General features: G+C 39.1%; 188 protein-coding genes, 6 tRNA genes, 2 pseudogenes and 1 other annotated feature (2 of these 197 cut by a window edge). Of the genes and pseudogenes, 115 read left to right on the top strand and 81 right to left on the bottom strand.

Translation table 11 applies throughout. The features are described from left to right. Both QUE09_RS15720 and QUE09_RS15715 read left to right on the top strand, forming a co-directional pair. Positions 1–1444: the 3' portion of a hypothetical protein gene (locus tag QUE09_RS15720; protein WP_286233822.1), read on the top strand. The gene continues 14 nt to the left of window position 1, outside the view; only the last 1444 of its 1458 coding nucleotides appear in the window; its start codon lies beyond the left edge, outside the window; the stop codon is at positions 1442–1444. Positions 1445–1506: 62 nt separating this feature from the next. Further along, on the top strand, positions 1507–2637 hold the full coding sequence (locus tag QUE09_RS15715) for a GGDEF domain-containing protein (protein WP_286233821.1): 1131 nt from the start codon (positions 1507–1509) through the stop codon (positions 2635–2637). On the opposite strand, the gene argE is transcribed toward QUE09_RS15715, so the two are convergent. Then, positions 2634–3782: an acetylornithine deacetylase gene (argE, locus tag QUE09_RS15710; RefSeq protein WP_286233820.1), complete on the bottom strand. Its 1149-nt coding sequence runs from the start codon at positions 3780–3782 to the stop codon at positions 2634–2636. The genes QUE09_RS15715 and argE overlap by 4 nt on opposite strands. A gap of 279 nt (positions 3783–4061) precedes the next feature. On the opposite strand from argE, the gene argC reads away from it, so the two are divergent. The 17 genes from argC to tuf (QUE09_RS15625) all read left to right on the top strand — a co-directional run bounded on the left by argC (position 4062) and on the right by tuf (QUE09_RS15625) (position 20113). Then, entirely contained in the window at positions 4062–5087 is a 1026-nt protein-coding gene (argC, locus tag QUE09_RS15705) for an N-acetyl-gamma-glutamyl-phosphate reductase (protein ID WP_286233819.1), read from the top strand. Beyond that, on the top strand, positions 5087–5866 hold the full coding sequence (gene argB / locus QUE09_RS15700; RefSeq protein ID WP_286233818.1) for an acetylglutamate kinase: 780 nt from the start codon (positions 5087–5089) through the stop codon (positions 5864–5866). The genes argC and argB overlap by 1 nt, the downstream gene beginning before the upstream one ends. Before the next feature lie 35 nt (positions 5867–5901). Beyond that, complete coding sequence (locus QUE09_RS15695; RefSeq protein ID WP_286235951.1) at positions 5902–6819, top strand: ornithine carbamoyltransferase; 918 nt, start codon at positions 5902–5904, stop codon at positions 6817–6819. A gap of 36 nt (positions 6820–6855) precedes the next feature. Further along, positions 6856–8085: an argininosuccinate synthase gene (locus QUE09_RS15690; RefSeq protein ID WP_286233817.1), complete on the top strand. Its 1230-nt coding sequence runs from the start codon at positions 6856–6858 to the stop codon at positions 8083–8085. 18 nt (positions 8086–8103) lie between these two features. Next, positions 8104–10041: an argininosuccinate lyase gene (argH, locus tag QUE09_RS15685; protein WP_286233816.1), complete on the top strand. Its 1938-nt coding sequence runs from the start codon at positions 8104–8106 to the stop codon at positions 10039–10041. A 40-nt stretch (positions 10042–10081) separates the two neighbouring features. Next, positions 10082–11392, top strand: coding sequence for an amino-acid N-acetyltransferase (gene argA, locus QUE09_RS15680; protein ID WP_286233815.1), 1311 nt, complete (start codon positions 10082–10084; stop codon positions 11390–11392). Positions 11393–11605: 213 nt separating this feature from the next. Further along, positions 11606–12784, top strand: coding sequence for an outer membrane beta-barrel protein (locus tag QUE09_RS15675; RefSeq protein WP_286233814.1), 1179 nt, complete (start codon positions 11606–11608; stop codon positions 12782–12784). 16 nt (positions 12785–12800) lie between these two features. Further along, positions 12801–13310 carry a polysaccharide biosynthesis/export family protein gene (locus tag QUE09_RS15670; protein ID WP_286233813.1) on the top strand — a complete coding sequence of 170 codons (510 nt, stop codon included), beginning with the start codon at positions 12801–12803 and terminating at the stop codon, positions 13308–13310. Further along, on the top strand, positions 13307–15466 hold the full coding sequence (locus QUE09_RS15665) for a GumC family protein (protein ID WP_286233812.1): 2160 nt from the start codon (positions 13307–13309) through the stop codon (positions 15464–15466). The genes QUE09_RS15670 and QUE09_RS15665 overlap by 4 nt, the downstream gene beginning before the upstream one ends. A gap of 86 nt (positions 15467–15552) precedes the next feature. Then, the gene (murB, locus tag QUE09_RS15660; protein ID WP_286233811.1) at positions 15553–16578 is read left to right on the top strand and encodes a UDP-N-acetylmuramate dehydrogenase; all 1026 of its coding nucleotides are present in this window, start codon (positions 15553–15555) and stop codon (positions 16576–16578) included. Between the two features lie 2 nt (positions 16579–16580). Beyond that, a complete protein-coding gene (gene birA / locus QUE09_RS15655) occupies positions 16581–17558 on the top strand; it encodes a bifunctional biotin--[acetyl-CoA-carboxylase] ligase/biotin operon repressor BirA (RefSeq protein WP_286233810.1) in 978 nt (325 codons plus the stop codon). Then, on the top strand, positions 17555–18274 hold the full coding sequence (locus QUE09_RS15650) for a type III pantothenate kinase (protein ID WP_286233809.1): 720 nt from the start codon (positions 17555–17557) through the stop codon (positions 18272–18274). The genes birA and QUE09_RS15650 overlap by 4 nt, the downstream gene beginning before the upstream one ends. A 127-nt stretch (positions 18275–18401) precedes the next feature. Continuing rightward, positions 18402–18477, top strand: a tRNA-Thr gene (locus QUE09_RS15645). Between the two features lie 30 nt (positions 18478–18507). Then, positions 18508–18592, top strand: a tRNA-Tyr gene (locus QUE09_RS15640). A 97-nt stretch (positions 18593–18689) separates the two neighbouring features. Next, positions 18690–18764: transfer RNA gene (locus tag QUE09_RS15635), tRNA-Gly, on the top strand. 18 nt (positions 18765–18782) lie between these two features. Next, positions 18783–18858, top strand: a tRNA-Thr gene (locus tag QUE09_RS15630). A gap of 70 nt (positions 18859–18928) precedes the next feature. Beyond that, positions 18929–20113 (top strand): elongation factor Tu, encoded by a 1185-nt coding sequence (gene tuf, locus QUE09_RS15625; RefSeq protein WP_286233792.1) that lies wholly within the window; start codon positions 18929–18931, stop codon positions 20111–20113. A 612-nt stretch (positions 20114–20725) separates the two neighbouring features. Here the strand turns inward: tuf (QUE09_RS15625) and QUE09_RS15620 are convergent. Both QUE09_RS15620 and QUE09_RS15615 read right to left on the bottom strand, forming a co-directional pair. After that, on the bottom strand, positions 20726–22354 hold the full coding sequence (locus QUE09_RS15620; RefSeq protein ID WP_286233808.1) for a phosphoethanolamine transferase: 1629 nt from the start codon (positions 22352–22354) through the stop codon (positions 20726–20728). Between the two features lie 162 nt (positions 22355–22516). Next, positions 22517–23146 carry a YiaD family glycine zipper/OmpA-like lipoprotein gene (locus QUE09_RS15615; RefSeq protein WP_286233807.1) on the bottom strand — a complete coding sequence of 210 codons (630 nt, stop codon included), beginning with the start codon at positions 23144–23146 and terminating at the stop codon, positions 22517–22519. Positions 23147–23648: 502 nt separating this feature from the next. Here QUE09_RS15615 and QUE09_RS15610 point away from each other — a divergent pair. From QUE09_RS15610 to tuf (QUE09_RS15550), 13 genes are all read left to right on the top strand, one after another. Beyond that, positions 23649–23725: transfer RNA gene (locus QUE09_RS15610), tRNA-Trp, on the top strand. 88 nt (positions 23726–23813) lie between these two features. Continuing rightward, complete coding sequence (secE, locus tag QUE09_RS15605) at positions 23814–24194, top strand: preprotein translocase subunit SecE (RefSeq protein ID WP_286233806.1); 381 nt, start codon at positions 23814–23816, stop codon at positions 24192–24194. 2 nt (positions 24195–24196) lie between these two features. Further along, entirely contained in the window at positions 24197–24775 is a 579-nt protein-coding gene (gene nusG, locus QUE09_RS15600) for a transcription termination/antitermination protein NusG (protein ID WP_286233804.1), read from the top strand. 370 nt (positions 24776–25145) lie between these two features. Beyond that, the gene (rplK, locus tag QUE09_RS15595; RefSeq protein WP_286233802.1) at positions 25146–25574 is read left to right on the top strand and encodes a 50S ribosomal protein L11; all 429 of its coding nucleotides are present in this window, start codon (positions 25146–25148) and stop codon (positions 25572–25574) included. A 2-nt stretch (positions 25575–25576) separates the two neighbouring features. After that, positions 25577–26272: a 50S ribosomal protein L1 gene (gene rplA, locus QUE09_RS15590; RefSeq protein ID WP_286233800.1), complete on the top strand. Its 696-nt coding sequence runs from the start codon at positions 25577–25579 to the stop codon at positions 26270–26272. A gap of 257 nt (positions 26273–26529) precedes the next feature. Next, complete coding sequence (rplJ, locus tag QUE09_RS15585; protein ID WP_286233799.1) at positions 26530–27024, top strand: 50S ribosomal protein L10; 495 nt, start codon at positions 26530–26532, stop codon at positions 27022–27024. An 84-nt stretch (positions 27025–27108) separates the two neighbouring features. Further along, the gene (gene rplL, locus QUE09_RS15580) at positions 27109–27480 is read left to right on the top strand and encodes a 50S ribosomal protein L7/L12 (protein ID WP_286233798.1); all 372 of its coding nucleotides are present in this window, start codon (positions 27109–27111) and stop codon (positions 27478–27480) included. A gap of 283 nt (positions 27481–27763) precedes the next feature. Continuing rightward, positions 27764–31792 (top strand): DNA-directed RNA polymerase subunit beta, encoded by a 4029-nt coding sequence (gene rpoB, locus QUE09_RS15575; RefSeq protein WP_286233797.1) that lies wholly within the window; start codon positions 27764–27766, stop codon positions 31790–31792. An 89-nt stretch (positions 31793–31881) separates the two neighbouring features. Continuing rightward, complete coding sequence (gene rpoC / locus QUE09_RS15570; RefSeq protein ID WP_286233796.1) at positions 31882–36102, top strand: DNA-directed RNA polymerase subunit beta'; 4221 nt, start codon at positions 31882–31884, stop codon at positions 36100–36102. 274 nt (positions 36103–36376) lie between these two features. Then, positions 36377–36751 (top strand): 30S ribosomal protein S12, encoded by a 375-nt coding sequence (rpsL, locus tag QUE09_RS15565; RefSeq protein WP_074499547.1) that lies wholly within the window; start codon positions 36377–36379, stop codon positions 36749–36751. Between the two features lie 84 nt (positions 36752–36835). After that, positions 36836–37309 carry a 30S ribosomal protein S7 gene (gene rpsG, locus QUE09_RS15560; RefSeq protein ID WP_286233794.1) on the top strand — a complete coding sequence of 158 codons (474 nt, stop codon included), beginning with the start codon at positions 36836–36838 and terminating at the stop codon, positions 37307–37309. 159 nt (positions 37310–37468) lie between these two features. Then, positions 37469–39580, top strand: a complete 2112-nt coding sequence (gene fusA / locus QUE09_RS15555) for an elongation factor G (RefSeq protein ID WP_286233793.1) — start codon at positions 37469–37471, stop codon at positions 39578–39580. Positions 39581–39795: 215 nt separating this feature from the next. Next, positions 39796–40980, top strand: a complete 1185-nt coding sequence (gene tuf / locus QUE09_RS15550; protein ID WP_286233792.1) for an elongation factor Tu — start codon at positions 39796–39798, stop codon at positions 40978–40980. Between the two features lie 526 nt (positions 40981–41506). Here tuf (QUE09_RS15550) and QUE09_RS15545 read toward each other — a convergent pair. Together QUE09_RS15545 and QUE09_RS15540 are read right to left on the bottom strand one after the other, a co-directional pair. Next, entirely contained in the window at positions 41507–42691 is a 1185-nt protein-coding gene (locus QUE09_RS15545; RefSeq protein ID WP_286233791.1) for an RNA polymerase sigma factor, read from the bottom strand. Beyond that, positions 42691–43041 carry a YciI family protein gene (locus QUE09_RS15540; protein ID WP_286233789.1) on the bottom strand — a complete coding sequence of 117 codons (351 nt, stop codon included), beginning with the start codon at positions 43039–43041 and terminating at the stop codon, positions 42691–42693. The genes QUE09_RS15545 and QUE09_RS15540 overlap by 1 nt, the downstream gene beginning before the upstream one ends. A gap of 465 nt (positions 43042–43506) precedes the next feature. Between QUE09_RS15540 and QUE09_RS15535 the strand changes: the two genes are divergently transcribed. Then, positions 43507–44307 (top strand): THxN family PEP-CTERM protein, encoded by an 801-nt coding sequence (locus tag QUE09_RS15535; RefSeq protein ID WP_286233786.1) that lies wholly within the window; start codon positions 43507–43509, stop codon positions 44305–44307. A 76-nt stretch (positions 44308–44383) separates the two neighbouring features. Here the strand turns inward: QUE09_RS15535 and QUE09_RS15530 are convergent, their stop codons facing one another. Further along, the gene (locus QUE09_RS15530; protein WP_286233785.1) at positions 44384–45895 is read right to left on the bottom strand and encodes a leucyl aminopeptidase; all 1512 of its coding nucleotides are present in this window, start codon (positions 45893–45895) and stop codon (positions 44384–44386) included. Positions 45896–46121: 226 nt separating this feature from the next. Further along, entirely contained in the window at positions 46122–48944 is a 2823-nt protein-coding gene (gene uvrA, locus QUE09_RS15525; RefSeq protein WP_286233784.1) for an excinuclease ABC subunit UvrA, read from the bottom strand. Positions 48945–49086: 142 nt separating this feature from the next. Between uvrA and QUE09_RS15520 the strand changes: the two genes are divergently transcribed. Then, on the top strand, positions 49087–50451 hold the full coding sequence (locus QUE09_RS15520; protein WP_286233783.1) for an MFS transporter: 1365 nt from the start codon (positions 49087–49089) through the stop codon (positions 50449–50451). A gap of 21 nt (positions 50452–50472) precedes the next feature. On the opposite strand, the gene QUE09_RS15515 is transcribed toward QUE09_RS15520, so the two are convergent. Next, positions 50473–50946: a GreA/GreB family elongation factor gene (locus QUE09_RS15515; RefSeq protein WP_286233782.1), complete on the bottom strand. Its 474-nt coding sequence runs from the start codon at positions 50944–50946 to the stop codon at positions 50473–50475. Between the two features lie 150 nt (positions 50947–51096). Between QUE09_RS15515 and QUE09_RS15510 the strand changes: the two genes are divergently transcribed. The 4 genes from QUE09_RS15510 (at position 51097) to QUE09_RS15495 (ending at position 56178) form a co-directional block, all read left to right on the top strand. Continuing rightward, the gene (locus tag QUE09_RS15510; protein WP_286233781.1) at positions 51097–51609 is read left to right on the top strand and encodes a porin family protein; all 513 of its coding nucleotides are present in this window, start codon (positions 51097–51099) and stop codon (positions 51607–51609) included. A gap of 148 nt (positions 51610–51757) precedes the next feature. After that, positions 51758–53788 (top strand): NADPH-dependent 2,4-dienoyl-CoA reductase, encoded by a 2031-nt coding sequence (locus QUE09_RS15505; protein WP_286233780.1) that lies wholly within the window; start codon positions 51758–51760, stop codon positions 53786–53788. 88 nt (positions 53789–53876) lie between these two features. After that, positions 53877–55190: a CDP-diacylglycerol--serine O-phosphatidyltransferase gene (gene pssA / locus QUE09_RS15500; protein WP_286233779.1), complete on the top strand. Its 1314-nt coding sequence runs from the start codon at positions 53877–53879 to the stop codon at positions 55188–55190. 112 nt (positions 55191–55302) lie between these two features. Continuing rightward, entirely contained in the window at positions 55303–56178 is an 876-nt protein-coding gene (locus QUE09_RS15495; RefSeq protein WP_286233778.1) for an SMP-30/gluconolactonase/LRE family protein, read from the top strand. A 45-nt stretch (positions 56179–56223) separates the two neighbouring features. On the opposite strand, the gene QUE09_RS15490 is transcribed toward QUE09_RS15495, so the two are convergent. From QUE09_RS15490 to QUE09_RS15480, 3 genes are all read right to left on the bottom strand, one after another. Further along, the gene (locus QUE09_RS15490) at positions 56224–57825 is read right to left on the bottom strand and encodes a methyl-accepting chemotaxis protein (RefSeq protein ID WP_286233776.1); all 1602 of its coding nucleotides are present in this window, start codon (positions 57823–57825) and stop codon (positions 56224–56226) included. A gap of 165 nt (positions 57826–57990) precedes the next feature. Next, the gene (ssb, locus tag QUE09_RS15485; RefSeq protein WP_286233774.1) at positions 57991–58638 is read right to left on the bottom strand and encodes a single-stranded DNA-binding protein; all 648 of its coding nucleotides are present in this window, start codon (positions 58636–58638) and stop codon (positions 57991–57993) included. A 148-nt stretch (positions 58639–58786) separates the two neighbouring features. After that, positions 58787–59191 carry an acyl-CoA thioesterase gene (locus QUE09_RS15480; RefSeq protein WP_286233773.1) on the bottom strand — a complete coding sequence of 135 codons (405 nt, stop codon included), beginning with the start codon at positions 59189–59191 and terminating at the stop codon, positions 58787–58789. Positions 59192–59407: 216 nt separating this feature from the next. On the opposite strand from QUE09_RS15480, the gene QUE09_RS15475 reads away from it, so the two are divergent. Then, the gene (locus tag QUE09_RS15475) at positions 59408–60961 is read left to right on the top strand and encodes an amidohydrolase family protein (RefSeq protein WP_434017220.1); all 1554 of its coding nucleotides are present in this window, start codon (positions 59408–59410) and stop codon (positions 60959–60961) included. 142 nt (positions 60962–61103) lie between these two features. Here QUE09_RS15475 and QUE09_RS15470 read toward each other — a convergent pair whose 3' ends face one another. Together QUE09_RS15470 and QUE09_RS15465 are read right to left on the bottom strand one after the other, a co-directional pair. After that, positions 61104–61295, bottom strand: a complete 192-nt coding sequence (locus QUE09_RS15470) for a hypothetical protein (protein WP_074499487.1) — start codon at positions 61293–61295, stop codon at positions 61104–61106. Between the two features lie 606 nt (positions 61296–61901). Further along, positions 61902–63269 (bottom strand): peptidoglycan DD-metalloendopeptidase family protein, encoded by a 1368-nt coding sequence (locus tag QUE09_RS15465; protein WP_286233772.1) that lies wholly within the window; start codon positions 63267–63269, stop codon positions 61902–61904. 160 nt (positions 63270–63429) lie between these two features. Here QUE09_RS15465 and tyrS point away from each other — a divergent pair, with 160 nt between their 5' ends. From tyrS to QUE09_RS15435, 6 genes are all read left to right on the top strand, one after another. Continuing rightward, positions 63430–64629, top strand: a complete 1200-nt coding sequence (gene tyrS, locus QUE09_RS15460) for a tyrosine--tRNA ligase (protein ID WP_286233771.1) — start codon at positions 63430–63432, stop codon at positions 64627–64629. Positions 64630–64811: 182 nt separating this feature from the next. Continuing rightward, a complete protein-coding gene (locus QUE09_RS15455) occupies positions 64812–65063 on the top strand; it encodes a hypothetical protein (protein WP_286233769.1) in 252 nt (83 codons plus the stop codon). 63 nt (positions 65064–65126) lie between these two features. Then, positions 65127–65666: a DUF4136 domain-containing protein gene (locus tag QUE09_RS15450; RefSeq protein WP_286233767.1), complete on the top strand. Its 540-nt coding sequence runs from the start codon at positions 65127–65129 to the stop codon at positions 65664–65666. An 11-nt stretch (positions 65667–65677) separates the two neighbouring features. Further along, positions 65678–66103 carry a hypothetical protein gene (locus QUE09_RS15445; protein WP_286233765.1) on the top strand — a complete coding sequence of 142 codons (426 nt, stop codon included), beginning with the start codon at positions 65678–65680 and terminating at the stop codon, positions 66101–66103. Positions 66104–66212: 109 nt separating this feature from the next. Then, positions 66213–66536 carry a ribonuclease E inhibitor RraB gene (locus QUE09_RS15440; protein WP_286233763.1) on the top strand — a complete coding sequence of 108 codons (324 nt, stop codon included), beginning with the start codon at positions 66213–66215 and terminating at the stop codon, positions 66534–66536. Positions 66537–66667: 131 nt separating this feature from the next. Then, complete coding sequence (locus QUE09_RS15435; protein ID WP_286233762.1) at positions 66668–67258, top strand: outer membrane beta-barrel protein; 591 nt, start codon at positions 66668–66670, stop codon at positions 67256–67258. Here QUE09_RS15435 and QUE09_RS15430 read toward each other — a convergent pair. From QUE09_RS15430 to QUE09_RS15405, 6 genes are all read right to left on the bottom strand, one after another. After that, positions 67255–67887, bottom strand: coding sequence for a trimeric intracellular cation channel family protein (locus tag QUE09_RS15430; RefSeq protein WP_286233761.1), 633 nt, complete (start codon positions 67885–67887; stop codon positions 67255–67257). The two genes, QUE09_RS15435 and QUE09_RS15430, sit on opposite strands and share 4 nt — an antisense overlap. An 11-nt stretch (positions 67888–67898) precedes the next feature. Beyond that, positions 67899–68303: a rhodanese-like domain-containing protein gene (locus QUE09_RS15425; RefSeq protein ID WP_286233760.1), complete on the bottom strand. Its 405-nt coding sequence runs from the start codon at positions 68301–68303 to the stop codon at positions 67899–67901. A gap of 9 nt (positions 68304–68312) precedes the next feature. Further along, positions 68313–69278, bottom strand: a complete 966-nt coding sequence (locus QUE09_RS15420) for a cobalamin biosynthesis protein CobD/CbiB (protein ID WP_286233759.1) — start codon at positions 69276–69278, stop codon at positions 68313–68315. Positions 69279–69286: 8 nt separating this feature from the next. After that, entirely contained in the window at positions 69287–69997 is a 711-nt protein-coding gene (gene mtnN / locus QUE09_RS15415) for a 5'-methylthioadenosine/S-adenosylhomocysteine nucleosidase (protein ID WP_286233757.1), read from the bottom strand. 117 nt (positions 69998–70114) lie between these two features. Continuing rightward, complete coding sequence (locus tag QUE09_RS15410) at positions 70115–70774, bottom strand: DUF2726 domain-containing protein (RefSeq protein ID WP_286233756.1); 660 nt, start codon at positions 70772–70774, stop codon at positions 70115–70117. Positions 70775–70889: 115 nt separating this feature from the next. Then, the gene (locus QUE09_RS15405) at positions 70890–74372 is read right to left on the bottom strand and encodes an ATP-binding protein (protein WP_286233755.1); all 3483 of its coding nucleotides are present in this window, start codon (positions 74370–74372) and stop codon (positions 70890–70892) included. 149 nt (positions 74373–74521) lie between these two features. Here QUE09_RS15405 and QUE09_RS15400 point away from each other — a divergent pair, with 149 nt between their 5' ends. Beyond that, positions 74522–76621 carry a two-component system response regulator gene (locus QUE09_RS15400; RefSeq protein WP_286233754.1) on the top strand — a complete coding sequence of 700 codons (2100 nt, stop codon included), beginning with the start codon at positions 74522–74524 and terminating at the stop codon, positions 76619–76621. Between the two features lie 56 nt (positions 76622–76677). Here QUE09_RS15400 and QUE09_RS15395 read toward each other — a convergent pair whose 3' ends face one another. Both QUE09_RS15395 and QUE09_RS15390 read right to left on the bottom strand, forming a co-directional pair. Beyond that, on the bottom strand, positions 76678–77310 hold the full coding sequence (locus tag QUE09_RS15395) for a dUTP diphosphatase (RefSeq protein ID WP_286233753.1): 633 nt from the start codon (positions 77308–77310) through the stop codon (positions 76678–76680). 74 nt (positions 77311–77384) lie between these two features. Continuing rightward, positions 77385–78401 (bottom strand): GlxA family transcriptional regulator, encoded by a 1017-nt coding sequence (locus tag QUE09_RS15390; protein ID WP_286233752.1) that lies wholly within the window; start codon positions 78399–78401, stop codon positions 77385–77387. 106 nt (positions 78402–78507) lie between these two features. Here QUE09_RS15390 and QUE09_RS15385 point away from each other — a divergent pair, with 106 nt between their 5' ends. After that, complete coding sequence (locus tag QUE09_RS15385) at positions 78508–80409, top strand: beta-ketoacyl synthase (RefSeq protein ID WP_286233751.1); 1902 nt, start codon at positions 78508–78510, stop codon at positions 80407–80409. Between the two features lie 256 nt (positions 80410–80665). On the opposite strand, the gene QUE09_RS15380 is transcribed toward QUE09_RS15385, so the two are convergent. Further along, positions 80666–81652 (bottom strand): hypothetical protein, encoded by a 987-nt coding sequence (locus QUE09_RS15380; protein WP_286233750.1) that lies wholly within the window; start codon positions 81650–81652, stop codon positions 80666–80668. A gap of 154 nt (positions 81653–81806) precedes the next feature. On the opposite strand from QUE09_RS15380, the gene QUE09_RS15375 reads away from it, so the two are divergent. Together QUE09_RS15375 and QUE09_RS15370 are read left to right on the top strand one after the other, a co-directional pair. Beyond that, positions 81807–83588, top strand: a complete 1782-nt coding sequence (locus tag QUE09_RS15375; protein WP_286233748.1) for an acyl-CoA dehydrogenase C-terminal domain-containing protein — start codon at positions 81807–81809, stop codon at positions 83586–83588. A gap of 96 nt (positions 83589–83684) precedes the next feature. After that, on the top strand, positions 83685–84257 hold the full coding sequence (locus QUE09_RS15370) for a glutathione S-transferase family protein (protein WP_286233745.1): 573 nt from the start codon (positions 83685–83687) through the stop codon (positions 84255–84257). A 32-nt stretch (positions 84258–84289) separates the two neighbouring features. Here the strand turns inward: QUE09_RS15370 and QUE09_RS15365 are convergent, their stop codons facing one another. After that, on the bottom strand, positions 84290–85054 hold the full coding sequence (locus tag QUE09_RS15365) for a MipA/OmpV family protein (protein WP_286233744.1): 765 nt from the start codon (positions 85052–85054) through the stop codon (positions 84290–84292). Positions 85055–85297: 243 nt separating this feature from the next. Between QUE09_RS15365 and QUE09_RS15360 the strand changes: the two genes are divergently transcribed. From QUE09_RS15360 to QUE09_RS15350, 3 genes are read left to right on the top strand one after another with little or no spacing between them, the layout of a single operon-like run. Next, positions 85298–86011 (top strand): 1-acylglycerol-3-phosphate O-acyltransferase, encoded by a 714-nt coding sequence (locus QUE09_RS15360; RefSeq protein WP_286233743.1) that lies wholly within the window; start codon positions 85298–85300, stop codon positions 86009–86011. Beyond that, positions 86008–86358 (top strand): ribonuclease E inhibitor RraB, encoded by a 351-nt coding sequence (gene rraB / locus QUE09_RS15355; RefSeq protein WP_286233740.1) that lies wholly within the window; start codon positions 86008–86010, stop codon positions 86356–86358. Before QUE09_RS15360 ends, rraB begins: the two co-directional genes overlap by 4 nt. Before the next feature lie 23 nt (positions 86359–86381). Next, positions 86382–86540, top strand: coding sequence for a hypothetical protein (locus QUE09_RS15350; protein ID WP_286233738.1), 159 nt, complete (start codon positions 86382–86384; stop codon positions 86538–86540). Between the two features lie 42 nt (positions 86541–86582). Here the strand turns inward: QUE09_RS15350 and QUE09_RS15345 are convergent, their stop codons facing one another. Continuing rightward, the gene (locus QUE09_RS15345) at positions 86583–87599 is read right to left on the bottom strand and encodes a LacI family DNA-binding transcriptional regulator (protein ID WP_286233736.1); all 1017 of its coding nucleotides are present in this window, start codon (positions 87597–87599) and stop codon (positions 86583–86585) included. 702 nt (positions 87600–88301) lie between these two features. Here QUE09_RS15345 and QUE09_RS15340 point away from each other — a divergent pair. The 3 genes from QUE09_RS15340 to QUE09_RS15330 all read left to right on the top strand — a co-directional run bounded on the left by QUE09_RS15340 (position 88302) and on the right by QUE09_RS15330 (position 94725). Next, complete coding sequence (locus QUE09_RS15340; RefSeq protein WP_286233734.1) at positions 88302–91463, top strand: TonB-dependent receptor domain-containing protein; 3162 nt, start codon at positions 88302–88304, stop codon at positions 91461–91463. 200 nt (positions 91464–91663) lie between these two features. Further along, positions 91664–93190, top strand: coding sequence for a tryptophan halogenase family protein (locus QUE09_RS15335; RefSeq protein ID WP_286233731.1), 1527 nt, complete (start codon positions 91664–91666; stop codon positions 93188–93190). 20 nt (positions 93191–93210) lie between these two features. Next, positions 93211–94725 (top strand): tryptophan halogenase family protein, encoded by a 1515-nt coding sequence (locus QUE09_RS15330; protein ID WP_286233730.1) that lies wholly within the window; start codon positions 93211–93213, stop codon positions 94723–94725. A gap of 104 nt (positions 94726–94829) precedes the next feature. Here QUE09_RS15330 and QUE09_RS15325 read toward each other — a convergent pair whose 3' ends face one another. Beyond that, the gene (locus QUE09_RS15325) at positions 94830–96338 is read right to left on the bottom strand and encodes a tryptophan halogenase family protein (RefSeq protein ID WP_286233729.1); all 1509 of its coding nucleotides are present in this window, start codon (positions 96336–96338) and stop codon (positions 94830–94832) included. Between the two features lie 202 nt (positions 96339–96540). Here QUE09_RS15325 and QUE09_RS15320 point away from each other — a divergent pair, with 202 nt between their 5' ends. From QUE09_RS15320 to QUE09_RS15295, 6 genes are all read left to right on the top strand, one after another. Continuing rightward, a complete protein-coding gene (locus QUE09_RS15320) occupies positions 96541–99222 on the top strand; it encodes a beta-N-acetylhexosaminidase (protein ID WP_286235949.1) in 2682 nt (893 codons plus the stop codon). A gap of 307 nt (positions 99223–99529) precedes the next feature. Next, positions 99530–100423: an N-acetylglucosamine kinase gene (nagK, locus tag QUE09_RS15315; RefSeq protein ID WP_286233728.1), complete on the top strand. Its 894-nt coding sequence runs from the start codon at positions 99530–99532 to the stop codon at positions 100421–100423. Positions 100424–100457: 34 nt separating this feature from the next. After that, entirely contained in the window at positions 100458–101456 is a 999-nt protein-coding gene (nagB-II, locus tag QUE09_RS15310) for a glucosamine-6-phosphate deaminase NagB-II (protein ID WP_286233727.1), read from the top strand. After that, the gene (nagA, locus tag QUE09_RS15305) at positions 101456–102589 is read left to right on the top strand and encodes an N-acetylglucosamine-6-phosphate deacetylase (protein ID WP_286233726.1); all 1134 of its coding nucleotides are present in this window, start codon (positions 101456–101458) and stop codon (positions 102587–102589) included. The genes nagB-II and nagA overlap by 1 nt, the downstream gene beginning before the upstream one ends. 44 nt (positions 102590–102633) lie before the next feature. After that, positions 102634–103929: an N-acetylglucosamine MFS transporter NagP gene (nagP, locus tag QUE09_RS15300; protein WP_434017219.1), complete on the top strand. Its 1296-nt coding sequence runs from the start codon at positions 102634–102636 to the stop codon at positions 103927–103929. 285 nt (positions 103930–104214) lie between these two features. Further along, entirely contained in the window at positions 104215–104433 is a 219-nt protein-coding gene (locus tag QUE09_RS15295; RefSeq protein WP_286233723.1) for a TIGR02922 family protein, read from the top strand. Between the two features lie 56 nt (positions 104434–104489). Here QUE09_RS15295 and ccmE read toward each other — a convergent pair whose 3' ends face one another. Genes ccmE through ccmA form a run of 5 tightly spaced genes read right to left on the bottom strand, consistent with a single transcriptional unit; the run spans position 104490 to position 107272 of the window. Next, complete coding sequence (ccmE, locus tag QUE09_RS15290) at positions 104490–104960, bottom strand: cytochrome c maturation protein CcmE (RefSeq protein WP_286233722.1); 471 nt, start codon at positions 104958–104960, stop codon at positions 104490–104492. A 4-nt stretch (positions 104961–104964) separates the two neighbouring features. After that, complete coding sequence (gene ccmD, locus QUE09_RS15285; protein WP_286233721.1) at positions 104965–105177, bottom strand: heme exporter protein CcmD; 213 nt, start codon at positions 105175–105177, stop codon at positions 104965–104967. A 2-nt stretch (positions 105178–105179) separates the two neighbouring features. Continuing rightward, positions 105180–105923, bottom strand: coding sequence for a heme ABC transporter permease (locus QUE09_RS15280; protein ID WP_286233720.1), 744 nt, complete (start codon positions 105921–105923; stop codon positions 105180–105182). After that, positions 105924–106622 carry a heme exporter protein CcmB gene (ccmB, locus tag QUE09_RS15275; protein WP_286233719.1) on the bottom strand — a complete coding sequence of 233 codons (699 nt, stop codon included), beginning with the start codon at positions 106620–106622 and terminating at the stop codon, positions 105924–105926. A gap of 8 nt (positions 106623–106630) precedes the next feature. Beyond that, entirely contained in the window at positions 106631–107272 is a 642-nt protein-coding gene (gene ccmA, locus QUE09_RS15270) for a cytochrome c biogenesis heme-transporting ATPase CcmA (protein ID WP_286233718.1), read from the bottom strand. A gap of 284 nt (positions 107273–107556) precedes the next feature. Between ccmA and QUE09_RS15265 the strand changes: the two genes are divergently transcribed. The 5 genes from QUE09_RS15265 to hemH are packed head-to-tail and all read left to right on the top strand — an operon-like array spanning position 107557 to position 112866. After that, complete coding sequence (locus QUE09_RS15265; protein ID WP_286233717.1) at positions 107557–109545, top strand: heme lyase CcmF/NrfE family subunit; 1989 nt, start codon at positions 107557–107559, stop codon at positions 109543–109545. Beyond that, positions 109545–110093, top strand: coding sequence for a DsbE family thiol:disulfide interchange protein (locus QUE09_RS15260; RefSeq protein ID WP_286233716.1), 549 nt, complete (start codon positions 109545–109547; stop codon positions 110091–110093). Before QUE09_RS15265 ends, QUE09_RS15260 begins: the two co-directional genes overlap by 1 nt. Continuing rightward, the gene (locus QUE09_RS15255; RefSeq protein ID WP_286233715.1) at positions 110090–110560 is read left to right on the top strand and encodes a cytochrome c-type biogenesis protein; all 471 of its coding nucleotides are present in this window, start codon (positions 110090–110092) and stop codon (positions 110558–110560) included. Before QUE09_RS15260 ends, QUE09_RS15255 begins: the two co-directional genes overlap by 4 nt. Before the next feature lie 4 nt (positions 110561–110564). Beyond that, positions 110565–111806 (top strand): c-type cytochrome biogenesis protein CcmI, encoded by a 1242-nt coding sequence (gene ccmI / locus QUE09_RS15250; protein WP_286233714.1) that lies wholly within the window; start codon positions 110565–110567, stop codon positions 111804–111806. Between the two features lie 37 nt (positions 111807–111843). After that, positions 111844–112866 carry a ferrochelatase gene (gene hemH / locus QUE09_RS15245; protein ID WP_286233713.1) on the top strand — a complete coding sequence of 341 codons (1023 nt, stop codon included), beginning with the start codon at positions 111844–111846 and terminating at the stop codon, positions 112864–112866. Positions 112867–112950: 84 nt separating this feature from the next. Here the strand turns inward: hemH and QUE09_RS15240 are convergent, their stop codons facing one another. From QUE09_RS15240 to pepA, 5 genes are all read right to left on the bottom strand, one after another. Next, positions 112951–113604 (bottom strand): hypothetical protein, encoded by a 654-nt coding sequence (locus tag QUE09_RS15240; protein ID WP_286233712.1) that lies wholly within the window; start codon positions 113602–113604, stop codon positions 112951–112953. Between the two features lie 335 nt (positions 113605–113939). Then, positions 113940–114149, bottom strand: a complete 210-nt coding sequence (locus QUE09_RS15235; RefSeq protein WP_286233711.1) for a cold-shock protein — start codon at positions 114147–114149, stop codon at positions 113940–113942. A gap of 333 nt (positions 114150–114482) precedes the next feature. Continuing rightward, positions 114483–117338: a valine--tRNA ligase gene (locus QUE09_RS15230; protein WP_286233709.1), complete on the bottom strand. Its 2856-nt coding sequence runs from the start codon at positions 117336–117338 to the stop codon at positions 114483–114485. Positions 117339–117367: 29 nt separating this feature from the next. Next, positions 117368–117823 (bottom strand): DNA polymerase III subunit chi, encoded by a 456-nt coding sequence (locus QUE09_RS15225; protein WP_286233706.1) that lies wholly within the window; start codon positions 117821–117823, stop codon positions 117368–117370. Between the two features lie 6 nt (positions 117824–117829). Next, entirely contained in the window at positions 117830–119338 is a 1509-nt protein-coding gene (gene pepA / locus QUE09_RS15220; RefSeq protein WP_286233705.1) for a leucyl aminopeptidase, read from the bottom strand. Positions 119339–119578: 240 nt separating this feature from the next. Here pepA and lptF point away from each other — a divergent pair, with 240 nt between their 5' ends. Together lptF and lptG are read left to right on the top strand one after the other, a co-directional pair. Further along, positions 119579–120715: an LPS export ABC transporter permease LptF gene (gene lptF / locus QUE09_RS15215; RefSeq protein ID WP_286233704.1), complete on the top strand. Its 1137-nt coding sequence runs from the start codon at positions 119579–119581 to the stop codon at positions 120713–120715. Then, positions 120712–121779, top strand: coding sequence for an LPS export ABC transporter permease LptG (lptG, locus tag QUE09_RS15210; RefSeq protein ID WP_286233703.1), 1068 nt, complete (start codon positions 120712–120714; stop codon positions 121777–121779). Before lptF ends, lptG begins: the two co-directional genes overlap by 4 nt. Before the next feature lie 27 nt (positions 121780–121806). Here lptG and QUE09_RS15205 read toward each other — a convergent pair whose 3' ends face one another. The 3 genes from QUE09_RS15205 to QUE09_RS15195 form a co-directional block, all read right to left on the bottom strand. Continuing rightward, positions 121807–122307: an RDD family protein gene (locus QUE09_RS15205; protein WP_286233702.1), complete on the bottom strand. Its 501-nt coding sequence runs from the start codon at positions 122305–122307 to the stop codon at positions 121807–121809. 148 nt (positions 122308–122455) lie between these two features. Continuing rightward, the gene (locus tag QUE09_RS15200) at positions 122456–125521 is read right to left on the bottom strand and encodes an efflux RND transporter permease subunit (protein ID WP_286233701.1); all 3066 of its coding nucleotides are present in this window, start codon (positions 125519–125521) and stop codon (positions 122456–122458) included. A 10-nt stretch (positions 125522–125531) separates the two neighbouring features. Then, positions 125532–126635, bottom strand: a complete 1104-nt coding sequence (locus tag QUE09_RS15195; RefSeq protein ID WP_286233699.1) for an efflux RND transporter periplasmic adaptor subunit — start codon at positions 126633–126635, stop codon at positions 125532–125534. Positions 126636–126780: 145 nt separating this feature from the next. Between QUE09_RS15195 and QUE09_RS15190 the strand changes: the two genes are divergently transcribed. Together QUE09_RS15190 and QUE09_RS15185 are read left to right on the top strand one after the other, a co-directional pair. Next, positions 126781–127401 carry a TetR/AcrR family transcriptional regulator gene (locus QUE09_RS15190; RefSeq protein WP_286233697.1) on the top strand — a complete coding sequence of 207 codons (621 nt, stop codon included), beginning with the start codon at positions 126781–126783 and terminating at the stop codon, positions 127399–127401. 350 nt (positions 127402–127751) lie between these two features. Continuing rightward, positions 127752–127838: transfer RNA gene (locus QUE09_RS15185), tRNA-Leu, on the top strand. A gap of 39 nt (positions 127839–127877) precedes the next feature. Here QUE09_RS15185 and QUE09_RS15180 read toward each other — a convergent pair. The 3 genes from QUE09_RS15180 to QUE09_RS15170 all read right to left on the bottom strand — a co-directional run bounded on the left by QUE09_RS15180 (position 127878) and on the right by QUE09_RS15170 (position 133235). Further along, positions 127878–130565 (bottom strand): ATP-dependent DNA helicase, encoded by a 2688-nt coding sequence (locus QUE09_RS15180; protein ID WP_286233696.1) that lies wholly within the window; start codon positions 130563–130565, stop codon positions 127878–127880. 154 nt (positions 130566–130719) lie between these two features. Next, positions 130720–131148: a DUF6641 family protein gene (locus QUE09_RS15175; protein WP_286233695.1), complete on the bottom strand. Its 429-nt coding sequence runs from the start codon at positions 131146–131148 to the stop codon at positions 130720–130722. 65 nt (positions 131149–131213) lie between these two features. Beyond that, positions 131214–133235, bottom strand: coding sequence for an AAA family ATPase (locus QUE09_RS15170; RefSeq protein ID WP_286233694.1), 2022 nt, complete (start codon positions 133233–133235; stop codon positions 131214–131216). A 147-nt stretch (positions 133236–133382) separates the two neighbouring features. Here QUE09_RS15170 and QUE09_RS15165 point away from each other — a divergent pair, with 147 nt between their 5' ends. Next, positions 133383–133874 (top strand): hypothetical protein, encoded by a 492-nt coding sequence (locus tag QUE09_RS15165; protein WP_286233692.1) that lies wholly within the window; start codon positions 133383–133385, stop codon positions 133872–133874. A gap of 194 nt (positions 133875–134068) precedes the next feature. Here the strand turns inward: QUE09_RS15165 and QUE09_RS15160 are convergent, their stop codons facing one another. Next, the gene (locus QUE09_RS15160) at positions 134069–134701 is read right to left on the bottom strand and encodes a hypothetical protein (RefSeq protein WP_286233691.1); all 633 of its coding nucleotides are present in this window, start codon (positions 134699–134701) and stop codon (positions 134069–134071) included. Positions 134702–135039: 338 nt separating this feature from the next. Here QUE09_RS15160 and QUE09_RS15155 point away from each other — a divergent pair, with 338 nt between their 5' ends. Together QUE09_RS15155 and QUE09_RS15150 are read left to right on the top strand one after the other, a co-directional pair. Next, on the top strand, positions 135040–135831 hold the full coding sequence (locus tag QUE09_RS15155; RefSeq protein ID WP_286233690.1) for a hypothetical protein: 792 nt from the start codon (positions 135040–135042) through the stop codon (positions 135829–135831). 46 nt (positions 135832–135877) lie between these two features. Then, positions 135878–136894, top strand: a complete 1017-nt coding sequence (locus tag QUE09_RS15150) for a hypothetical protein (RefSeq protein ID WP_286233689.1) — start codon at positions 135878–135880, stop codon at positions 136892–136894. Between the two features lie 26 nt (positions 136895–136920). On the opposite strand, the gene QUE09_RS15145 is transcribed toward QUE09_RS15150, so the two are convergent. Then, positions 136921–137466, bottom strand: a complete 546-nt coding sequence (locus QUE09_RS15145) for a recombinase family protein (RefSeq protein ID WP_286233688.1) — start codon at positions 137464–137466, stop codon at positions 136921–136923. A gap of 335 nt (positions 137467–137801) precedes the next feature. Here QUE09_RS15145 and QUE09_RS15140 point away from each other — a divergent pair. Then, a pseudogene (locus QUE09_RS15140) lies at positions 137802–138100 on the top strand (integrase core domain-containing protein); the annotation flags it as partial. 273 nt (positions 138101–138373) lie between these two features. On the opposite strand, the gene QUE09_RS15135 reads toward QUE09_RS15140, so the two are convergent. Continuing rightward, a complete protein-coding gene (locus tag QUE09_RS15135) occupies positions 138374–140341 on the bottom strand; it encodes an ankyrin repeat domain-containing protein (protein ID WP_286233687.1) in 1968 nt (655 codons plus the stop codon). 73 nt (positions 140342–140414) lie between these two features. Further along, positions 140415–140933 carry a hypothetical protein gene (locus tag QUE09_RS15130; protein WP_286233686.1) on the bottom strand — a complete coding sequence of 173 codons (519 nt, stop codon included), beginning with the start codon at positions 140931–140933 and terminating at the stop codon, positions 140415–140417. A 198-nt stretch (positions 140934–141131) separates the two neighbouring features. Here QUE09_RS15130 and QUE09_RS15125 point away from each other — a divergent pair. Further along, positions 141132–142335, top strand: a pseudogene (locus QUE09_RS15125) (IS3 family transposase). Continuing rightward, positions 141397–141513 (top strand) — a sequence feature (AL1L pseudoknot). It overlaps the preceding pseudogene by 117 nt. Before the next feature lie 531 nt (positions 142336–142866). On the opposite strand, the gene QUE09_RS15120 reads toward QUE09_RS15125, so the two are convergent. Beyond that, the gene (locus tag QUE09_RS15120; protein WP_286233685.1) at positions 142867–144138 is read right to left on the bottom strand and encodes a tyrosine-type recombinase/integrase; all 1272 of its coding nucleotides are present in this window, start codon (positions 144136–144138) and stop codon (positions 142867–142869) included. A gap of 455 nt (positions 144139–144593) precedes the next feature. Between QUE09_RS15120 and QUE09_RS15115 the strand changes: the two genes are divergently transcribed. After that, positions 144594–145529, top strand: a complete 936-nt coding sequence (locus tag QUE09_RS15115) for a hypothetical protein (RefSeq protein WP_286233684.1) — start codon at positions 144594–144596, stop codon at positions 145527–145529. Positions 145530–145874: 345 nt separating this feature from the next. Here the strand turns inward: QUE09_RS15115 and QUE09_RS15110 are convergent, their stop codons facing one another. Beyond that, the gene (locus QUE09_RS15110; protein ID WP_286233683.1) at positions 145875–146357 is read right to left on the bottom strand and encodes a DUF2721 domain-containing protein; all 483 of its coding nucleotides are present in this window, start codon (positions 146355–146357) and stop codon (positions 145875–145877) included. A gap of 430 nt (positions 146358–146787) precedes the next feature. Between QUE09_RS15110 and QUE09_RS15105 the strand changes: the two genes are divergently transcribed. From QUE09_RS15105 to QUE09_RS15085, 5 genes are all read left to right on the top strand, one after another. Next, positions 146788–147222 (top strand): hemerythrin domain-containing protein, encoded by a 435-nt coding sequence (locus QUE09_RS15105; RefSeq protein WP_286233682.1) that lies wholly within the window; start codon positions 146788–146790, stop codon positions 147220–147222. A gap of 64 nt (positions 147223–147286) precedes the next feature. Next, positions 147287–148222, top strand: coding sequence for a phospholipase A (locus tag QUE09_RS15100; protein ID WP_286233680.1), 936 nt, complete (start codon positions 147287–147289; stop codon positions 148220–148222). Between the two features lie 18 nt (positions 148223–148240). Next, entirely contained in the window at positions 148241–149866 is a 1626-nt protein-coding gene (locus QUE09_RS15095) for a diacylglycerol kinase family protein (protein ID WP_286233679.1), read from the top strand. 92 nt (positions 149867–149958) lie between these two features. Then, on the top strand, positions 149959–150876 hold the full coding sequence (locus QUE09_RS15090; RefSeq protein WP_286233677.1) for a mechanosensitive ion channel family protein: 918 nt from the start codon (positions 149959–149961) through the stop codon (positions 150874–150876). A 145-nt stretch (positions 150877–151021) separates the two neighbouring features. Continuing rightward, positions 151022–152830, top strand: coding sequence for a M61 family metallopeptidase (locus QUE09_RS15085; protein WP_286233676.1), 1809 nt, complete (start codon positions 151022–151024; stop codon positions 152828–152830). A gap of 91 nt (positions 152831–152921) precedes the next feature. Here QUE09_RS15085 and QUE09_RS15080 read toward each other — a convergent pair whose 3' ends face one another. Next, the gene (locus tag QUE09_RS15080; protein WP_286233675.1) at positions 152922–153530 is read right to left on the bottom strand and encodes a glutathione S-transferase family protein; all 609 of its coding nucleotides are present in this window, start codon (positions 153528–153530) and stop codon (positions 152922–152924) included. A gap of 123 nt (positions 153531–153653) precedes the next feature. Between QUE09_RS15080 and QUE09_RS15075 the strand changes: the two genes are divergently transcribed. Then, positions 153654–154388 carry a helix-turn-helix transcriptional regulator gene (locus QUE09_RS15075; protein ID WP_286233674.1) on the top strand — a complete coding sequence of 245 codons (735 nt, stop codon included), beginning with the start codon at positions 153654–153656 and terminating at the stop codon, positions 154386–154388. Positions 154389–154416: 28 nt separating this feature from the next. Here QUE09_RS15075 and QUE09_RS15070 read toward each other — a convergent pair whose 3' ends face one another. The 4 genes from QUE09_RS15070 to QUE09_RS15055 are packed head-to-tail and all read right to left on the bottom strand — an operon-like array spanning position 154417 to position 158805. After that, positions 154417–155436 carry an ABC transporter ATP-binding protein gene (locus tag QUE09_RS15070; protein WP_286233673.1) on the bottom strand — a complete coding sequence of 340 codons (1020 nt, stop codon included), beginning with the start codon at positions 155434–155436 and terminating at the stop codon, positions 154417–154419. Then, positions 155433–156956 (bottom strand): ABC transporter permease, encoded by a 1524-nt coding sequence (locus QUE09_RS15065; RefSeq protein WP_286233672.1) that lies wholly within the window; start codon positions 156954–156956, stop codon positions 155433–155435. The genes QUE09_RS15070 and QUE09_RS15065 overlap by 4 nt, the downstream gene beginning before the upstream one ends. Then, positions 156953–157990: an extracellular solute-binding protein gene (locus tag QUE09_RS15060; protein ID WP_286233671.1), complete on the bottom strand. Its 1038-nt coding sequence runs from the start codon at positions 157988–157990 to the stop codon at positions 156953–156955. Before QUE09_RS15060 ends, QUE09_RS15065 begins: the two co-directional genes overlap by 4 nt. Positions 157991–157992: 2 nt before the next feature. Then, positions 157993–158805 carry a hypothetical protein gene (locus QUE09_RS15055; RefSeq protein WP_286233670.1) on the bottom strand — a complete coding sequence of 271 codons (813 nt, stop codon included), beginning with the start codon at positions 158803–158805 and terminating at the stop codon, positions 157993–157995. 300 nt (positions 158806–159105) lie between these two features. Between QUE09_RS15055 and QUE09_RS15050 the strand changes: the two genes are divergently transcribed. The 3 genes from QUE09_RS15050 to QUE09_RS15040 are packed head-to-tail and all read left to right on the top strand — an operon-like array spanning position 159106 to position 159990. After that, positions 159106–159552 (top strand): PA2169 family four-helix-bundle protein, encoded by a 447-nt coding sequence (locus QUE09_RS15050; protein WP_286233669.1) that lies wholly within the window; start codon positions 159106–159108, stop codon positions 159550–159552. A gap of 21 nt (positions 159553–159573) precedes the next feature. Then, the gene (locus tag QUE09_RS15045; RefSeq protein WP_286233668.1) at positions 159574–159744 is read left to right on the top strand and encodes a DUF1328 domain-containing protein; all 171 of its coding nucleotides are present in this window, start codon (positions 159574–159576) and stop codon (positions 159742–159744) included. 54 nt (positions 159745–159798) lie between these two features. Continuing rightward, complete coding sequence (locus tag QUE09_RS15040) at positions 159799–159990, top strand: hypothetical protein (protein ID WP_286233667.1); 192 nt, start codon at positions 159799–159801, stop codon at positions 159988–159990. Between the two features lie 187 nt (positions 159991–160177). Here the strand turns inward: QUE09_RS15040 and QUE09_RS15035 are convergent, their stop codons facing one another. The 5 genes from QUE09_RS15035 to QUE09_RS15015 are packed head-to-tail and all read right to left on the bottom strand — an operon-like array spanning position 160178 to position 165893. Next, on the bottom strand, positions 160178–161452 hold the full coding sequence (locus QUE09_RS15035; RefSeq protein ID WP_286233666.1) for an NADPH cytochrome P450 oxidoreductase family protein: 1275 nt from the start codon (positions 161450–161452) through the stop codon (positions 160178–160180). Positions 161453–161455: 3 nt separating this feature from the next. After that, a complete protein-coding gene (locus QUE09_RS15030) occupies positions 161456–162289 on the bottom strand; it encodes a DUF4198 domain-containing protein (RefSeq protein ID WP_286233665.1) in 834 nt (277 codons plus the stop codon). Between the two features lie 25 nt (positions 162290–162314). After that, on the bottom strand, positions 162315–162836 hold the full coding sequence (locus QUE09_RS15025; RefSeq protein WP_286233664.1) for a DUF2271 domain-containing protein: 522 nt from the start codon (positions 162834–162836) through the stop codon (positions 162315–162317). 27 nt (positions 162837–162863) lie between these two features. After that, positions 162864–163469 (bottom strand): PepSY-associated TM helix domain-containing protein, encoded by a 606-nt coding sequence (locus tag QUE09_RS15020; protein WP_286233663.1) that lies wholly within the window; start codon positions 163467–163469, stop codon positions 162864–162866. A gap of 48 nt (positions 163470–163517) precedes the next feature. After that, positions 163518–165893: a TonB-dependent receptor domain-containing protein gene (locus QUE09_RS15015; RefSeq protein ID WP_286233662.1), complete on the bottom strand. Its 2376-nt coding sequence runs from the start codon at positions 165891–165893 to the stop codon at positions 163518–163520. Positions 165894–166181: 288 nt separating this feature from the next. On the opposite strand from QUE09_RS15015, the gene QUE09_RS15010 reads away from it, so the two are divergent. Continuing rightward, the gene (locus tag QUE09_RS15010; protein ID WP_286233661.1) at positions 166182–167258 is read left to right on the top strand and encodes a tetratricopeptide repeat protein; all 1077 of its coding nucleotides are present in this window, start codon (positions 166182–166184) and stop codon (positions 167256–167258) included. Between the two features lie 120 nt (positions 167259–167378). Beyond that, positions 167379–168398 carry a LacI family DNA-binding transcriptional regulator gene (locus QUE09_RS15005; RefSeq protein WP_286233660.1) on the top strand — a complete coding sequence of 340 codons (1020 nt, stop codon included), beginning with the start codon at positions 167379–167381 and terminating at the stop codon, positions 168396–168398. Positions 168399–168408: 10 nt separating this feature from the next. On the opposite strand, the gene QUE09_RS15000 is transcribed toward QUE09_RS15005, so the two are convergent. The 4 genes from QUE09_RS15000 to pulA form a co-directional block, all read right to left on the bottom strand. Continuing rightward, on the bottom strand, positions 168409–169929 hold the full coding sequence (locus QUE09_RS15000; protein WP_434017218.1) for an MFS transporter: 1521 nt from the start codon (positions 169927–169929) through the stop codon (positions 168409–168411). A gap of 26 nt (positions 169930–169955) precedes the next feature. After that, positions 169956–172007: a glycoside hydrolase family 97 protein gene (locus tag QUE09_RS14995; protein WP_434017217.1), complete on the bottom strand. Its 2052-nt coding sequence runs from the start codon at positions 172005–172007 to the stop codon at positions 169956–169958. 88 nt (positions 172008–172095) lie between these two features. Continuing rightward, positions 172096–173970, bottom strand: a complete 1875-nt coding sequence (locus QUE09_RS14990; protein ID WP_286233659.1) for a glycoside hydrolase family 13 protein — start codon at positions 173968–173970, stop codon at positions 172096–172098. 10 nt (positions 173971–173980) lie between these two features. Next, the gene (gene pulA / locus QUE09_RS14985) at positions 173981–176734 is read right to left on the bottom strand and encodes a pullulanase-type alpha-1,6-glucosidase (RefSeq protein ID WP_286233658.1); all 2754 of its coding nucleotides are present in this window, start codon (positions 176732–176734) and stop codon (positions 173981–173983) included. 437 nt (positions 176735–177171) lie between these two features. Here pulA and QUE09_RS14980 point away from each other — a divergent pair, with 437 nt between their 5' ends. Further along, the gene (locus tag QUE09_RS14980) at positions 177172–179949 is read left to right on the top strand and encodes a TonB-dependent receptor (RefSeq protein WP_286233657.1); all 2778 of its coding nucleotides are present in this window, start codon (positions 177172–177174) and stop codon (positions 179947–179949) included. Positions 179950–180073: 124 nt separating this feature from the next. Continuing rightward, positions 180074–181567, top strand: a complete 1494-nt coding sequence (locus QUE09_RS14975) for a tryptophan halogenase family protein (RefSeq protein ID WP_286233656.1) — start codon at positions 180074–180076, stop codon at positions 181565–181567. Positions 181568–181791: 224 nt separating this feature from the next. Here the strand turns inward: QUE09_RS14975 and QUE09_RS14970 are convergent, their stop codons facing one another. After that, positions 181792–183552: an alpha-amylase family glycosyl hydrolase gene (locus tag QUE09_RS14970; RefSeq protein WP_286233655.1), complete on the bottom strand. Its 1761-nt coding sequence runs from the start codon at positions 183550–183552 to the stop codon at positions 181792–181794. A gap of 265 nt (positions 183553–183817) precedes the next feature. Here QUE09_RS14970 and QUE09_RS14965 point away from each other — a divergent pair, with 265 nt between their 5' ends. The 9 genes from QUE09_RS14965 to QUE09_RS14925 all read left to right on the top strand — a co-directional run bounded on the left by QUE09_RS14965 (position 183818) and on the right by QUE09_RS14925 (position 194916). Next, complete coding sequence (locus QUE09_RS14965; protein WP_286233654.1) at positions 183818–185449, top strand: alpha-glucosidase family protein; 1632 nt, start codon at positions 183818–183820, stop codon at positions 185447–185449. 372 nt (positions 185450–185821) lie between these two features. Further along, positions 185822–186775, top strand: a complete 954-nt coding sequence (locus QUE09_RS14960; protein WP_286233653.1) for a hypothetical protein — start codon at positions 185822–185824, stop codon at positions 186773–186775. 142 nt (positions 186776–186917) lie between these two features. Next, on the top strand, positions 186918–187667 hold the full coding sequence (gene modA / locus QUE09_RS14955) for a molybdate ABC transporter substrate-binding protein (RefSeq protein ID WP_286233652.1): 750 nt from the start codon (positions 186918–186920) through the stop codon (positions 187665–187667). Further along, on the top strand, positions 187664–188371 hold the full coding sequence (modB, locus tag QUE09_RS14950; RefSeq protein WP_286233650.1) for a molybdate ABC transporter permease subunit: 708 nt from the start codon (positions 187664–187666) through the stop codon (positions 188369–188371). The genes modA and modB overlap by 4 nt, the downstream gene beginning before the upstream one ends. A gap of 3 nt (positions 188372–188374) precedes the next feature. After that, complete coding sequence (gene modC, locus QUE09_RS14945) at positions 188375–189469, top strand: molybdenum ABC transporter ATP-binding protein (protein WP_286233649.1); 1095 nt, start codon at positions 188375–188377, stop codon at positions 189467–189469. Positions 189470–189653: 184 nt separating this feature from the next. Then, positions 189654–191339, top strand: a complete 1686-nt coding sequence (locus QUE09_RS14940; RefSeq protein ID WP_286233648.1) for a M28 family metallopeptidase — start codon at positions 189654–189656, stop codon at positions 191337–191339. 111 nt (positions 191340–191450) lie between these two features. After that, the gene (locus QUE09_RS14935) at positions 191451–192293 is read left to right on the top strand and encodes an HDOD domain-containing protein (RefSeq protein WP_286233647.1); all 843 of its coding nucleotides are present in this window, start codon (positions 191451–191453) and stop codon (positions 192291–192293) included. 227 nt (positions 192294–192520) lie between these two features. Then, complete coding sequence (locus QUE09_RS14930) at positions 192521–193945, top strand: sodium-dependent transporter (protein WP_286233646.1); 1425 nt, start codon at positions 192521–192523, stop codon at positions 193943–193945. A gap of 68 nt (positions 193946–194013) precedes the next feature. Beyond that, on the top strand, positions 194014–194916 hold the full coding sequence (locus QUE09_RS14925; RefSeq protein ID WP_286233645.1) for a class I SAM-dependent methyltransferase: 903 nt from the start codon (positions 194014–194016) through the stop codon (positions 194914–194916). 5 nt (positions 194917–194921) lie between these two features. Here QUE09_RS14925 and QUE09_RS14920 read toward each other — a convergent pair whose 3' ends face one another. Next, on the bottom strand, positions 194922–195539 hold the full coding sequence (locus QUE09_RS14920) for a LysE family translocator (protein WP_286233644.1): 618 nt from the start codon (positions 195537–195539) through the stop codon (positions 194922–194924). Positions 195540–195551: 12 nt separating this feature from the next. Next, a complete protein-coding gene (locus tag QUE09_RS14915; RefSeq protein WP_286233643.1) occupies positions 195552–196388 on the bottom strand; it encodes a DNA ligase in 837 nt (278 codons plus the stop codon). A gap of 158 nt (positions 196389–196546) precedes the next feature. Between QUE09_RS14915 and QUE09_RS14910 the strand changes: the two genes are divergently transcribed. Together QUE09_RS14910 and QUE09_RS14905 are read left to right on the top strand one after the other, a co-directional pair. Continuing rightward, on the top strand, positions 196547–197023 hold the full coding sequence (locus QUE09_RS14910) for a hypothetical protein (protein ID WP_286233642.1): 477 nt from the start codon (positions 196547–196549) through the stop codon (positions 197021–197023). A 161-nt stretch (positions 197024–197184) separates the two neighbouring features. Continuing rightward, a complete protein-coding gene (locus tag QUE09_RS14905) occupies positions 197185–197418 on the top strand; it encodes a PGPGW domain-containing protein (protein WP_286233641.1) in 234 nt (77 codons plus the stop codon). Positions 197419–197446: 28 nt separating this feature from the next. On the opposite strand, the gene QUE09_RS14900 is transcribed toward QUE09_RS14905, so the two are convergent. Both QUE09_RS14900 and QUE09_RS14895 read right to left on the bottom strand, forming a co-directional pair. Next, positions 197447–198154, bottom strand: coding sequence for a DUF3581 family protein (locus QUE09_RS14900; protein ID WP_286233640.1), 708 nt, complete (start codon positions 198152–198154; stop codon positions 197447–197449). Between the two features lie 121 nt (positions 198155–198275). Further along, a complete protein-coding gene (locus tag QUE09_RS14895) occupies positions 198276–198560 on the bottom strand; it encodes a GIY-YIG nuclease family protein (protein ID WP_286233639.1) in 285 nt (94 codons plus the stop codon). Positions 198561–198666: 106 nt separating this feature from the next. Here QUE09_RS14895 and QUE09_RS14890 point away from each other — a divergent pair, with 106 nt between their 5' ends. The 5 genes from QUE09_RS14890 (at position 198667) to QUE09_RS14870 (ending at position 203414) form a co-directional block, all read left to right on the top strand. After that, on the top strand, positions 198667–199467 hold the full coding sequence (locus tag QUE09_RS14890) for a DUF2797 domain-containing protein (RefSeq protein ID WP_434017566.1): 801 nt from the start codon (positions 198667–198669) through the stop codon (positions 199465–199467). Between the two features lie 127 nt (positions 199468–199594). Continuing rightward, positions 199595–200440, top strand: coding sequence for an HDOD domain-containing protein (locus tag QUE09_RS14885; RefSeq protein WP_286233637.1), 846 nt, complete (start codon positions 199595–199597; stop codon positions 200438–200440). A gap of 305 nt (positions 200441–200745) precedes the next feature. Continuing rightward, positions 200746–201084, top strand: a complete 339-nt coding sequence (gene glnK, locus QUE09_RS14880; protein WP_286233636.1) for a P-II family nitrogen regulator — start codon at positions 200746–200748, stop codon at positions 201082–201084. Positions 201085–201097: 13 nt separating this feature from the next. After that, positions 201098–202363: an ammonium transporter gene (locus QUE09_RS14875; protein WP_286233635.1), complete on the top strand. Its 1266-nt coding sequence runs from the start codon at positions 201098–201100 to the stop codon at positions 202361–202363. A 127-nt stretch (positions 202364–202490) separates the two neighbouring features. Next, positions 202491–203414, top strand: coding sequence for a Dyp-type peroxidase (locus tag QUE09_RS14870; RefSeq protein ID WP_286233634.1), 924 nt, complete (start codon positions 202491–202493; stop codon positions 203412–203414). A gap of 23 nt (positions 203415–203437) precedes the next feature. On the opposite strand, the gene QUE09_RS14865 is transcribed toward QUE09_RS14870, so the two are convergent. Together QUE09_RS14865 and argR are read right to left on the bottom strand one after the other, a co-directional pair. After that, complete coding sequence (locus tag QUE09_RS14865; RefSeq protein ID WP_286233633.1) at positions 203438–206023, bottom strand: hybrid sensor histidine kinase/response regulator; 2586 nt, start codon at positions 206021–206023, stop codon at positions 203438–203440. Positions 206024–206220: 197 nt separating this feature from the next. Beyond that, positions 206221–206706, bottom strand: coding sequence for a transcriptional regulator ArgR (gene argR / locus QUE09_RS14860; RefSeq protein ID WP_286233632.1), 486 nt, complete (start codon positions 206704–206706; stop codon positions 206221–206223). 445 nt (positions 206707–207151) lie between these two features. Between argR and mdh the strand changes: the two genes are divergently transcribed. After that, positions 207152–208087, top strand: a complete 936-nt coding sequence (gene mdh, locus QUE09_RS14855) for a malate dehydrogenase (RefSeq protein WP_286233631.1) — start codon at positions 207152–207154, stop codon at positions 208085–208087. A gap of 45 nt (positions 208088–208132) precedes the next feature. Here the strand turns inward: mdh and QUE09_RS14850 are convergent, their stop codons facing one another. Then, positions 208133–208936: a UDP-2,3-diacylglucosamine diphosphatase gene (locus QUE09_RS14850; protein WP_286233630.1), complete on the bottom strand. Its 804-nt coding sequence runs from the start codon at positions 208934–208936 to the stop codon at positions 208133–208135. A gap of 173 nt (positions 208937–209109) precedes the next feature. On the opposite strand from QUE09_RS14850, the gene QUE09_RS14845 reads away from it, so the two are divergent. After that, positions 209110–209832 (top strand): substrate-binding periplasmic protein, encoded by a 723-nt coding sequence (locus tag QUE09_RS14845; RefSeq protein ID WP_286233629.1) that lies wholly within the window; start codon positions 209110–209112, stop codon positions 209830–209832. On the opposite strand, the gene ispB is transcribed toward QUE09_RS14845, so the two are convergent. Continuing rightward, positions 209829–210800: an octaprenyl diphosphate synthase gene (ispB, locus tag QUE09_RS14840; protein WP_286233628.1), complete on the bottom strand. Its 972-nt coding sequence runs from the start codon at positions 210798–210800 to the stop codon at positions 209829–209831. The genes QUE09_RS14845 and ispB overlap by 4 nt on opposite strands. Before the next feature lie 233 nt (positions 210801–211033). On the opposite strand from ispB, the gene rplU reads away from it, so the two are divergent. The 3 genes from rplU to cgtA all read left to right on the top strand — a co-directional run bounded on the left by rplU (position 211034) and on the right by cgtA (position 212907). After that, complete coding sequence (gene rplU / locus QUE09_RS14835) at positions 211034–211345, top strand: 50S ribosomal protein L21 (protein WP_074498722.1); 312 nt, start codon at positions 211034–211036, stop codon at positions 211343–211345. Between the two features lie 17 nt (positions 211346–211362). Next, positions 211363–211620, top strand: a complete 258-nt coding sequence (gene rpmA, locus QUE09_RS14830) for a 50S ribosomal protein L27 (RefSeq protein WP_286233627.1) — start codon at positions 211363–211365, stop codon at positions 211618–211620. Positions 211621–211746: 126 nt separating this feature from the next. Continuing rightward, entirely contained in the window at positions 211747–212907 is a 1161-nt protein-coding gene (gene cgtA / locus QUE09_RS14825) for an Obg family GTPase CgtA (protein ID WP_286233626.1), read from the top strand. Between the two features lie 72 nt (positions 212908–212979). Here the strand turns inward: cgtA and QUE09_RS14820 are convergent, their stop codons facing one another. Continuing rightward, positions 212980–214077 (bottom strand): PepSY-associated TM helix domain-containing protein, encoded by a 1098-nt coding sequence (locus QUE09_RS14820; protein WP_286233624.1) that lies wholly within the window; start codon positions 214075–214077, stop codon positions 212980–212982. A gap of 62 nt (positions 214078–214139) precedes the next feature. Next, the gene (locus QUE09_RS14815; protein WP_286233622.1) at positions 214140–216278 is read right to left on the bottom strand and encodes a TonB-dependent receptor; all 2139 of its coding nucleotides are present in this window, start codon (positions 216276–216278) and stop codon (positions 214140–214142) included. Between the two features lie 192 nt (positions 216279–216470). Here QUE09_RS14815 and folA point away from each other — a divergent pair, with 192 nt between their 5' ends. Further along, on the top strand, positions 216471–216956 hold the full coding sequence (gene folA / locus QUE09_RS14810) for a type 3 dihydrofolate reductase (protein ID WP_286233621.1): 486 nt from the start codon (positions 216471–216473) through the stop codon (positions 216954–216956). A gap of 37 nt (positions 216957–216993) precedes the next feature. After that, positions 216994–217884 carry a radical SAM protein gene (locus QUE09_RS14805; RefSeq protein WP_286233620.1) on the top strand — a complete coding sequence of 297 codons (891 nt, stop codon included), beginning with the start codon at positions 216994–216996 and terminating at the stop codon, positions 217882–217884. Positions 217885–217950: 66 nt separating this feature from the next. On the opposite strand, the gene QUE09_RS14800 is transcribed toward QUE09_RS14805, so the two are convergent. The 7 genes from QUE09_RS14800 to lptD form a co-directional block, all read right to left on the bottom strand. Next, positions 217951–219969, bottom strand: a complete 2019-nt coding sequence (locus QUE09_RS14800) for a HAMP domain-containing methyl-accepting chemotaxis protein (protein WP_286233619.1) — start codon at positions 219967–219969, stop codon at positions 217951–217953. A 194-nt stretch (positions 219970–220163) separates the two neighbouring features. Next, positions 220164–220973 (bottom strand): symmetrical bis(5'-nucleosyl)-tetraphosphatase, encoded by an 810-nt coding sequence (locus tag QUE09_RS14795; RefSeq protein ID WP_286233618.1) that lies wholly within the window; start codon positions 220971–220973, stop codon positions 220164–220166. Between the two features lie 4 nt (positions 220974–220977). Beyond that, positions 220978–221358: a Co2+/Mg2+ efflux protein ApaG gene (gene apaG, locus QUE09_RS14790; protein WP_286233617.1), complete on the bottom strand. Its 381-nt coding sequence runs from the start codon at positions 221356–221358 to the stop codon at positions 220978–220980. Continuing rightward, a complete protein-coding gene (rsmA, locus tag QUE09_RS14785) occupies positions 221348–222163 on the bottom strand; it encodes a 16S rRNA (adenine(1518)-N(6)/adenine(1519)-N(6))-dimethyltransferase RsmA (RefSeq protein ID WP_286233616.1) in 816 nt (271 codons plus the stop codon). Before rsmA ends, apaG begins: the two co-directional genes overlap by 11 nt. A 15-nt stretch (positions 222164–222178) precedes the next feature. Continuing rightward, positions 222179–223171, bottom strand: coding sequence for a 4-hydroxythreonine-4-phosphate dehydrogenase PdxA (pdxA, locus tag QUE09_RS14780; RefSeq protein WP_286233615.1), 993 nt, complete (start codon positions 223169–223171; stop codon positions 222179–222181). A gap of 8 nt (positions 223172–223179) precedes the next feature. Then, complete coding sequence (gene surA / locus QUE09_RS14775; RefSeq protein ID WP_286233614.1) at positions 223180–224460, bottom strand: peptidylprolyl isomerase SurA; 1281 nt, start codon at positions 224458–224460, stop codon at positions 223180–223182. Between the two features lie 18 nt (positions 224461–224478). Next, positions 224479–226755: an LPS assembly protein LptD gene (lptD, locus tag QUE09_RS14770; protein ID WP_286233612.1), complete on the bottom strand. Its 2277-nt coding sequence runs from the start codon at positions 226753–226755 to the stop codon at positions 224479–224481. Between the two features lie 145 nt (positions 226756–226900). On the opposite strand from lptD, the gene QUE09_RS14765 reads away from it, so the two are divergent. From QUE09_RS14765 to djlA, 3 genes are read left to right on the top strand one after another with little or no spacing between them, the layout of a single operon-like run. Continuing rightward, positions 226901–227899, top strand: coding sequence for an aminoglycoside phosphotransferase family protein (locus QUE09_RS14765; RefSeq protein WP_286233611.1), 999 nt, complete (start codon positions 226901–226903; stop codon positions 227897–227899). Next, positions 227896–228576 carry an N-acetylmuramate alpha-1-phosphate uridylyltransferase MurU gene (murU, locus tag QUE09_RS14760; protein WP_286233610.1) on the top strand — a complete coding sequence of 227 codons (681 nt, stop codon included), beginning with the start codon at positions 227896–227898 and terminating at the stop codon, positions 228574–228576. Before QUE09_RS14765 ends, murU begins: the two co-directional genes overlap by 4 nt. 6 nt (positions 228577–228582) lie before the next feature. Then, on the top strand, positions 228583–229374 hold the full coding sequence (gene djlA / locus QUE09_RS14755; RefSeq protein WP_286233609.1) for a co-chaperone DjlA: 792 nt from the start codon (positions 228583–228585) through the stop codon (positions 229372–229374). 21 nt (positions 229375–229395) lie between these two features. Here djlA and QUE09_RS14750 read toward each other — a convergent pair whose 3' ends face one another. Both QUE09_RS14750 and rluA read right to left on the bottom strand, forming a co-directional pair. Beyond that, on the bottom strand, positions 229396–230337 hold the full coding sequence (locus tag QUE09_RS14750; RefSeq protein ID WP_286233608.1) for a DUF3530 family protein: 942 nt from the start codon (positions 230335–230337) through the stop codon (positions 229396–229398). A 71-nt stretch (positions 230338–230408) separates the two neighbouring features. Then, positions 230409–230686, bottom strand: the end of a protein-coding gene (rluA, locus tag QUE09_RS14745; protein WP_286233607.1) for a bifunctional tRNA pseudouridine(32) synthase/23S rRNA pseudouridine(746) synthase RluA. The gene runs 388 nt beyond the window's last position; 278 of the gene's 666 nt are visible here — the last part of the coding sequence; its start codon lies beyond the right edge, outside the window — the gene reads right to left on this strand; the stop codon is at positions 230409–230411.

Raw genomic sequence — 230686 nt, 5'->3', positions numbered from 1 at the left:
TGATACTAATTTTACCACGCAAGTAAAGGCTATCCTGAACAAGTTGTATGGTCGCAGCGTATTAAAAGATTCGCTGTTAGAACAGGCGATTGAGTTTTATGAGCAACAAACGGTTCAACAACATAAACTCGATAAGCTAAGTCAACGTATTAAAGAGTTGTCTCACCAAAAAGATGATGCTGATGCAAAACGGCAAATAGAGAAGCTAGAACGAAATTATCGCGATCTCAAGCAAGAATCTAAGTTAGAAAGCAGTGATAGATACAATTACCTATACACGGTTTGCAAAGATATTTTGGAATTAACCGAAGGTAATAACTTTGCCGAAACTATCCGAAAATCAGCACAGGTGTTGGGCACCATTCAATTGTTGTGCCCTACTGAAGGCAAGCGTGTTCCCGAAGCCAACGAGCGTAATAAACCTTTTTATAAGGCTGTATTAACCTTGAGGTTGTTAGATCAGCTGTATATCGATCAAGTGATTGCGGTTAAAGATGGTCACGTTAAGTCTGTCATTGGTGATATCACTGGTGAAGATTATAAACTCATGCAAGAGAAAACCCCTGAGATTTACGCCGAGTTTGTTGAGAAAGTACAAATACCGGTCATGATGGCGTCACTATTACAAGATATTGGTCACTTCCACCCTGATGCTCAGCGTATTGTTAGAGGAGAAGATGGTACTCAAGATCCTCACCGTACATTGCCTGTAGAAGAGCGAAAGCAGTTGTTGCAAATTAACTACAGAGAAACTATACGGTTTTTAATAGAGGGTATTGGAGCGCCCATGTATGTCGGTAATTCTAAAGCCGATCGTGAAAAATTTAATATCGCAGAACATAAAAAGCTCGTTTTTATTAAACATTTGCTAAAAAATGCGATTGCACCAAAACAAGGGATTGGTAATTTGCTTAAGGTGCCGCAAATTTACGCCTCTATTATTTTATCTACTAAACCAAGTTACAATTACAAATTACTTCCCAAAGTCTATCAAGCTTTAAACAAAAACGCCGAAAAAGGTGCTTGCAGCCAAGTTGTGGTAGATACATTAAGAACAATTACTGGGGATTTTCCGCAAGGTTTTGGTGTTACGTTTATTCCTCAAGATTCTGATGGAAGGCATGGTGAACATTATGAATACGCTATAGTTAATCAGCTATATCCCAATAATCCTGAACATCCCAAATGTCGAACCGCCACTAGGGGGCTAACCTTTATTGGTAGGGGGCAGGATATTGAAATTGTTGATGATATTAGCTTGTATAATACTCAAACTGCGAAAAAATTCGCAGCGTTAAGCAAGGATAGACTTAATGAAATTTTGGAAAAGCTTGCCTCTAACTATCAAGAGCGCAAAAAGCTCGACTTATTACCGCGTTGCTGGAATGCTGGCGAGTACTTTGGCATGAAGAATCATCAAAAGTTATGGGTAAAAAGCTCATAATTAGACAGTGTGTTGTTGTTAATCTATGCTAAAATAGCATGGTGAATGACAAGGATAGTTGTATGGATACACATGTTGAGACCGCATTAGCGGTAATTTTGATTTCGATTGTAATGTTTGTTGCTTCGTTGCTTTTTCAAGATAAAGCTGGAGACAAACCCGCGCGTATAGCATTTAGGCTATTTTACTTTTCAGGTATTTTCTTTTTCATTGTTATTGCTGATTTCATCGGCAATCCCACACCGTTAAATGATCTATTAACCGATATTAGTTTTGCAATCTCGAATGCCAGTTTAACCATTGGTATTTTGTGGCGATGCAAAAGTCAGATTCGAGAGTGGATAATTTATGCGTTAACGTTAGCTTACTTGTGCATTGATATTTCAATTGAGAGCTATAGTGTGCAATCAGCCTATAGTTTTAATGTTATATGCTCTTTAATTTGTGCATACACCTTATTGAATCGACAAAATGGTGCTAATACTGGAGATAAGGGGATGGCGGCCATATTGCTCATTCACTCTGTGCTATTGATCGTTAATTTGATCAGTGTGACTGGTATGGTAGAAGCTGGCTTATATAGTAAATTTATGAAAGTCGTTTTTGTTTTTGCCCCCGCCTATATGTCAGGCGTTACGATATTCTTATTTGCCAGCTACATGCTCGACGCAAGAAAAGAATTGGAAATACAGGCAACGACGGATCCATTAACTGGGCTATATAATCGCAGATTTTTCTTCGAGCAAGCCAAGCTTGCACTATCATCAAGTGAACGCCATAGTGAGCCTTTATGTTTGCTTATGTGTGACATTGACCATTTTAAAGATATTAACGATGGCTTTGGACATAGAGCCGGCGATAGCGCGATAAAGGCATTTTCAAAGGTGCTGGCTTCAACATTAAGAAAAGTAGATGTTCTTGCGCGATATGGCGGTGAAGAGTTTGTTGTCTTGTTACCACAAACGAGTATTACTAAAGCAAAGTTTGTTGCAGAACGTATGCGAAAAGAAACTGAAAATATTGTCTTAAATACAGAAAAAGGCAGTATTAAATTAACGGCTAGTTTTGGTGTATGTGAAGTACATGAGTACAACGATATTGAAACCTCTATCAATCACGCGGACAAGGCAATGTACGAAGCAAAATCGGCGGGTCGAAATAAGGTAAAAACGTATTCGCCCGCGCTCGCTTAATAACAGTAATGGTTTATCATTTTTTCAAGCATATGTTGTGTTTTAGTAATTTCTGAAAAGGCTAAAAATTCGTTAGGCTGGTGCGCTTGAGCAATAGAGCCTGGCCCCATAACAATGGTTTGGCACCCAAGTTGTTGAATAAAAGGTGCTTCAGTAGCGTAGTTTACCGCACAGCATTGATGCCCAGAAACATGCTCTGACAAGGTTGCCAGTTCGCTTTCCTTTGCTTGTTCAAAACTCGGTGAGCTAGGATGTAACTCATCAAAAGTGATACGACCGGGATATTTTTCTGCTAGCGGTGCTAAGCATTCAGCGAGTAGTTGAATAAGCTCAGAATCTGCCATACCAGGTAGCGCTCGCATGTCTAAGTCGAGCGCACACTGTCCGCAAATCCTGTTCGCGTTATCCCCGCCACTTATTGCACCTAAGTTTAATGTTGGTGAAGGTACATCGAACGATTCGTTTTGAAAGTTTAGTGATAAGGTTTGTTTAAGTTGTAGCAGAGCAGTAATAACCTCAGACATTATTTCAATTGCATTGACACCAAACTCTGGTGTGCTGGAATGGCCTGATTTTCCTTGTACCTTTATACGATGCGACATATGCCCTTTGTGCATAATAACCGGAACAAGGTTTGTGGGCTCACCAATAATAGCTGCATCAGGTTTTACAAATTGATTCTCAGAGAAATATCGCGCGCCGGCCATTGTCGTTTCTTCGTCTGCTGTCGCTAATATATATAAAGGCTTTTTTAAGTCTTGTTTTTTGATGTGTTCACATGCTTGCAATATAAACGCAAAAAAGCCTTTCATATCACATGTACCCAGTCCGTAAAATTTGTCCTCTTTGCTGAGGACTTTCAAAGGATCGGACTGCCAACGGTTTTCGTCAAAAGGCACAGTATCACTGTGTCCTGCGAGTAGTAATCCTCCCTCGCCGGAACCAAGCTTGGCTAACAAATTAAATTTGTTACGCGTTCCAGGGACTGGCTGAATATTAATGTCAAAGCCAAGAGTTTCAAACCAGGTTGCCAGTATATTTATAATGTCGCTGTTACCTTGATCCCAACTTTCTTGTGTTGAACTAATCGACGGACTTGCAATAAGTTGCTGTAAAGACTGAACAAAATTTGGAATTTGGCGCATAGTTTATCTACCTGTAATTATTTTTGGGTATATATGCTAATTTGTTGCATAACTACCCATTATAAATTAGAATGCATTTCTAGTGTAATGAACCGAATGAGTTCTGGCTATCGTTTAATGAAACTTATTTTAAGATTTAGCTAAACGGTATGAATCTCTTTCATTCTCATCTAAAGTGGTTGAATTAAAAATCGGTTGTTAAAAATCAATCATTGGCTTTTGAATTATTTTATATTAGCTAGTGTTTAGTGAATAGAATTGCAATTATATTGAGGTGTTATGAACGTAGCAGTAGTGGGTGCGAGTGGATATGTTGGTGCAGAACTTGTTGCGCTGTTAATTCGCCACGACAAAATTAATATTGATCACCTGTTAGTTTCCGAAAACAGCGAATCAGCTGGTGCTGAGTTTTCTACATTACATCCTCGTTACAAAGGTGTTTGTGACAAAACGTTGGTTGCATTCTCGTCTCAGTGGGTTTTAGAAAATGCATCTAGCCTTGATGCTGTATTTTTTGCAACGCCGCATGAGTTCAGTGCTGAATGGGCGCAGCAATTTCTTAACAAAGGTGTCAAGGTTATTGACTTATCTGGTGGTTTTCGTTTGAAAACGGCAGCAGATTACCCGCACTATTATGGTTTTGAACACCATGATTTATCAGCGTTATCTCAAGCTGTTTATGGCCTCGCAGAGTGGAATGAGACGCTTATTTCAGACAGCAATATAATCGCTGTTCCTGGATGTTATCCTACGGCTAGCTTACTGGCACTAAAGCCTATTATAGAAAACGATTTACAGCTCACTAATAGCTTAATTGTTGTTAATGGTATCAGTGGCGTGAGTGGGGCTGGTAGAAAAGCCAGTTTAGCGACTAGTTTTAATGAAGTAAGTTTGACCCCTTATAATATCTTACAGCATAGACATCAACCTGAGATTAGCCAGGAAGCGAAAGCTCAGGTAATTTTTAATCCTCATTTAGCACCATATAAAAGAGGGCTACTGACAACAGTAACATTGTCTTTAAAAGCTGGTACTAGTGCGAAGCAAGTTCAAGAAGCCTACGAACAGGCTTATAAAGATTCTGCAATTGTCAGGTTGGTTGATAGTTGGCCTAAAATTGACCATGTCGCTTACTCTCCTTTTGCCGATATCCATTGGCAGGTAGATGAAGATAAACACGTATTAGTTGTAAGTTGTGCGATTGACAATTTATTGAAAGGTGCTGCCTCACAGTCGGTGCAATGTGCCAATATTATATTAGGTTTACCAAACCACTACAGTCTAGTGCCTGGAGTGACTGCGTAATGCGTAAAGTAACTAAACCTTTGGTGATAAAAATTGGCGGTGCCATTCTCGAAAATGACAGTGCACTTTCCGCATTGCTGACTGTTATAGATTCTTTAAAGAGTCAATCGGTAGTACTTGTTCATGGTGGTGGCTGTGTTGTTGATCAAATGTTAGCTAAATCCGGTTTTACAACGGAAAAAAAGCATGGCTTACGTGTTACACCAAAAGAACAAATTCCCTTAATTGCAGGAGCTCTTGCGGGCACTGTTAATAAAACAATCGTGGGGCAGGCGAACAGCATAGGTTTGTCTGCTGTTGGATTGTCATTGCATGATGGCAATATGGTTGAATGTCAGTTAAGTGATAAAGGTTTGGGGCAAGTCGGGGTGCCTAATGCCGTGAGCAGTACCTTACTTGATAGTTTACTCAAATTACATTTCGTACCCATTATTTCATCTATCGGTACGTTAAAAAGTGGTGAATTAGTTAATGTTAATGCGGATGATGCGGCGGTTGTTATATGCCAGTTATTAAACGCTGATTTATTGCTGTTAACTGATGTGAATGGCGTTAAGGATGCCTCTGGTCAATATATTGAATCCCTCGATAAACAAAGCGTAACGCAACTTATTGAGCAAGGGGTTATCGCAGGAGGAATGACAGCCAAAGTTAACGCTGCATTATATGCGGCAAAACAATTACGACGAAGTATCGCGGTTGCCAGTTGGAAACAGCCAGAACAAATAGCAAAGCTATTAGCTGGCGAACATATCGGCACCCGCATTGAAGCGAATTAACGACTTTTTGATACTTTAGGAATTTTATCATGGCTATAAACCATTATTTGGCTGATGACCAATTAACAAAATCACAAATTGAATCTCTAATCAGCTTAGCGATCGAGATAAAGAATGCACCTCATAACTTTAATCAGGTTATGGCAGGAAAATCAGTAGCGATGATTTTTGAAAAACCATCACTGCGTACTCATGTTAGTTTTGACATGGGCATCAATAAATTAGGCGGTCATGCGCTATATCTAGGGCAACAAAACGGAAAACTAGGTGAGCGAGAACGCGTTAGTGACTACGCTAAGAACTTGTCTTGTTATGCAGACTTAATTGTTGCTCGGGTATTTGAACACCAGTCAATAAAGGAGCTTGCTGAGCATGGCTCGGTACCCGTTATAAATGCCTTGTGTGATGTTTATCATCCTTGTCAATCCTTAGCGGATTTTGTCACCTTAGCTGAACACTTTGATGATTTATCAACGGTAAAGCTTGCATACGTTGGCGACGGCAACAATGTGTCTAATTCATTGATGTTAATGGCGGCGATACTAGGTGTTGATTTTACACTGGTATGCCCAGAAGGTTATGGACCTTCACAAACAATGCTAAATAAGGCGGAGCAACTTGCAGAGCAAAGTGGCTCCACGTTTATTTTTACAACGGATATGAACAAGCTCGGTAAGCAGAGCGTTATTTATACCGATACTTGGGTTTCAATGGGGAATGAAGGTGACGAAGATAAAAATGCATTACTAGAGAAGTTTCATCCTTATCAAGTAAACCATGCATTAATGGACAAAGCGCAAGCAAGTTTAGTAATGCATTGTCAGCCAGCTCATTTGGAAGAAGAAATCACAACCGCATTATTTGATGACGAGAATAAGTCGGTAATCTTTCAGCAAGCTGAAAATAGAATGTGGGCACAATGTGCGGTATTAACATCGCTTTTAATTGACTAATAGTAAACTTACGTAACAGATTTAATAGGTAGAACAATGGCTTTAGCAACTAAAAAACAAATTAAGAAAGTAGTATTAGCATACTCAGGCGGCTTAGACACATCGGCAATTATCCCTTGGTTAAAGGAAAACTATGATGGCTGTGAAGTGGTCGCTTTTTGCGCAGATGTTGGTCAAGGTGAAGAAGAGTTAGAAGGTATTCAAGAGAAGGCTATTGCTTCAGGGGCCTCTGAGTGTCATGTGGTAGATTTAAAAGAAGAATTTGTAAAAGATTATATTTTTCCTATTTTAAAAACGGGGTCGGTGTACGAAGGACAATACTTACTCGGCACGTCAATGGCACGTCCTGTCATTGCGAAAGCGCATGTAGAAGTGGCGTTAAAAGTTGGCGCCGATGCTGTCTGTCATGGTTGTACAGGTAAGGGCAATGATCAGGTACGTTTTGAATCTTGTTTTGCAGCTTTAGCACCCGAATTAACGGTAATTGCGCCATGGCGTGAGTGGGATATGGTATCGCGTGAAGACTTACTAGATTACCTTGCCGAACGTAATATTCCATGTGCAGCTTCATTAACTAAGATTTATAGTCGTGACGCTAATGCATGGCATATTTCACATGAAGGTGGGGAACTAGAAGATCCTTGGTGTGAACCGTCAAAAGAAGTGTGGACCATGACAGTTGATCCTATGGATGCACCTGATACACCAGAAACCGTAACGCTTAGTTTTAAGCAAGGTGAATTGGTCGCAGTTGACGACAAAGCATTATCTGCATATGAAGCGCTTATGTACCTTAATGATAAAGCGGCAGCACATGGTGTGGGTAGAATTGATATCGTTGAAAACCGTTTAGTGGGCATGAAATCTAGAGGTTGTTATGAAACACCAGGTGGCACTGTGTTGATGGCTGCCTATAAAGGCTTAGAAACTCTCATTTTAGATAAAGAATCATTAAAATTTAGAGAGTCTGTAGGTTTAGAGTTTTCTCACGTTATTTATGATGGCCGTTGGTTTACGCCATTAGCTAAAGCTCAGTTAGCTGCCGCTGCATCATTTGCTGAGCAAATAACAGGTGATGTTGTTGTTAAAATGTATAAAGGCAACGCTACGGTTACACAACGTCGTTCACCAAACAGCTTATATTCCGAAGCTTTTGCAACATTCGGTGCTGATGATGTATATGACCAAAAACACGCAGAAGGCTTTATTCGTTTGTTTAGTTTATCTAGTAGAATAACTGCACTTTCACAAAAAGACGCTAAGTAATCAAAAGGAAATATTATCATGGCATTATGGGGCGGACGGTTTAAAGAGAAAGCTAGCGTGCAGTTTAAAAAATTCAATGATTCATTGCCGGTAGATTATCGCATGGCAGTGCAAGACATTGTAGGTTCTATGGCCTGGGCAGAGGCGATCCATGAAGTTGGTGTATTAAATGACGACGAATTAGTACGTTTAACTGCGGCCTTAAATGAACTAAAACAATCTGTTGAAGAAAATCCCAAGCAGATATTAGCCTCTGATGCCGAAGATATTCATAGTTGGGTTGAAATTCAACTCATTGAAAAAACGGGTGACTTAGGGAAAAAGCTTCATACGGGCAGAAGTCGGAATGATCAGGTGGCGACTGATTTGAAGCTTTGGTGTAAAGAAACGGGTGGTGAACTTCTTATCGCTTTAGTTAATTTACAACAAGCTATGATGAACTTAGCTGAGCGTGAAAAAGGTACTGTGTTGCCTGGTTATACCCACCTGCAAAGGGCTCAACCAGTAACGTTTGGTCACTGGTGTTTAGCTTATGTCGAAATGTTTAACCGTGATATCGGTAGATTAAAAGATGCTATATACCGTTTAGATGTTTCTCCGCTTGGCTCTGGGGCATTGGCAGGCACGGCTTATCCTATAGATCGTAATGCATTGGCACATCGCTTAGGGTTTAGAAAGGCGACTATGAACAGCTTAGATGCAGTATCAGATCGTGATCATGTTATTGAGCTACTGTCTGCGGCGAGCATTTCTATGATGCATTTGTCGCGTTTTGCAGAAGATCTGATCTTCTACAATTCGGGGGAAGCTGGTTTTGTAGAAATGAGTGACCTCGTTAGCTCAGGCTCCTCTTTAATGCCACAAAAGAAAAACCCTGATGCATGTGAATTAATTCGTGGTAAAGCGGGTAGGGTTTTCGGTTCATTAACTGGCATGCTTACCACCATGAAAGCGTTAGCATTAGCTTATAATAAGGATATGCAAGAAGATAAAGAAGGTCTTTTTGATGCTATGGAAACGTGGTTAGAGTGTATGGAGATGGCAGTGCTAGTTGCAGATGGTTTAAAAGTTAATCGAAGCAGAACCTTGGCAGCAGCCCAACAAGGTTATGCTAATGCGACTGAACTTGCTGATTACCTTGTTGGTAAAGATATCCCGTTCCGTGAAGCGCATCATATTGTAGGCGAAGTCGTACTTGCTGCAATTGATAAAGGTGTTCCATTGGAAGATCTCACATTGACACAACTGCAAACATTTAGTGAAAAAATTGAACATGACGTTTATCAACATTTATCGATAGAGTCGACCTTAGATAAGCGTGAAGCGCTTGGTGGAACGTCACGTGCACAAGTAGAAAAAGCATTAGCAACTACGCAGTCAGGTAACGAAGAAATTTTGAATGAACAAGTCGTTGGTGCCCCTGGTAAGCAACAAATTAAAGTGGCACTGAAACAAGTTCAGCAACGATTAAATGCTCAGCGTGCTGCTGCTATGTCAGTGCGTAGAGCTCGAATGCCAGATGTAGATGCGATATTTGAATTGGTGAATTTCTGGGCTGAAAAAGGCGAAATTTTACCGCGCTCAAGAGACAATATTATTCATGATATTCAAAACTTTGTAGTAGCCGAGCTTGATGGTAAGGTTGTTGGTTGCGCGTCTTTATATATTTATCAAACTGGCCTAGCCGAAATACGTTCTGTCGTCGTTGATAAAAGTGCACATAACAATGGTCAAGGGCAAGCATTGGTTCAATATTTACTAGAATTTGCGCATCAAATTGAGCTTGAAAAAGTCATTGTATTGACGTACATCCCTAACTACTTTAATCAATTAGGGTTTTCACTTATCGATAAATCGTCGTTAGCTGACAACATTATTGAGGATAGTCAGCCAGGGCCAGATAAAGATCCAGCCGATGAAGTGGCAATGGAGTATAACGTTGACCCTAGTAAATAATCTAAGACATGTTTCTTGGTTGATGAAGTGATAGACACAAATGGAAAATAACGAATTAAGTTACGTTAAGTGGTTTAGAAACGCTGCACCTTATATTAACGCGCACCGTGGTAAAACTGTGGTGCTTATGTTTGGTGGTGAAGCCGTAACGCACCCAAATTTTGCGAATATTATTCATGATATCGCGTTAATGCGAAGTCTTGGTATGCGTTTGGTTGTTGTACACGGTGCTAGACCACAGATAGAAGACCGCATGGCACGAAGAAGTATTGAGCGTATTATTGAAAATAACGTCAGGGTTACAGATGCTGAAACGTTAGTTGCGGTAAAAGACGCTACGGGCTCAATGCGCCTTCATATTGAAGCGTTACTTACAATGGGGCTGGCAAACTCTCCAATGCATGGTTCACAAATTCGTGTTAGTACGGGGAATTTTGTCATCGCTAAACCTATGGGAGTGCGTGACGGTGTTGATTATAAATATACAGGTAAAGTAAGACGCATCGACGCAGAAGGTATTCAACAGCAGCTGGAATATGGCTCAATTGTTTTATTATCGCCTATAGGGTACTCACCAACAGGTGAGGTTTTTAATTTAGCCTTAGAAGATGTTGCCACGCAAACAGCAATCGCTTTAGAAGCTGATAAACTTATCACCTTCACCGAAGATGAAGGTTTAACTGATTCTGAAGGTAAACTCATACGCAGTTGTAGTGTTCGCACCGTCAAAACGTTATTAGACGAAAATGATTGCCATGTTCGTCAATTACTACTTCGTGCGATAATTTCTTGTGGTGAAAATGGTGTTGAACGCTGTCACTGTGTCAGTTATCAAAGTGATACCGCTTTACTGCAAGAACTCTTTACGCGTGATGGCGCTGGTACACTAATCGCTAAAGATCACAAAGAACAAATATGTACTGCAAGCATTGATGATGTTGGTGGGATCATTGAGCTTATTGCGCCGCTTGAACAAGAAGGTATCTTAGTCAAGCGTTCCCGTGAATTACTAGAGGTTGAAATTCATCGCTTTACGGTGATAAAAAAAGAAGACGTCATTATTGCATGTGCAGCGTTGTACCCATATAAAGAGGCAAGTGCTGGTGAAATCGCTTGTGTTGCAATACATCCTGACTACCGCAATGGTAATCGTGGTGAACGTTTAATGAGTGAATTAGAGTTAAGAGCTAAAGCAAAAGGTTTAACGTCACTTTTTGTTCTTACGACTGTAAGTGGTCATTGGTTTATGGAGCAGGGTTTTATAGAACAACCGCTAGATAAACTCCCGGAAGGTAAAAAGCAAATGTATAACTTTCAACGAAAGTCGCAAGTACTCATCAAGTCAATTTAAAAATACCGCCATAAGGCGGTATTTTTTTGAGTGGTAATTAATGTGAACAGTGTAAAGGTGCATATTTTTAATGCATTTTTTGCTTTATTTTTGTTAAAAAGGTAATGTAACAAAAATGTTACTTTTAAGTGCTTTGGTAATATGGATGTTTTTGGCAAGCAATACTAAAAATAATGGCCTTTTAGTTTAAAAACAATAATAAGATTATCGCATATGAACCGTAAGCAACATCTCCTTTTTATTGGTAGTTTAGCGCTATGTTCGTTTACTACTTTAGCAACTTCTTCTAAAAATTTACCTGTTGGCAACACGTTTAATTTAGCAATAAATGGTGAAGTAGGTAGGATTGATAACTTCTTATTTGACGACGTCAATGAACACAGTACAAATTATTGGGCTTTGTCACCGGAATTGTTTCTGCAAGTTGTAAACAATAGGCATTTACTCTCTTTAGACGTTAAAACAACCCTCACAAAGTATGATGAGTTTGAACAGGACGACCATACGAATGTGTCTATTTCCCCTCAATATATGATGCGTTTCGCAGATAATAAAACGATTTTTATTCGCGCTAATCACCAACAACAATATGAATTAAGAGGAACAGGGTTATCTTTAGCTAACGCTGAAATGCTTAACAAAGGTGATAAAAGGCAACTGTCCGATATTTCGATGGGGCTCCAATATGGTGGTGCCTCAGTTGCCCTTTTAGAAGTCGCATTTGGGATAAGTAACAATAAGTACCAAACGCGGCGAGAAGTCACTAAACAGCTTGATAATAGCAACATTTATGGCAAGGCTTCTTTCGATTACCAACTTGACGGTGGCACCATGTTAAGTGCCGCCTTGGAATTTGAACAACTTGAATATGAATACCAAGCTATTTATGACAAGCAAAAATATACTGCGCTTATTGGTGGAAAGTGGCCTAAGTCAGCGGTTAATCAGCTTTCTATGCTTTTGGGTTATCAAAATATTACGTTCAAACAATCTACCTTTGAAAATGATGATGCCTTCAAGTGGCGAGTATCTTGGTACTGGTCACCTGTAGAGTCGTTAACATTTAATCTAACCTCAGAGCGAGACTTCGCTGAAGCGAATCGATTAAATAACAGCTACCGATTAGTCGATAAGCATATGATGACTTTGACAAATGAATGGTCAGAGTATATTTCCTTGTCAGCTAGTATTGGCTTTAACCAAGAGCAGGTAACATTTGAGGCTCAAAAGCAAAAAGAAGATTATCTAAATTCAGCCATTAAGCTTGATTATCACTTGTCAAAAGAGTTGCGTTTATTTTTGAAATATCAAATGAAGGATCTACGTTCGACAAAGTCCACATTTGAGTATCAGCGAAATAGTATTTCTATTGGTATTAATGTTACCATTTAACTATTGGATAAAAAGTATGCGATTTTTAGTTGTTTTACTGTTAATTTATACGAGTTTTGCGAACGCTTCGGACTATCAACTAGGCTCTGGTGATAGTATTGCAATTACGGTTTACAATGAACCTGACTTAACAACTAAAGTAAGAATAAACAAGTCTGGCAAGATAACCTTCCCGTTCTTAAACGAATTACATGTGCATGGTTTAACGACTAAGCAATTAGCATTAAAAATTAAAAAAGGATTACTAGGCGACTATCTGATCAACCCTCAAGTGAGCGTGTCAATTGTTGAATATCGGCCCTTTTTTATTCATGGTCAGGTTAAGATGCCTGGAGGCTATCCTTTTCAAGATGATCTAACCTTGGATAAAGCTATTGCAATAGCCGGAGGCTTAGCGGCGAGAGCCTCTAAAACACAATGGAAAATAACCAGAGTTGTAAATGGAAAAACGGTTTTATTAAACGCCGATGTTGCGACCTTAATATTACCTGACGACATAATTGAAATAGAGCAAAGTTTCTTTTGATAAACAATGATGTAACACATATAAATACAGTGCAAGATGAAGTCGCACTGAAAGAGGTGTTTAGCCCATTATGGACTAGGCGCTGGAAAATTGTGTGTTTAACTTTAGTTGTTACTTGTATCGTTGCTTTTTATTCATCGCTACTCAAACCTTCATACCAAGCGAGTGCAATTTTACAAATTGGTAGCAACAAACCGAGTAATACGCTGTCGATAAATGATGCTTTTAATGAATCGAGCGCCAGTTTAGAACAAATTCAAACACAATATGAACTGCTGCGTTCTAGGAAATTTGCAGAGCGCGTCATAACAAGACTCAACCTGACAGAACATGAAGAATTTAACAGTGGTAAATTCAATGATAAGTTAGGTTTTCTTGCTGAATTAAGCCGAAAGAAAGAGGCGCCCTCAATCGAACAGGTGGTAGCAGAGTTTCACAAACGATTAAAGATTTCCCCTATCCCCGGTACAGAATTAGTCAAAATTACCTTTACGTCGTATTTTCCCGAATTATCTCGACAGGTTGCCAATCAAATAGGGCAAACATATTTGCATTATCAAGATGAAATTCACCGTGCTTCAAAGGAGTCAACATCTCAATGGCTCGTTGATCAACTTGAACAGCTTGGTAGAAAATTAGAGGCGTCTGAATTAGCATTACAAGCCTACCGAGAAGAGCAAGGTATTGTTGATATTCGAGGTGTTGCAGGACTCGTTTCGGCAGAACTCACTGAGTTAACTTCCGCTGCATTAAGAATGTCGAAAGAAGTTGATGATCTTAAAGTGACTTATGACTATGTGCAAAAACATAAGAACAGCATTGATCAGTTATTAGAATTACAAGAAATCACCAACAAGCCTGCGTTTAGCCAATTAAGAGTGAACGAGGAACGTGCGGAGCGAAAGCTTAATGAACTGTCACAAAGATATGGCCCTAAACACCCAAAAAGAATCGTCGCGCAAGCCGATCTTGATGCCATTCGCACAAATATGACTGAAACTGTTTCTGAACTTGTGATGAGTCTAGAAAAAGGTTACTTAAATGCGCTTGAGAAAGTTAAGGGCATGAACCAACGCTTAGAAGAAGCAAAGCAGCAGTATTTAAGGTTAACGCGATTACAAAATAAATTCTCACAATTAGAGCGTGAAGTTGATACCAACAAAGAACTTTATAGCAACTATTTGGTACGCCTTAAAGAGGCCGATGCCATGGGAAATTATAAAGCGAATTTTTATGTTCGTTTTATTGATAAAGCCATTACGCCCAAACATAAAGCGGCACCCAACCGATCGTTAATGGTTATCATGAGCTTTATTTTAGCTTTTGCGGTAATTTCTATTGTTGTCATTATGCGTGAGTTGTTAATGGATACGTTAAATTCTCGTCGCAAACTCGAATCGTTTACCGATGCGGCTGTACTTGCCGTGCTACCTAAGTTTAAAACGAAGACAAAGAAATCGCAGGAGCCAGGTTATCATACTGATAATCGATTTCTTGAAGCAGTCAGAACCTTGCGAACAGCACTATTGTTCAATTCAGAACAAAAACCGCCGAAAGTTATTGCCATTACGTCATCTTTACCAAATGAAGGAAAAACAACGGTGGCATTACAACTCGCACGTTCTTTTAGTGAAATGGAAAAAGTATTGCTGATAGAAGCGGATATGCGTCACCCAACGGTTTATAAAAATTTAGATTTAGAGCCACACAGACCAGGGCTTTCAAACTTACTTGCTAAAACACATCAAATTAATGAATGTATTATCAGAGATAGTCATGTCAAGTTAGACATTCTAACGTCAGGTATTACACCGGCTAACCCTTTAGCATTTTTATCAATGAAACGCTTTAATATGTTGATTAAAGTTTTTGGTAATTTTTATGATCGAATCATTATTGAAACGCCACCTGTTAACGCTGTAAGTGATGCAGTGATTATATCGCGTAATGTTGACAGCGTACTGTATGTTGTTCATGGTGGAAAAACTAAACGAGACCAAATATCGTCAGGACTAAGACTATTAAAACAAGCAAACGCGCCTGTTCAAGGTGTGGTGATTAATCAAAGTGAAAACATTGACCCCGACAAATACCATAATAAATATTACAATGATATGGCTAATATCATTAAGTTGCCGTTGAGGAAACAAGGCTAATAGTAATTTTACCTTTAACAGGTTTAAACATTTCTTCATCTGTCATTTTTTATTACACTACCTCAAATCTTTAACTTTCACGCACTATGCAAAGCTTTCAACCTTTTACTTTATCTGAGCACAATACATTAGGTGTACCTGCTTCGTGCCCGCAGTATTTTGAACCTGCTAATCTCGAAGAATTTAAATTAGCATATGCTGCTTGTCAGGGAAATTTTTACCTGTTAGGTGAAGGGAGTAATACTCTCTTTGTAGACACAGATACCCCCGCGATAATTCGCCCTCGGTTTCTAGGAAAATCGACGCGAGATCTAGGTGATTACGTATTGTTAACGGTAAGTTGTGGTGAAAATTGGCATCAATTGGTCACCTATTGTGTCGCTAATGGCTATTACGGTATTGAAAACCTAGCACTAATTCCTGGCAGTGTAGGCGCAGCGCCAGTGCAAAATATTGGTGCTTATGGTGTAGAGCTTTCAGATGTTGTGCACGCTGTATCGTGGTTTGATTTTGCTCAGCAAAAAGTTATCGAACTCGAACATAGCGATTGTCAGTTTTCATACCGCGAAAGTATTTTTAAAAACACGTTGCAAAGTAAAGGAGTTATTACACAAGTTACCTTTAAATTGTCGAAAACCTTTACGGCTAAGCTTTCTTACAATGGCCTTAATTTTGAACAAGATAATGTCACTGCAGCTGATGTGATGCAACGAGTAATCGAAATTCGTGAGAGTAAGTTACCAGATCCCAGTAAATTGCCCAATGCAGGAAGTTTTTTTAAAAACCCAATTGTTGAGCAGGCGCAATATCAAGCTTTAATCGCCAAATATCCTCATATGCCAAGTTATAAAATGAATGACAATACATACAAACTTGCCGCAGGATGGTTAATTGAAAAGGCTGGCTTAAAAGGCTTTCGCCTTGATGGTGTTGGTGTTCATGAAAAACAAGCCTTGGTGCTTATTAATTATGATGGTATGGCCGGTAATAAAATTGTAGAACTAGCAACGATAGTGATGAATAAAGTCGACGATAGCTTTAATATTTTGCTAGAGCCGGAAGTAAGGTTCGTCAATCATTTAGGGCTGACATCAATGTCTGAGTGTCAATAGTTATGGCGAGTTTAATTAAAGAGCAAATATTAGTTGCACTCGCCGCAGGGCGGTTCGTATCAGGACAGGCGCTAGGTGATATGTTGGGTATAAGTCGAGCAGCAGTGTCTAAACATATTAGTGGTTTGAGTGACTTAGGTGTTGATGTTTTTCGTGTAAGTGGTAAAGGGTATCGACTTGCACAACCGATTGAATTACTAGATAAGTCGACTATTTTAACCAATGTAGCTAAGCCATTTTTGGGCACTAAAGTTGACGTTAATGTCATGATAGATTCAACGAATAGCTATTTGATGCGCAGGATCCCAAATCAACTGACACGTGGTCAGGTATGTGTGGCTGAGTATCAAAGTGCTGGTCGCGGAAGGCGTGGACGGGAATGGGTTTCACCGTTTGGTTCTCATGTATATATGTCAATGTACTGGTATTTGGAACAAGGAATGTCTGCTGCAATGGGATTGAGTATGGTGGCTGCTTTAGCTGTCAGTGATGCACTAAAAAATACATGTAACTTAGATGTTGCCCTAAAATGGCCTAATGACGTTTATCTTGATGGAGCAAAGCTTGCTGGTATTCTTATAGAGCTAGAAGGACAGGCTATGGAGCCTTGTCATTGCGTAATTGGCTTAGGAATTAACGTTAACATGCCGAGTAAAGTCAGCGAAAAAATCGATCAAAAATGGACTGATCTGCAAACTCATTATGGTCGCCCTGTTGATAGAAACCATCTTGTTGGTGAACTTATTAACTGTTTACGTCAACGTATATCACAGCATGAACGTTCAGGATTAACAGAAATGGTTGATGACTGGAAAGCGCGCGATCATTTTGTAAACAAACCGGTTAAACTTATTACTGGCGCGAAAGAAACATATGGTATATGTCGTGGCATAAATAACCAAGGTGCATTACTACTCGAAGTGGATGGTAAAATTCAGCCAATATTTGGTGGTGAGGTTAGTTTGCGGGGTATAACGTGAAGTTATTGATTGATATTGGCAATACTCGCCTTAAATATGCGCTATACAGCAACAGTCAATTATCAACCATAAAGGTTATTGAGGTTGATAGATTGGAAAAGCAACTAGCCTTGTGTCCTCTTGATCGTATAGAAGAATGTATTATTTCTAGCGTTAAAGACGGAGAAGTATTACAACACGTGGTTACTTGCTGCACCCGACATGGCATTAAAACTCAAATTTTACAGAGCCCCTCAAAGTATGCTGGTCTCGTAAATAGTTATGCTAAACCGAATGCGCTAGGTATAGATAGGTGGTTAGCAATGTTAGGCGCTAAGCATTTTTATCCTAACCAAGCCGTTATTGTTGTTGATGCAGGTACAGCAACAACATTAGATTGTGTTGATCAATTTGGTCAACATCTGGGTGGCTGGATTATTCCTGGTATTGCGTTACAGGCTGCCTCATTGTTTGATAATGCGGATAGGGTAATCGGCGAGCAGCAAACGGTTACAGAAGTTAATTTAGGGCAAAGTACCTCTATGGCTGTTAGTCAAGGCACTGTTGTCGCAACAATAGGCCTGATTGAACAAGGTATAAAATTTATTGCAAGAAGTGGGTTGTCCGCCCAATTAATACTGACAGGGGGTAATGGGAATTATTTAAGTCAGTTTATTGAACATGAACATTGTGTAAAACCAACACTTATCTTCGATGGAATGAGCCAATACTGCTGACATAATTAGTTAATGACCGTTCGTTTTGGGTAAAAAAGCGTCAAACAACAAAAATACGCCATTTTTTTGTTTTTTCCTATTGCAAGGGACAAAACATTACTCTAGAATTCGCACCACTTAATGTAGTGCCGACTTAGCTCAGTTGGTAGAGCAACTGACTTGTAATCAGTAGGTCGCCAGTTCGACTCCGGCAGTCGGCACCATTAATTCTCTTTGAGAGAGATTAAAAATTTGGAGGGGTTCCCGAGTGGCCAAAGGGATCAGACTGTAAATCTGACGGCTCCGCCTTCGGTGGTTCGAATCCACCTCCCTCCACCATTTTTGCATAGCATTTGCTGTGCGGCGAGGAGCAAACCGTTACCTTTTGATAACGCGCTCTTTCACCAATTTTGCAGGGATATTCTGATTGAATACTGCGGGTGTCGTATAATGGCTATTACCTCAGCCTTCCAAGCTGATGATGCGGGTTCGATTCCCGCCACCCGCTCCAATCTTTGTAATTTCGTGTGCTGATATAGCTCAGTTGGTAGAGCGCACCCTTGGTAAGGGTGAGGTCGGCAGTTCAAATCTGCCTATCAGCACCACTACATTGAATTCTTCATTTATCTCATTTATTAACTATAGCTTTTATAAACTGCTTAGAGGTAATTAAAAGTGGCTAAAGAAAAATTTGAACGTTCGAAACCGCACGTTAACGTTGGTACTATCGGTCACGTTGACCACGGTAAAACAACTCTAACTGCTGCTATCTCAGCAGTATTAACAAAAACTCACGGTGGTGATTTACGCGATTTCGCACAAATCGATAACGCACCAGAAGAGCGTGAGCGTGGTATCACGATCAATACATCTCACATTGAGTATGACACAGCAACACGTCACTACGCACACGTAGATTGTCCAGGTCACGCCGATTATGTAAAAAACATGATCACAGGTGCAGCTCAAATGGACGGTGCTATCTTAGTAGTAGCAGCGACAGATGGCCCAATGCCACAAACACGTGAGCACATCCTTCTTTCTCGTCAGGTTGGTGTACCATACATCATCGTATTCATGAACAAATGTGACATGGTAGATGACGAAGAGTTATTAGAATTAGTAGAGATGGAAGTTCGTGAACTTCTTTCAGAATACGACTTCCCAGGTGATGACTTACCAATCATTCAAGGTTCAGCATTAGGTGCATTGAACGGCGAAGCGAAATGGGAAGAGAAGATTTTAGAACTTGCAGAGCAATTAGATACTTACATTCCAGAGCCAGAGCGTGCGATTGACGGTGATTTCATTCTTCCAATCGAAGATGTATTCTCAATCCAAGGTCGTGGTACGGTAGTAACAGGTCGTGTAGAGCGCGGTATCATCAAAGTAGGTGATGAAGTTGAAATCGTAGGTATCAAAGATACAACGACAACGACTTGTACGGGTGTAGAGATGTTCCGTAAGTTGCTTGACGAAGGTCGTGCAGGTGAGAACTGTGGTGTACTTTTACGTGGTACTAAGCGTGAAGAAGTACAACGTGGTCAAGTACTAGCGAAGCCAGGTTCAATCAACCCACATACTAAGTTCGAATCAGAAGTATATGTATTGACTAAAGATGAAGGTGGTCGTCATACACCATTCTTCAAAGGCTACCGTCCACAGTTTTACTTCCGTACAACTGACATCACAGGTGCAGTAGAATTACCTGAAGGTGTAGAAATGGTAATGCCAGGCGACAACTTGAAGTTTGTTGTAGAGCTAATCAACCCAATCGCGATGGACGAAGGTTTACGCTTCGCAATCCGTGAAGGTGGTCGTACAGTAGGTGCTGGTGTTGTATCTAAGATCATCGACTAATATCGATATCTAGTTCACACCGAACATCTAAAGAAAGGTCGCGTAAGCGGCCTTTTTTTTTAAGACCACCGAATGGCGTGAAGACCGAGCACGTGTAGAGGTTGGTTACAGTTGACCAATTTTAGTAAGCGAGGGCGAGGAGCTCTGCGACGAAGCTGAGAGTCGTACAGTAGGTGCTGGTGTTGTATCTAAGATCATCGACTAATATCGATATCTAGTTCACACCGAACATCAAAAGAAAGGTCGCGTAAGCGGCCTTTTTTTTAAGACCACCGAACGGCGTGAAGACTGAGCACGTGTAGAGATTGGTCACAGTTGCCCAATTTTAGTAAGCGAGGGCGAGGAGCTCTGCGACGAAGCTGAGAGTCGTACAGTAGGTGCAGGTGTTGTATCTAAGATCATCGACTAATATCGATATCTAGTTCACACCGAACATCTAAAGAAAGGTCGCGTATGCGGCCTTTTTTGTGTGCGAATCAAAAGTACGGGCAACTTAATGGAATTCCGTCAATACAACAAACTTCAAGAGACGCGTTTACAATTGACGTCAAAGTCTATTGTGTGAATAACTATAGGTTACTTTAAAGACTACGCTTATTTTATTTCTTATCTTTAGTCTAGGTTAGGTGATAACACATGTTCAGTGCAAATTGTCTTTTCTAACGTTTTAAGTGAATACTGCATATAACCAGCTAAACCAAATGTATCTGTTCCGTTTAAGTAAAAGGTATCGTCTTTTTGATTTGGGTTGTTAATGATAAAACCTAACGTTTCGGCGACTTGTTTGCTGATTTGATAATGGTTTGGCAAACAGCCTAATGCGTTATCCAGTGCTTGAATTTTATGTTTGTCGACATTAGCGCCATAAAAGAAAAAAGGAACCTTTGCAGCATCGATATCAACGGTGTTGTGACCAAAGCGCCCATTTAGATCCATTAACTCACCATGATCAGCGGTAAAGAAAACATAGGTGGGTCTTGTTTGAGTTTTAGCATAATCAATGATGTTTTTAATTATTTTTTGAGTAAAAATTACAGAGTTGTCATAACTATTAATCATATAGTCACGATATGACATCTCTTCGACTGGAAATACTTCATGGTGTTTAGGGTAATTATCTATATAAGGTGTATGTGCACTTCTCATGTGCAAAGTTACAAAAGTAGGTGCTTTTTCAAGATTAATGGTTTTTAATTCATCAACTAATCGATCATCATACTGACTTTCATAATCTGATAGGTGTTTATTTTCCTTCCAAGTATCGATATCAGTTGGAGAGAGTGCGTACGTTAAGCCTCCGGCGTTGTTTTGAGTGCTTATATAAAATGTCTGGTAACCAGCGCGCTTTGCTAGTCGAAAAAGAGACGTATCCATTTTACTCAAATGAGCGGCATTATCGGGTTCGTATACTGTGTTGAAGAATAACGATAACGACACCCTAGTAGAAACAGCGCTAGCGATGGAAGGTTTTACAATAAAGCTTGGATCATCGATTAATGTTCTTAAATCTGGTGTTGTCTCTCTATGGTAACCAAATAGCCCTAAATTTAAATAGCTAAGGCTTTCACCCATAATCAAAATAACATTGGGTTGTTCTGTGTTGTTAAGTGGCACTATCTCATAAGGTAAATAGGTTGCAATGTCACTTTCAATCCCACTCAATACCTTTGCCTGGCGTGCAAAAAAATATGAGAAACTATACAAGCCGTTTTTAACCGCAAGTTGTGCAATATTAGGTTGAAATTTTTGTGACGATTTAGCTGTTATCGATTGTATGAAAGGTGCTATGCAAATCAATAATAGTATTATGGGCACACCCTTAAGAGTATAAGTGTTTTTTCTTAGGCATTTATAACTAATAACAGTGATTACAAAACAAGTAACAGAAAAAAACGCAGGTAAAAGTAGAAAACCTACGACATCCCAAAAACCGGTTATTGCATCGGATGTTTCCGCTAACATTAATGTAATATCAAAGGCAGAGTAAAAACTACCGTAGTAATGAAAATACATAATTTGTGTAATCTGCCAAAAGAACAGTACTGATAAAATAATATATGTGAGCTTGTAAGCGGGGCTTATGGTTAGCGTAAGCGCTAATAACGTGGCGATAGTGATGCTTTTACCGTCAAACCCTGCGATATAATGTGAGTTGATTTGACCATACAGCATGTCTGGTACTAGTAAAAATAACGTAATAATGACAAATAAGCTAAAACTAGTGTAAAGCTTTGAACTCATGGTAAACCCGATGTATATACCGCTTAGAAAGGCTGAACTATACAAAAAAATACAAGTTTGTGAAACAGAACTGTACCGAATGTTTCACAAACCTTCAGTAATGTAATGCCTACGCAGCGCCTATTTAATTCAATAGTGCTGCTAGAAATAATGTAATGAAAGCTAAGCTTTATTTGGAATTATTTGAATTTCTACTCTTCTATTTAATGCACGATTTTGTGCTGAATTATTATTTACTAATGGCTTACCTTCACCGTACCCGGTAACTTTTAACCGATTATTAACTATGTTTCGTTGTATTAAATAGTCTTTTACACTTTGTGCGCGTTGCAATGAAAGCGTTTGATTATATTGATGGCTTCCTGTGCTATCCGTGTGTCCTTCAATACTTAATAAGGTTTTCTCATATTTACGTAGTACTTTTGCAACATCGTTTAATGTGGCGTGAAAGCCTGTAGAAATATACGATTGATTAGTCGCAAAGGTAATATTCGAAGGCATTACCAGTCTAATATTATCTCCCTCTCTTACTACATCAATACCTGAACCTGAGAGCTCTTCTCTAAACTCTGCTTCTTGTTTGTCCATGTAGTCACCAATAGCAGCACCCGCTAGCGCACCAATCGCTGCACCCCAAACTAAACGTTTGTCTTTATGATTACTGGTTGATTTACCTAGGACTGCTCCCGCGACAGCACCTATAGCTGCGCCTTTTTCTGCGTTTGTTGATGCACAACCTGACGTAATAAGCGAAAGGGAAATTAGAGGAAGAATAAGTTTTTTAAATCGCATAATGGCTAAACCTCAGATGTTACGATAGAAATGAATAAGCTAATGTGGAATGCTCATCATTATACCGTTAATTTTTCAGATGAAATACACAGTATTCACATACATGGCGAATTGAATGACAAAACAGTAGCATTTATTTTCTGCCCTTATCGATTTGCATTTGTATACAGCTTAGTTAGTCGTCGCTGAATGGAAACTGAATAGTAGTCAGCATATTAGAAAGTAAATGACAATCAATTCAAAGAATTGTTGAGTACGCTAAGATAGGGTTTAATATGATTTGAAGAAGTCAGTCCTTAAGATAATGTCGAACGATAATTTATATTATTAAACAGCAAAGTATCGACAACGCTTTCTAACTAAGTACGTTTTAAATGATTAACTGCTAAAAATTCCCTTGAGTATATGGATTGACTCAGTATAATACCCCTCTCTTTTCTTGAGTATCTCTTAATTTCCCTTAGCAAAATAAGACCTACCCAAGATAAGTGTATATTTTTGAAGGGGTATAGTTCCAATTGGTAGAACAGCGGTCTCCAAAACCGACGGTTGGGAGTTCGAATCTCTCTACCCCTGCCAAATTATTTATGTGAGTCTTGAAAAGACTCAGATCATTCTTATGTTATAAACATAAGATCATGGATCAGACAATTTTACAGGTAGAGTTATGAATGCAAGTACAGAAAACCAAGAAAGTGGTTCTCTAGATTCATTAAAGTGGATAGTCGTAATACTTATTTTGGCTGGTGCTGTTGTAGGTAACTACATTTATGGTGACCAGTCTGTATTAATACGTGCCGTTGCAGTTGTTGCAGCTGTCGTTGTTGCAGGTTTTATTGCCGCACAAACCGAAAAAGGCCGTAATGCTATTCTTTTTGCGAAAGAAGCACGTACAGAAACAAGAAAAGTAGTCTGGCCAACTCGTCAAGAAGCGGTTCAAACTACAGGTATCGTTTTAGTAGCAACTTTATTCATGTCTCTAGTATTATGGGGTTTAGACACTGTATTATTTGAGGTTGTCGGCTTTATTACTGGGTTGCAGGTATAATTATGTCTGAAGAAAATAATGTAACAGAAACGACGAACAAAAACAGTAATCCGAAATTACGTTGGTACGTCGTTCAAGCGTTTTCTGGCTATGAAGCACGCGTTCAAAAAACCTTGCTTGAGCACATCGAAATTCACGGCTTAGAAGAGAAATTTGGTCAAATTTTAGTGCCAACGGAAGAAGTTGTTGAAATGCGTGCCGGGCAAAAACGTAAATCGGCTCGTAAATTTTTCCCAGGTTATGTTCTGGTAGAAATGGCGATGGACGAAGAAGCATGGCATTTAGTAAAAAGTGTGCCTCGAGTGCTTGGTTTTATTGGTGGTACATCAGATCGCCCTATGCCTATTACGCAAAAAGAAGCCGATCGTATTTTACAGCGTATTGAAGAAACTGATGCGCCTAAGCCAAAAACATTGTTTGAGCCCGGTGAAGTTGTTCGTGTTATTGACGGTCCATTCGCTGACTTTAATGGTGTTGTTGAAGAACTTGATTATGAGAAGAACCGCATTAAAGTGTCGGTACTTATTTTTGGTCGTTCAACGCCGGTAGATTTAGAATTCTCTCAAGTAGAAAAAGGCTAAATTTGACGTTGTAAATAGCGTTTAAACTGTATTGTCTTCAATATTTTTTAATCGCGTATTAGCTATACGCTTATTGCAAAATATTTCGACGGCTTTGTTTAAACACCATTTATCTAGCCAAATGAATAGTAATTGAAAATGCTCGCTTTTGCGGGCATTTTTGCTTTTTATGGTTCAATTACTATTTAATGCTTGAAACCTGACCAGTGATTAATTTATAATCCGCTGCCGTTTTTATTTGTGCTGGCGGAAGTTAGTGTTAAAAACGCGTAATTTTAAATCCACGGGGAGCTAACACGTACCTCATAATAGGTAAGGTGTAGTGTTCGAAAGAACTAGCGATAATACCCATAATTTAAGGTAATTAAAGATGGCTAAAAAAGTCGAAGCTTTAATCAAGCTACAAGTAGCTGCAGGTGCAGCTAATCCGTCACCACCAGTTGGTCCAGCTCTTGGTCAACACGGTGTGAACATCATGGAATTCTGTAAAGCGTTCAACGCGAAAACAGATTCTTTAGAAAAAGGCGCTCCAGTTCCAGTAGTAATTACTGTATACAATGACCGTTCTTTCACATTCGAAACAAAAACTCCACCTGCTTCTTATTTACTTAAGAAAGCGGCTGGCATCAAGTCGGGCTCTGGCCGTCCTAACACTGAAAAAGTTGGTACAGTAACTCGTGCACAACTTGAAGAAATCGTTAAGACAAAAGAACCAGATTTAACAGCAGGTTCTTTGGACGCTGCAGTACGTACTATCGCGGGTTCTGCTCGTGCAATGGGTTTAGTGGTAGAGGGATAATCATGACTAAATTATCAAAGCGCGCTCGTCTTATCCGTGAAAAAGTAGACGTATTAAAAGATTATGAAATCAACGAAGCATTAGCTCTTTTAAAAGAACTAGCAACAGCTAAGTTTAAAGAAAGTGTTGATGTAGCTGTAAATCTTGGCATTGATGCTCGTAAATCAGACCAAAACGTTCGTGGTGCAACTGTATTACCACATGGTACAGGTCGTGACGTACGAGTTGCTGTATTTACACAGGGTGCAAACGCTGACAAAGCTAAAGAAGCTGGTGCAGACGTTGTAGGTATGGACGATTTAGCTGAACAAGTAAAAGCAGGTCAAATGGATTTCGACGTAGTTATCGCTACGCCAGATGCAATGCGTGTTGTTGGTCAGTTAGGTCAAATTTTAGGCCCGCGTGGTCTTATGCCTAATCCAAAAGTTGGTACAGTAACACCTGACGTTGTAACAGCGGTTAATAACGCTAAAGCAGGTCAAATTCGTTACCGTAACGACAAAAACGGCATCATCCATACGACTATCGGTAAGGTTGATTTCGATGACGCTAAGTTACAAGAAAACTTAGAAGCATTATTGGAAGCGCTTAAGAAAGCAAAACCAGCTAATGCAAAAGGTCAATTTATCAAGAAAATTTCAGTATCAACTACAATGGGCGCTGGTGTAACAGTTGACCAAGGTAGCTTAACGCTTTAATTTTTTGTAAGGCATGATTTATGCTTTACTTGGGGCGGATTATAAACTATAATTTCGCCCCTTAAATTTTGGTAGGTGCTGTGGAAACAGCCCCGTCAAAGACCGTAGGAGTGGCGATAGCCACTTAATATTTTCCTGCGTAGATGGTGATTACCCAGATATTTCCTTAGATTTTCTGGCTTCGCCGTAAAAAATCCCAAGTTTATCTTGGGGAGAAGTTAATACCGGATATCCGGTTGAACCAGGAGTTAAAGCCCATGGCTATCAATCTTGATGACAAAAAAGCAATTGTTGCTGAAGTTCAAGAAGCTGCCCAAGGCGCTCTTTCGGCTGTTATCGCAGATTCACGCGGTGTAACAGTTGACGCAATTACTGCTTTACGTGCTACTGCACGTGAAAACGGCGTATGGATGAAAGTTGTTCGTAACACTTTAGCCCGCCGTGCAGTTGAAGGTACTGATTTTGATTGTCTTTCAGACAATTTTGTAGGCCCTTCACTAATTGCATTTTCTAGCGAGCATCCAGGTGCTGCTGCACGTATTTTTAGTGATTTCGCAAAAGAAAACGATGCGTTTGAACTAAAAGCAGCTGCATATGAAGGCGAAGTTGTAGATGTACAGTTACTTGCTAAGTTACCTACATACGACGAAGCAATTGCACGCTTAATGAGCGCAATGAAAGAAGCATCGGCTGGCAAGCTTGTCCGTACGATTGCTGCAGTTCGCGATCAGAAAGAGCAAGAAGCGGCATAATTGTTGTAGTACAACATACGCTTTTTGAATTTATAGTTATTTCACAGCCATTTAAGAGGCTGTCATTAAAACAGGAAATTAAAGATGTCTATTTCTAAAGACGATATCCTAAATGCTATTGCTGAAATGTCAGTAATGGACGTAGTTGAATTAGTAGAAGCAATGGAAGAGAAATTCGGTGTTTCTGCTGCTGCTGCTGTTGCTGTAGCAGGTGCTGGCGATGCTGGTGGTGCTGCTGCTGAACAAACTGAGTTCGACGTAATCTTAACTAGTTTCGGCGACAAGAAAGTTGGCGTAATTAAAGCAGTACGTGGTGCTACAGGTTTAGGCCTTAAAGAAGCTAAAGAGCTTGTTGAAGGTGCTCCTAAAGCAATCAAAGAAGGCATTGATAAAGCAGAAGCTGAAGCTCTTAAAGAAGAACTTGAAGCTGCAGGCGCTTCTATTGAGCTTAAATAATCTGTTTATCTACAGATTAGCTGCCTGAAAAGGCAATGGCTGGTGATTTAAAAGTCACCGGCCTTTTTGCGCTAAAGAATATCGTTTTTTAAAAAGCTGATTAAATAGGTTTTTTTTTAAACGAAAACAGTGCATTATTTAATGCGAAAGCATTATAGCAATACCCTGTCTGATACCAATTGGATTAGATAAGTGGTCAAAAAACGAGTTTTGTTGATCAATTATTTAGTCCAATTGGTATTTTTAGGCAGATTCGGCCATAACCAGCAAGCTGAGGAACCCCATGGTTTACTCTTACTCTGAGAAGAAACGAATTCGAAAGGACTTTGGTAAAAGCGCGCAAGTAATGGATTATCCATTTTTGCTATCAATCCAACTCGAATCTTTCCGTAAGTTTATTGATGTTGATCCGGCAGGCGAAACCGGTTTAGAAGCAGCGTTTCGTTCTATTTTTCCAATTAAAGCCTACTCAGGTAGTTCTGAATTACAATATGTCAGCTATCGTTTGGGCGAACCATTATTTGATGTCAAAGAATGTCAAATTCGTGGTGTAACCTATTCTGCGCCGCTTCGCGTAAAATTACGTTTAGTCATTTATGACAAAGAAGCACCGGCAGGTACTGTCAAAGATATCAAAGAACAAGAAGTATATATGGGTGAAATCCCATTAATGACAGATAACGGTACATTTGTCATCAATGGTACTGAGCGTGTTATTGTTTCGCAATTACACCGTTCACCAGGTGTATTTTTCGATCATGATAAAGGTAAAACACACTCTTCAGGTAAAGTGCTATATAACGCACGTGTAATTCCTTACCGTGGTTCTTGGTTAGATTTCGAATTTGATCCTAAAGATAACCTATTTGTTCGTATTGACCGTCGTCGTAAACTACCTGCATCTATTATTCTTCGTGCGCTTGAATTCAGTACTGAAGAAATTTTAGATATTTTCTACGACACAACTGGATACGAAATCAAAGGCGACAAGTTGATTATGGAACTTGTGCCAGAAAGATTACGTGGTGAAACTGCAACATTTGACATTTTAATGCCAAATGGTGACGTACTTGTTGAACAAGGCCGTCGAATTACTGCGCGTCACATTCGTACACTTTCTAAAGAAAATGTATCTGAACTTGAAGTGCCTGCAGATTATATTGTTGGTAAAGTGCTTTCAAAAGCTTACGTTGATGAATCAACGGGCGAAGTTATCGCTGAAGCAAATGCTGAGTTAACGCTAGAATTATTAGCAGAACTTAGCCAAGCTGGCCACAAACAAATTTCAACACTTTATATGAACGAATTTGATGTTGGTTCATATATGTCTGACACTGTACGTATTGATACAACGAGCAACCGTTTAGAAGCGCTCGTTGAAATTTACCGTATGATGCGTCCAGGCGAGCCACCAACAAAAGATGCTGCTGAAGCATTATTTGCTAACCTTTTCTTCTCATTAGAGCGTTATGACTTATCAACGGTAGGTCGTATGAAGTTCAACCGTCGTGTTGGACTTGAAGATGAAGTGGGTGAAGGTACACTATCTAAAGAAGATATCATTAAAGTAATGAAAACTTTAATTGGTATTCGCGATGGTAAAGGTGAAGTGGATGATATTGACCACTTAGGTAACCGTCGTATTCGTTCAGTTGGTGAAATGGCTGAAAACCAATTCCGCGTTGGTCTAGTGCGTGTTGAACGTGCTGTACGTGAGCGTTTATCACTTGGTGATTTAGACGCTGTAATGCCACAAGACTTAATTAATGCTAAGCCTATTTCTGCAGCTGTTAAAGAGTTCTTTGGTTCATCGCAACTTTCACAGTTCATGGATCAAAACAACCCGCTTTCAGAAGTTACCCATAAACGTCGTATTTCAGCATTAGGCCCAGGTGGTTTAACGCGTGAACGTGCAGGCTTCGAAGTACGTGACGTACATCCTACACACTACGGTCGTGTATGTCCTATCGAAACGCCTGAAGGTCCAAACATTGGTTTGATCAACTCGCTTTCTTGTTACGCACGTACTAATGATTATGGTTTCTTAGAAACACCATATCGCCGTGTTGTTGACGGTTTAGTGACTGACGAAGTTGATTACCTATCAGCGATTGAAGAAGGTAACTTTGTTATCGCTCAATCAAATGCTGCACGTGATGAAGCAGGCAAGTTAACAGATGATCTTGTTAATTGTCGTCATAAAAACGAATTCACGCTAATGGCTGCTGAACATGTTCAATACATGGATGTATCACCGCAGCAAATCGTTTCAGTGGCAGCTTCTCTTATTCCATTCCTTGAACATGATGATGCTAACCGTGCCTTAATGGGCTCGAACATGCAACGTCAAGCAGTTCCAACATTGAAAGTGGATAAGCCACTAGTTGGTACAGGGATGGAAAAAATTGTAGCGGTTGACTCTGGTGTTACAGCAGTTGCCAAACGTGGCGGTGTTATTGACTACGTAGATGCTTCACGCATCGTTGTTAAAGTTAATGAAGATGAGATGGTTGCTGGTGAAGCAGGTATCGATATCTACAACTTGAACAAATATACACGTTCAAACCAAAATACTTGTATTAACCAACGTCCAACTGTTCGTAAAGGTGAACCTGTAATTCGTGGTGACGTATTAGCGGATGGTCCTTCTACTGACTTAGGTGAGTTAGCACTTGGTCAAAATATGCGTTTGGCGTTCATGCCTTGGAATGGTTACAACTTTGAGGATTCAATGTTGTTATCTGAGCGTGTTGTTCAGGAAGATCGCTTTACAACGATTCATATCCAAGAATTAAGCTGTATAGCTCGTGATACTAAATTAGGTGCAGAAGAAATTACTTCTGATATTCCAAATGTTGGTGAGTCAGCATTAAGCAAACTTGATGAGTCAGGTGTTGTTTATATTGGTGCTGAAGTTAAAGGCGGCGATATCTTAGTTGGTAAAGTAACACCAAAAGGTGAAACACAACTAACACCAGAAGAAAAACTGCTTCGTGCTATTTTCGGTGAAAAAGCGGCTGACGTTAAAGATAGCTCGTTACGTGTACCTAACTCTGTATCAGGTACTATTATCGATGTGCAAATCTTTACCCGTGATGGCGTTGAGAAAGATAAGCGTGCACTAGAAATTGAAGAAATGCAGCTTAAAGAAGTGAAAAAAGACTTAGGCGATGAGTTCTCTATTCTAGAGGATGGTATTTACGCACGAGCTAAGAAACTTCTACTTTCAGCAGGCCTTAACGAATCTGACCTTAACAGCATGTCTCGTGACAAGTGGTTAGTGCAAAATTTAGCTGATGAAACACAACAGTCTGAACTTGAGCAGATTGCTGAGCAATACGACAACATAAAAGCTGACTTTGATAAGAAATACGAAGTTAAGCGTCGTAAGATCACACAAGGTGATGACTTAGCACCAGGTGTACTTAAGATTGTTAAAGTTTACCTTGCTGTGAAACGTCGTATTCAGCCAGGTGATAAGATGGCCGGTCGTCATGGTAACAAAGGTGTAATTTCAAATGTTGTGCCTGTGGAAGACATGCCTTATGACGAAAATGGTGTACCTGTTGATATCGTGTTAAACCCATTGGGTGTACCTTCACGTATGAACATTGGTCAGATCTTAGAAACTCATTTAGGTATGGCTGCGCGCGGTATTGGTGAGAAAATTAACCGCATGCTTGAAGAGCAGCGCGAAATCGCGAAGTTAAGAAGCTTCTTGAAAGAAGTTTACGAGCTAGGTGATTCACGTCAAGAAGTTGATATTGATAACTTCTCTGATGATGAAATTATGCGTTTAGCCGATAATTTACGTGCAGGTCTGCCAATTGCTACTCCAGTATTCGATGGTGCGCAAGAAGGCGAAATTAAAGAATTGTTCCGCCTTGCTGATATGCCAGAAAGTGGCCAGTTTAACTTAACTGATGGTCGTACAGGTCGCCGTTTTGAGCGTCCAGTAACTGTTGGTTACATGTATATGTTAAAACTAAATCACTTAGTAGATGACAAAATGCATGCGCGTTCAACGGGTTCATATAGCTTAGTTACTCAGCAGCCGCTGGGTGGTAAAGCGCAATTCGGTGGTCAGCGTTTCGGTGAGATGGAGGTATGGGCATTAGAAGCATATGGTGCTGCTTATACCCTACAAGAAATGTTGACGGTTAAGTCTGATGACGTAAATGGTCGTACTAAAATGTACAAAAACCTTGTTGATGGCGATCACCGTATGGAGCCAGGTATTCCTGAGTCGTTCAATGTATTGCTTAAAGAGATTCGCTCATTAGGTATTAACATTGAGTTAGATGAAGAATAATAGGTCGACTATTTAGCTGAGCAAATCAGTAAGCGAAGAAGGTAGGTAACTACCTTCTTCTCAAGATTAACTCCGACAGGAGATAGAGTGTGAAAGATTTACTTAAGTTTCTTAAGCAACAAAATCAAACTGAAGAATTCGATGGAATTCGCATCGGGTTGGCTTCATCAGATATGATCCGCTCTTGGTCATATGGTGAAGTGAAAAAGCCAGAAACAATTAACTATCGTACGTTCAAGCCAGAACGTGATGGTTTATTCTGTGCGCGTATATTTGGTCCTGTTAAAGATTACGAATGTCTTTGTGGTAAATATAAGCGTTTAAAGCATCGTGGTGTTATCTGTGAAAAGTGTGGTGTAGAAGTTACGCTAACGAAAGTTCGTCGTGACCGTATGGGTCATATTGAACTTGCAAGCCCAGTTGCACATATTTGGTTTCTAAAATCGTTGCCATCACGTATTGGTCTTCTTTTAGACATGACTTTACGTGACATTGAACGTGTACTTTATTTTGAATCATATGTGGTTACTGAACCAGGTATGACAACGTTAGAAAAAAGCCAAATTCTAACAGAAGAAGAATATTTAGATGCGCTAGAAGAGCATGGTGATGAATTTGATGCACTGATGGGTGCAGAAGCTGTTCTTGCCTTGTTAAAGCAAATTGATCTTGAAGGTGAAGTTTCACAAATGCGTGAAGAGTTACCAGAGATTGGTAGCGAAACTAAGCGTAAAAAGATCACTAAACGTTTAAAATTAATGGAAGCGTTTGCGCAATCAGGTAATAAGCCAGAGTGGATGATCATGTCTGTGCTTCCAATTTTACCGCCTGATTTACGTCCATTAGTGCCGCTAGATGGCGGTCGTTTTGCAACGTCTGATTTGAACGATTTATACCGTCGCGTTATCAACCGTAATAACCGTTTAAAAAGACTATTAGATTTAGTTGCTCCTGACATTATCGTACGTAATGAAAAACGTATGTTACAAGAGTCTGTTGATGCGTTACTAGATAACGGTCGCCGTGGTCGTGCAATTACAGGTTCAAATAAACGCCCATTAAAATCACTTGCTGACATGATTAAAGGTAAGCAAGGTCGTTTCCGTCAAAACCTTCTAGGTAAGCGTGTTGACTACTCTGGTCGTTCTGTAATTACCGTTGGCCCTACATTGCGTTTACATCAATGTGGTCTTCCTAAGAAAATGGCACTTGAGTTATTCAAACCATTTATCTATGGCAAGCTTGAAGCTCGTGGTTTAGCAACAACGATTAAGGCAGCGAAAAAATTAGTAGAACGTGAAGGTGCTGAAGTTTGGGATGTATTGGACGAAGTAATTCGTGAACACCCAGTGTTACTTAACCGTGCACCAACACTTCATAGACTTGGTATCCAAGCTTTTGAACCAGTACTTATTGAAGGTAAAGCAATTCATTTACATCCATTAGTTTGTGCGGCGTATAATGCCGACTTCGATGGTGACCAAATGGCTGTTCACGTACCATTAACTATCGAAGCACAGCTAGAAGCTCGTTCGTTAATGATGTCTACGAACAACGTATTATCTCCTGCTAACGGTGATCCAATAATTGTACCTTCACAAGATGTTGTATTGGGTCTTTATTATCTAACGCGTTCACGTGTTAATGCGCTAGGTGAAGGTATGGTGTTTGCTGATACGAAAGAAGCTGAAAAAGCTTATCGTACAGGTGTTGCAGATCTGCATGCACGTGTAAAAATTCGTATTACTGAGCATAAGCGTAATGACGAAGGTGAGCTTATTGCTCATACAACGTTACGTGATACTACAGTGGGTCGTGCTATTTTGTGGCAGGTGTGTCCACGAGGTTTACCATATGAATTGATTGATCAACCATTAGGTAAAAAGCCAATTTCTCGTTTGATCAACCATGCATACCGTAACCTTGGTTTGAAAGATACTGTTATCTTTGCTGACCACATTATGTATACAGGTTTCCATTATGCAATGGTAGCCGGTGCATCTGTTGGTATCGATGATATGGTAATTCCTGATGAGAAATACACCATTATTGAGAGCGCAGAAGAAGAAGTTACAGAGATTCAAACACAGTTTGACCAAGGTCTTGTAACTGCTGGTGAGAAATACAACAAAGTAATCGATATATGGTCATCTGCTAATGAAAAAGTTTCAAAAGCGATGATGGATAATTTATCGAAAGAGCAAGTTAAAAACCGTGACGGTGAGATGGAAGAGCAAGATTCTTTCAACTCTATTTACATGATGGCTGACTCGGGTGCTCGTGGTAGTGCTGCACAGATACGCCAGTTAGCGGGTATGCGTGGTCTAATGGCTAAGCCAGATGGCTCTATCATTGAAACGCCAATTACTGCTAACTTCCGTGAAGGTTTGAACGTATTACAGTACTTCATTTCAACTCACGGTGCGCGTAAAGGTCTTGCGGATACTGCACTTAAAACCGCTAACTCAGGTTACCTAACTCGTCGATTAGTAGATGTTGCACAAGATTTAGTAGTGACAGAATATGACTGTGGCACTGAAGAAGGTTTAATCATGACACCACTTATTGAAGGTGGTGATGTTGTTGAACCATTACGCGAACGAGTGCTTGGTCGTGTTGTATGTGAAGACGTAATGATTCCTGGTACAGAAGAAGTTTTACTTCCTCGTAACACTCTAATTGACGAAAAATTATGCGATACGTTAGAAGAGCATTCTGTAGACCAAGTGAAAGTACGTTCAATTATTACTTGTTCAACTGATTTTGGTATTTGTGCTCAGTGTTATGGTCGTGACCTTGCACGCGGTCACCTTATTAACCAAGGTGAGGCCATTGGTGTGGTAGCAGCCCAATCAATTGGTGAGCCAGGTACACAGTTAACGATGCGTACCTTCCACATTGGTGGTGCAGCATCAAGAGCGTCAGCAGAAAACAGCGTTCAAGTGAAAAACACGGGTACACTGAAGCTACAAAATGCGAAATTTGTTACTAACTCTGAGAATAAAATTGTAATTACTTCTCGCTCAACAGAATTGACTGTTATTGACGAGTTAGGCCGTGAAAGAGAACGTTATAAAGTTCCTTACGGTACAGTACTAAGTAAAGCAGACGGTGAAGCGATTGAAGCTGGTGATACAGTAGCAAATTGGGACCCTCATACGCATCCGATTATTACCGAAGTAAAAGGTAATATTAAATTTGTTGACCTTGTTGAAGGGTTATCAATGACACGTCAAACGGATGAGTTAACAGGTTTATCAAGCATCGTTGTAACCGACGCAAGTCAACGTAGTTCTGCGGGTAAAGAAATGCGCCCAATGGTTAAACTTGTTGATGCGAAAGGTAATGATGTCATGATTGCTGGTACAGATATTCCGGCACAATACTTCTTACCAGGTAACGCAATTGTAAACCTTGAAGATGGTAGTGAAGTTAATATTGGTGATGCGCTAGCGCGTATTCCTCAAGAGTCATCAAAAACTCGCGATATTACCGGTGGTCTACCACGTGTTGCTGATTTATTTGAAGCACGTAAGCCTAAAGAACCAGCAATTCTTGCTGAGAAAACAGGTATTATTGGTTTCGGTAAGGAGACTAAAGGTAAACGTCGTTTATTGATTACTCAACCTGACGGTACCGTATACGAAGAGATGATCCCGAAATGGCGTCAACTTAACGTGTTCGAAGGTGAATCTGTACAAAAAGGTGAAGTTATTGCCGATGGTCCAGAGTCTCCACATGATATCTTACGTTTACGTGGTGTTGCTCCTGTTGCAAACTACATTGTTAACGAAGTACAAGACGTATACCGTTTACAAGGTGTTAAGATTAACGATAAGCACATTGAAGTTATTGTGCGTCAAATGATCCGTAAGTGTGAGATCTTAGATGCAGGTGATTCTGAGTTCCTTAAAGGTGAACAAGTTGAAGTAGCTCGTGTACGTATCGCAAACCGTGAGTTAGAAGCAGCAGGTAAAAAGCCAGCTGAATTCGATATCCAGATGATGGGTATTACGAAGGCATCTCTTGCAACAGAGTCGTTTATCTCAGCGGCATCTTTCCAAGAAACAACACGTGTACTAACTGAAGCTGCTGTAAGTGGTAAGAAAGATACACTACGTGGCTTGAAAGAAAACGTTATCGTAGGTCGACTAATTCCAGCAGGTACAGGTTATGCTTATCACCAAGAACGTGCACGTAGTCGTGCCGTTGAAGTGGAAGAAGAAGTAACAGTATCAGCAGATGAAGCAGCGCAAGCGCTTACAGATGCATTAAACGCTGACTTAGAAACAGGAAATAAAGACGATTAATCGTTAACTATTAACTGTTATTAAAAACCGTCTTTGGAAACAAAGGCGGTTTTTTGTTATTATTGCCTACAATATAAAGATCTTTTTTACAGATCTAAGATCCTTTTTGTTGTTTTTCTTGACACCTCGCTATAACGCCTTTAGAATTCTGCGACCTTTTAATCTGCGCTAGAAATAGCTTACGATTTTTAGGTTTGATTTTACACGTTTAAGAGAGTGTAAAAGCTGGTGAGAATCATGCTTTACACAATGTTTTAATTAATCAGGAGCTATAATGGCAACTATTAACCAATTGGTACGTAAACCACGTGTCAGACAAGTACAAAAAAGTAACGTTCCAGCGTTACAAGCTTGTCCACAACGTCGTGGCGTATGTACTCGCGTATATACTACTACGCCTAAAAAACCTAACTCAGCACTACGTAAAGTTGCTCGTGTTCGTTTAACTAACGGTTACGAAGTAACATCTTACATTGGTGGTGAAGGTCACAACTTACAAGAGCATAGCGTTATCTTAATCCGTGGTGGTCGTGTTAAAGACTTACCTGGTGTACGTTATCACACCGTTCGTGGCGCACTTGACTGTTCAGGTGTTAACGATCGTAGACAAGGCCGTTCTAAGTACGGTGCTAAGCGCCCTAAATCTTAACGGTTCTCCGTCAAGTAAGGCCAAACTAACTTTTAATTTTTAATTGTTTTGGGAATACCCTGAAGCTATATCGGAGAATTTAAAATGCCAAGAAGACGCGTCGTTGGGCAACGTAAAATATTGCCAGACCCGAAGTTCGCAAATGAACTATTAGCAAAATTCATCAACATTCTTATGGTTGATGGTAAAAAAGCTGTTGCAGAAAAAATCGTATATGATGCATTAGACCTTTTAGCGGAAAAAAACAACGAGAAAGAACATTTAGAGCTTTTTGAAGAAGCACTAGATAACATTCGTCCTCAAGTAGAGGTTAAATCTCGTCGTGTTGGTGGTTCAACTTACCAAGTTCCAGTTGAAGTTCGTCCAGTTCGTCGTAATGCACTAGCCATGCGTTGGTTAGTTGAAGCAGCTCGTAAACGTGGTGAAAAATCAATGGCTCAACGCCTTGCTAACGAGATGTTAGATGCATCTGAAAGCAAAGGTTCAGCGGTTAAGAAACGTGAAGACGTTCACCGTATGGCCGAAGCGAACAAAGCGTTCGCTCACTATCGCTGGTAATCACGATAGAAAAAACTGAACAGCGTAGTTACTTGTTTTCATAAAACAGTAACTACGCTTTTCTACACTAGGATATAACCAAATAATGTTAACGTTTTTTTACGTTATCAATGTTAAGGTTATTTGATTATATCTTTTAAAGATTAGAGGAATACTTTAGTGGCTCGTACAACACCTATTGAGCGTTACCGAAATATCGGTATTTGTGCTCATGTAGATGCAGGTAAAACGACAACAACAGAACGTGTACTTTTTTATACAGGCCTTTCTCATAAAATTGGCGAAGTACACGATGGCGCAGCTACCATGGATTGGATGGAGCAAGAGCAAGAACGTGGTATTACTATCACCTCGGCGGCGACGACGTGTTTTTGGAAGGGTATGGATGCTCAGTTCGAAGAGCATCGTATTAATATTATTGATACTCCTGGCCACGTAGATTTTACCATAGAAGTTGAACGTTCATTGCGCGTATTAGATGGCGCAGTTTTAGTACTTTGCGGCTCATCAGGTGTGCAGCCACAAACAGAAACTGTTTGGCGTCAAATGGAAAAATATGCCGTACCACGCATGGTATTCGTCAATAAGATGGATAGAGCGGGCGCAGATTTTCTTAATGTTGTTCAGCAAATGAAAGATCGTTTAGGTGCTAATGCAGTGCCGATTCAATTAGCGATTGGCGCTGAAGAAAACTTCTCAGGTGTCGTTGATTTGATTAAAATGAAAGCGATCAACTGGAATGAAGCTGATCAAGGCATGACCTTTAGTTTTGAAGACATCCCAGCTGATATGCAAGCGTTAGCTGAAGAATGGCGTGAAAACTTAGTTTCAGAAGCTGCAGAAGCAACTGATGAACTTATGGAGAAATACCTAGAAGAAGGTGATCTTACTGAGCAAGAAATTAAAGCAGGCTTACGTCAACGTACTTTAGCTAATGAGATTGTTTTAACAGCCTGTGGTAGTGCTTTTAAAAATAAAGGTGTTCAGGCGGTACTAGATTATGTTGTTGAATATTTACCTTCACCGACTGAAGTTCAAGCGATAACCGGGATTAATGACGATAAAGACGAATCAGTAGGTACGCGCGAGGCAGATGATAATGCGCCATTTTCGGCATTAGCCTTTAAAATCGCGACAGACCCTTTTGTCGGCACATTAACGTTTTTTAGGGTATATTCAGGCGTTGTTAAAACTGGCGATACTGTTTTTAATCCTGTTAAAGGGAAAAGGGAACGTTTTGGTCGCATCGTTCAAATGCACTCTAACGATCGAAAAGAAATTAAAGAAGTTCGTGCCGGTGATATTGCTGCTGCAATTGGTATGAAAGATGTAACGACTGGCGATACATTGTGTGATCCAAACAAGGTTATTACATTGGAGCGAATGGAGTTCCCAGAACCAGTAATTTCAGTTGCGGTAGAACCTAGAACAAAAGCTGATCAAGAAAAAATGGGGATTGCGCTATCGAAGCTTGCCGCTGAAGATCCGTCATTCCGAGTAGAAACAGACGAAGAAACAGGGCAAACAATAATTTCTGGTATGGGTGAGCTTCACCTAGATATTATTGTTGATCGCATGAAGCGAGAGTTTAGCGTTGATTGTAATGTTGGTAAGCCACAAGTGTCTTATCGTGAAACAATCCGCAAAGCGGTAGAAGTTGAAGGCAAGTTCGTTCGCCAATCTGGTGGCCGTGGCCAATATGGTCATGTTTGGCTTAAAATGGAGCCACAGGAAGAAGGTGCAGGCTTTGAGTTTGTTAACGAAATTGTTGGTGGCGTTGTACCGAAAGAATATATACCCGCTGTAGAAAAAGGCTGTAAAGAGCAAATGGATTCTGGTGTGCTTGCTGGATTCCCAATGCTCGATGTAAAAGTTACGCTATTTGATGGCTCATTTCATGATGTAGACTCTAATGAAATGGCCTTTAAAGTGGCAGGTTCGATTGGTTTTAGACAGGGGGCACTCGATGCTAACCCTGTTATGTTAGAGCCTATGATGAAAGTGGAAGTAACAACACCAGAAGAAAATATGGGTGATGTTGTCGGAGACTTAAACCGCAGACGTGGCATGATTGATGGCATGGAAGAAGGGCCTGCAGGTTTAAAAATTGTAAATGCTACCGTCCCATTGGCCGAGATGTTTGGTTATGCGACAGATTTACGTAGTGCTACGCAAGGGCGCGCTTCTTATTCAATGGAATTTAAGCAATATGCAGAAGCACCTAAAGCAGTAGCAACATCAATTATTGAAGGGCGCGGAGGCGTTGTTTAATTATTGACTAAAGCATTTGAACCGTTGAGTTTCAGCGGTTCATATAACGACAAGCTCCCAGTGAGTTTGTGTTAGGACAGAAAGTTTGCTCATTTTTTGACAAGACCGCCCGTCTTGCCTACAATCTAGCACCTTAACTTTGTGTCTTTTACTCTCGCTGAGAGAATAAAATATTAAATTTAAATTTAAGTACTTTCTTTTAAGGTAATTTTAAAATGGCTAAAGAAAAATTTGAACGTTCGAAACCGCACGTTAACGTTGGTACTATCGGTCACGTTGACCACGGTAAAACAACTCTAACTGCTGCTATCTCAGCAGTATTAACAAAAACTCACGGTGGTGATTTACGCGATTTCGCACAAATCGATAACGCACCAGAAGAGCGTGAGCGTGGTATCACGATCAATACATCTCACATTGAGTATGACACAGCAACACGTCACTACGCACACGTAGATTGTCCAGGTCACGCCGATTATGTAAAAAACATGATCACAGGTGCAGCTCAAATGGACGGTGCTATCTTAGTAGTAGCAGCGACAGATGGCCCAATGCCACAAACACGTGAGCACATCCTTCTTTCTCGTCAGGTTGGTGTACCATACATCATCGTATTCATGAACAAATGTGACATGGTAGATGACGAAGAGTTATTAGAATTAGTAGAGATGGAAGTTCGTGAACTTCTTTCAGAATACGACTTCCCAGGTGATGACTTACCAATCATTCAAGGTTCAGCATTAGGTGCATTGAACGGCGAAGCGAAATGGGAAGAGAAGATTTTAGAACTTGCAGAGCAATTAGATACTTACATTCCAGAGCCAGAGCGTGCGATTGACGGTGATTTCATTCTTCCAATCGAAGATGTATTCTCAATCCAAGGTCGTGGTACGGTAGTAACAGGTCGTGTAGAGCGCGGTATCATCAAAGTAGGTGATGAAGTTGAAATCGTAGGTATCAAAGATACAACGACAACGACTTGTACGGGTGTAGAGATGTTCCGTAAGTTGCTTGACGAAGGTCGTGCAGGTGAGAACTGTGGTGTACTTTTACGTGGTACTAAGCGTGAAGAAGTACAACGTGGTCAAGTACTAGCGAAGCCAGGTTCAATCAACCCACATACTAAGTTCGAATCAGAAGTATATGTATTGACTAAAGATGAAGGTGGTCGTCATACACCATTCTTCAAAGGCTACCGTCCACAGTTTTACTTCCGTACAACTGACATCACAGGTGCAGTAGAATTACCTGAAGGTGTAGAAATGGTAATGCCAGGCGACAACTTGAAGTTTGTTGTAGAGCTAATCAACCCAATCGCGATGGACGAAGGTTTACGCTTCGCAATCCGTGAAGGTGGTCGTACAGTAGGTGCTGGTGTTGTATCTAAGATCATCGACTAATATCGATATCTAGTTCACACCGAACATCTAAAGAAAGGTCGCGTAAGCGGCCTTTTTTTTTAAGACCACCGAATGGCGTGAAGACCGAGCACGTGTAGAGGTTGGTCACAGTTGACCAATTTTAGTAAGCGAGGGCGAGGAGCTCTGCGACGAAGCTGAGAGTTGTACAGTAGGTGCTGGTGTTGTATCTAAGATCATCGACTAATATCGATATCTAGTTCACACCGAACATCTAAAGAAAGGTCGCGTAAGCGGCCTTTTTTTTTAAGACCACCGAACGGCGTGAAGACCGAGCACGTGTAGAGATTGGTCACAGTTGCCCAATTTTAGTAAGCGAGGGCGAGGAGCTCTGCGACGAAGCTGAGAGTCGTACAGTAGGTGCAGGTGTTGTATCAAAAATCATTGACTAATGATTTTTAACACTTAGATCTTAAAAAGAGCAGCCGATGGCTGCTCTTTTTGTATGTATATCAATAAGGTAAAGGGGCGTAGGTACCATTTAAGCGTTAATTATAGCTGACACCTTTTATTTTAAACGTTTTAGTTGCTCTTGTAGGTACTCTTTTTCAGAGGCGTTTTTACTGAGCGAGTATGCACTTTTTAACGAACGAGTAGCTTCTTTTATACGATGGGTATGCTTATATAAATACCCGAAAGCAATATAGTAAGGTGCATAGCTCCTAAGGCTTTCTTGTATTGAGATGAGTTTTTCTTCCGCTATGTCCCACCTGCCTAATTCCATCAATGCGACTGATTGATTTAATAAAGCTACAGGTGAATATTCATAGGTTAATAATTTATCGTAAAGTAAAATGATTTGTGGCCAATCGGTCTCTTGGTAGCTTAATGCTTGACTGTGTAAACCGGCAATTGCGGCCTGTATATGGTAAGCCGTAGGTCGACCTAATTTTAAAGACTTTTGCAATAAGACATCTGCTTCAGCAATCTGCAATTTGTTCCACTTTGATCGATCTTGATGCGACAGTAAAATGATCTTGTTAGTTGCTCTTGCAGGAGAGCGTGCTTGAATAAATAGCATCAGTGATAATAGAGCAAGGCTAGCAGCGTTTCCTCGGAACGTTCTACAAACTAATCTCATCAAGTAGATAGCTTGCATGCATAGCGTATTAGAAACCAACACATGTCCAGAGTTACCAAAGTAGCCTTCATTAAAAACTAAATATAACCCTTTAATGACAGCATTTAATCTTGTGGGTAAATGTACTTGCGTTGGCAGTGTGAAATCGACTTTATTTGCACGTAGTTTACGTTTAGTACGCGTAATACGTTGTTCGAGTGTTTTATCACTGATCAATAAAGCTCTGGCGATGCTGGTATTGTCAAACCCCATAACCCATTTCAAAAAGAGAGTTAACTGATTCTCTTGTGAGATACAGGGGTGGCAGCAGGTGAACAATAAGCCTAGTGTAGCGTCATCATATTGATATGCAGCTTCAACTGGGCTGATTGTATCTGCATGCTCCACGTAATCCGGTTTATGTTTTTTTAATTCATCAAGAATGTAATTAGTTGCTACTTTAATAAGCCAAGCTTTAAAATTTACAATATTTTCTGTTGGCCATTTATCAATAGCTTTTATGCAAGCGACTTGCAGTGCATCTTCAACTTGTTGAACATTTTGAAAACGTTTGTTTAGGACTGCGAATGCAGTCCCGTATGCATTGCTTATGGCTGATTCAAACGATTGCACTATTCAAACTTCATGATGGGCCTTACTTCCACACAGCCGTCCTTAGCTGAAGGGATTTTAGCTGCAATGCTAATCGCTTCGTCTAATGTTGCTGCTTCAATAAGATAATAGCCGCCTAACTGCTCTTTAGTCTCAGCAAATGGCCCGTCAGTTGTTAAGGTTTCTCCATTACGAACTCTAACGGTTGTTGCCGTTTCTGACGGCATTAAGGCCTCACCACCAATATGGTTTCCTGTGGCTTCGATTTCGTCGGTAAACTTTCCGTATTCTTCAATTAATGCTGCTTCAGCTTGTTCATCTCGTTGAGCTGCGAGTGCTTCCGATTCAAATATTAAACATAGATATTGCATTATATTTCTCCGTAATGTTGTCTTTAACGATCGCGATAGTCGCTCTCCACTATAAGACGATTAACGAAACTATTTCCCGACAGGTTATAGCATATCTTTTTTATTTAAAAAGCATAACTGCTTGTCACGATTCTTTACATCGATATTTGCGAGTAATGGAGGGGCTGTTGAATTAATTCGCGTGAACATTAGTTATTTGCTAATCAAAATTAATGATCGTTACGCTTAGTTAGTTGTATTTATGCAATTATTACTGTTAAGACTTATAAAAGGTTTACTTTAGTTGCATCAGATTGTTTTTTACTTAATTGTCGGCTTTCTTTACACATTTCAATGTCAGGGTTTAAAAAACTTTTTCAATTCAACAACTCCCATTATCGGTATGTTTTATGCTGGTAAACCAGTGATAGTGAGTGATCGCAGTTCCTCATTTCATCTATTGATATACTTTCAAGGAGATTGACGATGAAAAGATGTAACCTACTAACCGCGATTCTATGCTTAATGGCATTTGTTGCTTTACCTTCAAAAGCGACTTTAGTCACAGAGTGGGGGTTTGATATTAATTCCGGCTTTACGTCCTATGATCCACTTGGCAGTGTCGATGGTTCTAATACCAATACGTTTTGGAATGCACCAAGTACACTTACATGGGGGACAAGTACAGGTTCTGGTAGAAGTTCTTTGGATGTAAATGGAGCGGGTGATGGTTTGTTTTCAGGTAGTTTATTTACCAATGGCGCAGCTGTAGATACTGTTACGCTAACACACACCAATAACACTATAACAGGTACAGGTTTATCGAGCGCTGTGCTAAGCGACCATATATTTCTTACGCCGTTAGATCCTGTTGGCCCTGGTTTTGCGCCACCGGCATTAATCTTTGATATTCTATTTATTGAAACACCAAATAGTGGCACTTGTGCTGCCACATCACCAACACCTTGTAATGACATTTTTGTTTTAGATGTTGCTGGTGCTGGATTTAACCCAATTAACAATACTCTAAATCAAAACTTTAACTATGGCGGAGAAGCGTACAATGCTCGCTTATTTATTGATGGTTTAGGTGTACTTGAAGATGATGCCTGTTTAGCAGCTTCAGCAGCGATTGGTTGTATTGGTTTTACAACGGTGGAAAATCAGGTTAATACCTTTGATGTCGCATTAGATATAACAACAAGACAGTTCAATGTGCCTGAGCCCGGTACATTTCTAATATTTGCTATTGGCTTAATGTCGTTAGTTGTCGCGAGGAAAAGGTAGTTTTTTGTTGAAAGTGTTAACGGTTAAAACAAGGCGTCTATTAAAAGACGCCTTGTTTTTGTCAGTTATCTTAAGTTTATTTGTTAAGAATCCACTCAGTTAATAAGCGAACGCCGTAACCTGTGCCGCCTTTTGGTACTTCACCTTTATTAGATGATGCTAAGGCGTTTCCTGCAATATCAATGTGCGCCCATTTTACATCACCAGTGAAGTGTTGTAAGAACGTAGCAGCAGTTGTTGCACCTGGACCACCAGTGCCTGTATTTCTTAAATCAGCTATATTACTTTTTAACATATCGCCATAGCCTAGCGGTAAACGCCATAAATTTTCATTGACTTGTTCACCGGCAAAAGTAAGTTGTTTCACGAGCTCATCGTCTTCAGAAAATACCGCTGCGTAGTTGTTACCTACAGCACGAACTTTTGAACCCGTTAAGGTGGCTAAATCAACTAATACGCGTGGATTATACTTTTCACGTGCATACCAAAGCGCATCTGAAAGCACTAAACGGCCTTCAGCATCGGTATTGGTGATCTCTACCGTTAGCCCCTCAGCAGTGCGTAAAACGTCACCAGGTGCTACTGAATTTTCAGAGACCATATTGGCAGCCATTGCCATAATCGCAACTACGTTAACTTTTTCTTCGTTTAGTGCTATTGCTTTTACTGCACCTAGTGCTGCCGCAGCACCAGCCATGTCTACTTTCATGTGCGCAATAGAGCTATGCGTTTTAATGTTGTAACCACCTGAATCAAAGGTAATACCTTTACCTGCAATAGCAATTGGCGCATCATCACTGTTTTTGTAGTGAGCAATTACTAAACGAGAGCCATCTTTACTACCGCGACCTACAGCTTCTAAGGCACCCATGCCCAGTTTTTTAATTTCTTTAGGATCAAGCACTGTAACTTTTACACCTAGCTTTTTAAGCTTCTTCGCTTCTTTGGCGAAATCTACTGGCGTTAACTCTGTTGCGGTCTCGCTGGTTAAATCACGTGCTAAAAACACACCTGCTTCAATGTTGCTTAATGGCTTATATGCTTTTGTAGTGTCACTACCGTTATTTACGTCAAAATAGAAAGATTTTTCTTGTCGCTTTTCTTTGCGGTATTCATCAAAACGATATGCTCTAAGGCTTATACCGTGTGCTATTAGTGCCGCTGTTTCTGCATTATTTTCACCAATATTATCTGCGGCGACAGTAATTGTTTTGATGTGTTTCTGTTCTAATTTGCCAGATAAGTTACCACCTAGTTTCGTTGCTTTATTTTTAGATAATGCTTCATCGCCAGTACCAACTACAATTACGCGTTCATAGTTAAGATTGGTAGGCGCTAAAATTTCCACCATTGAACCGTAGTCACCTGAAAAATCTGCAGCGGCAATCGCTTTCTCTAGTTGACCATTTGTTTGTGAATTAAATGCTTTAAAAGGGCTAGAGGCAGCATCTTTTGCATGGAAAACTACTAACGTGTCTGACTTTTGCTGAACATTAGTTTCAAATGTAAAAGATTCTGCGTAAGCTGATGACGATGCGCCTACAAGTAATGAAAGGCTCAGAGCCAGTTTAGATAGTTTAGCGATCATAATTTTCCTTATTAATTGTAATTTAAGCTGTCGATATAATTGCACACTATTGTATATAAGTAAGGGCGAGTCGATTAGTCAGATGCGATAAACTTTAAGATATTTACGATAATGTGAAATATTCTTTACTAAAAGCATTACTTTAAAGGCAATAAGTGAAACTTCTAGCAAGTTTCACTTATTGTTATTAATAGCTAAATAACCACCTTTTGTTTGCTTTTCAATATTATAATAACGGTTTTAGAAACCTAGCGGTATGAGATGTTTTGTGATTAGCAACGTCTTCAGGCGTGCCAGCAATTAGAATTTCTCCACCGCCAGAGCCGCCTTCCGGACCTAAATCAACAATCCAATCCGCAGTTTTTATTACATCTAAATTATGCTCAATTACAACAATTGTATTGCCATGATCACGTAGTCTATGAATAACGTGAAGTAATTGTTTTATGTCATGGAAATGTAAACCCGTTGTTGGCTCATCGAGTATATAAAGCGTTTTCCCCGTATCACGTTTAGAGAGCTCTTTCGAAAGTTTAACACGTTGCGCTTCACCGCCTGATAAGGTCGTCGCCGATTGGCCTAATTTAATATAGCTTAACCCGACATCCATCAAGGTTTGTAATTTACGCTTAACGGCGGGGATAGCTGAGAAAAATTCAAAGGCGTCTTCAATGGTCATATCCAAAACTTCGTGAATATTCTTACCTTTGTATTTTACTTCCAAAGTTTCTCTATTGTATCGTTCGCCCTTACAAACATCACATGGTACATATACATCAGGTAAAAAGTGCATTTCTACTTTGATTACACCATCACCCTGACACGCCTCACAACGACCACCTTTTACGTTAAAGCTAAAACGACCTGGTTTATATCCTCGAGAACGAGCTTCTTGTGTGCCGGCAAAAATATCACGCACATTGGTGAAAATACCCGTATAGGTTGCTGGGTTTGAGCGAGGAGTACGCCCGATTGGACTTTGGTCAATATCGATAACCTTATCTAATAACTCTAGGCCTTCGATGGACTTGTAAGGGGCTGGCTCAGACGTTGTAGCCCCGTTAAGGGCGGTATGTGCAAGCTTATACAAGGTATCATTGATCAGTGTCGATTTACCTGAACCAGATACGCCAGTAATACAAGTCATTAAACCTATCGGAATAGTTAGATCTACGTTTTGTAAGTTGTTACCGCTAGCACCTTTTAAGGCGACGAACTGTTCGCGATCAAAAACGACTCGTTTTTTGGGAACTTCAATGCACTCTCTACCAGAAAGGTATTTTCCGGTAAGTGAGTCTTTACATGCAAGTATATCTTCCACTGTGCCAGAGGCGATAACTTCTCCTCCATGAACACCTGCGCCCGGGCCTATATCGATCACGTGATCAGCGGCACGAATAGCATCTTCATCATGCTCAACAACGATTACCGTATTACCTAAGTCCCGTAAATGAATTAATGTGCCAAGTAATCGTTCGTTATCACGTTGGTGTAAACCGATTGATGGTTCATCAAGTACATACATAACACCCACTAGCCCTGCACCTATTTGACTCGCGAGTCTAATGCGTTGAGCTTCACCACCAGATAAGGTATCGGCACTACGAGACAGGTTTAAGTAATTTAAGCCAACATTGACGAGGAAACCCAAACGATCATTAATTTCTTTTAGTATCTTTTCTGCAATTTGTCCTCGTTGCCCTGTTAAATTAAGCCCTTGGAAAAAAGCTAATGCATCGGCAGTTGATTTCTCTGTAATGTGATGAAGTGGCGTATTGTCGATAAATACATTGCGTGCCTCTAACCGTAACCGAGAACCATCGCAATCTGGACAATGTTGACTGTTCAAATATTTTGCGAGTTCTTCTCGTACCGCGTTCGATTCTGTTTCGCGGTAACGACGATCCATATTGTTTAAAATACCTTCAAACGGATGCTTACGAATGACAATATCGCCGCGATCGTTCATGTATTTAAATTCAATTTCCTCGGTACCACTGCCTTTTAATACAATATATTGGTGTTTTTTACTTAGCGATTGAAAAGGTGCGTCTACTGGAAAACCGTAATGCTCTGCAAGTGCCTGTAACATTTGAAAGTAGTAAAAGTTACGTTTATCCCAGCCACGAATTGCACCACCAGAAAGACTTAATTCTGGATTAGTAATTACACGGTTCTCATCAAAAAACTGCTGAGTGCCAAGACCGTCGCAGGTTTGACAAGCACCAGCAGGGTTATTAAATGAAAACAATCTAGGCTCAAGTTCTTGCATGCTATATCCACAATGTGGACAAGCAAAATTGGCAGAAAAGAGTAGTTCTTCTTTATCGGATTCATCCATAAAAGCCACTTTTGCCGTGCCTGCGGTTAACCCTAATGCAGTTTCAAACGATTCAGATAATCGCAGTTGAATGTCATCTCGCACTTTTAAACGGTCAACGACAACTTCAATGGTATGTTTTTTATGTAACTCTAATGTAGGCGGATCTGATAAGTCGCACACTTCACCGTCTATTCGCGCTCGAATATAGCCTTGTGCCGCGAGGTTATCTAATAGTTTAACGTGTTCACCTTTCCTGTTCTGCATTACAGGGGCTAACACCATCACTTTAGTACCTTCTTCTAAAGCAAGGACTTTATCTACCATCTGAGAGACTGTTTGCGCTGATAATGGTTGGTCATGCGTTGGACAGCGTGGTTCACCAACTCGCGCAAAGAGCAGCCGTAAGTAGTCGTATATTTCGGTAATTGTACCAACGGTTGAGCGGGGGTTATGAGACGTGGATTTTTGTTCTATCGATATGGCTGGTGACAAACCTTCGATATGATCTACGTCAGGCTTTTCCATCAACGAGAGAAACTGACGCGCATAAGCTGAAAGCGACTCAACATAACGTCTTTGACCTTCAGCATATAGTGTATCGAAAGCCAAAGATGATTTACCTGAGCCAGAAAGTCCGGTTATAACGATAAGTTCATCTCTTGGAATATCTAAACTAATGTTCTTTAAATTATGGGTACGTGCGCCACGAACTTCTATTTTTTTCATAATGTTCCCACGGTAAATTGCAGCCGAATATTATTGCATAATTTAGGGGCAAACTGCATTAATAATATCCATTTTTGTTACTGGAATAGCCGTGGTAAACTAGCGCGGTTTTAATTACATGGTTAGGTAGTTTGTCGTACGTATGGGTCATTCTGGATTAAATCAAATAGAGAAAAAAGCAGCTTTTTCACTTGCCGCGGTATTTGGACTGCGCATGTTAGGCTTGTTTATGATTTTGCCTGTTTTTGCGATTTATGGTGAACAGCTCATCGGGTTTAGTCCAATTTGGGTTGGCTTAGCAATAGGTGCATATGGGCTAACACAAGCGCTATTGCAAATACCTATGGGTATATTGTCAGATAAGTTTGGACGTAAGCCTGTTATCCTCGGCGGCTTATGTATCTTTTTAGTTGGTAGTATTATTGCTGCAATGTCAGAGACCATCTATGGCGTTGTTGTCGGGCGAGCTTTGCAAGGCATGGGAGCGATTGCTAGTGCAGTATTGGCATTAGCGGCAGATTTAACGAGGGAAGAGCAACGTCCAAAAGTGATGGCAACGATAGGTATGTTTATTGGCTTATCTTTTACCTTAGCTATGGTTGCAGGCCCCATTGTTGCTGAATCTTTTGGCTTGTCAGGTTTATTTTGGTTTACCGCGCTTTTAACAATAGCAGCTATCTTTATGATTCAGTTTATGGTGCCATTTTCTGTTAATAAGGCTCCTCGTGGTGATAATGTTGCTTTACCTGAGCAACTAAGTCATTTAATTCGTCACCCGCAATTGTTTCGTTTAAACCTTGGTGTGTTTATTCTTCATATGGCGTTAACAGCATGTTTTGTGACACTTCCTAAACAGTTTGTGCAAGCAGGGTTAGCACTTGAAGATCATTGGCAGCTCTATTTACCTGCATTACTTGGCTCGTTCTTTCTAATGGTGCCATTTATGATCTTTGCGATTAGAAAGCAAAAAGAAAAATCAATGTTTGCCGCAGCAGTATTATTGTTGAGTGTTTCCCTCTTATTTTTTTGGTATTTACCAAGTACGTTGATGACGCTATCGTTTCTTGTGGTGTTGTTTTTTACCGCTTTTAATTATTTAGAGGCAACAATGCCATCATTGTTATCACGTATTGCTCCAGCAGGCCAAAAGGGCAGTGTTATGGGGGTTTATTCTAGTAGTCAATTTATAGGTGCATTTACTGGTGGATTACTCGGTGGCGCAATAGCTGCTAATTTTGGCGAATCGATGATTTTTCTCGTAATGTCTTGTTTTGGATTGTTATGGTTTATTGCCGCAACCGGAATGAAGTCCTTGCAAAAATCGAAAAGTTATAGTTTTTCTACAACAATCACTTGCGAGCAACAGGCTGATGAAATTGCTGAGCAATTAGTATTGTTGCCAGGCGTAGTGGAAGCGACACTCGTGCACACTGAAGCAGTAGCTTATTTAAAAGTAGACGATAAGGTTGCAGATTTAGCAAATATTAAAGCACTACTAAAACCTTAGCTGCGCAGTGTTTTTCATCGGTTATTGAACGTCAATAACCTCATAAACGACTTCTTTTTGGTTAATGGTTACAGTGATAACATCCCCTGCTTCATGACTTAACATTGCTTTACCTATCGGAGATTGTGGAGACAAGACAGCGATGTTAATGCTCTCAATAGTAAAGGTTATTCCCGCGCCAGCAGGTGCAATAAAATAATCGACAGATTGCCCTGCTAATTTGACCAAGGCCCCGAGTTGAATGGTTTCAGTTTGCTCCACAGATAAATGAGATACTAGCGTGATTGCTTGTGAAAGCTCATTAATTCGTCTTGAATAACCTTCCGCAAGATATGCGGCTTCTATAGCAAGTGTATCGTATTGTGTTTCCGCAACCGATTGCTCATCTATCGCTGCAAGGTGGGCCTTTTCTGCCGCTTGTTTAACATCATTTAAGATCAGTTTTAGATTATCTAAAAGTGCCTGCTTTACGGTCATTTTTATTGTATTAGGCATGGAAGTTCATCTCATATATGCTGCAATGATTTTTAACATTTTTGTTAATGTGGTTGTTGAGCTCAACATATGCAGTCCCTATAATGCGCTGCCTTTTGTTTATGATGTTAAATCATTTTCGAAAAGGGAATCAATTAACAAGGATATTACATGAAAAAAATAACACTAGCTTCACTATTCTCATTATGTGCTTTTACAGCTTCTGCTGAATGGTCTGGCGGCATAGGCTATGCGAACTTGTCAGATGATATTTCTGGTCAAGATCTTAGCTTTGGTGCGCTTGTCGGTGAGGTTAAATATAACTTCCATGATACAGAGAAAGTTTCTTTATTTGCTGGATTACGCTACGGCATTGGTATTCAAGACGAGAGTGTTAAATACTACGGCACATCAATTGATATCGAGTTAGATCGCTTTGTTGCAATCGACTTGAGAGCTCAATTCGACCTTAACGAAGAAGTTTACGCTTTTGTCATGCCTACTTATGGTAATGCTAAATTTACAGCATCTAGTGCAGGGCAGTCGTTTAGCGACGATGATTGGGAGTTTGGCGGTGGATTAGGTATTGGTTATGTCCTTAACAACCAAGCTACAATTGAAGCGAGTTACCAAAAATATGATAGTACAGACGTGCTAGGCGTTAACTATAGCTTTAAGTTTTAATTACTTAGGTACGCTCATAAAAGGCTAACGATGCGTTAGCCTTTTTTTATGTTCACGGTTTAATCTGACAGGTGTCAAAATAGAGCTTGTATTTTCGTAGAACAAGCACTACCTTATAACAACTGGTTAGACCTTTATGAGATAAAATATGTCAACACATTCACCATTTCCTCATGTTTTTGAGCCATTAGAACTTGGTTTTACAACGTTATCAAATCGAGTATTAATGGGCTCGATGCATACCGGGCTAGAAGAAGAAAAAAATGGATTTGATAAACTAGCAGTTTTTTACGAGGAGCGAGCAAAAGGTGGTGTGGGTTTAATTGTTACAGGGGGAATAAGTCCTAATATTCGCGGTAGACTTGCACCTTTTGGTTGTCAACTAAGCTACTTTTGGCAAGTAGGGAAACATAAAAAAGTAACTGAAGCCGTCCATAAATATCCGACTAAAATTTGCTTACAACTATTACACGCAGGGCGATATGCGTATCACCCCTTTAGTGTTTCAGCGAGTAAAGTTAAAGCGCCAATAAATCCTTTTACACCAAGTGAAATGTCTGTGCGTCAGATTAAATCAACTATCAAAGACTTTGCACATTCAGCAAAGCTTGCCGCAAAAGCAGGCTACGATGGTGTTGAAATTATGGGTTCTGAAGGCTATCTGATAAATCAGTTTAGTTGTATACGAACAAATAAAAGAACTGATGAATGGGGTGGAGCCATTGAAAATCGCATGCGTTTAGCGTGTGAAATTGTAAAAGCGGTACGTGAAAAAGTTGGCGAGAAATTTATCATTATTTTTCGTTTATCAATGCTTGACTTTGTTAAAGGTGGCAATGAGTGGCAAGACGTAGTCACTATGGCGAAAGCGATTGAAAAAGCTGGCGCAACGATAATCAATACGGGGATTGGTTGGCATGAAGCGCGAATTCCAACAATTTCTACATCAGTGCCGCGCGCAGCGTTTACATGGATCACTGAAAAAATGAGGAAAGAAGTTTCGCTACCGTTAGTAACGACTAATCGTATCAACACCCCTGAAGTAGCTGAAAAAGTACTCGCTGACGGGCAAGCAGACATGGTATCTATGGCTAGACCTTTTCTTGCAGATCCTGAATTTGTAAATAAGGCTGCGAATGGCCACAGTGAGCAAATCAATACCTGTATAGCGTGTAATCAGGCTTGCTTGGATCATGTATTTAAACAACAACGTGCGTCTTGCTTAGTCAATCCTCAAGCATGTTATGAAACTGAATTAACAATCACCAAAACGTCAACGCCGAAGAAACTAGCCGTGGTTGGTGCAGGGCCAGCAGGACTCGCTTTTAGCGTGTATGCTGCGCAGAAAGGACATGATGTTACCTTATTTGATGGCGCTGAAGAAATAGGTGGTCAGTTTAATATTGCTAAACAAATACCTGGCAAAGAAGAATTTTATGAAACGCTTCGTTACTTTAATGTTCAACTCGTTTTAAATAACGTTGAGGTCAAACTCGGTCAAACACAATCTGTAGAAGATCTCGCCGAAGGTGGTTTTGATGAAGTGATACTCGCAACAGGAATTTCACCAAGAAAGCTGACCATAACGGGCGCTGACCACCCTAAGGTATTAAGTTATTTACAGGTTGTTAAGGAAAAAGTGCCTGTTGGCAATAAGGTTGCAATTATCGGCGCTGGAGGTATTGGCTTTGATGTTGGATGTTACTTAGCGGAACAGCATTCATTGTCTGAAAATGCTGATGCATGGATGGAGAATTGGGGGGTTGATAAAAACTATGAAAAAGGCGGCGCAATTAAATCTGATGGTGCTCAACAACATACTGACAGAGAGATCTATTTACTTCAACGTAAAACAACTAAAGTTGGTGCTGGCTTAGGAAAAACAACCGGTTGGATTCATCGTGCTACATTAAAAAATAACGGTGTAAAAATGTACGGTGGCGTGACATATCAAAAAGTTGATGACCAAGGGTTACATATTTTACACGAAGGTGAAAGTAAAGTGTTGGTTGTAGATAATGTTATTGTTTGCGCTGGACAAGAGCCAGAAAGAAGCTTATACGATGGCTTATTGAGTAAAAATATCACAACACACCTTATTGGTGGGGCTGATGTTGCGGCAGAGCTAGATGCAAAACGTGCTATTCGACAAGCCTTAACATTAGCTATATCGATATAAACGATACAATATTACTTGCGCCGACTAAGTTGCCTCAATACACTGAGCGCCTTGGAGAGGTTAATTTTCAATAGGCGGCGCTATAGTAATGCATGTAAATGCGATTGGTATTAAACAACAAGATCTAGAAATTATTACGTCATCGAAGGCGTTTGCTCAAAGGCTAGCAGCGCTTATTCAACGAGCAAAAAAACGTATTGTAATATCTTCACTTTATTTACAAGATGACGACGCTGGCCGAGCAATAATGACACTTCTTGTAGACGCTAAACAGCAAAACCCTGCGTTATCGATTAGTATTCTTCTAGATGATCATCGTGCACGTCGTGGACGTATTGGTGAGAAGTCATCGGCAGGCAATCAAGCTTATTATCAACAACTTTGCCAAGAACATAACGTTGATATTGGTTTTTATGGAGTTCGCGTCAAGGCACGTGAACTTATGGGGGTAATGCACCTAAAAGGTATGATGTTCGATAACGTTGTGCTTTACAGTGGTGCTAGTATTAATAACGACTATTTGCACCAGGGTGAAAAATATCGACTAGACCGATACTATCAAATAGATAATCAACACTTAGCGGATAGCATGTGCCGGTTATTATTAGATGAACTCGTCGCCTCTAACACTGTAACCTCTTTATTGTCGGCTACTTTACCTTCTAAAAAGCAACTCAAAGGCTTATGTCAACGTACCTTTAATACACTGAAAAACACACAATACCAATTTGTAGCGTCAACTGTAGAAGAGGGCATTTCAGCAACACCGATTTTAGGTTGCGGTTACAGAAAAAACGCGCTTAATAAAATCTCTTTGTCGCTAATTAAAGCCAGCAGTACCTCGATTGTTTTGATTACCCCATACTTTAATTTACCTAAACCTGTGATTAAAGCATTAGTCAAAGCGATGAAAAGAGGTGTTGAAGTAAATATTATTGTTGGTGATAAATCGGCGAATGATTTCTTTATTTCAGACGATGAAGCGTTCTCGACTATTGGTATCATACCCTACCTATATGAAAAGATATTGAAGCGTTTCCTCATTAAGTTTGATAGTTACTTGTCTAAAGGCTTGTTGAATGTCCACTTATGGCGAGATCAGGAAAATAGCTTTCACGCTAAAGGCATGATTGTAGATGACATTTACCATTTAGTAACAGGAAGCAATATGAACCCTCGCGCCTGGACATTGGATCTAGAGAACGCAATTTTATTGCAAGATCATCAACAAATTATTAAGGAAGATGTAGATCAGGAATTAGCTATTATCATGGCTAATACCACGAAAGTTACGCATGCAAATATGATAGATGATGTTCGAGATTACCCAGAAAAACCAAAAAAGTTAATTAAAAAACTGTCTTTATCAAAAGTTGATCGACTCTTAAAACGTTTTTTGTAAGTGATAATATTGTCTATATAAACGGCAGGTATTCACTTATAACTGAATATTCCAAGCATCGATTTTGATCTGTGGTAACGTAAACTAAAACTAGTGACTCATTTTACGGTATATGAAATATAAACAACTACTTATCAGCAATTTAATCGCAATTAGCGCTTTTGCGTGTAATGCCGCCTCAGAAACAACTGATTGGATGACTGACAATACCTTTACGCAAGGTGTTGAAGGACCCGCAGTAGATAAAAATGGTAATTTGTACGCAGTCAATTATGGCAAGGACGGTACGATAGGAAAAATTCTCGCGAAAGATAGCGCTGAAACTTACCTCACGTTAACCAATGGCTCTATAGGTAATGGTATTCGCTTTGATAAACAGGGGACGATGTATATTGCTGATTACGTAAACCATAATATTTTAAAAGTTGCTAAAAACAGTAAAGTGGTTAACGTTCATGCGCACAATGCAAATATGAATCAACCGAACGATATCGCCATTACAGACAATGGTATTCTGTTTGCTAGCGATCCTAACTGGAGCGAAGGTACGGGCAATATATGGCGTATTAACCAAGATGGTACGACAACATTGTTAGAAGAGAATATGGGGACAACAAATGGTATTGAAGTTTCACCTGATAATAGGTCGCTTTATGTTAATGAAAGTGTACAAAGAAACGTTTGGCGTTATGATTTAGATAAATCAGGAAACATTAGCAATAAAACGCTTATCCATCATTTTCAAGATCATGGTATGGATGGTATGAGAACAGACCGTGATGGTAATCTTTATATTGCACGCTATGGCGCAGGTCAAGTGGCAGTATTGTCACCCAATGGTAAGTTGATAAAAACGATCGCCTTGAAAGGGAAGCATCCAACGAATGTCGCCTTTGGTGGTGAAAATGGTAAGCAAGTTTTTGTAACAATGCAAAAACGTGGCGCGATAGAAACGTTTGAAAATGATATAGCGGGTCGCAACTATTAACGATGGATTACCGAGCGTACTTTATAGCGCACGCTCGGTTAACACTTATAGCTTAAATTGTGCGACTTGTTCATTAAGTGCATAAGCTAAGGCGAGTAACTCTTCACTGATCTCTTTTCCTCGTATTGCATCTTGGCTCGATTTTTCGGCGACGTCACTAATGTTGACCACATTCTGATTGATTTCATCTGCGGCAAGGTTTTGTTGTTTAGCAGCGTTAGATATATGACTATTTAAATCATCAAGCTCCTGAATTTGTTGAGTTATATCAACTAATAATGTCGAAACATTTGCCACATCTTCAGCTTTCTCTTGTGCTTGTTCACTGACTTGTTCCATAGACGTAACGGCGCCTTTAGCATCTTCTTGAAGAGCGGAAATAGTGAGCTGTATTTCATCAATTGACTCTCTTGTTCTCGTCGCCAAAGAACGTACTTCATCGGCAACAACAGCAAAACCTCTGCCTTGTTCGCCAGCTCTTGCCGCTTCAATGGCTGCATTAAGCGCCAAGAGGTTCGTTTGTTCGGCAATAGCATTAATCACTTCTAGTACACCGCCAACTTCATTTGTTTTTGAACTAAGCTGGGTGATCATAGACGTATTTTCTAACACGCGATCACGTAGTTGATATATGCCATCTTTTGTACCGTTAACGAGTGTTAAACCTTGTTGGGCATGATCATTTACAGCAATAGATTTTTGTGCGGCACTTTCTGTATTTTGTTGAACTTCATTTGCAGAAGCATCTAGCTCATTGATCGCTGCTGCGACAGAGTCGGTACCATTTTTCTGTTCCAGAACCGCTTCTCGTGTAAGTTTTGATATTTCGTCTACTTGTGTTGCAGAGTTGATAAGCTTATCTGACGCATCTGAGACCTTAATAAAGCTTCCTTTGAACCGTTTCATCATTTTATTCAATGCTTCACTTACAGCACCTAGTTCATCGTTATAATGTACTTTAATGTCTTTACTTAAATCTAAGTTTTGTTCTACGTCCTCAATCGTGCGGCGCAATCGATTCAAACGAAATAATACTAACCGTCTAAAGGTTAAACTTAATAATACAAAGCAAATAACGGTAATAATTAACTGTAGCAGGCCGGCATGAGTGATTGATTTCTTTATTTCAGATTGCACTCGTGAAAGATCATAAGTAATTTTTACTGCGCCTAACACTTCTCCCTCATTAACTTGGTGACATGCTAAACAATTAGTACCGCGATAATCCTTACTGGCGCGAATTGGCTTGATAAAACTGATCATTTCCTTGCCATCACGTTCTATAAAATCGTATGCCTGTGTTCCTGCCAATCCTTGACGTTCAAATGTTGTTGTTGCTTTTTGATCCTCGAAGCCATCACCAAATGTTTTTGTTACTGCTTCTGTTCGTAATATACGGGCTTCCACAATGTCTTTTTGGCTTTGAATTTTTTCTTGAATAATATGTCGGTTTGCCATCGTGCCAGTAAGCATCATGGTATTGACGGAATCAAAATAATTTAATGCTAATGAGTCTAAATGTTGTTTGACAAAATTTTCGCTTAACTCTTGTTCATCGTAATAAAAAAATAAGACTGTAGTGGTTAAGAATATGATCGCAAAAACGGCTAGTGCTACGTTTATTTTTTTCGCGAGTGACAATTGCATAAATTTATCCTAATCCTATGAAAATCATGAGCGATTTATTAACAATAGAACAAATTATCATATTCAGCAGAATGAAAATTAGATCTAAAACAAACTTTTCGTCGGAACAAAAAAATGGAGCCTTTTGGCTCCATTTATAAATTTTACACTGTAAAGGTTGGAAGACTAGAACGGAATATCGTCATCAAAATCAATTGTTGGCTCTTGTGGGTTTACCTTAGCGTTTGATTGATTTTGTTGTTGAAAGCCACCTTGTTGCGCTGGTTGTTGCTGATAACCTGATTGTGTACCACCTTGAGGCGAACTTTGTGCAGGCTGTTGGTAACTTTGCTGTTGCGCAGGTTGTTGAGCAGGCTGCTGGTAATTTTGTTGCTGAGCAGGTTGCTGATATGCGGCTTGTTGCTGAGGTGCTGCTTGTTGTTGGTATCCACCTTGCTGAGGCGCTGAAGATTGAAATCCTCCTTGCCCCTGACCTCGTGAATCTAACATTTGCATTTCATTGGCAACAATTTCAGTCGTGTATTGATCTTGTCCTTGTTGGTTCTGCCATTTACGCGTTTGCAATCGACCTTCTAAGTATACTTTTGAACCTTTTTTCAGGTATTCACCAGCAATTTCAGCTAAACGTTGATAAATAACGATACGGTGCCACTCAGTCTTTTCTTTCTGTTCACCAGTTTGCTTGTCTTTCCATGTTTCTGATGTTGCAACGGTAAAGTTTGCAACAGCACTACCATTTGGCATAAAACGCACTTCAGGATCTTGTCCTAAGTTGCCAACAATAATGACTTTATTAATCCCACGACTGGCCATGTAACTCTCTCACTTTAATAATTCTAACAACGCTGTAAGTTGTTGATAATAAAACAATCAAAACGCTGTGTTTTATTGTTGTTTTATTCAGTTTAACAGAAAAGGGATCCATTCTAACACTGCTGTTTGCAATGCGATAGATCCAATTTTAGTTCTTTAAATATTCTGTCATTTTTCCAACGATATCTGTTGGAATTTTCTCAGTTTTTTGTGTTTCATAGTTAAAGTGAACCATTACCGCTGTGCCAGATGCTTTAAGTTCACCTTGTTGCCAAAGTTCTTGAAAGACATCAAATGATGAACCACCAATACGGCCAATACAGGTTTTTACTTCCATATCGTACTCGTAATACATTTGGCCATGAAAGGTGACGTCTATTTTGGCAAGGATTAAACGCCATTTTGTCAAGTCTAAATCAGGTGTAAACCACTTAAAAATATCATCTCTGGCACCTTCAAACCAAACGGGCACCATAGTATTGTTGATGTGACCAAGGGCGTCTGTATCGCTAAATCTTGGTTTGAATGTATGTTGAAAATATTTGTTAGTCATTAGTATTCTGTTTCTTGTCAATAATAGCGCTAATCTAACGGCGTCTTTACGTAAAGTCTAGTGAATATATTGCGCGGAATATCGTGTGAATATGAATGACGTTTATCGCGGCTAACCCTTTAGTCATCTTAATTTAAGAACATGTTAACCATAATGTGGTAGGCTCTATTTAGCGATTTATCCGTCAATTAAATAACTATTGTAAAGAGAATAAGAATGAAAAAATTCACAATGCTATTGTTTACCTTTTTTTGCGCAGTCGCTGTAGCGGGGCCAGGTAAAAAAGCACCTGAAAGAGCAACGGGTCAAGGACCTTATGAACGTTTAATACTACGTGGTGGTATTGTGGTTAATGGCGAAGGGGCACCTGCAAGAGGGCCCATGGACATTGTAATTGAGAATGATCGCATTATCAGCATGGTTAGTGTTGGTAATCCAGGTGTGCCAATTAAAGCGGGTGGCCGCCCAAAAGCGCGTAAAGGGGATATTGAGATAGACGTCTCTGGCCAGTACATTTTACCAGGCTTTATTGATATGCATGGCCACATTGGTGGTAGTGCGGATAACATACCTGCCGAATATGTATTTAAGCTTTGGTTAGCTCATGGCATCACCACAGTAAGAGAACCGGGTAGTTTTAATGGTGTTGATTGGGTAATGGACCATGTAAAGCGAAGCGAAAAAAATGAAATAGCTGCGCCTCGTATTATTCCTTATGTAGGTTTTGGCATGGAACAAAAGCAAGCGATAACGACGCCTGAACAAGCGAGAAAATGGGTTAAATATATTGCAAAAAGAGGTGCCAAAGGCATTAAATTTTTCGGTGCGCCACCTGCTATTATGGAAGCCGCATTAACTGAAGCGAAAAAGCAGTCATTAGGTTCGATGATGCATCATGCGCAGCTAGAAGTGACGAATATGAATGTGATTGATTCTGCACGTCTAGGTCTTACTACCATGGAACATTGGTATGGCTTACCTGAGGCATTATTTGAACATCAACGTATTCAACATTACTCACCTGAATACAATTATAATGACGAACAAAATCGCTTTGGTGAAGCTGGATTGCTATGGCAACAAGCGGCAAAACCTGGTTCTGAAAAGTGGCAACAGGTACGTGACGAATTAATCAAGCTTGACTTTACCATCAATCCGACAATGACCATTTATGAAGCCAGTAGAGATTTAATGCGCGAAATGAATGCTGACTGGCATAAAGATTATACCTTACCAACACTATGGAAATTTTTTCAGCCAAACAAATATGCCCATGGCTCATACTGGTTTGATTGGACAACTGATGATGAAATCGCCTGGAAGAAAAATTATCAACAATGGATGGCATTCATTAATGATTATAAAAACCATGGTGGCCGTGTAACAACAGGATCTGACGCTGGTTATATCTTTAAAATTTATGGTTTTGGTTATATACGTGAACTTGAGCTACTACGAGAAGCAGGTTTTAATGCGTTAGAAGTTATTCAGTCTGCGACTATTAATGGCGCTGAGGCGCTAGGGTTAGCTAACGATATTGGCTCTTTACGTGTAGGTAAAAAAGCAGATATGGTTATAGTTGCAGAAAATCCGTTGCGTAACTTTAAGGTGTTATACGGTACTGGGCACTTCCAGTTAAGTGATGATAATAAACCAACGCGTAAAGGTGGTGTAAATTACACCATTAAAGACGGTATTGTTTACGATGCAAAAGCATTACTTGCCGATGTAAGGGCTATGGTAAAGCAAGCTAAAGAACAAGAACGTTGATTGACAGCGAGACGAGAGCAACTAAAATTTTGTTGTATATGGTGTCCTTTGTGCTTATCAATAGACTATAAGATCTTTTGATAAGCATAAAAAAACCTCCTAATAGGAGGTTTTAAAATTCTGTTTAATGTGCGCTCACAAATCAATAGTAGGTATCTTCCCTATTGTGCGCTTGAGGATCTTCGATCAATTCGTCGAAATTTACTTCAAAACTATTGTTGTCTTCCGTATTTGCAATATAAATAGTACGAGTAGAGCCATCAATCCATGTAACAGTACCACTCCCTTTTTTACTGCCGCATTTCATGCCGATGTGAATATCATTAAACTCCATATTTCCTCCTCAAATGCTGTTTAATACAGCACAACCGTTAGACGCTTTTAAATGACAATAGTTCAATTTGTGAACTGTGTGCGCGTGTTTTTTCTACAGTGGGATATTTATTATATGGAGAAAATAAGGTAGGTCTATACTCAGTTTCAGTATAAATTCAATTCCAAGTATTGCTTAACGTGAAGGCCGCGCCCCATCGAGTATCTGATTATAGATTTTTTTGTCATAAGCATAAATTAGCCAAATAAAAGTATATGCTTAGAGTGCTTGAATATTCGAGTCTGATGAATGAATATTATTTCCGTTAACTTAATTAAGTTATTGTTTTTTAATCTTATAACTGTGCTTTTATCATTTTTTGGTCATGTATAAATATACGAAGACTTTCGGGGATTTGTTCACCTAATTAACCAATTTTACACTGATGATAGTTAAATAAGTGATATGTTTTGAAAACGGTAATGAGCTTCTAGACATCTGCCGTTATAGCGTTAAATGAAATATTATTGAAAACTGGAGCAAATCTAGTACGTTGTCCTACTAATGTCATACTGGCATCACCTGCACTTAAGTTGAGATAATGCCAGTAATAAATATACCTAATGATTAGGGCGCTCTGTTGCTTTGTGATGACGTGCTATTTAAGGCTAACTTAGAATCAGTGAGTTCTGCTAAACGTTGCTTTGCGATTAGTGCAAATTCATTCGCATGTTTTTTCGCAATCGGCTGCGCATCAGGCAGTTTTACCGTTCTAGGGTTGCGATGGATACCATTTAATAAAAACTCATAATGTAAATGCGGTGCTTGTGACATACCTGTAGAGCCAACATAACCAATCACTTGACCTTGTTTTACACGTTGTCCTTTTTTCACTGCTCTTTTAGAAAAGTGCAGATATTTAGTGACAATACCGTTTCCGTGCTGGATAAAAACGTAATTACCATTGTACTTATTATAGGTCGAATGAGTAACTTTACCGTCACCAGAAGCTACTACAGGAGTGCCAGTGTTTGCTCGATAATCTGTGCCTCTATGTGCTTTCCAACGTTTTTGTATTGGATGAAAACGTCTTGGTTTGAAATTAGAACTAATATATTTGAACGATACAGGGGCTCTTAAGAACGCTTTACGCATACTTTTACCGTCGGGTGTATAATAACGCCCATCTTTATATCTAATTGCTTGGAATGTATCACCTTGGTTTATAAATTCTGCCGCTAAGATTTTTCCTGTACCAATATATTCACCTTCAACATAACGCTTTTCATAGACAACATGAAAGCTATCGCTTTCTCTAATATCAAGCGCAAAATCTATATCCCAACCAAAAATATTCGCTAAGTTAATGATTTGTGCATCGTCTAATCCTGCATTGACACCTGCTGTCCAAAAGTTTGATTTGATCACACCGTGAGCGGTAAATTCAATGGTGTCGACTGACTTAGTTTCTTTACTTGCTTCAAAACCCTGGTCAGTTTTAGTAATAAATAAGGTTTCTGTTTTCGACAGTGGATATTCTAGTGCGATTAACTCACCGTTTTCATTTTCACCTAACTGTAATTGATCGCCAACATTTAACTTTCTTAGTAATTTGCCGAATTCACCTTTGGCATGACTTACTTTATGTGTAACTTGAGCATTATGTCCAAATCGCTTTAGTATCTTTGCAAGCGAATCACCAGATTTTACTTTCGCGCTATGCCAATTAATGTCAGCGGTTATGTGTTGGGCGGCTGATTTAGTCTCAACCTCTAAGGATTGTTGATGTGCAGATAAAGCTTCTTCAGGAGCTTCTGGCGGTAGAGCTAATTGATAACGTTCGCCAACTTTAAGCGAAGAATGTTCGGTTTGACGGCTCGCAGTCGCCTTTTCAGCAGGTAAAAGCAAGGTAAATAGTAGCAAAAAGCTTGCAGCAGAAAGAATTAACTTATGCTGTTTTGGTAACGAGAGATAAAAGTTCTTTATATTTTTCAAACGGATACGGCCCTGACTACTGGTTTAACTACATCATCCATCAATTACTATAACAAAATATTATGCGGATAAACAATCATAGGGTTTTAACTTCCGCATTATTTACAGTAGAATTCTGCCCCTATTTATTATTTGCTAATCACCAAATTGGAGCCAAACCATGTTAGATGTCAGCCAAGCGTTTGCAGAATTGAAACGCGGCGCCGAAGAAATCTTGCTTGAAGAAGAGTTGCTTGAAAAGTTAAAAACAGGCAAACCACTAAAAATTAAAGCTGGGTTTGATCCAACGGCACCAGATCTACATTTAGGGCATACAGTTTTAATTAATAAATTACGTCAGTTTCAAGAGTTGGGGCACGAAGTAATTTTTCTAATCGGTGACTTTACGGGCATGATTGGCGATCCTACGGGTAAAAATGTTACGCGTAAGCCACTAACGGAAGCAGACGTCCTTGCCAATGCTGAAACGTATAAAGAACAAGTATTTAAAATTCTAGATCCTGAGAAAACGCGTGTCGAATTTAACTCTACATGGATGAATACATTGGGCGCTGCTGGCATGTTGAAACTTGCCTCTCGACAAACTGTTGCTCGTATGATGGAACGTGACGATTTTAAAAAGCGTTACGCTAATGGCCAATCTATTGCAATTCATGAATTTATGTATCCACTCGTCCAAGGGTGGGATTCTGTTGCATTAGAAGCCGATGTGGAATTAGGTGGTACCGATCAAAAATTTAATTTATTGATGGGTAGAGAGTTACAGAAGTCTGAGTCACAACGTCCGCAAACGGTGCTTATGATGCCATTATTAGAAGGGTTAGACGGCGTACAAAAAATGTCTAAATCGCTGAATAACTACATTGGTATTACGGACTCACCAACAGAAATGTTTGGTAAAGTAATGTCTATTTCTGATGATTTGATGTGGCGTTATTATCAGTTACTGAGTTTTAAATCTTTAGCAGTTATTGAAGAATATAAGCAGCAGATCGCCAATGGCGCTAACCCTAGAGATATCAAAATTGCGTTAGCGAAAGAGCTTATAGCACGCTTTCATGATGAAGCGGCCGCTGAAACCGCACATCAGGAGTTTATTAACCGCTTTCAAAAAGGTGCGATGCCAGACGATATACCAGAAAAAACAATCTCTGCAGAGAATGGGCAGATAGCAATTGCAAATTTATTAAAAGACGCAGCCTTAGTTGCAAGTACCTCTGAAGCTATGCGTATGATAAAACAAGGCGCAGTTAAAATAGACGGAGAGAAAGTGGCAGATAATAAGTTGCAAGTGACAACGGGGACGACTGCTGTTTATCAAGTAGGAAAGCGGAAGTTTGCAAAGATTACAATAAGTTAATATAAAAAAGCCGGTTGTACCGGCTTTTTTATTACTGAGTTGTCAGTAATTTTTACAGGTAGCGAGTTAGTTTGTTTGTGAAGGGGGCTAACTTACTGATATTAAAGTTTTTAATTTAGTTGGAATGTTATCTGCTTGTCAATTGTATTCACCGTAACTGTATCTTAATACTGAGAGTCGCCATGGAAGACAGCCTACCTAGGGATCCACTTATTGAACGCAGGCATTTTGATAGTGTCCAAGAGGGATTATGGGCTCGGTTGAGCATCGCTCAAAAGTTTTCAGCCAGTAGCTTAGTTAAATATGGCTATGAATTAGCTTTTATTCGGCATTCATCTTCAAACAGTGTCGCAGTCATGCTACTTGACGATAAAATAACAACGATAAGCAGTGACGGTGAAATAGATACAGCTCCCAACATAAAACTTAGATAATATTTACTTGATCTTTGCGCATAGCGCTTTACTCTGTAATAAAGTTTTTAAGTGTGTTCGGTGATGAATCAGAAGCTAGTTTGGGTACTCTTGTTGTTATTGCTAGCAGGCTGCAGCGGTAAGCCCCTATATCAAGCAAAACATGCACATAATTTTAATTTTTCAGGCTTATCTAGTTATAGTTTATATAATCGAAATTCTGACTTTACTGAATATCAAAATATGTCGGACACGACGAGAAATAGTATAGAAATTGCAATAGAGAAGGTGTTCGATAGGCAAGGGTGGACTTTTAAAGCACCTGATAGTGCTGATATCATTGTTACTTATCATATTGTAAACCTGCAATCAGAGCTTAACTTATATAATCGTGGTGTTAAATTTTGTCGTCCTTGTTTACCGGTAAAGCACCCGCAAGATCAACCTTATTTTAGTGCTGCATTACCTGGTACGTTAATTCTTGATTTGATTGATGTAAACAGCAATCGTACCATGTGGCGAGGCATGAGTCGGCTGAAAATTAACGATCATGATCATAGTATTGACGTTCATGAAAAAGTCGAGCGAGCGGTTACTACATTGGTTGGTACAATTCCACGGTAATGGCGCAGATTATGTTGAAATGGATAATCATTACTGCAGGCGTTATTGTTGGTTTTTTAATGCTGATACTGGCTATTGGTTACTTACTAAAAGATAACGAACTAAAGCATCGTGACTACATTGAGCAGCAGGGTCTATCTAGCGAAAAACGTATACAGACAGTGCTGACTGACAATATTCAGCCTAACACTATCAGCACGACTTTAAGCGTTCCGGTTATTAAAAATAATTTGACATGTGTCAATGATAAGCAGTGTGTTGTTTCTGAAATTAACGTTGCAAATAGAACTTGTGCTGTTGCAATAAATACTATTGGTGCAGCGCAATTAGTTAAAGTTGAACACTTCACAGACATTAAGCAATGTACAGATGCAGAAAGTGGAATGGTTGCTGTTTGTCAGCAAAATTTGTGTCAACTGATTAAAAGTGATAACTAACACTAGCGCACGATTATTACCAAGGTATACTAGGTTAACTTGCATGTAACAGTAAGTTTATCGACTTACTGGTGATGTTAATCTTACTTGTTTACAGAAAATATTATCTATGACATTTCCTAATGACGATACCGGTCAAGTATTGGCCGAAATGCAGGCTGCAGGCGTTGAACTTAATAAAAGGCACCACGTCGTCTTTTTTCATTTGTTTGAAAAACAAACGCAAGCGCAAGCGATGGCAGCTTACCTTCAAGAACAAGCGCCAGACATGTTAGTCAAGGTATTGCCAGACGAAACACCTAATGTTTGGGATCTTGAATGTACAGTCGTTATGGTGCCTGACTACGATGCAATTGTTGCTCAAGAAGCACAATTTGAGCAAATTGCGGCTAAGTTTGAAGGCTATAACGATGGCTGGGGCATCGAAGTGTAAATGCATTCAATGCTTTTACACTTTAATGCGATTTTTTACAAAAGCTGACACCTTTACTACACTTGTTCAACAGCGTTATTTTCGTACTCACATCATAATGTTTTCCATCGTTTAATGAACAGGAAAACAACATGAAACAATCACTTCTCTCATTAGCTATGTTAGCAATAATTAGCACTTCTGCGCTAGCTGAGCATGAAAAACAACACACTGTTGGTATACAGTTTGGTGGCGGTGGGCTTGAACACAAAGGAAAAGATACCGATGGTGAAGGTGTTGGCTTCTCTTACCTTTATTATAATTATAAAGTATCAGACTACTTTTCTGCAGAGGTTGGTATTGTCGGTGCAGAAGATGTAGATGACTGGGAATGCCAAAAAAATAATAACGATGTATATGAATGTTATTCAGATGATAGTGATGACTTTGAAATTATTGCTGACGACTTTGATTATGGCTCGGTCATTGTCGCAGTGCGCGGTGATTTACAAGTATCAAAACATAATACTTTTTACGGTAAACTTGGTGTAGAGTTTTATGATTATCAATTTGATTTTAAACGTAAAAAGACGATTGATGAAGATGGTACGGGGTTATTTGCTGAGATCGGTTGGGAATATAGATGGGATAACGGGATGGGATTAAACGCAGGTTACCAATTTCATAATGCTGGCGATTTAGACATGAATGGTCTTAACCTGGGTGTAAGCTATGCGTTTTAATCAATATCGGATTTAGTATTCTTTAAATCGATGATTTGAAAGGCAGGTAGAGATACCTGCCAATATATTGCCGCTAACCTTAATGATAAAGCGCCAACTATAGCACTGATTAGGGCAATGTTTTCGGAAGCTCCCAATGTTTGCAGACATACAAACAATATACCACCAAGAATGGCGGCTAAGGCGTAAATTTCCTGCCTTAATATTAAAGGGATAACATTACATAAAACATCGCGTATCATACCGCCAGCTACACCGGTGATCATCCCCATAACAATTGCAACTGTTGTGTCACTGCCTAAACTTAGCGCCTTTTCTGTACCTAAAACAGCAAATAAAGCTAAGCCAAAAGCATCGGATATGAGGAGAAACCTTTTCGGGATGCGTTTAGGACGCCGGATAAAAATAATCGTTAATATGGCCGTTAAAAGTATAACGTATAGGTATATAGGGCTCTCAACCCAGAACACTGGCGTATCTAAAATCACATCACGAATTGTTCCACCACCAATAGCGGTAACCGCTGCAAGTACTACCACGCCAAAAGGGTCGAGTTTATAGCGTCCAGCCATGAGTGCACCAGACAAAGCGAAAACAACGATACCAAATAGATCAAGCCAGTATAGCAACTAACCGTCTCCTAATCGTCTTGCTTGGTCACAGGAAGTTGAGCTGCTTGCCACCCGATAAAATCGCCTTTTAAGTGGTGCAATCTACTGAAATCGTTGGCTTTTAATATTGATTCTGCAACCTGTGCCCGTCGACCTGAACGGCAATGCACAACGACTAAAGTGTTTTTATATTGGCTAAGTTCATTAAGTCGATTTTCAATTTGATCATGAGGAATGTTAATTGCGTTTTCTATATGGCCATCAGCAAATTCTTCTGCAGAGCGAACATCTAACACCACTATCGGCGGCGCTTTCGGTGCATTTTTAATCGATAATAGTTGTTGTGCCGACATTGTTTTAATATCAGCGGCATTTATGTGAACGGAAAACAATAAGCTAAGTGTCAGCAAACTATGTAACATTATGTTTTTCATTAGAGATCCTTAGACTGTTGTCGAAACAAAAGTAAATAATATCAGCAAGCATATTAGCATACCGATGTTTAATGTTTGTATTAAGTTTAGCTGCTTTAAGGTATTAGACACATTTTCAGTGTCTGGTTGGCGCCCATTAGCGTTGAAGGCTAACCGTCTGAGTTTGTTATCTTGATACATAGCAACGCCACCAAGCTGAATATTATTAATGTGCGCAGCGGTTGCTAACAAGTAATTGCTATTAAGGCTAAATAGATAGGATGTAGGTGCACTGCTAGAATTTTTTCTGCCAATCATCGTTAATTTAAATTCAAGCGTTAATAGTAGGCAAGGTACCCATTGTAATATTTGCATAATACGCGCAATAAATTGACCAAAATATTGGAATTGTTTTGCTTTTATATTCCAGCTGAAGTGCATTTCAAGCATCAGGCGATAAAGAAAAGCGGCAAGTGGCCCAAATGCGATAAAATAGAAGATGACGGTAAATTGTCGGTGTAGATGGTTCAACCATAACATTTCTATACAAGCTTTATTTAAGCCCAGTGGTGACATTCGAGATACATCTCTGAATAATCTGGGTTGAATGATTGATTTAGCTTCGTGCTTATCTTGTTTCTGCAGTGCTGCTATAAGTTTTTCAGCGGTACGTTGTGCACCAAAGCCAGATAGTGCGAAGTATAGCAATAGTGAGTGCCACAGTAAGGGCACTTCGATAAAATTTTCAAATAACCATAAAATAATTGCAATGGGTAGCACGGTGATGATAGTCGCCACCGCGCCAGCAATCATTTGCTGTTGTTTGCCATTATCTTCGTTGTTTACTTTGTCTGATAAGCGTTGACAGTAAAATTGAAAAAAATGGCGAGATTGATAACTTTGAAATCTATCAATAACAGATTTTAAAATGATGACGAGCAGTACAATAACAAGTTGCCACGTAAAAGGGGTAAGCTGATCAATAAAATCTGTCATTGCATTTCTTAGCTAAGATTAACACCTTGTAAGTTATCGAGCATATTCATCACAAGTTGCGAAGAATTAACCGATGCGGTTTCAAGGTATGCTTCAAAGGAGGTCGGTGACTCTTTTCCAGCGATATCTGACATTGAACGAATAATAACAAAGGGCGTATCCAGTTGATGGCAGGTTTGTGCAATTGCTGCGCCTTCCATTTCAACAGCGGCCATTGTTGGAAAATTCAGACGTGCTTTAGCGATGTCTTCATCTTTTGTCATGAAAGTATCACCTGTTGTGATCAAACCAACTAACGTTTGAATATTATCGAGTTTTGAAATGCCAGCCTTTGCTGCTTCTACTAAACGTGGGTGAGGAATATAAGCTGCAGGGTTGGCAGGTAATTGACCAATTTCATAACCAAACGCAGTAACATCAACATCGTGATAGCGCACTTCACTACTGATGACGATATCGCCAACTTTAAGTGATTGTTCAAATCCTCCTGCGGAGCCAGTATTCACAACATAGCTAGGTGAAAATTCTTTTATTAAAAATGCTGTAGCTAGCGCTGCTGCTACTTTACCAATCCCCGATTGTACAATGACCACTTCGGTGTTGTTTAACGTGCCATGATAAAATGAATACCCAGCTACTGTGATTGTCTTTGCATCAACTAATTTACTTTTTAGAATCGCAACTTCTGGCTCCATTGCGCCAATAATACCTACCGTCATGTGTTTGCCTATAAACTTATATTATTGGTAAAAGTATACTGCATAAGTGGTTGTTTTTATAGAGACGAAAGCGAGCAAATAATATGCTCGCCTGCTCATTTTTTTGTAGATTTTTAACTAATGAGGAAGTGCTGCCATGTTTGGTGCCGGTAACTTTTCGTTGTTCATCCGATTTGCGGCGATAGCTGCGTTTGATGTGATAACGCCAGTTGTCGGTTGAGAAGGTTTGGTACGTGCTTTTACCATTGGTGCCGGAATTACGCGCCCCTTCATTTTTGGCTCTGGCATTTTATTAGCAAATAATCGTGTTTGAATGCAACTTCTTAATTCTTCTACTGAATAAGTCGCTTTTACTTTAATACGTAAGTGTGGGATAGAAGCCGCCTCTAGTGCGCCACTAACAAACCAATCTTTTTTAATTTTGTATCCTTTACCTTGCGTATCTACTAAATCAATCGTGCCAAGTAATTTCATACTATTTCGTTCGCAAATAGCAAAATCTAAATATTTATTATCGGCTTTATTTCTAGCTGTTTGACTTGCGCGCTCAGAAACACCACCTCTTACTGTGACAATATCAGAAAGTTTGACGCGATTAATGACACGATAGTCATTGCCTACTGCCTGCTCTAGCAAGTGATGAAAGTTCTTTTCTGCCGATGTAAATACCGTGGCTTTTCTATCAAAAGGAAATGGAAAGCTATTATCATTTAAACGATTTGCTAACAAAGCAACAATAATGATCAAGCTGATCATAGCAAATAAAATGAGTTCCATAGTAGGCTCCAAAGTTACAAAAAATTGACGGATTTCTTTGTAATCGATAAAGCATTTTTTATGCCATGAATTAAAAGTGATTAAATATGATTAAGTGATTATCGAACGATGCCGTTTAACAAGGCGATTGTTGCTGATAGCTTTTAAGTGTTAGTACGCTATGAGAAATTACGCTATCGAGTGAATGTTTTAATGCTATCACATTACTTAGATCTTCTTGCTTTGCTGCGCGTTCGATAGCTTTCAGTAGTGCTGTTAATTCAGTTAACGCTAAATCGGCCGCTTGTCCTCTAAAAGCATGAGCCGCTTTCCTGATTTTTTCAAGGTCTAACTCTGCGTAGCCGCTCATTAGAAGATCATGTTTTGATTGATAGTCGACTAAAAACATCTGAACCAATTCGGATAATAATGTTTGATCGTTTCCTAACCGTTGTAAGGCTATTGAGGGCTGCCAGTTAATATCGTTAACGCTTGCTTTATGCATTTCAGACTTTTCTACGGTCTCAGTTCTATGCGTAGTTTCAGTTCTATGCGTATTAGTGCCTTTTTTTACTTGTTTTTTTAACAGATGATAGGTTTTTTCGATCAGAATTTCATTGTCTACAGGCTTAGTAATGTAATCGTTCATGCCATAGGTTTGACACTTTTCTTTTTCACCTTTCATTGCATTTGCTGTCATGGCTATGATAGGAATACTCTTAAAACAATCGCCAGCTTTACCATCTCTTATGGCGGCAGTAGTATCATACCCATTAAGCTTCGGCATATTACAGTCCATAAAGATGATGGAAAATGAAACCTCATCACTGTCATTATTCTGTTTAAGTTTGGTAATAGCATCTTGGCCATTTACCGCGGTAGATACTGATAACCCCATGCCTTCAAGCATATGCTGAGCAACTTTTCTATTTATCCGGTTATCATCAACAACAAGGGCGTGGCACTGTTCCGTGAAAAGTAAGTCTTGTTGCAGGGTTTCTGAGTTATCATATTTCCTACGTTTATGGTTGCTCTGGTTGGGAGTGGTACTTCGTGCATGCGTAACAGAGTCTAAAAAATCTGACCGTAAAACAGGGGTCTCTAGTGAGATAATGGGGGATTCAACGGTTGTTAAGTCAATTTGTTCATTGTCTATCACTAGCCATTGTTTTAATTTTCCGCTGTTGAGTAACTGATTAATTGTGTCGACAGTATCTTTATTCTCAACTAATTTAGCATCGCTAATTAAGTGGTTTACATCTGAAGGCAGTGTGTTTATGTCGCTATTATTAAATGAATTAACCTGGCCTCCATAACAGCTAATTAAGTTTTTTAAGATAGTACGTTCAATAGCGTCGTCAATAAGTATGCCGAAATTAAAATCGTTTAACCTTTGTGCATCTGCTGCCGGTGCACGCTCAAACTCGCTTAATAATAAACTTACCGTAAAAGTACTGCCAACACCAAGTTTTGACGTTACGCTAATATCACCATTCATTAAGTTAGCTAATTGCTTGCAGATGGTTAACCCTAGGCCTGTGCCTCCGTATTGTTCGGCTATGGCTGAGTTTGCTTGTGAAAATTCTTGAAATAAATGTGCAAGATCATTGTCAGAAATACCAATACCAGTATCTTCAACTTTGAGTAGTAGTCGCGCTTGTTGATCTATCATTTCTGATGCCGTACTAAGTTTAATGTAACCCTCTTGGGTAAATTTGACGGCGTTGTTCACCAAATTGGTAATAATTTGTCTTAATCTAAAGGAGTCAAATTTTGCTTGGGTTATTTTTAGCGCACTGGTATCAACATAAAACACGAGGTCTTTTTGGCGCACAACCACGTTTAATGTAGAGATGAGTGACTCAAGTGTGTCATGTACTTGGTGCCACTGTATGTTTAAGTCGAGTTTACCGGCTTCAATTTTTGAGATATCGAGTACGTCATTAACTAAAACGTTAAGTGACTCAACACTACTTTCCGCCATGTTAAGGTAATCATTGTCACTATTGATGGAATTATCTCGTTTGAGTAGTTGAATAGCGCCAACAATTCCATTGAGTGGGGTGCGCATTTCATGGCTAATTGTTGAAATAAATTGGCTTTTAATTTCGCTTGCTTTTAACGCCTTGTCATGAGCAAGTTTCAGCTCTTGCGTGCGGCTAGCAACTTTTTCTTCGAGGTTACTTTTTTGTGTCTCAATGAGATTAAATGCCTCGTTTTCTGCGGTTGTGTCTGTTATCAACAAAGCAAACTGTTGTTTATCATGGTGTAATTGCTCAGTATCAAGCATGATAATTTTTGCATTGAGGTATAACGCCTTTTTATTTTGGGTGGTATTAAACAGCATTGACACGATATCTTTTGAACGCTGCTTTTTTTCCCATAACGGCAATATATTTATGTTTAAACGGTCATGTAATACGATGTTCACTGACTTATCAATTAATGTAGATAACGGTAAATTAACAAGTAATTCAGCGGCCTTGTTGCAATTAATAATGGTCATGTTTTCGTCGAGTAGTAGAACCGCTTCATCTGTAGCGTTAATGATGCGCTTAGATGATTCTGATATTTTTGCTAATTGCTGAGCTTTGTTTGATAGATTATAGAAATAAAATAACAAGATAGAGAACACACTCACCAACGTGATCAGAATTACAACGCTTGCTGTAATTGCTCTGGTCGCTTGTTCATTGATATACGTTTGCGGCAGATTAAGCGCAACTTGAATGGTATTGCCGCTGCCATCAGTACCTACTTGAATGCTCTTATAGATACTTTTAAAAGTTTGATCATCACGCGTAGACTTAAATTGAAAAATGGCCTGTTTTTCTGGGGTTATATCATAGTCAGAGAATAAGGTATGTACCGGTGCTAAATCTCGAGAATAATGTAAAAGTGTGTCTGGATGCCAGATATAAAAACCTTCATCATCAGCAATGATGAGTTGTTGTTCAGCGTTTAGTAAACCTTTTAGGGATTCGAGTATGTGCGCTACATTAATGTTAGCAGTAAGAACGCCATAGATATCGCCTCGTTCATTATAGATTGGTGTTGAAAGCCGTAATGTGGGTACATAGGGAAACTCAATTTTATTATTTTCTTTATTTAGGGTAATGCGTGATAACGCCACTGCGTTTTCAGGTAAGGTTAGCGCCTCTTGCACATAATTTCTGTTATTTTTATTTTGTAATTGATATCCCGTGATTGACTTAATAGCGCCGTTTTGACGCACTACTTTTAAATATTCTTCTCCATTTTTTAAGATAATACGTAGTTGTTCATATTCAGCGTAATTTTGTAAAAAACCCTTAAATATTTTTTCTAAGCGGTTACGCCAAAGCGCTGTGGTTGTACCATCTGTAGGGTCAATATTGTTGTTTAAGGCTGCTCTGGCCAATCCTTTTGTTGGTGGCGTGTAATTTAGGAAAGATACTTCGCTACGAATGGCGATAATTTCTGAAACCAGTTCTTGCTCTATATTGTTGTGAGTTTGTATGAGTTCTTGCGTGAGCTTCTGTTCCACGTCAGTGGTAGTTGTATAGATAATTGCAATAGCTACCAACGTTAAACCAAGCAGTAAAGCGAAGCTAAGGTATAACTTTTTGTCCTTTTTCATTACAGTAATTCACTTTACGCATTGATTCGTATCACATAAGCAATTGCTGGCTGTATGTGGCTCAGAAATTTCAAGTATTATAGGCATGTTCTTATTATATAGTCTATTTTTAAGGAATAGCGCAAGTTAATAAAAAGGACATGGACGATATGGATATTACCAAATACGTACTGGCCGTTGACGATGAAAGATCAAATCTGTTGATACTCGAAAAAGCACTGAAACAAACTTGCCATTTAATTACAACAACATCGCCTTTCAATGCTATTCCTTTGTTTGAGAAGTACCTACCAACCCTTGTTTTACTTGATATTGATATGCCTGAAATGGATGGTTTTGAGCTGTGCGAAAAGTTAAAAGCAATTAGTGCCGAACAATCTACGAACTTTATTTTTATTACCTCGCATGATGAGTTTGATTACGAACAACGCGCGTTGCAGTTAGGGGCTGTTGATTTTATTAGCAAACCACTAAATATACCTATTTGCCAATTAAGAATTAATAATCAACTGCACATAACGCGTCAGACACAACTACTTAAGCAGTCGCATGCTGCCTTGGCAAAAGAGAGAGAACATTTAAGGATTATTTTACGCTCGATTAATGATTCTGTTATTGCCACGGATGAACATGGGTTTATTACTTTTATGAACCCGGCTGCGCAAAGAATTACTGACTGGGATCAGCAACAAGCCTTAGGTGAACATATTAGTAAGGTAATGACATTAACTGACGCAACGACGGGCGCTTCTTTACTCAATCCTATTGAACACGCTATTCATGAAGAAAGAGCGGTTGCTATGGCACTTAATACGCAATTAATCAGTAAAGAAGGCTTTACTTACCGTGTTGAAGATAGTGCGTCACCAATTATTACTGAACATGGTGAATTAATAGGCGGTGTAATTGTTTTTCAAGATGTCAGCGAAACGGTTGAAATGGTCACTAGAATGACGCACATAACGCAGCATGATCAACTTACCGGGCTGCCAAATCGATTATTGCTGCACGATCGAATGATACAAGCCATTAGTAAAGCGAAAGCTGATAATGAGCAAGTCGCTACACTTGTAATTGATGTAGATAACTTTATGTACGTAAATGATACCTTAGGCCATCAAGCAGGCGATGAAATTATTAATCATATTGCGAAGCAGTTACAAATGATTGCGGGTAATAACGTGACTGTGTCTCGACTTGGAGGAGACGAGTTTGTTTTTATGCTTGGCGCAGTTAAGTCTTATTCAACAATAAACTATATTGCTAACAAGATTCTCAGTACGATCAAAGAGCCTTTCACCATTAAAGAGAGTGAAATAAACGTTACGGTAAGCATCGGCATTAGCATATACCCACAAGATGCTTATAGTGTTGAAGAATTAATTCGTCATGCTGACACTGCGATGTATAAAGCAAAGAAACACGGTAAGAATTGTTATTGGTATTTTTCCGAAGAGCTTAGCGACGAATTACAAGATAGAGTTGCGATTGAACGTGAATTACGAGATGTGCTAAATAGGCAAGCGTTAATTTTGCATTATCAACCAAAATTTTCGCTCAAAAGTGGTGATGTTTGCGGGGTTGAAGCACTTGTTCGCATTGAAAAGAGCAATGGCCAAATGCTGGCACCAGATTTGTTTATACCCATTGCGGAAGAAACGGGCCTTATTCTCGCACTTGGTAAACAAGTCTTAGAGATTAGTTGTCGTGTTGCTAAACAGTGGCATATTCAAGGAAATCCAACCTCTATCGCTGTAAATATTGCAGCGCAACAGTTTAATCAGTCTTCATTCTGCCAATCAATTGAATCTTTACTGAAAAAATATGCGCTGCCGGCTAATTTACTCGAGCTTGAAATCACTGAATCAGCACTGATCGATAATTTTGAACAGGCCATTGAAACAATTAATCAATTAAAAGCGATTGGTGTCAGCGTTGCGCTTGATGACTTTGGTACAGGTTATTCAAGTTTGTCATACTTAAAATATTTTAAATTAGATGTCTTAAAAATTGATAAGTCGTTTGTAGACAGTATTAATAGTGACAACACTGCATATAGTATTGTCAGTGCTATTGTGACCTTAGCTAGTTCATTAGCATTAACATTGGTATGTGAAGGTATTGAAACACAAGAGCAGCTAGATACATTAAAAGCGATGAATTGCCAGTTAGGGCAGGGGTATTACTTTAGTCGCCCTCTGCCATTAGACCAAGTTGAATCTTTTATGTTTGAGCGCGATAAACACTGATTTAACAACAACTAAGTGTTAACGCGCTATGTTAAATATTTGCTTATTCAATACTGTTAGTTTGTTGGGTAGTGGCTTTCTAATGCCTGATATAATTGCTGTTGGAAATCTTGTGCACCGGCATCAAGCGTATTTACCACACGCGCTAATACTTCATTGTCTTCTTCGCCTTGCCAAACTTTGACGTAACTTCCATCTTTGTAACCATGATCCTGCCTGAAGAAATTTAGGGTATTTTTGCCGACATATTGACGGAACAATTCGTCAAGGTCCATCTGCATTAAGTGCATACAGTCAGCAAAAGCTACGGCATTGAAAGCTTTATCTGTAACCGCAGAAGACGCGAGGCTTTCAAGTGCAATTTTAAAGTCTCTTTCAGATGTTTTTTGTGCTAATTGCTCAACTAATTCATCGGTGATTTGTGCCACTGAAGAACCCGTCATCAGGCGTAAACTCAAACCAAAGTGGAATATATCTACAAGTTCGAGTTGTACTTGTGCCACATCAATTTCTTGATGTTTCCACCATTTCCAGCCATGGTGATCCAACATTTCTGCACATTCAACCCAAATAGCTCTGTACCATTCATATTCATTTTCGCGCCAAGTGTCACTAACCCGGGTGTTCATTGCATCTTGCAATGTAAGCATTTGCTGAATTTGAGAGTGGGCAATACTGTGTTGAGTCATTTGTTTTCCAATTAATAATCCATAATGGGGGTATAGTTTGCCGCAGCAAATAAATGCGGGCAAGAAAAGATTCGTTAATGTGTACTAAACAACTTTTTCTTGGCAATAACGCGGTAGTCTTTAGGTGTACTTGCCATATTTTTTTTGAATAAGCGCGTAAAGTGACTTTGATCTTGAAAACCGACTTGAAAGGCAACTTCCTGTATTGATAAATTGCTCGACGTTAATAGATCTTTAGCAACTTCTAACTTCAATTGCTGCCAATATTTATATGCACTAATGCCGTTTGCTTGTTTAAATCGCCTTGTTAACGATCTTACACTGATTTCAAACTGTTCGGCAATTGTTGCTAGTGAAGCATCCGAACTTATGTTCGTTTGCATCCAAAATTGAATTTGACTGATAAGCTCATCACTATGGCGGTCAGCGGCGCCTTCAAGGTAACGTTGTTCCTCATAAGGCTTTCTAATTTCATGAGAAAAGTTTCGTTCTACAGTTTGTGCCGCAACTTTGCCATAAACTTGCGCAATAATATGGACAATAATATCTGCTAGCGCATTTAAGCTTGCGGCACAGTATATACGGTCAGATTGGGTAATGAAAAAGTCTGGCTTTAAATGGACTTGCGGGTAGTCGCGTTTGAATTGTTCAACATAATGCCAATGGGTCGTTGCTGGTCTGTTGTTTAGTAAACCTGCTTCAGCCATAAAACAAACACCTGTTCCCCCACCAATAACGGTACTACCTTGTTGCCAAATATCGTTAAGCCATGTGATCAAATTGGGGAGTCGTTTTAACAGAGGTCTAGGATTTCGCCACAAACTTGGAATAAAAGCAAAGTCTGGCTGCCTAGCTTTGGCTACGGCTACATCAGGCACAAGCTTAATTAATGCGCGTGTTGTTACCGGTTTTTGATGTTCTGCGACCATTTCTATGATTAATCGTGGCGCCTCTTTATTTTGCTGCAAGCCCGCCGCTTCTCCTGCACGCAACATTTCTACGGGTAAGCTAACGCTCGTTGCCAACATATGATCATAAAGGATCAAGGCGACGCGTACTTTTTTTCGTTGTTGTCGGATATTTCTATTCATTTGGCTATTTTGACATAAAAAATGGCGTGATATAACAATTAAAATTAATAAATTCTTTTTACACTAACTGTATTAACCTATTACGTGTATTTACTAGAGGCTTTAAATGACAGCATTACCAGTCATTGTTGGTATGGGCGGCATAAATGCTGCAGGTCGTACTTCATTTCATCAAGGCTTTCGCCGTATTATTTTGGATAAACTGAATCAAGAGGCACGCCAAGAAACTTTTATAGGTTTGGCTACGCTAATGAATTTAGTCTCTTTTAAAGAAGGTAACTTTGTTGATGAACAGGGTGATGTGATCGCTGCATCTGACATTGAATCACGTTACGCAGAACAAATATTAGCAGGTACTTTAATTCGCAAAATTGAATCAGATCATTTTAACCCTGATGCTACGCCTTGGCATCAAAAAATCGCATTACAAGCGACGGATAAAGGGCTGACTTTTAATGCGAGAAAGCGCGACTTACCCACGCCATTGCCAAGTACATGGCGAGTAACTGATATTGATGAAAAACAGGTAAATGTTGTTATTGAAGGGACGCTAGAGGTTAAACATGACTCTACTAGAGATAACCCAATAAAAGCAGCAGGGCAATTTCCTACCGGGTTTAATCCAGCGGTACTTTATAATAGTCGTTATCAACCAAGAGGTTTGCAAGCGACAATTTTTGGCGCTGCGGATGCAATACATTCAACTGGCTACAGCTGGCCTGAATTGGCGAAGCACGTTAGTCCGGATGAAATAGGCACCTATTCTGCTTCTGTTTTTGGTCAAACGCAAAGCGAAGGCTTTGGTGGTATGATGCAAAACCGTTTAAAAGGCGATCGAGTCACCACGAAGAACTTGGCGCTTGGTTTAAACACCATGTCTACCGATTTTATCAATGCCTATGTAACGGGTAGCGTAGGTACTACCTTTACCTCTACAGGTGCGTGTGCAACATTTTTATATAATTTAAAAGCGGCAGTAAATGATATTCAATCTGGTCGAATTCGTTTAGCAATTGTAGGTAGTAACGATTGCGCGCTGACACCGGAAGTTATTGAAGGCTTCGGCAACATGAGCGCGCTAGCGAATGAGGAAGGGCTTAAGAAGCTTGATGGTATTACTGAAGGTAGTGCTGATCACCGCAAAACAAGTAGACCTTTCGGTGAAAATTGTGGTTTTACCATTGGTGAAGCAGCTCAGTTTTTAGTTATCATGGATGATGCACTCGCGCTTGAGTTAGGTACTAAGGTACTTGGGGCTGTTGCTGATGTTTATACCAATGCCGATGGTATTAAAAAATCCATTACAGCACCGGGCCCAGGTAATTATATTACTATGGCTAAATCTGTAGCGTTGGCAAAAAACATAGTTGGTGAAGAGGCTATTCAGAAACGAAGCTTTATTTTAGCCCATGGTTCAAGTACACCACAAAATCGTGTTACTGAATCTTTGATTTACCACCGTGTAGCGGAATCATTTGATATTAACGATTGGCCTGTAGCCGCACCTAAAGCCTATTTAGGCCACACTATTGGGCCAGCAAGTGGTGATCAGGTTGCGTGGGCATTAGGAGTGTTTGAATATAACATCATGCCAGGTATTACCACGATTAATGCTGTTGCAGACGATGTGCACGCAGAACGTTTAAACATTGCAACGGATCATTGGCAGTGCCAAGAAATGGATGTTGCCTTCATTAATTCTAAAGGTTTTGGCGGTAATAATGCCACAGCGACGCTACTTTCACCGAAAGTTACTTTGTCTATGATGGCGAAAAGATATGGTGAGCAAGCAATGGAGTGCTTCCAAGATAAAAGCGTAAATGTAAGTAAAGCGCGCGAGGCTTATAAAGATAAAGCTGATAAAGGTCAGTTCGAGTTAATTTATAAATTTGGTGACGGTGTGTTGACTGATGAAGATATTGTGTTATCCGACAGTGAAATATCGATGTCAGGTCTTGCGCAAAAAATTACGTTACCATCGAAAAATCCATTTAGTGATATGACATGAATAGTTAATAACATTATTTTAAATGTATAAAAGGCCAGTCAAATCTGGCCTTTTTTATTGTTAACTCAAAACCACTTCTTATGGAGATAGTGAACGTTTTACCTGTAAAGCTTAGTTTAACAGTATTAATTAAATGGATTTCATGTAGTTTTTTAATGCTATATTTCAGTGATGGAGCTTTTCGTCATTTAGCAACTTGCCGTGCATGTGGATGACTTACTGCATCTCAGCTAATAACTGATTGACTACTATCGGGTCAGTTTTCAGTGGCTTCTACATCTTCCTCTATAAGAAATGGCTCAACAACGTAGCGACCATTAAAGATTGCCCTTTCAGAATCAGGAGCAATATCGCCCATAGTTAACATAGCAGGGCCTGTCGGCTCTGCCAAAACGTAGGTTACCCCTTCATGAGTTAGAGTGACGTCATCGCTTTGCGGCGTATCATCTATACCAATGAGTGCATGATTGTCGATGAAGACCAGTATAATATTAATACGCGGCATTAGCATTCGTAAAATTGCGGCAGCAAGGGTTACTTTGCTATCACAGTCTCCTTGGTTTTCCCATAGGAGTTTTAAAGGTGGGTTGAATCCTGCTCCAGAAGATGTAATGCGCGATTCTAGTGTTGCATACGGTATGCTTTGTATAAAACCGATAACAAAATTACTTACTCGGCGAATATTTTTTATTGATGACTTTGCCATGATCGTGGGCTTTAACGGCTTAAAGTCGTTGACTGACTCTTGCGCTATTCTTCGGTGATCTGGCTTAATGGCCGGAATGTTGTCAGGGGTAACGAATTGTTGAAAATAACTTTTTTGTAAATATTCACGATAATAGCGTTGTTGAAGGTTATTAACTTCTTGCTCTGCTTCTCTTATTTTGTTTTTATTTTGGCTTTTAATTTGGGTTGTTACTATATTCCCTTGCTGTTTAAAGAGTACTAAAACCCCTGATATTGGTTGTGTTCTAAAGTGTTTTCGTAAACTGTTGTTGACAAACTCTTGCGCTCTTTTTGGTTTGTAATTTGTTAAATTTCTATACTTATCAAATACTTGCTCCTTACTAAACTGAAAATCTAGTGTTTGTGTATTTTGATAATGATCTAACCATTGGTAATGAAATTTTATATTGCTCCCTTCTTGCGTTTTATTGAAATTAATTTGCGCAGCCAAGACTATATCGCTGAGTGTTGGCGATAGATAAAGCGAAAAACTGAATATCAAAGTGATGACGCGCATTTTATTACTTCAAGTAAATGTGTTGTCCTATACTCACTTTAAGCAAGCGAGCGCGATTCGACAAGTTATTTGCAGTGCTTTGCTTTACATTTAGGATAGTTTCGTTATATTCAAACACATGTTTGAATTAATTGTTTGAAAATGAGGTTGCAACATGGCTGATTATCACGCTCCGCTAAAAGATATGAACTATTTATTATGGGATGTTTTCTCAGTCGACAAAACTTGGCCAGAGCTACCTAAGCTCGCTGAACATGTTGATCAAGAAACGTCTCAAGCTATTTTATCGGAATGTGCAAAAATAGCTGAACAAGTTATCGCGCCTATTTCACGAGAAGGTGATGAAGTTGGTGTTAGCTTTGACAATGGTACTGTGACAACGGCACCTGGTTATAAAGAAGCATTTAAAACCTATGCAGAAGGCGGTTGGACATCATTGGGGGGTGATATTGAGTATGGTGGTATGGGGATGCCGAAAACGATCACTTCTTTACATGAAGAGATGTTATGTTCAGCAGATATTTCATTTTCACTTTACCCTGGGTTAACTGCAGGGGCTGCTTTATCACTTGCAAAGCACGCGAGTGATGAGCTTAAAGAGCGTTATTTAACACGCTTATATCAAGGTGATTGGACTGCCTCAATGTGTTTAACCGAGGCTCATGCAGGAACTGATCTTGGGATGATCAGGACGAAAGCTGAACCTCAAGAAGATGGTAGCTATAAAATAACAGGTAACAAAATATTTATTACTGCGGGTGAGCATGATCTTGCAGAGAATATTATTCATTTAGTTTTAGCTAAACTTCCTGACGCTCCCGCTGGCCCTAAGGGTATTTCTTTATTCGTAGTGCCTAAGTACAAAGTAAACGACGATGAAACACTCGGTGATTTTAACAACGTAAGTTGTGGCTCAATTGAGCATAAAATGGGCATACACGCATCAGCGACTTGTGTTATGAACTTTGACGGCGCAACCGGTTACCTCGTGGGTGAAGTTAATAAAGGCTTAGCGTGTATGTTTACCATGATGAATTTTGAACGCATTGGTGTAGGCATTCAAGGATTAGGTGCTAGTGTGCGCTCCTATCAAAATGCGCTCGAATATGCCAAAGATCGATTACAAAGTCGTTCACTTTCAGGCGCAAAAACGCCTGATCAAGCGGCAGATTCAATTATGGTTCATGGCGATGTTCGTCGTATGTTGCTTAATATGAAAGCGTTAAATGAAGGTTCACGCGCGCTGTCTTTATATATTGCAAATCAATTGGATATTGCAACATTTGGTGATGGTGAACAACAAAAAACAGCGGAAGGTATAGCTGCGTTAATGACACCCGTTGCTAAAGCATTTTTCACGGATATTGGTTTTGAAAACACTGTGGCTGGCCAGCAAGTATTTGGTGGTCATGGCTATGTCCGAGAGTGGGGACAAGAGCAACTTGTCAGGGATACGAGAATTGCGCAAATATACGAAGGCACTAATGGTATCCAAGCAATGGACTTATTAGCGCGTAAAGTTGCTTCATCTAAAGGTCAATTATTGGCTGGGTTTCTTACCGAAATTAAGCATTACATTGATAATACTACTAAAGATAACATGGCAGAATTTGTTAAACCGTTGGCTGCTGCAGTTACTGAGCTTGAACAGATAACGCAATTTATTTTGACGCAAGCACAACAAGATTCTGAAATTTTAGGGACTTCAGCAAATGACTACCTACATATCGTTGGCTATACTTCGATGGCTTATGTGTGGTGTAAAATGGCGGAAGTGAGCATGAAAAATGAGGCTGAAGACCCAGAGTTTCATCAGAGTAAGCTTTATACAGCTAAGTATTTCTTTGCACGCTTGTTGCCGAGAAATGCATCATTGATTGCAGCAATTAAATCAGGTTCTGCACCAATGTTTGATATACCGGATGCGTTATTTTAATGTTTAAGCCCACTTTATATGGTGGGCTTTTTTTTGTGCGGTTTACCTGCTTAAATAGTGATATCCTTAAAACGATATAACCATAAGGATTTTTTTATGAAATTATTAGGCTCTACAACTTCTCCTTTTGTGAGACGACTGCGTGTTTATTTAGAAGATAAAGATTACGACTTTGTTAACTTAGATATTTTTGCAGAGCAAGATAGAACGCTTTTGACCGAAAAAAACCCAGCACAAAAAATCCCAGCTCTTATTGATGATGATTTATGCATTTACGATTCTCGCGTTATTTATCGTTATTTGGTTGAAAAATTTGACGAACCCAAATTATCTTGGCCTCAAGAAAATTTACTAACCTTAATTGATTCAGTAAATGATGCTTTAGTATCAACATTGATATTAAAGCGTTCAGATATCGATACTATGCAAGACGCATTGTTTTTTAATCTACAGCGAGAACGCACTAAAACGGTACTTGCTACGTTAGATACTGCGGTTGCGAATGGTGAATTTAATCAGTGGCATTATCCAGCTATATGTTTGTGGTGCTTACTTGACTGGGTGGACTTTAGAGAAATGACGACATGGCACAACTTTACACATTTAGTACAGTTTTTTCAGCAAAATGCGTCACGTGTTATTTTACATTCTACTGATCCTAGGCTTTAAATACTGTTGTAAATTGTTTGACGCATTAACTGTTAAAAGGAATAACTGGTGCCAATAAGAGCCATTTGAATGTTTTTGTGGTCGATAAAAGGGCTCTTTTCTAACGTTTTATCTAAGTTAGTGGCGCTTAAAAGCCCCATGAGCTTCCAGTCTTTTGTGATGGAATAAGTTGTCACCAAACCAAGTGTGTAGTTCTTAGCGCGTTTAGTATTTGATGATACTGTGAGTACATCGTATTCGGGGGCACCAAAATATCCTCTTACTTGGTTCTCTCCCATCGACTCGAATTGTGCGGTGACTGTGACATTTAGGTTTTCATACGCGACAATGTTATAGGCACCTTGCAAATAAATAGTGGTTGAATCAGCGATGGTAGATTGTTGATTAATGATCGCTGTTTCTGCACTAAACCGACCAAATACATAGGCGGCATTTAAGCCATGGTTCTCTCGTATGTCGGATACAAAAGGGCGCTTGTTTACATCGTCGTTTACAGTAGGTTGCTGGATATGACCAACCCAATACTTTGAAGAGCTTTTATCATTAGATTTCCACTGACCCGTTCGTGTTACTATGCGGCTTGTTGCGAAAAGGTTTTCTTCTGGTGCTAATAAACCAAGCGATTCGGCATTATGGCTAACAAGGCTTTGTGGAATATTAATGGCGTCTAAGCCCCATTGTTGCGAAAAACTGATGCCAGACTGCTTATTTATCGTAATATCGTTACTAGCGACCACATCACTATTTGCTTGTGCTGTAATACTTATAAGTAAACTTATCAAGATCATATGTTTCATTGAATAACCCTTGTGCTAGGTAGCAAATCATTCTTAATATAAGACAACTGTTTTTATTTTTTAAAGTGCTACCTGCTTAACTATAGACTGCGTATTAAATAATAGGGGGCTACATTGACAAAATATTTCAGATAATTGCGTAGCTTGTTGTTTTTATGTGTGAAATATATATCAACATTTTCTATAACGATTATTGATGCCATTGATGTATAATTGCCGCAAGTTTAGTTATGAGAATTAGCTTTGTTAGCATTTATTCGCATTATTTTAATGGCAATAGCGATTGTCATTATTTCTTGTATTTCTATGTTGATGTGTTTAGTCAGACCGTTTCATCGAAATAACGTTTATCGAACAGCACAATGGATGGCAAAGGTTTCGTATATTGTAGGCGTAGAAATTGAAGTGAGGGTTCCTCAGACTATTTCGCCAGAACAGTCATATGTGTACATTGGCAACCATCAAAATAGTTATGATTTGTTTACCATCAGCAAGGCTGTGCAACCTAATACAGTTAGTGTGGGTAAAAAAAGTTTAGCGTGGATCCCATTTTTTGGTCAAATGTATTGGTTAACGGGGAATATACTTATTGATCGGAATAATAAAAATAAAGCTTCTAATACCATTACATCTACAGTCGATAAAATTAAAAAGAAGGGCATTTCTGTGTGGCTTTTCCCAGAAGGTACAAGAAGTTACGGTCGAGGTATATTGCCATTTAAAACAGGCGCTTTTAGAACGGCAATGAGCGCGGGCTCTCCTATTGTGCCATGCGTATGTAGTAACTCGAATGATATTAAACTTAACCGTTGGAACAATGGTAAACTTATTATTGAGTATATGGATCCTATTTCGATGGAAGGTTTACGTACAGAAGATATTAGAAAACTTGCAAATGACACGAGAGCTAAAATGACCGTGAAGTTTGATCAACTTACACAAGAGGCAAAACAATGATCGACCAAGCATTAGAGGAATTATATCAACATACAGAATCTCTTGTGGAAGCACTTATTAGCGATGGCTCTAATGAAGAAGTGCATCACACCATTGAGCACCATTTTTCGAGTGAAAGTTTTGAAAAACTAGAAAAAGCGGCAATTGCGGCATTTAAAATGGGCTTTGATGTAGAAGAGCCTGAAGAAGCAGAATTAGAAAATGGTGATAAAGTCTTTGCTTTTGACATTGTGACAGAGCAACCACTGGAAATCGAGATTCTAAAAGATGAAACCAAATTAATGTTTGAGTTGGCAGGCCAGAATAAAGTTGATTATGATGGTTGGGGAACATATTTCGAAGAATAATAACAGGATAAAGGAGTGAATAAATGGAATGGTTAGATAAGCTGTTAAGGGCGGATGTCTTAGCCTTAATTATACCGATTGTCGCAATTGTTGGTGCATTTAGTGTCGCAGCGCTAAAAGCTCATCACCGTCATCAGGAACGAATTGAGAAAATAAAGCAAGGAATGGATCCTGACAACTAAACCGTATACTGATGATGCGTTAACAAATACTATGACTCAACATTAGATAACATTTGATGTTGAGTCTCTTACCACTAATTGTGGCGTGTAATGCGTTACAATTGATTTTGCGGCTTGTTTTCTCGATTTAGCAATGAGTAGGTTCGCCGCATCTTCAGCTATTTTTGGATTGGGTTGATGTGCTGTGGTCAGCCTTGGCCAGGTTTGACGGGAGAATGGACTGTTTTCAAACCCTGTAATGGATAATTGCTCAGGTATATTTATCCCTAATAATCGCGCAGCAAAAAGTGCACCGGCTGCGATTTCATCGTTACAACAAAAAATGGCGGTAGGTTTGACGTTTCTTGCCATTAATTGTTTAGCGCCTTGAACCCCTGACTCGAAAGAATATTCCCCGTTTACAATTAACTGATCATCTATTTCGATATTATTGTCTTGTAGAGATTTTTTGTAACCTTTTAGACGTTCAACAGTGGACATATGTTCTGCTTCACCAGCAATGAAAGCAATATCTTTGTGCCCAAGGTCAATAAGGTGTTGAGTGATACTTAAGGCGGCATCATGGTCATTAATCATAATACATGGGGCAATATTATCTGGAGCAACATCACCAGACATAATACGGACGACTTCAATATCTAACTTTAATATGTGCTCAACAAATTCAGGCATTTCTGAAAATGGCGGAGTCAACACTAATCCCGCGATACGAGAATGCTTGATCATATCAGTGATCTCTTCAACAAGATGTTCTGACTTCGCGCTACATGGGTGAATTAATAATTCAAAACCTTGTTTTTTACAAGCTTCCAGAATACCGTTTTGCATATCGATAACATAGTAAGCATTTGGGTTGTCGTAAATAAAGGCAATACTGTAAGATTTTGTACCTGCTAAGTTTCGTGCAGCTAAATTTGGTTGATAATTAAGCGATTTAACGGCCGCCATGACTTTATCACGTGTAGGTTGGCGCACTGAAGGCTCATTATTCATCACTCTTGATACTGTCTTTATTGACACACCTGCCGCTTTTGCTACGTCAGTTATCGTTGTTTTCATCTAAAATTACAGCCTTGTATAGTAATAATAATTATTGTTGAGCAGTTTGTGAGTGCGTAAGAATATGTATTTATACCGTTAGCAGCAAGTATTTATTTAATACGCCGATAATTGTACCTGTATAAGTATTTTTATTAAAAAAACTGACAGCGTTGTCATCTTTAGGCGAACGAATCACAAGTGACTTTAAATTAAGTGAATCTTTATCGTAAAGTCAAGGTTAATATTTGAGCAGTTTAAAATGGCGAATGTTTACTAGTAGTTATTAACTTAAATTTGACCTGTTAGGTTTTATGTATAATTTTTAGCGTTGTATTGATTACTGTTTAAACGGCTTGGGTGCATTTACTGAACGCCTAGTCTTGAGTGTAGTAATAAAACGCCAAATTCTATTCATTATCATGCATTATTATTCAGTAATATCTTATAACTAATCGAAAAATAACGAATATTTATTAAAATCCCCGCCATTTTTACTTGTTATCTATAATTGGAAATTAATTTTATAACGATATATTTCAATGTGTTATGTGGTTTTTGAAGATAATGTTGCGATCAAGTATAGCCATGATTGTATTTTTTGTGTATGGTTTTACTTAACCTATGACAACGCTGTCATCAAATTAAAAGACAGCGCTGTCTTTAATGAGGTTATATAAACATAACGAAACAAATTTAAAAAACGTGTGTAAGGGAAAGTCGATGTCATCTAAAACATTTAAAAAAGGCGTTTTAGCGAGTTCAATCGCTATGGTTCTTGCGGGTGGTGCTACACCATTAGCAATGGCTGCTGAAGGCGCTGATAAAGAAGTTGAAGTAATTGAAGTCACGGGTATCCGTGGCTCAACAAAAGCAAGTATAAACGGTAAACGTTTTGCTGATTCGCAAGTTGACGGTATTGCAGCAGAAGATATTGGTAAGTTACCTGATGTAACCATTACTGATTCATTGCAACGTATTACGGGTGTTCAAATTGAACGTGTTGCTGGTGAAGGCGGCGGTGTTCAAATTCGTGGTCTACCTCAAATTGATACCACCATGAATGGTGAAACCTTTTTATCTGCAACAACAATTGATACCTCAGGCGCTGATTTAGGTGATTTACCTGCGCAACTTTTTGGTGGTGTTGATGTGTATAAATCGGCAACAGCTGATAATACTGCGCAAGGTATTGCCGGTGCGATTGACTTAAAAACGCGTCGTCCATTTGACATGGATGATGGTTGGACATTCGTGGGTGGTGCGGAAGCAACACGCGGTTCAATTACCGAAGAAACAGACCCAACATTGCATGGCTTAGCGGCATATAATGACGGTAAAATTGGTTTCTTAATTTCAGCGGTGACACAAGATGTAACGCTAGCAACCGATTATAACGGCCATAACGATACTTCTGAAAACGGTGGTTTAGGTTGGACATCTAATAACTACGCGTGGAGTACACCAGCTGAATCTGCTGGCTACCGCAACATAGTGCCACACGGTTTTACTGCGTTTAATAAAACTGAAGAGCGTGAGCGTGATGCTGTTCAAGCGTCTTTACAAGTTGATTTAGGTGAAGGCTACACGTTAACAGCAGATTATTTCTACACAAACCAAGACCGTTTTAATGCGCGTTCAGGTTTTAACAACAATAACCGCTGGCAAACTTTCGCCCAGTATGCGTTTGCGACCAACTATACCGGTGATTCATACACAGACGCTGATGGCAACGAATGGCGTGGTGTTGATGCCTTTAAGATGCGTCCATACCGTTTACAATCATTTACGCAAGTTAACATTAATGAAGAAAAATCACGTAACTTCAACTTACAGTTAGATTATGACAATGGTGGTGCGTTAACTGGTCAAGTACGTTTCACTGATGCTACTGCAACAGCGAAAATGCGTCATGCCTACGGTGAAGGCGATATCATGAGTATCGATGAAGGTGCGTTGGTATTAGGCCCAGGTGGTTTTACATCAGCGGAATACTGTAACAACGGTGAAGAAATTGTTGGCTCAGAAGGCGGCTGTTACGGTAAGTTCTCTCAAGGTATTGAAACAGGTGATTTCTTCTTAACGCATGATGCTAGTGGTGAGCATCCAACGTTTGGTGGTTTCGACCAAGTGGTCACTGGTGGTCAAGGTGCAATGACAGTTGCTGATTACATGGCAAGCCTTGATTCATATCACATTGGTGCATTTTCATCAGAAGGTAACACTGATGATAAAGCAGACATGCGTACTTTTAGCACAAAATGGAACTACGCATTAGAAAATAACGATGTTATTACCAGTGTTGATTTTGGTATTCGTTATTCACAACGTGATATTGACCATGACCAATTTACGTATACTTCAGATTTTGGTAACGGTTGTGATATTGCACAATGGAAAGCGGTTGACCAAAACTTAGATAGAAGTACGAGTAATGCTCCTGATAACGCTTGTTATGGCTTAGAAGGTACGGGTGAGTACACACCTGCAGAGCAAGGTAATTTTGCTTATAATGCTGAAACTGGCGAGTACGAAGAAACATCACATTATCAGTATGATGAAGATACTGGTGAGAGAATGTATGTACCAAAAGTTGATGAAAATGGCGACCCTATTTACGGTGATTTCACGTGGACTCCTTATACGTTATTACCACCAACACGTTTAGACCAGCATACAACGGTTTCATGGCAAACAGACTTTGGTAATGTTAAAGGCATTCCAGGTATTTGGGTGATTGACCCAAGTAACTTCCGTAACCCACGCCAATGGCATCAAGATACGTTTGGTAACGTACAACGTACTGAAAATGGTGGTGCGACGTATGATGTAGGGTTAGATGAATTATCTTACTTCTTACAAGCGAACTTTGAGTACGGTAACTTATCAGGTAACGTTGGACTTAAAGTGATTGAAACCACGTTATTTGTGAAGCAAAACCTAATTGGTGGTAACTTACCGCATTCAGGTTTAGGGCCAGATATTGGTGATGAAGTAACTGAGCGTACGTATAAAGACGAATTACCGTCAATTAACTTAGCGTATCAAGCAAGTGATGACGTTGTTTTACGTGCGGCGTTCTCTGAAAATATGCAAGCGTTAGACTTAGCGCAATGGGGAGCAGGTAAAAACGTCGGTATGGTGTTTAATAATGGCTGTGGCTGTATGCGTGTACAAGAAGTGACGCTAAACGGTAACCCGGCGTTGAACCCATGGCGCTCAGAGAATTGGTCATTATCAGCTGAGTGGTATGCAGGTGAAGCATCAATGTTCTTTGCATCAGCATTTGGTATTGATATTGCCGAATTTACTGAAAGTAAAACAGAGCTACGTAGCGAAGAGCCAGATAGTGATGGTGTTATCCGTGGTCCACACCCAACGACGTTTACGGCACAATCAAAAGGTGGTGAAGTAGCTGGTTTTGAATTGGGCGCTAAAGTGGCGTTAAGTGATTTCTTAGGTGATGATGGTATCTTTAAGAATGTTGGTTTTGACTTAAACTACACGTATACCGATTCAAAACAAGAAGCGAAAGACGTACACGGTGATGACTTACCGTTCCAAGGGATGTCAGAAGATACATATAACGCGGTTGTGTGGTATGAAAATGAGACATTCTCAGCGCGTTTAGCGTGGAACTCACGTAGCCCGCGTTTGATGACCGCAGGTAATTCAGGCACAGGTGGTCAATCGTTGTATCAAGACGATTACTCGCAGCTTGACTTTAATGCGACGTACAACTTCAGTGAAGACATTAGCTTTTATGTGAATGGTTCAAACATTACTGAAGAGTACCAACAAGCATTCATTGAGTTTGAAAAGCAAAAAGCTTTCCAAAACGTTTATGAAGCACGTTGGACAGTAGGTACACGCGTTAAGTTCTAATTGAACAACGCTGGACTAAATCAAAAACCGTCGCTTATGCGGCGGTTTTTTTATCTCTAAAGCATGAACTCAAGAGGTGTGTTTTATTGAACTTACAAATAGTCAGCCAATATTAGCGTATTAGGGCAATTTCTATTTCTTTAAGTACTGGGGTAGTATTTAATGAAATAGGCATTAACGTTAGGCAAATAGGTAATTCGATGTTTGAACAAAAAAAACAAGTCAACTCAATTGTTATTGTTGGTGGAGGAACCTCAGGTTGGATGACTGCAGCGGCATTGAGCCACTATTTTGCCAATGAAAAGGTGAAAATTACTCTGGTTGAATCTTCACAGATTGGCACTATTGGTGTTGGAGAAGCGACAATACCCACGTTAAGACGTTTTTACGGTAAATTAGGCTTGTCAGATCTCGATGTCTTAAAAGCTACGGCTGCAACATGCAAACTGGGCATTGAATTTAAGGATTGGCACAAACTAGATAGTTCATTTATTCACCCTTTTGGCATTTATGGGCAAGGTACGAAAGAAGTCGATTTTCATCATTACTGGTTGCGTCAAAGGCAAGTGGATAATGTTTACCCACTAGCAGATTTTTCTTTAGGTGTTCAGCTCGCAAAAGACAATAAATTTGCAGTACCAACTACAAACCCTGAAAGCCAACTTGAAATTTTTGACTGGGCTTTACACTTTGATGCTGCGTTATTTGCAAAATTAATGCGGGAATATTCAGAAAATAATGGAACAACATTAATCGATGGTAAAATTGATGAAGTTTCAACGCGTAATGATAATGGAGACATTAAATCTGTTTTGCTAGAAGATGGCACTGAAATAGAAGGTGATCTTTTTATTGATTGTTCAGGTTTTCAGGGTCTACTGATTAACAAAACGCTCAACATTGGATATGAAAACTGGAGCAAATGGTTGTTTTGTGATCGAGCATTTGCGGTACAGAGTGAATCTGTAATGGCACCAAATGCTCGCACAGTATCCAAAGCACATAAAGCCGGTTGGCAATGGAAAATACCCTTGCAGCACAGACAAGGAAATGGCCATGTTTTTGCTAGCCAATATATAGATGAACAAGCGGCACTTGATACTTTATTATCAAATATTGATGGTAAGCTATTACATGAACCTCGTACTTTTAATTTTACTCCGGGCCGACGTGAAAAAGCTTGGTATAAAAACTGCGTAGCAATAGGGCTATCATCTGGATTCTTAGAGCCGCTGGAATCAACCAGTATTGCTTTAGTAGAAACGGCAATTGAAAAATTAATTGGCTCTTTGCATGGTGCATGTTATGACCAAACTAAGGTAGATCTGTTTAACCAAAAAACAGCGTTAGAGTATGAGCGAGTACGAGATTTCATTATATTGCATTACAAAGCGAGTAAACGCGATGATTCAGCGTTTTGGCGAGATTGCCAACAGCTGCAATTACCCGATACACTGCAAGAAAAAATAGATATCTTTCTGTCAACAGGAGAGTTAAAGCGGTATCCGTTTGAAATTTTTGGCAAAGATAGCTGGCTAGCTATATTTGATGGTTTTGAAATGTACCCGAAAGCTTATGACAAAAAGGCAGACAACATGCCGTTAGAGTATTTAAATAAAAACTTACATTACATGCGACATCGTGTACAACATTCGGCTAACAACGCCTTGCCCCATGGTATATTTTTGAAAAAATATTGCCATTTTGAAGCAAAAGAACAGTCATAATCGTTTTCACTGGAAATAACATGAATAAAACAGAAAACCCACTCAGTAAGATTGTCATTGTTGGAGGAGGTACCTCAGGTTGGATTGCCGCCGCAACACTAGCGCATGGCTTTAAAAACTCAGATCTTGAGATTGAGTTAGTTGAATCTGAACAAATTGGCACAATAGGCGTAGGTGAAGCAACAATTCCTTCATTGCTGATTGTATTAAATAGCCTTGGTATTAATTTAGATGACTTTATCAAGGAAACGCAGGGCAGTTTTAAACTCGGTATTCAGTTTGAAGATTGGTATGCAAAAGGAGATAGTTATTTTCACCCTTTCGGCAGCATAGGAAAACCAATAGCCGGGTTTGACTTTTTTCAATGTTGGCTGAAATCTAAAGCTGAAGGAGATCCTACACCACTTATGGCTCACTCTCCTGAATATGTATTATCGGAGAGAAATAAGTTTTTCTTACCGTTTGAGGCTCGAAATACACCACTGGAACGCATTTTTTATGCTTTACACCTTGATTCTACACTTGCGGGTAAGTACTTAAGAAAATTTGCAGAAAATTTGGGTGTCAAAAGAACCGAAGGCTTGATTAAATCTGTAGCACAAAATGAAGAAGGTTATATTGAGTCCGTAACATTAGATGATAATTCGCAAATAAGTGGTGACTTTTTTATTGATTGTTCAGGCTTTAAAGGCCTACTTATAGAACAAACTTTGAATGCTGGGTATGATGATTGGTCTCACTATTTACCGTGTAACCGGGCCGTTACAGTACAAACCGAAAAAACGGGTGAAACAAAACCCTATACTGTATCAACAGCCAAAGAGGCTGGGTGGACATGGCGTATCCCCTTGCAACATCGCACCGGTAATGGCTATGTTTTTTGTAGTAAATATATCAGTGATGAAGAGGCAACGAAAACCTTACTTGACTCAGTGGAAGGTAAACCGTTGACAGAGCCACGAATAATTCCTTTTACCACAGGGCTTCGAAAAAAGGCTTGGTATAAAAATTGTTTGGCGCTTGGTTTAGCACAGGGCTTTTTAGAGCCGCTAGAATCAACGGCAATACATCTTGTTACTAGGACACTGGCTTTTTTTATTAGGATGTTTCCCGATAAATCATGTCATCAGCAACTACAAGATGAATTTAATCGCAGAGTCAGAGTAGATTACGAAGAAATTAGAGACTTTTTAGTGTTACATTATTGCACGACTAAAAGGGAGGATACTGAGTTTTGGCGTTGGTGTCAGCAGATGAAAATACCTACCTCGCTAGAGCGTAAAATTGACTTTTATAAGGTTTCTGGTGGGTTGATCCCCGGTACCGAAGAGCTGTTTCAACCTACGAGTTGGTATGCAATATTAATGGGAATGCAAGTGATGCCCGAGCGATATAACCCCGCATTAGATACGTTGGATGCAAATAAATTAAGTTCAATATTATCACAGGGAAAGCAAGGGTTAATTCAAATTGCTGAATCACAGCCTAGCCATGATGAGTTTTTAGAAAAATACTGTCGAGCAAAGATGCCTTGATCTAAGTGGTATTGTCTGTTGCTATGCTAAGCAGTATTAAGGCAGCTCTGAAAGCTAGTTAATCCTGCTTAGCCAAGTACCATAACCTTGTAGTGAAGCAAACGTTATAATGGTCTAGCTTGGCAATGCCTTTTAATAAATTCAGTATGTGTTATAGCTTGTTTTGCAGCATTCTCTAAAGAGCCTTTCATTTGTGACAAATTCTTTATCAGTATATCTATCGAAACTTTCTCTGTTCTTTCATCAAATCGTTTAGGTATGAAGCCAAATGCGTTATACATCGTTAACCAACTAGCTGGTTCGAATGATTCGCTTTCTCTAATAATAATATGACCTCTGCTTTCGAAAACTGCTATTTTGTGAGCTAAAGAATCTGGAATGCTCATCTCTTGGCAATGTTGCCAAAAAGGTGAGTCATCGCGTTTGCTTGCTTTATAATGCAAGATTAAAAAATCTCGGATGTGAATAAGTTCATCATTATGTAGCCGGTTTACTTCATCTATATCATGTTGGTTAAAAGATGTATCTGGAAAAAACGTCAGTAGTTTATCAATGACAGATTGTATTAATGAAATACTAGTTGACTCTAAAGGCTCTAAAAATCCTGAAGATAAGCCAATAGCAACACAGTTTTTATTCCAAACTTTTTTTCTACATCCAGGTGTAAATTGAAACTTTCGAATATCTTTAATTTTTTTACCCTCGATACTCGATAGTAAAGTGCGCTCTGCTTCCTCATCAGATTGATATTTACTTGCATATATATACCCATTACCCATTCGATGCTGTAATGGGATACGCCATTGCCAGCCATAAGCTTTGGCTATTGAGCGGGTAAAAGGTGTTATCTCGCCAGATAATTCTGTTTGTACAGCCATGGCACGGTCACAAAGAAGCCAATGACTCCAATCTTCATAACCGGTTTTTAGAGCTTCTTCAATAAGTAACCCTTTAAACCCCGAACAATCAATGAATAGATCACCATTTATAATGTCGCCATTTTCAAGCGTGACTGATTTGATAAAGCCATTTTCTTGATTAAGTTCGACACTACGAATGAATGCGTCAATATGAACTACACCATGTTTGAGTGCAAAAGATTTGAGAAAATTAGCATATAACCCAGCATCAAAGTGAAGTGCATATTGATAATCTGCTAAAGGTGAGGGCGGGTTTGGATGCGGTTGCGCAAACTTTCCTTGCTTAGCTAATACCGCAGGAAAACAGTAATCTTCTATATTTAGCTGGCTTCCTTGTGCATTAACTCTATTAATGTAGTGATGAAAATCAACATTGTTAATCGGCATACCATAATCTGAAAAAGGATGAAAAAATTTTTCTCCCGGTTTATTCCAATCTTCGAACTGTATGCCGAGTTTAAAGGTCGCTTGCGTTGCTTTAATGAGTTCTAATTCATCAATACCTAGATTTTTATTGTAATTTATTATATTTGGAATTGTGGCTTCACCAACACCTACTGTGCCGACAGTCGTTGATTCTATAATCGTAATGTTAGTGTCTTTGTTCGCTAAATATTTGCTAAGACTTGCAGCAGTCATCCACCCAGCGGTACCACCCCCCACGATAACTACTTTTTTGATCGACTCTGACATATTACTTCTACTCTTTCCACTCAAGATGACACACTAACACTTTACCATGCGCAAAATTGCTTAACGGTATAAAATCAATATTGACTCAATTTATAACACAAACTTATAGCGCTGTACCTTATGTGTAAAGAAATTTTTGACAGCGCTGTCAAAATCGTTCATGTTTATATCTTCAAATAATAAAAAAATGAGTAGCAACGTGATGAAATTGACAGTGTTATCCGCAATGATTTCTGCAGCATTTGTGATGGCCGGCTGTGGAGAAACCACTACCCCAACTTCACAACAAACGCAAACGGCTGAAGTGCAAGCGACGCAAATGGGAGCCTTAACGCAACAAGACATCGATACTATTGCTGACGCATTACAAATTCAGTTTATTCTTGTAACGAACCAAGCAGGGGATAAATGCGATCCAAATAAGACTGATGGCTTGTGCTTTGAAGCACAGTTTAAGTTAACGGCAAAAGAAGATATTCCTGCATCTGGTTGGCAAATTTATTATAGCCAAATAGCACCATTACATAATGCTGACGGTAACCTGTTTACATTAGAACATTTAAATGGTGACTTGCATCGCTTAACGCCAACGGAAAAATTCGCTGGCCTCAAAAAAGGCGAAACAAAGACGGTTACCTTTAGAGCGAGTTTTTGGACGCTTGCAGAATCGGACATCATGCCAAACATGATTGTTACCGCACCTGAACTTGAACCCAGAGTAATTACGAGTACAAAGCCGACAATTGATCCAGATACTCAACTTGAAGTGCTACAACATGTTAAAAGTTACAGTGATTATGAACATCACTTTAAACGAACGCCGAGTGATAATACTCAGTGGCTAACGGCAGAAGATTTTTATCAAAGAAATAAAGTGCTTGGAGAGAAATTACTTGATGTAAGTAAAGTGATTATTCCTACCCCAAAAAACATCGTATTTCCTGAGCCTTCAGGGGCGTTGGATATTTCATCTGGCATAAATGTAGCGTTTGGAAATGTTGACAAGGAAAGCGTAATTGCTGGACTTGAGCGTCTAGCAACGCTGGGTATTAAACAATCTGAAAACGGCGCCAAAGTTAAACTATCGATTAAGCCTGATGATAGTAAAATGATCGGCAGCTATACAATGACGATTTTACAAACCGGTATTCGCATTACAGGTGTTGATGAAACCGGTGTTTTTAATGGTGTTCAATCGTTGGCAAGTTTGTTAAGTCTCGATGATAAGTCATTACCTTATGTTAGTGTTCAAGATGAGCCTTTATTTGAGTTTCGTGGCTTACTTGTTGATGTTGCGAGAAATTTTCGTGACAAAGACTTTATAATCAAACTCATGGATCAAATGGCAGCTTACAAACTTAATAAGTTGCATTTACACATGGGAGAAGATGAAGGGTGGCGGTTGGAAATTCCAGGGTTACCAGAATTAACAGAAGTTAGCAGTAAACGTTGCTTTGATATCACTGAACAGCAATGTTTAATGCCTCAATTAGGTGCCGGAGTTGATGAAAATAACATTAACAATGGTTTTTATAGTGTTAACGATTACATCGAGATCTTAAAAGCTGCAACGGCCCGTCATATTCAGGTATTACCATCACTTGATATGCCAGGTCATTCAAGAGCAGCGATTAAAGCAATGACTGCTCGATACAATAAATACATGCAATTAGAAGACAAAGAAAAAGCAGAACAATATTTATTGCATGATCCGGATGATGAAACAAAATATTCATCGGTACAGTTTTATAACGATAACACCATTAATGCTTGCCAAGAGTCTTCGTATGCTTTTGTTGAAAAAGTAATGAGTGAAGTAAAGAAGATTCATCAAGTAGCAGGGCAACCATTAACACGCTATCATATTGGTGCAGATGAAACCGCCGGTGCTTGGCTTGAATCTCCAGTTTGTAAAGCCTTTATTAAGAACAACGATAAAGGCGTCACTGACATGAAGCAACTAGGTGCCTATTTTGTTGAACGCGTTGCTAACATGATCTCTGCGATGGGAATTGAGCCCGCTGCTTGGAGTGACGGCTTAGAGCACACTAATAAAGACAACATGCCGGCAGTTGTACAAGCTAACTCTTGGGCGCACATTCCTTGGGGAGCAACTCAGTCAGTAAATGAGCTCGTCAATCGTAATTGGCAAGTCGTGATGTCGACACCTGATGTAACTTATTTTGACTTCCCTTATGAAGCGGACCCTAAAGAACACGGTTACTATTGGGCTTCTCGTCATACAAATACTGAAAAAGTTTTTCAATTTATGCCGCAAAACTTACCTGTGCATGCTGAGTTCTGGTTAGACAGGCAAGAAAACCCATTTGCAATTGATGATACCTTACAAAAGGATGAACAAGGTAAGGTCACGCACCAACCAATGGAAAAAGGGCGTAAGGTGCTGGGGATTCAAGCACAGTTATGGAGCGAAAACGTGCGCACAGATAATGTTGCTGAATATAAAATATTCCCGCGTCTGATTGCACTTGCAGAAAGGGCATGGTTTGAGCCTTCATGGGTAGTGCCGTACAATTATCAAGGTGCAAAATATTCACAATCAACGAATACATTCACTGCTGAAAAAGAAGCGGCTAGAAATAAGCAGTGGCGATTGTTTGCCAATGCGCTAGGGCAAAAAGAATTACCCAAACTTGATATAGCGGGTATGACTTACAGGCTACCAACAGCAGGTGCAAAAATAGAGCAAGGTATACTTCATGCTAATAGTGCGTTTCCTGGGTTAGTCATCGAGTTTAAAGAAGAAGGTAAAACATGGAAAACGTATCAGCAACCGACAAAAGTGTCGGGTCAAGTGCAGGTGCGTACAGTAACGAGTGACGGCACGCGAAAAAGCAGAAGCATGTTTGTATCGCCTAAGTAATATTTATGAAAGTAGCGTACTTGGTTAGTTGAGGCTATTTCTATTTGGTCTCAATTAACCACTTTTGTATGCAATGTGGTTAGTGTTAGTTTAAGGTTTTAAGATTGTTACTTGAGTGTAATTTTAAAACTGCTTTGTAATCAATGTATTGTATACTTATTCATATTTTATAGATAAAAACGTATATTTTTTATAAAAAATAAATGACAACGCTGTCATTTCTGGTTAAGATGAAATCATCTAAATAATTAAGTTTTTAATTTGTATTGATGTAGATCGGTACAAGTGTAGTAAGCATGAGGTCAAAATGCCTAGCAGCAGTGACATTAATAACACATACTTATTAGGCATTGACGGTGGTGGTAGTAAATGTAAAGCCATTATTGTTGATGCAGATAATAACGTACTTGGAGAAGGCATTTCAGGCCCAGCAAATCCTCTGCATGGTTTTGAGCAAGCAGTAAATTCTATTACTGAATCCGCTCAGCGCGCATTGGAAAACTCTGGATTAGATCTTCAATTAAAGGATTTAACCGCTGGTGTTGGATTGGCAGGTGTAAATTTACCTGCGTTATTCGAGCAAATGTCTAATTGGGCACATCCTTTTGGTCAGATGTTTTTAGCAACTGATTTATTGATAGCTTGTTTAGCCGCGCACAATGGTAGTGACGGAGCCGTTATGATCACAGGAACGGGTTCTTGTGGCTTTTCTTATGTCGATGGACATCCCTATACAATTGGTGGCCATGGCTTTCCTCATGGGGATAAAGGGAGCGGTGCATGGTTTGGCTTTCAAGCAGCAAATTATGTATTAATGTCATTAGATGGCTTAAAGGAACCTTCTTCAATTAATGAAAAATTATTGACGTTGCTTGGTATTGATAATGGTTTGGAAATGGTAGAAGTGATTGCGGGTAAACCTGCTGCGTTTTACGCGAAAATGGCAAACCTTGTTTTTGATGCCGCAGAAGAAGGCGATGCTGAAGCAATCGCAATTGTTAAAGAAGGCGCCGGTTATATTAGCGGCGTTGCAAGGCAGCTTGCTAAACAAAATCCTCCTCGCATATCACTCATTGGTGGATTAACGCCACGCATTAAGCCATGGTTGGCTAAAGATGTTAAAGACTCGCTTGCTGAGCCGCTATGCGCACCGGAAATGGGTTCAGTAATTTTTGCAAGGCAACAGCTCGCGTTGCTTTAATTTGAACAGTATTTACAAGATATAAGGTTTACACATGACACAAACGATTATGGAGCAAGAAGCTAAACAAGCTCCTTCAGTAATAGCAGCACAACTGACGGCAAACCAAGAGCTAGTAAATTCGATTGGTGCAAAGTTGCGTCAACTTAATCCAAAAATGGTAATGATCATTGGCCGAGGTTCATCAGATCATGCTGGTGTATTTGGTAAGTACTTAATTGAAATTGAAGCCGGAATCCCGACATTTGCCGCAGCGCCTTCAGTATCAAGCGTATATGGTAAGCAATTAAAACTTGATCAAGCAGTTGCAATCGTTATTTCTCAATCAGGTCGTAGCCCCGACATTATTGCTCAAGCAGAAATGGCGAAGAAAGGCGGTGCATTCGTTGTTGCTTTAGTCAATGATGAAACATCACCATTAAAAGATATTGTTGATGAGTTTTTACCACTTAAGGCAGGCGCAGAGATCTCGGTTGCCGCAACGAAAAGTTATTTGGCAACACTGTCAGCGCTATTGCAATTAACGGCGTACTGGACAGAAAACCAAGCGTTAATTGAAGCCTTAGATACATTACCAGCAGCGTTACAAACCATAATTGATTCAGAGCAACAATTAACGTCGAAATCGATAGAAGGCGTTAAGAACTTAGTTGTTTTAGGTCGTGGTTTAGGCTACGCGATTACCAAAGAAATGGCGTTGAAGCTTAAAGAAGTTGCGTCTATTCATGCAGAATCATTCAGTTCAGCAGAATTTTTACATGGTCCAGTAACGTTAGTTGAACAAGGCTTGGCAATTTTAAATGCGGCTGTTAACGATGAAAGTGCCAAATCTCACCAAGAGCAAATTGATGAAGTAGGTCAGCGTGGTGCTGATTTAGTGCATATTCGTCAAACCGATAACAATGTTCACCCTCGTTTAGCACCACTTGTAGTACTTCAACGTTTTTATTTAGATGTTGCAGAAGTTGCTGTGACACGTGGTTTTAACCCAGACGAGCCTAAAGGCCTTAAAAAGGTAACCAAGACACTATAATGACTAGTATACGCCTGCATGCACAGCAACTTTTTGATGGTCAACAAACGTTAGACAATCAAGTTCTCACTATTGTTGATGGAAAGATTACAGCGATTGATACCGATATATCAAATGTTGATGCGGTTGCTGAAGGCTTAGTTGTTCCTGGTTTTATTGATTTACAAGTCAATGGTGGTGGTGGTGTTTTATTTAATGATTCTCCCTCATTAGATAAATTAAAAACCATCATCACCGCACATGCTAAATTTGGTACTACGGGTATGTTACCAACACTGATCACAGATAAAGTTGAGGTAATGCAACGAGCCGCTGACGCTATGTCTGAAGCAATTGCACAAAAAGTACCAGGTATCTTAGGTGTTCACTTTGAAGGCCCGCACTTGTCGGTGGCTAAAAAAGGTACACATGCTGAAGAATATATTCGCCCGATAAGTGACGAAGAATGGGCTGTACTTGAACGTAAGGATATTGGTCAGATATTAGTCACCTTAGCACCAGAAACTGTAGCACCTGAAGATATTACTCGAATGGTATCGTTAGGGATTAAGGTATGTTTAGGGCATACCAATGCGAATTATCAGACAGCTCAAGCAGCTGTTGATGCTGGTGCCGATGGATTTACACATTTATATAATGCGATGTCGCCGTTACAGGGCAGAGAACCAGGCGTGACTGGCTGTGCGTTACTGAATGATAAAACAAGTTGCGGTATTATCATTGACGGTCATCATGTTGATTATACTAGCGCTAAATTAGCTTTGAAGGCGAAGCCGAAAGGTAAAATGTTTTTAGTCACGGACGCTATGTCTACTATTGGAACAGATCAAACAGAGTTTTCATTCTTTGATCGCACGGTTTACTTACGTGACGGTCGATTAACGTCGACAACGGGTGAACTTGCAGGAGCTGCGTTAGAAATGATTACCGCAGTAAATAATAGCCATCAAGGTTTAGATATAAGTTTTGAAGAAGCTGTTAGAATGGCAAGTAAGTACCCAGCAAATTATATCAACCAAACAGGTTTGCGGGGTGAATTAAAAGTCGGTCAAGCTGCTGATTTTGTAGTGTTAGATCAAGCACATGATGTATTATCAACATGGATCGCTGGTAAGCCAGTTTATATGACATAAATCTATACGAAGAATAATTATAAAATTAAGAATTTGAGGAAATTATGGAAATGACAGTGTCAACTGAGAAAAAACAGAGTAGCGCGGTGCCTATGGCTATCGTTGCAACCCTCTTTTTTATATTGGGGTTTGCGACGTGGCTTAATGGTTCGTTAATGCCGTATTTGAAGCAGATATTAGACTTAACACCTGTACAGGCCTCGTTAATTCTTTTCTCTTTTTACATTGCTGTTACCTTTACTGCAATTCCATCGGCGGCAGTTATTCGAAAAGTAGGTTATAAAAATGGTATGGCATTAGGCATGGCGACAATGATGGTCGCAGGCTTATTGTTTATACCAGCAGCTAAAACACAAGTGTTTGCTTTATTCTTATTTGCGCAACTAATTATGGGGGTTGGTCAAACGTTATTACAGACTGCTGTAAACCCTTATGTAGTGCGTCTTGGCCCGGAAGAATCTGCTGCAGCGCGCATCAGTATTATGGGTATTTTAAATAAAGGGGCAGGTGTTGTAGCACCTATGGTATTTACCGCACTTATTTTGAGTAATTTTACAGAGCTTGTGGGTAAAGATTTATCACAAGAAGATATCGATTTAATGGCTGACGGTCTTGTTCTGCCTTATTTAGGCATGGCGTTGTTTATTGGTTTACTCGCTTTTGCTGTCAAGAAATCACCATTGCCTGAATTAGAGAGCGAAGAAGAAGAAAGCGATAAAGGCCAAGTTAAAGAAGCGTTGTCACACCCTAACTTACGCTTTGGTGTTTTAGCTATCTTTGTTTACGTAGCTGTGGAAGTTATTGCCGGTGACACAATTGGTACATACGCCTTGTCATTAGGGGTAGAGAACTATAGTGTCATGACCTCTTATACCATGATATGCATGGTTGCAGGCTATATTCTTGGGATTGTTTTAATACCACGTTTTATCTCACAGGCTAAGGCATTAGCAGTATCCGCTATTGTAGGTGTTATTTTATCCTTAGGTATACTTTTAACAAGCGACCAGTCTTATGTAATAGCGAATGCGTTACTTGTACCTTTGGGCGGTGCAATGTTACCTGACCCATTGCTGTTGATTGCCTTTTTGGGGCTTGCTAACGCTATTTGTTGGCCGGCAATATTCCCACTGGCTTTATCAGGATTAGGTAAACTGACCAGTACAGGATCTGCTTTATTGGTAATGGGAATTGCTGGTGGTGCGTTTGGACCTTTATTTTGGGGGATTGCAACAGGCACTTCATTTGGCCAACAAGGTGGTTATATTGTGATGCTACCTTGTTATTTATATATCTTATTTTATGCAGTAAAAGGCCACAAAATGCGCAAAAAAGCATAGCCTTTGTGTAAGAAAATATTTGCCTGAAAAGGCATACCATCTCACTAGTTGAGGGTGCGTTAAAAAGATCTTATGTGATCGCCCTGGGTTTCGGCTCAGGGTTTTTTTTACAAAATTTTTACAGTAATATTTAAAAAAACATAATGTTTTTAATGATCTTATAAATTATATTTCGTATGATGTTGAAAATTTGTTGCTGAATTAAGCAGTAATTATTATCCAGCACAACGTAGTATTTAATGAAACATACTTGTTAGTTGTCACTATTATAATAAGAAGGGTGTAATGAGTACGCAGACAGAGCTAGTCACAATTATTTATTATTGTGATAAATCAATCGAACTTTTTCATCATATTGGACATTTTGAAACTAGCAGTACAGGTAGAATTATTCTGCCTGATGAATTTAAAAAAGGTAAGTCTGTTGTTGCAGTCTGTCGTGGTGAAGTTGATATTTTAAATAAGATTGGCGATCGCATATTGCCTAATGAAGATGTTGCTTAGATAGTACAACAAGCAAAGACCCTCTACATATCCTTATTCATAGAAGGTCTTGATTATTAGTTTTTATTTGAATACTCAGGCGGCTTGTGCCCTTCACCAAGTGAATCTGCTATCTCTTTCGGCATATAATTTTCATCGTGCTTTGCTAACACTTCAGTTGCGTCTAGCAGTTTATGTTCTACTAACACACCATTAGCAATAATCCCTTGTCCCTCACGAAAAAGATCTGGCAAGATACCATCGTACTTTACCGTGATCACTTCACCTTTATTGGTTAAATCAAATTGTACTTTTAAACTATCCTGGTTTCGTGAAACTGAGCCAACAACCACTAATCCACCTACACGAATACGCTGGCCAATTACAGGCTTTACGCCAGTGTCATCTTTACCATGCACAATTTCATGTGGCGTATAAAATAAATCTATATTTTGGCTAAGTGCATACAATACTAATGATGTGATCAAGCCAATCCCTAGCAGTATTGAAGTGACAATAGTTAATCGTTTTTTACGTCTTGGGTTCATTGAGCTACCTCTTGTCTTGCTCTTGTGCAAGTGCTGCTTGCTTTAGTCGTTCTTCGCGTTTGTAGCGATTTTTAATTTGTTTAATAGTGGTTTTATGTCGAGAAATAGAAAACACAATAATCAGGGCAAAAATAACGACGCTAAATCCGTATGAAAGCCAAACATAAAACCCGTGGCCATCCATCGCAATAAATTCTGCAAAACTTGTAAATTGCATGTCTAAACTCCAGAGTTGTTAACTAATTGCTTTACCCAAGGGCGTGTAATATTTCGCGCAAGTAATTCTGTTTTAAATCGAATACAGATTAACCATGTGATCAAGCATACAACACCAAACAAACAGACAACGAAGGGTAAGTACATATCCATAGTCATTGCAGGTTTACCTATTTGTGTAACTGTTTGTCCTTGATGGAGCGTATTCCACCATTCGACGGAATATTTAATAATAGGCACATTAACTACACCAACCATTGCCAAAATGCCTGCAGCTTTGCCACCCTGTGCTTTATCTTCAAAAGCATTATGTAATGCGATCACTCCTAGATATAGAAATAACTGTATTAGTTGTGATGTTAATCGGGCATCCCATACCCACCAAGTTCCCCAAGTTGGTTTGCCCCATGCAGCACCTGTAAATAGAGCTACGGCTGTTAATACTGCGCCTACTGGAGCAATAGCGGCGACTGATGCATGCGCTAATTTGAGTTGCCACACAAGGCCGCAAAAAGCAATTGCTGCCATCGCGACGTATACACTCAATGACAAAATAGCGGACGGCACGTGAATGTAAAAGATGCGAAAACTATTGCCTTGTTGGTAATCAGGAGGCACAAATAATAGCGCCCATACTAAGCCAACGGATAACAATATTATTGCTAAATAGCCAAACCAAGGGGCAATTTTTTCAGTTAACTGAAAAGTTTTCTCTGGATTTGCGTAAGGATGTAACCACTTCCACATTTAGTTAGTACTCACTTTAAGTGCTGCGCTCACCGCAAAGGGTGAAAGCGTAATAGAGCCAATAAAAAGTGCGCCAATTATAGCAAGTTGACCGCTATAGGGTAAGTTCATTGCCGCAGTATCTATCGCGCTTGTCGCAAAAATTAATAAAGGGATATATAAAGGCAGTATCAACAGGCTCAATAATACGCCACCTTTTTTAATGCCTACTGTTAATGCCACGCCAATGGCACCAATAAAACTTAATACCGGCGTACCTATCAATAACGTTAGTATTAGCGCGCCATAGGCGTTCTCCGGTAAATACAGAAGTAACGCTAGTAAAGGAGAAATGATGATCAAAGGTAAACCGCTAATAACCCAATGCGCGCATATTTTTGCTAAAACAATAATAAAAGTTGGGCTGGGGCTAAGCAACATTTGCTCTAAGGCACCATCGGCATGATCACTTTTAAATAAGCGATCAAGTGATAATAAGGTTGCAAGTAACGCTGCAACCCATATAACGCCGGGGGCTATTCTAGCAAGCATATTAGGTTCAGGACCAATACCGAGAGGAAAAAGTGTGACAACAAGAATAAAAAACAACAGCGGATTTGCAACGTCATCCTTGTGGCGAAATGCAATGGTAATATCGCGTTTAAAAACAAGGTAGAAAATCTGGCGATAAGATAGGTTTGTAGTATCGTTTTTACTCATAACTTATCCTAGAAGAACCTATATTCAAGCGTTAATTTTTTATATTTATCGGAAGACATTTGTAAATCTTGATGGGTTGTCAAGATAACTGCACCACCTTTTTCAGCATGTACCTGCATACGTTGTTCTAAAGTTAAGACTCCTTTTTTATCAATCGCAGTAAAAGGTTCGTCTAAAATCCAGATTTTTGCAGTACTCTGCCAAAGTTTAGCTAAAGCGATACGCCTATGTTGACCAGCGCTTAAATGTGAGGCTAACGCGTCTTCAAAGCCGATGAGTGCGACTTCAGCAAGTGTTTCTTCAGCACTCTCTGCTGATAAGCCACTTAAAGCGAGATTAAACGCCAAGTTTTCTTGTGCCGTTAGTTCACCTTTAATACCGACACTGTGCCCTAAATAAAGCATATTTTCGTGATAAGCTTCTCTACAATCATTTATCGTGAGACCATTGAAATATACGTCACCATCATACGGTTGAGAAAGTCCGGCTATAATTCGTAATAAGCTGGTTTTTCCGGCGCCATTAGGGCCCTCTACCTGCACGATGTCGCCACGATTAACAGCAAAATCTAGCGATTCGAAAAGCACTCTATCTTCTCGAATACAAGTTAAGTTGCGTGTTTCTATGAGGGGAACGTCACTATGACTCATGAATTGTTTCGTTTATATCGTTGTAAATTAAGTTAACGCAAGTGTAGCTAGTACGGCATACGTTGATTTGATCTAGATCCTACACCAAGTAATTAATTTATTATACCATTGCTTTCATTCGCAAAATATATGCGACTTAACGCAAGATTACTGCTTTTTAATTACAATCGGTGGTAGAATTGCTGCAATTTTTTGACAGACGTTAGTTCGTAATTCGCCATATAGTGTGTGAAGCGTGAATGTACGTAAGTCAGCTATTCTTAAAGCGCTATCGGAGAAGTAATATGATCCCTGAGTTGGGGCATTTTGCCTTAATATTAGGATTGGCATTCGCCATCTGTTTAAGTGTTGTACCGCTGGTTGGTGTATTTTTACGACAACCAATTCTTATTGGCTATGCTAAACCTCTCACTTTGGGCATGTTTGCCTTCACTGGACTTAGTATTGTCATCTTAGCTTATCTTTTCGTCATTGACGACTTCTCCGTTAAATATATTGCCGGCCATTCAAACTCTTTATTGCCGTATTATTTTAAAATTAGTGCTGTTTGGGGCGGTCATGAAGGCTCTTTATTGCTGTGGGTTTTCTCGTTAACTGCTTGGACCATGGCAGTCGCAAAGTTTAGCAAAGGCATTGATGAAGCATTTGTTGCTCGTGTATTAGCTATTCTTGGCATGGTTTCAGTAGGATTTATGTTGTTTACCTTGTTAACATCTAATCCATTTGACCGTTTATGGCCTGTTGTGCCAACCGAAGGGCGAGATCTTAATCCGTTATTACAAGATGTTGGCTTAATAATACATCCACCGATGCTTTATCTCGGCTATGTTGGATTTGCCGTTGCATTTGCTTTTGCCGTCTCTGCTCTTATGTGCGGTAAACTCGATGCCGCCTGGGCAAGATGGGCTCGTCCATGGGTTGTAGCTGCTTGGATCTTTTTAACATTAGGCATTGCTTTAGGTAGTTGGTGGGCATACTACGAACTTGGTTGGGGTGGCTGGTGGTTTTGGGATCCCGTTGAAAATGCCTCATTTATGCCTTGGCTCGTTGGTACGGCGTTATTGCATTCCTTAGCGGTAACTGAAAAGCGCGGCGCATTCAGAAACTGGACAGTATTACTTGCGATATTCGCGTTTAGTTTAAGTCTTCTCGGTACATTTTTAGTACGTTCCGGTGTGATAACATCAGTACATTCTTTTGCCGCAGATCCAACGCGAGGAATGTTTATTTTACTATTATTAGCGATAGCTGTCGGTGGTTCACTCACACTCTTCGCTTTTAGAGCATCAAATGTATCAAGTTTCAGCCGATTTTCTTTTTATTCTCGTGAAACAGCGTTATTACTTTGTAATATTATTCTTGTCGTTGCTTCAGTGACTGTGCTACTCGGTACGCTTTACCCTTTAATTATTGATGCAGCTGGTCTTGGCAAAATATCCGTAGGACCGCCTTATTTTAATGCGGTATTTGTTCCTATCATGAGTTGCTTATTTTTGATCATGGGAATAGGGCCGCTTATTCGTTGGAAAAAAGCTAAGAAAGGTGAATTGCGTAAACAAATTACTAAACCTTCAGTTATCAGTATCGTTTTAGGTGCATTATTTCCGTTAGCCTATGCTGGCGAATTAAATCTGCTGGCTAGCTTTGGTATGACGCTTGCGTTTTGGGTTTCTCTAGTGGTGATTAAAGATCTACGTAATCAAGCGAAACAGGGAAAATCGGGATATCAATTTTCACGCATCACGTTAAGCCAATGGGGAATGACAATAGCGCATATGGGCATCGCGGTGACTATTGTTGGGGTCACATTGGTATCTATCTACGAAAAAGAAATAAGCGTTAAAATGCAAGTAGGTGAGTCAGTTAATGTGTCTGGCTACGAGGTGACTTTTAAAGGCGTATTACCCGTTAAAGGACCTAATTATACGGCAGAGCAAGGTCAGCTTGAAGTAAGCCACAACAATGATTTTGTAGCATTGTTAAAACCAGAGCGACGAACCTACCTCGTTCAAACGATGGGAATGACCGAAGCAGGCATTGATCCTGGATTATTTCGCGACGTATATGTTGCTTTAGGTGATCCACTGCCTGACGGAGCATGGGCTATCAGAGTGCATTACAAACCCTTTGTTCGCTGGATTTGGTTAGGGGCGATATTTATGGGCTTGGGTGGCTTTTTAGCCATGCTTGATAAACGGTATCGTAGAAAGAAAGTAAAGCAATCTGCGCGTGATAATGCTAAGTCTAAACTCGTCGCTGAAGGGGTAAAATAATGAATAAGATGATTCGTTTTATTCCGTTAGTTTTGTTTGTGGCACTTGGTGTTGTGTTATATCGAGGCCTATCATTAAATCCACAGGCGGTACCTTCTGCACTTGTTAATAAGCCAATACCAGATTTTGCGTTAACACAGCTCTTAAAACCTGAAGTAACGTTAACTGCAGCAGACTTAAAGGGTGATATTGTACTGCTTAATGTTTGGGGAACCTGGTGTGTTTATTGTAAATATGAACACCCATACCTTGTTGATATTGCAAAAAGTGATCGTGTTTCATTATATGGTTTAAATTACAAAGACGTGAGAGAAGATGCCAAGCAATGGTTGAAAGATTACGAAGATCCCTATGTATTTTCGATATTTGACCCATTGGGTAAACTTGGGATTGAGCTTGGTGTTACAGCGGCGCCAGAAACATTTGTTATCGATGCAAAAGGTATTGTGCGCATGAAGCATGTTGGCCCAATTGATAGTAAAGTTTGGCAAGAAAGGTTTCTACCAATGATTGAATTACTTGAGAAAGAACAAGGCGTTGCACGATGAAAATATTATCTTCCTTGCTAGCATTAACAATTGGTGTAACGTTAATCGTTTTATCACAAGCAGCGCAATCAGCAGATACCTATGTTTTTGATGACCCTGTTACAGAAACGCGATATAAAGCGTTAGTTAAAGAACTTCGTTGCCCCAAATGCCAGAATCAAAATTTAGCTGACTCGAATGCACCTATTGCAAAAGACTTAAGACGAGAAGTTTATCAACTTTTGCAAGAAGGAAAGGCAGATAAAGAAATTGTTGATTTTATGGTCGATCGTTATGGCGAATTTGTACTTTATCGGCCTAAAGTATCGTCATTAACCTATGTTCTTTGGTTTGGACCGCTAGTGTTATTAGTGATTGGTATTATTGTGATGATTTTAATCGTCCGTAATAAACCGACTATTGACCGTTCGGCTAAATTGTCTACTCAACAAAAATCTAAATTAGATCAAATTTTAAAAGATAAGTAAATTTATGGTAGCACTACTTTTTACCCTGATTGCCTTCATATTGTTGTTATTGATGATCGTATGGGGACATTTTATAAACCAACGCAAATATCGTAATAACGTAGATAATAGCTTTCGAGACGAAACAAATATTCGGTTATATAAAGAACATAAGGCAGAAATAGAGCGTGATTTTTCGCAAGGAAAACTCGATCAAGAAAGTTACGATTATTTGTTGTCGGAATTAGACCAAAGTTTGCTACAAGACATCGAAGAAAATGCAAGCGAGCAAGTGCAAACGGAAGTAGCTCAGCCAATTTCAATTATTTGGCCAATTGCGCTTTCTTTATTTATCATTATTTTTAGTGCTTTGCTTTATCAACAAACAGGTGCGTTTGAAAAACTAACCACAATGCCAAGACAAGAGCAAAGCCAGCAATCTGTTAATGCAGAGCAACAAGCGTTGATGCAAATTCAACAATTAAAGAAACAGACCGAGCTTGAACCCAATAACAGTGACGCTTGGTATGGACTTGGACAGGCGCTTATTGGCGCTGGAGATTTTGCTGGCGCGTTAGTTGCCTTTGACCGTGTTATTGATATTGATGGCGAGCAAGCCGATTTATTTGGCGCTAAGGCGCAAGCAAGCTACTATCAAAATAAGCAAAAAATCACAACTGAAGTACAAAGCTATATTGATAAAGCATTGGCACTTGATGCGAGGGATCCTTCAACCAATATTTTATTGGGAATGCATGCCTTTATCTCGCAAGATTACCAATCAGCGGTTGAACATTGGCAGCTTGTTATTACTGATAATCGACCCAGTGTGAATGTGCAGGCACTAACAGAAGCTCTTAATGAAGCAAAAAATAGGTTAGCGTTAACAGGCGAACAACCAAGCATGACTGGCACTCAGGCATTAACACTAGCGGTTTCTTTAAGTGAAAATATACGTGAGAAGCTAGCGCAAAGTGAAGATAAAGTGGTCTTTATCTATGCTATTCCTGTTGATGGTTCAAGAATGCCGCTAGCGGCAATAAAGCTGCAAGCTAGTGATTTACCTACGACAATAACGTTGTCAGATGCAAACGCAATGACGCCGCAAGCCAAATTAAGTGATGTGGAATCGGTGCATGTGTACGCTATTATTTCTGAGTCGGGTAATGCTGGCATTAAACCTGGCGACTTTAAAGCTGAAGCTATGAATGTTTCATTGACAACTGACAAGGTGATCCAGTTAGAGATCAATAGCGTAGTACAGTAGCTGTTTTGCGCATTAATCGTTTGGGGTAGGAGATATTTTGAAATCAAGGTACATAGGAAGAACGAAATCAGTACATCAGCGAAAAGCCAAGGTAGGAATATTACTAACAAACCTAGGCACTCCAGATGCACCAACTGCGCCAGCATTGAAGCGATATTTACGAGAGTTTTTATCAGATCCTCGCGTAGTTGAGATCCCTAAATTTATTTGGTGGCTTATTCTTCACGGCATAATTCTTCGTGTGCGTCCAAAGAAGTCAGCAAAGCTTTATCAATCTATTTGGACTGAAGACGGTTCACCTTTGCTTGTCATTATGAATAAAATTCGTAACAAAGTTGCACACATAATGCGTCTTGATGAACAAAGTGAGGTAGTCATGGATGTTGCTATGCGCTATGGCAATCCCTCTATTGCTCAAGCATTAAATAAATTTCAAGCGCAAGGCATAGATAAGTTTATTATTCTGCCTTTGTATCCTCAATATGGTGGACCGACTACGGCATCGACTTTTGATGCCGTTACTCAAGAAATAGCAAAGTGGCGTTGGATCCCAAGTATTCACTTTATAAATGGCTATCATGAACATCCGCTGTACATTAAAGCCCTAGCTAATAGTATTCAAAATCACTTCAATACACATGGTAAGCCAGATAAATTAATACTTTCATACCATGGCATGCCAAAACACTTTCTTGAAAGTGGTGATCCTTATTTCTGTTTTTGTCACCAAACAACCAGTGGGGTGGCTAAAGAACTAGGGTTAAAGGACGATGAGTATTTAACCACTTTTCAATCAAGATTCGGTAAAGCAGAGTGGTTAAAACCCTATACTGACGAAACGTTAGAAGAGCTAGCACAACAAGGGTGTAAGCATATCGCTATTATCAGCCCTGCATTTAGTGCCGACTGCTTAGAAACGTTAGAAGAGCTTGAAGAAGAAAATCGAGAGATTTTTATCAATGCTGGTGGAGAGCAATATCACTACATACCAGCTTTAAATGACAACGACGATCACTGTCAGCTCATTTCATCAATTATTGAACAGCATTTACCGCGATAATAAGGAAAGCATTGCAATGAGAGACGCCTCTCTCCCCATAGCCGTCTGTCAACTACTGCAATGCTTATAAACGTAGTTAAGTACTTAAGCGAACTTAGGTTTGGTTTGGCTGTGATGACCGTTTACTTGCACTACAATGAGCAGTAACCCCAATAAAAAGAGTGTCATTGAGTTAGGTAAATTAACAGCAACTGGCGATGCGACTAAGGTTTGTTGCTGGTTAATTATGCCAGGGGTGTGTGTCGCTAAATGCCATGTATTTTTCGCTAATGTGTCCGTTCTCTGCAATGAAAATCCTAGCTCAGCCGACGGAGGCTGATTTACCACTATATCGGTTGAGGTGAACCCAGTCGCGGTACCGTTTAGCGCAGTAAAACTTCCTTCATAACTGATAAAATCATCAACAGCATCCGTGATTGTGTTGACCAGGGCTATGCCATCGGGACTACCATTTTGAATGCCAGAAACTGAAAATGAGCTAAAGCCAATGCCGTGATGAGAATCTGGCACTATGCCATGAAGTGCTGTTGATTTGTAAACGAGGCCATTACTACCATTATAAAAGAGTAATGACCATTGTGATAAATCAGTACCTGCGTCGGCAATTACTTCAACAAATTCGTTCTTATCTGAACCCGTATTGTCGTAGTGCAGTTCGTTAATGAGTAATAAGGTAGCGTTACATTGTGTACAGATTAAAGTAAAAAATAGCGCTAGCACGTAGCTAAGTGGTTTCATAACTGTAATTCCTTTTACATGTGTTTATCCAAATGAATGAATATATTTCTATTGGTATGTGTATATTTTCACCATAGAGTGTAAAGGCGATTACAGTGTTCACAAGATCATGGAGTTAATACAAGGTATTTACAATGAAATTCCAACCTTTTTTCGTCTTGTTAAATCAAATGAAAACGAAGGATAAAAATTGAATGGTAGTAGAAGCGCAATGCAGCGTTTGGGTGGAGTAGCGCGTTATGACAGAATGTTTATATCATCAATAGCAGGGATTGCTAAATTTTGGGTAAAAAAAACGGAGCTTATAAGCTCCGTTTTTGCAGTAACTTTTTTAATTAAAGTGCTGTAACGTTTTTCGCTTCAGGACCTTTTTTACCTTGTTCAACAGTAAAAGATACTGATTGACCATCGGTAAGAGTACGGAAGCCGTCACCAGTGATTGCACTGAAGTGAACGAAAACGTCAGGGCCGCCTTCTTGCTCGATAAAGCCGAAGCCTTTAGATTCATTAAAAAATTTTACTTTGCCAGTTACTGTGTCAGACATACCAACATTTCTCTCTATATATAAGGTTTAACAATTTAGGCTATTCAGACATACATGCAGACTTAGCCATGTACGGAGTAAATGCTCTCTACCCAAAAGTACAGACAGAGAAAGGTTTCCATAACACAGGTGCGTTTAGGTTTAAATAGAACTCATAATATGAGGCTATTCATTTCCTCTCTTCAAACGCAAAAACTCAACGCAAGACAATAGTAGCACATAAAAAAATGAATAGCTTGAATAAACGTGAAGAAAAATTGAACTTTTTTTTACATAAAAAAGCCTGCTTATCGCAGGCTTAACTTTTTATTAGCTAACTTCGTCAAACGAGCGTTACATTGCTGCTATTTGCTGTCTTTGTTCATGAAGTTTAGCAAGTGAAGATTCGGCTTCAGCGAGTTTAGCTTTCTCTTTATCAATGACTGCAGCAGGCGCTTTTGCAACAAAATTTTCGTTACTTAGCTTTCCTTTCACCTTTTGCGTGTCTTTTTCTAATTTCTCAATCGCTTTTGTTAAGCGCGCGAGTTCAGCGTCTTTATCGATTAATCCCGCCATTGGAATTAATACAGACATTTCGCCGATAACTGCCGTCGCTGATGCAGGACCTTCTTCATTTTGTGCTAGTAGATCGATGCTTTCTAATTTAGCAAGTGCACTAATAAAGTTTGTATTTTCAGCGACACGTCGTTTATCTTGTTCAGAGGTATTTTTCAAAAATACGGGTAACGGTTTGCTTGGTGCAATGTCCATTTCACCACGAATATTACGAATCGCAATAATAAATTGTTTTACCCACTCTAAGTCATCAATGGTTTTTTGATCGACAAGTGATGCATTATATTGTGGGTAGGCTTGCGTCATAATGCTATCGCCTTGAGCATTGAAAGTGGTAAGTGGTACAACACGTTGCCAAATCGTTTCAGTGATAAACGGCATCAGTGGGTGCATTAAACGTAGTAACGTTTCTAATGTATCAACAAGTGTTTTACGTGTACCACGTTGTTGCGCGTCACTACCTTTAAATAAGACGGGCTTGGTTAGCTCTAAATACCAGTCACAAAATTGGTTCCAAGTAAATTCATAAAGCGCTTGCGATGCTAAATCAAAACGGAATGTAGCAAAGGCTTCATGTACCGTTTTTACTGTTTTTTGCAATTCTGCTTGTATCCAGCGATCAGCTAAAGAAAGTTCAATGTCGCCACCAGACTTACCACAGTCATGTTCTTCCGTATTCATCAGTACATAACGGCTTGCATTCCATAACTTGTTACAGAAGTTGCGGTATCCATCTAAGCGTTTCATGTCCCAATTAATGTCTCGCCCCGTAGACGCTAATGCTGCGAGGGTAAAACGTAACGCATCCGTACCGTGCGCTTCAATACCATCTGGGAAGGCGCGTTTGGTCGCTTTGCCAATTTTGTCTGCAAGTTGTGGCTGCATCATGTTTCCGGTGCGCTTAGCTAGCAAATCATCTAAAGAAATACCATCGATCATATCCAGAGGATCGATAACATTACCTTTAGATTTTGACATTTTATCGCCATTCTCATCGCGAATTAGTCCAGTAACATATACTTGTTTAAATGGTACTTGTGGCTTACCGTTTTCATCTTTGATGAAATGCATTGTCATCATGATCATTCTAGCTACCCAGAAGAAAATAATGTCAAAGCCGGTGACAAGTACGTCAGTTGAATGGAACTTTTTCATCATTTCTTCGTCGTTTGGCCACCCCAATGTTGAGAATGTCCAAAGTGCAGAAGAGAACCAAGTATCTAATACGTCGTCGTCTTGCTTGAGTATAACATCGTCTGCTAATTGATTGTTTGCTCTGACTTCTTGTTCACTGCGGCCAACATACACATTACCGTTGTTATCATACCAAGCAGGAATTCGATGACCCCACCAAAGCTGACGAGAGATACACCAATCTTGGATGTCTCGCATCCATGCAAAATACATGTTTTCGTATTGTTTTGGCACAAATTGAATGTCGCCATTTTCAACTGCTTCAATGGCTGGTTGTGCAAGCTTTTCGGTTTTTACATACCACTGATCTGTTAATAGCGGCTCAATGATTACGCCTGAACGATCACCATAAGGTGCAACAAGGTCATGATCCTTAACGCTATCAAGTAAACCTAATTCATCAAATTTAGCGATAATTGCTTTGCGCGCGTCAAATCGATCTAAGCCGACATAATCAGCAGGAAGCGTTGATTCATAATCTTCGCTAGGCTCACCTTTGGCGTTATACACTTCTGCTTTCGCTAAAATGGCGGCATCTTTATTGAAGATGTTGATCATTGATAAACCGCAGCGTTTTCCAACTTCATTATCGTTAAAGTCATGTGCAGGAGTAATTTTTACACAGCCTGTGCCTTTTTCCATGTCGGCGTGGTCATCAGCTACAATAGGAATTAAACGATTTACTATTGGTAATAAAACATGCTGACCAATCAATGCTTTATAGCGTGGATCTTCTGGGTTTACTGCAACGCCAGTATCACCAAGCATTGTTTCTGGTCGTGTTGTTGCAACAACTAAGTAGGTTTTACCATCAGCTGTTTTTGCCCCGTTTGCTAGAGGGTAACGCAAATGCCACATATGACCTTTCTTATCTTTGTTTTCAACTTCAAGGTCGGAAATGGCGGTGTGTAATTTTGGATCCCAGTTAACTAAACGTTTACCGCGATAAATTAAGCCGTCTTCATAAAGACGAACAAAAACTTCTTGCACTGCATCACTTAAACCGTCATCCATGGTAAAACGTTCGCGTGACCAATCGATAGAATTACCTAGGCGCTTCATTTGCTGCCCTATGGTTCCGCCAGATTGTGCTTTCCATTCCCAAATCTTGTCGATAAAGGCATCACGACCATAGTCATGGCGGTTCTTACTTTCTTCAGTAGCAATCTTGCGCTCAACAACCATTTGCGTCGCAATCCCTGCGTGATCAGTGCCCGACTGCCATAATGTGCTTTTACCTTGCATGCGCTGGTAACGTATTAGCGTGTCCATAATAGTTTGCTGAAAAGCATGACCCATATGAAGGCTGCCCGTTACGTTTGGCGGTGGAATAGCAATACAATAGCCTTCACCACTGTCTGTGGGAGCGAAGTAACCTTGGTCTTCCCAAGATTGGTATAGTTTGCTTTCGATTTCTGAGGGATTAAATGTTTTTTCCATTGGATTAATACTTACGCGTTAATTTAATGTTAGTTTGTTTTCACAGGGGCAGCCGCTTGGTTGTCCACCTGAAACCCAAGTTGACGGTAGTGTTTAAATCGAGCTCGAGCAAGCTCTTTCAATGCTTCGTCGTTGGGAACAAAATCGATAATGTTTGAATATTGTTGAGCAAAATTTGGTACAGTGCTCGCTAAATTAATTAATATTGGTCTTCTATTAGTTGGTGCTTGCCAACTTATTTCAACCGCTGCACCCTGTTTTGGTCCCTCACCAATTAAGTTATGAGGAACAAAGCTGTCAGGGTCAAAAGACCATAACAGCTCATCAATTTGGTGTGCTTGTTCTTGTGATTCGGTAAAAATGAAGACACGTTGTTTTTGCCGATAAAAGTGCGCAGCCTGAAAGCACGCATGCAGATTGTCCAACGGTATATTGTGTTTATCTTGCGCTTCTAACTGGTAAAACATAACACGTGTATTCATCATTTGCTGTTATTCACCTTGCTCTACGCCAGATTTATTTAACAAAAACTGCGATAACATGCTGACTGGGCGGCCAGTAGAACCTTTATCTTTACCACCGCTGCGCCATGCAGTGCCTGCAATATCGAGGTGTGCCCAATGGTACTTTTTAGTAAAACGAGAAAGAAAGCAGGCGGCAGTAATCGTGCCTGCAGCTCGACCACCTAAATTAGTAAAGTCAGCAAACGGGCTTTCAAGCTGTTCTTGATATTCTTCCCATAATGGCAATCGCCATGCTCGGTCACCACTTTGATCTGAAGCATTGAGTAGTTCGTGAGCTAAAGGATTGTGCGTACTTAGTAGACCACTAGCATGTTTACCTAGGGCAATGACACATGCGCCTGTTAGTGTCGCAACATCAACAACACAATCAGGTTCAAAGCGTTCAACATAGGTTAAGGCGTCGCACAGAACCAATCGACCTTCAGCATCTGTGTTGAGTACTTCAACCGTTTGACCAGACATGGTTGTGAGTACATCACCTGGACGATATGCATTACTACCTGGCATATTTTCACAACCAGCTAATACACCGATGACGTTTATCGGTAAATTTAGTTCTGCTAAGGTGTGCATCGCACCAAGCACGCCAGCAGCACCACCCATGTCGTATTTCATTTCGTCCATTGCTTCGCTAGGCTTTATTGAAATACCACCTGTATCAAAGGTTAAGCCTTTACCAACCAGTACGATAGGTTTGCTGTCGTCATTGCTACCTTGATAATTGATGATGCTCATCATAGATTCGTTTGCAGAACCTCGACCTACAGCTAAGTATGAACCCATACCTAACTTTTCCATCTGTGCTTCGTTTACTATCTCTGTTGTGATGTTGTCGTATTCATTCGCAAGTATTTTTGCCTGTTCTGCAAGATAGGCAGGATTACAAATATTAGGAGGCATGTTAGCAACATTTTTACAGGTATTAATACCTTCAGCAACTGCAAGGCCATGTGCAACAGCGCGTTCACCTAAGGGTAACTCGCGGCGTGTTGGTACGTTAAACACTATTTTTCTTAACGGTCTACGTGGCTCTTCTTTTCGCGTCTTCAAGCTATCAAAGCTGTATAAGCAATCTTGTGTTGCTTCAACTGCTTGCCTTACTTTCCAGTAGTTATCTCGCCCTTTAACGTGTAACTCGGTTAAAAAGCAAACGGCTTCCATAGAGCCCGTTTCATTAAGGTTGTTTATTGTTTTGCTGATAATTTGGCGATATTGTCTTTCATCAAGCTCACGCTCTTTACCACAGCCAACAAGTAATACGCGTTCACTGAGAATATTAGGCACATGATGTAACAACAGCATTTGGCCTGATTTACCTTCTAAATCGCCACGACGTAATAAATTGCTGATATAACCTTCGCTAATTTCATCTAACTGTTCTGCAACAGCAGACAAACGTCTTGGTTCAAAAACGCCGACCACAATACAAGCGCTACGTTGTTTTTCTGGGCTGCCGCTTTTTACGCTAAATTCCATGTGCTCTCCTAGTTTGAGGTAAATCTGAACATTTTTTAAAAAAAATTCAGTTTAACTTGCTTAAATCTACCATTAATAGATAAGCTTACTGTGATTTATTTTTCGCTAAAGGCTATAATTATAGCCTTATCCAGAAGCATTACCTAAAGGCTTTTGAATTATTTTAGTTATGAAAATGACAAGTTTACTTAAAAATTGTCATTATGTCAGAAAAAAACTAAGTTTTTGTAGGATCTATTTGTGATCGTTTTTCGATATTTATTAAAAGAAGTTGTTAAAACCCAACTCGCTGTATTTGTGGTCTTGATGACAATCTTTATTAGTCATAAATTTGTTCGGGTGCTAGACGATGCTTCTGAAGGTGGCATACCTGGTCAATTAGTCATGGTGTTTATTGGTTTAAAGGCTCCTGATCTTGCGGGTACCATTTTACCGCTTAGTTTTTTCTTGGGGATTTTACTCGCCTATGGGCGTATATACGCAGACAATGAAATGACCATTTTGCATGCCACTGGCGTCAGCGAGTGGTATGTCGTCAGAGTTACACTTATTCTCGGAGTGGCAACCGCCATTATTACCGGGTTATTTACGTTATATTTGTCGCCTTTAGCTTCGGAATATGAGTATCAAGTGAAGGAAAAGTTAGCGGCTGACTCCGGGCTAAGTGCGCTTGTTGCCGGTAGGTTTCAAACCACAGGGAATAAGAAAGCAGTCGTGTTTATTCACGATAAAGATCGAAATAATAATACCTTAGAGAAAGTTTTCGTGGCGCAGTTGCCGAATGAAAAATCCAGTGATCGTGACATTATCAACTCAAGTTTAGTGTATGCCAAGCAAGGTGAAGTGATTGAAGAAGCAACAGGTTCGCAGCGTTTGATTTTATCTGATGGTACGCGATATCAAAACGACCCGAAAAATAATGAATTTAGACAAGTTGCTTTTGGTAAGTACTACATCCAAATTCAAGATCAAAAAGTAGAACATAAAAGAAGAAAGCTAAGTGCGATCCCAACGAAGCAGTTACTCAATGAAGATTCAAGTGAGTACATTGCTGAAATTCACTGGCGCATTGCGTTTCCGTTAGCTTGTATTATTTTGACGTTTGTTGCAGTGCCATTGAGTGTGGTAAACCCTAGGCAGGGTAAGTTTGCTAAAATGTTTCCTGCCATTTTGCTTTTTTTGAGTTATCTCTTGTTGTTGACTGCAATGCGCAGCGCCTTAGAAAAGAATTCAGTGCCGGCGGAAGTTGGCTTGTGGCCAATACATATTTCGGCATTTATTATTGGTTTAAGTTTACTGGCGAAAAGTAGAAGCACTGGGCTCAAATTACGAGCATTCTTACCGTTTATGGCAACAAAAAATGGGGCGAACTCGTGAGAATATTAGATATTTACATTGCGCGTATTATTGCTTCTACAACACTATTGACCCTTGCTGTTTTTGTGAGCTTGAGTGGCATAATAAAATTTGTTGAACAAATGAAGTCTGTCGGTAAAGGAAGCTTCGACTTATCACACGCTGCTTTGTACGTGTTATACGCGATACCGCGCGATGTTGAATTGTTTTTCCCTATGGCAGCATTGATTGGTGGTTTGATAGGCATTGGCATGTTGGCAAGTAATTCTGAGCTTGTTGTTATGCAGGCTGCGGGGTTATCGCGTTTAGATATTATTAAGTCGGTAATGAAATCAGCATCAGTGCTTATATTGCTGAGCATGGCCGTAGGAGAATGGTTAGCACCTGCTGGCGAAGCCGCTGCAAGACAAGTTAAAGCACAAGCTATTTCTGGAGGCAGTTTGATCTCCTCAAAAGGTGGGACATGGGCGAAGGATGGTGATTATTTTGTCCATATTACGGAAGTGCAAGATACTGGTTCATTAAAAGGGATCCAAATTTATCGATTCGATGAAAACTTAAAGTTATCGAGTTGGCTTGCTGCAAGCTCAGCGGTATATCAAGGAAACGCTTGGCAATTAAATGACGTTGTTGATACCTATATTCAAGACGAAACCATTAGCTCTACAACATCGACAACAAAAGCGTGGAAATCAACGTTAACGCCTGACAAATTAGGTGTTGTAACTGTAAAACCAGAGTCTTTGTCGGTAAGAGGGTTGTTAGATTATCTCGATTACCTTGCTGAGAATGACCAAGACCCAAGTCGTTACCAACTCGCTTTTTGGCGTAAAATTGTACAGCCAATTACCGTTGCTGTGATGCTTTTAGTGGCATTATCGTTCATTTTTGGTCCGCTAAGATCTGTGTCAATGGGGGCGAGAATTATGATGGGGATTGCAACCGGCATTTTATTCTTTATCACCAATGAAGTACTTGGTTCTGTTAGCTTGGTTTACCAACTACCGGCAGCTTTTGGTGCGGTAATGCCAAGTGTTATTTTTACCGGAATCGCATTGTATTTTATTCGAAAAAAAGCGGGTTAAGGTTAACATCCCGCTCTTCACCGTATATCAAATTTTAGCTTTATTTGCGGTTAAAGACAGTACCACGACTTCTGTTTCAGTCAGCCTGTCTTGTAAACTTAGCTTCTGTTTCCATTGGAATAATACCCACAATGAACCAAGGCCGCCTAGTGCCGGCAAGATGCGTTTTAACCCTGTTTTTTTGCTAATAAGTGAGCCGTCGAAATGCTGAAGCCTCAATCGCCAAGCTTTCATACCTAGCGTTTGTCCACTGCGTGACCAGAAAAATAAAAAGAAGTACACCACCCAAAAAATATTCCAAGCGTAGATGATTGCACTGTAAAAAAATGAAGATTGTTGAACATCAATTAAATGTTGATGATCACCCATATCAACTAATCCGACTTTAGCAAATACAGCAAAAAGACCAAAGCCTATTGCACCTGCGACCATGTAAACGGCAGCTGCTAATAGCGCATCATAAATCCAAGCACCTAATCGGCGCATAAAGCCCGCACGGGGGAACTGTGTAAAATCAACTGAAGACATTGTCATACTCTCATAAAAAGTCGCGCGCTAGTGTACCAGAGTCTAATGCGCGACTTATAGCAATTAACATAAATAACCGACTTAGTGTGTTACACAAGCCGATTTATTTAGATAACGATTGGCGATGCTTGCATTAATCCTTTAACTGTTACGTTGTTGTTTTGACTTTATAAACAGCAGCATAAAGTGCGGGAACTACACCTAATGTGAGAATCGTACCAATGCCTAGGCCAAAAGCAATAACATTTGCTAGCCCATAAAATAAAGGATCCTTACTGACAATTAACGGCATGAGCCCCATTATGGTGGTAATTGTTGTCATGGCAATAGGGCGAAGCCTTGTTATACATGCATCAATTATCGCTTGATACTCAGTTTTTCCATGTGACATTTCAATATTGATACGATCGATCAGTACGATGGCATTATTAATGATAATACCTGCCAAACTATATAACCCGAGCGTTACCATGAAACCAAATGGTGCTTGCATAATAAAAAGCCCTAATACGGCGCCAATAAAAGATAAGGGGATGGTTAAGCAGATAATCAGTGCTTTTCGATAGGAGTTAAATTGGGCAACAAAAAGGATAATGATAATGCCCAGTACAATTGGCATATTGGCACTCAATGATTTTTGTGCAGCAGCAGATTCTTTGATTACTCCGTCATATTCAATACTATGATTTACGGGAAGATCTTGCCTTAGCGCGTCGAGTTTGTCGTCAATGAATACTTTGAGATCTTCTGCCGCCATCGCCGTATTACGGGCTTCAATGCTAATGGTGCGAAACATATCTTCGTGATGGATCATTGAAAATTGATTGATTGGTTCAAAGTCTGCAACTTGAAACAATGGGATAGTGTTGCCGGTTGTGTGAGAGTAAACGTTAAGGGTACGTAGTTTATCAATGTTTTGACGTTCACCTTCTTCTGCACGAAATACAATAGGTATAATGTCATCACCTTCTCTAAAGTTGGTAATGTGTGCGCCGCTAAAATAACTGTCTAATGCTTGAGCGATATCGCTCGATGTTAGTCCTGCGCGTTTGGCTCGGTGTTGATCAACCTTCACTGAAATTTTTGTGATCAAGTTTTCCCAATTATTACGCACATTAATCGTATTTGGTGTTTCGTTTAATAACGTCATAATTTGTTGTGCTTTTTTATAAAGTACCGTTTTATCTGGACCTTTTACTTGCACTTTAAGAATGGCTGAGTCGGACGGACCCAAAAACATTTTTTTGACGCGTGCTGAAACATTAGGAAAAGTAGATTCTATCAGCGGGTCAAGTGATTGTGTTACCGCACTAATATCTGTTTCAGGTTTTACATTGATGACGATAAAACCTTTGTTTTGGGCAGGATCTTCTGGATTTAGTGATAACACAAAGCGTGGGCCACTAAAGCCAACATATCCAGAATAGCTCTCTATGTAATCAAATTGCTGTTTGTTTTGATTGAACCAGGTAAAAATAGCACGCATTTGCCTGTCAGTTTCACGCGATGAGGTGCCATTAGGCAAATCAATGTTTACCAATATTTGCGTTCTATCGGAGTCTGGAAAGAACTGCTTAGCGACAAATTGCATAGAGAATACGGCGATAATAAACAAAGCCAACATTGATGATAAAAACAGCGTTTTGTGCGTCAATACCCATAGTAAAAAACGTTGGTAAGCTTGGTAGTATTTATTAAGGAGAGTCGTGTCGTTTGTGCTGGTTGACTGCTCATTAGGCGTTACTTTTATAAAGTAATAGCTCAATATAGGCGTGATTGACAGTGCTAATACCCAGCTTGTCAGTAAGGTAATTAAAATAACTAAGGAAATTGAACGCGTATATTCGCCTGCAACATGATCAGCGAGCATTAAAGGGAGAAAGAAAAGTATTGTCGTTGCGGAAGAACTCAATAAAGGTAAAGCCAGTTCTTTGCAACCTTGAACCATAGCGTCGTACCGTGAAATATTATCTTCAATTCTACGTTTAAAATCTTCAGCGATAACAATTCCGTTATCGACGAGTAAGCCAAGAGAAATAATAAGCGTGGCTAAACTCATACGTTCTAATTTTATCCCACTCATTTGCATAAAGGTGAGAGTGACTAACATTACGAAAGGCACAATAGCCCCAACGATTAAGCCTGTTCTTACGCCAAGAAAAAGCACCACTACCACTAATACTATTGCAAGTGTTTGCAATACACTGATTGAGACACCCTTGACTGTTTTATCAACTTGTTCAGCCTGATAGGTCGCAATATCAAGTTGATAGCCAATGGGTAAAGTATTTTGAATTTGCTCAATACGGGCGAGAATACGAGGAGAAAATTCTAGAATGTTATAACCTGGGAGCATTGCTGTGGCAAAAAATATTGCCGGTTTACCGTTAAAGTACGATTGCTTATCGGGTGGATCAATATAGCCTCGTTTAATGGTGACGATATCTTTGAGCGCGATAAAATCTTCGGTATTAGGAATGGAGATAAAAGTATTTGCAATATCGTCTAATTGAGTGAAATTACCTGTTGGTTCAATAATATAACTTTTAGCACCGGTATCTACTTGGCCACCAGAACGCACAATATTTTGATTTCTAAGCTCATTAATTAGTGCCTGTGGTGATATACCAAGTTGTGAGAGTTTTGCATTTGACGTTTCTAGGTAAATACGTTCAGATTGATAACCGAGAATATCAATTTTTTTCGTGCCTTCAACGCTATATAATGTGTCTCGAATATGTTGTGCTATATCGTACATTTCAGCCATTGAAAAACCATCAGCGGTAAGGGCTAGTGTAACGACAGAAACATCACCAAATTGGTCATTTACGTGCGAAGGCGTTGTACCTGCCGGTAGCTTATTTTGTGCGCCATTCACTTTATTACGGAGATCTTGCCAAATATTATCAAGATTAAAATAACGGTCATAAATTTTGACATGTATGGTAGATAACCCAGTGGAAGAGGATGATTTGATTTCTTTCACTTCGGGAATTCTACGAATTTCTTCTTCGAGCTTTTTGGTGATTAATTGTTCGACGCGATCCGGAGCCATTCCTGGGAATTGTGTGGTAACAATGGCTTCTCTTATCGTAATGCTAGGGTCTTCTTGCGCAGGTAAGGTAAAATAAGCAAAAATTCCATTGACCAATAATAAAGCGGCGACAAGAAAAACAGTTTTTCGGTATTGAAAAGCGGTAGCAGTAATGTTCATCGTGACACCCTTAATTAAAACGTTGGGTTTGTTGGTCTAACAGTGTCACTTGTTGGCCATCACGTAAAAATGCGATGCCTGCAGTCGCGATAATTTCGCCTTCTTCTAACCCTGCAGATAAAATAATTTGGTTATTGATAACATTTTCTGTTTGTACATATCTTTTATTAATCGTTTTAGTCGCTTTGTTATACACAAAAACATAAGATTTTTGTTCGAGATCGGCACCTATCGCCGTTGTGGGAACTCTCGCTGATGGTCCGTTATGGCCTGTTCTACCGCGACCTTGGAATGTAAAAGAAACTTCAGCTGTCATGCCAGCTCTGAGGCCTTCATGGCTTTGATTTAAAATTAACGTTAGTGGAAAAGCATTGGCAGACTGTGCCCTAGTACCTATTTCAGTAATACTGCCAGGTAAAGTGACTTGGTTTAGTACCGGAAAAGTTACACTGAGTTTAGTGTCTTTAGATAAGTTTCTAATCAGTGTTTCAGGCACCATTACATTAACTTCTAACCCATGTCTCCCTTCTATTTCCAAAATGGGTATTCCTGGTGATATTTGTTGCGACGGCTCTATAAATCTATTGGTGATAACACCGTTATAAGGGGCAAGTAATGTGCTGTCTTGCAAGTTTTTTTGTGCGATATCAACTTTGGCTTGCGCAACCGCAACAGCGCTTTTAGTCGATTCAAATGCTGCTTTTGCGTTATCAAAGTCTGATTGAGAGACAAGCCCTTGTTTTATGAGCTTAGAAAAGCGTTCATAGGCATTTTTAGCTTCGGCATAATTGGCTTCTACTTGTTGTAAGTTTGCTTCAGCCGATTGCAAACTTAACGCAAAACTACGTTGGTTTAACTGAACGAGTAGCTGGCCTTTCGTGACTTTGTCACCCAGCTTAGCGGCGACCGTTTCTACTTTACCCGCGACTTCAAAACTCAGTGTCGCAGTTTCAACGGGGGCGACGATACCTGATAGGGTACGAATTTGTTCCAAAGGTGAAAAGGTAACTTCTTGCCAAGCAATAGGCCTGATCACGGGTTCCTTTTCTGGGGTTTTATCAGAACAGCTTGCTAGAAACAATATAGGGAAAATAACAGAAACAAAGTTTCGCATCGAATACATCCGTATAACAATTGATGAATAAAAGCGTAGACCAATTTTGCATTAAAAATGCTTGTACATACAAAATGGTACTACCAAATACCACATATTGTGGTACTGTGTAGTACCAAAGTCAAATTTAATTTTCTCAGTTGTTATGCAAAAAATTACCGATAAATTAGCAAAGCCTTTATCTGATAGGGGAGAACGGATATTAGCTGCAGCGCAAACGTTATTTTTACAGCATGGTTTTGAAAAAACGTCGTTAGATATGATCATCAGTGAATCGGGAGGTTCACGTCGCTCGATTTACAATGAATTCGGCAATAAACAAGGGTTACTGCTTGCAGTGCTTAGGGAAAAAGTCGCCTTACAGCGCAGAGCTCTGGAGTCGTTAGATAAAAACTTACCACCGCAAGAAGCGTTAACAAATGTTTGCGTCAAGTTTGTTACAGGTATGCTATCTCATACGATGTTGGCGTTGTTTCGCGTGGTCAGTCAGTTGGTGGTAAAAATGCCTGAAATTGGTGAATATATTTACCAACAAGGCCCTATGCAGTGTCGAGGGTTAATTGGTAATTATTTAGCTGAGCTTGAGCAACAAGGTGTGGTTAAAATAGACGATAAAGATTACGCAGCACAGTTATTGATTGAAATGGCCAACGGGCGGTTACATTTTAAATCATTGTTACTTGCGAATACTAAAGTGACTAAACAAGAAATTGAACGTGAAGTCGCATTAGCCGTAAAATTATTTTTAAAAGCGTATGCGCCTTAAAGTGTTGATGCCTAATAAAACAGCAGTTAATCATTGTGTGGATAAAATATCTTGCGTCATTATGTTAATTTCGTATAATGCCAGCACATCAAGCAGTTGCTTGTTGTCACTGTGTCGCCGGAGTGGTGGAATTGGTAGACACGACGGATTCAAAATTTAATACGTCTAAAGCTAACTAATTGATAGTATTTAGGTAAAGTCAATTTTGAGCCTTGCAAAGATTTGCAAAGTTTACTGGCAGAAGTAAAAAACACTGACCTAGTTTTAAGGTTGGATCAGTTTACAAAGAAATGAATTTCTAGACACGATGCTCATTTCTTTGCAAACTTTAAAGGTTGCTAAAAGCCTTTGCCAGAGTGATGAAATTGGTAGACATAGGGGATTCAAAATCCCCCGCTAGTGATAGCGTGCCGGTTCGAGTCCGGCCTCTGGTACCATTATATTAAAGCCCTGTCCTTAATTGGATGGGGCTTTTTTTATAAACCGCGCCTTGCCTTCAGAAGATATACATCCTTTGTATTAGCGTTTTTACTTAATTTCTTTAAAACATTTTGCTGGGTTTCTGGCGTCCAAAATATTTTTAAGTGGTTTCTAGCTCTGGTAACGGCAGTATAAAAAATACTGTGAGATACATCGTCTTCATTTGCATCAGTAATAACTATTTTTACAGATTCATATTCAAGGCCTTGTGCTTTATGGATTGACACAGCATATGCTACTTGGAATGGAACTGTGGTGTTATATGAGTCATCGTCTTCATCGCTGGTTCCAGGATGATCATAAACAGTAAATCTGACAACAGAGCTTCTTACCCAAGTAAGGTCATTCAAATGTAGTACATCAAATTGACTAACCGGGCGGTCTAGCCAAACGTCAAATTGAATCCATCCCGGCGCTTGTTGAATGGACTCTATTCTACCTTTCAGGTTGTTGTAGATTACAGGACTAAATCGTCCTGTTTCTGAAAACAATATAGGATCGCCGACCTTAAAAATTGTTTCCCTCCATGTAAACGCAGGATTTCGATTACTACTTTGCATAAATCGGTTTACATTATTAATGCCGTATAAACCATCATAATTAAGGCATAGGATAATTTCATCATTGGCGCTAGGCTGAAATAGCTCGCTACTCAAAACAGAAGAATAGTCATTTTGGGCGATAATTTCAGTTATATCATCATCGATGTTTCTTACTTTATTCCAAAAGCTTAGTAAGGATTGATTGCTTGTACGATATGGTGTTTGCAATTCAAAGATAGAGTCTTGTGGTATGAATGAGCTAACGGCACTAAACCAATTACCGAATTCGATTGATTCTATTTGATATATATCACCTACAAGAACAAGTAAGTCAAAAGAGGTTCTTTCTAACACATTGAGTAGGTTGGCATTACTAACCGTGCTACATTCGTCTATGATGAGTACATCATAGTTTGTACATTCAGTCGTATAGCATTGACTACTTATTGTTCTGAATACAGAATTTTGAGCACTTACTTTACGCTTTAAGTTGTCAACAGCAGGGTTTGTATGCGCAAGAAATAACTTTTGTTTATCGTTAAAATAATTTGCAATATGGTTAACCATTGTTGACTTACCAGTGCCGGCAGCCCCGTAAATAAGTGCAACATAGGATTTGCAAAATAATTGTTTTAATGCCGATAATTTTAATGCGTCGTCAATTTCATGATTACTGTCGAACAACCAGCGTTCAACAGCTTGGGTATAGCCTTGTATACCTTGAGAGGATTTTTCTTTTAATTTTGTGATTATTGCCGCAGTATCTCTTTCATATCCAGCAATAAAAACATGCCCTTTATCCGATATTAGTTTACGAGTTTCTTTATGTGTGTAATACAACTTATTGTTATAAGTACGTATTAGGGTGTCTAAACTATCATATTGGGAGAGCTCTGTTACGGGAGTGTAAAGTACCCCTTGATGATCAACATTATTTTTGATTTTTCTAACTAGTAGTTCATGAAGTTTATCATCTGTATCAAGGCTTTCGACAAGATCCCAGTACCTCGGGTTATGCCCAGACAATGATGTACAAAATGGCATCTGGTCAAATGGTATACAAGCGAATTTTAGATTCAGTGCCGATAGGTGCGGACATTCTCTTCTGTCAAACTGAGACTTTATGGTTTTATTGAACATTGCTAGTAGTAAATACCTAAGGACGTTATGGCCCGCAGATTTAGAGCTAATTATGTGGCGAGCCTTATCTAAAACAGGAAATAGTTTAGGTGAAACCACTCCATTTGTAGCATTGGCTTTAAGTGCATCATAGTTAATGTCAGGCATATCAATTAGATCTAATAAATTTGATGATTCTGTCGTTAACATCCCCATGACGTAACGGTATTCTTTTGAGTTGGCTTGTACTTTTGTGGAAATACCTAGTAGCTTTGCAAAGTTATCAAATTCACAGGGTCTGATTGACACCTCCCAATGGCGTATAATTATTATTGGCATTGTATAACCAATAACTGTAATTGCATCCTGTTGGAGAGTGAGCATTGCTGAATATTTGTCAGTGATATCTATGTTTGTAAAAGCAATTACGCGGTCTGCTTTTGTTGCTTTATTGATTGCTCTGTAAAAAGTTACTTCGTAGAGAATTTGCCCATTTACAAAAAATGGTCTTGTTTTGTGAATGTAATAACGTTCAGGGGAAAGTAATTGTTGATTTGGGGCTAATAAGGTATTTATACGGTCGGAAATACGCTCATGGTATTCTCGGAGAGATGGGTCTTGATCAATGGGGAAAGCTTCAAGATTGTAGAGTATGCGTAAACCATAGTCATCACTCATTGTCTTTCGGGTACGGAGAAGGTATTCATAATATTTAAGCATTAACCTTTCTGACGCGTCTCCGTCAAAAGTGTAATGCGAAGCACTTTTTTGTATTAATTTATGAAACTTAGCAAGAAAGTTTAATCTTCCGTTTTGCTTAACCAATTCCATAGCTGGAGATACTTTGTTGTAGTGAAAAGTATCTTCAGGGTTTTGGGAATGTGTGAAAACTATAATACCTTCAATTAGATTTCTTAGTTGAGATAGTATATTTTGAGAAAGTAAATCCCTATTTCCAAGTGATGCAATGTTATTACAGATGGCTTGATTTGCACTATTTATCTGGCTACTAATTGATGCCATATTTATTAAAGTCCTTTTCAGTTTTTTATCCAGCAAGCTAAGAACTATAGTTAACACGACAGACTGTTAAGTGTCTAGCGTATACTGTAATAACATTGCGTTGGTTGTGGTTTTTATTTAAAGCCTTAAGATGCTTAATACTTGAGGCTTATTTTTATGAAAGGTTGGTTGATACTTTTTCTAACAATGGATCTAGTTCGCCAGCTACAACCGCCTCAATGACAGTACGAATAACCGTAGTTAAATTTCCTTGTTCGCCAACTTGAATGGCATGGCTGCCTTTACTTAGCTCTAATGCCTTATTTGCATAGCGTATTTCAAGAAAATACTGGTTGTTACGTTTGTAAAACCACTTCGCAACGTTCTTTGGTATATGTACTTTCTCCTGTTGACCCGTTTCAGGGTTCTTCTGCCACTTTTCTCGGTAGGCGGTATAGGTTTCACCGTTAATGTGGGCATTAGCCATAGCCAGTTGTTGGTCTAATCGTTTGAGCAGTTGCTCTCTGCGCTTAAGTACTGGATTGTCTGAAGTTTTTTCAGGGCGAGCAGTAACGTTGAGCGAACTCAATAATGATTTAGTCATGATGTTTTTCCTATTTAGGTTGGTTGTGGGTGAAGCTAAATGCTTCGGGTTAAAAATTGGGTGGTTTAATTCACAAAGCCGATAGCTTTGCTTTGTATCTTGCGGTTGTTTTCAATGGTTAATATTTCGAGGTTTTTACTATCACTTAATGGCTTTTTGCTCATGCGGTTGCGCCTTGAAGCAATAGCAAAGTCCCCAGGTGTTAAACTTTTTAATGTGGCAAGTTTGTTTTTAATGGTGCTTGAACATTTGCCGAAGTTTTCTTCATACAATATGAGTACTTGCTTAGTTGTTAAGTATTCAAAATTAAGTTTGAAATCAAAACGGCGTAGGAGCGCACCATCGAGATTTTTAGCGTAGTTTGTTGCGGAGAATACAGTTTGTTCAGTTCGGTCTAATTCAACGAGGATTTGATTTACAAGCTGTCTCTCGTGTTGTTGTGAGACGATATCTCTAGAAGTCAAAACGCTATCAACTTCATCTAAGAAAATAATCGCATCATTGTCACTTGCTTGCTTAAAAAGCTTGGCAATATTCTGCTCGGCTTCACCTACATATTTTGAAAGTACATCACTTGGTTTGATGGTAATTAACTCTTGCTCTAACTCATCTGCAATATGATGAACCAAGGCGCTTTTACCTGTACCAGCACTACCAAGTAATAAACACCGAGCGCCTGTGAAGTTAGTTACCGTATCAAGCACATTTTCAATTTTTGTATGCGAACCACTTAAGTTAATAAAGCGTGGGTCAAACGGTATTTCAGCCTTGTAACTTGTGACCGACGTTTGTAAACCACAGGCAGATAAGCATTGGTCAATGTGATGGTCGATACACTCTTCGGCATCCTTGCCTGTTAAATGTAACGCTTTGGCAACATTGCTGGCATTGGCTACATGTGCTGGCGTTAGGTCGGGTATAGAAGCTAAGCGGTTTTTGTAATCATTTGATAGCCTAAGACCTTTAAGTGGCTTTGATAATACATCCGCTTTAATAGCTTTCGTTGGTGTTGGAACTTGCAGCACGTAACTAAATCTTCGAATAACTGAATCAGGCAACATATCAATGTGGTTCGTTATCCAGAAGCAAATGGTTGTATTACTGGATAAGATGTCATGGATTTTAAGTTTTGAGACTTTTATGCCATCCATGTACTCAGTGAAAATATCCTCCATTTCATCCAGCAACATGCAGCTAAATTTACTGGATTTAAATAAGCTCTGCATTAATTGGTAGTGCTGCAAACGAAGGTGCGCGACATTCTTATCAGAAGATATTTCATCGGCTGTACGATAAAGGTTTTTGCCTGCGGCTTTTATGGCGATTAAATCAGATTTTACATATTGGCTTAATACTTTTGAAAGCTCAGTTTTTCCCGTACCAGCCTCACCGTAGAGCAATATGTTTACGCCAACGGTTTTATGCTTTATTGCATGCTTTAAGTACTCACTAATGTAGCCCAGCTCAATATGAGGGTAGTCTTTAATAGTTAATTCACTTCGCTCCATTTTATGAAACATGCCGTTAAGTAATTCGCCATAACTTTTCGCTTTGCTGGAGAGTAAATTACTGGCTAATGAGTGTGACATAATTAATAGACCAAATATTGAATTAGTGCCTTGTTCAAATAAAGTAGTCTGAGTGATTAGCCTTATTGCTTGTTCAAGCTCTTCGATACTTAAACCAATCGTTTGCGCCATGAGTAATTCACTATCATCCATCATATGTTGAATATATTCTTCAAGCAGTGAATAAAGCCCATGATTTAATGTCGTGATGACACATAGCGTTAATACAGGTTTGCAATAATCCGGCAGTGACAGTGCTTCAGTTAATAACGATATGTTATGTGATAACACTGATGACAGTGAATCGTGTTTTTTAACTAAACTAAGTGCTTTGATAGCGCACTCTAGTTGTTTATTAATATCAGCATTTTTGGGCTTTTTAATCGGTCGTCCGACAATATTTGAGACAATCGCAATAGGTATGTCAGTTAATACCTCATCATCAACATACTTTTCTTCAAATAGTTGCTTAGCTACAGTAGATGCAAGATATCGTGCGTTAGATTCAACAGATTGCATGGTATTCCTTAGTTTGTCCTTTTAATCCATTAAAACAGGAGGTTATAAGGTGTACTATACCGATTTTTGACAAGGTCATTTGAGGAAAGCTGAGTGCTGAAAATCGTAATTTCTAGTTAGTTAAACTGCTAAGTAGGAAATATCACAATGCAAAAAATAACCCTAGATCTAACTCCTGTCATTGATACGCGCAACTTGTCTTTTGAATTAAAACCGGACGTTATTGCTTATTTTGAAGATTCGTTAAAAGCCCCTGATGGTGCAGGAGAACAATTGATTATCTCTATTCCAATTGAGCCACAAACTCACGATTATATTGCCTTAATTCATTTTCTTTCACTGGACAATTGGTTCGAATTACAACAGGTGGAGATTTATCAGATATCAAGTGATGGTATATCTACACATTGGCTGGGATCAGTTTCGGGTGCGCATGAAGATTACGATCTCCTTGCTGAAAATACTTCCAGAGATCTGCTTCTCGAAAAATGGCAGGCATTTGTTGAAGCCGATATCAAGGAGGGCGGTATACATGAGTTTAGGGATCATGTTACTCAGCGACACCTAACCTTAATTAAAAATTCTCGGCTTGATATATACGAGTTATTGTTGTCTCAAAATCCACAGTTTGCAGAGTGAAAGTACTAGTTGAGACTCTCAACTTGTTTATGTGTTTTGCATATGGCTGCTATGGAGGGTTTAGTTGATTAATAGAGCATTAAAATTATCTATGCCTTCCAACACGAGTATTCATAGCTTCGATAATGTGTCGGCTATAATAGGTACGATTTAGAACATAGATTTATTAAATAATCTATATAAAGTACAACCCATTAACTGCTGTTTTGATTATCTTTATTTCTACTGAGTTTTTCCTTCCTATTTAAGTAATAGTAAAATGGTTTATCAACCATACCTTGATATATTCTTATGTGCCTAAAGCAAGTGCGAGAATATAAGCTTTTTCCTCCAACCTCTCTAACTGGTCGTGGAGACATAGTTATATAGTGGAAGTTATGAAGTTCATTTAAAGCTTTAATCAAATTAGAGCTTGAAATGTCGATACCAAACTCTGATAGCTCAAGTATTAAATCTTTTAGCGGACGAGGATAGTCATATATAGCCCCTCGGTATGTGCAACGGAAATACTCTTCTTCCTCATGATTATCAGAAATTCTATCCTTACTAGAAATGTAGAATGCTTCCCCCATTTTCCAGTTAATACCTTTAGTTTTTATAAATTTCTCTTTGAAATATGCGTATAAAAACACTCCTATCCTTAATGCTTGCTTGGAAATGAATGGATTTCCCGACAAATTGAATAAATAAAGATCAATCCCACTGGCTCCAACGTCTGAAAATTTCAATTCTTTCTTTAAAATATTATCAGTAATCAATGGCCTATCGATTAATTCGTTTTCTAATATTAAAGGTTTTTTTTTATTTCCAATTTTAATTCGTCCCATTAAAGTAAACCTTACGTTAAATGTACTTGCTGAACGATTGTAGGGCTTTATTTATATGCGATCTACTGATTGTTAAAAAACGGTTAAAAAATAAAGTGTGAAAATTTATTTTCTTCACTTTTTTCGCTGCAAATTTTTTTATTTAAGTTCATGTGGTTACGTGGTTTTGAACCATTTAGAAAATAAGACAGTATATGATTTTTTAAGCTAAACAAACCGACTGATTTGACTCTAAAAAAGCCTATTTAGTCAGTAATATAATCACCAGAATTAAGAGCGAGGGCCCCGCTTTTATTTCAGAAAAACTTTATTTTTATATTACTTAAAAGAGGTTTGTAATGAGTAAATCTACAGTTAAACAAATGCAAGAAGCTGAAGTTAAAAAGTCTTTAAAAAAAATGAGTAAAGGGTCTTTAGCTATCCGTAAGGCATTAACCTTTATGAAACTGGGTCAAGCGCATATTGCATATGATTGTGATAGTTTTAAGGACTTCATCAAGAAGATTGTTGTGCCTGAAATCGACTATTCATATGATACATGCAACGATCAAGCAAATGCTGGTGAAATTGAATATAACGTTGGTGGTAAGGAATTTATTGGCACAAACTCTTATTCAGCTTTAGAGCCTTTAATTCGCGCAAAACTTGAACCAGCAAAGCAGAAAGAAGTGTTCCAACATATTGTTGAAGAAACAGGAGTTGCTAATCTTACTGGCCTTACTAAAAAAACTGTCTCTAAAAAGTCGATGGAAAAGGCATTGGTAGACCTAGATTATATTGATCCTCCAGAGTGCGAACACAGTGATAAGGGAAGTGGAGGAACTAATAGCTCTAATAATGATAATGAAGGTAATGGCTCTGAATTAGAAAAAGAAGTTATTGGTTGTTTTAACAGTGCTTTGATTTGTTGGGCAAGAAATCAAGAGTGCGTTGATGATACGATCTTTGTTGATTTTATTGAAACCGCTACTAAGTTGCTCTCGGAAGATCCTGATGAGATTGAAGATGTTATTTGCGGCGCAATTGTTGAATCTTTTTGCAATGTCGATAAGGAAAATCTTTCTAAGTTAGTTATTGAATCCCTTCCTCGTCCAAGCATTAAAAAGTTAATCAAACAATTTAATTATTAATTCAATCAGTATTAGTTGGGAATAAATTCCCAACTAAGGAATTACTATGTCATTTAAAAATGAAAAAGTTAAAACAGCACTCGATTTTTGGGAAATTCGTATAGATGAGCTTAATAAAAGCAAGTATCACGAAACAAGGGTAAAAATAGTTGAGACTCTCAACTGGCTTATTACAAATCTCGCAACGCTATTTGGTTGCTTTGAATCAGAGGTTGCTAAGTCAAAAAAGGGTTATAAGTACTTTGTTCGAATACCCCTTCAGTATAGGTTTAACTACAAGCTAGAAAATCACGAAGTACCTCATTTATTACTATTTGTCGAACCAAAAGATATTACTCGTTCTTTTATGAAGATACATTTTAAAGGCCATCCTTATGGATTAAGGGATTGGCTATGGGCAAGAGTTTTTATCGAAGGGATTATATCTAAAAAGGTCTATCGAAAAGTTTTTTCTAAAATTGAAACTGCTGCCTTGGATGTTAGAGTTGATATTGATGAACTTTTGGATAATTTTGTCTTTGATTGTTTAAATACTCGGACTAGTGCAACTTTTTACAAAGGTGGAATACCCAAAAGCTACTATTTCAATAGTAAAAAGTCTCCGTTTCATGTCGGTATCTATTCAGCTATGAATAAAAAGGAAGACAAAAAACTACCAGATGATGAGTATTTTGATACGAGAATAGAGTTGAGGCAAAGGCGATTAAAGCTATCTATGGATGAAGTGTTAAATGAAGTTCAATTACTTAAAAAATTTAACAGGTTTAAGGTTTATGACATGAAGCAAATGGAAGGCTGTAAGTTTTTAAATTTCTATTTTTTGCTGGCCTGTAAGATGAATGGTTTAAAGCCTATATTGGAACGTCTATCTGGATCTGAAAAGCGGAAAGTCAAAGAAGAATTAAAGCGTTTTGAAATGATAGTGGTAAACCAAAATTTAATTGAAAGTCAATTAAGACAATACATGAAATATGCTGTTGTGCTTGATCCAAGTAATGCAGAGTTTAATGATAGTTTGAAAGATGCGCGTATTAAGGTAGAACAAGTATATTTTCAAAAGTAAAGGAGAGGTTTTTCCCTCTCTTTTTTTTATGGTGACAAAGCCTTGTAAACAGTTGCTCTCGCACACCCAAGTTGTTTAGCTATTTGGGTTTTGTTAATCCCTTGCTTGTAAAGAACGCGAATTTGATTGTGTAGCTGTTGGTTTACTTGTTTACCGCGATATTTACCTTTAGCTTTGGCAATGGCAATCCCCTCGCGCTGGCGTTCTAAAATCATAGCTCTTTCGAATTGATAGATACCACCAAGCATCGTCAACATAAGCTGTTGCATTGGGTTATTAGTGCCGTCAAAAGTTAAGTTTTCTTTATGAAACTTTAAGGTAATATTTTCGGCAGTAAATTCTTTCACTAGACGGAGTAGATCTTCTGTAGATCGTGCCATTCGGCTGATATCATGACAATGAATTATATCCCCATCACGAACAAACTCTCTGAGTTGAGTAAGAGCAGGGCGATTTGTATCCTTGCCGCTACATTTGTCGGTAAAAACTTTGTCTAATTGAATGTTTAATAATTGTCTAGCTGTTGATTGCTCTATTGTGCTTACACGAATGTAACCAATTTGTGCGCTCATAATCTCACCGTATGTTTTAAGTCTAGAGCTCCAAAATAATTGGATATTTTAAAAGCCACAATACTCAAAATAGACATAATTATTCGCGTTCAATAAACGGCTATTTTGAGTGCCCTTTTACAGGTCATCCTCAATAGGAACTAGGTTTGGCATAGTTCTATGCCTTGGTTTGATTTTTACTTGAAACCACATTGGCTTAAGGTCAGTGTCCAGTTGAAGTAGGCTTAAACCATACACTTACCAATTGGTTTTAGGTGATTTTAAGTAGCCGAAAATATTAGAAAATATCCAATAAACGGCTATTTAGAGTGTGCTTAAAACATACACTAGACTGTCATTATACAAGTCGTAGTTTTCGTCAACAGCTTTGGCGATATGGCATCCAACAAAGCTTGAGTAGACGCGGGAATTGTTGGGACAATGCACCAATAGAGCGTTTTTTAGAAGCTTTAAAACAGAGTGGATGCCACGTAGAGGTTATGAAAATACCACTCATGCAATAAACGCCATTCACCAATATATTGTTGGTTATTATAACCGTTATCGCCCCCACCAGAATAACGGTGGGTTATCGCCATTAGAGGCCGAATACAAATATTGGAAAACTTATAACAAGGTGGTCAGTTTTAGTTGATCACTACATAAAGCTGTTTATCGGAAATTTCAAATAATCCGGGAATGTGGGAAAAACTATTTAAGCGGTTATACCCACTAAAACTTTTGATTAAATATTTATTTTTTACCCATTGCATCAAGTTTATTCTCTAAATTAAAGAGGTTATAGCTTATAAAAGAAAAGGCGGTACAAACGAATATAATCAGATAAGTATTAGTTTCAGTATAGGTTAAAAGGGCCGTTAAAGCGATAATGTTCAGTATATTGAAAATTTTATATTTAGTCATATTACTATTCATTTAAGATAAAAACTGGATTGTTATTTACTAGTTTATTATAAATTTTAAGGTTAGTTTTTTTTATTTTCTCGATAATTTGGATGTGACTTAATTCGACAACATAACCACTCATCAATAGTTCATCAATGTACTCAATCATATCTTTTCCTTTACCAAGTTGTAATAATGCGAAGTCTAAGGCGTTATAATTAGTACTGAACATATTCTTCTCAGCTCCATTCTTTAACAAAAACTTCAACATATTAAGCTTTTCAAATTTTACCGAATTTGAAATTGATGTGTTTCCAAATGCATCAATGTAGTTGATGTTTAGTCCATTTTTTAATAGAAATTCCGCTAATTTAACATTATTAGTTTGAATTAAAGTGAAAATTGTTGACTCTAATAGCTCTCCACCTTTATATATGAGCCAATCTACTGTTTTAATTTCAGCATTAGTATAAATGGCAACATGCAACAATCCAGTATAAATTTCTTTTTCATCTATGTTACTACTCTTCAAAAGGGTTATCGCTTCATCCCAGCGCCTTTGTCGCGCTAGTTCAAAGATCTTGTTAATAACATCTTCACTCAAAATATACTCAGTTTTCGTTTCAGTTGCGGATGAAGCTTGATTCAGCGCTTGTTTAGATTTTATAGAATATACTTTTCTTTTAGATTCAAGTGTTTTTTCTTCACCGATAAACTTAATAGCTAGCTCAGCATTACCAAAGGTTTGTAATATTTTGTCAAACATCAGATCATCATTTTCAACAATATATTGATAAGAGTGGAGAGTGCTTTGTTTTTGTTGACCTAAAGTTAGCGCTAAGTTTGTATAAAGCAAGCCAAGAGGGTTTATGCAATGTTTAGGGAGATCTTCAGGGTCTACAGAAGAAAAATTTGTTAATAATTGCTTATGCATATCATCTACTAACTGCTCGATGACGATGTCTTCTCGCATTAATTTTTTATCAAACACAAAAAATGTATCACTATCAGTATATCCAATAGTTTTGAGGTGTTTGTTTATGGCTTTACCTAAATGTTTGTTGAATGGCTGATGTGTATTAATTCGTATTTTTTCAAATAACTTTATAAATTCATCTTGGGACATCTTATTGCGGTGCTTTGTAAGGATATCTAATCCATTTTCACTATAAGAATCAGGGTTCGTTGGGCTGCCAGCTTCTATTAAAAAATATGCAAAGTCGAAACGCTCATATTTTAAAGCTATATTCGCTAAAGATGTATAAGCAAAAGAGCCTTTTAATCTTTTTGAAATTGATAAGTTACTATATTCCGTTACTTTAATTAATATCGACGTGTCGATATCGGCTTTGATTAAATCAACAATATCTGAATAAAAAACAGGAATACCTAACTCGATGACATCTAGTAGAGAGTTGTTATATTTATATTGTGCTGCGAAACCTAATATATGCTTGAGTTTACCTCCATTTAGAAAATAACTATTTTTATTAGGTAAATTAGAAATGAATGTCAACATTTCTTCACTAGTTTGTTTGGTTAATAATTTTTTGAATAGTTTTTCTGTTGAATTTTCTTGCAACTCAAAATCAATATCGTCAAACTTAGGTTTTACAAAGTATTTTGGATTAAAACCTCTTAAAATGCGGTTTCTATAAACGCCAATACCTGAGTAGAGGGCAAATTCATCCGCATTGTCAATATTTACCTCTTTAGAGTAGTAAATTATATAGTTGCGAGCATTAATAGCCCAATCCCTATTTGGTTGTTCAGAGTTTAAGTAGCTATGGCACGATTTGATATCGAGTTGTTCAAATTTATCAGTTTTATTTGAAAAAAACTCTTCGTTATTTTCTTCTTTCTTTGTTTTTGAATAGATTGTTCTATTTTCTGGCTTGGGTGGAATCTTTTCTAGAGTAATTTTATTATAAAAGTACATTGCAACCACTAGAACGATAATGCCCAGTATACTTGTTAAAATTAACTTCATAAACCTACTTTTGAAGAAATAACTCATTTTAATCACACTAAGACCAAATCACACAGATTGAATTTGTGAAAGATTAAACCTCAAATGTACATTGTTCTTTTTTCTTAGCAGCTTGGTCTTTACATACTTTTTCACTTCTTTGATACTCGTAATTAGCCGTTTTATCACAACCTGCAACACCTAAAGTACCTACGATTGTTAAAGGACTGGGAGGACCACTAGTCCCTGCAGTAAATAAAGTAACGCACCCTACCCAAAGAGCATAGGTTTCATCGATTCGATCTTTATAACAGGTGGGTATACCATTATTTGCTGAATTAATGCACTTTTTGAAATTATCTTCAGCATCTTGAATTTGATTTTCTAACTGTTGTTGTGTTGGGAGCTTAGCTCCTATTTGTCCGTTTAGATAATCAGCAACTGACGTATCACTTCCACCTAAACTATTTTGACCAGGATCTGGTTTCCAAAAACAAGCATAAATAGAAGATTGATAACCATCTTCTCCTGTCGAATAGGTCCTACATTCCGTTGCGGCAAAGGTGATTTGACTGATAAAATATAATACAATTCCAAAACTTAAGTGCCTCATAGACATATCCTTATTTTCTAATATTCAACTTATAAATATGTAACAAACGTAAACTAATATTTAACAAATGTAAACTAATATTTAACAAACGTAAACTAATATTTAACAAATGTAAATGAGCACTTAATAAACATGGTGAATCAAACTGGGTTTGTCGGAGGCTAACTTTCTTGAGAGAATTAGCCAAAGAAAAAAAGAATGACTTACTCACCAGAAGTGCGTGAACGCGCAGTATGTATGGTTTTAACATCAGAAAATGAGCACTCATCACGATGGGTTGCTTTTCAATCTATTGCCGGTAAATCGGTTGTACACCAGAAACCTTGAGAGCTTGGATCAAGCAATAAGAAGTTGATGCTGGTATTGAACCGGGTATCCCCACTGATACAGCAGCTAGTCTCAAAGAATTAGAAAGAGAAAATCGAGACTTAAAACAAGCCAATGAAATCCTGAGAAAAGCAGCCGCTTTTTTTGCCCAAGCGGAACTCGACCGCAAACCAAAGAAATAGTGGATTTTATTGATTACTATCGTGATTTGTATGGTGTCGAGTCAATTTGCAACGTTTTGCTAATTGCGCCATCCACATTACATCGCCATAAGGCGCTTTAAAAGAACGACAAGCTACGCTGCAAGCGTCATCACACAGTTGAAAAGCTTAAGTCTGAAATTCAGCGTGTATGGCAGTAAAATCACCGAGTATATGGCGTGCCTAAAGTATGGAAACAGCTCAAACGAGAAGGAATTAAGGCCGCTCGTTGTACGGTTGAAAGATTAATGAAAGACCTTGGTATTCAAGGCGTTCGTCGAGGTCGTCGTTGTATCACCACTATACCTGACGAGAATGCAGAAAAATCTTTAGATCACGTTAATCGAAACTTTACTGCGAATCGTCCTAATCAGTTATGGGTAGCTGATATTACCTATGTTGCCATATGGTCAGGCTTTGTTTATGTCGCGTTTGATATTGATGTATTCTCACGAAAAGTCGTTGGTTGGCGTGCGTTAAAGTCAATGAAAACACAGCTAATCTTAGATGCATTAGAGCAGGCCTTATGGGCAAGAGGTAAGCCTAAAGGCGTTATTCATCATTCAGATCGTGGTAGCCAGTATGTCTCGATTCGATATACCGACAGGCTTAATGAAGCTGGCTTTACTGCATCTGTTGGTAGCGTTGGTGATTCTTACGGTAACGCTTTGGCTGAAACGATTAATAGCTTATACAAAACTGAGGTTATCCATAAAGATGGCCCTTGGAAAGGCCTAGAGCAAGTTGAACTGGCCACTTTGAATTGGGTTGATTGATTTAACAACAAACGCCTCTTAAGTTCAGTTGGCGATATTCCACCAGCAGAGTATGAGGAAAATTACTATAGACAGCTGTCTGATGATCAGGCAGCATAACTCAAATAAATCCTCCTCCGAATTTACCGGGGCGATTCATGGAGTGAATGTATAGATGCTAGTCAATTTTAGATCAAAGAATATCACCTTTGTGTTAGCAGGTAGTTTCTGAGTCGTATGAAACTTCAATTAAAAAATTTTTACCAAAATTATTACATTTAAAATTGTTAATAAAAGTGTCGTGCGCGATATTGCTTTTCATTTGTTAAATATTTATAAGTTGAATATTAGAAAATAAGGATATGTCTATGAGGCACTTAAGTTTTGGAATTGTATTATATTTTATCAGTCAAATTACCTTTGCCGCAACGGAGTGTATGGGAAGTCCAGGCTTTCTAAAAGTTTAAACGTAAAATTTATTAGCGATACTAAAGCTGATTTCGGGATTTGAGAACGAGATCATTCGCTTTCGTGAAAAATTTTACTGTCAAAATTCAAAAATTACACTTTAATAAAAACTAATTAAAAACATAGTGTTATGAGTATTGGTGAAGTTAACTTATGTGTCGGGTCTTGTTGAGCGTGGTTGTATTAAATACAGCCACGTTTTTTAAATTCGGCTTCCCAGCTTTTAAATCTATTTTCTAATGTCGCTAGTACTTTTTTTGTCGGTGGCTTTTCTTTCTTAGGCTTTGCTGCGAACTTCACACCTGAAAGCTCTTCTTCGAACATGCTTGGAACAACGTGAGAGTAGTGCTGTTCGATCATTGCAACACTAGTTCCGCATTGTTTAGCTAAAATATCTAAGCGTAAATCACGACGTAATAGTTGCCATGTAATATAGCTATGGCGCAATGAATATAATGTTCTTGGCTCATCTGCTGAACCTTTTAAACCGCATTCTTCTAATGCTTTTCTGAACGTTACCCCCAATTCATTAGTGCGTTCACCGTCTTCAAGCCGAAATAATTTATCATTTGGTTTACGATTTGGAAAACGTTCACGTAATTCCTCTAAACAATCCCATACTTGATCACGGGCTATAACTGTTCTAGTGCCAGTATGTTTAGTAGTTTTACCTTTACGGACTTTAACTTTGAAACGAACATTATGACCTTGACGAGTCATTTCAATATCACCCCAAGTAATGCCTTCCATTTCTGTACCGGGTCTAATACCAGTATTAACGCAAAACTCCATATAGCTAAGAAGTAATTCACGTATCTGTTTTGTTTTTTTCTTTCTGCTATTTCCGGCCATATCTAGAACAGTATCATAAACTTTATCATATTCTTCTTGGCTGAAAGCTACACGTCTTTTCCCCATTTCACCTTTGGTAAATAGCACAGGTACTTGGGCTGCAATCATCCATTTGTGTTCGATGGCTTCTTTAAAAACCAAATTCATTGCAGAGTTATGGGTGAGTAACGTCGACTTAGCAGGTATACGACCCAGCTGTTTTTCACGCCATTCATTGAAGGCATTAATCTTTTGTTGATCAATGTTAGTGATATAGGTTCTATCGAAGAACTTTATATGATATTTGTTTAGAGCTTGAATATAATCACGGTAGGTAATTTTACCAGCACCATTTTTTAACTCGGATTGAAGCTTGCTAATGACTCGGTTAGCAACATCTTTAAAGCGTTTACTATTAACTAGTAAATTATTTTCAGCCTTAACTTTAAACTCCATAAAGGTAATATGGGCACGGGCAATAGCTTTATCTAGTTCTTTTTCTTTAGTGGCTTTACTGTACCATTTACCATAAAGTACAAAGCGAGAGTACCAACGTTCGCTATTGTTTTGTTTGTAAACGTACAATCCGTCTTGGATGTCGTGGCGTTCTGTTTGAGTCGTCATAAACGCTAGTATTCATGAAAACTTGATTATTTGCAAAGAATTTGCAAAGTGCTTGATCTTTGTTTTAACTTGTTGATATCAATTGTTATTTATAAGCATGTTATATTCAAAATCCGTTGCCTTTGCGGGCGTGCCGGTTCAAGTCCGGCTTCCGGTACCATTTTCTTTACTTAATTGAGAGTAGAGAAACTTAAACCAGCTATCTAGCTGGTTTTTTTGTGTTCAATTTTCCTTTAAGTTTATGTCTAGCTGCTAATCACGTTCGTTTAATAAGGTCTATAAAACGCTACATTTAATTATTTATAGCGATTCTGAGCTCGTGTTGTGAGCTTTTTATGTGTGCCCCTTAAAGTTTTTACTTTACTTTGTGAGATATATTCATTATGAGTATTATAAATCAGCTTTTAAACTGATTTATAGATAGGAAATCAAATTATAAACAAGGAGTTATGCCCGTGAAGTCTGTTATTTTACTGTTCGTTATTTTTAGTGCTTTTAATCCAACCAATGCGCAAGCGTTTCAGCAAACTAGTGCTATCAACTGTAATTATTGTAGTGTGCAAGGGAAACAAGTTAGAGCGCAGACTGCAGCCTTTATCGATGGTCAAAAAATTTGGATTATTGATCAGCAAGGCAATGATTTTATTATTGATGAATATCGCGCATTTCAGCAAAATAATGGCGAAGTTGGCCAAGTAGATGATTTTTATGTTGAACTTATTAGTACACATAATAAAAGTTCAGCACTTTCTTCAACAGTAAAAAATGCATTTATTGCGAGTCGTGATGCAATTCAATATATAGATGAGTCAATCAGTACCATCGAATTAGCTGCAAATGATGAGTTTGAAAGTGGTTTTCAAATTGCCAGTTACCCTCAACAATTTGCTGGTATGATGAGTAATAGAATTATGAATGATCCAACTGTTAAAGAACAATTTGTTATCATTGATGCGCAAAATCAAACGCTGAAAGCAAATTTGTCAATTTCACTACCATTTATTGGCACAACATTAAACCTATCAAGTCAATTGATTATTTTGTTTACTGACGGTACATCGGCTGAAATGAATATTGGCTTAGCAACAGTGAACGGTACTAAAGTAAAGATCGTTTTATCGCTCAAACATGTTTTGGATAAACAAGGAAATATTATTCCTACAGTATCATCTGGTTTAGGCTCATATAGAAGTGGAGAGGAGTTAAGCGCTAGTAATACTGGTCATATGGGGCACTTTGTTGATTGGTGGCATCAGTTAGAAGTTCGAGGTGTTCAAGTGATTACCAATGGTGGTTATACCGGAGGCGGCAGTACATCGATTAAAGATTGTGAATATGTTATTGAAAGAAAAGCCAATGGTGAAGCCGTTGCTAGGTTAATTTGCAAATAAATAATTTAATTAGGCTATTTCAAACTAGCTTCGGCGAGTTTGAAATAGCCTTAAATTTGCAACTTAAGAATCAAATGTGTTGATGATAATTGATGCCCTTTTAGTGTTTTCTAATTTGATTATGTAATTTCATTTTCAAATTTTTTGTACTGTTATCACAACGCTGTACTTTTAAATATTGACTTTGACAATCCGCATTTGATGGTCACGTACTTCTTGTTTTCAGATAGATAAAATACGTCTCTAGCATGCCATATTTCGAGTGTTATTGATTCTTTTATTCGATACAAGCAATTGGAGGTACTGTTAAAGGTGCTTGTATTGGTGCCATTCTCACTATGTATACTACTCTTTTAAGATCATTTCTTTGTCTATATTTCTTTCTTTAAAGCGGGCGCGAAGGGCTTTCGTTGCAATGAATACTTCTCGTAATGACATTATTAGTCCGATGATCAAGCTGAGCATGGCGGCAATAAAGACCATGGCTATACTTGTTGATAAATTTATCGCAAATATATGACTAACAAAGAGTAATACAATAACAAAACATAAAAGTAAGGCACACAATGAGCATAGGGTATACGACTTATTGAGCACCGAAATACGTGTCCATAAGTAGTCGAGCTCATTAAATTGCGCTTTTTTTAATGAACTGTCTTCTGTGTTAGGTATCGCAAACTCTAAATTGCGGGCTCTCTCCATTGCTCTAGCAAGTCTGTTTGATAGTACCCCTAAAAGCGATGCAACGCCCGTTATCAAAAACACAGGTGCTACAGCTGACTGTATAACCCCGCCAATCGTAATAATGTCTAAGATCTGATTATTCATAATTCCATGAGCTCTGTTTAAATGGCTGTGATCATCTGCGTAATAATAATTGTTCGTACGCAGTTTTTGTTACTTAGGGGGCTCTGTGTATCAGTAGACTGAATTTAGTCATTCTCAATTTTATTACAGCATAGTCTGTTAGTCATCACTTTAGTACGGGATTATTATTTCGCTTGGCTTTAATTTATAGCTAAACCAATATCTTTTAATAAGTTACTTTACTTCGCCAGTACCAAAGGTTGGTAAATCTGCCGCGATTAGCGACTCTTACATTTGTATTGTAAATTTTACATAGTCACTACAATGTTATCAGCGTAAATTTTCTTCGTGATCTTTATTAATCCAAATAAAAACAATATGTTAAGAGTTTATTTTTCTTTTGGCATGTATATAGCAATATCTAAGTGAATTTGTAATAGAGGAGTTTACAATGGATATTTTTAGCGCCATTCGCGGTGATCATGATAAGCAACGTTTATTAATGAAAGCATTGGTTGAAACTAATGGTAACTCGAAAAGCCGTAGAGCGTTTTTCAGTGATCTTAAACAACATTTAACACAACATTCTGTTGCCGAAGAGCGTCATTTTTATGCACCTTTGATTGCAGAAGATAGCACTATTGATATCACACGTCATGGTATTGCCGAGCATCAGGAAATAGACGAATACTTAGCAGAACTAGAAACAACTGATATGAGTTCTTCTGCTTGGTTAAAAACGATGAAGGCGCTGCAGCATAAAGTGTTACATCATCTTGCTGAAGAGGAACGCGAGTTTTTTCAACAAGCTGGTCGCGTATTAACGGATGAACAGAAAAAGTCATTAGCGAAAAAATATCAACAAGAAATGCAAACATCTCACTAATTTTTCGTGCCGAATATAACCTATAACCGAGCCAAAATGGTGTTCGGTATCTTTAAGGAAGACTATGCATCAAGTTGTCATTAATCATTTAATAAGCAAGAAAGGCATTGTAAGTACGATCGTTTTACTGTTTGTTTTGAGCTTAAATTCTGCCTATGCCTACACAGAACCTCAAGCGAAGGCAAGTAAACAAAAATCGATATTAGATGAACGCGATAAATCAAACAGTAAAGCGACATCAAACCCGTTTTCTATTTCTCAATATCGTCAAAACTACTTGTTGCCATTTACCTACGTAAGTGATCCAAACCCTTTAGACGCCAAAGGGTTAAATCAAAAGAATATTGATAACATCGAAGCGAAGTATCAGCTGAGTATTAAATTACCTATTTATTTAACCGAGCAAAATAATTCGGGTTTATATTTTGGCTTTACTGCAACGTCATTCTGGCAGGTATATAACAGCGAAGGTTCAAAGCCATTCAGAGAAACTAATTATGAACCAGAGGTATTTTATTCATGGAAAAATCAATTATCGTTTATGGGGTTTAAATTTAATCAATTAGTACTAGGCGCCTCGCATCAATCAAATGGTCGCAGTGGTTTGCAATCAAGAGGTTGGAATCGACTTTATGCGGCGGCCATTTTTAGCGATGAATCATTTTTTTATCATATAAAAGCGTGGTATCGCTTAGAGGAAAGTAAGAAAGAAGATCCGTTTGATTCCACCGGGGATGACAATCCAGATATTACGCGTTATTTAGGTTATGGTGAAATAGGTATTGGTACAGAAATTAATAATATCAATATGATGGCACTGATCCGAAACAACCTACGAACAAGTGATAATAAAGGTAGTGTTGAGCTTAATTTTTCTTACCCAATAAATGAACGTTATGAAGTTTTATTGCAATACTTTAATGGCTATGGCGACTCATTAATTGACTATAACCGTCATCAACAGCGCATTGGGCTAGGTATTCAATTAACATTTTTATAGTGACACGGAGCAATATTCATGTTTATTACTAAGTACTATGTTTTAGGGGCAATTACCGCGTTTATATGTGCTGCTCTTGTGAATAGCTTTTATTTTTCAGTGGTATTTTATTGGATAGGTTTATCACTAGCCTCTGTGAGCTTGGCATATATTTTTGATATTCCATCAACGTTTAGAAAAAAATCAAATGGCAGTATTCCGTTGTATATTCGTTGGGTGTTTATTCCCTTTTTACTAGGGGCGCAACTTTACAATAGTTGGGCGAGAAAAAACGACAGCGTGCCTGCGATACAAAAAATAAATGAGCACCTCTATTTAGCCTGTCGTTTATTTCCATCTGATATGGAGCGGCTAAAACAAGAGGGCATTCATGGCATATTAGATGTTACTGCTGAATTTGATGGTGTTGACTGGAGTGCCGAAAGTGCAGGTTTTAATTACCTTAACATCCCTGTTCTTGACCATAAAGCGCCGTCTAAACGTAAACTTATCCACGCGATTAACTGGTTGGAAAGTCAACGTCGTCAAAATAAAAATGTGGTTGTACATTGCGCGTTAGGTCGAGGGCGATCTGTGATGGTTGTGGCTGCTTATTTGCTGGCAAAAGGAAGTGCCGATTCTACAGCAGATGCTTTAAATATAATTAAGAAAATACGCGAAACAGCGGGGCTGAATAATCATCAATTACGCAAACTTAATAAATTGCACAGTGAACACGCTTTGGTACTGGGTGAGTCACTTGCCCTGATTGCTAATCCTGTTTCGGGGGGAGGAAAATGGCCTGAATATCGTAGAGAAGTCGTAAACCTACTGACGAAGAAGTATGTGGTTAAAATTAAAGAAACAACACCGGACGTGTCTGCAAAAACGTTGGCTGAAGAAGCAATTAAGGCAGGTGAGGACAAAATTGTTGCCTGCGGAGGCGATGGCACGTTAACCGAGGTCGCACAAAAAATTGTTTCCACAAATAAGAAAATGGGTATTTTACCAATGGGCACGGCCAATGCGCTTGCTCATGTATTGTTGGGAATTAAAACGAAACTAGATCCTGTTACGGTCGCTTGTCAGGCATTGCTTGAAAACAAGGAAAAGCGTATTGACACGGCAAAGTGTAATGATGAGTTGATGTTACTGGTTGCTGGTATTGGTTTTGAACACCGAATGATTAAGGGCGCCGACAGAAAGAAAAAGGATGATGGTGGCCAATTTGCTTATTTGCAGGCATTCCTAGAAGCTGTTTCAGCAAATAAGCGCTTAACACTGCGTGTTAGTTTTGACGACCAACCAGAGGATACTATTGAGACCTCAAGTTTAGTAGTTGCTAATGCTGCACCTTTCACAACCTTGCTTGCTCAAGGAGGTGGTAACCCAGATATTGACGATGGCTTGCTTGATATTACGTGGTTGCCCGAGTCAAATGATATTACGGATCATTTAATGGGGTTAACAGAGCTGGCGATTGCAGGCATCCAACAAAACGTATCTTCACCTACATGTCATCATAAAACAGCGAAAAAACTATCTATTGTTAGTGATCATGAACTTGAATTTGTCATCGACGGCGAATTAAGAAAAGCAGAGCAATTGAATATAGAAGTGTTGCCTAAATCGCTGTCATTGATCTTACCTGATGAAACAACATAACGTTAATAAATTATGCAGGATGGCACGCATTAATTGTACTTGGCTATCACGGTGTCGTTTCAGAAAATCTTGTATTTGGAGTTAAACATAATATGAATATTCCTAAAATAGATGATTTTTGGGGGCTTATCGAAAGTAAATTGCAAACGTGGTTAGAAACCGCGGTTAATCATTTGCCAAATCTTGTTGTTGCATTATTCATTTCAATTATCTTTTCGGTGCTCGCTAGAGTGACAGGCGGCATTGTCGCTAAGGTATTACGTAAAGGATTAGAATCAAAGCAAATTGCAGATCTGTTAACGTCGATGTTTAAAGTGTGTGTGCTCGTTGTTGGTATTTTTATTGCCTTAGACTTTATCGGCTTAAAAGGTACGGTTACGTCGTTATTAGCGGGTGCAGGAATTGTTGGGCTTGCTATAGGTTTAGCTTTTCAGGATATGACGGAAAACTTAATAGCAGGTATCGCTATGGGAATTCGTAAACCTTTCCAAATAGGTGACGTGATAGAAGCTGAACATGTTTTTGGTACGGTAAAAACCATCAACCTTAGAAACACACTCGTTGAAACGTTTTTTGGACAATTAGAAGTCGTTCCGAATAAAATTTTATTTAGAAACATTCTAACTAACTATTCTTTTAACGGTATACGATGCATTGAGGTGCCTGTTGGTATTTCATATGCTGACGACATTGAAAAAGCGACAGAAGCTATCGTTAAACATTTGAATCAATGCGACTTTGTAATTAAGAAGCAAGAAACTGCTGTTTATGCTGAAGGTTTCGATGAAAGTAGTATTAAATTACTGGTATGGTTTTGGATTGATTACCCAGGGAAAACGAGTTTTATGCAAGCACGTCATATAGCTGTAACTGAGATAAAACATGCGTTAGCGTCAGCTGATGTTTCAATACCATTTCCAATCAGAACACTGGATTTTGGCATCAAAGGCGGAGAAAAACTAAACGCTATGATGAGTTCAAGAAAAACAAATGATGCTGAAATTGACTAATCCTATATTTTTTAATTTTTATTCACTAAAGCTAATGAGTGTTTTGTTTACACTTGTTAGCGATTAATTTTATTGATAGCGTGGAAATTGTATACCAAATAGGTAAACTATCGGCACCTTTAGATTTAGTGAATACTTATCCTTTATGCAAAAATTTTCTCACCATGTTTCTTCTTTAACATTTGCTTCAATGGCTTTTCTATCGATGAATGCGTTAGCAGATGTGAAAGTTGATATTGACTTAAGCAACGCTGAACACCATTACGCAAATGTCACCATGACATTACCTGAATCGGTAAAAAAGACCGTTGATTTGAAACTTCCTACGTGGCGTACAGGGCGCTATGAAATTCTTAATTTAGCCAATGGCATTCGTGAATTCTCAGTTGAAGGCGATAGTATTGCTTGGCAAAAAATTGACAAAGACACTTGGCGATTAACGGGTGACTTAAAAAACGGTGTGGAAGTTAGTTATCAAGTATATTCCAATCAGTTAGGTTACAGAACTCGCCATGTAGATGATAGTCATGCGTTTTTAGATGCATCAGGTGTCATTATGTACACTGAAGAGTCACGAGACGATAAACATACGATTCAATTAACCACACCTAAGAACTGGCGTAGTGTTTCAGGCTTAACGAGTGGAGAAAATCCACATCAATTTATTGCTAGTGACTATGATGTACTAATAGACTCTCCAATTGAAACCGGTATCAATGAATTTCATGCATTTACGGTCGATGGTCGTGAATATGAACTTGTCATTTGGGGTAAGGGTAACTATGACAGTGAAAAAATGGTTAAAGATCTAAAAGTCTTAGTTGCGCAAGGTAATACCATTTGGTCTGATTATCCGTTCGAACGATATGTCTTTATGGTGCATGCTACCAGTGGTGCTCGTGGTGCAACTGAGCACCTCAATTCGACGATTATTCAACGTTCACGTTATAGCTTTTCTGAACGAAAAGACTATTTACAATTTTTAGGCACTGCAGCGCACGAGTTTGTTCATACCTGGAACGTAAAACAATATCGTCCTGAGGGCTTAGTTCCTTACGATTATCAAAATGAAAACTACTCTAATTTATTATGGCTTTCTGAAGGTTCAACCAGTTATTTGCAAAATCAATTGCTTATGCGTGGTGAATTAATGACGACTAAAGAGTGGTTGAAGAATCTATCTAAGCGTATTACTGGCTTTAAACATAAACCAGGTCGTGATGCTCAATCTGTAGCACAAGCGAGCTTTGATAAATGGATTAGTGAAGGGGGCGACTACGCGAAAAACCATAGCGTTAATATTTATTCAGAAGGCTTTTTGGTGTCGTGGATGTTGGACTTCGATATCTTAGAAAAGACACAACTGCAGAAAAGTTACCGCAATGTACATGATGTGCTGTACAAAGAATATAGCATACCTAAAACGTTTAATGACCAAGACATGTTAACGGTATTGAACAAGGTAACAGGTAATGACTATCAATCATGGTGGAAAACCAACGTAGATGGCTATGCTAAGCCTGATTTTGACAAGCTTTTAGCTAAAGCAGGTTTAGAAATTAGTTACGGTAAAGAAGATAAAAAACAAGCATGGGCAGGCATGAGCACAAAGTCACACAGTAATGGTCTACTAGTAACGTCAGTAGAAAAAGGCAGCCCAGCTTGGGAAGCTGGCTTTACTACGGATGACATTATCGTTGCGGTTGATGGCTTACGAATTGCTGATAAAGACTTGAAAAAGCGTTTGAAAAACTTCAAACCAGAAACCGAGGTTACTTTTACTTTCTTTAGGCGTGATCAGTTAACGACTAAAAACGTTAAATTAGCATCGATACCAAAAGGTGAATTAAAAGTTCAAGCGATGAAAGACGCTAGTGAACAACAGAAAGCATTTTTTAAAGCATGGACAGGTCTAGATTTCCCTAAAGCTAAAAGTGAAGAAACCAAAAAGTAATGTTACTTAGGGTTGTTGATAAAAAGCCAGCCTAACCGCTGGCTTTTTTTCGTAGTATTGAGGTATGTTTTACGTGTTTGAACCTAAGTATTTAATTCACTTGCGACATGTCTAAAAATGTTTGATGCGTTTGTCTATAGGCTGGTCGCTGTCTAATGCGCTCAACATAATCGGCTACTTTAGGCGACGCTTCATACCACTTAAACAGTATAGAAAAGTCCAACAAACCACCAAAAACAACATCAGCTGCCGAAAATTGCGTTCCGAGTACCCAATCACTTTCAGGTGTCATTGCCTCTATCGTTGCCAAAATACGTGGCATGTCTCCCCAACTTACTGTATTTGGCGCTGGGTGCTCCATATCATAAGCTGCTAGTGAAAATGCAGGTTCAAGTGTATTGCCAGTAACAAAGAGGTAACGATAATAAGTGCCTCGCGCAGTAGTACCAATTTCAGGAGCAAGTTTTTTTTCCGGATATTTATCTGCAAGGTAGGTGCAAATAGCAGCAACTTCAGTGATGATGGTATCACCATCTACTAGGGCTGGAAGTTTACCCATTGGGTTAATTTTTCTAAACGCTGGGAGGTTGTTTTCACCACGCTCAAAGTCAACGATAACTTGTTCATGTTGTACATCAAGCTCTTTAAGCATCCAGTCAGTTGTGATCCCTCTGCTCATGGAATTGAAATAGTGTTTCATTCTCGGTTTCCTTTTCATTATACGTTGAAATTTAAAGAATTTAGACTTAACTCATGCTACAAGTCGCGTCTAACGTGATGAAACTATATGGTAATTTATGTCATTATTTGGCATATTAAAATAATGACTAATACAAGCTTTGAACATCGTACAGAACGTCGTAATCGCCTTATTGGTTTGCTGCGCTCTGAAGAACATTGGAAAACTTCCCAGTTACGTGAACAATTGGGTATAAGTCAGCGAACATTGATGCGCGAAATTGCAGAACTACGAGCGGCAGGTTATCCCATCGATTCTGATAGAGGACGTGGAGGAGGTATTCGCTTAAATGGTCGTTGGGGAATTGAGCGCTTACAATTAAACCATCAAGAAGTTGTCGAGTTGATTTTGTCTTTAGCCATTATGGAGTCACTGAATTCACCACTGCTGACCAATAATTTGAAAGCAATTAAGCAAAAACTTTTTCAAGCCTTTCCTGAAAAGCAACGAAGTGCAGTAAGCAATATTCGTAAGCGGATAATGTTAGGTGACAATGCAGGCGCAAACGTGGTTTCACATTATTCAGCACCCGAATCATATATTTCTGAACGTGTGGCGACATCTTTTTTACAAAGAAAAAGCTTGTCGATTGAGTACACCTCAGAAGCAGGAATTAATACACAACGAGAGATAGAGGCTCAGTTTATCTTATTAAACTGGCCAATATGGTATATTATTGCATGGGATCATTTGCGAAATGCGTCTCGTGTTTTTCGTATTGACCGTATTAAAGGAGCTCACCTTACTGAACGTGTTTTTCAATTGCGGCCTAAGCACATGTTTACCGATGTTTGTATCCCTTTTTACCATTCAATTTAGCCTCGCACTACAGATATATTTATAGCTACTATTTGTTTAAATTATAAGCATTTAATTTTGTGGTGGTTCTTATTGCTAAGCTAACGCGTTGACCTGTTTCAAGTTGTAACGTGTTACGTTCTCTTACTCTAAGTCGTTCGCCAGTTGCAAGTTCTACTAAGAATAAGCGGCTCTTACCTTCAAAGCGTGACCAAACGATCGTACCGATGCCGTTTTCATTCGATTGCAAGGTTAGCTCTTCTGGTCTTACTAATAATTCAACATTTTTATCAAGATTGTCAGTACTATGCACGAATGATTTACCCATAACACTCGTCACTACGTGCTCAACATTTGAGTAATTGCCTTGAATAAAGTTTGCATCACCGAGAAAACGTGCAACAAAGCGGTCTGCTGGACGGGCGTAACACGTTTGCGGATCGGACAACTGTGCGAGTTTACCCTGTTGTAACACACCGACTTTATCACCAATTGATAGCGCTTCTTCTTGATCATGGGTTACCCAAATCGCAGGGACGCCCGCTTTCTTTAATGCGTAACGAATTTCCCAACGCAGTTCATCTTTCAGAGCCGCATCAAGACTTGATAAGGGTTCATCTAACAGGACTAATTCCGGCTCGTGCGCTAATGTGCGCGCAAGTGCAACGCGTTGCTTTTGTCCGCCTGATAACTGATTGGGCTTTACATCTTTAAAGTTGCTTAACCCTAGCATATTGAGCCAATGCTCTGCCTTATCTAAACTTTTTAACCTAAAGCTGACATTTTCCAAAACGGTTAGGTGAGGAAACAAGGCAAAGTCTTGAAAGACCATGCCTAGTTTGCGTTTTTCTGGCGCAATGTGATGTTTCGCAGTTGCAACCCAGTTGCCGTGTGAAATCTGTCCTGAAGAAATAGGAAGTAAACCGGCAATCGCTTTTAATATTGTCGATTTACCACAACCCGTAGGGCCAACGAGCATAAGAATTTCTTTATGTGCTAAAGAAAAAGAGAGATCTTCAATGACCGTATTTTCACCATAATTAACACCTAAATCGGTAACTTCAATCATCTAGCCTTTGATTCCTTATTTAATTCAAGATCGTTAAAACGCTCGCCAGTAAGCATCAGTATTAAACCAAGTGCGGAAATAAAAATAAGCAGTAGCCCTGGAATAGCTGCTAAACCAAAATAGCCTGCTTCATAAACGCGCCATAAATAGGTTGCTAATGTTTCATAGCCTGTAGGTCCTAATAGCAAGGTTGCTGGAAGTTCGCGCATGGCCTCTAAAAAAACTAATGCACCACCGGCAATTACACCGCGCATGGTTAATGGGAGTGTGATGCGTCGAAATGCCTCATTTGGACTGGCACCTAAAATGCGAGCAGCGTTTACCGTTGTTGTGTCCAAATTTTCGGTAGCTGTTCTAATGCTACCGATAGCTAGCGGTAAAAAACGCAGTAAATAGGCAACGACTAGCAGCCCTAGTGTTTGATATAAAAAGGGAAGCTGTAAGCCAACATAAACCAGTGCAGTTCCCATGACAATACCTGGTATGCCAAAGCCGACAAACACGATACGTTCCATTAATCGTCCCGCTTTACCTCTCAAAGACGCATGTGCTAAGGGTAATGCTATGATCATCGCAGCGGCTGCTGCTAACATGGAAGCTTGTGCTGAGTGCCACGCATACGCTAATTCAAAGTTACCTAAACCGTCTCGCCATAACCAAAGGCTAAAGATGCCGATGGGTAACACGATAGCAAGTAGAATTACCGGTATTATCGCAGTAATCATGAGCAATGTTTGCTTTTTATTAGGCCAAAAAAGTAAATGCCTACCCGGAGGTTCTTGGCTTCCCTTTACGCGAGACTCAAGATATAACACTAATGCTACTATCACGAGAAGTTGTAATGACAGCATTGCTGCTTGGCTTAAACCAAAGGCGTTGTACTCAACGTAGATAACGCGTGTGAAAGTATCTAACCCCATAAAAGCGGGCGTACCAAAATCAGAGAGCGCATACAATGAGGCAAGTAAAGCACCTGCCGCTATCCCGTTCGCAACACGAGGCAAGGCGATATGCCACAAACTTTTGAATAATGACATACCTAAAGTTCTTGCCGCATAAACTTGGCTGGCATCTAAACTACTCAATGCTGCTCTAGTACTAAGTAAAACAAAAGGGTAGGTATAAAGTATCATAATGACACTTGCGCCAAACAAACCTTCAAATGTTGGTGTTTCTATGCCGGTAAGTTGACTTATTTCACCACTATAACCAAAGGCAGCATAAAAGGTGAATGCGCCAAGGTAACTGGGCATCGCTAAGGGTGCTGCTAATAAGACTAACCAAAACTTTTTCCAAGGTATTTGTACGTAAGTGAGTAAAATGGCGAGTGGTACGCCTAATAAAACCGCGCCACAAGCCGTTATTAACATCAGTAATACTGTATTTACTAATACTTGAATATTATAGGCATCGAAAACTTGTGTGCTGTCAGCGGCTAAAGATAACAATACCCCAACAGGAAAAAGTGCCGTCGCTGCAATCAACGCGGCAACGATATATGATTTTGGCCAGGTATTCATAATACGCCAGCTTTACGTATTAAACTGAGCGTGGGCCTTAAGTCAGCTAATTTTGTTAAGTCGATTTGTGGCGGGGATATTTTATCAAGCGCTGGAATACCTCTAGGTGGCACTACATTGCCTGCGAGCGGTATTTCGTACGCCTCATTAGCTAAATACGTCTGAACTTCTGTTGTCAGTAAATAACGTATAAAGTCTACAGCTGTCTTGTTCTCGGTAAGACTGATCACGCCTGAAGCGTTCACTAAACAGCCAGCATCATTATTGGTAAAGGCAAGTTGTAAATTCGCATCGGGTTTTCCCGCTTTTAAACGCAATGTGTAATAGTGATTTGCTAAACCAATGTCGGCTTCTCCGCGTTCAACTGCCATTACGACACCAAGTTCACCTGCATATTTTCTCGCTTTGCGTTTCATGGCTGTAAGCCATTGCAGCGTTGCTTCTTCACCTTCTATAAGGCGCATGGCAGTAACAAAAGATTGGAATGAAGCATAAGCCGGTGCCCATGCTATAGATAGGTCACAATTTGGCAGCTCCATAATGCTTTTTGGTAGCTGTTTATTACCAACTTTGCTTGGATTATAGGGTAATGTGCGAATACGGCCACTGACCGGCGCCCAATTATTAAAACGAAATTCGGGTGAAAATTGTTGCATAATTTCAGCAGGTAATGGTTTTGCTAAACCAGCATTTGCAACTTGACCTATTGCGCCTGAATCGACCGCCCAGAAAAGATCAGCACGAGAAACGCCCGCTTTTGCTTCAGCAAGTAGCATATTGGCGAGCGCAGCTGTTGGACCTCGTCTGATCTTTAATGTAAATTCAGGGTTTCGTTTTTTAATCGCATTGAGAACATCTTCATACAGCCCACCTTCCCCACGTCCAAGATATAATGTTAGTTCACCTTGAAGAGGAGGTAAGTCTTTAACCGACTCGCCACTTAATGTATTGGCGAATGTGTTAAACGAAATACTTGGTATAGTGCCTGCTAAACTAGCGAGTGAAAGCGTTTGTAGGAATGTTCTACGCTGCATGCTTAAAATACGTCCTTCTTTTGTGCCGCTTTGTCTTTAATTAAGGTGCGTGCTTTGGTCACCTTTGTTGTCATGGCCGCGATTATTTTGCGTACCTCTTCAACACTTGCTTTCGATTTGATAGCTTTAGGTAATGTGACATTGAAATCTTTTTCTAGATCTTCTACTAAATTGGCATCTAAGGCAATTAGTTCTCCTTCAACACCTTCAAATAAATTTAAGTAAGTCTCAGCTACCATTTTTACTGAAGTATCATTTAACTTTTCTGCGTATTTAGCGACAACGCTATTTAGACGTGTATTGATCGTATCTAATGCTTCAATAGAATTAGTAGGTGCGCCTTCTCTAATCTTAATTTCTGCTAGTAAACCTTTATCTTGAAACGTTGCAGCCATTTTGACAGCGCCTAAACCTTGCCATAATGCATGATTCAATGTTTTTTGTTCTTTTTTTACTTTTTCTATCGGTTGCTCGTTGTCGATAGCTTCTTTAACGGCAAACAACCCTTGCCAAATTGACGCATAAATTAACACATAGTTTGACTCTATAGCGGCATGAAACTTAACAGCTTCCCAGTGTTCTACAACGGCATCTGTATGAGCAGCTTTTGCACCTTGTTTTTCATAACGGTTAACAATAGTGTCAACTTTTTCAATTAACCAGTGCACTTCTTTTTCATAAGTAGGTAAATTTTTAGATAGGTGATTAACATGTTCGCCAACTGGGCCATTAGCCTGCGCAGTAACGGTGAAAAGTGCTGTACACAGCATGAATGATTTGAGCATGTAGCTGCATTTTTGCGTGAAAAACTGCATACGATATAGATTCCTTTTTAAGTGTATTGAGCTAATAAGAATTAACGAGTTGTAAATGATACTTATTCTTAATTAGATAGTAAAGCGGTTACACCTTTCTTATGTCATAAAGCTATCAGAAATGTGAAAAGTTAGACTGCAATAAAGCGAGTAAAACTTACAATTAGCATGTAAATATTGCGGACTTTAGAGTCATCTAGTTATGTAACCTGTTGTTTAAATTGATTTAATTTCTTTGGCATGCCTTGTGCTCTGTTCAATGTGTAGTACATTTTTATCATGACTATAAAAGGAGTCTTTATGTCTTTATCCAATTACGATATGAAGCCAGTTAAAGAATTAATTAGAGTGCTTATCGGTGGGGTTGAATTTTACCAAGAGGCAAAAGAGCAAGTAAAAGATAGCAGTTTATCATTAGTCTTCAATAAAATGATTACTGAAAAAGAAATCGCCATTAAAGCGCTGCAAACCTATGTCTATATTGATGAGGGGAAGCCTGAACATCAAGCTGACACGGTTATAAAGTTGCGCGAATCATACACGAGGATATTGACGCTTTTACGTATTGAGAAATCGCATACGTATCTAGAACAACTGGAAGAGGTGGAAGATCGTGTATTAGAAAAGGTCTCGGCTGCTGTTATGCACCCATTACCTGCCCCTTGTAAAAGTGAACTATTACAGATTCAAGGGCGCATGCAGTCATGTCATGATGAAATTAAAGCATTGCAACACATCACCGCTTAAACACGTTACTAAGGAGGTTGTATGTTAAGTTGGGCGTTCACATTTTTGGTACTTGCAATCATAGCCGCTTTACTTGGCTTTGGGGGGATCGCCGGTGCTGCCGCAGGTATAGCAAAAGTACTGTTTTTTATTTTTTTAGTGCTAGTCGTATTGTCGATCATAGTACCGGTACTTAGAAAACCTAAGTCTTAGGCGAGTCGTCATATAAACAATAATTTATTAAATCAATACATTAAAGGAACATATATGAAATATTTATCTACATTACTAACGGTATCACTACTCACTTTTACTTTTGCATTAGTAGGGTGTTCTGATGGGCCAGCTGAAGATGCTGGAGAAAAAGTTGATGATGTGATTACAGACGCTGAAAACAAAGCGGAAGATTTATGTGAACAAGCAAAAGAGAAGCTTGATACCGAAGATAAAGATTGCTAACCCTTTTATTGTAAAGTCAAAACCACCTCCTGTGGAGGTGGTGCTCGATCTGTTGGTACGCCGACAATAAAGCGAGAGAGGTAATCAATACATTAAAGGATATTACGACGAAACTCAGTCAAAGCCATCTGCTGTGCAGATGGATAATTTATATCATTACCCGTGCTAAGTGTTTAGTGATGATGTATTAATATAGATCCCGATGATAACGGCCACTGGCAAGTAATTCATCAACGACGTTTTGTCCTAAAATATCGATTAATGCTTGGTTCACTGCTTGACCCATACGCGCTAAACTGCCACAAACATATATATCACCTTGCTCTTCAATGTAGCGCTTTACTTTATCTGCATTGCAAAGCAGCACGTCTTGTACATACTTAATAGTGCTTATTTGACGGGAATATACACGATCTAAATCGCTGAGTACGCCTTGGTGTTGCCATGTTGTTAACTGCGTGGATAGGTGTTGATCATTCACTGGATCTCGTTCGCCGTAGATTAACCAAATACTACCAGGGTTATTACATAAAGTGCGTTGTTCTATGTGTCCAAGTAAACCCGCTAAACCACTGCCAGCACCGATTAACAGTAGAGGATTGTTGGTGGTTTTTAGTTGACATGCCGGGTTTTCACGAACGGTAACCTTGAGGTTATCCCCCAATTGGCATTGCTGAGTTAAGAATCCAGACGCTAAACCATAATGTTGATCGGCCTTAATATGTAGCCTTACAATCAGTGATATTAAAGATGAAGCAAGAGCACTACTTGCCGCACTCGCGATAGAGTAAGTTCGCGGCGCTGCGAATTGGTTAATGTCATTAGCGATGGGGGGAGATACTTCAAGTAAATCACCTGGTTGCCATTGCAAACCATCAGCTTTTAGTTTCAATAAATATAGCCCAGGGCTTTCACTGTCAGGGTTAAGTAAGGTTCGTTCAATTAACGTGGCGTGTGTCTGATTTGATTGCGCGTTTTCAGTATTGGCATCAATGCAGGTAATGGGCCTAATGGCTTGTGCGCCACGTTGTGTGAGTTGTTGATAAACGTGTTTACCAAATGCACAAAAGCGTGGGTAGCGGCTATCGCCCAGTGCCGTTACGGTAAATGCAAGCGACTGCAGAATATCATGGTTAATATGACGTAATGCCTTTTCAAAACCACGACCATTATCGGGTGCTTCACCATCACCATAAGTACTGAGGAAGAAATGCATTTCCGTGGCTGTCGAGAAATGATGAGCTGTGAGCTTATTTAGTGGTATACATAACGCGTCAGTGAATGATGTCAGCTTTTTCTGGGCTTTGGCTTGTGCTTGCCCCGTTTGGCTCGCGTATACAACCATCGGCTTTCGACCTGCTTTTGTTGAGGTAGGCCGGTGCCGTAACCATTGAATAATAACCCACATGCACCAGGTAATACCTAGTGCAAGTGATATGCCTATGCGCAGTTCTTCAGTCATATATTAAAGTGGTAGCACTTCAAAAGTTGCTGCATAATTGCCTTGGCGGACTGTTGCAGGTGCAGGGGCTTTGTTGTCTTTATAAGATGCTTCTAAAAAGTACATGCCTGCGTTAGGCCATATGATACTAAATTCACCATTATTATCTGTTTTTAATGTTATTGACTCAGCTGCATTTCGATAGCGCATTGCACCAGGCACAATTTCAATTTCTGCGTTGACCGCTGGTTCACCATCGATAAGAAATTTAAACCGTGCGGCTTCTGTCGCAAACAAATCATTCGGGTGAGAAAGCGTGATTAGCTCTAAACCTTTATTTGTTGGCTGTAAGTTTTTCGTTGTTGGCTGTCCCAGTGTGACAAAAGTTTCTACCTTACGGCTGCTATAGGTAACACGCAAATTTTTAGCGTTTTTGGGTACTGCTGTTTCAAACGTGTCACCTTTTGCCTTGCCTCTTCTAGGAGGCCACATTTTCCGTTTGCCTTCTTTGTCTTCCCAAAAGGCGCGAATACCGGCTGAACTACTACCAATGCGATATGTACCTTCTTGAGTTAATGCTAAATCAAATGTTGAACGATACTTTCCTTGCGCAACATTTTCTAAAGAGAGCTGATTACCGTCGGGTGCTGTCGCGACTATTCCGTCAGTGCGAAATGGAAAGTGTTCAGGTACAAAGAGTGTGTTCGATACGGCTGCATCAAAGGTAACGTAATTTTTTTCACCAGATAATACCGTTTTACTCGGTTTAATCCATACACGATGAGCGTTTGCTGCTGACGTGATCGTTAACAGGGTAAGTGCTGCAATCGCTACACTAAAAGATGTTTTACGTGGCATGTATATGTCTCCTTGCCGTGTTAAGTTATTTTACTGCGCTAAGCGTTATTAGGCCGAGTTCGCGTTTACCTGTGGCCTTGATAGGCAAAGCTTTTGTATTAAGTGGTAACGTAATGGGTAGTTGAATCAACTCTCTACCGCCAACTTCTCTAGCGGCTTCAATTCTTAATTTATACTTACCTGCCGGTTGCTGTTTAAGAAGGGAAGCAAGATCTACTGTTACCAGATGAGTACCTGGAGCTTTGGTGGCACCAGTAATACCATCAACAGGTAATGCAAGTTTACGACCTCCGCGACGCCACCACTGTCTTAAATCAGCTAACCACTCCTCGCCTTTATGGTTTTCCATTTCAAAGTCGTACCATATGGCAATTTGAGTAGCCTTGCGTTGTGTATCTTCTAGCCATATTGCAACATATGGTTTGTGATACTCGGCAACGGTTAATCGTGGAATGTTAATTTCTAATTGAACATCCGACTGAGCGTAAGTATTGGCAGCTATGGCAACACTGACCAATGTGAATAATGTAAAAATGTGTTTTAACACTTCTATCTCCTTGAGTACATTTAATAGCTAATGAACAAAAACCATTAGCAAAATTGCTGGAATAATGGCACCTAGTACTGTGACTGGCCATGTCATCCAACGATGGTTTTTTTGCCGGTAAAGCAATATTAATCCTGTTAAACAGAAAATAACGCTTGCTACCGAGAAGGCGTCAATAAACCATCCCCAAGCGTTACCTGAGTCCCGCCCTTTATGTAGGTCATTGAAATATGCAATCCAGCCTCTATCTGTGCTTTCATAACTGAGTTCATTGCTGTAAAAGTCTACCGCCAACCAGGTGTCTTTTCCTGGCCCAGCATGAACAATGTAAAGTTCATCGGTAGACCATTCTGCTGCGGCATGTGTTGATAGTTTCAAATCATGCGTTTGTGCTAACCAAAAACTTAATGCCCTAGGCGGTATTGCGGAAGGGTTATCTTGGGCTGTTGCTTTTAGATCATCGAGTAAGCGCTTAGGTAGTTTCGCTTCAATTGTTGTGATTGTTGGCGTTATCGTTATATCTGCAGCGTGATTAAGGGTAATACCTGTAATGGCAAACCCAAACATGCCGATTAAACAAAGAGCAGAGCTTACCCAGTGCCATTGTCTAATAGATCCCAAACTCATTTGCATGAACCCCCCTGAAATTTAGCGGCATAATTGATATGCCGCATAGAGTCATTAAAAACTAACAGTTACACTTGCCCAAAAGTTACGCGCTTTATCTTTTACGTTGTAATCGTCTTCAAAAACGACCTCACTGACAACTCCTCGGCCGGTTAAATATTCAAATGTACCATCGCCATTCAAATCTTCATAAGTTGTTGAGTAAGAAGTAAAATCTCTATCGAGTAAGTTATTGACGCGTAGGTTAACCATAACGTTTTCATTGAGCGACCAACGTGCACCTAAGTTTAAGAGTGAATAGTTTTTGTAGTAAAGTTCACGCTCAAGCACTGAATCAAAACCACGATATCTATCTGAGCGGATTTCACCTTGTAAGTAGATATTTAAATCTTCGGTTGCTGACCAACTAATATTGACGTTAGCCATATGCTCAGCCGTGTTTGTTAACGGTAATCCTTCATTGGCACCGCTTTCTTGTTCACTGTCTGTCCACGTGTAGTTTGCATAAACAGACCAGTCAGTAGAAACTTGGTAACGGCCGGCTAGTTCAACCCCTTGTAGTGTCACCTTATCAATATTGATTTTTTGGCTGTAGGTTGTGTAGCCTAGTTGATCGTATTCACCTAAGTTTACACACGGGCGAACGCCGCCAGTTTTTTCACAGCTTTGAATGGTATCACCGCGGGCAATTTTATCTTCGAAGTCAGTTTTAAAATAGGTAATGTTAAAGTTGTGTTCATCCTCACTCCAATACAATGCTACTTCGCTGTTAACGCTAGTTTCCGGCTCTAGTGCAGGATTACCTGCAAAAGGGCTAGTGCCTTGACCGCCAAAACCGGTAATGCCGTCATATAAGTCTGTTGTTTGTGGCGTTTTATAACCTGTACTCACACCACCTTTTACAGTCCAATTATCATTAATGTTATAAACGGCATAAATTCGCGGTGATGTTTGATCACCAAAAACATCGTGATCATCGAAGCGCACACCAGCAGTTAGTGTAAATTTGTCGGTGATCATCCAGTTGTCTTCTGCAAATAATGAATACATTTTTTGCTCTTGAATCGCACCTGCATTTCCTGATTCGAGACCGAATACACCATCTTTTAATTCACCATTAATAGCTTGCATGCCAAGTACCAGATTGTGATCACCAGCAAGATTATCGATTGGAATGTCAAAACGTAAATCAAAGGTGTATTGACTACTATCTAAAGGACGTTCAGGGCGCGGCAGGAAGGTTTCTTCTGCAAGGTCACGACGCTGATCTTCGGTCATATTTTCATACTTACCAGTGCCATCGTACATTTTTTGTAGCAAAAGACGTTCAGCGACACTTAACGGCAATGTACGTCCATTGTTTTGCGTATCGACATAGGCAATTGAGCTAGATATTGCACCAAAAGAGAATTCACCTTTATAGGCAAGTGACCACCATTGACGATCAAATTCTTGTTCAGCTGCATAGCCCGCGCGTGGGTTTACTTGGCCTTTTCTATCCTGCCATAGGCTTTCAATGCTATCTTTCGTGCCTAAAGGATAAGTAATTGTGCCCGATGCTAAGTCGTATTCAGGTGTATTATCATATTCTTGATGCGAATTATCATAGTCGAACATAATTTCATGATTCTCAATTGGCGTGTAATTGATGCTAACGCCAAAATGTTCACTATTATTGTCTACTGTTCGTCCGCCACGTCCAAAACCTAAAGCTCTGACATGAACATCTCCATTTGGATCTGTTGCTGGAGAAAATTGAGGAGATGAGGCTTGTTGTTCATATAGGCTAGCACGAAGGCCAAGGCTTAATACATGCTTAATAATGGGCCCCGCTACTGATAAGTCGGTAGTAATGTCGTCACCAAAATCATCATTGCTTTGTAAGCTGCGGCCAAAGGTAATGGTACCGTTCCAGTCTTCGGTGTGCTTTTTGGTTATAACGTTGATAACGCCACCTAGCGCATCTGCTCCATATAATGTAGATGCTGGGCCACGGATAATTTCTACACGCTCAATTGTTTCTAGTGGTGGTAGGTGATTGAACGCATTGCCGCCAAAGTTATTAGGGTAAATATCACCATGATTATTTTGACGTTTACCATCGATAAGTAATAACGTGTATTCACCCGTTAAACCACGCATACTTACACTGCCTTGACCAGTCTTGTCACGTGTTGTGCCTATATCAATACCTTCTTGATATTTTACAACATCTAATAATGAGGTAAATGAACGAGACTTAATATCTTCAGCAGAAATAATTGAAATACTTGCCGGTGCTTGCGTTAGCTTTTGTTCAAATCCTGTTGCAGTTACAACAATTTTTTCAATAGCGCCGAACTCAGGTGAAGCGTTAGCCTCAGCATAGGCGATATTAAATGTTGCTTGTAGCGCAACGGTTATTGCGGTGAGTGTAAGTTTCGTATTCATGATGTCCCTGTAAATTAGATGTAAATTTTTTGTAGAAATAATCAAGATGGCGAAATTATACGGATAATTATTTAAAACACAATACAAATGATAATAAATCTCATTTGTATTGTGTTTTGTGTTTTCGTGGTGCCTGTATATTACTGAGTATTAAATGTATGATGGTATGACGGTTACAAAGTAATGACGTTGTTTCATCATGACTAAGTAGATGTTTATCATGGAGAGCTTTTATCGAAGAGGGCATGCGTTTATCGTTAGCATTTTGAAAGCTTAAAACATCTTTTTATGAATTTATTACTTATTTTTTCTGGCTCATATCGACTTTTAAAACTGTCTGTTGCTGATGTAAATAAAAAAGCTACCTTTTATGTCGCTGCAATAACACTGACACTGCTCCCCTTATTTGTGCATAGTGCTGACACAAATAAACAACGTTTAGCAAGCGATCTTGAAGATGCGTATTTAGCGTTGTTTCAAGGAGACTTGTCTCTAGCAAAGACATTAATAAGGAACAAACCAGATATACAAAGCTTTAAACTATTGTCACTTGAAATACATTACCTTATCGAAATTGAATCTATCGACTTAGCAGAAGATAAATTGGAGGCCTTTGAACAAAGGTTTCCAGATCTTCCCGAGACATTTGTTTTTTCAGCTGAAATATGGCGTGAGATTGGTCATCAAGCAAATATTTTTGTTAAACGACGTTATTATAAAAAAGCGGTTGCTGCACGCATAAAAGCTGGAGAACTTGCCCCACAAAAGCCTCAATATATGACGTTAAAAGCGTCAGCCTTAGGGCAAAGTAAAAGTTATGGTGGTGATAATCAGCAACAAGCGAGGTTAACCGAGCAAATTCGGCAACGGGATAAAAAATGGGGTTTGATTGCCGATATTAATTTAGCGCAGAATCTAGATGATGATTTAAAAGGGCTGCGCGTTAGTCAAGAAGCTGTGAAAGCCTTTCCAGATGATTTTGATGTAATGGAACGTGTGGCCCAATATCATTGGACATTAGGTCAAGATAACAAAGCCCAGTTCTTCTTTTTCAAAGCTTGCCAACTACAGGCTAGAAATACTTGGTTTGCTGAAGTTAAGTGGTTTAATGCATGTTACCAAACGGCAGTATTTGCCGAAGAAGAACAACTTAACATTAAAAAAGGTATAGATGCATTACATCGGCTGTTAAAAACGTACCAATTACCAACGACGCAAAATTTTGATATCGCAGTACGATTATCTAACATCGCTACTGGCGAAGATGTAAAACCTGCACGAATAATGTTTTCCAGAATTTTACGGCAAAGTAAAGACAACGCGCTGACACGAAAAGCGAGAAAGGTGTTATTAACAATGAATTAATGGTTTTATTAAACTGCGAGCGAATAGCGTAGGATTTATTTCATTAGAAAGATGTACTTAGACAAGAACAGGGGGTAGTATTTACTTACATATAACTATTGGGTGAAAAGGATCTATTAAATGTCCAAAGCAACGTCATTTGATATTGCCTATCGAGCAGGCGTGTCACAGTCGACAGTGTCACGTGCGTTGCGAAATAGTCCATTAGTTAATGAAGAAACCCGTCTAAAAGTGCAAGCAATTGCCAGAGAGTTAAATTATAAAGTCGATAAACATGCAAGTAGTTTGCGAACACAACAAAGTAATACTATTGCGCTGTTATTGTTTGAAGATCCCACTAATGACGATTCGTTAATAAACCCATTTTTTTTATCAATGCTCGGCAGTATCACGCGCGCATGCGCTCAAAAAGGCTATGATTTACTGGTGTCATTTCAACAGTTAAGTGATGATTGGCACGCTGATTACGAAGATAGTAAAAAAGCCGACGGCTTGATTTTATTGGGCTATGGCGACTTTATAGATTATGAAGAGAAACTCAACCAATTAAGTGAACAAAATACGCACTTTGTTCGCTGGGGAGCAAAAGTAGAAAATGAGCGGGTCTTATCTGTTGGGTGTGATAATTTTCATGGTGGTTATCAGGTAACCGAACACATGATAAAGAATAATCGCACTAAGTTTGCTTTTTTAGGCGATGCATCTACACATTCGCCTGAGTTTTTGAATCGTTACCATGGTTATTGCCAAGCGTTAACAGATAACAAACTGACAGTCGATAGTAGCCGTCAAGTAGACGCTATATCGGTTGAAGATTCTGGCTATGATGCCGCATATCAGTTAATTCAAAGTGGTGTTGAATTTGACGCTATATTCGGTGCCAGTGACTTGATTGCGATTGGTGCTATGCGTGCACTGCAAGAGCATGGTTATAAAATACCAGAGCAAGTAGCTGTGGTGGGCTTTGATGATATTGCCATCGCTAGCTTTACCATTCCTTCATTAACGACGGCAAAACAAGATACTAAGCTGGCGGGGGAATTACTGGTGGAAAATTTAATTGCATTGATTAATGGTGAAACGCCTGATGATGTTTTGATGCCTACCACATTAATCGTCCGTAATTCATGTGGTAGCTAGCGATAGTTATTTAATCATGATTTTCTTTAACGCGTAAGGTCAACATTCCCGCCAACAACATACTTACCCCACCAAGCACTAATGAGTAAATTGGCTGGTTGTCAAAAACTTTAGTAATGAGCACGCCAAGAATACTGGCTGCTAAAATTTGTGGTAAGACAATGAAAAAATTAAAGATCCCCATATAAAGCCCCATTTTCTTTGCTGGCAAAGCATTTGCTAAGATAGCGTATGGTACTGACAGTATTGATGCCCAAGCAAAGCCTATGCCTATCATAGAAACGACGAGGTAGGTGGGGTCTTGTATCAATATAAAAGAAATAAAGCCTAAACCACCGAGGAGTAAATTTATCATATGTGCGATACGCAGATTGAACAATTTTACCACCAACGGAATACAAATCGCCGCGAATACTGCCGTTAAATTGTAGGTTGAAAACAACACGCCAACCCAGTCAGCGCCTTCATTATAGGCCGCAGATGTTACATCAGCCGTTTTATAATGAAAATCAGTTATAGCAGCGGTTGTATATGTCCACATAGCAAAAAATGGAAACCACGAGAAAAACTGCACAACGGCGAGTTGTTTCATGGTTTGCGGCATCGCAAATAGATCTGCCATGATATGGGCGAATCCATTATCAGTGCGGTTGTGATTCTGCATATAACTGGCGCAAAGTAAGCAGAAGCCAAAAACCGTAAAGCCACCTGTTAGAATATATAAGCTTTTATCTAAACTCGATATATTAGTATAAACGAAGATGCTGCTTATAATACCTATGAGCATTGAAGTAACACCATATCGCCCATAACTTGGCGTTGTTTGTAGCACTGCGCTGTTGTGTAAGGTTGGCTCAGCTTGTTCAAATGCAGCGAGTTGTTCTGGTGAATACTCTTTTGTGGTAAAAATTGTCCACAACACGGCAAGCAAGAACACCGCACCGCCGGCATAAAATGCAAACTTAACTGAATCGGGTAGTTGACCTTCAGCCGCTGTATTACTGATATCTAGCCAATTTGTCATGATCCAAGGAAGCGATGAAGCAACAACGGAGGCTACACCGATGAAAAAACTTTGCATTGCATAGCCTGTCGCACGTTGCTTTTTGGGCAACATATCGCCAACAAATGCACGGAAAGGCTCCATCGAAATATTAATCGAAGCATCCATGATCCATAACATGCCTGCAGCCATCCATAGCGTCGGTGAATTTGGCATGATAAACAGGGATAAACTAGCCGCGATGGCACCAATTAAAAAGTAAGGGCGACGTCGACCAAATTTTCCCCACGTATTATCACTCATGTAGCCAATAATAGGTTGTACTATTAATCCTGTAATAGGAGCGGCAACCCATAAAATCGCCATATTCCCGTAGTCGGCACCTAAGGTTTGAAAAATACGACTCACATTGGCATTTTGCAAAGCAAAGCCAAATTGAATCCCCATAAAACCAAAGCACATGTTCCAGATTTGCCAAAAATTTAATGTTGGCTTTTGTTGTGTTATGGGTGAAGTTGAAGCTGTCATTGTTGCTACCTAGTTACTGCCTACGATTAATCTAACGCTTTAAAACGGATGGCTGTACCACCGCTTGTTGCGAGTGCAATTGTTAACGTATCATTAGCAGATACTGGTTTATTTTCAATGATAATATCATAAGGGTTATCGACCCAGTTTGCTTTGTCACCATCACGGTAGATTTGAGCTTGGTAGCGTTTTCCTGGCGATAGAAAATTTAGAGGTACGGTAATTTCACGTGCATCTTCATTTGTTAACGCACCTAAATACCAGTCTTTACCGCCTCGCTCTTGGCGTGCCATAACGACAAACTCTCCTACATCACCATCTAAGGCTATGCTCTCTTGCCAATCAGTCGGTACATCGCGAATAAACTGAAACGCTGGTAAGTTAGCTTCATAGTTACGAGGAAGGTCTGATGCCATTTGAATCGGACTGAAAATAACCACATATAACGCTAATTGTTTCGCCAGTGTTGTTTGTGGACGGTCTGTATCAGCACCTAAACCTTTAAATGCCATATCAAACGTACCCGGTGTAAAATCCATCGGACCTGCTAGCATTCGGGTAAAAGGTAAAATTGCAGCATGAGATGGCGGGTTAGGAGGTGAACCCCATGCATTGTATTCTTGACCACGGGCACCTTCGCGGCTTATCCAGTTAGGATAAGTTCTGCGTAAACCTGTGTCTTTAATCGGCTCATGAGTATTGATACTAATTTGATATTTCGCTGCTAGTTTTACGTTGTCTAAATATTCATTCGCCATAAATTGACCATCATGCCATTCAAAGCGTGCGATACCTTGGTCGTCAATGCGCTTGATTTTTCCGCCATCGGCAACATAGCCGGTTTTAACCTGACGAACACCATGACGTTGATATAACGCAAAGGCATCGGCCATTTGATTACGATAATTGGTGACATTGCCTGATGTTTCATGATGACCAATTAAGCGAACGCCTTTTTTTAAGCCGTACTCAGTGACGTCTTTAATGTCAAAATCATCGTAAGACTTTGTAAAGTTAAACACATCCCCGTTGTCATACCATTCTCCATCCCAGCCAATGTTCCAGCCTTCTACCAGTACGCCGTCAAAGCCATATTTTGCTGCAAAATCCATATAACGTTTGGTTTCAGCCGTTGTAGCGCCATGTTTTTCACCACTGCCCCATGTGTTTTCACCCACATGCATCCCCCACCAAATACCAACGTATTTCCCTGGTTTGATCCATGAAGTGTCATCAAGCTTGTTAGGCTCATTGAGGTTTAAAATAAGATCTGAATTTAATAAGCCCGCTGCATTCTTACTGATTTGAATTGTTCGCCAAGGAGTTTTGAAGTCAGCTGTTTTTCTAACAAGCACGCCATCATACCAAGGGGTTAAATCTGCTTTTAGCGTATTATGACGACCTTTTTGTATGGTCATACCCGCATAGTCAACCAGTGCTGCTTCATGAATGCTGATATGTTCACCTGCTGGTAATTTTACTGTCAACGGTGTGTGCACGTGATCAATGTCTGATAAGGCGGTTGTTTCGTAGATATACTCATAACGATTCCAACCGCGAGAAGGGATCCACCATGCTGTTGCTTTCTCAGCCTGAGGTATATTAAATTCTGTTAATTCGTCTGTGATGGCAATATTGCCTTCTAAACCAGGCTGTTTAGGCACTTCGTAACGAAAACCAATACCGTCATTGAACACGCGGAAGCGTATGGAAAATTGATTGGACTTATCGCGCTCAGTTGTGAAGTGAACCAACAACTCTTTATGATTATCGCGGACGTTTTTTCGTTCACCCCATGGCAATTGCCATGTGCTGTCAGTGTTTTTTTGTTTACTTGAGTCAATGGTAAAGCCTTCAGCTAAATCAGCGGATTTCTGAAACCTTAAACCTAGCAGCGAGGTATCAATTACTTGATTTCCGTTAAAGCTTACACGGTAGTTTGGTGTTTTCTCATCGCTTACGGTAACGACGATTTTGTTGTCAGGCGAACTTACCGTAACCGTTTTTGCTAACACATTAGATGTTAGCATGTAAGTGCTTGTGAACAGTGTCGTTATAACCAGCAGATTTTTCATCATTGTTTTTCCTGAGGGTTTATCAATTATTAACAGCATAAATTTACTGGTAGCAAATTACAGCTAACTGCATACGTATTCAGCGTAACTTCTATCGCGTTATCGATAAAATTAGCGCGGTTTTTTCCGGCACATTGAATGACGCTGACAATGAAAATACTTCATCGTTTAATGCATTTTTGGCTTGAGTACTTGAACCAATAATTTCAGTGTAGTCGGTCGGATTGAAGGTTACTGGCTGTGTATTTTTGTTGACGATGACCATCACATTTTGATGATTTTCTAGTAGTCGTCCATACACGTAAACACCTGCGTTAGGCGCATAGTGCACTAGCTTCCCTTGATGGATTGCAGGAGTCTGCTTTCGCCAGTTAAGTAATGTTTTGGTAAAAGCTAATGCTTCTGCTTGTGTCTTGGTTAAATGCTGCTTTTTGAATACGTTAACGTTATCTTTTTGCCAGCCACCAGGAAAGTCACTACGAATAATACCATGGTCATCAGTTCCACGGTTTGTCATCGCAATTTCCGTTCCGTAGAAAACCTGAGGAATACCGCGGGTGGTAAATAAAATACTCATCGCCATTTTATACAACGCCATATCCTCATTAAGTTGTGTATAAATGCGACTCATGTCGTGATTATCGGCAAAGGTAACTAAGTTGTATGGATCGGCATAAAGAAAGTCATTTGCCAATGATTGATATAATTTTGTAAAACCGGTATTCCAGCTTTCTTGTTGTGTTAATGCGTTTACTAATGCGTCTTGAAAAGGAAAGTCCATTACACTTGGTAGATAAGATTGATAGCCGTCTTGATTCACTTTGCCACGTTGCCAATAGGCGACTATTGCTGGGTTTGTGGTCCATTCTTCGCCGACAATATTAATGTGTGGAAATTCTGTTGTTATGCGTTTTGTCCAGGCAGTTAAAAATTCTCTATCTGAGTAAGAATAGGTATCAACACGAAGGCCTGATAAATTTGCAAATTCAATCCACCACAATGTATTTTGGATTAGATAGGTGCTAACAAACGGGTTAGTCTGGTTTAAATCTGGCATTGAAGGAACAAACCAACCATTGGCAAATAATGTTTGATCTTTGTCAGCTGCATGCGGGTCGTGCAGGCTTTCTCTACGGTGGTGTGTACCTGTGTATGGTTGGTTTTGATAATTTAACCAATTATCCATCGGTAAATCTGTTAACCACCAATGCTTTGAACCAATGTGATTTAACACCACATCTTTGATTAAACCTATACCTTTTGCTTGAGCTTTATCGGAAAGTTGACGGTAGAGTTCATTCGTACCAAACCTAGGGTCTATTTTATAAAAGTTGGTTGCAGAATAGCCATGGTAAGAGTAGCTCGGTTGATTGTTTTCAATCATTGGGTTGGTCCATATTTGACTAAACCCCATTTCTGCAATGTATTCGAGTTGATTGATTATACCTTGAATATCCCCCCCGTGACGTCCTCCTTTTTCATCTCGTGCTACATTCTCTGAAAGGTATGCGATCTGATCATTACTTGGGTCACCGTTGGCAAACCTGTCAGGTGTTACTAAATAAATGACATCGCGAGGTGTAAAAGACTGAGCAGCGGCTGAGTGCGTATTTCTGCTATCAAAGCGATATTGCTTGGTCACTATTTTTTGCTGTTCTAAATAAAAATCGAGTGCATAATCGCCCGGTTTAAGCGCTTCGCTAAGCGTTACATCGATAAAAAGGTAATTTGGGTTCTTAGGCCGATGTACTTGATTAATGGTAATCGCAGTTTGAGAGAATTTAGGAGTTAATGCACCAATGCCTTCACCGTGTACCATGATTTGCAAGGCATTTGATTCCATATTTGTCCACCATGATAATGGCTCTATATGCTTGATGTTAAAAGTTGTTGCTGCGCATATGCTTGTTAGACTGACACATGTAACAAATGTTACTACCTTAATGATGTTGCTGAGCGTATTCATGGTTGTCTCCCTATTTATTGACAAAAACGGCGGTAGTCAGTGCAGGCACAGTGAAGCTATTGCGTTCTATTTTACTTGTCTTAACGGTATCGTCCGTGCCTTGTTGTTGGATTGGATGTAATTGATAGCTATCTGCATGAGTAAAGTTTATTGTCTTCGGTTCACCCGCATTATTGAAAATAACCACAACACTTGGGTGTAATAGATCGCCTGTTATACTCATGGCAATAACACCAAGCTGCTGTTTACTGCCAGTATTATGAAAACGCACTTTCTCAATAATTTGCTCTGCGTTTGTCAGCCTAAACAATGGCGTAGACATGCGAATGCGGACTAAATCGAGAAACACATCTGAACTATATGTGATGTTTTCTGCTGAAACGTGATCTTTGCCTGCATTTTCTTGGCGTAAGGTTTTAATCGTTGACCAATTTTGTTGGTCTTTATCTGCAGGCGGTAAACCGGTATTGTAGTTATTAGATTGCTTCGTAAAGTCTACATAATTGAACCAGTCGCCATAGTCATATGAATCTCGTAAAAAGCCCTTAGAGCGTAAAAGTTCGCTACCCATATGAATAAAAGGAATACCTTGTGCAAATAGTGGGTAGGCAAGTGACAATAATTGCATTCTTACCCGTTGTTCTGTCGATAAGGCGTAGTCAATTCGATATTGATTATTGTCCCAAAGTGATTGATTGTCGTGTTTTGATACATAATTAATGGTATCTGCTGGATCTAGCGCATAACCTGTCGGTTGATCGCCGTATGGAATGTCTCGCCCTTTACGTATTTCATCATCAGCTGTTGTTATAGCGTAGTTGGCTAGGTTACCTGCTAAACCGATGCGTAGTTGATCGGCTAAGGTGAGGTAACGCAGATTTTCATCTCCCGTTTGAAGATCGTTCGGTAGGGTTGCTAAACCATTAGCAATGCCTTGGCTTTTACGAATTGCTTGCCCTTGGGCGTTAAATGCGCCACCTCTGACGGCATCGCGTAGTCGATCAGTAAAAGTACCTATTTCGGTGCCGCCAAGTGCAAGTTGGCTAGCTTGTTCAAAGCGTTGGTGATTAGCTACTTCACCAAAGTTCCATCCTTCACCGTAAAAATAGGTATCTGTATCAACGGCTTTAACTGCTTTACGGGCTTTGAGCATTGACGATTTAGGTTGGTGTCCCATTAAATCAAAACGGAAACCATCAATTTTGTAGTCTCTTGCCCAAACAACTAATGAATCTATCATCAGTTTTTCCATCATGACATGTTCAGTTGCCGTGTTGTCACAACAGGTAGATTGCGTAATGTTGCCGGTAAAAATGTCTAAGCGTTGGTAATAGTTAGGAACAATTTTGTCTAACACAGCTGTTGGCGCTAAACCCGCTTGATGTGTGTGGTTGTAAACAACATCCATGATTACGCGAAAGCCTAAGTTGTGTATCGCCTGCACCATAGTACGAAATTCGATAATACGAGCAATTCCATCTGGGTTAACGGCATAGCTGCCTTCGGGAACCGTATAATGGAAAGGATCATAGCCCCAGTTATAATTATCAATAGCGCGTAATGTAGATATAATTTCTTGTTGTTGAGTGCTTGTACTCGGTAACGTTGCCAAATAACTAACCAGAGATTGTGATTTATCTGTCGGTAACGTGCATATTTTATCAAGCTGATGCTGGCGACAAATATCAGCAATTGAGTCGGTAATATCGAGCGAGTCGCTTTCATTGACGGTACCAATATCAAATGTTGGCAATAAATGAATACTGTTAATTCCAGCTGCTTTTAATGCCTTTAAATGTTGGATACCGGCACTATTATCTTCGGTAAACGCTAGGTATTTACCACGAAAAGCTTTGTTAGTAAGCGTTGGATCTTTTGCACTGAAATCTCGAATATGTGTTTCATAAAAAATATTATCTTCTGGCTGTTTTACTGGGTTATCTAACTGAGTTAACCAGCCTTTGGGTTGGGTTGATGGCTTATTTAAATCGACAATTTGTGAGTACTCACTGTTAGTTGATAAGCTTAAAGAATAGGGGTCGGTTGTGGTAATTTGTTCTATCTTTTGTGTACGAGGATGGTAAAGCGTTATTTGGTAACGATAAAATTGCTCATTTAATGCTTCAGAAGATGATGCTGACCATATGCCGGTATTTGTATCTTCTTGCATAACAAGAGTATATGGCGCAACTGGCTGCTTATTTTTATCAAAAAGCTGAACTTTGACAGATAAAGCAGTGGGAGCCCATAATTTAAATGCTACTCCCTGACTTATCAGTGAAGCCCCTAAGGCACTTTCTTCGTTGGCGTCATTCTCACCTGACGTATATAGCGCATCAATGATGTTTGCGGTTTGTAGCCATGTCCCGTTGATAACATTACTTCCTTGTTGGTTAATAATCGCCAACGGGGTTTTCAACAATTGCTTTATATGTTCTTGAGCAATACTGACACGGTAACAATGAAAGTCGCGCAAATGTGGATAACGCACTACTAATGATTGGTTTAACACACACTTATTGAGGGCATATTGCGTTTGCGCTTGGTTCGTATTGATCATTACCAAGGTATTCGAGTTTTGTGCCAGTTGCGGGGCAACTAATATGGTGTCGGGAGTGAGCCAATGAGCGCTAGCAGCACGAACATTTTTCAGACTGTTTTGCTGTTGTTTGTCAGTTTTAACATTCGCACTCGTCGTGAAAAAAGGTTGGGCTGCTGATTGCCAAATAAAGCAGAGTAATAATAAGCAAAAAAAGATGCGCATCTGAAAATCCCGTTGAGTGATACATATTATAGTCGGTGAATGTGGGCTAATTTACGTTGCAGGGCATTGAATAAGAAGACTATGAGTAATTTTGCATACGTATTCACTAATTTAGTAAAACCTTGTTTAAGTAACTAATTGTGTGATTTTTACGCGTTAAACTTGGCAAGCAATGCTATATTTTATCTAGGCTGTAACTAAATATTTCAAGAACGAAAAAGTGAGGTGTTCGCCATTTTTGAATACGTATGCATCTAAATCCCCAAATTGAATACGTATGCATAATGTATTTTTCAGCTGATGACCTCTCTATATTTAGGACATCCACGTAACAGTGGGTATCGACTTACACATGAAATATACAATTAGTTATTACAACAGCTATTGGATACGCTGATAAATAAAACAATACAGGGAAGGTAGGGGAGAGAGCACAGATGGTTAAGTTTAAACCGAGCAAGTTAACACTGGCGTTATTGTCGACTGGTTTAATGGCAGTTAGCGCTTCATCGTTTGCTTATGCACAGCAAGCGGAAGTAGATAAAGAGCAAACAAAGAAAGCAGATGAAGAAGTTGAAGTTATTGAAGTAAAGGGCCTGCGTGGCAGCTTAATAAAATCAATTAACACTAAACGTTTTTCATCAAATGTTGTTGATGCCATTAGTGCTGAAGATATTGGTAAACTGCCAGATTCTTCAATCGCCGATTCACTATCACGCATTTCAGGTCTCGCTGCACAACGTTTAGAAGGTCGTGCGAGTGTGATTAGTATTCGTGGCTTTGGTGAAAATGAATCTACCACTACCTTAAATGGCCGTGAGCAAGTCTCTATTGGTGATGGTCGCGGTGTTGAGTTTGACTTATACCCATCTGAAATCATGAGTGGTGTAAGCGTTTATAAAACCCCAAACGCTTCAATGACCGGTGAAGGTATTGCGGGTGTTATTGATATGCAGACGATTAGTCCGTTATCAAAAGGCGAACGCGTACTTGTTATTAATGGCCAGTATGAAAAAAATGGACACGATGCTGTTGTTGACGGTTATGATAATAATGGTCATCGCTTAAACTTTTCTTACATTGACCAATTTGCAAATGACACCTTAGGTGTTGCTTTAGCCGTTAATACCATGGAATCTCCTGGCCAAGAAAAACAATTTGGTCGCCATGGTGATCCTTTCTTATATGACTTAACCGATGATGAAGGCAATAGTTATACAGGTATTAAAGGGGCGAATATTAAAGGTCGTTCTTCGGTACTTGAAAGAGATTCTATTATGGGGGTTATTGAATACGCCCCTACAGATGAGTTAACGATTACCGTTGATTCTCTCTATGTTGATTTTAGCGACCAACGTTATATAGGCGCGATAGAATTCGGGTTTAATAACTGTGATGACGAGGGTAAGTTCCCTGATTGTGAATACAGTATCAATAGTGTTGATGATGGTTTTGTAACAAGTGCAACCTATAGAAACTTTCCTTTTTACGTAAAGAATAACCAAGAACACCGTACTGCAGACCTTTTGAATTTAGGTTTAAACATTGAATATCGTGTAAACGATGATTTAACCATTAATTTTGATGCGAGCTCTTCAGAAGTTGAGCGTGACTTGTATCAACATGCCACGTTTGGTGGTGCATCTTCTTTTGCTGGTAACGAAGTGACTTACCAACTCAATAAAAATGGTTCTGGTGGTACGTTTACTAGCTCACTTGACTATGGTGACCCTAATGTTGTTGGCTTAGGTGATATTATGGGGTGGGATCTTGCAGGTGAACGATCAAACCCGAAAGTAGAAGATGAAATTAAATCATTTAAACTTGCTGCTAAACATATGTTAGAAAGTGACGTTTTTGATTCAATTGAATTTGGTTTAGCGTATCGTGAACGTGATAAACAAAAAACAATCAGCTATTCAAAAACTGATGTATTACCATCTGCTATGATCCCAGGTACAAATGTTGCTGCAATAGCGCCAGAATATTTATTAGGTTCTGTTGATTTATCACATGCTAATTTGGGACATACTGTTATTTTTGACCAAGAAGCATTACTTTCAAGTGGTGCGGTTTATAGTGAAACAGATGTGACTTATTCTTGGGGTAAAATTAACGATGCTTTCCAAGTAAGTGAAGAAGTATCCGCTGCCTTTATTCAAGGTAACATTTCAACAGAAATCGCTGGTAAATCGGTACGTGGTAATGTGGGTTTACGCTACATTAAAACAGAACAAAGTTCTATTGGTGATACGTTCGGTTGGAGCGGTATCGATACCAAACTAGATTTCTCTCATTCTTATTCTAACTTCTTACCAAGTTTAAATATTATTGTCGATGTTTCAGATGATGAAATCTTGCGCTTTGGCTTTGCTAAAACCATTGCTCGTCCAACGATGGATGATATGAAAGGTGGTATTTTAGTTGAACCGACGAGTTGGAGTGGCAACCCTGATGATACCGATATTAACGGTAATTACTGGAAAGCATCAGGTGGTAACTATCAGTTAGAGGCCCGTGAAGCAGATGGTTTCGACTTAAGTTATGAAAACTACTTCTCTGATGAAGGTTATTTCTCTGTAGCGTTATTTTACAAGAAAATTAAAAACTGGAACTTCGATAGTGTATATGAAACAGAGCTACCGTTAGATGATGCTTCGTTATCAACGCACCCTGTTGCAGGTAACATTGATGGCTTTAGCGATAAAACAGCGACGGTGAATGCAAAAGAAAATGGCGGTGAAGGCGACCTTCGTGGTGTTGAGCTTTCTGTTTCTTTTCCATTTAAAATTATTGATGAAAGCTTAGACGGCTTCGGTATCTTTGCTAGCCACACAATGGTTAAGCAAGATATGAAAGACTTTAATGGTGATGATTATACTTTGCCTGGTCTATCTGAGCGCGTTTCAACCGTTACGGCCTACTATGAAAAAGACGGCATTCAAGTGCGTACCTCTATGCGCAAACGTTCTGACTTTACAGCGTCGATTTATTCAACTATTGGCTTAACCACTGAACAGCGTTTTGGTTTAGGTGAAACGTTAGTTGACGCGCAAATTGGTTATGATGTTAATGACAACTTATACATTTATGTACAAGGGCAAAACTTAACGAATGAAGCGTTCCAAACTAAGTTTGATGATGCAGATTATGCGACTGATCAATATTTTGATTATGGGCGTAGTTATCAAGCCGGTTTTACTTATAAGTTTTAATCGCCTAGCGCGTTATAACGAGTAGATAAGTTGAATAAGTGCCTCAGTAATGTCATGTTATTGGGGCACTTCACGTTTTACACTTTTGAGGTGAACGACAAGTGATCCGGGTTAGAGAATTATCATGAAAAATAAAGTGAATAAAGTCGTTATTCTTGGCGGTGGAACCGCGGGTTGGATGTCTGCTGCGTTGTTAGTAAAAACCTTTGGTAATAAACTAGACATTGAATTAGTCGAATCTGATCAAATCGGCACGATTGGCGTGGGTGAAGCGACAATACCGCCGATCATGCATTTTAATGAAGAGTTAGGCATTGATCCAAAGGCCTTTATCAAGGCAACTAAGGCAACGATCAAATTAGGTATTGAGTTTGAGCATTGGGGGCATGAAGGTAATCGCTATATGCATGCGTTTGGCGATGTAGGTAAAAGCTTTCCCCTTTGTGACTTTAATCACTTTTTTACCAAGGCACATCACGCCGGACTTGATTATAACTTTTGGGACTTTTCGTTAAACTATCAAGTGGCGAAACGAAATGCGTTTGCGATACTTGATAAAATACCAGGCCTTAATCTAAATGGCTTGGCACATGCCTATCACTTTGATGCTGGCCTTTATGCAAAGTTTTTAGCTGATTATTGTCAAGCGAGAGGCGTTAAACGTACAGAAGGCAAGGTAATGCAAGTTGAACAATGTGAGCATACCGGTAACATTCTGTCTTTAACCCTCGAGAATCAAACCCAAGTGGCTGGCGATTTATTTATTGATTGTTCAGGCATGAAGGGATTGTTAATTGAGCAGTCTTTAAATACGGGGTACGAAGATTGGTCACATTGGTTGCCTGCTGATAGTGCAGTTGCCGTGCCTTGCAAAGCCGTTGAACCGATAAACCCTTTTACTAAATCGATAGCTCACCAATCAGGGTGGCAATGGCGAATCCCGCTTCAGCATCGCACGGGTAATGGCTTAGTATATTCATCAAAATACATGAGTGATGATCAAGCCAAGCAAACATTACTAAATAACCTCGATGGTGATCCATTAGCTGAGCCGAAAGTAATTAAATTTAAAACGGGTCGTCGATTAAAACAATGGCATAAGAATGTAGTAGCGATTGGGTTGTCTAGTGGTTTCTTGGAGCCTTTAGAATCAACCAGTATACATATGATCCAAAGTGGTATTGTACGATTAGTGAAAATGTTCCCACATAAAGGTATTGATGAGGTAATGACACAAGAATTTAATCGCCAATCAATGCTCGAATATGAGCGAATTCGCGATTTTATTATCTTGCATTACAAGTTGAATCAACGTAACGATAGTAAGTTTTGGCGTGACTGCCAACGCTTAGATGTGCCCGACACTCTCAAGCATAAAATGGCACTATTTAAATCTTCTGGATTAGTGTTTCGCGAAAATGATGAACTGTTTACTAAAATTGCATGGCAACAAGTGTTTATAGGTCAAGGGCTCATACCTGATGATTATCATCGTACCGCCGATCAATTAAATACTAATGAATTAAATGATATGTTGACTAGCATTAAAGAAATTATGCGCAAGACAGCAGAACAAGTTCCTCCGCATCAACGATTTATCGATGCCTGTATTAAGTAACTTGCTTAAGTTAAGTAAGCATTTAGAGCGCGTTGATCTTTGCTGTTTGGTATTTCTACTGTGTTAACGCTTGATTGGATTAGAATCACTACATGGCGCAAGCGCTGTCTTGTATAAATACCAAACAAATTGCTGCAAAAACAAACTTAAAAGTTCAACACGCTCTAGTTAAAAGATAAAAAGCCAGTGCATCGCACTGGCTTTTTAGTGTCGATATTTACACACTATTTTTTGGCATGATAGATAGCGAATGATAGGCCAGGTAATGAAACATGGAGTTTTTCTCCTTCAGCCCTTATTGATTGTTGAGCCGATTTGAACACGACTTGATAAGTACCCGTTAAAGGTAATGGGACCGTTTTTTCTTGTGTTGCAGTATTAAACACAATGACATAATCGTTAGTGTTGTCTTGCTTTCTCAGTGCAAGGATTCCCGTTTCATCGCTGGTAAAAAGCACGGTTTGTTTTGCTTTTCGCAGTGCAGCATGTTGATGGTAAATAGAAGATAACGTCGAGAAAAATTGATATAGCGGGTGATTGATATCGAAATTATTCTGCGCGGTACTTGCCGTTGATGCGAGTAATTTTTGTTTATTGTGATGTGCAACTTCTGACGGCATCATATCTTGTCGTGCATTATGGTTATCGCCTGTACCAATAAACCCTTGTTCATCACCATAATAGATAACGGGAATACCACGAACAAAGTAAGTAATGGCTGTTGCAAGTTTAAGCCGTTGCGTGATTTCCTGCTGGGTGTATTTATTTTGTTTACTCAAGAGATAAGCAAAACGCCCCATATCATGGTTACCCGTAAAGTTGAGTAACTGATTGGCATCTTTGTATAACCTGTCTTGTGCGAATAACTCATTAAAGAGCGCTGTTGGTTTATTCTCTACTAAGGTTTGATACAGCACTGATTGTAAACCAAAATCCAATACAGAAGGTAAGGTACCTTCTGTGGTGAACTTGCTAAGCTCGACAGGATCACCACTATACACTTCACCGAACATAAAAAAGTTTTCTATTCCTTGTGCTTTAGCATGTTGCTCTAAAGTGGGAATAAACTGCTGCCAAAATTCAATGTTGACGTGTTTCACTGTATCAATTCGAAAGCCATCAGGTTTAAAGGTGGTAATAATATTTTTGTAGATATCGATCATGCCGCCGACAACAGCTGGCGATTCAGTGTTTAAATCATCTAGACCAAAAAAATCGCCATTTAGCGAATTCTCACCTGTAAATGTTGAGTCTCCCTGATTGTGGTAGTGTTTAGGGTTATTTAGCCATGCTGGCGTTTTCAAATGTTCGTTGCCTTTTTGAATAACGGTTTGGTAGCTTTTCCCTTGTTCAAGTTCAGCCAATGAAATATATGGGCAGGCTTCACCGCTTTCTGACCAACCTGCGCCGTCTTCACCATGACATTCTTTATATTTGATAACGTCTGCAGTGTGATTGGTAATAATATCAAAGAATATTTTGATATTACGTTTATGCGCTTCATCAATAAGTGTTTTTAATGCGTCATTGCTGCCCAAGTGTGGGTCAATTTCAGTAAAATCTAATACCCAGTAACCGTGGTAGCCTGAAATATCACCTTGAACCGCTTGGTTACGCAAAATAGGTGTCAACCAAATGCTGGTAATGCCTAGCTGTTCTAAATACGGTAGCTTGTTCGTTAAGCCGGCTAAATCGCCTCCGTGAAAAGCCATTTCATTACTAGGATCATAGCCACCAAAAGAAATTGGCAAGTCTTTAGCGCCATTATCATTACTGGTATCACCGTTACTAAATCGATCAGGTAGTACAAAGTAAAATACTTCGTCTTCTATTGGCCGTGTTTGGTATGGCAGTAGATCAGTTGCTGTTGTTTTTAAGTGCGTTTTATCTTGCTGTATTTTTACTGTTGAGTCTTGCTGACAACCGAGTAATGCCAGTAATGTGCAACTGAGTACAACAATTGTCAGTGATCTGTTAAAGCTCATCGTTTTATTTCGCCTTGTTGATTGTTTTTATCGTCACTATTGAGATTAATTTTGATAGTACAAACATCTTTCTTACAAGTATAAAAAATACATACGTATGCATAACCGTTTAACCGTGATTTGTTCATGCATACGTATGCAGTAGCATTGCACTAAATCAAGGGGCTACTTATGCTTACAGAGTCTCGATAATTCGTGACCTGGCTGACCGCCACATAGGCATTAAGCCTAATGATCAATATAAAATAAAGTAGATTGGACTCGTATGGAAATTCAACCTTGGTGGCGTGGTGCCGTAATTTATCAAATTTATCCTCGTAGCTTTATGGATGCCAATAATGACGGTATCGGCGATCTCGTCGGTATTGTCGAAAAGCTTCCATATATTAAAAGCTTAGGCGTAGATGCTGTATGGATTTCTCCTTTCTTTAAGTCTCCAATGAAAGATTTTGGTTACGATATCAGCGATTATCGTGAAATTGATCCGATGTTTGGTACTATGGACGATTTTGATGTGCTAATGGCGAAAGCCAAGGAGCACAATATTAAAGTGGTGATTGATCAAGTATTAAGTCATACATCTGATCAGCATCCTTGGTTCATCGAAAGCCGTCAAAGTAAAGACAATGCTAAAGCCGATTGGTATGTTTGGGCAGATGCTAATGATGATGGGACTCCGCCAAACAACTGGCTTTCAATTTTTGGTGGCTGTGCATGGCAATGGGAGCCGCGCCGCCAACAGTATTATTTACATAACTTTTTAACCTCTCAACCTGATTTAAATTTCTTTAATCCAGAAGTACAAAAGGCAGTACTTGATAATGTTGAATTTTGGTTAAAGCGCGGAGTAGATGGCTTTCGTTTAGATGCGATAAATTTCTGCTTTCATGATAAACAGTTACGTGATAATCCTGCGAAAGCCCCTGAAGACAGAAAGGGAAGAGGCTTTAGCGAAGATAATCCTTACGCATTCCAATATCATTATTACAATAATACACAGCCTGAAAATATTGCCTTTATGGAAGATATTCGTCAGCTAATGGATCGCTATCCAGGAGTTGTTACATTAGGGGAGATATCCTCTGAAGATTCATTGCAAACAATGGCTGAATACACACAAGGTAATAAGCGCTTACATATGGCTTATAGCTTTGAATTGTTAACTCCTGATGGAAGCCCACAGTATATCAGAAATACAGTTGAAGCACTTGAAGGTAAACTTGCTGAAGGTTGGCCTTGTTGGGCAATTGGAAACCATGATGTAATGCGCGTAGCTTCACGTTGGGGCTCTGCAGCGCATGGAGTTGCACAAAGTAAAATGTATAACGCTTTGCTGGCTTCATTAAAGGGTAGTATCTGCAGTTACCAAGGTGAAGAGCTTGGTTTAACCGAGGCTGATATTGCCTATGAAGATTTACAAGATCCATACGGGGTTACATTTTGGCCAACTTTTAAAGGGCGTGATGGTTGTCGTACACCAATTCCTTGGTCTTCTCAGGCACGTAATGCAGGTTTTTCACAAAGTGAAGAATTATGGTTACCGGTTAGCCTAGAACACCAAGAAAACGCAGTGTCGGTGCAAGAAACGGATAATGAATCTGTATTACATGCGTATCGTACTTTTTTACATTGGCGTAAGAAGCAACCTTGTTTACTTTATGGTGATATTAACTTTCTTGAAAGTGACGACAATAAGTTAGTGTTTAGTCGTCAATACGAAAATAAAGAAATACTAGTTGTGGTTAATTTCTCAGCGTTACCGACAGAATATAATTTACCTTCATCTAACTACCAACTCATGGATGGTCATGGGTTTTCACAGGCTAAGTTGACAAAGAGTGAACAGCAAACAGCTGTATCGGTTGAACCTTTTCAAGTTGCCTATTTAAACCGATAAAGTGTATTCACGTCAAAAAGCCATCTAGCACAGACAGTGCTAAATGGCTTTTTTTGTTTAGGTTGGGACATGCCAATTTTATCTGACAGTTAGTTTAGAGCAAGCTAGGGACGTTCATGTGTACCTCTTTTGTATAAATTAACTTGGACAAGTCCAATATATTAAATTACGCTTTATTATCAGCAGGATGCTTTGTTTTAAATAATGTGTAACTTTTGTAATGTCTCAATTAATCGTTTCTTACTGCTTTTGCTAGTGTTGTCATTTAGCTTAAGAGCTGAGCTTATTGTTCGAACTGAGCTTTCAAACCCTATTGAGATAAGCCTAAACGACTATGAACTTCGAGGAGGCTACCCGAGAGGTAAAGGGTTTGTGGTAAATGTAGTTACTATTCGTAAACCTAATAGTGATTCAATTCCGCCTCCAATTGAGTTTTATATCGAAGAAAATGATAACACTCTGTCATTGAGCAAACGCGAAAGCGATGGTGGTTTGGTTGTAAATAGTCGTGGTCGCGGAAAGTTGGTTGGTTCCAATTCCTATGTGTTTATTTCTAGTAAGATACCTAAAGATATACCTTCGCTTGAACCTAAAGGCTTTGATGGGCCTTTAAAAGGAGTTTTGCAATGGAATAATAGGTTTATCCCTTTACCACAAATATTGCTTAGGACTTTTACAATTAATAATGGCGATATAAATGCCTATTATTATCCTCCGGGTAACAACTCAAACTTAATTCAATATAAGCTCACTGGGAATTTTTCAAAATCCATCCTGAACCTGTCTGATGTTTATCCAGATATGCATACAAAATCGATGCAACTTTATACCGTTAGAAATAATGTATACCTTGGCGGGAATGGTGGATTAATACGTATCATTAACAACTCAAATAATATCGAATCTAATTTGAATTTTTTTGACGATGATTTTTCAGAGGTCATTCCTTTAGATGATAATTTGCTAGTAGCTCACCGACCATCTTGTATGTTTTACCTTTGTAAGGCAAAGCTAGTTACCTATAGTACTTTGCAAAAAACTCTTACGGATAGCTTGGAAATTCCTTTCAGGCTATCTGGTTATTCATATAAAAAAGGAGACGGACTTTTCTTACTAGTAGCAGCGGCCATGCCTTCTGAATATGACCAAGTTGTGTTATTGATACAAGATGATGGAAGTATTATCGAACTTGATGAACCGAGAATCGCAGGTGTATACGCATATAACCGACTCTTGAAAAAATTCCTAGTTAGTTTATATGACTCAACGAAAGATAAAGCTATATTCGCATTCTTAAGTGTGGAAATGATGAATAGACACCAATAATCTAGACATCCTACGTTCATTAATGGCTCAGACCGTCAGATTTGATCAAAACTAAGGCTTTAACAGATAATGTCTTACACGCTACTAATTGAAATTACCTCAGTATTCTGCCACCATCTTTCTTTTAGCGATTAATTTTATTATGAAGTTAGTACTTACTTTATTTTTACTTCTTTTTATTTCGATACCTATACACGCAGAGCAGCTTAGGATTGCTGTAGCTTCTAACTTTATTTTGCCGATGAAGGCGTTGATAAAAGCCTATGAAAAAGAACACAATCATCTTGTACAAGCCTCTTATGGTTCGTCTGGTAAGTTATTCGCCCAAATAACCCATGGCGCCCCGTTTGATATTTTTTTATCTGCCGATCAAGAAAAACCGCGTAGTTTAGTAGAATCTTCTTTTGCTGAACCTTCTAATCACTTTACTTATGCGCAAGGTAGTTTAGTGCTCTGGTCTAAAAAACGTTTTGCAGAGAAATCGTTAACTGAAATACTCACAAGTGAAAACTATTTAAGGATCGCCTTAGCAAACCCAAAAGTTGCACCTTATGGAATGGCTGCGCAGAGTGTTTTAGACAAACTAGCATTGACAGAAAGTACAAAAGCTAAATGGGTAATGGGCGAAAATATTAGTCAAGTATTTAGTTTTGTCGCCTTTGGTAGTGTTGAACTCGGGTTTGTTGCGAATTCTCAACTCATTGGGAAAAATAGCGGGGGACAGGTTTGGCAAATTGACGCTGCATTGTATCCTCCAATTAAACAAGATGCTGTGTTACTTAATAAGGCGAAAGATAAGAACACAGCAATTAAATTCTGGCAGTTTCTTCGTTCAGACAAAGCAAGAGACATCATACAATCCTTTGGTTATGTGACATTTTCTCCGCGATGACGCCGTTATTTTCACCAGAAGATTTGGGTGCAATTTGGCTAACAATCAAGCTTGCATCAACGGTAACGATACTTTTACTTATCGTTGGAACGCCAATTGCGTGGTGGCTCACTTATACAACAAGTCGCTTTAAAGCAATCGTTGCAGCAATTGTCGCGCTACCGTTAGTTTTACCGCCAACGGTGATCGGTTTTTACTTGCTCATTACAATGGGGCCAGAAGGCACCATTGGTAAAATTACCCAAGCGCTTGGTTTAGGTTTATTACCCTTTACTTATTGGGGACTTGTGATTGCTTCAATGATCTATTCTTTACCATTTGTGGTGCAGCCATTACACAATGCAATGCAAGCTATTGGTTCACGACCACTCGAAGTTGCTGCAACATTGAGAGCAAGCCCGAAGGATCAGTTTTTTACCGTTGTTCTGCCTTTAGCTAAACCTGGGTTTATCAGTGCTGCAGTGCTAGGTTTTGCTCATACCGTAGGTGAGTTTGGTGTTGTGTTAATGATTGGTGGCAACATTCCTGCAGAAACAAAAGTGGTATCCGTTCAAATTTACGATCATGTTGAGGCTCTGCAATATTCTCAGGCTCATACATTATCACTAGCCATGGTTTTATTTTCTTTTATCGTCTTATTATTATTAAACTCGATACAACGCCGCTGGGTATCAGGGCTCTTCTCCTCAAAAGGAGACTCTTAAAAAATGACCAACAAAGCGATGATTAGCGGTGCATTTTCACTTGTTAGAGAGCAACAAACGTCTCGACAGAGTTTCGTACTCGATATCGAGTTTTCAATACCTTTTAGTGGTGTTACTGCTATTTTTGGGCATTCTGGCTCAGGAAAAACAACATTATTGCGATTAATTGCGGGCTTGGAAAAATGTACCCAAGGTCAGTTAGTCGTTGACCGACAAGTTTGGCAACAAGCAAGTACCTTTTTACCGACACACAAACGAGCTATTGGTTATGTGTTTCAAGAACCGAGCCTTTTTGAGCACTTAACGGCGACACAAAACCTAGATTATGCCGTTAAAAGGGCGGAACAGCCTGTAAGTGAAAGTTTCCGAGAAGAGATCACCAATATACTTGGTATTGAGTCTTTATTAACGCGTTATCCTGCGCAATTGTCGGGCGGAGAAAAACAGCGCGTCGCTATCGCTAGAGCAATATTAGTAAAGCCTTCATTACTGTTAATGGATGAACCGCTTGCTTCATTAGATGATGTAAGAAAAGCAGAGATCCTGACGTACCTAGAGAGATTAACAGCGCTAATCAATATCCCCATTATTTATGTTACGCATTCGGTCGAGGAAATTATGCATCTCGCTGATAATGTCATGGTCATGTCAGAAGGTAAGCTATGCGCTCAAGGGAGTGTTTTTGACGTTTTCTCTCGTTTAGATGTGCCATTAGGTGCAGATAAAGGCGTTATATTGTCAGGTAAGGTTGTTGAAATAGATACTAGATGGCACTTGGTAAAGTTTGCATTTGCAGGCGGCTTTCTTTGGATTAAAAATAAAGACTTTTCTCTAGAGCAACCTTTGCGCGTACAAATTAAAGCCGCTGATGTTAGTATTGCGGTTACTAATCATGAAGATTCTAGTGTGCTTAATCGTTTACCTGCAACTATTACTGCCATTGAACAACAAGACAGTAACGCTATGGCACTAGTGCAAGCTAAAGTAGGCGCAAGTAGTGTGCTCGCCCAGTTAACGCGAAAATCTGTTTCGAGTTTAGCATTACAGGTAGGAAATGATGTTTGGTTACAAGTGAAATCTGTTGCAATTGTGCGCTAATACTGAAAAAAAAGCACCGTTGTGGGTTTATCGATTGTTAACTAACTACTGTGCAATCGACCAATTAACAAGTAACTACGTTGGCTTGGTCTGGTTTTTTAAGTCGATGCACTTTATAGTGGATACCAGTTCGCAACCAGTGGTCGTGAATAATTATATAATTAAAAAGTCCAAAGAGTATTTTATGAAACTTACACACATTACCTCAGCAAGTTTATTATCACTTGCGATGTTGACTGCATGTGGTCAACAAGAGGCTAAAAAAGAAACAACTGTTGCTATTCAACCAGAACAAGTTGATGCTGAACGCATTAAAGCGCATGTTGAGTTTTTAGCTGACGATAAACTCCTTGGTCGTGATACTGGTAGTGATGGCTATCAGATAGCGGCAAACTATGTGATCTCAAATTTCAAACAACTTGGTTTACAACCGCAAGGTGAGCACGATACGTTTGAACAAGAAGTTACCTTCCGTAAAACATTTTTAGAAGAAGGCTCTGCAACCATGAAGGTTGAAACGGCTTCAGGTGAAACAGCGTTAACGTTTAAAGATGATTTTCTAGCGTCTGGTTCAGCGATTGAACAAGAGTCTTTTGTTCAAGCCGAAACCGTTTTTGTTGGCTACGGCGTTATTGCGCCTGACTTTGGTTATGATGATTATGAAGGTGTAGACGTTAAAGGTAAAATCGTTGTGGTACTTACTGGCCGTCCAGATGATTTACCGTCTGAAGAAGGTGCTCATTTGGGCTCAGGTCGTGAAAAAATTCGTCATGCTGCTGAACGTGGTGCGGTAGGGTTTATTACCGTACATACACCAAAACGTAATAAAGTGCGTGATTTCTCAGTGTCAGCGAAATATGCGAGTGCACCGCGTTTAAGTTGGGTTGGTAAAGATGGTAAGCCTCATGGTACATATGAGTCTATTAAAGGTGGCGCCTATGTAAATCATGAAGCAGCGGCTGTGCTGTTTGAAGGTGCTGAGCAATCTTTAGCATCTGTATTTGAAAAAGATACAAATAATGAAGCAATAAAAGGATTTGCGTTAAAAAGTAAAGTAACGCTTGCCAAAAAGTCTCGTCATGAAGAAATTACTAGTCCAAATGTTGTTGCAACATTAGAAGGTAGTGATCCTAAACTGAAGAATGAATACGTTGTGTTCTCTGCTCATTTAGATCATATCGGTGTTAGTAAGCATCACGGTGACCATGAAGAAGGTGAAGAAGGTGAAGAAGTTGATACAATTAACAATGGTGCGTTAGATAATGCATCTGGTGTGTCAATTTTATTAGAAACAGCTCGCTTACTTGCTTCTCAGCCTGCGCCTAAGCGTTCAGTGTTATTCGTTGTTGTTACCGGTGAAGAAAAAGGCTTATTAGGTTCATCTTACTTTGCCAACAATCCTACAGTACCAGCAATGCAAATGGTTGCTAACGTAAACTTAGACATGCCGTTAATTTTATATCCTTTCGCTGATGTAATTGCTTTTGGTTCAACACACTCGAGTTTAGGTCCTATTGTTGAGTCGGCGGCGGGTAAAGTTGATGTAAGCTTAAGCCCTGATCCAATGCCGGAACAAGCATTGTTTACACGTAGCGATCATTACAGTTTTGTAAAAGCAGGTATTCCATCTGTATTTTTAATGACAGGTTTTAAGTCTAAAGATCCAGAGATTGATGGTGGTGAGATGTTTAGAGATTTCTTAAAAAATCACTATCACCAGCACAGTGATCAAATTGATCTACCTATTCGCTGGGATGCAGCAGCAAGCTTTGCTGAAGTGAATATGATGATTGGTTTAGAAATCGCTAATGGCGATAAACGTCCAACATGGAATCAAGGTGATTTCTTTGGTAAAACGTTCGCACAGTAACGGTTTTCCAGCCTAATCTGTATACAAACGCGGCATTTGCCGCGTTTTTATTTTCAACAAGTAAATAAACACGTTACACTCAAATGAAATAACTACAAATGAATTGTGCTTATGAATGCTCATGATTATGCAATACAAGCAAATGGATCTTTTGCTTTGCCCGATGCGTGCTTTAAAATTAAGGCGCTAATGGAGGACGAGTCTTCTTCCATTGAAGACTTTGCCAATGTGATCAGTGTTGACCCTTCGCTAACATCAAGATTATTACAGATCGCTAACAGTGCTATTTATAGTTTTCCGGGTGAAATTAGTACTATTTCACGTGCGATAACCATTATTGGCACGCAGGCGATTTATAATATGATGTTAGTCGATGTTGCCGCTTCAGCATTTAAGCATTTTTCTAATCAAGCTATTGATTTAAAACGTTTCTGGCGAATGAGTGTTTTCTGTGGTTTAGCGACAAAAAATTTGTCAATTAAAGCGGGTATTCGCGATATAGAACGCTTATTTGTTGCTGGGCTATTACAAAATTTTGGTGAGTTAATTGTTGCTAAAGTCACACCAGAGATTGCGACAACGTGTGAACAATATAATCAGAACAACTTGCCTTGGTCGTTGCAACAACAAGCATTAGGTTTTACTTATACCGAAATATCTGCGGAATTACTCAAAATTTGGCAGATCCCAGAAAAAATCATTTTACCTATTCGTCACTTTAATCAAGCGAAAGATATTCAAATTAACAAAGATGTGAAAGTGCTATATTTAGCGTCTCGTCTTGCACTGGTTGATGCTCACCCAGAAATATTTAGTTATGATGACACTGTTGATGAATCGTTATGTAAAAGCTTGGGAATATCAACCGACGATTTAAATCTTGCAGCAGATTTTGCTAGCCAAGAGTCAGAGCATATATTATCAATTATGGATGCAAAAAATTTTACAAGATAAGCTTTTGTTAAATAATAACTTATTGATGTGTTTTTTGCTGAGTGCACTGATTTTTATACATTTTGATAAAAATGATCCGCGAGTAAGTGAAGACATTCTCATCAAACCTTGATAGCATCTGGCAACTAAAAATTTGTCAAAGCGCATATAGCATAGCGTTACGGCATATTTTGCTTATTTAACCCTGTGATTACGTGCCTAAAAAAATATTATAATGAAGGACATTTATGACCGCATCTAGAGAACATTTTAGCTCACGACTCGGTTTTATCTTAGCTGCTGCAGGTTCTGCAGTGGGTATAGGTAACCTTGTTGGCTTTCCCGTTAATGCTGCCAAAAACGGTGGTGGCGCATTTTTATTAATGTACGCCTTATTCGTCTTTTTTATTTGCTTACCTGTGATGATTGCAGAGATGGCGGTAGGAAGAAAAACACAAAAAGAACCTGTTGGTGCGTATAAAGACTTAAGTAATGGCAGTAAATTATGGGGAGCTGCCGGTTTTCTCGGTGTGTTAACGCCTTTTATGATCGCTGTATTTTACATGGTGTTAACTGTTTGGCTCTTTGGCTACATTATATTAACCGTAGGCGGCCAATTAGACTTTCTCGCCAGTGGTGAAGGGTTTGGTATTTTTATTAATAGCCCTTATTTGTTTGTTGCTATGGCTGCGGTGGCAGGAATTGTTAACTATATTCTCGTCGCAGGTGTTAAAGACGGCATAGAGCGCGCCGCAAAAGTTTTAATGCCCGCACTTTTTGTCATGCTAATCATGATGGTTGTGTTCGTCCTATCGCTCGATAATGCGTTTGCTGGTGTTGAATTTTTTATCATTCCTGATTTTTCAAAAATTACACCGTCAGTGATAAATGGCGCGCTTTCTCAAGCGTTTTTCTCATTGTCATTAGGCATGGGTATTTTGATCACCTACGGTTCTTATATTAACCGTCAAACCGATATTGCAAATTCAGCAAAACTTGTGGCGATAACTGATACTGGTGTTGCATTTACGGCTGGCTTAATGATTTTACCCGCGGTATTTTCATTTAATCCTGACGTCAATCCTCAGGAATTGAGTGACAGTTCTGTATCACTTATCTTTACTTTTTTACCGAAAATATTTTTAGCGCTACAAACCTCTATCGGTTACATTGGTGCAAGTGTTGTAGCGACCTTTTTCTTTACCCTTGTATTCTTTGCTGCTATTACTTCTCTTGTTTCGATTTTAGAAGTTCCTGTGTCATATTTAGTGACTGAAAAATGTCATACTCGGAAAAAAGCATTGACGATTTTATTGATGACAGCAGGTGTATTAACGGTTTTCGCAACAGTGTCATTTGGCATGGTCGCGTTCTTTACCGAGTTCACCTCGTATGCAGGAGGCAATAAGTCATTTTTTGATGTTGTTTACGATATTTTCTACGACACAATTTTACCATTGAATGGTTTCTTACTGTGTATCTTTGTTAGTTATCGTTGGAAGAAGAAACAGTTAACCGAAGAGTTGTCTATTGGTAATGAAAACTATGCGGGCTCATGGGTAGAAAAATACGTTAACTTCTCATTAGGGACTTTCGTGCCTGTTATCGTATTGTTTATTTTTATTAATACCGTTATCACCAAGTTTTGGGGAATTAACCTGTTTGGTATTTAGTGAGCAAATTACAGTTGATAAAAAGGCCGTGTCAGTTTGATGCGGCTTTTGTTTTTTAAGGAAGCTACGTGTTTTTAACAGAAGTTGAAAAAAATTTAGCAGACGCAGATGTAAGTCAATGTCAGCGATTATTTCATGGCAGAGGGCATGCTTTTAGTGGCTTTGAGCATGTAAACATTGATTGGTTGTCTCCCGTTATATTGATCACCTTGTATCAAGAGATGGATGATGACTGGCTATTTAAGCACGCTAAAATGTTAATAGATGCTATTCCTTCGTGCCGCTCTGTACAGGTACAACGTCGATTTTTACCTTTCTCACCGACAGAGGTGTTATTAGGTGATGAAATTGCTGAAACAATCGTTATTGAGCATGAATTGCGCTACCACATCCAATTTGGTAAATCACAAAATATCGGTTTGTTTTTAGATATGGCCAATGGACGAAAGTGGGTAAAGGCAAATGCTCACGGTAAAAATGTACTTAATTTATTTGCCTACACTTGCGCGTTTTCAGTTGCAGCCGTCGCTGGTGGAGCGACAAAAGTTGTTAATATTGATATGGCAAAAGGTGCATTGGCTAAAGGGCGGGAAAATCATCGATTGAACAACCATGAAAATATAAACGTAGTCTTCGAAGGCGTTGATATTTTTAAGTCATATAATCGGCTAAAGAAGTATGGACCATATCAGTTGTTAATTTGTGATCCACCTTCCTTTCAAAAAGGCAGTGTTAATATTGAACGCGATTACAAAAAAATACTTAAACGTATTCCTCAATTATTAAGCCCTGGAGCAGAGTTGTTACTGTGTTTAAATTCGCCATCGCTAGATGAAAATTTCCTGATTAATGAAGTAGCAAGGGAGTGTCCGGCTTGTCAGTTTGTTGAAAAAATAGAGAACCCTGTAGTTTTTAAAGAAGCGATAAAAGGTAAGGGATTAAAAGCGCTAAGTTTTAAATACTTACCTTAATACATTTAATGAATAACGACGCGTGCAGCAAGCAAGATTAAGAAGGTGCCGGTTATTCTATCAATAATGTGACTATTGCTTTTAAGCTTCTCAAGTATGGGGCCACGTGAAAATAAAAAGGCGACGAGAATGTACCATAAGGCATCGATACAGCCTACAGTTGAAACCATAATAACCTTTTCATAAATTGTCGCTTCAGGACTCACAAACTGGCTAAAAAGTGCGAGAAAGAAAATTGCTAATTTGGGGTTTAAAAAGGCGATCAAAAAGCCGTCACGCCATCCGTTTACTGCTTTGGTGCTGTTAGTAACGGGGGCGGTTTCTAGGTGTTCATTATTAGGTTTACTCAATAATGCTTTAATCCCCAAATAGAGTAAAAAAGCTGCACCAGCATATTGTATTATTTGAAAAAGTAATGGTGATTGCACAATGATTACGGCAATACCCATAGTAGTAAGAGCAGCATAGAGCGCGACACCTAAACCGTGACTAATGGCGGTTGCATAACCTTGAAGTGCACCACCATTTAAGGTGTTTTTTACCACAACGGCAAGACTAGGGCCAGGTGAAAGTGCACCCATAATACATATTGCTACGAGTGATAACCATAAATGTAATTCCATCAAAAAATCCTACTATAAAGAGCGAATACGTAAGAAACTGGCAAATCTTGGCACACCTCGCTTTGTTTTACCAATATATTGATAAGTAATTGTGCTACCAACGTTAGGAGGTTGCTTACGTTGTGCGTTAGTAAACCCTGTACCTATGCGAAAGATAATTCCTTTGGGTGTTTGCACTTCAAGTGCGCCTAGCATACCAGCAAACTTTCCTTTGCCTAGTATGTGATTTATAACTTTAGCCTCTGCGTCTTGCTTACGCTTTAACTTCATCAGACTATTACTTCTACCTTTTTGATAATACGCATCTTTATGATGCAGCATTAACCCTTCTCCACCTTGCGCTATAATGTTTGTTAACCTGTTTTCAAGGGCGGGTAATGTCGATATCTTTACTTGTTGAATCACCTTAAGGTGAGGAGATTGAGTTTTGTTTACCAGTGCTTTTAGCGCAACAATACGTTCACTAAATGTTCCGTTGTGGTCAGGTAAATCAAATAGCATAAAAGCCAGTTGACGCCAGCATTGATGATGTTGCTTGCCTTGTTTCATGATGCAAGAAAGTGTCGTTTGAAATTCATTTCGAGCGAGCCATATTTCGCCGTCCAAACTGACTTTAGGCCACTGTTGAGTAAACCATTTTGGTGCATTTATTCGATTGCCATTACGTGTCAGTAATGTGGTACCAGTCCACCTTCCTCGTATACCATCAAGTTTTTCACTTACCCAGTAATCTTTAATATCTTCAGGCTTTCGATACTCGATACCATGTTGCAAGTTATTGGTTAATTCATGCCCTTTAAGGCTACATGTATAAATAAATAAAATAGAAATTAAATATTTTATGCCCATGATGAACATCCTTGTTCGTATATGGAGAGTGTTCTTAGAATCTTTAGATAAGCGTTAAAATTTTTGTAGAGTATAGAAGAGATCTAAATTTATGCGAATAAGCGTGATTTCTTGTACTAGACTCATTGGCAAGTTTATTGTCCAAAAGGAATTGGCATATGAAAACAGTACCTCTATTATTTTTGTTTTTAATGGGTGTAAGCCCGTCTGTCATAGCTAAAGCTAACTGTCAGTCATATTTAAATACTTTACATAATATTCAAGCAAAAATGCGCGCGGGCTATAGTGCTGCACAAGGTGTTAAATTAGCAAAGAAAGAACGTAATGCTTATGACAAATGGTGGGATTGTAAGCGTGGAAAATTAAAGAAAAAATCTTCACGAAAAATAGCAAAAGAAGGCAATAAAAAAGCGTTAAGTAACGCCAGAAAAAGAACGATTACGGTCCAAGATAATGCCTTTAAACCGTTAACAAGTAACGTCACTATTAAAGCAAAGTATCCTGGAATAAAACAACAAGCTTGGCTAGATTTTTATCAACCCAAAGCCGAATGTAAGTCACCGAGTAATCTTGCCATTTTTGCTGCTTGTTTACGAGATGAACAAAGACAACAAAGATTGTTTGAGCAGCAATGAAATGTGGCTAAATGATTAGTCAAAATGACTTATTACTTGTGATATTAACGATGTTTAATTGAAAGTGCTGTTTTTAATGTTATATTTTTCAATTGGTTAGTTATTGGTTCGATGTTTGCTTAATGTTAAAGATAATGCTGTAAGTATGTCTGGAGGTTGAGGTGAAAAGCATTAAGTCGTCATTATTTATCGTAAGTGGTTTTTTATTATGTGCCGTTGGTGTGTTGTTTATTTTGTTACCGGGACCCGCGATAATTTTTATTCCATTAGGGTTGGCATTGTTAAGTACGAAATATGTTTGGGCACAAAAATTATTAAAGAAAAGTCAGCGCACTATTCGTAATAAGGCCGTTAAACTCGATGGTTGGCTATTGAAAAAAAAGCATCGCGAATAAGGATAGAAAGCATTATTCGCGATTTTCGTTATTTTATGTGTTGACGTTTCTTATCAATATATACTTGAACGATGTCGTCTATAACTGCTTGCTCATAAGGACGTAAACCGCTTAATAGCATGTGTTTTTTTCCATGACCAATGACCGTTTCGCCATCGTATAAATTAAACATTAAGTCAGCGACGCCGCGTTTACCATCAATTTTTAAATCTGTTTTAGCTAAAACGAGTTTTACATCTTCAAATGACAGTGAATTTAAATGAATAGTCATGCTTTCATACATCACCATTGGTCGTGTTGGATTGATCATCACGTGGTTTTTCTTCATTAATTCTACGAGAATATGAGGAAATGTATGGCCTGAGAACTCAACGTAAGCACTGGTTAGCGCGGCGGTAATTGAGGTATCTTTAGTTTTTTCGCCACTGGCTTCTATGGTTAAGTATTCTTTGTTGTTGTCGTCAACAATCGCTGCTTTTCCTTCAATGTTACTTGGAAAAGTTAATGCAACGCCCTCAGAAACCATGCCCGAAAAGGTGAATTTCATTTCTTGAGATAAACCAGAAGTTTCTAGCGTTAAAGCAAACAATAAGTCGCCTGGTACACAAAACCTTTTCGCATCAACATCATGCAGTGGATTAAAATCATCCGCTATGTTTTTTGCGAAGGCACTTGCCTGTTCTCGGCTAAAACTTATTTTGCCGTCATGTTCATGACAATATTTTTCTAAATACATAGGTAGTTCTTCAGGTACTTCTAATAAAAAACCGACGCATTCTATCAGTATTGCATCGAAAAATCGAAAATTTTTATTAGCATCTACTAACTAAGCAGACCAGTAAAAATAAGGGTTGAGCTTACAGTTGTACTGTATTGTTGTTTTGGTATTGGCAAACAAGTAGCTCTTTTTTCTTTTTCGGAAGTTTTCGTAGGCTGTATTCCCGTTGGCAAGCTGCTTGACGATTAGCTGCATGTTCTACGTATGCTAAAGATACAGGGCGGCGCACACGTGTATACTTAGCTCCTTTATTGGTGTGGTTATGTTCATTGATTCTACGACTGATATCTGTTGTAACACCAGCATATAAACTGTTATCTGCACAGCGCACCAAATAAACATACCAAAGGGAAGGGACTGTCATTGTGAAATTCTTAACTTGCTATTGATTGACGGTTTTACTTAACATGTAGGGAAAATAACATAAATTGAAGATGGTTATGCAAATATCAGCGGGTCCGTTAAGAAAAATGACGGCGACACTTTCCAAACAGGGCAATGTAAGTTATCAATTACCTATTGGTGAGGAATTATTACCATTAAATGATGTTATTGGTAAGCAACTTACCATAACGTTTCATCAACATATTAGTTGCCAACATTGTGGTAGGAAAACTAAAAAAAGCTATTCTCAGGGCTTTTGCTTTCCTTGTATGCAGAAACTAGCGCAGTGTGATATGTGTATTATGAAGCCAGAAACCTGCCATTTTCATTTAGGCACATGCAGAGAACCTGAGTGGGGTGAGCAACATTGCTTTATTCCGCATTATGTTTATTTAGCGAATACTTCAGGTATAAAAGTAGGTATTACCCGGGAAACACAAATACCGACTCGTTGGATAGATCAAGGAGCAACGCAGGCATTGCCTATTTTTAAGGTTAGCTCCCGCCTTCAATCGGGGTTAGTTGAAGTAGCGTTAGCGCAACATATCGCTGATAAAACGAACTGGCGAGCGATGCTCAAAGGCGATACGGTAGAGGTTGATTTGCAACAAAAAGCGACCGAATTGAAACCGTTGATCGCAGAAAAACTTGCTGAGTTAGCATTAACTTACGGTGAAGATGCTATTGAATCGTTGAATGAGTCGGTGGTTGATTTGTCTTTCCCAATTATTCAGTATCCAACAAAGGTTTCTTCTTTTAATTTTGATAAAACACCTGAGGTTTCAGGAATATTACAGGGCATTAAAGGCCAGTATCTTATTTTTGATACAGGGGTGATAAATATCAGAAAATTTACGTCGTATCATGTCGATGCAAAAGTTGGATAATATCCTGCAGTAAGTAAAATTCGGTCTATAATCAAAGAAAGTGACAACTTATAAAACCAACTGGAGTATTTTGTTGTGTATATTGAGTGTTCAATAGTTAATTGTTTCAAAGGTGCAAGGTAGCAATATGGAAGCTTTAGATTACGCTGAGAAAGCTAATGAAATATTTGTTTTATCTGATTCCTTTGTCAGAATTAAAGAGTTAATCGATGACGAGGCTTCAACAATAGATGATATTGCTGACGTTATTTTATTGGATCCGGCATTAGCCGGCACTATTTTAAAGTTAGCCAATAGCTCCTTTTTTAATTACCCTGGAAAAATCGACACCATCTCTAAAGCCGTACTGGTACTCGGTATTACCGAAGTTTATAACTTGGTAATTGCGTATTTTACGACTAAAGCATTTAAAGACATTAAGGCAGAGCCTGAATTTCTAGATGCGTTTTGGGAAAGCAGTGTCGACTGTGCATTGATTATCAAATATCTTGGGTTTCAGCTTAAGCTACCGAATGCTGAAAGGTTATTTATTTTAGGTTTAATGCATAATCTAGGTGAGTTGGTCTTACAGCAGTTTGTGCCTGAACAAGTTAAAAAAGCTCGACATATTGCCTCGGGAGAGCTTCCTTGGCTAAAACAGCGTGATATGTTTGGTTTTAGTTATGCAGATTGTACAGGAGAGTTGTTGAAATTATGGCAACTTCCATACAGCTTAATTGAACCGATTCGCTTTCAAGATCAAGATGATTTTGAACACTGTACAATCGAAACCAAGTTACTTTTTATCGCTAAAAGAATGATGTTGCTAAATCATCAATGCAAACAGCATGATCGGGATAAAGTGTTATCAGATGCCAAAATGCATGAGATAAATTTAAATGCTAGTGTAATTGCAAGTGCTAATAATTTCTGTGATATGGAAAGATTAGCGATTTTGGCAATACTTAACCCGAGTGCTGCCATGATCTATTAACAAATACATCGTTTTTTTAATTACCCTAAGCCAGCACCTGCTGGCTTTTTTGATGTTTATTACTTTTAACTCTCAGGCAGTTAATCAGTGTGAAAATCCCGCTTGAGAATTAAAAATCATTGCATATTTCTTATTCAAATTTCTCTGCACCAAAAGCAAACTTATTGATAATTTCTGCGCACCAAGTTTGTGCAATTAGTTGCCATTTATTTTCTAACTTTTAGTTAAGTTATTGAATTTTTTTCTGTATTTCAGTTGGCACAACGATTGAATAATCATTAGCAAACAATAACTAGGGGTAATCAATGAAATTAATAAGCGCAATAGTCAAGCCCTTCAAGCTCGATGATGTTCGTGAAGCGATTTCGGAAATCGGCGTTGAAGGTTTAACCGTAAGTGAAGTAAAAGGTTTTGGCCGTCAAAAAGGCCATACAGAGCTATACCGTGGTGCTGAATATCAAGTCGACTTTTTACCAAAAGTAAAGCTTGAGGTAGCAGTTAACGATGACCAAGTGGAACGTTTAGTAGAAGCAATAACAAAATCGGCGTACACAGGTAAAATAGGTGATGGCAAAATTTTTGTTTACAACCTTGAGCAAGCCGTGCGTATTCGTACTGGCGAAACTGATGTAGAAGCACTTTAAGGGGTAAATAATAATGGAACAGAATATTTTTCATCTACAATACGCGATGGATACTTTTTATTTCCTCGTATGTGGTGCATTAGTGATGTGGATGGCAGCTGGCTTTTCGATGCTAGAAGCCGGTCTTGTTCGCGCTAAAAACACAACAGAAATACTCACTAAAAACGTCGCGTTATACTCAATATCTTGCATTATGTATTTGATTTGCGGCTATGAAATTATGTATGGCGGTGGCTTTTTATTATCAGGCATCGAAACCGTAGATGCTGACGCGGTATTAAAAGATTTTGCTGGTCGTGAAGATGGCTTTACTGGCGGCGCAATTTATTCTGCTGCTTCTGACTTTTTCTTCCAAGTTGTATTCGTTGCGACAGCAATGTCAATTGTTTCTGGTGCGGTTGCAGAGCGTATGAAACTATGGTCATTTTTAATGTTTGCTGTTGTATTAACGGCCGTTATCTACCCAATGGAAGGTAGCTGGACATGGGGCGGAAACGCGGTGTTTGGCCTATATACCTTAGGTGACCTTGGCTTCTCAGATTTCGCAGGCTCAGGCATTGTTCATATGGCGGGTGCTGCTGCTGCTTTAGCTGGCGTATTGTTACTTGGTGCTCGTAAAGGTAAATATGGCGAAAATGGTAAAGTTAACGCTATCCCTGGTGCAAACTTGCCTTTAGCAACATTAGGTACTTTCATTTTATGGATGGGGTGGTTTGGTTTTAACGGTGGCTCTGTGTTGAAACTTGGAGACATTGGTAACTCACATTCAGTTGCTATGGTGTTTTTAAACACTAATGCCGCTGCAGCTGGTGGTGCAGTTGCTGCGTTAATTTTGGCTAAAATTCTCTTTAAGAAAGCGGATCTAACAATGGCACTAAATGGTGCGTTAGCGGGCTTAGTAGCGATTACTGCAGAACCGTCAACGCCTACAGCATTGCAGGCTACAATCTTTGGCGCCTTAGGTGGTATTGTTGTAGTGTTTTCAATTGTTGGTTTGGATAAATTGAAAATAGATGACCCCGTTGGTGCAATCTCAGTGCACGGCGTTGTAGGTTTGTTAGGTTTACTTCTGGTACCACTTACTAACGATGGCGCAAGCTTCTCTGGCCAAATAATTGGTGCAGCGACTATCTTTGTATGGGTATTCGCAACGAGCTTTGTTGTGTGGTACGCCTTAAAAGCAACCTTTGGTATTCGAGTGAGTGAAGAAGAAGAGTATGAAGGTGTTGATAAGTCTGATTGTGGTTTAGAAGCTTACCCAGAGTTTTACCGTGGCTAAGCTTGTATAAAGACAAATTTGATAAAGACCAACACAGTGTGTTGGTCTTTTTTTATGTATCACTATTATAAAAATAGCGTTAAAATCGTGTACTATTAAGACATTAGCTTTTTTGAGAATCAATATAATGGCAAGAGAACAATTTGGTATTTGTGCTGAGCCTAGCCTACATGGTTATTATTTACTATTTAACGTGCTTGATGACAAGAATGCTCACATAAAACAAGCGCTCTCGCGATTACCTGCATTATTTGATAAATACGCTGATCGATTTTCCGAGGCAAATTTAACAGGGGTTGTTGCCATTGGCGCTAATTACTGGGATGAAATTTGGCCTCAAGCTCGCCCCCAAATGTTACGCTCTTTTGAAGAAATTAAATGTGATGATCGTATCGCACCTTCGGTGAATTATGACTTATATGTTGAGGTTCGCAGTGATCGCGCAGATGTTAATCATATCGTTGCTGAAAAGGTCTGTTCGCTGCTGTCTGACGGTGTAGAACTAGCCGAGCAGGTGCGTAGTTTTAGGTTTTTAGATGGGCGCGATTTAACGGGTTTTGTTGATGGTACTGAGAATCCACAAGGCAGACATCGCAGAGAAGTTGCACTAATAAGTAATGAGCAAGATGCAGATTTTGCAGCGGGCAGCTATTTACATATTCAGCGTTATAAACATAATTTAAACTTGTGGAATACGTTGAAAGTTAAGGAGCAAGAAGACGTTTTTGCGCGTACAAAAATTGATAACGAAGAGTATACTTCGGAAAATAAGTTACCTACATCTCATATTAAACGTACCAATTTAAAAGATGCCGATGGTAATAGTTTAGAAATTTTACGACAAAGCATGCCCTATGGGGATATGAAGCTTCAAGGCTTAATGTTTGTTTCTTATTGCCATACCCCTGAGCATTATGAATTAATGCTTAGAAGCATGATTGAAAGTGATGAAAATGGACACTTTGATCATATGTTAAAGTATACTCAAGCTGAAACTGGTGCCGCATTTTTTGCGCCAAGTTTGAACTTTTTAGCGTTATTAGCTGAGTAATTTTTCGTAATCATAGCTAAGCCTTAAGTTAACTTATCAATCAATGCTTGTAGCTCAGTAAAGTTAATTGGCTTAGTTGTATATTCGTTCATGCCTGCATCAAGACATCGTTGTCTGTTTTCAGCTGTCGCATCTGCGGTAAGCGCGATAATGGTCACCGGTTTTAATGTGGTTGCCTGTTCAAAGGTTCGAATAGCCTCTGTTGTTTGATAGCCATCAATACCTGGTAGCATGCAGTCCATCAACACGAGATCAAAAGGTGACTGCTGCTGAAATAATTTAAGCGCATTTTCACCATTTTCTGCCCATGTCACTTGGTAATGCATTGATGTTAGGTATTGTTCAATAACCTTAAAATTAATGCGATTATCTTCGACAACGAGAATACGTAGGTTTTTACATGTCGGTTCTAGTAGTTGAGATTGCTTGGTATTTTCTTCTATCGTGATAGCGTTAGACTTTTTACAAAAGCTTTGCGCTAATTTTTCTTCTAATACAGGTTTAAACAGTACATCAATAAAGCCAAGTTGGTAGCAGCGTTGGGTGATTTTGTCGTCATCAATTGAAGATAACATAAGGGTTTTTGTCTTTGATTTTAAATAAGGCACTAATCGCTCAAATAATTGAATGCCATCCATTTCTGTCATACTAAAGTCGAGGACTAAAAAGTCCACCTGTTGCGTAGTAAGTCGTTGCTCAGCAAACCACTGAATGGCGTCGCTAGGTTTATAAAAATTTATCGTAGTGATCCCCCAAAGCTCACAAAAGCCATTTACGACAGCGTGATTATCTTGAATATCATCAACAATGACTGCTAACTTATTTGCGAGATTTTTTAATGCGGCTGGCTTCGCCGTTGCTTGTTGTTCGCTCAATGGACATATTAGCGTGAAATAAAAGCAACTACCGATCGCAGGTGTTGACGTTACATTGAGTGTACCGCCCATTTCATCAACAATAGATTTAGACAGCGCCAATCCTAATCCTGTACCACCGTATTGTCGAGTCGTTGAATTATCTGCTTGTTCAAAGACATTGAAGATATATTTAATTTGATCTTCGGTTAACCCAATGCCAGTGTCTGTGACGCTAAATTTTAACACAGTTTGGCTAGCGGAGATTGGTTCTATGGGTTCACAACATACCGTAATGTGTCCTGAATCAGTAAATTTAACAGCATTTGATACGAGGTTACCTAGCACTTGGCTAAGACGAATATCGTCAATAAGTACTGATGTTTTCGTAAGCTTCGCGGTGTTAATAATTATTTCTAAATTTTTCGTTTGCGCGTTTACATGATGCGTCATTACTACATCAGTTAAAAGTGCTGATATATCAGTAGGTACGGGGTGAAGCGTTAACTTATTGGCTTCAACTTTTGAAAAATCGAGTACATCATTAATGATGGCCATTAACAATTTGCCAGAATGCTCAATGGTACTCAGCTTTTCTTGTTGCGCCTTTTCTAATTTTGTTTTGCTCAATAATTGGGTCATTCCAATAACACCGTTTAGCGGCGTTCTAATTTCATGGCTCATATTGGCAAGAAATTCACTTTTCGCTTTATTAGCATGTTCTGCGCGTTCACGTGCGTCTATCAGTAGCTTTTCTTTGTGTGTGATTATGTTAGATAAATACTGAGAAATAACGACGGCAGTTAAACCGAAAATAACCAAGCTTATTAGGCTTACGATGATAATGTTGTCTACGAGTTCATTAACACTTTGATTAACAGTTTCCTCTGGTACTAGGCCTATAAATATCCAATCTAAAAAAGGGGAGGTGTATTGCGTGACGAAATAATTAACATTATTAATGGTTACTTTTACAGTTGTTGGTTTAGCAAGGGAAGCGGTAAACGACTTAAACACACCGCCTTCAATATCTTTAATAAACTTAAAGTTATTGTTAGGTTGACGAGTATCAGCGAGTATTCGCCCAGTATTTTCTATCACGAGCAATGAGCCATTATAGCCAAAATTTATATGACTTAGCATTTGAGTAAGTTTATCTAAAGATACATCTAAGCCGACGACACCAATCGCTTCACCACTATTATTTTTTATCTGTTTAACGGTAGAAATGATTGTTGAGTTATCTGCTGCCCAATAATAGGCAGGTGCCCGAACAACGTTGTTCTCGTTAGCTGTAGCTGTTTTATACCAAGGCCGATGTCGAGGATCATAATTTGCAGTAATATTACCTGCTGGCCATTGTAAATATCCGCCTTGATGACTGCCAAAATAGACGTAACTCAAATCAGTAAGACTTTCACCTACTTCTGTAAATAATTTAAAAAGTTCAGCTTCAATTTGACTATTTTCTAGCGGTGTTATCAAGGTTGCTGGCCTATCCATGTAGCGTGTGAGATCTTGGTGAGCAGCAATAAATAGAGGGTTCTTACTTAATAAGGTGACATTATCACCGATCAATTTGAACATTAGGCTAATGCCATTATCGATTTGCTTTACTTCGTTAATAAATGCTTTATTAAAAGAATCTTTAGCGAAAAATGTTGTTTCTTTCACGGTCAAAAATGCGGTGAAAAAAGCGGGAATGATGATCGCTGACAAAAAAGCAAAGATAAGCTTAGCTTTCAATGAACGCATAAAAAGCCTAAATTTTTCTGAGTGTTAGATTAAGTAAACTTATCTAACATTGAATATTATGTAACTATAGATAAATGCAGTAAGTTTTTCAAAATTAATCGAATATGGTGGCGCTGATCTTCTATAAACCAATCACGTTTACGTGATAGTTAATGATATATGTTATGAGCAAGCTTATCGCCTAAGTTGAGTGACCTTTAGTTACTTAGCGATGACGTTTTTGAAAACAGTTCTTCTAAACGTACCATCGTTTGCTTTATTTCTTTTACGCTAGTGGGAGCGATAAAAATAGTATCGTCACCTGCTATTGTACCCAATACACCGTCGGATTTACTTAAACTATCAAGTAAACGCGCAATTAACTGCGCAGCGCCAGGGCTTGTGCGAATGATGATCATCATTTCATTATTTTCAATATCAATGACCAGTTGTCTTAATGGGCTTTTTGCCGTAGGTACACCTAGTTCAGCAGGTAAACAGTAGACCATATCTTGACGAGCGTTACGGGTTCTAACGGCGCCAAATTTGCTTAACATTCTGGAAACTTTAGATTGACTGATATTATCAAAACCCAGTGATTTTAATGCTTCTACAATATCGCCTTGTGAACCAAATTGTTCTTGTTTTAATAAATCTTTAAAGGCGCTTACTAATGCTTCTTGTTTTTTTTGTACCGTTGTCATACTAAATAATCTTCTTTTTCGAGCAAATAGGCTTATTTAATACCTAAGTATTATTTCGTTGCTAGAATTATACGCTATCCTATTAACTCATTACAGGTTAAGGGAGGTTGATCTTTCCGTTTTATTTTTAACGCTTGTTACAGGTTAGTAAATTATGACTCTGTGTTTATTCAATCATTGTGTCAAACGCGAACAAGAATAGTGTACATAAACCCATTCTTTGTTGCGTTATACACATAGTGTTGACGGGGAAGTACGAGAGAATCTTTCGCTATAAATGTTATAGCAATATTAAGACGTTATACTCAATGAATCGTAATATAAACGGGTGTAAAAACGGAGAGATTGATTATCCCTTAATCATTAAACATTGTTTTTTGGCAGCTAATGCATTATCTTTTGGCGACCAAATTTTACGTAAATACTCAAATTTCGGAGAATTCCAATGAAAGTAGCTGTTCTAGGCGCAGCTGGCGGTATCGGCCAAGCGTTATCTTTATTACTAAAAACTCAATTACCAGCCGGTTCTGACTTAGCGTTGTACGATGTTGCGCCTGTTGTACCAGGTGTAGCTGTTGATTTAAGCCATATCCCAACGGCAGTCAATGTTAAAGGGTACGGTGCCGATGATTTAGCATCAGCTTTAACAGGCGCTGACATTGTAATCATTCCAGCAGGTATGCCTCGTAAGCCAGGTATGGATCGTGCTGATTTATTTAATGTAAATGCTGGTATTATTAAAACATTAGCCGAAGGTATTGTGGCTAATTGTCCAAAAGCATTAGTAGGTGTTATTACTAACCCTGTAAATGGTACTGTACCAATTGTTGCGGAAGTATTTAAAAAAGCTGGCACTTATGAAGCTAATCGCGTTTTTGGTGTTACAACGCTAGACGTAATTCGCTCTGAAGCATTTATCGCAGAACTGAAAGGCTTAAATGTAAGTGATGTTAAAGTACCAGTTATCGGTGGTCACTCTGGCACAACAATTTTACCTTTATTATCTCAAGTAGAAGGCGTGACTTTCTCTGATGACGAAGTTGCAGCATTAACGCCACGTATTCAAAATGCTGGCACTGAAGTTGTAAACGCAAAAGCGGGTGGTGGTTCTGCTACTTTATCAATGGGCGCAGCAGCAGCGCGTTTTACATTATCACTTGTTAAAGGTTTACAAGGTGAAAGCGTTGTAGATTACGCATATGTGGCAGTTGAAAATGGCGACGCAGCGTATTTTGCTCATCCAGTACGTTTAGGCAAAAATGGTGTTGAAGAAGTATTACCTTACGGTGAATTAAGTACTTTTGAACAAAAAGCCAAAGAAGATATGTTAGCGACGTTAAATAAAGACATCCAAGAAGGTGTTGACTTTATTAATGGTTAATTAATATTTAGCTTTGAAAAGCCTGAACAGTTTGTTCAGGCTTTTTTATGCCACGCGCTTTATTTTATGTAATTCAATCATTTGTGCTGTTTTGGTCGTTTCTGACCAATGTATCACTTCTAATTTACCGTGATGATCTTCTACGATAAAAGTACAACTCTCTATCCAGTCACCATCATTACAATAAAGAATGCCATCTTTTTCTTTGATGTTTGCATGATGGATATGACCGCAAATAACACCATCAAGCTGCTTTTTTCTTGCCAGTTCAATAGCGGCATCCTCAAACGTTTCAATGGCTTTTTTTGCTTTTTTAATGCGTACTTTCAGGTACTTTGCAAAAGACCAGTAGCCATAACCTAACTGCTTCCTTATGATATTTGTCCAGCGGTTGAGAAATAGCAACAAGTCGTATGCGCTATCGCCGATGTATTTATTAATGCGACTAAAACGAACTACACTATCAAGCTCGTCGCCGTGGATAACAAGTAGTTGTCTTTTATCGACTGTTTCGTGAATAAAAGATTGATGCACTTCAATATTGCCAAAAATATGCCCAGAAAATTCTCTAAAGTTCACATCATGATTGCCGGGAATGTAAATAACACGGCATTGATGTTTAGCCATATTCATTAATTTACTGATCACTTTATTGTGTTGTTCAGGCCAATAAAATCGACGAGATAGTGACCATACATCAATTATGTCTCCTACGAGAAATAGTGTTTCGCATTCTAATCGTTCAAGAAATTGTAACAAGTATTCGGCTTTACAGTCTTTGTAGCCTAGGTGTACATCGGATATCCACGCGGTACGTGCTAAAATTTTTTCAGGTAATGCTGCAGTCATGTCTGTGCCTCTTTTTATTTTTATTAACAGCCTATGAAACACAGGTTTCAAAAAAGCGACAGAAAGATGAACATAATTTTACAGACACGATACTTCGTCTGTGTTGATTTAACGCGTGTAAGCGATGAAAAGTGTATTATACTTTTGGTAAATACGTTGCCTTAGGTGTTATCGTGAAAGCAGCAAAAATTATATTGATAATGCTCACTTTATTTTTTTTAAAGAATAGTATCGCGCAAGAGGTTTATACGTTTTGTTTTGAACGCTGGAAGCCTTATAGTTTTAATAATCAACAAGGAAAAGCTGTTGGTGAAAGTATAACGTTAGTTAAACGGGCAACTGACTTTCTTGGGGTTAAAGCAGAATTCAAAGAACTACCTTTTGCTAGGTGTTTGGCTTCAGTAACATCAGGCAAAATTATGTTTGCTATGCATACGGATGAGACGGAATCCTTACCCTATATTGATACGCCGATTAGCGATTGGCAATTAGCTTTAGCGGTTACTTCTGACAGCCATGTAAGTGACTTATCCCTGAAAATGTTCAAGTCACTGAAAGTGCTAGTCGCGAGATCATATCAATACCCTGACAAGGTCGATGAGTTTTTAACTCACATTAACGCTAAGGTAAAAAAAGCAAACTATTATACGCAAAGCGATGAAGATACAAGAAAACTGTTTAACCATTTAATTTATGGTCGTGTTGAAGCGATGATTGTTGATCGTGTTTGGGCGTCTAAGATGAAAGATGAACTTAATTTACCGATTAAATTATTAACACAAGATCTTTATGTGCAGCCGCAGTATATCGGTTACCAAAATGGGCAAGCAAAAAGAGCGCTTAAGCTAAAAAGCGCATTAGATATGGTGATCAAAAAAACGGTTGAACTGGATTAGTGACTTCTATTTGCTGCTATATGCGCAAGGGCAATAAGCGCCTCTTTATATTCTGATTCTGGTAGAATCGCAATAGCGTTTATTGCTTTATCTGCTTCTTGTTCCGCTATTTTTTGCGCATAGCTTAACGAGCCTGTTTCTTTCATCGCTCGTAATATTTCGTCTAGATTATCCATGCCATTACAATGCTCGATGGCGGAGCGGATAAGTTGACGCTGCTCACTACTTCCGTTGTGCATGGCGTATATGAGTGGCAATGTTGGCTTACCTTCAGCAAGATCATCACCAACGTTCTTCCCCATCTCTTTAGCGTCGGCAGTATAATCCATTATGTCGTCAACTAATTGAAAAGCTGTGCCCAAATACTTACCATAATTGAGCATTGCTTGTTCAATATCTTTAGGTTGATCGGATACGACAGCTGCTAGGCGCGTTGCTGCTTCAAATAGTTTTGCTGTCTTGCAATAAATGACTTGCATGTAGCTTTCTTCACTCGTATCTGGGTCGTTACAATTCATTAATTGTAATACTTCACCTTCAGCGACAATATTGGTGGCGTCAGATAGTATGTCCATAATATGCATGTTATTGAGCTTGGTCATCATCTGAAATGAACGGGTATATAAGAAGTCGCCAACTAAAACACTTGCACTGTTACCAAACAGCGCATTAGCGGTTTCTCTTCCACGTCTCATGGAGGACTCATCGACGACATCATCATGTAATAGTGTTGCCGTATGAATAAACTCAATAATGGCAGCAATATCGATATGTTCATCTGATTGGTTATTTAACGCTCTTGCAGCTAACACTGTAAGCATTGGACGCATGCGTTTACCGCCAGCATTAACAATATAAACGCCAAGTTGGTTGATCAAGGCAACATCAGATTGAAGTTGTTGATAAATTAAACCGTTAACGGCGGCCATATCTTGTTGCGCGAGTGCTTGAATTTGTTGAAGTTCCATAAGAGAAAACTGACAGACTTGTCTTTAATAATGTTACTTTATTTAATGACGCCAAGTTTACACTAAAATAGCTAATAAAGAAGGGGGATATTACCGCCAATCGCAATTAGTCAAAAAAGTGTAAATAAGCTTACAATTATACTTGCGATCATTTTGCTCTTGGCGTAGAATTCGCGCCCTATATTTTTAAATTTATGCGTCATACCCTAGTTAGGCGCAGTACGGAGTAGCAAATGTACGCGGTATTCCAAAGCGGTGGTAAGCAGCACCGTGTTTCTGAAGGACAAACGGTTCGCTTAGAAAAGCTTGAACTTGAAGTAGGTGCTTCAGTAGAATTCGATAACGTTTTAATGATCGCTGATGGCGAAAACGTAAATGTAGGTGCACCTTACATTTCTGGCGGTAAAGTAACAGCTGAAGTTGTTTCTCAAGGCCGTGGAGACAAAGTTAAAATCGTTAAGTTTAAACGTCGTAAGCATTCACGTAAGCAGCAGGGCCATCGCCAATGGTTCACTGAAGTGAAAATTACTGGTATCAACGGCTAATTTAGGAGCATTCTAACATGGCACATAAGAAGGCAGCAGGTAGTACTAAAAACGGTCGCGATTCAGAAAGTAAACGCTTAGGTGTTAAACGTTTTGGCGGCGAAACAGTATTAGCAGGTAACATTATTGTTCGTCAACGTGGTACTAAATTCCACGCTGGTGACAACATGGGTATCGGTAAAGACCACACTTTATTCGCTTTATCTGACGGTAAAGTTCAGTTTGAAGTAAAAGGTCCAAAAAACCGCAAATATGTAAGCATTATTGCTGAGTAATCAGGTTTACCTATTTGAAAAAGCCCTGCTGTGTAGCGGGGCTTTTTTTATGGAGCAAGTAAAATCTCTTATTGGTATTATACTATGACTGTGTAATCTAATTAGCACTGGAGTAAATAAATCCTCATGAAATTTGTCGACGAAGCAGAAATCCGTGTAGAAGCAGGTGATGGCGGTAACGGCTGTGTCAGCTTTCGCAGAGAAAAGTACGTAGAGTTCGGAGGCCCAAACGGTGGTGATGGCGGCGACGGCGGCGATGTCTACTTGATCGCTGATGAAAACCTAAACACTTTGATAGACTATCGTTTCGAACGTTTTCACCGCGCACAACGTGGCGAAAATGGTAAAAGCCGAGATATGACAGGTAAACGTGGCGAAGATTTAGTGCTTAAAGTGCCAGTGGGTACACGTGCTGTAGATGTAGATACAGAAGAACAGTTAGGTGATTTAACTACCCATAAGCAAAAACTGATGGTTGCTAAAGGCGGTTGGCATGGCCTAGGTAATTCACGTTTTAAAAGTAGTACAAATCGTGCGCCACGTCAGAAAACAGATGGTACATTAGGTGAGATACGTAGCTTAAAGCTGGAATTGTTGTTACTTGCTGACGTTGGTTTATTAGGGTTACCTAACGCTGGAAAATCAACCTTAATTCGCAGTGTTTCTGCTGCAAAACCTAAAGTTGCAGATTATCCCTTTACAACGCTAGTGCCTAATTTAGGTGTAGTACGACTTAATGCACAGCGTAGTTTTGTTATTGCTGACATTCCTGGTTTAATTGAAGGTGCCGCAGATGGAGCAGGTCTAGGAACACAGTTTTTAAAGCATTTAGAGCGTTGTCGCGTGCTATTACATGTTGTCGATGTTATGCCTATTGATGGCTCTGATCCGCTCGAAAATGCGCAGACCATTATCAACGAATTGGAAAAGCATTCAGACAAATTGGCTGATAAACCTCGTTGGTTAATATTCAACAAGGTCGATTTAATGCTTGAAAAAGAGGCGAAAGAAGTTACAGAACGCATTATTAAAGGGTTAGACTGGCAAGATCGCGTTTTTGAAATATCAGCCTTTAATAAGCAAGGAACAGAAGAGCTTTGCCAAGAGTTAATGACCTTTATTGAAACGCTTCCTGGTGAAATTGAAGAAGAAACACCAGAAGATAAAGCGGTTGAGTTTAAGTGGGACACTTACCATCAAGAAGCCATTGATGAAATTGATGATGATCTTGATGATGAAGACTGGGATGAAGATGATTATGACGTAGAGGTCGAATACCGACGTTAATTAAATCTACACGAATTTTAAAAAAGCGAGCGTAATGCTCGCTTTTTTGTAAAGTTAAAATACAGTTTGTAATTAGGCCAACTCTTCGTTATTTATCTTACTTTGAACGACTTTCGTTGGTTGTCTTGCGAAATAAAGATAAAAGCCAGTCACTAGAAAAAACACTGGCGTTAAGCTGATGATTAACCAAAGTAGTTTAATAGGCCAACCAATGAATTCCCCAACGTGAAAGGGGTATCTAAAGTTCCACACTTGGGTAACCACATTCGTCTTACTTGCATCAAAATGCTTAATTGGAACGCCTGTTTCTGGTGACAACCAAACCCACGAATTTCCGTGCGCTTCTTCAGGTTGCGTGTACCGTAAACTTATAGGTTCATTCGGCTTTATCGGCAAATATATGCGGTATAATGTTGCCTGTGGAAATGTCTTTTGACCGTTAATTAGCGCATTATTCAGCGCGACAATGGTATTCTTTTGCGTTTTAACTTGTGGCTTAATAGACGATTGTATTTCATCGACAAACAATAAATTTAGCGTGAATTTAATCTGATCCTTCCAGTGAAAGGCCATGCCTGAAACAGCAATTAATAATAAGGGTACAAATAGAATAACGCCCATTAAGTTATGTAACTGAGCATATTTTATTTTATTGTTTGCTTTCCACCTTACTTTTAAACGTCTCAGTGGCTTTTTGGGCTTTAACCATAAATAGCCTCCTAAAAATAACTGTAAAACTAAACAAAGGCTTGCGATCGACATAACTACTTTTAGGGGCTTATTCGTATTATCAAGAGCTAGCCAGCGATGAAATGCCATTAAAAAACCGTAAAATGTTGAATAATAATCGTATTGATGTATAACCGAGCGAGCTTCTGGATCAACATTTAGATAGTTACCGTTTGCCAGTCTAACTTGCCACGGTGCCGTTGTTTCTTTAGGTAAGGTAATGAACGCAACCTTTACATTATATTGCTGTTCAATTGAGCCTATTACTTGTTCAACGTTAATTGCAGATATAGATTCAGGGATTGTCCACTGTTGAGGAAATAGTGAACTTTGAATGTCTTTTGCATAGAGTAAAAGTGCGCCGGAGATAGATAATGATAGCAGAAATAGTGCACTTGTTAGTGCGAGCAGTAAATGTATCCGACGCAGTATTAATTTCATGATAATGTCTACCGATAAGTAACCCTTGCCAAATATGTCTCACTACTTGGCAAAGGGGCAACTTAAAACTTGTAGTTAACTCCCATGGTTATAGTGGTGCCAAGCCCTTTTAAGTTATAGCCATTGTAACTATACATTTGTGAGCGCGTTGGATAGTAATCTTTGTTAAATAAGTTCTCTATACCGCCAAACAATTGCCAATCTCCAATTTGATGACTTGCTGAAAGGTTGATCGTAAAGTAACTGTCAATTGGTCCTTGATCTCCAACCCACTGGCCATTTTGTTGCGTAAATTTATTTCTATCAGCAACGTAAAGCAACGTCGCCATTAACTGAGTTTCTTCATTTGGTTGCCAGTTTACCTGCATACTCGCCTTTGGGGCACTTATTTGCTTTCCACCTAAATGTTCATTCGTCGCGGTATTGGTTCCTTCAACTTTACTTGCCGTTGCATGTACGTTCAATGCATCACTGATACGGTAGCTAACGGCTGTCTCTAGTCCCCATATTTCTTGTGGAGCGCGAACTGGCATATAAACACCGGTAACGGCATCAAATTTATTGGTTGTACCTAATTCTGAAGTACTCCGGTAAGCTGAAAACTCTACACGTAAATCGTCAAAATCACTAACAAATCCAACTTCATAGTTGTCAATTACAGATGCTTCTGTTCGAATATCGGCGATATCTGTCACTGTTGCGGTTCTAAGTAAGCGACCAATATCTGAAATATCTGCACCTTGAGAGTAACTGATAAACGGTGAAAAAGTATGATGGTAGTTGTACTTTACCGCTACGTTATAAGTGGTTGCGTCGTACTCTAAAGTATCACCTGTTACTGGCATTGCTACTGAGCATTGGCTTGGTGTTCTACATAGCTTAAGGGTTTGATAATCATTAACTTGTAAGTCAATTTGTTCACTTCTAACACCTGCTTTTACGATTATATCGTTATTGAAATGCCACTTAGATTGAAGGAAAAAAGCTTGGTTTTTCATATCCATTTCTGGCACCCACATACGTCCATCTAGCAAAGGTTGTGAGGTAATATCTTGCAACATGTCAGTGCCGTAAATGAATGTGGCTTCTAGGTTGTTAAAATCAACGACTGTATTAAACGTAACGCGCATCCCTTCCTTTTCGGATTTAATCATTGATTGACCGCCGTCATAGCCTTCGTCTTGATTAGCCAAGTTTGTAGAAAAGAAAAAGACATTTTCAATATCTTGTTTGTATAAATCGAGCGTAAGTGCAGTATCGGCAAAAATATTGTCGTCAGTATACTTCAACATAATATTATGATTACCGAGAGGTCCTTGAGGAGAGCCAATTAATCGTTCACCGTTAGGTGACTTAATAGCATATGTTTTTTCACCACTATTAATGCTTCCTACCACGTCAATTAAGTCAGTTTCTTGTTGCGATTCATAGTAGTTATAGGTTAACTGAACACTTTTTTCATCATCAAAATAGTAGTTAAACTTGGTAAAAATGTTTTCAGTGACGGTATCACTCAAGCCATATTTTAAACCTAATATGTCTCCTTCCGCATCTCGTTGAACGCCATTTTCTTCATAACTCCCGCTAACCACATAAGACAACTTTTCAAGTTGGCCGTGGATAGTTCCTGTAATGCGTTGTCCAGCACTATTATCTAATTTAACCGCACTAAACCTACTTGAAAGACTTATTTCGCCCGCTAATGTTTTATCTGTAACCGCCTTTTTAGTGATGTAATTGATAATGCCTCCTGCAGCACCATTACCAAAAATGGACGTAGCACCTTTGATAACTTCAATACGTTCAATCACTGAAGCATCTAAGGATCTAATACCGAGTGAACCGTTTCTAAGAGGAGTGGATTGTGGCACTCCGTCAATCATTACCAGTGGATTGCGTCCACGAAGGGTTTGACCTGAGTTACTTGAGGTACCTGTCGTTGGCCCCATACCAGGAACAAGTGCCGCCAATATATCTTGTAATTCAGGCGTTATTTTCATTTGTTGAGCAATTTCTTTTTTAGAAATGATAGTGACGGTAGCAGGCACTTCGTCAATACTTTCTTCTATGCGACTACCGGTTACGATTACTCGTTCAATTGTTTTATCATCGAAATATTGATTAGTATCATAATTATTGGTGTATGCGTTAGGTGATAAAAGAAATGCAATAATAGTGAGAGGAAAAGGTAATGTTTTCATGATTATCCGAATTCAAGTAAAAAATTTCAAACGAATAGTAATGAAAATCGTTATCATTTGCAACTGTGCTTTAGTGAATCGGGTGCAATCAGCACAAAATATGAAATAACCTTAACGTTGAAGCCATTCGTTATGGCACATAGATGGGAATGTAAGGTAAACTTCGCGTTCATTGTAATAATAGGATTAATTATGACCGTGCTTTCAATGATTGTCGCACATGCGGCTGATCGTGTTATTGGTAAAGACAATGATATGCCTTGGCATTTGCCGGCAGATTTAGCTTATTTTAAAAACACAACACTAGGTAAACCAGTGATCATGGGAAGAAAAACCTATGAATCTATTGGCCGTCCGTTACCTGGTCGATTAAATATCGTTATCTCTCGTGATGATAACTATAAAGCCGATGGCATTACTGTTGTTACCTCGGTAGAGCAAGCGTTGCACGAAGCTGGCGATGTTGAGGAAATTATGGTGATTGGTGGTGGTGCTATTTATCAACATTGCTTACCAAGTGCTCAACGTTTGTATGTCACGCATATTGATGCAGAAATTGATGGAGATACACAGTTTCCAGACTATAGTGAAGGTTGGCAAAAAGTCAGTAGTGAATTACGTAAAGCTGATGAGAAAAATGCCTATGATCTCGATTTTTGCGTTTATGAACGCATTTAATATCAATTGTGCATAAAAATTAAATACTGGTATTACGATGTATCCGTTAAAATATATTGAGCCTGTTTTTCGACCGCCTAGTGAATGGAAAAGCTTAATTCTGCAAGTCACCAATGGCTGTTCATGGAATAAGTGTACGTTTTGTGAAATGTATACAACGCAAGCAAAACGATTTAAAGCGAAAAAGCTCGCAGATATAGAGCAAGAGATTATTACTGCAGCACAATCACCGTTAGCGCCACATCGTATATTTCTCGCCGACGGCGATGCAATGATGCTGCCATTTCGGCAGCTTAAATCAATTTTACTCTTGATAAGAGAGTACTTGCCTTCTGTAACACGTGTTTCTAGTTATTGTTTACCCAGAAACTTGGGGAACAAAACCGTAGAACAACTGAAAGAATTGCAAAGCCTAGGGTTAACCCTTGTCTACGTTGGCTGTGAAAGTGGTGACGATCAAGTACTGGATCTAATTGAAAAAGGTGAAACCTTTGAATCGTCTTTAACTGCGTTGAATAAGCTAAAAGCGGCCAATATCAAAAGCTCTGTGATGATCTTAAATGGTTTAGGTGGCACTCATTACTCAGCTCAACATGCTATACAGTCTGCTAAATTAATGAATGCAGCTCAGCCGAATTACTTATCAACATTGGTCGTTTCCTTTCCTTTAGGCATAGAGAGGTTTGCTGCTGGATTTAAAGGTAACTTCAAGATGTTAGATCAGCATCAGCTATTTGAAGAAATGCACTTATTGTTATCACACCTTGATCTTGAGAAGACCATTTTTCGTTCCGATCATGCATCAAATTATTTGGTGTTAAAAGGCATACTCGGCAAGGATAAAGCACTAATGTTGTCGCAAGTAGAACAGGCAATGACAAAGCCTAATACCGTACCGCTAAGACAAGAGTGGCAGCGCGGCTTGTAACGTATTGACGTATAAATACTAAAAAGGCACCTTAGCGGTGCCTTTTTAAAATTTTTAACATGTAGATTAAAGTTTAAACTCTCTCACTGATTGTTGTAGCTCTTCGGCAAGTTGAGCAACTTCGCTACTTGATTGCGCTGTTTGTTGAGAGCCTGATGTGGTTTGCTCTGCAATCGCTACAATTGATTCTAAGTTTTCACTAATTTCATGTGCAACAGTGCTTTGCTCTTCAGCGGCACTGGCAATTTGAGAACTGCGGTCAAACGCTTCATGGACGGCATGTGTTATGACTTCTAGCGCTTTTTCAGCTTCACCACTTTGAACTACACATTCCGACGCCTGCTTCTTACCGGTCTCCATTACTGCTACCGCTTTTTCGGCGCCAGTTTGCAGCACTTCAATCATGTTTTGAATTTCTTGGGTAGACTCTTGTGTTCTACTTGCTAATGTTCTTACTTCATCGGCAACTACCGCGAAGCCACGGCCTTGTTCCCCTGCGCGGGCGGCCTCAATTGCAGCGTTCAATGCTAATAAATTAGTTTGCTCTGCAATTCCTCTGATCACGTCTAAAATGCCGCCAATAGACGCACTATCTTGTTGTAACTTATTGATCACTTGCGAGGCATCTTCAACTTCATTGGCAAGTTGTTCAATGGTCATACGGTTACGGTTTGATATGCCTTTAATTCTTTCAGCTTCATCATCTGCTTGCTTAATTTCACCTAGTGCATCATTGGCACTTGAAAGTACGCTTTGCGAAGTGCTACTCATTTCTGTAGTAGCAGAAGCTGCTTGTTCAACTTGAGTGCGCTGTTCTTCAATTGCTGTTGTACTCTGAGCAGTTACTGCTGACGTTTGTTCTGCTGCTGTAGCTAATTGTGTTGAACGACTAACAATACCATTAATTAGGTCACGTAAACTGTCAATCACGGTATTACAATTACGCGATAGTTGGGCAAATTCATCTTTACCTGAATCATCCAGTTTGCGAGATAAATCGCCTGAAGCAACGACATTTAAAATGTCATTTACGCGGGTAAGTGGACGGGTAATACTAATTAACACGAAGAATGCGATACCAGCGGCTAAGCCAATAGAAACTAGCATAATAATCCAAGTAACGGTTGTACCTGTATTCACAGATTTTTCAACTAACGTACTTGCTTCACTCGTTGTTTCATTTGCTAGCTCTACTTGAGTTGCTAACACTTTCTTCGCCAGTGCAATATTTGTATCGGCTTCTTCGAGTTGAGCTGTAGCTTGAGCAATCGCACTGAGTTGGGCGTTCTTAATTGTGAAGATACTAGCGCTGCTTAGCAGTAAATCATCAAGGTTATTTTCAATACTTGTGAGTTCATCAGCAATGTCATCCGCATTATTTAATGCCAGTTCATTGTTAATTTCTCGAATCACACGTTTCGCATTTTCATAGCCGTTTGTAATTTGGCTTTCAACTAATTCAGTCGCTTGAATATCTTTTAGATCTCGGTACTCGAAAGATGAAGCTACCATGCCATTTAGTTGAGATTCAAGCTGTTCACCTAATGATACAGCGCGTTGTAATTTGGTATCGGCTAAATCATGGTCAGCTAAATCTAGCATTAATGTTGCAGCATCATCTGCTTTTTCTTCTAATACATCTACGGTATCAAGCGCAATATTGTATTGCTCAATTGCCGCTTTACGGTTACTAAAAACGGCATTAATGTTTGCTTGAACGTTATTGTGAATATCTTCGATTTTTGCAAGGTTGTTTAAGAGAACCTGTTCTTTACTCACAATTGATTTTAATTTTTTATGCTCACTAATAAACTCCTGATTAATGGCATTAAAACGTTCTAAGTTATCAGCTAATCCTACTAATTCTGTTTGGTAGTAGCCTCGCAACGTTAACCCGCCAATTTGACTTAGTTGGTTCGCTAATGCGGTACTTGAACTTAACGTTGGAATTGCAAGCGTGCTCTGTTTGAGTGTTGCATGGTGAATGTTGTTTAGATTACTTAAAGAGATAACGCTTGTAATTATGAGTAAAACAGCAATGATGGAAAATCCACCAATAATTTTTACTTTTACAGTCAAATTCATTGAGACCACCAGTAAGTTTATTTAGGGTGTTGAAACAAAAAAGCAGGTATTTTTTATTTATTGTTTAACGTATATCGGCAAGCAACCTACTTTCTTTAACTGCTAGTATAACAAGCTTGAACTGAATTTCATCTTTACTTCAAGCTTTTATCGTATTCTTTTTGAAATTTATACTGATGTCGAGTTAATGGTTATTATAGTGCTTGCTGAGTGATATATTTTTTATCATGCCAACGCAGCAAGGTCAATTGCCCTCCCCAAACACAACCTGTATCAAGTGCATAAATATGCTTTGTTGTAACTTTACCTTCTAACGCTGCCCAATGTCCGAAAATCCAATGTGCTTGCGTCAGTTGTTTTTTTGTTTGGGTGAACCACGGGCTCAATTTTTTCGGTGCGTTGCTTGGGGAAGCTTTGCAATCAAAGTCTAAGCTACCATCAGCATAGCAATAACGCATGCGGGTAAATGCATTAATGGTAAATCGAAACTTGTCTTCTTTGTTTTTCACTTTTAGCCAACTATTTGGTTTTTCACCGTACATAATTGATAACCAATGACGCCTTTTTTTGCCTGAAATTTTAGCTTCTGCAAATCTAGCACATTCAATTGCGTCTTCAATTTGCCATTCAGGGGATAGTCCAGCGTGTGACATATAGACACTTTCGTTAGGTAATTTTCTCAACAATGGTTGCTGCGCGAGCCAGTTGATAATTTCGTCGATATCTGGTGCATCTAATAGTTCAGAGAGTTGGTCTTTGGCCTTTTCTTTTTTGATGCCTTCATAAGTCGCTAATAAGTGCAAATCATGATTACCTAGAATAGGTTTAACGGCATCTCCTAAAGAGATTAAAAATTTCAACGTTTGATATGATGCTGGACCGCGAGCAATCATATCACCAGCAATCCATAACTGATCTTTGCTAGGATCAAACGAGGCTTTATCAAGTAATAATCTAAGTTCCTGATAACACCCTTGAATATCGCCGATAAAATAAATAGCCATCGGGTTAATGCAAGATATGAGGTGTCGCTAAACGAAAAACTGGAATATCAACTTTTACAGGGACATTTTGGTTATCAATCATTTGATAGTGTCCTTGCATTGTACCTACTGGCGTTTTTAGCGCACATCCACTGGTATACGTAAAACTTTTACCGGGTTGAATAGTGGGTTGCTCACCAATCACACCTTCACCTACGACGGTTGATTTTTCATCGTTAGCATCGGTGATCAGCCAGTAGCGAGACAATAACTTTATTGGTATTGAACTATTATTCGTTATGGTAATTGTGTAACTAAAAACATAGCGTTGATCTCTTTCGCTCGACTGGTTGTCGATATAATGTGTTTCAACACTTACTGTAATATCAGTTGGTTTAATGTTCATTTTTTTTCTGATCAACCAGGTAATTAGCTAACGCGATGTATTGATCTAACGTTATGTTTTCTGGACGTAAACTTGCATCAATCCCTAAAGATTCTATCGCAGTAATATCAATTAACTTTTTGAAACTATTACGGATAGTTTTTCTCCGTTGATTGAATGCAGTTGTACAAACTTGATTTAGTGTCGCTAAGTCCTTAACAGGATTCGCAATAGTTTTATGTGGTACTAAACGAACAATGGCCGAATCTACTTTGGGGGGCGGTTGAAAAGCCTCTGGTCCAATTTCCATAACGGGGATTACCTGACACTGATATTGAGTCATGATGGATAATCTACCATAGGCTTTACTGTTAGGCCCAGCAGCCATTCTCTCTACAACTTCTTTTTGCAACATAAAATGCATATCTTTTACTGCGTCACGAAAACTCAGTAAATGAAAGATAAGAGGTGTTGAAATATTATAAGGTAGGTTACCAAATATTTTTAATGGCTTATCTTCACTACATAGGGTAGTGAAATCAAACTTCAATGCATCTTGTTCATAAATGGTTAAATGTTTCGCCAAAAATGGATGATGCCTGAGTCTATGGGCAAGATCTCGATCAAGCTCTACCACTGAAATATCACCAGCTCTTTCGATAACTGGTTCTGTTAAAGCGCCTAAACCTGGACCAATTTCAACTAAATTTTCACCAGGCTCTGGATTAATTGCGTCGACAATTTGACTTATAATGGCTTGGTCATGAAGAAAGTTTTGTCCAAAGCGTTTTCGCGCCTGATGGCCTAAATGGCTATTTTTACTCATTGATGTAAAAGGTACCTAATTTCTAGCGTTTTGATTATTTGCGAGCTCAATAGCGGTAGATATTGCTTGTCTAAAGCTTCCAGCGTCTGCGTTATTCGTACCAGCGAGCTCGACAGCTGTGCCGTGATCTACTGAGGTTCTTATAAAGGGTAAGCCTAGTGTAATGTTTACAGAATTACCAAATCCTTTATATTTTAAAACAGGCAAACCTTGATCGTGAAACATAGTTAAAATGGCATCAGCATCTTGCAAATACTTTTCGTGGAAAATCGTATCGGCTGGTAATGGTCCGATCAAATTCATGCCTTGTGCGCGCATTTCATCAAGAGCAGGGTTCATTACTTCGATTTCTTCTCTACCTAAATGACCATCTTCGCCAGCATGTGGGTTGATACCACAGACATAAATTTTGGGTGATTCAATACCAAATTTTTCAATTAAATCATGGTGTAGTATTTGAGTTACTTTTTGCAGACGTTCATGCGTGATGGCTTTTGATACATAGGCAAGCGGAATATGCGTAGTTACGAGTGCCACTCTTAGCCCTTCTGTTGCTAACATCATGACAACATCGGAGCAATTTGCTTGATGCGCAAAATATTCAGTATGACCACTAAAGGCAATACCTGCCTGATTAATTAGCCCTTTATGTACAGGACCGGTTACTACCGCATCAAAATCACCATTGATATTTTTTTCACAAGCAATTCTGAGCGTCTCTACTACATAGTGTCCATTTGCTGGGTTTAGTTGACCCGTGATGCATGGCTCTTCGAGTTCCACCGATAAAATTGTCATCGTACCGGCCTGATGAGTTACTGCCGGTAGCGTGTCATCATAATCTAAGAATTCAATGTCAACATTAAGCTCTTTAGCACGAGCCTGCATTAAAGACTTTGCGGCTACGACTACAATTTGTACTGGCCAATCTTGCTGAGCAACTTTGATCATTAAGTCTGGTCCGATACCGGCTGGCTCGCCTGGCGTTATCGCGATACGATTTACCATTGTTTAGCTTACTCCAGAATTTCGATGTACGCTTCGTCGCGCATTTCTTTTAACCAACGAGCACTTTCCATCGCATATTTACGCTTGTAAAGAATTTGATTAGCGCGGTTCTCATTCATTTGTTGCGTGGCATCAAGTGTACGTCTGCCTGTTAATTCTGCTAAATGCCAACCAAACGAAGAGCGAAATGGTTGTGATACTTCATTAACGTCTAATTTAGCTAACGTATTGGAGAATGCAGGATCAAATGAACTTGGGTCTGCCCAGCCTAAATCACCACCTTTAACAGATGTAGGCCCATCAGAGTGCTCTTTCGCCAGCTCTGCAAAATCTGCTTCACCTGAGATAATCTGCTCTCGCAAATTCATTAACATTTCTTTTGCTTTAGCTTCACTTAAAATAATTGTCGGTTCTATGAGAATATGACGAGATTTTACTTCTTCTACTTCTACGACTTGACGACCGCGAATATCCTGTATTTTCACGATACTGAAACCTAAGCCTGTTCTAATTGGGCCTAAGATTGTGCCTTTGTCTTTACCGTCAACAAGTTCAGAAAATAGCGTAGGTAATTCGTTAATACCACGCCAACCTAAATCACCGCCTTCGAGTGCATTTGAACCGCCAGAAGAAGCGATAGCAATACGTGTAAAGTCTGACCCGTCATTGAGTAAAGCTATGACTTTTTCTGCACGTGTTTTAGCGGCATTAATATCTGCTTGTGATGGTTCTGGTGGGAACTCGATGAGAATGTGCCCTAATCGATATTCTACATCATTGTTTGTTTGCTCTTTCATCACTGCGAGTAAGTTAGCAGTTTCTTGTGGTGATATATAAATACGACGACGAACGGCATTGCGTGTTACCTCACCGGTAACAAGTTCTTGGCGTGCATTTTCACGGTATTTTTCATAATCGAGACCTTCGTTAATAATTGATTGACGAAATTCTTCGAGTGTTAAGTTATTGTCTTGAGCAATGGCTGTTAAGGTATCGTCTAATTGCGCATCACTGATTTGAATGCCCATGCGCTCACCCAATTGACCTACGAGATTGTCGTCAATGAGCTTTTCTGTTACCTGTACGCGAAGTGCAGTGTCACTCGGTAGTGTTTGGTTGTTCTTTTTAGCTTGTTGCCTGATTTTACTCAGTAAGTCCTGAATTTCAGATTCTAATACCACACCGTCATTGACGATTACGGCTACACGATCAAGCTCAACTTCTTTCGCTGATGTATAACTGCTTATTAAGGCGCATGCCAATACAAAAGATTTAAATAAGGTTTTCATTAAATTATGTTTCTTCGTTTAATTGTTGAGAAAATATGGGCGCTTATAACCAAAAATACTGTTGTTAAACATTTCTGTTGTATCTATTGGTTTTCTATTACCACCTAATCCTTTTATGATGAACTGTATCATGAATCCACTATCAAATTCATCGCGGTTTTGTTGAAATTGATTTTGTTCATCAATATTCGAGTTTATATGCCTATGGAAAGCAAAACGAACAGCCCAACAACAGCTCTCGTATTGCAAACCCGCATAGCTCTCTAAGCTTCGTTTATCTTTCAAGTCTTGCGTAACACGACCAACAAACTGCCAGTTTTTATTTATTGCAACGTTAGTTAACAGCGAAACTTGTTCGAGCTTAGTATCTGAGACATTTTTGCTATAGCGATGGTTCAATTGAATTGTATTATTGTTATCAAACAGAAAATCTAAAGAACTTTGGCTTCTATTGGTTGTGTTCTCTTTAGTGTTATATTGAATATCGCTACTAAATTGCCAATTACGATTGAGGCTAATGTATAGTTCACTCGCTAATGCCGACTCACCTGATGAAGCGATTTGTTGATTGTTGTGGCTAACGTGGGTGTTATTTAAATAAACAATACGTCCTAAACTAATGCGAAATTTTTCGATGTTTTCTTTATCTAATAAGCGGCTGGTTATGCCCCAAGAATATTGATTTGCTTGCGCTATTCTGTCTAGTCCACTAAATCTTCTATCCCTAAAAAGCCCGTCATAATCGTCCTGTAAGGTTGTTGTATCATAAACGGCTATATTAGATTGGTCTTCATCTGGTATATATAAATATTGTAATTGAGGCTCTAAGGTTTGTGTAAATTGTTGACTGAAATATTGTGTTTGTCTGTCAAAGTTGATACCACCATGCATTCGAACCTTTGGTAATGTGCGACTGACTGATTTCTCGAGTTTAGTGAAATCATCTATACGCGTTTGATGATAGTTAGTTTGTAGAATTCTAAATTCTGAATTAAGAAACCAAGCTGGTGTTGAAATAGGAAAGGTGAGGCCAGCTTCAACATGGTACCTATCTGCTTCAGGTAAGTCTCTATTGTTTGATGTAAAACGTGTCAGTTCTGAATAAATATCGAACTCACCATTGAAAAAGTTAAGTTGAGCAAAGCGGCTAAACTCGATATGCGGTAGTGTTTGATAACTCGTTTGGTGTTCACCTAATACTTCAAAATCTTGCAGTTGAAGTTTGGTGTACCAATTTTCACTAAAATATGCAATTTCACCTATTTGATATAAATAGGCATCATTAGAGTTATATTGTTCACTTCTTATATCAACTAAGTAGTTGTCGTCGCTAATGGTCGTATAATCAACATATGCGCGAAAATTCTCAGAAATAGTGCCAACGTGTTGTAAACGCGCTAGGTATCTACTGTCATCAACCTTTAATTCATCATCTTTATTTAAATATTCTATGTTCAATTGACCATTCTGCTGGCCCGATAAATATCTGAACTCTGTTAGTAACTGCAGACCACGCTTTGACATATATTTAGGTGTTATTGTTGCGTCCATGTTAGGGGCAATGTTCCAATAAAAAGGAGACTCAAACTGAAAACCTGTGCGTTGTGATGATGAAAATTTAGGATATAAAAAGCCTGATTTACGTTTATTCGATACAGGGAATGAGAAATAAGGCACGTAAAAAACAGGCACACCAAACAACTTAAAACGTGCATTGTATGCTTCGCCATGATTTTCGCTTACGGAAATACTAATTTCACTTGCTTGAATTTGCCAATCAGGTACTTCTCCGTAACAAGTTGTAAAGTTTGAATCGACAAGCGTCAGGGTTCCATCTCCCGTTACTCGAATATTGCCCGCACTACCATGTCCTGGATTTCCGGCTAATTGATATGAGCTTTCTGACAATTCTGTGAAACTTTGTGATTTACTGGCATTTAATGAAGATGCGAAAATATCTACATTTGGGTTTTGAAAGTGTATATTACCTGCCGCAGATAGCATTGATGTTTTTCTGTCTACAAATAATTCGTCAGCTGAAATAGCTTGTCCTTGACCAGATAACGTCACTCCGCCTAGAAACTTGGCATAGTGTTCGCGTTTTATATCAGTTGTTTTTGACCAAATATTATAGGCGTCACTATTTTGTGAATAGGTGTTTTCAGTAATACTTGGGTACGTAGGAAGAGGGCAACTGGTATTCGCATTAAGTAATGTCGTTGCCTCTTGCGCTAAAGCGTTATGACAAGCTAAATACGTTGATGAAATGACCAACAATGTCCGGAGAAAATGCATTAAAGTTCCGATTTATAGAATTGATTGTTAGGTATCATAAAAATTCGTGTTATTTTAACCGCAAAGTTGTTAATAATATAGCAATTTTCTGTAATGAAACATTATTAATCAAAAGCTTTGTAGTCCAAAGCGATAGGAGAAGTTTTTGCTCGACGATAGACTCGCACCGTTAACCGCATGGCTAATCGAAAAGTATGAAGATAAAGGCATTGTATTACAACCACTTAGTGGTGATGCTGGTTTTAGGAAGTATTTTAGGTTTCACAGTAAAGGGCAGCATTATATCGCTGTTGATGCACCAAACCGCTATTGTAACAATCAAGCGTATGAGATGCTCGAAAAGCGTTTTGCAGTAGCCAATATTCCAAGCCTTACCATTTTACATGTCGACCAAGATCGTGGTTTCTTTAGTTTGAAGGATTTAGGTGATACGTTATTGGCCGACATTCTCACGTCAGAAACTGTCATCGAAAGGTACCAAGAGGCGATTGATTTATTACCTGAGATAGCGATGTTGTCGCGTGAAAATTTGCCAGAATATGATCGAGATTTTGTTCAACGCGAACTGAATATTTTTATAGAATGGTTAGTCGAACATCACTTAGCGCTAACTGTCTCTGATCAAGAACGCGAAGCATTGCAATGTTGCTTTAATATTTTGATAGAAAACATACTTGCACAACCGCAAGTGTTTATGCATCGTGATTTTCACAGTAGAAACCTGATGTGGTATCAAGATAAGTTAGCGGTTATTGATTTCCAAGATGCAGTTGTAGGACCTGTTACCTATGACATTGTGTCGTTGTTGAGAGATTGCTATGTAAAATGGCCAGTGCCGGTCGTTAATGAAGCATTTCGTTACTTTGTAGAAGAATTTGGTGAACAACTCATTGGTGAAAAGCTGCCAATGTCGCAGTGGCAGCGATGGTTTGACTTAACGGGTATACAACGACATATCAAAGCTGCGGGTATTTTTGCACGGCTAAAACACCGTGATAATAAGCTCGGCTACATGAAAGACATCCCTTTGACCTTAACGTATATTGTTGAAATATGTCAGCATTACCCAGAGTTAACGCCGTTGAAACTTTTTGTGGCTGAAAAAGTGCTGCCACACTTTACTGAGGAAACGTTACAAAAATGAAAGCGATGATTTTAGCGGCGGGTCGTGGCGAAAGAATGCGACCTCTCACTAATACTTTGCCTAAGCCAATGCTTATAGTAGCGGGAAAGCCGCTGATTTTGCACCATATTGAAAGGCTAAAGAAAGCTGGGTTCAGTGAGCTTGTTATTAATATCTCTTGGTTAGGAAATAAAATCATTGAGTTTTTAGGTGACGGTAGTGCCTTCGGGGTTTCAATTCAATACAGTAATGAAAATGATAAAGCATTAGAAACAGCTGGTGGCATTTATCAAGCTTTATCGTTGCTTGATGACAACAATGCACCATTTTTAGTGGTCAATGGTGATACTTACATTGACACGAATTTTGATGGCATTCCTGAACTCCCAAGCCATATTCAGGCACATATATGGCTTGTGAAAAACCCTAACCATAACCTTTCGGGAGATTTTAATTTAACGCGAGGTTTGGTTAAAAATGACGGTGATATTAGTACTCGATATACATTCAGCGGTGTTGGCCTATATCGCGCTAGTTTGTTTTCTTCTTGTAATACAGGCCAACCAGTGCGACTAGCGCCCTTACTAAGGCAAGCCATTGACGAGCAAGCTGTGACAGGTAGTTTATTATCCGGGCATTGGGTAGATGTCGGTACACCACAGCGATTATCAGCACTTAATAAAGAATTAGAAGGTTAACTATTCATGCGTATCTGGGGTAAAGTTCTTGGCTTTTTATTTGGTTTTATGTTGAGTAAGCATTTGATCGGTGCATTACTCGGTATGTGGCTAGGACATCGATTTGATAAGGGAATGGGCTTCGATTTTGATCGGTTTGCAGCGCAAGATGAAGATAGTCGACAACAAACATTCTTTTACACAACATTCACAACCATGGGCTATATTGCGAAAGCGAAAGGCCGTGTAACTGAGCACGAGATTGCTTTTGCCAGTGCTTATATGCAAAAGCTTGGCTTAAACGCTGAAATGAAAAGGCAAGCACAAGACGCCTTTAGAGAAGGTAAGCTCGCTGGATTTCCACTAGAAAAAGAATTGGATACGTTAAGAAAGCGTTGCGGTCATCGACAAAATTTATTGTTAATGTTCTTGGAAATTCAGATTCAAGTGGCTTTTGCTGATGGGAGTTTGGATAACAGCGAACGTGAAGCGCTGCACGTTATCGCACAACGTTTAGGTTTTTCTGCAAGAGATCTAGATAAGCTGCTAGAAATGATTATGGCGGGTGCACAATTTCATCAAGGTGCACAACAAGGTCAATCTCATCAACAACAGTTAGATAATGCCTATAAATTACTTGGCGTTTCGAAACAAGATTCGCAGCAAATGATTAAAAAGTCTTACCGGAAGCTTATGGCGCAACATCACCCAGATAAACTAGTTGCCAAAGGGTTACCGCCTGAAATGATGGAATCAGCTAAACAGCAAGCGCAAGATATTCAAGCAGCATATGAGTTAATCAGTAAAAGTAAAAAATAATCGTTTCCCTTGGTTACATTATTACCAACCGATTGATGTTAACCAACCATTAATTTGTTTTATTAGGGCATCGTTATCGTAATAGCCGGTGTTAAAGTTAAATAAGCGCGTTTGGCGGTATTGAGACTTCGCCATTTGTTTTACTTTTTTATGGCGTACAGACGCGTTTTGGGGAACTTTAAAATGATCTGCCTTAAGGTATAAATCGAACACTGGCAACGACAAATTAGCAAGTTGATTTGCTGAAGCCGTGATCTCTTCATCTGTCGGCATGTAAGCACTAAGCATGATAAATGCGGCAGGGTTGTCAATTTGATTTTGTGCTAACAGTGTAATGACTTGCGCCGCATTTTGTCCTTGGGCAACAATAATTATTATACCTGGGAAGCTTTTAGCTTTCTCCAACGCGGCAGTTAACAGTAGTGCCAGTTGTTGTCGATATTCAACCAGAGCTTGTTTGTTCTCGGCAATTTTTGCACTTTTTTCTGTTGCTATTGAAGGATAGTTTTCAGGCTTAGCTATGGGCTGTAGGCTGATCGTTGTCCACCCATATTTTGGTAAGCGCTGGCGTAGTTCATTTATTGCCTGAGGACTGGTAGCTGGTTGCTGCCATTCAGGGATTAATATGGCAACTCCCTTTGGTGCCTGACTATCATGGGTGTTAACCAACGCAAGGTGGGTATCTGAACCTACCATTAAGTTGTCAAAATTATCGTCGGGTAAATAGTGTTTTAAATCTAATTCGTATATTTCTTTAAGCGCCTTAGGTAGCATAACAACAGGTTTCTGATTTTGTGCTTCTTTATCCTCCTGTGGTTGCTCCTCTTTTTCAGCTGCTTTAACTTTCTCTTCTTGTTTTACTGGCGTTGAGTCATTACTTTCTTGCAGCGCAAAATGTGCAAATACACTCGTGCTAGTAACAAGTAAAAAAATAAACAACAATGCTTTATGCCGACTGATCATTATATGCCTTAGAGTTGTTATTTATTTTATTTATCGACACTTTAACGAAAAACTGTTGTAAAAAACAGTCACTAAAAAGGGCAGGGAGCAGTAATTTCTATTTTTTGCTGACTAACTGGGTGATGAAATGTTAACGCATAAGCATGTAACATTAATCTTTTACTCATTGCTAGCGCTTTCGCATTAGCATAGAGCCTGTCACCTAAGATAGGGTGCCCGATATGAAGCATATGCACTCTTAGCTGATGTGAGCGTCCGGTAATTGGGGTTAGTTTTACAAGGCTTGAATGTTGATCGGTTGAAATAACTTGGTAATAAGTAAGTGCTTTTTTACCGTTGTCATGATCTA

This window comes from Thalassotalea sediminis, from assembly GCF_030295915.1.
Lineage (GTDB): Bacteria > Pseudomonadota > Gammaproteobacteria > Enterobacterales > Alteromonadaceae > Thalassotalea_C > Thalassotalea_C sediminis.
The sequence above is the reverse complement of the archived record's forward strand: the minus strand, read 5'-3'. Positions and strand labels throughout refer to the sequence as shown.

What these genes read in the sequence shown, in the direction of transcription:
- QUE09_RS15715 (WP_286233821.1), top strand. Translation starts at nt 1,507, where the DNA reads ATGGATACACATGTTGAGACCGCATTAGCGGTAATTTTGATTTCGATT.
- argE (WP_286233820.1), bottom strand. Translation starts at nt 3,782, where the DNA reads ATGCGCCAAATTCCAAATTTTGTTCAGTCTTTACAGCAACTTATTGCA.
- argC (WP_286233819.1), top strand. Translation starts at nt 4,062, where the DNA reads ATGAACGTAGCAGTAGTGGGTGCGAGTGGATATGTTGGTGCAGAACTT.
- argB (WP_286233818.1), top strand. Translation starts at nt 5,087, where the DNA reads ATGCGTAAAGTAACTAAACCTTTGGTGATAAAAATTGGCGGTGCCATT.
- QUE09_RS15690 (WP_286233817.1), top strand. Translation starts at nt 6,856, where the DNA reads ATGGCTTTAGCAACTAAAAAACAAATTAAGAAAGTAGTATTAGCATAC.
- argH (WP_286233816.1), top strand. Translation starts at nt 8,104, where the DNA reads ATGGCATTATGGGGCGGACGGTTTAAAGAGAAAGCTAGCGTGCAGTTT.
- argA (WP_286233815.1), top strand. Translation starts at nt 10,082, where the DNA reads ATGGAAAATAACGAATTAAGTTACGTTAAGTGGTTTAGAAACGCTGCA.
- QUE09_RS15675 (WP_286233814.1), top strand. Translation starts at nt 11,606, where the DNA reads ATGAACCGTAAGCAACATCTCCTTTTTATTGGTAGTTTAGCGCTATGT.
- QUE09_RS15670 (WP_286233813.1), top strand. Translation starts at nt 12,801, where the DNA reads ATGCGATTTTTAGTTGTTTTACTGTTAATTTATACGAGTTTTGCGAAC.
- murB (WP_286233811.1), top strand. Translation starts at nt 15,553, where the DNA reads ATGCAAAGCTTTCAACCTTTTACTTTATCTGAGCACAATACATTAGGT.
- birA (WP_286233810.1), top strand. Translation starts at nt 16,581, where the DNA reads ATGGCGAGTTTAATTAAAGAGCAAATATTAGTTGCACTCGCCGCAGGG.
- QUE09_RS15620 (WP_286233808.1), bottom strand. Translation starts at nt 22,354, where the DNA reads ATGAGTTCAAAGCTTTACACTAGTTTTAGCTTATTTGTCATTATTACG.
- QUE09_RS15615 (WP_286233807.1), bottom strand. Translation starts at nt 23,146, where the DNA reads ATGCGATTTAAAAAACTTATTCTTCCTCTAATTTCCCTTTCGCTTATT.
- secE (WP_286233806.1), top strand. Translation starts at nt 23,814, where the DNA reads ATGAATGCAAGTACAGAAAACCAAGAAAGTGGTTCTCTAGATTCATTA.
- nusG (WP_286233804.1), top strand. Translation starts at nt 24,197, where the DNA reads ATGTCTGAAGAAAATAATGTAACAGAAACGACGAACAAAAACAGTAAT.
- rplK (WP_286233802.1), top strand. Translation starts at nt 25,146, where the DNA reads ATGGCTAAAAAAGTCGAAGCTTTAATCAAGCTACAAGTAGCTGCAGGT.
- rplA (WP_286233800.1), top strand. Translation starts at nt 25,577, where the DNA reads ATGACTAAATTATCAAAGCGCGCTCGTCTTATCCGTGAAAAAGTAGAC.
- rplJ (WP_286233799.1), top strand. Translation starts at nt 26,530, where the DNA reads ATGGCTATCAATCTTGATGACAAAAAAGCAATTGTTGCTGAAGTTCAA.
- rplL (WP_286233798.1), top strand. Translation starts at nt 27,109, where the DNA reads ATGTCTATTTCTAAAGACGATATCCTAAATGCTATTGCTGAAATGTCA.
- rpoB (WP_286233797.1), top strand. Translation starts at nt 27,764, where the DNA reads ATGGTTTACTCTTACTCTGAGAAGAAACGAATTCGAAAGGACTTTGGT.
- rpsL (WP_074499547.1), top strand. Translation starts at nt 36,377, where the DNA reads ATGGCAACTATTAACCAATTGGTACGTAAACCACGTGTCAGACAAGTA.
- rpsG (WP_286233794.1), top strand. Translation starts at nt 36,836, where the DNA reads ATGCCAAGAAGACGCGTCGTTGGGCAACGTAAAATATTGCCAGACCCG.
- tuf (WP_286233792.1), top strand. Translation starts at nt 39,796, where the DNA reads ATGGCTAAAGAAAAATTTGAACGTTCGAAACCGCACGTTAACGTTGGT.
- QUE09_RS15540 (WP_286233789.1), bottom strand. Translation starts at nt 43,041, where the DNA reads ATGCAATATCTATGTTTAATATTTGAATCGGAAGCACTCGCAGCTCAA.
- QUE09_RS15535 (WP_286233786.1), top strand. Translation starts at nt 43,507, where the DNA reads ATGAAAAGATGTAACCTACTAACCGCGATTCTATGCTTAATGGCATTT.
- QUE09_RS15530 (WP_286233785.1), bottom strand. Translation starts at nt 45,895, where the DNA reads ATGATCGCTAAACTATCTAAACTGGCTCTGAGCCTTTCATTACTTGTA.
- uvrA (WP_286233784.1), bottom strand. Translation starts at nt 48,944, where the DNA reads ATGAAAAAAATAGAAGTTCGTGGCGCACGTACCCATAATTTAAAGAAC.
- QUE09_RS15520 (WP_286233783.1), top strand. Translation starts at nt 49,087, where the DNA reads ATGGGTCATTCTGGATTAAATCAAATAGAGAAAAAAGCAGCTTTTTCA.
- QUE09_RS15515 (WP_286233782.1), bottom strand. Translation starts at nt 50,946, where the DNA reads ATGCCTAATACAATAAAAATGACCGTAAAGCAGGCACTTTTAGATAAT.
- QUE09_RS15510 (WP_286233781.1), top strand. Translation starts at nt 51,097, where the DNA reads ATGAAAAAAATAACACTAGCTTCACTATTCTCATTATGTGCTTTTACA.
- QUE09_RS15505 (WP_286233780.1), top strand. Translation starts at nt 51,758, where the DNA reads ATGTCAACACATTCACCATTTCCTCATGTTTTTGAGCCATTAGAACTT.
- pssA (WP_286233779.1), top strand. Translation starts at nt 53,877, where the DNA reads ATGCATGTAAATGCGATTGGTATTAAACAACAAGATCTAGAAATTATT.
- QUE09_RS15495 (WP_286233778.1), top strand. Translation starts at nt 55,303, where the DNA reads ATGAAATATAAACAACTACTTATCAGCAATTTAATCGCAATTAGCGCT.
- QUE09_RS15490 (WP_286233776.1), bottom strand. Translation starts at nt 57,825, where the DNA reads ATGCAATTGTCACTCGCGAAAAAAATAAACGTAGCACTAGCCGTTTTT.
- ssb (WP_286233774.1), bottom strand. Translation starts at nt 58,638, where the DNA reads ATGGCCAGTCGTGGGATTAATAAAGTCATTATTGTTGGCAACTTAGGA.
- QUE09_RS15480 (WP_286233773.1), bottom strand. Translation starts at nt 59,191, where the DNA reads ATGACTAACAAATATTTTCAACATACATTCAAACCAAGATTTAGCGAT.
- QUE09_RS15475 (WP_434017220.1), top strand. Translation starts at nt 59,408, where the DNA reads ATGAAAAAATTCACAATGCTATTGTTTACCTTTTTTTGCGCAGTCGCT.
- QUE09_RS15470 (WP_074499487.1), bottom strand. Translation starts at nt 61,295, where the DNA reads ATGGAGTTTAATGATATTCACATCGGCATGAAATGCGGCAGTAAAAAA.
- tyrS (WP_286233771.1), top strand. Translation starts at nt 63,430, where the DNA reads ATGTTAGATGTCAGCCAAGCGTTTGCAGAATTGAAACGCGGCGCCGAA.
- QUE09_RS15455 (WP_286233769.1), top strand. Translation starts at nt 64,812, where the DNA reads ATGGAAGACAGCCTACCTAGGGATCCACTTATTGAACGCAGGCATTTT.
- QUE09_RS15450 (WP_286233767.1), top strand. Translation starts at nt 65,127, where the DNA reads ATGAATCAGAAGCTAGTTTGGGTACTCTTGTTGTTATTGCTAGCAGGC.
- QUE09_RS15445 (WP_286233765.1), top strand. Translation starts at nt 65,678, where the DNA reads ATGTTGAAATGGATAATCATTACTGCAGGCGTTATTGTTGGTTTTTTA.
- QUE09_RS15440 (WP_286233763.1), top strand. Translation starts at nt 66,213, where the DNA reads ATGACATTTCCTAATGACGATACCGGTCAAGTATTGGCCGAAATGCAG.
- QUE09_RS15435 (WP_286233762.1), top strand. Translation starts at nt 66,668, where the DNA reads ATGAAACAATCACTTCTCTCATTAGCTATGTTAGCAATAATTAGCACT.
- QUE09_RS15425 (WP_286233760.1), bottom strand. Translation starts at nt 68,303, where the DNA reads ATGAAAAACATAATGTTACATAGTTTGCTGACACTTAGCTTATTGTTT.
- QUE09_RS15420 (WP_286233759.1), bottom strand. Translation starts at nt 69,278, where the DNA reads ATGACAGATTTTATTGATCAGCTTACCCCTTTTACGTGGCAACTTGTT.
- mtnN (WP_286233757.1), bottom strand. Translation starts at nt 69,997, where the DNA reads ATGACGGTAGGTATTATTGGCGCAATGGAGCCAGAAGTTGCGATTCTA.
- QUE09_RS15410 (WP_286233756.1), bottom strand. Translation starts at nt 70,774, where the DNA reads ATGGAACTCATTTTATTTGCTATGATCAGCTTGATCATTATTGTTGCT.
- QUE09_RS15405 (WP_286233755.1), bottom strand. Translation starts at nt 74,372, where the DNA reads ATGAAAAAGGACAAAAAGTTATACCTTAGCTTCGCTTTACTGCTTGGT.
- QUE09_RS15400 (WP_286233754.1), top strand. Translation starts at nt 74,522, where the DNA reads ATGGATATTACCAAATACGTACTGGCCGTTGACGATGAAAGATCAAAT.
- QUE09_RS15395 (WP_286233753.1), bottom strand. Translation starts at nt 77,310, where the DNA reads ATGACTCAACACAGTATTGCCCACTCTCAAATTCAGCAAATGCTTACA.
- QUE09_RS15390 (WP_286233752.1), bottom strand. Translation starts at nt 78,401, where the DNA reads ATGAATAGAAATATCCGACAACAACGAAAAAAAGTACGCGTCGCCTTG.
- QUE09_RS15385 (WP_286233751.1), top strand. Translation starts at nt 78,508, where the DNA reads ATGACAGCATTACCAGTCATTGTTGGTATGGGCGGCATAAATGCTGCA.
- QUE09_RS15380 (WP_286233750.1), bottom strand. Translation starts at nt 81,652, where the DNA reads ATGCGCGTCATCACTTTGATATTCAGTTTTTCGCTTTATCTATCGCCA.
- QUE09_RS15375 (WP_286233748.1), top strand. Translation starts at nt 81,807, where the DNA reads ATGGCTGATTATCACGCTCCGCTAAAAGATATGAACTATTTATTATGG.
- QUE09_RS15370 (WP_286233745.1), top strand. Translation starts at nt 83,685, where the DNA reads ATGAAATTATTAGGCTCTACAACTTCTCCTTTTGTGAGACGACTGCGT.
- QUE09_RS15365 (WP_286233744.1), bottom strand. Translation starts at nt 85,054, where the DNA reads ATGAAACATATGATCTTGATAAGTTTACTTATAAGTATTACAGCACAA.
- rraB (WP_286233740.1), top strand. Translation starts at nt 86,008, where the DNA reads ATGATCGACCAAGCATTAGAGGAATTATATCAACATACAGAATCTCTT.
- QUE09_RS15350 (WP_286233738.1), top strand. Translation starts at nt 86,382, where the DNA reads ATGGAATGGTTAGATAAGCTGTTAAGGGCGGATGTCTTAGCCTTAATT.
- QUE09_RS15345 (WP_286233736.1), bottom strand. Translation starts at nt 87,599, where the DNA reads ATGAAAACAACGATAACTGACGTAGCAAAAGCGGCAGGTGTGTCAATA.
- QUE09_RS15340 (WP_286233734.1), top strand. Translation starts at nt 88,302, where the DNA reads ATGTCATCTAAAACATTTAAAAAAGGCGTTTTAGCGAGTTCAATCGCT.
- QUE09_RS15335 (WP_286233731.1), top strand. Translation starts at nt 91,664, where the DNA reads ATGTTTGAACAAAAAAAACAAGTCAACTCAATTGTTATTGTTGGTGGA.
- QUE09_RS15330 (WP_286233730.1), top strand. Translation starts at nt 93,211, where the DNA reads ATGAATAAAACAGAAAACCCACTCAGTAAGATTGTCATTGTTGGAGGA.
- QUE09_RS15325 (WP_286233729.1), bottom strand. Translation starts at nt 96,338, where the DNA reads ATGTCAGAGTCGATCAAAAAAGTAGTTATCGTGGGGGGTGGTACCGCT.
- QUE09_RS15320 (WP_286235949.1), top strand. Translation starts at nt 96,541, where the DNA reads ATGAAATTGACAGTGTTATCCGCAATGATTTCTGCAGCATTTGTGATG.
- nagK (WP_286233728.1), top strand. Translation starts at nt 99,530, where the DNA reads ATGCCTAGCAGCAGTGACATTAATAACACATACTTATTAGGCATTGAC.
- nagB-II (WP_286233727.1), top strand. Translation starts at nt 100,458, where the DNA reads ATGACACAAACGATTATGGAGCAAGAAGCTAAACAAGCTCCTTCAGTA.
- nagA (WP_286233726.1), top strand. Translation starts at nt 101,456, where the DNA reads ATGACTAGTATACGCCTGCATGCACAGCAACTTTTTGATGGTCAACAA.
- nagP (WP_434017219.1), top strand. Translation starts at nt 102,634, where the DNA reads ATGGAAATGACAGTGTCAACTGAGAAAAAACAGAGTAGCGCGGTGCCT.
- QUE09_RS15295 (WP_286233723.1), top strand. Translation starts at nt 104,215, where the DNA reads ATGAGTACGCAGACAGAGCTAGTCACAATTATTTATTATTGTGATAAA.
- ccmE (WP_286233722.1), bottom strand. Translation starts at nt 104,960, where the DNA reads ATGAACCCAAGACGTAAAAAACGATTAACTATTGTCACTTCAATACTG.
- ccmD (WP_286233721.1), bottom strand. Translation starts at nt 105,177, where the DNA reads ATGCAATTTACAAGTTTTGCAGAATTTATTGCGATGGATGGCCACGGG.
- QUE09_RS15280 (WP_286233720.1), bottom strand. Translation starts at nt 105,923, where the DNA reads ATGTGGAAGTGGTTACATCCTTACGCAAATCCAGAGAAAACTTTTCAG.
- ccmB (WP_286233719.1), bottom strand. Translation starts at nt 106,622, where the DNA reads ATGAGTAAAAACGATACTACAAACCTATCTTATCGCCAGATTTTCTAC.
- ccmA (WP_286233718.1), bottom strand. Translation starts at nt 107,272, where the DNA reads ATGAGTCATAGTGACGTTCCCCTCATAGAAACACGCAACTTAACTTGT.
- QUE09_RS15265 (WP_286233717.1), top strand. Translation starts at nt 107,557, where the DNA reads ATGATCCCTGAGTTGGGGCATTTTGCCTTAATATTAGGATTGGCATTC.
- QUE09_RS15260 (WP_286233716.1), top strand. Translation starts at nt 109,545, where the DNA reads ATGAATAAGATGATTCGTTTTATTCCGTTAGTTTTGTTTGTGGCACTT.
- QUE09_RS15255 (WP_286233715.1), top strand. Translation starts at nt 110,090, where the DNA reads ATGAAAATATTATCTTCCTTGCTAGCATTAACAATTGGTGTAACGTTA.
- ccmI (WP_286233714.1), top strand. Translation starts at nt 110,565, where the DNA reads ATGGTAGCACTACTTTTTACCCTGATTGCCTTCATATTGTTGTTATTG.
- QUE09_RS15240 (WP_286233712.1), bottom strand. Translation starts at nt 113,604, where the DNA reads ATGAAACCACTTAGCTACGTGCTAGCGCTATTTTTTACTTTAATCTGT.
- QUE09_RS15235 (WP_286233711.1), bottom strand. Translation starts at nt 114,149, where the DNA reads ATGTCTGACACAGTAACTGGCAAAGTAAAATTTTTTAATGAATCTAAA.
- QUE09_RS15230 (WP_286233709.1), bottom strand. Translation starts at nt 117,338, where the DNA reads ATGGAAAAAACATTTAATCCCTCAGAAATCGAAAGCAAACTATACCAA.
- QUE09_RS15225 (WP_286233706.1), bottom strand. Translation starts at nt 117,823, where the DNA reads ATGATGAATACACGTGTTATGTTTTACCAGTTAGAAGCGCAAGATAAA.
- pepA (WP_286233705.1), bottom strand. Translation starts at nt 119,338, where the DNA reads ATGGAATTTAGCGTAAAAAGCGGCAGCCCAGAAAAACAACGTAGCGCT.
- QUE09_RS15205 (WP_286233702.1), bottom strand. Translation starts at nt 122,307, where the DNA reads ATGTCTTCAGTTGATTTTACACAGTTCCCCCGTGCGGGCTTTATGCGC.
- QUE09_RS15200 (WP_286233701.1), bottom strand. Translation starts at nt 125,521, where the DNA reads ATGAACATTACTGCTACCGCTTTTCAATACCGAAAAACTGTTTTTCTT.
- QUE09_RS15195 (WP_286233699.1), bottom strand. Translation starts at nt 126,635, where the DNA reads ATGCGAAACTTTGTTTCTGTTATTTTCCCTATATTGTTTCTAGCAAGC.
- QUE09_RS15190 (WP_286233697.1), top strand. Translation starts at nt 126,781, where the DNA reads ATGCAAAAAATTACCGATAAATTAGCAAAGCCTTTATCTGATAGGGGA.
- QUE09_RS15180 (WP_286233696.1), bottom strand. Translation starts at nt 130,565, where the DNA reads ATGGCATCAATTAGTAGCCAGATAAATAGTGCAAATCAAGCCATCTGT.
- QUE09_RS15175 (WP_286233695.1), bottom strand. Translation starts at nt 131,148, where the DNA reads ATGACTAAATCATTATTGAGTTCGCTCAACGTTACTGCTCGCCCTGAA.
- QUE09_RS15170 (WP_286233694.1), bottom strand. Translation starts at nt 133,235, where the DNA reads ATGCAATCTGTTGAATCTAACGCACGATATCTTGCATCTACTGTAGCT.
- QUE09_RS15165 (WP_286233692.1), top strand. Translation starts at nt 133,383, where the DNA reads ATGCAAAAAATAACCCTAGATCTAACTCCTGTCATTGATACGCGCAAC.
- QUE09_RS15160 (WP_286233691.1), bottom strand. Translation starts at nt 134,701, where the DNA reads ATGGGACGAATTAAAATTGGAAATAAAAAAAAACCTTTAATATTAGAA.
- QUE09_RS15155 (WP_286233690.1), top strand. Translation starts at nt 135,040, where the DNA reads ATGAGTAAATCTACAGTTAAACAAATGCAAGAAGCTGAAGTTAAAAAG.
- QUE09_RS15150 (WP_286233689.1), top strand. Translation starts at nt 135,878, where the DNA reads ATGTCATTTAAAAATGAAAAAGTTAAAACAGCACTCGATTTTTGGGAA.
- QUE09_RS15145 (WP_286233688.1), bottom strand. Translation starts at nt 137,466, where the DNA reads ATGAGCGCACAAATTGGTTACATTCGTGTAAGCACAATAGAGCAATCA.
- QUE09_RS15135 (WP_286233687.1), bottom strand. Translation starts at nt 140,341, where the DNA reads ATGAAGTTAATTTTAACAAGTATACTGGGCATTATCGTTCTAGTGGTT.
- QUE09_RS15130 (WP_286233686.1), bottom strand. Translation starts at nt 140,933, where the DNA reads ATGAGGCACTTAAGTTTTGGAATTGTATTATATTTTATCAGTCAAATC.
- QUE09_RS15120 (WP_286233685.1), bottom strand. Translation starts at nt 144,138, where the DNA reads ATGACGACTCAAACAGAACGCCACGACATCCAAGACGGATTGTACGTT.
- QUE09_RS15110 (WP_286233683.1), bottom strand. Translation starts at nt 146,357, where the DNA reads ATGAATAATCAGATCTTAGACATTATTACGATTGGCGGGGTTATACAG.
- QUE09_RS15105 (WP_286233682.1), top strand. Translation starts at nt 146,788, where the DNA reads ATGGATATTTTTAGCGCCATTCGCGGTGATCATGATAAGCAACGTTTA.
- QUE09_RS15100 (WP_286233680.1), top strand. Translation starts at nt 147,287, where the DNA reads ATGCATCAAGTTGTCATTAATCATTTAATAAGCAAGAAAGGCATTGTA.
- QUE09_RS15095 (WP_286233679.1), top strand. Translation starts at nt 148,241, where the DNA reads ATGTTTATTACTAAGTACTATGTTTTAGGGGCAATTACCGCGTTTATA.
- QUE09_RS15090 (WP_286233677.1), top strand. Translation starts at nt 149,959, where the DNA reads ATGAATATTCCTAAAATAGATGATTTTTGGGGGCTTATCGAAAGTAAA.
- QUE09_RS15085 (WP_286233676.1), top strand. Translation starts at nt 151,022, where the DNA reads ATGCAAAAATTTTCTCACCATGTTTCTTCTTTAACATTTGCTTCAATG.
- QUE09_RS15080 (WP_286233675.1), bottom strand. Translation starts at nt 153,530, where the DNA reads ATGAAACACTATTTCAATTCCATGAGCAGAGGGATCACAACTGACTGG.
- QUE09_RS15075 (WP_286233674.1), top strand. Translation starts at nt 153,654, where the DNA reads ATGACTAATACAAGCTTTGAACATCGTACAGAACGTCGTAATCGCCTT.
- QUE09_RS15070 (WP_286233673.1), bottom strand. Translation starts at nt 155,436, where the DNA reads ATGATTGAAGTTACCGATTTAGGTGTTAATTATGGTGAAAATACGGTC.
- QUE09_RS15065 (WP_286233672.1), bottom strand. Translation starts at nt 156,956, where the DNA reads ATGAATACCTGGCCAAAATCATATATCGTTGCCGCGTTGATTGCAGCG.
- QUE09_RS15060 (WP_286233671.1), bottom strand. Translation starts at nt 157,990, where the DNA reads ATGCAGCGTAGAACATTCCTACAAACGCTTTCACTCGCTAGTTTAGCA.
- QUE09_RS15055 (WP_286233670.1), bottom strand. Translation starts at nt 158,805, where the DNA reads ATGCAGTTTTTCACGCAAAAATGCAGCTACATGCTCAAATCATTCATG.
- QUE09_RS15050 (WP_286233669.1), top strand. Translation starts at nt 159,106, where the DNA reads ATGTCTTTATCCAATTACGATATGAAGCCAGTTAAAGAATTAATTAGA.
- QUE09_RS15045 (WP_286233668.1), top strand. Translation starts at nt 159,574, where the DNA reads ATGTTAAGTTGGGCGTTCACATTTTTGGTACTTGCAATCATAGCCGCT.
- QUE09_RS15040 (WP_286233667.1), top strand. Translation starts at nt 159,799, where the DNA reads ATGAAATATTTATCTACATTACTAACGGTATCACTACTCACTTTTACT.
- QUE09_RS15035 (WP_286233666.1), bottom strand. Translation starts at nt 161,452, where the DNA reads ATGACTGAAGAACTGCGCATAGGCATATCACTTGCACTAGGTATTACC.
- QUE09_RS15030 (WP_286233665.1), bottom strand. Translation starts at nt 162,289, where the DNA reads ATGCCACGTAAAACATCTTTTAGTGTAGCGATTGCAGCACTTACCCTG.
- QUE09_RS15020 (WP_286233663.1), bottom strand. Translation starts at nt 163,469, where the DNA reads ATGCAAATGAGTTTGGGATCTATTAGACAATGGCACTGGGTAAGCTCT.
- QUE09_RS15015 (WP_286233662.1), bottom strand. Translation starts at nt 165,893, where the DNA reads ATGAATACGAAACTTACACTCACCGCAATAACCGTTGCGCTACAAGCA.
- QUE09_RS15010 (WP_286233661.1), top strand. Translation starts at nt 166,182, where the DNA reads ATGAATTTATTACTTATTTTTTCTGGCTCATATCGACTTTTAAAACTG.
- QUE09_RS15005 (WP_286233660.1), top strand. Translation starts at nt 167,379, where the DNA reads ATGTCCAAAGCAACGTCATTTGATATTGCCTATCGAGCAGGCGTGTCA.
- QUE09_RS15000 (WP_434017218.1), bottom strand. Translation starts at nt 169,929, where the DNA reads ATGACAGCTTCAACTTCACCCATAACACAACAAAAGCCAACATTAAAT.
- QUE09_RS14995 (WP_434017217.1), bottom strand. Translation starts at nt 172,007, where the DNA reads ATGATGAAAAATCTGCTGGTTATAACGACACTGTTCACAAGCACTTAC.
- QUE09_RS14990 (WP_286233659.1), bottom strand. Translation starts at nt 173,970, where the DNA reads ATGAATACGCTCAGCAACATCATTAAGGTAGTAACATTTGTTACATGT.
- pulA (WP_286233658.1), bottom strand. Translation starts at nt 176,734, where the DNA reads ATGCGCATCTTTTTTTGCTTATTATTACTCTGCTTTATTTGGCAATCA.
- QUE09_RS14980 (WP_286233657.1), top strand. Translation starts at nt 177,172, where the DNA reads ATGGTTAAGTTTAAACCGAGCAAGTTAACACTGGCGTTATTGTCGACT.
- QUE09_RS14975 (WP_286233656.1), top strand. Translation starts at nt 180,074, where the DNA reads ATGAAAAATAAAGTGAATAAAGTCGTTATTCTTGGCGGTGGAACCGCG.
- QUE09_RS14970 (WP_286233655.1), bottom strand. Translation starts at nt 183,552, where the DNA reads ATGAGCTTTAACAGATCACTGACAATTGTTGTACTCAGTTGCACATTA.
- QUE09_RS14965 (WP_286233654.1), top strand. Translation starts at nt 183,818, where the DNA reads ATGGAAATTCAACCTTGGTGGCGTGGTGCCGTAATTTATCAAATTTAT.
- modA (WP_286233652.1), top strand. Translation starts at nt 186,918, where the DNA reads ATGAAGTTAGTACTTACTTTATTTTTACTTCTTTTTATTTCGATACCT.
- modB (WP_286233650.1), top strand. Translation starts at nt 187,664, where the DNA reads ATGACGCCGTTATTTTCACCAGAAGATTTGGGTGCAATTTGGCTAACA.
- modC (WP_286233649.1), top strand. Translation starts at nt 188,375, where the DNA reads ATGACCAACAAAGCGATGATTAGCGGTGCATTTTCACTTGTTAGAGAG.
- QUE09_RS14940 (WP_286233648.1), top strand. Translation starts at nt 189,654, where the DNA reads ATGAAACTTACACACATTACCTCAGCAAGTTTATTATCACTTGCGATG.
- QUE09_RS14935 (WP_286233647.1), top strand. Translation starts at nt 191,451, where the DNA reads ATGAATGCTCATGATTATGCAATACAAGCAAATGGATCTTTTGCTTTG.
- QUE09_RS14930 (WP_286233646.1), top strand. Translation starts at nt 192,521, where the DNA reads ATGACCGCATCTAGAGAACATTTTAGCTCACGACTCGGTTTTATCTTA.
- QUE09_RS14920 (WP_286233644.1), bottom strand. Translation starts at nt 195,539, where the DNA reads ATGGAATTACATTTATGGTTATCACTCGTAGCAATATGTATTATGGGT.
- QUE09_RS14915 (WP_286233643.1), bottom strand. Translation starts at nt 196,388, where the DNA reads ATGGGCATAAAATATTTAATTTCTATTTTATTTATTTATACATGTAGC.
- QUE09_RS14910 (WP_286233642.1), top strand. Translation starts at nt 196,547, where the DNA reads ATGAAAACAGTACCTCTATTATTTTTGTTTTTAATGGGTGTAAGCCCG.
- QUE09_RS14900 (WP_286233640.1), bottom strand. Translation starts at nt 198,154, where the DNA reads ATGTATTTAGAAAAATATTGTCATGAACATGACGGCAAAATAAGTTTT.
- QUE09_RS14895 (WP_286233639.1), bottom strand. Translation starts at nt 198,560, where the DNA reads ATGACAGTCCCTTCCCTTTGGTATGTTTATTTGGTGCGCTGTGCAGAT.
- QUE09_RS14890 (WP_434017566.1), top strand. Translation starts at nt 198,667, where the DNA reads ATGACGGCGACACTTTCCAAACAGGGCAATGTAAGTTATCAATTACCT.
- QUE09_RS14885 (WP_286233637.1), top strand. Translation starts at nt 199,595, where the DNA reads ATGGAAGCTTTAGATTACGCTGAGAAAGCTAATGAAATATTTGTTTTA.
- glnK (WP_286233636.1), top strand. Translation starts at nt 200,746, where the DNA reads ATGAAATTAATAAGCGCAATAGTCAAGCCCTTCAAGCTCGATGATGTT.
- QUE09_RS14875 (WP_286233635.1), top strand. Translation starts at nt 201,098, where the DNA reads ATGGAACAGAATATTTTTCATCTACAATACGCGATGGATACTTTTTAT.
- QUE09_RS14870 (WP_286233634.1), top strand. Translation starts at nt 202,491, where the DNA reads ATGGCAAGAGAACAATTTGGTATTTGTGCTGAGCCTAGCCTACATGGT.
- QUE09_RS14865 (WP_286233633.1), bottom strand. Translation starts at nt 206,023, where the DNA reads ATGCGTTCATTGAAAGCTAAGCTTATCTTTGCTTTTTTGTCAGCGATC.
- argR (WP_286233632.1), bottom strand. Translation starts at nt 206,706, where the DNA reads ATGACAACGGTACAAAAAAAACAAGAAGCATTAGTAAGCGCCTTTAAA.
- mdh (WP_286233631.1), top strand. Translation starts at nt 207,152, where the DNA reads ATGAAAGTAGCTGTTCTAGGCGCAGCTGGCGGTATCGGCCAAGCGTTA.
- QUE09_RS14850 (WP_286233630.1), bottom strand. Translation starts at nt 208,936, where the DNA reads ATGACTGCAGCATTACCTGAAAAAATTTTAGCACGTACCGCGTGGATA.
- ispB (WP_286233628.1), bottom strand. Translation starts at nt 210,800, where the DNA reads ATGGAACTTCAACAAATTCAAGCACTCGCGCAACAAGATATGGCCGCC.
- rplU (WP_074498722.1), top strand. Translation starts at nt 211,034, where the DNA reads ATGTACGCGGTATTCCAAAGCGGTGGTAAGCAGCACCGTGTTTCTGAA.
- rpmA (WP_286233627.1), top strand. Translation starts at nt 211,363, where the DNA reads ATGGCACATAAGAAGGCAGCAGGTAGTACTAAAAACGGTCGCGATTCA.
- cgtA (WP_286233626.1), top strand. Translation starts at nt 211,747, where the DNA reads ATGAAATTTGTCGACGAAGCAGAAATCCGTGTAGAAGCAGGTGATGGC.
- QUE09_RS14820 (WP_286233624.1), bottom strand. Translation starts at nt 214,077, where the DNA reads ATGAAATTAATACTGCGTCGGATACATTTACTGCTCGCACTAACAAGT.
- QUE09_RS14815 (WP_286233622.1), bottom strand. Translation starts at nt 216,278, where the DNA reads ATGAAAACATTACCTTTTCCTCTCACTATTATTGCATTTCTTTTATCA.
- folA (WP_286233621.1), top strand. Translation starts at nt 216,471, where the DNA reads ATGACCGTGCTTTCAATGATTGTCGCACATGCGGCTGATCGTGTTATT.
- QUE09_RS14805 (WP_286233620.1), top strand. Translation starts at nt 216,994, where the DNA reads ATGTATCCGTTAAAATATATTGAGCCTGTTTTTCGACCGCCTAGTGAA.
- QUE09_RS14800 (WP_286233619.1), bottom strand. Translation starts at nt 219,969, where the DNA reads ATGAATTTGACTGTAAAAGTAAAAATTATTGGTGGATTTTCCATCATT.
- QUE09_RS14795 (WP_286233618.1), bottom strand. Translation starts at nt 220,973, where the DNA reads ATGGCTATTTATTTTATCGGCGATATTCAAGGGTGTTATCAGGAACTT.
- apaG (WP_286233617.1), bottom strand. Translation starts at nt 221,358, where the DNA reads ATGAACATTAAACCAACTGATATTACAGTAAGTGTTGAAACACATTAT.
- rsmA (WP_286233616.1), bottom strand. Translation starts at nt 222,163, where the DNA reads ATGAGTAAAAATAGCCATTTAGGCCATCAGGCGCGAAAACGCTTTGGA.
- pdxA (WP_286233615.1), bottom strand. Translation starts at nt 223,171, where the DNA reads ATGGTAAATCGTATCGCGATAACGCCAGGCGAGCCAGCCGGTATCGGA.
- surA (WP_286233614.1), bottom strand. Translation starts at nt 224,460, where the DNA reads ATGAAAACCTTATTTAAATCTTTTGTATTGGCATGCGCCTTAATAAGC.
- lptD (WP_286233612.1), bottom strand. Translation starts at nt 226,755, where the DNA reads ATGCATTTTCTCCGGACATTGTTGGTCATTTCATCAACGTATTTAGCT.
- murU (WP_286233610.1), top strand. Translation starts at nt 227,896, where the DNA reads ATGAAAGCGATGATTTTAGCGGCGGGTCGTGGCGAAAGAATGCGACCT.
- djlA (WP_286233609.1), top strand. Translation starts at nt 228,583, where the DNA reads ATGCGTATCTGGGGTAAAGTTCTTGGCTTTTTATTTGGTTTTATGTTG.
- QUE09_RS14750 (WP_286233608.1), bottom strand. Translation starts at nt 230,337, where the DNA reads ATGATCAGTCGGCATAAAGCATTGTTGTTTATTTTTTTACTTGTTACT.